This window comes from Streptomyces sp. NPDC102274, from assembly GCF_044766385.1.
GTDB lineage: Bacteria > Actinomycetota > Actinomycetes > Streptomycetales > Streptomycetaceae > Streptomyces.
In genome coordinates this window covers 24472-255157 of sequence record NZ_JBIWLW010000001.1, presented here as the reverse complement: position 1 = coordinate 255157, position 230686 = coordinate 24472, and the positions used below count along the sequence as shown (strand labels likewise).

The window sequence follows — 230686 nt, the reverse complement described above, 5'->3', positions numbered from 1 at the left end:
TCCTTCTCGGCCGGGTCGTGGGCCGCGGCGCGGGTCAGTTCGGCGAGGGCGTCGAAGCCGACGCCGTCGAACCCGGCGACGGAGGTGGCGAGCCGGTTCTTGAGCGGGGCGGTCCAGCGCTCGGGCAGCCCGGCCGGATGGCCGGCCAGCAGTCCGGCGACGGATCCGGCCGTCGCGCCGTTCGAGTCGGTGTCCCAGCCCCCGGACACCACACGGCGGACGGAGCCGCTGAAGTCGCCGTCCGCATGGGTCAGCGCGGCGGCCAGCAGCGCGGCGTTGGGCAGGACATGGATCCAGTGGTAGTGGCCGTACGCGGCGTGCAGGGCGTCGGCCACGGTCTCGAAGTCCCGGTGGGCGCGGGCGGATTCGATCCCGAAGGCGACGGCTTCGGCTAGGCGGGAGCGCGGCGGTACGACGGACAGCCCGGCCCTCAGACAGCCGTGCACCTCGGCGGCGCGGGCCGCGGCGGCGATGACGGCCGCGACGAACATCGCTCCGTACACCCCGTTCGCCGTATGGGTGAGCGTCGCCTCCCGGTGCGCCTGCGCGGCGGCGGTCGCCGGGTCGCCGGGGTTGGTCCAGCCGTGGACGTCGGCGCGGATGGCCGCCCCGATCCACTCCCGGAACGGATTGCGGTACCGGGCGGTCTCCGGCGGCTCGATCCCGGCGAGCAGATTGCGGTACGCGACGCGCTCGGCGGTGAACGTACATCCGGCGGGCAGCTCGTCGAGCCAGAGCCGGGCGACATCGGCGGTGGTGAAGCCGCGGCCGTGGCGCCGGAGCAGAAGCACGGTGAGCAAGGGGTAGTTGAGATCGTCGTCCTCCGGCATCCCGTCGATGTTCTCGGCGAGCGAGGTCGGGGCGGAGCGGCGGTTCCACGGGTACGCGCGGGCGAGATCGTCCGGCACCCCCTCGGCCGTGAACCAGGTGCGCAGCGGCCAGTTGCCGGTGGCGCGGGCGAGGGCCCGGATGCCGGAGAGGGGGAGCCCCTCGACGGGTTTGCCCAGCAGACAGCCCACGGCCCGGCCGAGCCAGGCGGCGTGCAGCCGGGGGACGGAGAGGGCGGGCGACGGCTCACGCGGGGTGTCCGGCCAGGAGGGGCACGCGGCTCTGATCGCGGGCAGGTCCGTCGGTTCCGCGTCCGCGAGGGGCGTGGGCAGCAAGGCCATTTCATCGAGCAACTCGGTTGCCAGTAAACGTAGTTGAGGGGTGGGCGGTACGGGAGAGGCACCCGCGCGGTCCGGGGCGGGCCGCCCGCCCGCCGCGTGCCAGCGCTCGGCGATCCCGGTCGCGTCGCGGCCGTCCTGCGCGGCCTGGCGCAGTTCATGACCGATCAGGTCCTCGGGCTGTACCCAGGTCAGACGCAGGTCCGTCATCGCACGCCCGCCGGTTGCCCGGACGAGGCGAGGTGAGGGGACGTCACCTGGGACGCCGTCAGCTCGATGAAGGCGGCCTCGTGCGCCCGGCGCCGTTCCGCGTCGCGGGCGAACACCTCGTACGCGACCTTCGTCAGCTCCCGCGCCGGGGCGTGCAGATCGAGGCGGCTCGCCTCGGCCACGTCCCGCGCCCACTCGGCGGGGACGGCCGCCTCGCCGCCCAGCGCCCCGGCGAGCGCGCCGCTCATGGTGGCGATCGAGTCGCAGTCCCGGCCGTAGTTGACCGAGCCGAGGACCGTACGGCCGTAGTCGCCCGCGCCGATCAGCAACATGCCGAGCGCGATGGGGAGTTCCTCGATGGAGTGCAGCCGGGAGGGGCGGCGGGCGCCGAGCGACGGCGCGCGGTAGTGCGGGCCGACCGTGTCGTACGGCGTGACCGCCTCGCGCAGCCCGCGCAGCGCGGATTCCGTGTCGCGGTGCCGGGCGGCCACCTTGCACACCGCCTCGATCGCCGCGCGCGTGCCGTCCTTCGCCAGACCCAGACAGGTCGCCACCACCGACGCGGGTGTGGCGTCCGGCAGACACGCGGCGGCCACGGCGGCGGCGAACACCCCCGCCGCCTCCCGTCCGTACGAGGACTGGTGGGCGCCCGCGACCTCGATCGCCTCGGCGTAGGCGGCGGCCGGATGCGCCGCGTTGACCAGACCGATGGGTGCCATGTACATCGCCGCACCGCAGTTGACGATGTTTCCGGTGCCCGCCTCGCGCGGATCGACATGCCCGTAGTGCAACCGGGTGACCAGCCACTTCTCGGCGAGGAAGATCCGCTGGAGCGGCAGCGCCTCGGCCTCCAGCTCGGGGATCCAGCGGGGGGTGGAGATCAGGTCGGGCACGAGATGGTCGGCGACCGCGTACGCGTCGAGATGGTCGCGGACCTTCTCGTACACCCGGATCAGCGCGTGCGTCATCAGGGTGTCGTCGGTGATGTGTCCGTCGCCCTTGTGGTACGGGGCGAGCGGGCGGGCGGTGCGCCAGTCCTCGTTCCACGGTCCGACGATGCCGGTCACCCGGCCGCCGTGCCGTTCCACGATCTGCTCGGGGGAGTACCCCTCGACCGGACCGCCGAGCGCGTCACCGACGGCCGCGCCGATCAGACAGCCGGTGATCCGGTCAGTGAGGGGGAGCGTCGTCGCGGGCGCGCTCCGCGGTGTCATACCGGCCTGTGCTGTCGTACCCGACTGTGCTGTCGTGCCGGACTGTGGTGTCATGTCGGAATTGTCCACCCGGAGTGGTCAGTTCCGTGGCTGCGAGCAGTCCGGCGAGTTCGACGAGATCGGTCCCGGCGAGCCGGGGAAGCGCACACCCCGCCAGGGTCCGGCAGGCGTCCCGCCAGGTGGCCGGTACGGCGTCGCCCCCGCCGAGCGCCCCGGTCAGCGCGCCGGCCAGGGCGGGCGCGGAGTCGGCGACCCTGGACAGACAGGCGGCGGCGGGCACCGCTCCCGCGACACCGCCACCGGCGGCGAGGGCCAGGGCGAGGGCGACCGGGACGGTCTCGGCCGCGGCGATGCCGTAGCTGTAGACGTGGTCGACGATCTGATGTTCGAGCAGCGGTACGAGCGCGAAGGCACCGGCCCGTTCACCGGCGAAGTCGCGGGCCAGCTTGACGGCGTGGCGGGCGTTGCGGCCGATCTCCGTGGGCTCGGGCAGCTGGTCGAGAGCGGCCGCCACGGCGGCCTCGGTGTCCCCGCCGCCGAGCGCGGTCGCGACGGCCGCGGCCATGGCGCGGGCGCCGTGCACCCCGTCGCCGTCCTGGGTGTACCGGGCGTCGAACTCGGCGAGTTCGGCGGCGGCGGCCGGATCGCCGGGGTGGACGACGGCGAGCACGGCGGCCCGTACGCAGGCGGCGTCGTCGAAGTAGTGCGGGTTGTCATGTCCGGTGGCGGGCGGGCGCAGCCCGGTGGCGAGGTTCCCGAGGCCCGCGCGTACGGAGATCCGCGCCCGCAGGGGTGGCACGGCCGACTCCACCTCGGGCGCGCGGGCCGCCGCGGCGGCGATCTCGCAGGCGAGGGAGTTCCACGCGAGATCGACGGCGGCCCGCATCCGGCGGTCGGCGCCCAGATGACGGAAGAGCTCACCGGCGGCGGTGAGCACGGACTCGGCGGCGAAGGCGGCCCACTCGGCGTCGTCGGAGGGGCCGAGTCTGAGCGGCTCGGGGGGCTGGTTGAGCGCGATGGGCACGGGCAGGGTGGTGGTCGCGTTCTGCTCGGCGAAGGTGTCCAGCTCCCGGGTGAGCCGGCGCGTCCACTCGGGCATCCGCGCGGCCCGGTGCCGGGCGGCGGGCCACCCGGCGGCGTCCCCGGCGGCGAGCCCGAGGAGCAGCCCCTCGATCCGGCGGAGGGGGACGACGTCGGGGGAGCGGCCATCGGCCGCCGCGTACGGGTCGCCGGGGGGCTCCGGCGCGTGTGGTGCCTCGGCCCAGGCGCTGTCCTCGCGGGACCGGGCCCACTCGTTCGCTGTCATGACGCCACCCTTTCGTCGTAGTCCGGCATGAGCAGGTCCGCGATGTCCAGTACGTGGTAGCCGCGCATCGAGGGCAGGCAGCTGCCCCGGACCGGGCCGATGACCGAGGACCACTCCCCGGGGATCGCCGCCGCCCCCGACATCGCCCCCGCCAGGGCGCCCGCGACCGCCGCGGTGGTGTCGGCGTCCCGGCCCATGTTGACCGCCGTCAGGACCGACGTACGGAAGTCCCCGCGCGCCGCCGCGAACGCGCCGAAGGCCAGGCCGACCGCCTCGGGGGCCAGGTCGGTCCAGGGGTAGCCGCCGATGACCACCGAGGAGCGGACGGCGCGCTCCATCGTGAGGGTGTCGGGGTACGCCCGCTGCGCGGCGACGACCCCGCGGCGCAGGGTGCGGGCCGTCCAGGAGTCCATCGGGACCACGGAGAGCGCCGCGGCGATCACCGAGGCGGGACCGGCGCCGCCCATCGCGGCGGCGACCCCGGCCGCCACCGCCCGGCCGCCGTAGATGCCCTCGCCGTCGTGGCTGACCCGGCCGTCGACGGCGACCAGCCGGGCGGCCTCCTCGGGGCGGCCCGCGGCGAAGACGCCGAACGGCGCGGCGCGCATCGCGAGCCCGTCGCTCCAGGCGTGCCGGTGCTGGGCCGTGATGGGCGCCGCGAGTCCGCGCCGCAGATTCTCCAGCGTGCCGCGCTCGCTGAAACCGGCCCCGCGGAAAGGGCCCTCGTCATGGTCCGCGAGCCAGTGGTGCCAGGCGTTCTCCACATGCGCGACGGTCAGGGCCGAGCCGTGCCTGGCGAGCAGGAGCCCGGAGAAGATCGCGTACTCGGTGTCGTCGGTGCCCGCGGGGCTGTCGGCCACGAACCCTTCGATACGGCCCCAGCGGCGGCGGATCTCGGAGGGCCGCATGTTCTCCGCCGGGGCGCCGATCGCGTCGCCGACGGCGAGCCCGAGCAGGGCACCGCGCGCCCGGTCTCGGAGTACCGCGACCGCGTCGACCGCGGGATCGCGAGGGACTGACTCCATGGTGTGGCCCTTTCGCGCGAGCCTGTGACACCGCATCCGTGTCTGACGCATCTGTGCCACACGGAGGGCCGGGGGAGTCAGGGAAAGCCCGCTGTCACCCGGGTGACATCTGTGCCGTGGCGCGGCCCAAGGCCGGTAAGTACGGCCTTCCTTGCTGGCGGGAGCCGTTTTTCGTGCGTATTTTCGAAGCGTTGGGAGGGGTGGCACCGGTCTTGGACGGACCGGAATCCGCCCCCGAGATTCAGGGGAGAGGCATGTCCATCATCGACACCGAGGCAACGCTTCACGAGGCGCACCGTGACAACCACACGCATCGCGATGTGAACGGCGGCTGGCTGCGTCCCGCGGTGTTCGGCGCGATGGACGGCCTGGTCTCCAACCTGGCGCTGATGACCGGTGTCGCGGGCGGCGCCGTCTCCCAGCAGACGATCGTGATCACCGGGCTCGCGGGCCTGGCGGCCGGTGCCTTCTCGATGGCCGCGGGCGAGTACACCTCGGTCGCCTCCCAGCGTGAGCTGGTCCAGGCCGAGCTGGAGGTGGAGCGCGGGGAGCTGCGGAAGTACCCCGCCGACGAGCTGGAGGAGCTGGCCGCGCTCTATGTGTCACGCGGCGTGGAGCCCGCGCTCGCCCGCGAGGTGGCCGAGCAGCTCTCGAAGGACCCCGAGCAGGCGCTGGAGATACACGCGCGCGAGGAGCTGGGGGTCGACCCGGACGATCTGCCGTCGCCGCTGGTCGCCGCCGTGTCGTCGTTCGGCTCGTTCGCCCTGGGCGCGCTGCTGCCCGTACTGCCGTATCTGCTCGGCGCCACCGTGCTGTGGCCCGCCGTGCTGCTCGCGCTGGCCGGGCTCTTCGCCTGCGGTGCGCTGGTGGCGCGGGTGACGGCGCGCAGCTGGTGGTACAGCGGGCTGCGGCAGCTGTTCCTCGGCGGAACGGCCGCGGCGCTCACCTACGGGCTCGGAGCCCTGTTCGGCGCCGCCCTCTAGCGACGATCTGCGGACAGACCCTGGGGCGGGACTTTTCCCTGGCCGGGACCATCCCGAATCCGGGAGCGAGGCTCTAACCTGGACAGAGCCCCCGAGGGCGGCGGGCGGAAACGCCCGCCCTGCAACGTATGTCCCCCGAGCATGTCCCCGCGCGTTCCGGCCTCAGGGATGCGACACTTTGCCAGCGCCATACCAGCAGCCGTTACCCGGCGGTTTCGAGTCGGTAATCACCGGGCATGAGCCGTAGGCGCCGCGGGCAACGAAGCCTGCTCCGCCCCTGCCGACCGGACGTCGATCTGTCCGTCTGCTCCCCCATCCACCGCTATGCGCGGTGTCCACATGTTGGAACACGCTATCCGCTTCCCGAGAAGCTGCCCATCATGTAACCTGCACGAAATTTCTTTGGAGGGCCAACGTCGTCCCTCGGTACTCGCATATGCCACGACGACGACGGGAGAGCCGATGCGTTCCCACGCCTGGTCGCCCATGGACGGTCGCCCCGCCCCGCAAGGGATGTACGACCCCCGTAACGAGCACGACGCCTGTGGTGTCGGGTTCGTGGCCACCCTCACCGGTGTAGCCAGCCATGCGCTGGTGGAGCAGGCGCTGACCGTACTGCGCAATCTCGAACACCGCGGCGCCACCGGCTCCGAGCCGGACTCCGGTGACGGCGCCGGAATCCTCCTCCAGGTACCGGACGCCTTCCTGCGCGAGGTCGCCGGTTTCGCACTGCCCGAGGCCGGATCGTACGCCGTCGGCACCGGCTTCCTGCCCGCCGACGACGCCACCGAGGCCGTCTCACGCATCGAGACGATCGCCGCCGAGGAGGGTCTGAACGTCCTCGGCTGGCGCGAGGTCCCCGTCGCCCCCGCGCTGCTCGGCTCCACCGCCCGCTCGACGATGCCGGCCTTCCGCCAGCTGTTCGTGGCGGACGGTACGAACGCGGGCATCGCCCTGGACCGCAAGGCGTTCCTGCTGCGCAAGCGCGCCGAGCGCGAGGCCGGGGTCTACTTCCCGTCCCTCTCCGCCCGGACGATCGTCTACAAGGGCATGCTCACCACCGGGCAGCTGGAGCCGTTCTTCCCGGACCTCTCCGACCGCCGCTTCGCGACCGCGATCGCGCTGGTCCACTCGCGGTTCTCCACGAACACCTTCCCGAGCTGGCCGCTCGCCCACCCGTACCGCTTCGTCGCGCACAACGGCGAGATCAACACGGTCATGGGCAACCGCAACTGGATGCGCGCCCGCGAGTCGCAGCTGGCTTCCGGGACGTTCGGCTCCGCCGACAATGGACGCGGCGGTACCGAGGCGCTGGAGCGGATCTTCCCCGTCTGTACGCCGGCCGCCTCCGACTCCGCGTCCTTCGACGAGGTCCTTGAGCTGATCCACCTCGGCGGCCGGTCGCTGCCGCACTCCGTGCTGATGATGGTCCCCGAGGCGTGGGAGAACCACGAGTCCATGGACCCGGCCCGGCGCGCCTTCTACCAGTTCCACGCCACGATGATGGAGCCCTGGGACGGCCCCGCCTGTGTCACCTTCACCGACGGCACCCAGGTCGGCGCGGTCCTCGACCGCAACGGACTGCGTCCGGGCCGCTACTGGGTGACCGACGAAGGGCTCGTCGTCCTCTCCTCCGAGGTCGGCGTCCTCGACATCGACCCCTCCAAGGTCGTCCGCAAGGGCCGCCTCCAGCCCGGCCGGATGTTCCTCGTCGACACCGCCGAACACCGCATCATCGAGGACGACGAGATCAAGGCGTCCCTCGCCGCCGAGCAGCCGTACCAGGAGTGGCTGGAGACCGGCGAGATCGAGCTGTCGGACCTGCCCGAGCGCGAGCACATCGTGCACACGCACGCCTCCGTCACCCGCCGCCAGCAGACCTTCGGCTACACCGAGGAGGAGCTGCGCGTCCTGCTCGCGCCGATGGCACGGGCCGGCGCCGAGCCGATCGGCTCCATGGGGACGGACTCGCCGATCGCCGCGCTCTCCGCCCGGCCCCGGCTGCTCTTCGACTACTTCACCCAGCTCTTCGCGCAGGTCACCAACCCGCCGCTGGACGCCATCCGCGAGGAGCTCGTCACCTCGCTGCGCTCCTGGCTCGGCCCGCAGGGCAATCTGCTGGAGCCGACCGCCGCGTCCTGCCGCAGCGTCACCCTGCCCTTTCCGGTGATCGACAACGACGAGCTGGCCAAGCTCGTCCACATAAACGCTGACGGCGACATGCCCGGCATGAAGGCCGCCACGCTCTCCGGTCTCTACCGGGTCGGCGGCGGCGGTGACGCCCTCGCCACCCGCATCGACGAGATCTGCGCCGAGACCGACGCCGCGATCGAGAGCGGCGCCCGGATCATCGTGCTCTCCGACCGGCACTCCGACGCCGAGCACGCCCCGATGCCCTCGCTGCTGCTGACCGCCGCCGTGCACCACCACCTCATCCGCACCAAGCAGCGCACCCAGGTCGGGCTGCTGATCGAGGCCGGTGACGTCCGTGAGGTGCACCATGTCGCGCTGCTCATCGGCTACGGCGCCGCCGCCGTCAACCCGTACCTCGCCATGGAGAGCGTCGAGGACCTGGTCCGCGCCGGTACGTTCATCGAGGGCCTGGCGCCCGAGCAGGCGATCAGGAACCTGATCTACGCGCTCGGCAAGGGCGTCCTGAAGGTGATGTCCAAGATGGGCATCTCCACCGTCGCCTCCTACCGGGGCGCGCAGGTCTTCGAGGCCGTCGGCCTGGACCAGTCCTTCGTCGACAAGTACTTCAACGGCACCGCCACCAAGATCGGCGGCGCCGGTCTCGATGTCGTCGCCGAGGAGGTCGCCGCCCGGCACGCCAAGGGCTACCCGGCCTCCGGGATCTCCGCGACCCACCGCACGCTGGAGATCGGCGGCGAGTACCAGTGGCGCCGTGAGGGCGAGCCGCACCTCTTCGACCCGGAGACCGTCTTCCGGCTCCAGCACGCCACGCGCTCACGCAGCTACGACATCTTCAAGCAGTACACGAGCCGGGTGAACGAGCAGTCCGAGCGGCTGATGACGCTGCGCGGCCTGTTCAACTTCGCCTCCGGCCGTACGCCGGTCCCGCTGGACGAGGTCGAGCCCGCCTCCGAGATCGTCAAGCGCTTCTCCACCGGCGCCATGTCGTACGGCTCGATCTCCCGCGAGGCGCACGAAACCCTCGCCATCGCCATGAACCAGCTGGGCGGCAAGTCCAACACCGGTGAGGGCGGCGAGGACGCGGACCGGCTCTACGACCCGGCCCGCCGCTCCTCCATCAAGCAGGTCGCCTCCGGCCGCTTCGGTGTCACCAGCGAGTACCTGGTCAACGCCGACGACATCCAGATCAAGATGGCGCAGGGCGCCAAGCCCGGCGAGGGCGGCCAGCTGCCCGGCCACAAGGTCTACCCGTGGGTCGCCAAGACCCGGCACTCCACCCCGGGCGTCGGTCTGATCTCCCCGCCGCCGCACCACGACATCTACTCCATCGAGGATCTCGCCCAGCTGATCCACGACCTGAAGAACGCCAACCCGCAGGCCCGCATCCATGTGAAGCTGGTCTCCGAGGTCGGCGTCGGCACCGTCGCCGCGGGTGTCTCCAAGGCGCACGCCGATGTCGTTCTGATCTCCGGACACGACGGCGGTACGGGCGCCTCGCCGCTCACCTCGCTCAAGCACGCGGGCGGCCCCTGGGAGCTGGGCCTCGCCGAGACCCAGCAGACCCTGCTGCTCAACGGCCTGCGCGACCGCATCGTCGTCCAGACCGACGGCCAGCTGAAGACCGGCCGCGATGTCGTCATCGCCGCGCTGCTGGGCGCCGAGGAGTTCGGTTTCGCGACCGCGCCGCTCGTCGTCTCCGGCTGCGTCATGATGCGCGTCTGCCATCTGGACACCTGCCCGGTGGGCATCGCCACCCAGAACCCGGTGCTGCGCGAGCGGTTCTCCGGCAAGGCCGAGTACATCGTCAACTTCTTCCGGTTCATCGCCGAGGAGGTCCGTGAACTCCTCGCCGAGCTGGGCTTCCGTACGCTCGAAGAGGCCGTCGGCCACGCCGAACTGCTCGACACCGAGCGGGCCGTGAACCACTGGAAGGCGCAGGGCCTCGACCTGAAGCCGCTCTTCCATGTGCCCGCGCTGCCCGAGAACGCCGTACGCCACCAGGTCATCGGCCAGGACCACGGCCTGGAGAAGGCGCTCGACAACGAGCTGATCAAGCTCGCCGCCGACGCCCTGAGCGCCGAGAGCGCCGAGGCCGCCCAGCCCGTACGCGCCCAGATCGGCATCCGGAACATCAACCGGACCGTCGGCACCATGCTCGGCAACCAGGTGACCAAGAAGTTCGGTGGCGCCGGCCTGCCCGACGACACCATCGACATCACCTTCACCGGCTCCGCCGGCCAGTCCTTCGGCGCGTTCCTGCCGAGCGGTGTCACGCTGCGCCTGGAGGGCGACGCCAACGACTACGTCGGCAAGGGCCTCTCCGGCGGCCGGGTCGTCGTACGGCCCGACCGCGGCGCCGACCACCTCGCGGAGTACTCCACCATCGCGGGCAACACCATCGCCTACGGCGCCACCGGCGGCGAACTCTTCCTGCGCGGCCGTACCGGCGAGCGCTTCTGCGTCCGCAACTCCGGCGCCACCGTCGTCTCCGAGGGCGTGGGCGACCACGGCTGCGAGTACATGACCGGCGGCCACGCCGTCGTCCTCGGCGAGACGGGCCGCAACTTCGCGGCCGGTATGTCGGGCGGTGTCGCGTACGTCATCGACCTCGACACCGACAGTGTCAACGCCGGCAACCTGGGCGCCGTCGAACCGCTCGACGACACCGACAAGCAGTGGCTGCACGATGTGGTGCGCCGCCACCAGGAGGAGACGGGCTCCACCGTCGCGGAGAAGCTGCTCGCCGAGTGGGACACCGCGGTGGACCGCTTCAGCAAGATCATCCCGACCACGTACAAGGCAGTGCTCGCCGCCAAGGACGCCGCCGAGCTGGCCGGTCTCTCGGAGACCGAGACCACCGAGAAGATGATGGAGGCGGCGATCAATGGCTGACCCGAAGGGCTTTCTCACCACCGGCCGCGAGGTCGCCAGGACCCGTCCCGCCGAGGAGCGCGTCAAGGACTGGAACGAGGTCTACGTTCCGGGCTCGCTGCTCCCGATCATCAGCAAGCAGGCCGGACGCTGCATGGACTGCGGCATCCCCTTCTGTCACAACGGCTGTCCGCTGGGGAATCTGATCCCCGAGTGGAACGACTACGCGTACCGCGAGGACTGGACGGCCGCGAGCGAGCGGCTGCACGCCACCAACAACTTCCCGGAGTTCACCGGGCGGCTCTGCCCGGCCCCCTGCGAGTCGGCGTGCGTCCTCGCGATCAACCAGCCCGCCGTCACCATCAAGAACGTCGAAGTCTCGATCATCGACAAGGCGTGGGACAGCGGTGATGTCACCCCGCAGCCGCCGGAGCGGCTCTCCGGCAAGACCGTCGCCGTCATCGGCTCGGGCCCGGCGGGACTGGCCGCCGCCCAGCAGCTGACCCGGGCCGGTCACACCGTCGCGGTGTACGAGCGCGCCGACCGGATCGGCGGACTGCTGCGGTACGGCATCCCCGAGTTCAAGATGGAGAAGTCGCACATCAACCGCCGTATCGAGCAGATGCGCGCGGAGGGCACCAAGTTCCGTACCGAGATCGAGATCGGCCGGGACATCGACGCGACGAAGCTGCGCAAGCGGTACGACGCCGTCGTGATCGCCGCGGGCGCCACCGTCTCGCGCGATCTGCCCGTCCCGGGCCGTGAGCTGAACGGCATCCACTTCGCGATGGAGTACCTGCCGCTCTCCAACAAGGTGCGGGAGGGCGATCTGACGGTCTCCCCGATCTCCGCCGAGGGCAAGCACGTCGTGGTCATCGGCGGTGGCGACACCGGCGCGGACTGCGTCGGTACGGCACACCGCCAGGGCGCCGCCTCCGTCACCCAGCTGGAGATCATGCCGAGGCCGGGCGAGGAGCGCGCCGCGCACCAGCCGTGGCCGACCTTCCCGATGCTCTACAAGGTCACCTCCGCGCACGAGGAGGGCGGCGAGCGGGTCTACTCCGTTTCCACCACCCACTTCGAGGGCGACGCGGACGGCAACGTCCAGTTCCTGCACCTGGTCGAGGTGGAGTTCAAGGGCGGCAAGCTGGAGCAGAAGCCGGGCACGGAACGGAAGATCCCGGCCCAGCTGGTCACGCTCGCCATGGGCTTCACCGGCACCGACCAGGAGAACGGCCTGGTCGAGCAGTTCGGCCTGGAGCTGGACGAGCGTGGGAACATCGCGCGTGACGCGGACTTCGCGACCAACGTGCCCGGCGTGTATGTGGCCGGGGACGCGGGCCGCGGCCAGTCCCTGATCGTGTGGGCGATCGCCGAGGGCCGCTCGGCGGCGCGCGGCGTGGACCGGATGCTGACCGGCACGAGTGATCTGCCGGCCCCGATCCGTCCGACGGACCGTGCGCTGACGGTCTGATACGTCACCGGTTTCCCCCTCAAGGTCACCGGGGTCACCTGTTTCACTCAAGGCTCCCGTACAACGGCGTACGGGCGGTGTCGGCCCGGGGAGCGTCTCCCGGGCCTTCCCGCAAGACGCGGCGCCTGCCCCAGTCCCCGACCGGACCGATGGCAGGCGCCGTGGCATGCGTCGGGCAGCCGGTGCATGCGTCGGGCAGGGGGAGAGCGGAGACGGGGAGAGCGGGAGACGGGGGAGAGCGGGAGACGGCTGAGGAGAACCGGACGCAGCCGCCGGTGACATAATCGCGGCACCCGCATCGCGTCGACCGAAGGGGACCGCGCATGGTCACCGCCCCCGCCCCGGCCGGAGCTGCCATCAGTCTCCGGAAGGTCGAGGAGACGGCCCCGGCGCTCGTCAGCCTCTACAAGAGCGCGGCGGTCTCGCTGACGAAGAACGGCCTGAGCGGACAGCGCGCGGCCGTCTACCTGGTGCTCGACTACTCGGGCTCGATGCGGGAGTACTACAAGGACGGCAGCGTCCAGGCCCTGGCCGACCGGGTGTTGGGGCTCTCCGCGCATCTGGACGACGACGGCGTCGTGCCCGTCGTCCTCTTCTCCACGGACATCGACGCGGAGTCGGACATCTCGCTGACCGACCACCACGGCCGGATCGACGCGATCGTCGCCGGACTCGGCCATATGGGCAGGACCAGCTACCACCTGGCCATGGACGCCGTCATCGACCACTACCTGGACAGTGGTTCGACCGCCCCCGCCCTGGTGGTCTTCCAGACGGACGGCGGCCCGATCAGCAAGCCGGCCGCCGAGCGGTATCTCTGCAAGGCGGCCGAACTGCCGCTGTTCTGGCAGTTCATCGGCTTCGGCGACCCGGAGAGCAAACAGTTCGACTTCCTTCGCAAGCTCGACGACCTCGCCGTCCCGGCGAAACGGCGCGTCGACAACGCCGGGTTCTTCCACGCGGGCAAGGACCCGCGCCGGGTCGAGGACGCCGTCCTGTACGACCGGCTGACCGGCGAATTCCCTCAGTGGCTCACGGCCGCACGGCAGTTGGGCATCGTCACATGAGCCCCGGATCCCGCGCCAGGAGCAGGTGACCATGGCTCCCGCGCCCGCCACGCCCCCGGTCGGTGCCACCGTCCTTGAATGCGGGCGGCCGTTCGGGCCGACGGCCGGAGGTGTGCTGACCCTGACCGGACGGTTCCCCGCGAGCGTGCCGCCCGGTGAGCCGGCGGTCACCGGCACGGTCGAGGCCACCAGCCCGGTGGCCGTCCGGGGCGTGGTGCTCCCGCGGGCCGATGTGTTCCTCGTCCGGCACGGCCGCGTGGCGACCGTGCCGGCGGCGCAGGACTCGATGGGCATCCGATGGGATCTCACCGCGGGGAAGGCAGAACGTCTTCCCGGCGAGGCCGCACTCGTGTCCTGCGACCCGGGCGGAGGGCGGGTACGCCCGGGGACCTACGAGCTGTACGCGCGGGTGGTGTTCACCCCGGACGACGGGGCGGGTACGGAGTCCTTCGGCGGGCCGTGGTCACTGGAGGTGCGGTGACCGGGCGACGAACGGCAGGCCGGGAACACCACGGGCGTGGGCTGCCGGCTCAGCCGGTCACGATGCTCACCCCCAGCGCGGGAGCCACGACCGTCCACGGCTGGACGTATCCCGTGGAGCCGTCACCGCTGCTCGCGATGGAGTGACCGCGGATGAACGAGCCCGAGCTGTTCTTGGCGTAGAAGGGCGCGCCCGAGTCACCGCCCTGCTGGATGAGGCCACCCGTGTAGACGATGACCGGCGACTTGCAGCCGGTTGCCGTGCACACCTGCCCGGAGATGCTGGTCGCCGTGTGACCGCACTGCTCGCCGGTGGTCCGGCCGCTGTGACAGTAGGCGTTGTAGCCGACGGAGGCGCCACCGGCCGAGACCACCGGGATGCTGGTGTTGCTGTCGACGCCACCGGTGAACGTACGGCCCGAGTAGCTCTGGCCGCCGATGAGTTCGACGTCCATGGGCTCGCCGGTGACCGTGGGCAGGCGCCGGTTGGAGACGGTGCCGTAGGTGAACCTGCCGGACTCGGTCAGGACGGTGGCGCCGTTGGCGAAGCAGTGTCCCGCGGTGGTCGAGAACGTGGTCCCGGCGGAGTTCCGCACCGCGTATCCGGAGGAACACAGACCGCCCCCGGACGTGATGCCGCCACCGCCGTAGAACGGCGGCGAGTCGTCACGACGGCTGAACGTGTCGGACACGGCCGTGGCGCGCACCCGTACGTCGGTGGCGGCCTGGTTCTCATCGGCCGGCGCGTCGGACAGATCGGTCAACGTGGACACGAGGCTCGCGGGCGCGTCCGTTTCGAGGACAATCTTCCCGGTGGTGTGGTCCACGTAGCTGCCGAACGTGTACGTGGTGCCGTGCGTGTCGACGTAGTTGGCGATCCTCCGCTGGATCTCCGTCAGCGCCGCCTCCGCACTGGGCGACGAGACGACCTCGGCGGCAGAGCCCCGGTCCGGGGCGAGGCTGTCGTCCTTCGCGGCGGACGCGCCGGAGGTCTCCCGCTCCTTGTCCCCATCCGACGCGCCCTGCGCCGGCCCGGCACTCAGAGCTGTCAGAACGGCGACGGCGACGACGGCCGCGCCCAGTAATGATCTCTTTGTCTTGCGCATGTCAAGCAATCCTTTCCGGTGTGCATCCACGATTCGATGCCGTGGTCTGCGAGGCGACAGGGGGGCGATGGCGAAACCCGCGAACGGGTCTCGACAGGCCCGACCGGCTCACTCGATCCGAGAGCCGTCGCAGACAGTGTCCAGCTGAACACGCCGCGCCATAAGTACTCGGGAGAGTGAACCCTTTCCAGGCCGCCAGCCTCCGGTCAGCGCGTCCTGGAGATCGGTACCGGCACCGGCTGGAACGCGGCTCTGCTGTCCCATCGGCTGGGCGACGAGAACGTGGTGACGGTCGAGGTCGACGAAGCGAGCGCACGCGACGCGCGCGAGCGCCTTGAGCCGGCCGGGTACCGCCCGACGACCGTCGCGGGTGACGGAGCGCGAGGCTTCCCCGAGGCGGCGCCCTACGACCGCGTCATCGCCACGTGCTCCGTCGGCAGCGTCCCCCGTGCGTGGATCGCTCAGACCAAGCCGGGCGGAGTCATCGTCACACCGTGGGGCCCGACGTACGGAGGAGAGGCGATCGCTCGTCTGAGGGTGGCCGACGACGGCACCGCGTCGGGACCGTTCGTCGGCTCATCGGCGTTCATGCGCCTGCGCGCCCGGCGAGCCGTGCGCAAGCACGTCCGCGAGTACCTGAACGGCCGGAGCCGGCCGGCTGACGGCAGGAAGAGTACGACGCCGCTCTCCCCGGAGGAGGTGGGGGAGTGGCCCGTCATGTTCGCGATCGGTGCGCGGGTGCCCGGCGCGTTCCCGTGGATGGAGCCGTACGCGGATGGCTCGTACACCCTGTGGCTACGGGAGACGGCCGGGACGAGTTGGGCCACGGCCGACTACGAGAAGGGGCGGGACGAGTACGAGGTCTACCGGTCCGGCCCCAGGAAGCTCTGGGACGAGGTCGAGACCGCGTTCGGGTGGTGGGAGGAACGAGGCCGCCCCGGGTTCGAACGCCTCGGGCTGACCGTGGACGCGGATGAGGAGCGGGTGTGGCTGGACACCCCGGACGCATTGGTCGTCCCGTGACCCCCAACCCGGCACCCGCTCCGGGTGGTTCAGGCGGGGAGCGTGTCTTGCTTGATGGCGGTGATGAAGGCGGACCAGTGGTGGGTGGGGATGAGGATGGCGGGGCCGTGGGGGTCCTTGCTGTCGCGGACAGGGACGGCCGCGGGGTAGCCGTCGGAGACCTCGACGCACCCGCCCGCTCCGTTGTCGCTGTAGCTCGACTTACGCCAGGCGGGCAGAGCGGACGCGTCAGGAATCGTCTTCATCTTCATACTCTTTCAGGTATCTACGGATCAGGTCGAGAGATTCATCATCCGTCAGGGCCATCGAGCGAGCCAGATCGAAGCCCTCCGTCAGCTCAACCACCCTCTTTGTCGACTCTACTGCTTCGCCGGAGTCGAAGCTCTCGACCAGAGCGATTGTCCCGCCCTCTTTCAAGGTCATGAGGGTGAGTCCTCCTCCCAGCATGGGATGCATGCCCTTGGCGAACGGGAGAACTTGGATCGTGATGCGAGGCCGGGCGGCCATCTTCATGAGATGACGTAGCTGCTCAACCATGTTGCTCTTTGGTGCCGTTGGGCGCCTCAGGGCGGCTTCGTCGATCATTGCCCAGTAGGGAAGCGGTTCTTCGCGGTCAAACACCCGTTGTCTGCGCATACGGATAGCGATGCGCTCATTCAGTCCGTCTTCGGACTCGTTGGGGAGCGACCTGCGAAACAGTTCGCGCGCATACTCCTCCGTTTGAAGAAGCCCGGGAATCAGGCTGCTCGTGAAGACCTGGATTCGCTCCGCAGATGGCTCCTTGCTGATGAACATCCGGCTGTAGTCGGGAATCAGCGAGTCGTGTGCCAACTCCAATAGATCCGCCAGTACGCCGTCTGTGTCGAAGAATTCGTCCAGCAAGCGGACCAGCGCTTCGGACGGTAGTTGGTCCCCCAGCTCGACTCTGCCGAGATAGCTGTGCGAGTAGCCGCCTACCTGTTCGGAGAGCTGACGGATCGACAACCCTCTGCGTTCTCGTAGGCGACGCACCCGCCTACCCAGCCTCAATCGTGGTGTGAGCTTGTCCGATTCGTTGTTCAGCTCCACTTGGATCGAACCTTCTTTCGTCCAACCCGCTGTCCACTGCGGGCAATTGGTGACAGCTCGGATATGTCTCCAGTGTGCCCGATAGGGGATCGTAATGACCACCCCTTCCCGACATTCAAACCGCCGAAGTGTGGCTATTCCGTTGGGAATTCAGTAGACGCCATGGGGTCTATTTCGCATGGCCAAAACGGAGAGGTGCTCACCATGGTGATGGAAGGCCGGCCGGACATCAGCCATCCCAACTCCCCCTATTACGGCTCCGTCGTACTTCGGTGGAGTCGTCATCCGAGTTGCGTCGGGCTCGCGCGACTGGAGTTGCGTAAAGCGCTTGCCGGATGGGGGCTTTCCGCGCTGGAGGATGCGGCCGTGCTGATTCTTTCCGAGCTGCTCACCAACGCCGCCCGGCACGCCCGAGTATCTCCCGGGCGCGAGATCGAGACCCGCTATGTGCCGCGTCCCGACGGGCTCCGTATCGAGGTGCACGACGCGTCGTCCGAGCAGCCGAGGCCACGGGTGCCCGCGCCCGATGCCTGTGACGGGCGGGGGCTCGTGCTCGTGGAGGCGCTGGCCGATGTCTGGGGCGTCAGTGAGCGGCACGGGCCCGGGAAGATGGTCTGGGCGCATCTCTCGCTCCCGCCGGCGGCCCCGTAGCCGGCCCGGCCCCCCGAGTGCCGGCTCAGCGGTCGGCGAGCAGCTCCGCGTCGTGGGCCAGGACCGCCGCCTGTACGCGGTTGGCGCAGCCCGTGGTCGTCAGGATCCGGCTGATGTGCGCTTTGACCGTGCCGGCGCTCAAGTAGAGCTGATCGGCGATCTCCGCGTTCGACAGGCCCGTCCCGACCAGCCGCAGGACTTCCCGCTCGGCGGCGGTCAGTTTCTCTGTTCGGCGCTGGGCGGCCTGGGTGTCCCGGGTGGAGCGTACGTGCTGTTCCATCAGCCGCCGGGTGATCCGGGGGGCCAGTACCGGTTCGCCGTTCGCGGCGCGCCGGACCGAGTGGATGAGTTCGGTGGGGCCGGTGTCCTTGAGCAGGAAGCCGCTCGCGCCGACCCGCAGGGAGCGCGTCACACTCTGCGCCTCGCCGAAGGCCGTGAGCATCACCACGTACGTGGCCGGTGAGATGCGCGCGATCTCCTCGGCGGCGGCGATCCCGTCCTTGCCCGGCATCTGGATATCGAGCAGCGCCACGTCGATGGTCCGGTCGCGGCAGGCCGCGACGGCTTCGCGGCCGTCGGCCGCTTCGGCCACTACCTCGATGTCCTCGGCGTTCTCCAGGATCAGCCGGATGCCGGCGCGCATCAACGTCTCGTCATCGGCTATGAGGACTCGGATCACCTGTTCATCTTAGGGCCGCCATTGTCAGGAGAATTATCAGGAAAGTTGCCGTGGGCAGGACGACGAACGCCGCCGCGCAGCCCGCCCCCAACACCCGTGGCCAGGTGAGGACTTCGGTCGACAGGGGAGGGCGGGTTCCCGTACCCGCGGTCCCGTGCCGGGTTGCGCCCGGCTCGCTCGCGGGCGGCGGGGGGACGGCGGCCGGTGGCATTCCGTTCGGACTCGACGGCAGCAGGGCGACCACCCGGAACCCGCCGCCGCGCAGCGGGCCCGCCGTGAGCGAACCCCCGAGCAGGGCGATCCGCTCCTCCAGACCCACCAGTCCGCTGCGGTTTCCGGGCTGTGGGTGACGGCCCTCGCGCGGCGCCTTGTTGGTGACCGAGACCTCGATCCCGCCGGTTCTGCTCCGCACTTCCACGCGCGTGGGCGCGCCGGACGCGTGCTTCAGTACGTTCGTCAGCCCCTCGCGGACCACGCGGTGCATCGACTGGCGCGTGCGCGGGCTCGGGTCGGCCGTGTCGGGGACCGACCAGTCCAGCTCCACCGTGACACCCGCCTTCCGGGACTCCGCCACCAGCGCGCTGATGTCCTCGCGCGTCCCTCGATCCCTTTCCGGCTCCGACGTCGCGTCCTCGCGTCGCAACAGGCCCAGGATGTCGCGGAGTTCCTCCATCGCCGTACCCGCGGTGGTACGGAGCAGCTCGGCCTGCCCGGTCAGCGGCGGGGCCTGACGCGCGGCGGCCATTTCCAGCGCCCCGGCGTGCACCGAGATCAGGCTGAGCCGGTGGCCGAGGAGATCGTGCATCTCACCGGCGATACGGGCACGTTCCTCCATCCGCGCGGCCGTCGCGGTCAGTGAACGGGCCTGCTCCAGATAGGTGTTGCGTTCCCGCAGCAGACTGACCAGGGGGCGGCGCCGCCCGAGCAGCGTCCCGGCGAGCGCGGGGAGCAGGACGAGGAGAACGGCGGAGGCGGCGTTCCCGGCCAGATCCTCCGCCCAGGGGCCGGCCACGCTCAGGATCCCGATGATCGTCAGTACGACGCACACCGCGCAGGAGGTCCCCGCCGCGAGCCACGCCCGGCGCGGTGGCGCGATGCGGCGGGTGGCGGACAGCACGATCAGCGGCACCACCGCCAGCACCCAGATGTTGGGGCCCACCAGCAACGGCCCTGTCGCCGGCACCGCTTGTACCGGCCGGTATCGCCGCAGCGGCATCAGGCACGCCGCGTACAGCGCCTCCAGCACGGACGCCAGCGGCCGGTCGGGGTGCAACAGCAGCAAGGGGATCAGTCCGACGGCCGCCGTCAGGACCATGGCCAGTGTCTCGGCGACGACGGTACGGCGCGGCGCCCGGCGCGCGGCGGCCCACGCTCCCGTCGCCTCGCGCCGTACCGACCGCGCGGCGTGCGCCGTCCCGAGTTTCGCGCGTGACCAGGCCCGCCGCGCACGCTCGGGTCTCAGCCGCCTCACGTCCATCCCCGCTCTCGCCCTCGTCCTGGCCGCTGTCCGGCGGACTTCCGCGCGGCAACGGTAGCGTCGAGCGGAGCGCGGGGTGCTTCGTGGGGCCGCCCCCTCACGCGCTCAGCCGCGGACTCAAATCCGCCTTCAGCGCGGCGATGTCCACGTCCTGGGCGCGCAGCCGCCGGAGGACTGGTGCCTCCTCGTCGTCCGCCGCGTCATCGAGGAGCGCGGCCAGGAGGTGCACCGTTCCGACCGAGGAGGCGTGATGCTCGGACGCGATGAGCCGCGCCGAGGCCACGGTCCGTTCGGCGGTGTCGGAGAGCGATACCTGATCGGATACGGGGAGCGGGACGGTGGCGAGGGCCGACAGGACGAGCGTGTCCGGCCGTACTCCGTGCCTGCGCAGCAGACCCGCGGCCTCGTTGGCGGCCGCGGCCTCGTTCGGCAGCGACCGTCCGCAGAGGGACAGCGCCCGGTCCAGGGCCAGGACGGCGAGGAGCAGATCGATCGGCTCGGCCGTGTTCCGTCCGCACCGTATGGCCCGGCGCGTGGACTCGACGGTCACCGCGAACAGGACGGGCGTGCCGTCGCCGGGGTGCTGGGACGTCCACGCCATCAGCTTGCGCGCCAGCCAGTTGCTCCGGTCCTCCAGCAGCCCGGCCCGGATCAGGACGGTGACGGCCGGGGTACGGGGGCGGTCGGTCGCGGGCGCGACCGGTGTGTCCCGCGCGTCCAGCGCGTCCAGCGCGGTGTACGCCGCGGCCCGGTCCAGCCGGCTCAGTGCGTACGCTTCCCGTGCCCTGCTGTCGGGGAGGTCCAGCAGGGCACGGGCCACATGCCGGGCGTAGACGCCGGGAGACCCCTCCAGACGGGCGAGCCCGAGGGCGAGGAACAGGCAGGCGCGCAGCGCCCCGGTCGGCTCGGGCCATTCCCGCTCGCTGCGGGCGACCGCGGCCGCCGTTTTCTTCGTCTCCGCCGTCTCCGCCGTCTCCGGTGTCTCCGGTGTCTTCGGCGTCCTCGGTGCCTTCCTCGTCTTCCGGGTGCGCTGTGCGGTCTGCCACTGCGCCACGCGCCACGCGGCGGCGACCTCGTGCTCGTCGGCGGGTTCGCCCGAGGTCTCGTCGTCGTGGTCGTCGCGTGCCCATCCGCGCCCCGCCCGGCCGTGGACCAGTCCGCTCAGGGAACCGGCCTTCCGCATACCGGGGGCGATCGCCTCGCCGGCCGCCGAGTCGCCGAGGACCAGAGCGGCGAGCAGGTCCTCTGTGCCCACACGAGGCGACTCGCGTTTGAGCGCCCGGAGGAGCGTCTCCACGAGGAGTTCGATGACGTCGGACTCGAACTCCGTTGCCATGGCGGTGAGTTGTGGGTGGTGCTCCATCGGGCGGTTCCCCTCGGCTGTGGCTGTGGCTGCGGCTGCGGCTGCGGCTGCGGCTGCGGGTGCGGTGGCTGATCCATCCGCCAACGACGCTAGGCGTCCGCCCCGTACCGGTGCATCGGCCGACCGGCCACGCTCGCGGTCCGACCGGCCACCGTCCCTGTCCGACCGGCCACCGTCGCCGTCCGATCGGCAGGGCTCCCTAAACTTCCCTTAACAGCGCAATTAAATGGTAGTTTAGGGAAGGATGAAGGAGTTGGAACCAGTGCCGCAGCAGTACTACTCGGTGGACCAGGTGGCGGAGCTGCTCGATCTCCATGTGCGAACGGTGCGTGGCTACGTACGGGACGGCCGGCTGAAGGCGACCCGCATCGGTAAGCAGTACCGGATCGCGCGCGAGGATCTGGAGGCGTTCACCGGCCGCCCGGCGCCCTCTCCCTCGCTCTCCGCCGGTCGGCGCCACGCGGAGGCATCCGTCGTCGTGCGGATCGACGCGATCGGCCCCGAGGCGACCATGCGTCTGACGAACACGGTCATGGCCGCGATCGCACACGGCCAGGACAGCGGGGAACGCCTGCGCGTCGAGACCGTCTACGACGAGGAACGGGCCGTGCTGAAGGTCATCATCCTGGGCGGCCTGGACAGCACCGCCGAGCTGCTCAAGATCGTCAACGCCCTGATCGAGCAACCGGAATGAACAGGAAGCCGGAAATGAGCGAATCCGCCGAAACTCCCCAGGTCCCCCAGGTCCCCCAGGTCCCCCAGGTCCCCCAGGACTCACAGGCCCCCGAGGACTCACAGGCCCCTCAGGCTCCCCAGACCCTCCAGTACATCCACGACGTACCCGTTCTTCTCTGCGCTCCCGACGGTGCTCCGCTGCGCGGCGAGCGCGAGGCGCTCGACCTCATCGGTGACGCGTTCCACCTCGGCGCGGCCTGGGCCGTCATCCCGGCCACCCGGTTCGAGGACGCCTTCTTCGAGCTGCGCACCCGCGTCGCCGGCGACATCGTCCAGAAGTTCGTCAACTACCGGCTGCGCGTCGCCGTCGTCGGTGACATCGAGCGGCACACGGCCGACAGCGCCGCGCTGCGGGACTTCGTTCGCGAGAGCAACCGCGGCACACAGCTCTGGTTCGTCCCGGACATCGAGACCTTGAGCGCCCGCCTCGGCCCCCGGCCGTAAGAGACGTAAGAGACGTAAGAGACGTAAGAGACGCGGAAGACGTAAAAGGCGACAGAAGATGTCCGGTATCCCGTGTTGGCTGGACGCATGACATTCACCTGGGCCGATTTCGTCTCGGCGGAGCCGCGCTTCGCCGAGACCGTTCAGCGGCGGTTCGAGACGCACACCCACCATGTCCTGGCCACCCTGCGCAAGGACGGCTCCCCGCGCGTGACGGGGCTCGAAGTCACCTTCCGATTCGGGGAGTTGTGGCTCGGCATGATGCCGAATTCACGTAAGGCGCTCGATCTGTTGCGTGATCCGCGCTTCGCCCTGCACGCGAATCCCGGGGAGGGCGCCGAGATGGCGGACGGTGACGTCAAAATCGCCGGCCGGGCGGTCGAGGTCACGGACGAGGAGACGCTCGTGCGGTTCGCGGCGGAGGTCGAACCTCCGCTTCCGTTCCACCTCTTCCGGGTGGATCTCGGCGAGGTGGTGCGGACCGGACTCGACGGTGACGAGCTGGTCGTACAGGTCTGGCGGCCGGACGGGCCGCTGCGCACCGTGCGGCGCGGGTCCGACGACAGTCCGCCCCGCGAGGATCACGGGTGATCGTTGCGTCGGTGCCGGGGCGTGCTAGGCTGACAGCGTTGCAGTTTTGGTACCCATGAACTTTATGTGCGCCTGACGGGAATGTTCCTCAGGCGCATTATTGTTTTTGCCGGCTTCTCCGGATGGGGCTCAATGCGGCGACGAGGAATTCGTAAAGTGCGGATTTCCGGCTCTGCACCTGTTTTAGGAGAATGACATGGCTACTGGCACCGTGAAGTGGTTCAACTCGGAAAAGGGCTTCGGCTTCATTGAGCAGGACGGCGGCGGCGCCGACGTCTTCGCCCACTACTCGAACATCGCCACCCAGGGCTTCCGTGAGCTCCAGGAGGGCCAGAAGGTCTCGTTCGACGTCACGCAGGGCCAGAAGGGCCCGCAGGCGGAGAACATCGTCCCGGCCTAATTTCCGGACGTGTACCTCGCAGCCGGGGCCCGCACCGTGCAGGTGCGGGTCCCGGCTCGCGCTGTTCTCAGGCCCAGGAAGGCTTTTTCCGAATGACTCGATCCGAACGCCCGGCTCGCGCTGCCCGCCCCGCCGGCAAGCGCCCGGTGAACTCCCGCGCGAAGGCGCCCGCGAAGGGCTCGGCGAGGCCGGCCGCCCGCCGCCCCGCCGCGCGCCCGCAGGAGTTCACGCTGCCGGAGACCCTTACCCCCGCGCTGCCCGCCGTCGAGGCGTTCGACGAGCTGGACATGCCCGCGGGACTGCTCAAGACGCTCACCGCCCAGGGTGTGACCACCCCGTTCCCCATCCAGGGCGCCACTCTCCCCAACTCCCTCGCGGGCCGCGACATCCTGGGCCGTGGACGTACCGGCTCCGGGAAGACGCTCGCCTTCGGGCTGGCGCTGCTCGCCCGTACGGCCGGCCGGCGCGCCGAGCCGCGCGCCCCGCTCGCGCTGGTGCTCGTACCCACGCGTGAGCTGGCGCAGCAGGTGACCGACGCGCTCACCCCGTACGCCACCGCCGTCAATCTGAAGCTGACGACGGTCGTCGGCGGGCTCTCGATCAGCAAGCAGGCGGGGTCGCTGCGGCGCGGCGCCGAGGTGCTCGTCGCGACGCCGGGGCGGCTGAAGGACCTCATCGAGCGCGGCGACTGCCGGCTCGACCAGGTGTCGATCACCGTGCTCGACGAGGCCGACCAGATGGCCGACATGGGCTTCATGCCGCAGGTCACCGCGCTGCTCAAGCAGGTCGAGCAGGACGGGCAGCGGATGCTGTTCTCGGCGACGCTGGACAAGAACATCGACCGGCTCGTACGGCAGTACCTGACGGACCCGGTCGTGCACTCCGTCGACCCGTCGCAGGGCGCGGTCACGACGATGGAGCACCATGTGCTCTACGTCCTGGACGAGACGGACAAGAAGGAAGTCACCACGCGGATCGCGGCGCGCGACGGCCGGGTGCTGCTCTTCCTGGACACCAAGCGGTCGGTGGACCGGCTGGTCAAGCGGCTGCTGGCGAGCGGGGTACGGGCCTCGGGGCTGCACGGCGGCCGTTCGCAGCCGCAGCGCAACCGGACACTGGAACAGTTCAAGAACGGACTGGTCACCTGCCTCGTCGCGACGAATGTCGCGGCCCGCGGCATCCATGTCGACGATCTCGACCTGGTCGTGAACGTGGACCCGCCGGTCGACCACAAGGACTATCTGCACCGTGGCGGACGCACCGCGAGGGCGGGGGAGTCCGGCAGTGTCGTGACGCTCGTACTGCCCGAGCAGCGGCGCGAGATGACCCGGCTGATGTCGGACGCGGGGATCGCTCCCCGATCCGCGCGGATCAAGTCCACGGACGAGGAGCTGGCGACGCTCACCGGTGCGCGGGTGCCCTCCGGGGTGGCCGTGACCATCGAGGTGCCGCAGCCGCCGGTCCAGGCGAAGCCGAAGACGCGCGCGTCGCGTCCGGCCAGGAAGAACACCGGCGGGGGCGCGGGCTCGGGCGCCGGGGGTGGCGCGGCCCGTCTCGGCGGCGCCTCGCGCGGCAGCCGCGGACGCCGCGGCCGTCCTGACCGCGGCGCCGAGGGCGGACGCCGCACTGCCGCCTGACGCGGCAGCGCGCGGGTCGCTCGGTGGGTCCACGTACGACTCCGTAGGTCCACGTACGACTCGGTGGGTCCGTGTACGAAGAGGTTCACGTACGAAGAACGGAAGCCCGGTACGGCGCTCGGCGCGCCGTACCGGGCTTCCGTACATCCCGTGCCGAGGGCCGTGCCGGGGTGTACGGGGCGCTACGGCGGCGGGCCGGTTGGTTAACTTCCCGGAAATTCCCCTTGGTTGGCATTGACGTGTACGCGTCTACGCGCGTCATCATGGGGCATGCGAATTCCCCCACGGATCGCCACCCTCGGTGGCATCGCCGCTCTTGCCTCGACCCTCCTCGTCGGCGGGGTCACCGCCACCGCCACCGCCGCCCCCACCGCGGTCGGCAGCATCTGCTACTCCAGGCTGCCGGTTCAGGCCCACGACACCCTCGACCTCATCGACCGGGGCGGACCGTACCCGTACCCGCAGGACGGCGGCGTCTTCCAGAACCGGGAAGGCATCCTGCCGAGCCAGTCGAACGGCTACTACCACGAGTACACCGTCAAGACGCCCGGCTCCTCGGACCGCGGCGCGCGCCGCATCGTCACGGGCAACAGGGCCAACGAGGACTACTACACCGCCAACCACTACGCGTCGTTCTCGCTCGTCAACTACGGCTGCTGACCAGCCGCTGACCGGTCGTTGACCGCAACCGGAAGGTAACCTCCGTCCCATGACGGTGACGTATGTGATCGACGGGGCGGAGGTCACCGACCTCGAACGCTTCTGGCAGGTGATCGGCGCGGCCGTGAACGGACCGGGCGGATACTTCGGGAGCAATCTCGACGCGCTCGCCGACTGTCTGCGCGGCGGGTACGGAACGCCGGACGACGGTGACTTCGTCATCGAATGGCGCCGGCACGAACTCTCGCGCCGCGCACTCGGCCAGGAGGAGACCGTGCGTGCGCTCCAGCGGCGGCTGGAGCGTACGCACCCCGACAACAGGGCCGCAGTCCAAGGGCGGTTGGACGCCGTCCGGGCGGGTGGCGGCCCGACCGTCTTCGACGAACTGGTGCAACTGATCGAGGAAGAGGCGCCCGGGGTGCTCCGGCTCCTCTGATCCACCACGCCGGCGGATCTCATCCATGTCGGCGGATCTCGTGCATGCCGACGGACCTTGCCCATGCCGACGGACCTCGTCCATGCCGGCGGACCTCGTCAGCGGCGGCGCGGGAGTGTCCGCTCCAGGCGCCGTCGCTCCGGGCCGTGCGGTACGTACCGCACGGCCTCCAGCGCTGTCCTGCGCGCGTATCCCTCCGGGTCCTCGTCGCCGAGGATCCGGGCCAGCGCGTCGACCGCGCGCGGGTCGCGGCGGGCCGCCAGCCCCTTGGCCGCCTCGGCGGCCGTGCCCGCGTCCGGCTCGTTCAGCCGGGCCGCCAGCGCCTCGCGCAGCTCGCGCGTGTCGGCGTCCAGGCCCGCCAGCGCCACGACCGCGCGGTCCCTGACCGACGCGTCCACGTCCCCGCTCAGCAGCGTCAGCGCGCCTACCGCGTCGCCGTCGTCGCCCGGTACGATCCCGGTCAGCGCGAGGGCCGCCCGGCGCCGTACCCCGGAGTCCGGGTGGCCGGTGTGGCGCAGGATCTCCGGGAGCGCGGCCGGGTCACCGTACTGGCCGAGCGCCACCACGACCGCGCGGACCAGCTCCGGCTCCACGGCCCGCCGGGACAGTTCGCGCAGCAGCGGCACCGCGCGGGCGGCGAACGGACTCTCCCCGTCCGCCGCGCCCAGCCGCGCCAGCACATCGGCGGCGAAGGCCCGCCGCAGCGGCTCGTCGCCCGCGCACCACGCGGCGGCGGCCTGGAATGTCTCCTCGTCGCCGCGCTGCCAGAGCGCGGACACCGACTCCGTCCAGTCGTCCCGGCCCGGGTCCCCGCAGCGCAGCGCCCGCGCCGCCAGCTCCCCGTACGGCGTCGGAATGCCCAGCTCCGTTTCGAGTATCGTCGCGACGGCCGCGTGCCCGGTCTGCTGCTCGCGGCCCGCCACCGGCTCGCCGTCCCGCAGCAGTTCGACGACGACGGTCTCCGAGCCGTCCTCCGCGATCCGGCGCACCACCGTCTCGTAACCGTCGCCGTACGCGCTCAGCAGCCCGGTCCGCAGCTCCTGTTCCACATCGAGGGTGAGCCAGCGCCGCGCCTCGGCGAGCGCCGCGTCGCGCGTGCGCGCGTACACGCCGTCGGGCGCGCCCGCGCCGTAGCGCAGCAGGACCCGCACGGCGGGCGCGGAGCCCCGGCGGGCGGCCAGCACCAGTGGCGGCTCGCCGCCGGGGCCCGGCAGATCGGGGTCGGCGCCGTACTCCAGCAGCGCTTCGACCGTGTCCGCGAAGCCCTGCACGACCGCCCAGGCGACCGCCGTGAAGCCGAACTCCTCGCGGCCGTCGGGCGGGGCACCGGCGGCGAGCAGCGCACGGACGACCTCGGTGTGCCCGCCGCAGGCCGCCCCGCACAGCGGCAGATCGCCGCCGTCCCGGCCACTGGCCCGGCGGGGGTCGGCGCCCGCCGTGAGCAGCAGCCGTACGAGCCCTGGCTCGTCGCTGACCGCCGCGCGGTAGAGGATCGTTTCGCCTTCCCTGTCGGTCGACTCGGCGGAGACACCGGCGCGGAGCAGCCGCACCACCGAGTCGTCGGCGCCACCGCCCACCGCCGCGAACAGCTCGGCGACGCCCGTGCCCGCTGTCGGCTCATTCGTCATGCTTCGACCCTACGTTCGCCCGGCTCGCACCGTCGTCCCGGATACGGGAGGGGGACCCGTCCGCTCAGGTGTCGCAGTCCAGCACGCTCGCGCACAGTCCGCACCGCGCCCGTACCCGGCCGCGGACCGGCACCCGGATGCGCTGGAGGCAGGTGGGGCAGGGGAACGAGACACGCAGACCGTCCGGCAGGTGCTCGAAGGAGTACGGCGCGTACGGCGCGACGGGGGCCGGCGCGGCGCCCGGGTTGTCGAGCGCGTAGCGGCGGTCCTTGGCGTAGCGGTGCCGTCCCGACCAGCCGGCGGTGGTCAGCGGCGGCTGCTGCTCGTCCCGCAGCGACTGCGCCCGGCCTTTCGTATACGACGTGTAGCCCTGTGGGCTGGTGAACCAGATCCGCGGGTCCTCGTCGAAGACGAGCGCGCGCTTGGCCAGGACGTAGCCGAACTCCTCGGGGGTGAGATAGCCGAGCTTCTGGCTGGAATCACGGTCCTCGCGGTAGGCGTCCAGAAGCAGCCAGCCCGCGCCCAGATAGGTCGTGGCGGTGTCGGTGAGGATCTCGTTGTCGCGGGTGCCGGGGAAGGAGAGACCGAGGCGGTGCAGCAGGACATGGGTGATCTCGTGGGCGAGCGCGGCGCCGATGTCCCTGCGGTGGGTACGGAACCGGTTGTTCAGCTCGATGAAGTACTCCGGCCCGGCGGTCAGCTCGACATTCGCCGCCTGCTCCATGTCGCGGAAGCTCACGATCACGCGCGCGTCCGGCAGCCGCAGCTGCTGGACCAGGGCGTGGGCCACGCGCTGGGTGCCCAGATAGAGATCGTCCACATCGGAGAAGGCGACATCGGCGGGGGCCACGCTGGTGGCGTACGCGCGGATCCCGTCGGCCGAGAGCCGCCGGTAGAGCGCCGTGATGGCCGCGCGCGCCGTGTCGAGGTGCGGATAGCCGTGCTGGACCTCGCCGCCGTTCGTCACGTCCGTACCCCCTGCGTCCCGCGGTCCCGCGTTCGAATCCCCCCGCGCGGGACGGCCGAGCCCGCTCGTGCCAACTGTACGGGGGCGCCCCGGGCGCCGGAGGGGCACCGCCCGGCGGGTGCGTCCGATCAGCGGACGGGGCGTCTGACCGGTGGACGGCACGTCTGCTCCATGGACAGCGCGTCCGATCAGCGGACGGTGGCCGACAGGCGGCCCTGATGGATGGCTGAAAGCAGGTTCTTGTGGCGTGGCTGATCCCCTCCGCATAATCCGGATCACGCTTTCTTGTCGGGCTCATGCCAGCGCGCAATGCGACGCGCGTTGACCGGAACCCGCCCTGTGCGCGAATCCCTCAAGCCCCCCATGAAAGGCAGACCGTTGAGCATTCTGGGTGTCCTCAAGAGAACCGCCGCCGCCGGCGCGGTCGTGCTCGCCGCCATCAGCCTCCAGCCGTCCTCCGCGTCCGCCGCGCCCGCGCCGGTCGCCCCCAAGACCCAGGCGGCGGCGCCGCTCGCACCGCCCGTCGTCGGCGGCACCCGCGCCGCCCAGGGCGAATTCCCCTTCATGGTCCGGCTCTCCATGGGCTGTGGTGGCGCGCTGTACTCGCCGACCGTCGTGCTGACCGCGGCGCACTGTGTGAGCGGATCCGGCAACAACACCAGCATCACCGCCACCGCCGGTGTCGTCGACCTCCAGAGCTCCAGCGCCATCAAGGTCAGGTCCACCAAGGTGCTCCAGGCCCCCGGCTACAACGGCGCGGGCAAGGACTGGGCGCTGATCAAGCTCGCCGCGCCCATCAACCTGCCGACCCTGAAGATCGCCACCACCACGCAGTACAACACCGGCAACTTCACCGTCGCCGGCTGGGGTGCGGCCACCGAGGGCGGCGCCCAGCAGCGCTACCTCCTCAAGGCCACCGTTCCGTTCGTCTCCGACGCCAGCTGCAACGCGTCGTACGGCGGCGAGATCATAACGGGCGAGGAGATCTGCGCCGGGTTCGCCCAGGGCGGCACGGACACCTGCCAGGGTGACTCGGGCGGTCCGATGTTCCGCAAGGACAACGCCGGAGCCTTCATCCAGGTCGGCATCGTGAGCTGGGGCAACGGCTGCGCCCGGCCCAACTACCCCGGTGTCTACACCGAGGTCTCGACCTTCGCCTCCGCGATCGCCTCGGCCGCGTCGACCCTCTGACGTGACCTGGTAGAACTTCCGGGCCTAGGACTTCCGGGCGGGGCAGGTGGCTGGACGCGTCGGTCCAGCACCTGCCCCGCCTTTGTCCGCCCGTCGTCCGTCCGGCTCGTCGTCCGGCGGGGTGTGGGAGACCGTTGGGGCGCGGGAGACCGTTGGGGTACGCCGCCGGGACCGGCCCCTCCCGCGGTCAAGCCCCTCCCGTAGTCACTACGCGGCGAGCTGTACGTACGGCTCGCCCGCGCCCTCCAGCTCCAGCACCCACACCTCGTTGCCGCCCTCGCGCAGCACAGGGCCGGGCACGTACAGCGACTCCTGCGGGCCCCGCGACCAGTAGCGGCCCAGGCAGTGGCCGTTCACCCAGACGAAGCCGCGGGTCCAGGAGGGGAGCGTGAGCCGGGCGTCGCCCGCGCCCGCGACCTCGAAGGCGGCGCGGTAGAGCCCCCGTCCCGCCTCGCCGTCCGGTTCGCGGAACGGGAGCCCCGCCACCGCCCGCGCGTCGTCGAAGGCGTCGAGACGCAGGCCCCGGGCCCGTACGCCGTGCAGATACTGCCGCTCGTGCAGCACCCCGCCCGTGATGCCCTTGCACTCGCCGAGCCGCCGCCCGTAGTTGACCCGGCCCAGCGACTCCACCCCCCTGAACTCGGCCACCGGCTCCGCCGCCGCATCAGTCACTGGCTCAGTCACCGTCCCCGCTTTCCCGTTCCGCGTTCGACGCTGTGTCTTCTTCTTCGTCTTCGTCCGCGGATGGACGAACAGGCGAGGTGGGGGCGGATGTATCACACCTGGATGCGGTACTTCACCCCCAGCCCGGTCCATCACCGGCTCGGGCTCGTCTGCCTCGGCGTCGGGCTTCAGTACGGCCGCCTGCCGACGGTCGGGCCGCGCACCCTCGATCACCATGTGGCCGTGGTGGTCAGCGCGGGCAGCGGCTGGTTCCGGACGGCCGACGGGCGGCGCACCCCCGTCACCGCGCCCGCGCTGCTCTGGCTGACACCCGGCACCGCCCACCACTACGGGCCCGACGAGGAACACGGCTGGGACGAGAGCTTCGTCGACTTCACCGGACCCGCCACCGCCACCTACACGGAGCTCGGCTATATCGAGCCCGACCGGCCCGTCGTACCGCTCGCCGACGCGACGGGCGCACGGGCCGCCATCGCGCGTATCGCCCGCGCCGCCCGCCGGGGCAACCCGCTGCTCGAAGTCGAGACCGGCGCCGCCGTGCACGAACTGCTCGTCGCGCTGCGCCGGGCCCGCGCCGACGCCGAGGGCGATCCGGTACTCCGGGCGCTGGCCCGCGACGCCTGCCGGACGCTCTCGGTCGCCGAGCACGCGGCCCGCCACGGCATGACCCCCGCCGAACTGCGCACGGCCGTACGCGGGGCCGCCGGGTGCAGCCCCAAGGACTACCTGCTAGGTATCCGTCTCGGCCGCGCCAAAGAACTGCTCGCCTCGACGGAGCTGCCCGTCGCGGCGGTCGCACGGCGCGTCGGGTACGACGACCCGGCCTATTTCTCGCGGCTGTTCACCCGGCGGGTCGGTATCCCGCCCATTCGCTTCCGCAAGCAGCAGGGGCGCGCCGTACCCGGCGGCTGGAGCAACGAGATCCCGCATCCTGACCATCCACCGACCATCGCCCCGCACTCATCTACGCTGCTGGACCATGACCACGAGTGACCCCGGAACCAACCACCCCGACGTTGACGAGGCGGTGCGGGCCGAGCTGAACCGCCTCCGCGAGTCCATCGACAATATCGACGCGGCCGTCGTCCATATGCTCGCCGAGCGCTTCAAATGCACCCAGCAGGTGGGCGTCCTCAAAGCCGAACACCAGCTGCCGCCCGCCGACCCGGCCCGCGAATCCCGCCAGATCACCCGGCTCAGGGAACTCGCCAAGAGCGCCAGACTGGATCCGGCCTTCGCCGAGAAACTCCTCAACTTCATCATCGCCGAAGTGATCAGACACCACGAAACGATCGCGGGCGAGACCCGGGGCAGCACTGGCTGACGGCCCCGCCGCATGTGCGCTCAGAGCGCAATGAACCCTGATGCGCCGCTTCTCGCAGATCAGGCAGCATGACCCCCATGTCCGTACTGACGCGCGACGAAGCGCAGACCCGAGCCCAGTTCCTCGATGTCCACCGGTACACGATCGCACTCGATCTGACCACCGGCGAGGACACCTTCGACTCCCGCACCGTCATCACGTTCACCACGCGGGCCACCGGAGACACCTTCGTCGAACTCAGGCCCGTGACCCTGCGCTCCGTCACCCTCGACGGCCGGCCCCTCGACCCCGCCGCGCTCGTCGAGAACCGGCTCCCGCTCACCGGCCTGACCGCCGGGGAACACGAGCTGCGCGTCGACGCCGCGATGCGCTACTCCCGCACCGGCGAGGGCATGCACCGCTTCACCGACCCCGCCGACGGCGAGACCTACGTCTACACCCAGCCGTTCATGGACGATGTCCAGCGCGTGTTCGCGGCCTTCGACCAGCCCGACCTCAAGGCCGTCTTCGAGCTGACCGTCACCGCGCCCGACGACTGGACCGTCCTCGGCAACGGCGTTGCCACCCGGACCGAAGGACGCCACTGGACCCTCGCCGCCACCCCGCTCATCTCCAGCTATCTCGTCGCGGTCGCCGCCGGGCCCTGGCACTCCGTACGCACCGAACACGCCGGACTGCCCTTCGGCATCCACTGCCGGCGCTCCCTCGCGCCCTATCTCGACGCCGACGCCGACGAGATCCTCGACATCACCCGCGCCTGCTACGACCGGTACCACGAGAAGTTCACCGAGCCGTACCCCTTCGACTCGTACGACCAGGCGTTCGTCCCGGAGTTCAACGCCGGCGCCATGGAGAACCCCGGACTCGTCACCTTCCGCGACGAGTTCGTCTACCGCTCCGCCGTCACCGACACCGAACGCCAGACCCGCGCCATGGTCATCGCCCACGAGATGGCCCACATGTGGTTCGGCGACCTCGTCACCCTCGCCTGGTGGGACGACATCTGGCTGAACGAGTCCTTCGCCGAGTACATGGGCTACCAGACCCTCACCGAAGCCACTCTCGGGGGGTCCGGGGGGAATCCCCCCGGAAAGTGGGGATCCGGCATGTGGGTCGACTTCGGCATCGGCCGCAAATCCACGGGATACGACGCCGACCAGCGGCCCTCCACCCACCCCGTCGCCCCCGTCCCCGACGCCGTCCCCGACACCGCCTCCGCGCTGCTCAACTTCGACGGCATCTCCTACGCCAAGGGCGCCTCCGCACTGCGCCAGCTCGTCGCCTGGCTCGGTGAGAAGGACTTCCTCGCCGGTATCAACACCCACTTCGCCCGGCACAAGTTCGCCAACGCCACCCTCGCCGACTTCATCGACTCCCTCGCCCACACCACCGACCGTGACGTGCACGCCTGGGCCGAGCGGTGGCTGCGCACCACCGGCGTCGACACCCTCACCCCTCGGATCTCCGGCACCGACACCGGCTGGACCCTCGACGTCGTACGCGACGGCAGCCGCCCGCACCGGGTGAACGTCGGCGCGTACGACCTCGACCACGCCGACCCGGCACGGCTGATCCGGCGCGAACTCCTCGAACTCGACCTGCCGCTGACCGCACCCGTCACCGCGGCCGGCCGACGCCCGGCCCTCGTCGTCCTGAACGACGGCGACCTGACCTACGCCAAGGTCCGGCTCGACGCCGCGTCCTGGGACACCGCCCTGCGCGCGCTCTCCGGCGTCCCCGACCCGCTGACCCGCGCCGTCATCTGGAACGCCGCCCGCGACATGGTCCGCGACGGCGACCTCGCCGCCACCGCCTACCTGGACGCCGCCCGCGTCCATCTGCCGCGCGAGACGGACCTCGCCCTCGTCCAGGGCGTCCTGGCTTTCGCCGCCGTTCAGATCACCGGCCGCTATCTGTCCGACGCGGACCGCCCGGCCGCGCTCGCCACCCTCACCGCAATCTCCCGCGACCTCATCCGCCGTACCGAGGACGGCGAGGACCCCGGGCTGCGCCTCACCGCCGTACGCCACTTCATCGACGCCGCCACCCAGCCCGACGCCCTCCGGGAATGGCTGGAATCCGACAGTGTCCCCGGCGGCCCCGAGCTCGACCCCGAACTGCGCTGGCGCGTCCTCACCCGACTCGCCGTCCTCGGCGCCGTCGACCCCGCCGCCATCGACGCCGAGCTCGCCCGCGACCCCAGCGCCACCGGCCAGGAAGGCGCCGCCCGCTGCCACGCCGCGCTGCCGGACCCGGAGGCCAAGGCCCGCGCGTGGGCCCGTCTCTTCGAGACCGACGACCTCTCCAACTACCTCTTCACCGCCACCGCCCAGGGCTTCTGGCAGCCCGAACAGGCCGCGCTGGTACGGGAGTACGTGCCCCGCTACTACGCCGACGCCGTCGCGCTCGCCGACCGGCGCGGACCGGCCATCGCCGGCGCGGCGGGCCGCTACGCCTTCCCGCTGTACGCGATCGACGAGGAGTCACTGCGCCTCGGCCGGAAGTGTCTGGACAGCGCGGAGATGATCCCGGCGCTGCGCCGCAAGCTGGTCGACCAGCTCGACGATCTGCGGCGGGCGCTGCGGGTCCGTACCGCCTCCTGACCACCCGACCGCCGGTTCCGGTCCCGGACCGGTGGTGAATCCGCCCGTGATCCGGCGTACGTCTACACGCTCACACGCGTCGCGCACGCCGGATCCACGAGCGTTTTCAGCCGACTTCCCGCATCCTTCGCCGGTCGCCAATACCCCTCGCGGGCGGGCTCGTTGTGCTCCGTAGGCACCACCACCGACCCCCGGACCTCCAGGTGCCCGACTCGTGGAAGGCAGCACCCGCCGATGATCGCCCAGCCAACCGACCTCAACCAGCCCCGCGACCTGGTGGGTGTCGGCATCGGCCCGTTCAATCTCTCCCTGGCCGCCCTCGCCGACGGAATCCGCGGCGGACTCGCCACCACCTTCTTCGACCAGAACCCCGTCTTCCGCTGGCACCCCGGCCTGCTCATCGACGGCGCCACCCTCCAGGTCCCCTTCCTCGCCGACCTGGTCACCCTCGCCAACCCCGCCAGCCCCTGGTCCTTCCTCAGCTACCTCCGGGCCCGAGACCGGCTCTTCCCCTTCTACTTCGCCGAGCGCTTCCACATCCAGCGCGCCGAGTACGACGCGTACTGCCGCTGGGTCAGCGAACAACTCCCCGGGCTCCACTTCGGCCATCAGGTCGACGCCGTCCGGTGGAACCCCGAACGCGACCTGTTCGAGATCGACTTCACCCAGCTCGACCAGGACGGCGAGGTCGAAGCCCTCGGCCGCGCCCACGCCCGCCACGTCGCCCTCGGCATCGGCACCGAGCCGTACATCCCCGAGCCGCTCAAACCACTCGTCGAAGCCCTCGCCGCGCCGGTCATCCACTCCTCCGACTACCTCGGCCACCGGGACCGGCTGCTCGCCGCGGGACACATCACCGTCATCGGATCAGGACAGTCCGGCGCCGAGATCTTCCTCGACCTGCTGCGCTCCCGGCCCACCGGAGCCGAGAAGATCCACTGGCTGGCTCGCACCGAAGCCTTCGCGCCCATGGAGTACTCCAAGCTCGGCCTGGAACAGTTCACCCCCGACTACACCCGCTACTTCCACGCCCTGCCCGAGCATGTACGCGACGGCCTGATCCCCCGGCAGTGGCAGCTCCACAAGGGCATCGACGCCGACACCATCGCCGCCATCCACGACGAGCTGTACCGGCGCACCCTGCACGGCGGCTGGCCCGACGCCGTGCTCACCCCCGGCGTCTGCGTCCGTACCGCGGGACGCGTCGCCACGACGAAGATCGAACTCCATCTGGAACACGCCCAGCAGGCATCCAGGTCCCGGCTGACCACCGACGCCGTCGTCCTGGCCACCGGCTACCGGGAGCGCCCCCTCGACCGGATCCTCGCCGGACTCGACCCGTACATTCGCCGGGACAGCTCGGGCCGCCCGCGCATCGACCAGTACCACCGGATCGCCCTGGACCCCGGAGTCACCGGCTCCGTCTACGTCCAGAACGGCGAACGGCACACCCACGGCGTCGGCGCGCCCGACCTCGGGCTCGCGGCCTGGCGCAGCGCCACCATCCTCAACCACCTCACCGGCAAGGAGTCCTACGCCCTGCCCCGGCGCACCGCGTTCACCAGCTTCGGACTCGACGGACGGGACCGGACCCGCACGGTGCCCGCACCGAGGGGTCTGGTCCCGCTCACCGAAGTACGCTGACGGAAGCCGGAGCGACCGGCCAGAAGGCCGGCCGGATCTGAAGGCCGGCCGGATCAGGACGGGCAGGGTCAGAAGACCGGCGTGCCGTCCCGCGTCAGCTTCCAGTCCACCGAGGCGAACGCCGCCGGGTCGACCGTGCCCGTCGACTGCACCCACCCGATGATCGTGTTGCGGATCTCGTCCGAATTGGCCCACAGCTGCTGGGCAGCGGCCACATGCGGGAAGTTCCCGCCGCCGCTCGCCCGGTAGTTGTTGACCGCCAGTACGAACTTCGCCGCCGGGTCCAGATCCTTGCCCTCGAACATGAGGTTCACGATCCGTGACCCGGCCGGCTTCGCTATGTCGATCTCGTACGTCAGACCGGACACCACGTCGTAGTTGTAGTCCGGCGTGTTGTCGGCATTCGTCAGCTTCGACGTGTCCACCGGCGCACCCGCCGCCGTCTGCACGTAGTACCTCGCCGAGAACTCCAGGTACGCCCTGATCTGCGCGCCGGTGAGCAGCCGCGCCTCCATCGTGTTCTCGAACGGATACAGCCCCGCCGCGTCCTTGATCGTCACATTGCCGGCCGGGATCGCCGCCGTACGCGAGAAGCACGACGCCTGCGACAGCACCGGCAGCGCCGCCCACTCGCCGCCCGCCAGCGCCGCCTTCACCGTCTCCGTCTGGACATGATTGATCAGATCGATGATCGGCTCGTCCTTCCACGGCGCGTCGACCGTGGACATGGGCGCCGTGGACGTACCGATCACCTGATTGACATACGCCACGACCTTGCGGTGCTCATCGGAGAGCAGCCCGGTGATCTTCTTGTCCTCGGGGACGGCATTGGAGTTGAGGACCTGCGAGCCGACCTTCTCGACCGTCCAGCAGCCCCGCTCCCACACCAGATCGAAATCGAAGAGCGTCAGCCGCTGGCCCCACTTGAGCGGCTCGGACAGGACGACGTCCTTGCCCGTCTTCTTGTTGACCACCCGGCGCTCCGGGATCTCGGAGTGCGCGTGGCCGACCAGGATCGCGTCGATGCCCGGCACCTGCTCCGCCACCAGCGTCGCGGCGTTCTCCACGTACGGCACCTGATCGCCGTACGACGACGTCCCGCTCGTACCGGAGTGCGCGGAGACGATGACCACGTCCGCGCCCATCGAACGCAGCTTCGGCACCCACTTCGCGGCCTGCTCCTCCAGACCCGGGAACGTCATCTTGCCCTGGACGTTCGCCTTGTCCCAGATCGCGATGCCCGGGTTCGTCAGCCCGAGGATCGCCACCCGCACATCACGGCCGTGCGGCGTCCGCAGCTTCTTGATCACATACGGCGCGAACGCCGGCTTCAGCGTCTTCGCGTCCAGCGCGTTGGCGCCGAGGAGCGGGAAATGACACTGCTCCTCGAACTTCCGCAGCACCGGAATGCCGTAGTTGAACTCATGGTTGCCGAGCGCCGCCGCGTCATAACCGATCGCGTTCATCGCCTGCGCCATCGGATGCACCGGACCCCGCTTCGCGGTGATCGGGTCGATCTTGGCGTAGTAGTACGACAGCTGGGTGCCCTGAATGGTGTCACCCGCGTCGATCAGCAGCGTGTTGTGGCGGCCCTTCTCCTTACGGATCCGGTCGACCAGCGTGGAGATCTTCGCGAGCCCGACGTCATTGTGAGCGGAGTCGTCGAACTCCTTGTCGGTGAAGTAGTCCCAGTTGAAGACATTGCCGTGCAGATCGGTGGTCCCCAGCACGGTGAACGAGTACCGCTTGCGCGGACTTCCGGGGACGGGACCATGAGCCTGGCCGGTGGCCTCCGCCGGGACAGTTGCCCCGCCCACCAGCGCCACACCCGCGCCGGCGACAGCCGAACTGCCCAGGAACGTCCTACGGTTCAGCGGCATTTCCTTCTCTTCTCCCTCGATCGATACATGGCACAACGCGCGTAGATTCTGGCGCAAACGCGACGTCGGCAACACCCCCGCAGGGTTTCGATCAGGTGACTGCCGGTTGGCGCACGGCGCTACAGCACCCGACTGTCGTACCCGGGTGCGAGAGTGGAGACGCATCCGGAGCCGTAGCCGTAGCCGCATCCGGAGCCGTCCAACGAGGGAGCCGCCCGTGACCACCGCCGACGCACCGACCCCCGCCGCGCCCTACGGCACACCCGAGACACCGAGGGTCGCCGTCCGCGGCGAAGCACGGCTGGAAGTCGACCCGGAGATCGCCAGAATCGGCATCGCGGTCAGCGCGCGCGGCACCGACCGGCGCACCGCCCTCGACGACCTAACCCGCCGCAACGGAGAAGTCCTCGCCCTCGTCAAGTCCTACGGCGACGCCGTCGAGAAGCTGGAGACCGGAGCGTTCTCCATCAGCCCCGAACTCACCAAGCATGGTCGCGGCGAGCGCATCCGCGCCTACCACGGCCGGGTTCATCTCACCGCGGAACTCTCCGACTTCACCGCTCTGGGTGAACTCACCACCCGTCTCGCCGACCTCGAACTGACCCGGATCAGCGGCCCCTGGTGGGCCCTGCGCCCCGACTCGCCGGCCCACGGCGACGCCCGGCGCCAGGCCGTACAGGAAGCCGTCCAGCGCGCCCGCGAATACGCCGAAGCCCTCGGCGCCCGGCTCGCCGCCCTGGTCGAGCTGGCCGACCTCGGCGCGGAGAACACCGCCGCGTACGGAGTGCCGCCCGCGCCCGGCGGCCTGCGCAGCCGCAGCGCCTACGGAGCCGCCGAGGCGACGGAGGCGGCGCCCGCGCTCGACCTCGAACCACAACGCCAGACCGTCTACGCGCAGGTGAACGCGCGCTTCACGATGACCCCACCCGATTTGACGCCGAAGAAATGCTCATAGGAGCGGCACCCCGCCCATTCAACACTTGTCAATAACCTTTCACGCAAAGGTTGTTGAGTAGTCATGCGGCACCAATTCCCTACCGGTCGGTAAGCTCTAGGCTCGATATATGCGCAGAGCAAAGATCGTCTGTACCCTGGGGCCCGCCACCGACTCGTACGACCAGATCAAGGCACTGGTCGAAGCCGGAATGGACGTCGCCAGACTCAACCTCAGTCACGGCACCTACGCCGACCACGAGGAGCGCTATCAGCGCGTACGGGAAGCCGCGGAAGAAGTCGGCCGCAGCGTCGGAATTCTCGCCGACCTTCAAGGTCCGAAGATCCGTCTCGGCCGGTTCCGTGAAGGACCGGTACTCCTTGAACGCGGCGACGAATTCACCATCACCGTCGAACCCCTCGAAGGCGACCGCCGCACCTGCGGCACCACCTACGAAGGACTCGCCGCCGACGTCACCACCGGGGAGCGCATCCTCGTGGACGACGGCAAAGTCACCCTCGAAGTCACCTCCGTCGAAGGACCCCGCGTCCACACCCTCGTCATCGAGGGCGGCATGGTCTCCGACCACAAGGGCCTCAATCTCCCCGGCGTGGCCGTCTCCGTCCCCGCGCTCTCCGACAAGGACATCGAGGACCTGCGCTGGGCGCTGCGCGTCGGCGCCGACGTCATCGCGCTCTCCTTCGTGCGCAACGGGGACGACATCAACGACGTCCACCGCATCATGGACGAAGAGCGCCGCAGGGTTCCCGTCATCGCCAAGGTCGAGAAGCCGCAGGCCGTCGAGAACATCGACAGCATCGTCGCCGCCTTCGACGGCATCATGGTCGCCCGCGGCGACCTCGGCGTCGAAATGCCCCTCGAACAGGTGCCGATCGTCCAGAAGCGCGCCATCAAACTGGCCCGGCGCAACGCCAAGCCCGTCATCGTCGCCACCCAGATGCTCGACTCGATGATCGACAACTCCCGCCCCACCCGCGCCGAGGCGTCCGACGTCGCCAACGCGGTGATCGACGGCACGGACGCGGTGATGCTCTCCGGCGAGACCAGCGTCGGCAAATACGCGATCGAGACGGTCAAGACCATGGGCCGCATCGTCGAGGCCGCCGAGGAAGACCTCCTCGCCAAGGGCCTCCCCCCGATCACGGAGAGCAGCAAGCCCCGCACCCAGGGCGGCGCGGTGGCCCGCGCGGCGGCCGAGATGGGCGACTTCCTGGGCGCGAAATTCCTGGTCGCCTTCACCCAGTCCGGCGACACGGTCAAGCGCCTCTCCCGCTACCGCTCCCCGATCCCCCTGCTCGCCTTCACCCCGGACCCGGCCACCCGTGCCCAGCTGAACCTCACCTGGGGCGTGGAAGCCTTCCTCGGCCCGCACGTCGACTCGACGGACGCGATGGTCGCCCAAGTGGACGACCATCTCCTGAAGATCGGCCGCTGCGACAAGGGCGACATCGTCGTCATCACGGCGGGCTCCCCGCCGGGGGTGGCGGGCTCCACGAACCTGGTGCGTGTACACCACATCGGTGAGGACGACAGTCCGAAGTAGTCAGTGCTTCGGGCCGACGTGCGCGTCCATAAGAGCGACGGACGCACGGCGGGCGACCGAGATGTTGTACGGCTTGCCCGCACGGGTGCAGTGTCTCCACTCGACGCCGACCTTGTTGAGGGTGTCGGTGTACAGCTTCCTGATGTCGTCGGAGACGTTGGTGAACCAGTAGCGCGGGTACTCGTAGCGCTTGGTCTCGCCGCGTACGACACGGGTGGTCCAGTTCATGTTCCGGCAGCCGTCGGAATGGATCAGTCCACGAATGAACTCCCACGGGTGCGCGTCCACGATCTGCTGCTGCCAGGGTTCGAGGATGATGCGTCGGGTGTGCTTCAGGCCGGGGCCGTGCTGGGGAACATGCACCACAGGTGCTTTGAGTAGACCTTGACGTTCTGGCAGCCGATCCGCTGCACTCGGCAGACGGAGTTGTCCGGGAAGACCACACGCATGGCTTGCTCGCGCGCGTCCATGAGACCGGGCCAGGCGTCGCCGCAGGTGATCATGAGGCTGGGCACCCTGTGCTGGGAATACTGGATGATGTGTCCATCGCCGAGATACAGCCCCAGCAGGTACGCGTACATGCTCTCGTTGAGTTCGCGCCCATCGCACCGGGGGCACAGAGGCTGGTGTTTTCCCGGACACTCCCCGCGCTTGGCGCGGTCCTCATGGCGCCAGTAGCCGATGGTGCCGGAGGGCACCTGTAGTTGCCGCGCGACGTCTGCATTCTTCGCGCCGCCACGCAGAAGGGTGAGTGCTTTCTCTCGTACAGCTGTGCCGTGGAAGTTCATGTGTGCACTCTGCGTGATGGCGCTCTACGCAGAGTGTGAAAAAGTGGATGTTCACGAGAACGTGAACATCCACTTCGCTGTGTGTGCCGGGTGCGGGACTTGAACCCGCACGCCCTTTCGGGCAATCGCTTTTGAGGCGATCATGTCTGCCACTTCCATCAACCCGGCCAGGGCCCCGCCGAATCATACCGTGTGCAGCCCCGTCGAAGGAGACTCGGTAGGCTCATGGGGAGCAGCACCCTGTCTGGAACGAGGAGCACCCGTGAGCGCCCCCGAGTCGCCCCAGCCCGTCGACGATGACGACAAGTCGCACGTTCCGCCGCTGACGACGCGTGTCGTCATCGCCGAGGACGAGGCCCTGATCCGTCTCGACCTCAAGGAGATGCTTGAGGAAGAGGGTTATTCGGTTGTCGGCGAGGCCGGCGACGGTGAGCGGGCCGTGGAGCTCGCGCGGGAGCATCGGCCGGATCTGGTGATCCTGGATGTGAAGATGCCGATCCTGGACGGGATCTCCGCGGCCGAGAGGATCGCGCAGGAGTCCATCGCGCCGGTGCTGATGCTGACCGCGTTCTCGCAGCGTGATCTGGTGGAGCGGGCGCGGGACGCGGGCGCGATGGCGTATCTCGTGAAGCCGTTCAGCAAGAGTGACGTGGTGCCGGCCATCGAGATGGCGGTGTCGCGGTTCACGGAGCTGAAGACGCTGGAGCGGGAGGTCGCGGATCTTACGCTGCGGCTGGAGACGCGGAAGCTGGTGGACCGGGCGAAGTCGGTCCTGCAGACGCAGTACGGCCTGACGGAACCGGCGGCGTTCCGGTGGATTCAGAAGACATCGATGGACCGTCGGATGTCGATGCAGCAGGTGGCGGAGGCGGTCATCGAGGACGCGGCGGAGAAGAAGGCGGCGAAGGGCGGCCAGTAGGCCGGCAGGCCGGCAGGTCCGCACGTCGGCAGGTGTCGGCGGGTGGCTCCGCGGCTCGCACACGCGCGCTCGTACCTACGTCAGGAGGCCCGCCCCGTTTCCCTCGGGGCGGGCCTCCTGACGTGTTCGGTCCGGTTCCGTCCGGCGCGCGGAGTCAGTCCTCGCCCAGGTACGCCTTGCGTACGGACTCGTCGTGCAGCAGGTCCTGTCCGGTGCCGGAGAGGACGATCTTGCCGATTTCCATGACATGGCCCTGGTCGGCGAGTGAGAGCGCCGCCTGGGCGTTCTGCTCGACGAGCAGGATCGTCGTGCCCTGCTGGCGCAGCTCGGTGATGGTCTCCATGATCTTCTGCATCATGATCGGGGAGAGGCCCATGGAGGGCTCGTCGAGCATGAGCAGCTTGGGCTGGGACATCAGGGCGCGTCCCATGGCGAGCATTTGCTGTTCGCCGCCGGAGAGGGTGCCCGCGGCCTGCTTCCGTCGTTCGCCCAGGATGGGGAAGAGGTCGTAGGCGCGCTGGATGTCTTTCTCGATGCCGGCTTTGTCGGTCCGGAGGAACGCTCCGAGCTGGAGGTTCTCCGTGATGGTGAGCCGGGGGAAGATGTGCCGGCCTTCGGGGGAGTGGGCGAGGCCCAGCGCGACGATCTTGTGCGCGGGGACTCCCGAGAGGGGCTTCCCGTCGAAGGTGATGCGCCCGCCGGAGGGCTTGAGGAGCCCGGAGAGGGTGCGCAGGGTGGTGGTCTTGCCCGCACCGTTGGTGCCGATGAGGGTGACGACCTGGCCGGCTTCGACGCTGAAGGAGATGCCCTTGACCGCCTCGATCTTGCCGTAGGCGACTTTGAGGTCCTCGACCTCCAGGAGTGCGGTCACTTCGCGTCCCCTTCCGAACCGGTGGTGCTGGTGTCGCCGTGTGCGTCCGCTTCGGCCGCCTCGACCTCGGCGACTTCCTCGGCGCCGGGCGCGCCTTCGAAGGGGGTGCCGAGGTAGGCGGCGATGACGCGTTCGTCGCCCTGGACGACTTCCGCGGTGCCTTCGACGAGTTTCTCGCCCTGGACGAGGCAGGCGACGCGGTCGCAGAGGTTGAAGATGAAGCGCATGTCGTGCTCGATGACGAGTACGGCGATGCCCTTGTCGCGGATGGCGAAGACGAGGTCTTCGGTGACGCGGGTTTCCTGCGGGTTCATTCCGGCGGTGGGCTCGTCGAGGAGCAGCAGGCCGGGTTCGCTGGCGAGGGCGCGGGCGATTTCGAGCTTGCGCTGTTCGCCGTAGGGGAGGTTCCGCGCGAGGTGGTCGGCCTTCTGCTGGAGGCCGATGAATTCGAGGAGTTCCATGGCGCGCTCGTGGGAGGCGGCTTCGGCTTTTTTGAAGCCGGGGCCGCGCAGGAGTGCGGACCAGAGGCCTTCTTTGGTCCTGGTGTGGCGTCCGACGAGGACGTTTTCCAGGACGGTCATGTTGGAGAAGAGCCTGATGTTCTGGAAGGTGCGCGCGATGCCCGCCTGGGTGACCAGGTGGGGTTTGGGCGGCAGGACGGTGCCTTTGTAGCTGACCCTGCCCTCGGTGGGCACGTAGAGCCCGGTGAGGCAGTTGAAGAAGGTGGTCTTGCCGGCTCCGTTGGGGCCGATGAGCCCGACGATCTCGCCGCTGCTGACCTGGAGGTCGACGGAGCGTACGGCGGTGAGTCCGCCGAAGCGCATGGTGACGCCGCTGGCGTCGAGCACGGTGGTGTTGGTGCTCGTGGTCGTGGTGGTCATGTCGTTCACGCCCCCGCCTTGGCGGTGCTGACGCCCGCGCCGGGTTTGTCGTCGGGTACGTCGAGCTGGTCGGTCTCGTGGAATTCGAGTTGTGCGCGCCGGTTGGCGATGAGCCCTTCGGGGCGGAAGCGCATGAGGAGGATGAGCGCGATTCCGAAGCCGAGGAGCTGGTAGTCCTGGAGGAACTGGAGCTTCGCCGGGATGAGGTAGAGCAGCGAGGCGCCGATGAGCGGGCCGCTGATGGTGCCCATGCCGCCGAGGATGACGGCGGCGAGCAGGAAGGCGGAGTTCGGCGGTACGGGTCCGGCGAAGACGTACATCTCGGGGACCACGGTGTGCTGGACGTGCGCCTGTACGGTGCCGGCGAGGCCGGCGAGGGTGGCGCCGAGGGCGAAGGCGATGAGTTTGACGCGGAAGCCGTTGATGCCCATGGCGGTGGCGGCGGTCTCGTCCTCGCGGATGGCGACCCAGGCGCGGCCGATGCGGGAGTTGCCCGCCCGGCTGAAGACGATCACCACGAGGATCATGGCGAGCAGCATCAGCAGGTAGTAGTTGGCGTAGGAGCCGAGTTCGAAGCCGAGGACGGTGTGGGGTTCGCCGAAGTTGTACCCGAAGAAGTCGAGGTCGGGGATGTTCGGGACACCGTTGGGGCCGTTGGTGATGCGGGGGCCGGAGACTCCGTCGAGGTTGCCGACGGCGATACGGAAGATCTCTCCGAAGCCGAGGGTGACGATGGCGAGGTAGTCGCCGCGCAGTCGCAGGGTGGGCGCGCCGATGAGGACGCCGAAGACCAGCGAGACGACGGCGCCGGTGAGGACCGCGGCCCAGAAGGGGAAGTGCACGTCGAAGACGGATGCGGTGGTTCCGGAGACGAGGGCGGCCGTGTAGGCGCCGACGCCGAGGAACGCGACGTATCCGAGGTCGAGCAGGCCGGCGAGGCCGACGACGATGTTCAGTCCGAGGGCGACGGTCGCGAAGATGAGGATGTTGACCGCGATCAGGGTGAACTGGTCGGTGTTCTGGGTGAAGGGGAAGGCCGCGGCGGCGACGAACGCGGCCGAGACGGCGATCATCCGGTACTTGGTGGTGAGCCCGTTGAGGCGGGCGATGAGGCCGGCCTTGAAGAGCGCGGTGGCGGCGAATCCGACGGTGAGGAGGTAGCCGGTGAAGAGTTCGGCGTACTCGGTGTCGATGCCGTAGGTGAAGACGAAGAGCCCGATGGCGAACGCGGCGACGATGATCAGGATCTCTGCCCAGGAGGGGAGTTCCTTGGGCCGCGCGGCTTTGCGGGTGTCGTCGGGCAGCAGGAAGGCCGCGACGACGGGGATGACGGTGACGACCGCCGCGACGAATCCGCCGGGGTCGAGATTGACGATTCCGCCGAGTTCGACCGCGATGGCGATGACGGTGAACCAGGTGGTGGCCAGGCCGCCGAGGGCGAGCAGCTGCAGCGCCTTGGTGGAGCCGGTGGGGGTGAGCCAGCGCAGGCCCCTGACGCCGAGTGCGGAGAGCGCGAAGAGCGCGGTGAGCAGTCCGGCGGTGAGGGTGAGGAGCTGGAGACCGCCCGGGTAGCCGTAGACGGTGAGGTCGCCGGGGAACTCGGTGGTGTAGGTCCAGGAGAGGAAGGTGCTGGCCACGGTGGCGATGCCGCCGGCCAGGGCGAGCACGCGCAGCCGGGTGGTGCGGGGGGAGGCTGTGTCGGTCATAGTTCTCACGCCCGATCCGCGACGCGCTCACCGAGCAGGCCCTGTGGCCTGACGAGGAGTACGACGATGAGAAGTACGAACGCCCAGACGTTGGCCCAGGCGCCGCCGCCGAGCTGCTGCATGCCGGGGATTTCCTCGATGTAGGCGATCGACATGGCTTCGGCGAGGCCGAGGACGATGCCGCCGACCATGGCTCCGTAGATGTTGCCGATGCCTCCGAGGACGGCGGCGGTGAACGCCTTGAGTCCGAGGAGGAAGCCCATCTCGAAGTTGATCTGGCCCTTGTCGAGTCCGTAGGCGACCGCGGCGACCGCGGCGAAGGCGGCGCCGATGGCGAAGGCCATCACGATGATGCGGTCGGTGTTGATGCCCATGAGCTTGGCGGTGTCCCGGTCCTGGGACGTGGCCTGCATGGCGCGTCCGCTGCGGCTCTTGGAGACGAAGAGGCCGAGTGCGAGCATGCACAGCGGGGCGAGGACGAAGATGAACGCGTCGGCCCGCTGGATGTAGAGATTGTCTGTCAGCTGGAACGACTCACCCTTGAATTCGGGGAAGCTGACGGCCTTCTTGGCATCGGGGTAGAAGGCCCAGACGAGCTGCTGCAGTGTGATGGACAGGCCGATCGCGGTGATCAGCGGGGCGAGCCTGGGTGCTCCGCGCAGGGGGCGGTAGGCGAAGCGTTCGGCGGCGGTGGCCACGGCCACCGCGGCTATGGCGCCACCTACGATCATGAGCGGGATCGCCACCAGCAGGGAGGTTCCGCCGGGGAGCCAGGTGTAGGTGGTGAGGGCACCGAAGCCCCCGATCATGAAGATCTCGCCATGGGCGAAGTTGATGAGCTGGACGATGCCGTAGACCATGGTGTACCCGATGGCGATCAAGCCGTAAAGGGCACCGAGGGCAAGGCCGTTGGCCAGCTGTTGCGGCAGTTCGTTCACCGCAGGGCCTCCGATGAGCGTGTCGGATATGACACCGCGCGAGGGCGCTGTTGCGCCCTCGCGCGGTCCGGTCGTGTGTGGGGCGTGTCCGGGAGGTCAGTCCTCGAACGTGGCGCTCTTGACGTCCTTCCAGGTGCCGCCTTCGACCTTGTAGACGGTGAGCTGCTTGTTGGTGGTGTCGCCGTACTCGTCGAAGGAGACCTTGCCGGTCACACCGTCGAAGCTGACCTTGCTGGTGGCGTCGATGACCTGCTTGCGGGCGTCGTCGGGGAGCTTGCCGTCGTTGGCGGCGACGACGGCCTTGACTGCCTGGATGATCGTCCAGCCGGCGTCGTACGAGTAGCCGCCGTAGGCCGCGTACGGGTCCTTGTAGTTCTCGGCCGCGTAGTCGGCGATGAACTTCTTGGCGGTGTCGAGCTTCTCCACGGGGTAGCCGATGGAGGTGGCGAAGTCTCCGTCGTTCGACTCACCGGAGGCCGAGATGAAGTTCGGGTCGTAGATGCCGTCGCCACCCATGGTGGGGACCTTGGCGCCCGTCTTCTTGATCTGGTCGGAGAGCAGTCCGCCCTCGGGGTACTGGCCACCGAAGTAGACGGAGTCGGCGCCCGCGGCCTTGACCTTGTCGGCGGTGGAGGAGAAGTCCGTCTCCTTGACCGTGACGTGGTCGGTGCCGACGATCGTGCCGCCGAGCCGCTTGAACTCCTCGGAGAAGATCGCGGCGAGGCCGGCGCCGTAGGTCTGCTTGTCGTCGACGACGAAGACCTTGCGCTTCTTGGCGTCGTTGTAGTAGTACTGCGCGGCGAATTTGCCCTGGACGACGTCCGTGGCGGCCGTGCGGAAGTACGACGTGAACGGACGCTTGAGGTCGCCCTTGGCCCAGTTGTCGCCCTGGCTCAGCGACGGGTTGGTGTTGGCCGGGGAGACCTGGAGGAGCTGGGCGGAGTTGAAGACGCCCTGCATCGACTGGGCGACGCCCGAGTTCAGCGGGCCGACGACGCCGAGGACGTCCTTGTTGCCGACGAGCTTGGTGGCGTTGGCCTGGCCGGAGGCCGGGACGGCCTGGTCGTCGAGCGCCTCGATCTTGAACTCGACGCCCGGTACCTCGTTGGTCTTGTTCGCGGTCTTGGCGGCGAGGTCGACCGAGTTCTTGATGCCCTGGCCGAGCGCGGACAGAGAACCGGTGAGCGGCGCGTCGACACCGATGACGACGGTTATCTTGTCGCTATCCCCGGTGCTCTTGCCTTCGTCGCGAGAACCACAAGCGGTGAGTGTCAGTGCTCCCGTGGTGATCACGGTGGTGAGGATGAGCAAGGAACGGTGTCGCACGATGAATCCTTTCCCCTGGCGCGGCCTCCTCTGCTGAGGTGCCGTTCGCGTTCGCCGGGCCGCTCTCGCGGGTAGGTGGAGCGAGCCGAGTGCCTGTCCGGCGGCGCGGTGACTGGCCGTGACTCTAAGCGCAGGTGAGGGGGTCGTGGAGTGGTGCGCGAAGGATGTGACTCTCTTGTTATGCCGAGGCCAACGCTGGGCGGCCACAGCCGGGGCGAATGGGGCATTCTGTGCTTTCTCAAAGCGACCACATGGTGAGAACGCGCAGTTCCGCTAAGGTACTTGGGCCCATTTTGGTGCTGACTGCCCAATCGGGCACGGGTGGCTGGGAAAGCGGGCAGCGAGGGTGTGTGTGCGGGCAGTGCGAGTGTCCTTGTTCACATGGCCGTTACACAGCGTGATGGTGGACGGGGATCCCGGGGGACGGGTGTCCAGCCGTTGTCCAGTCCGGTTCGCGCCAGTTTTCCGAGCTGCCGGTGGCGCCGTTCGCGGCGGTGCACCGCTCCGCGGTCCCGCGGTCGATCAGGGCCTCCGCCGCCGCGTCGCCGTGCTTCGCCCGCTCGGTGCGCGCCGCGGCCAAGACCTCTTCGTGTATGGCGTACTGCTCGTTGGACAGCCCCTTCTGTTCCCAGTCGAGCCCTGCCCACTCGGAGCCCTTGAGGGCTTCCTTCGCCCAGTACGAGACGAGTGCGGTGCAGATCTCGGCGGGGGTGGTGCGGTGTGCCTCGGGGGTGGCGCCCGGGTCGGGCGTGGCGGCCCCGCCGCCTCCGCAACCGGCCGACGCGCCCCCGAGGATGGCGGCGCAGAGCGCGATCGCGCATCGGGCGGCCGGGCGGAGCCCGCGCTGTCCGGCCGTCCTCATGGGCGCAGGGTAGGCGGTGCTCCGGGCACGCACAAGAGCGCGTACGGGCATTCCGTACGCGCCCTTGTGGTGGCCCTGGTGAAAGAGGCGGATGGGCCCGAGTGCTCCGGCCGTTACCGCGACGCGGTCTCCGTGCCGGTTCCGGCGTCGCGCAGCAGGCACGTCAGCCGGGCGGAGCAGACCCGCTTGTCCCGCTCGTCGGTGATGACGACCTCGTAGGTCGCGGTGGAGCGGCCGCGGTGGACGGGGGTGGCGACGCCCGTGACCAGTCCGCCGCGTACGCCCCGGTGGTGGGTGCAGTTGAGGTCCACGCCCACGGCGATCTTGCTCACGCCGCCGTGCAGCATGGCGCCGACGGAGCCGAGGGTCTCGGCGAGCACGGCGGAGGCGCCGCCGTGCAGCAGCCCGTACGGCTGGGTGTTGCCCTCCACCGGCATGATGCCGACGACGCGTTCCGCGGAGGCCTCGACGATCTGCACTCCCATGCGGGTGCCGAGATGGCCCGCCGAGAAGAGCGCGGGCAGGTCGACGCCGAGCACGGCGTATTCGTCGATGATCTCCTGCGGGAACTTCGTGGAGGGCTGCTCACCCATGGGCCCGGCTCCGATCGGCTGCGGTGATGGCGTTCGGGGTGTACGTACAAACGTGCGTACGTGGAGTGCTTGCTCTGTGCACCGTCTTGCATATCAGACGACTGAGCAAACGCTTAGCCCCGCCCGTTCATTCCGCTCCTCGGAGCGCACGACTATTCGAAGCGCACGACGACGGACTTGCTCGTCGGGGTGTTGCTCGTGTCGGCCGTGGCGTCGAGCGGCACCAGCACATTGGTCTCCGGGTAGTAGGCGGCCGCGCAGCCTCGGGCGGTCGGATAGTGCACCACCCGGAAGCCCGGGGCCCGACGCTCCACACCGTCCTTCCACTCACTGACGATGTCGGTGAACGCGCCGTCGGCGAGGCCGAGTTCGCGCGCGTCGTCGGGGTTGACCATGACGATGCGGCGGCCGCCCTTGATGCCGCGATAGCGGTCGTCCAGCCCGTAGATGGTGGTGTTGTACTGGTCGTGCGAGCGCATCGTCTGGAGCAGCAGCCGGCCCTCGGGCAGCTTGGGGTACTCCACGGGCGCGGCGGTGAAGTTGGCCTTGCCGGTGGCCGTGGGGAAGCGGCGCTCGTCGCGCGGCGCGTGCGGCAGTTCGAAGCCGCCGGGGCGGGCGACCCGCTCGTTGAAGTTCTCGAAGCCGGGGACGACGCGCGCGATCCGGTCGCGGATGTTCGCGTAGTCCTTCTCGAAGTCCTCCCAGGGCGTCATCGAGGCGGGGCCGAGGACGGCGCGCGCCATGTTGGTGATGATGGCGGGCTCGGAGAGCAGATCGGGGCTCGCGGGCGGCAGATTGCCGCGCGAGGCGTGCACCATGCCCATGGAGTCCTCGACGGTGACGATCTGCTTGACGCCGGCCTGGATGTCCTTGTCGGTGCGGCCGAGGGTGGGCAGGATCAGCGCGCGTACGCCGGTCACCACGTGCGAGCGGTTGAGTTTGGTGGACACGTGCACCGTCAGCCGGGTGTTGCGCATCGCGGCCTCGGTGACCTCGGTGTCGGGCGTCGCTCCGACGAAGTTGCCGCCCATGGCGAAGAAGACCTTGGCATCGCCGTCCCGCATCGCCTCGATCGAGCGCACCACGTCGTAGCCGTGGTGGCGGGGCGAGGTGATGGAGAACTCCCGGTCCAGGGCGTCGAGGAAGGCCGGATCGGGCCGCTCGAAAATGCCCATCGTGCGGTCGCCCTGCACATTGGAGTGTCCGCGCACCGGGCAGACCCCGGCACCGGGGCGGCCGATGTTGCCGCGCAGCAGCAGGAAGTTGACGACTTCGCGGATGGTCGGTACGGAGTGCTTGTGCTGGGTCAGGCCCATCGCCCAGCAGACGATGGTGCGCTTCGAGGCGAGGGCCATCTCGGCGGCCTTCTCGATCTCGGCGCGCTGGAGGCCGGTGGCGACGAGGGTCTCGTCCCAGTCGGCGGCGAGCGCGGCGGCCCTGAACTCCTCGTACCCGTGGGTGTGTTCCTCGATGAACGCCTCGTCGACGGCGCCCGGGGTCTCCAGGACGAGCCGGTTGAGCAGCCGGAACAGCGCCTGGTCACCGCCGATGCGGATCTGCAGGAAGAGGTCGGTGAGGGCGGCGCCGCGGACCATGCCGAGCGGGGTCTGCGGGTTCTTGAACCGCTCCAGACCGGCTTCGGGCAGCGGGTTCACCGAGATGATCTTCGCGCCGGCGGCCTTGGCCTTCTCCAGCGCGGACAGCATGCGGGGGTGGTTGGTGCCCGGGTTCTGGCCGGCGACGATGATCAGGTCGGCCTTGTGCATGTCTTCGAGGGAGACGCTGCCCTTGCCGATGCCGATGGTCTCCGAGAGGGCGGAGCCGGAGGACTCGTGGCACATGTTCGAGCAGTCGGGCAGGTTGTTCGTGCCGAACTCGCGCGCGAAGAGCTGGAGGAGGAAGGCTGCCTCGTTGCTGGTGCGCCCCGAGGTGTAGAAGCAGGCCTCGTCGGGCGATCCGAGGGCGTTGAGCTCCTCGGCGATGATCGCGAAGGCGCGCTCCCAGCTGATGGGTTCGTACCGGTCGGCGCCCTCGGGCAGATACATAGGGTGAGTGATCCGGCCCTGCTGGCCGAGCCAGTAGCCGCTGCGCTCGAAGAGGTCGGACACCGGGTGCTCGGCGAAGAACTCCGGCGTGACCCTGCGTACGGTCGCCTCTTCCGCGACGGCCTTGGCGCCGTTCTCGCAGAACTCCGCGGTGTGCCGGTGGTCGCCCTCGGGCCAGGCACAGCCGGGACAGTCGAAGCCGTTCTTCTGGTTGACCTTCAGGAGTGTCCGCGCGGTCCGGCGCGCGCCCATCTGCTGGTGTGAGATGAGCAGGGAATGCGCGACCGCGGGGATCCCCGCCGCGGCGTGCTTGGGGGCCTTTACCTGCGGCGAATCCTGTACCGGATCACCTGCCGGCGGCTTGCTGGCCATCACGCTCTCCTTGAGCTCAGTGAGGCTGAATCCGATTGTCTACAGTAGACAATCCTCTCACGCCTCTGTGGCCACAATACGTCCGGCCCATGTCGGGCTCGTCACGCGAGGGGTGCGGATGGGGGCGGGGTGAAGCGGGTACGCGGCCGCCGCCGAACGTCCGGCGGCCGGGATTGTCAGTGCGACGTGGCAGGATCGGACCCGTGGCTGAGACAGCATCGAAGAAGACCGCAGACAACCGTCCACGCCTGCTCCTCATGGACGGGCACTCCCTGGCGTACCGGGCGTTCTTCGCGCTGCCCGCGGAGAATTTCACGACCGCGACCGGTCAGCCGACGAACGCCATCTACGGCTTCGCGTCGATGCTGGCGAACACACTGCGTGACGAGTCGCCCACGCATTTCGCCGTCGCTTTCGACGTGTCCCGCAAGACTTGGCGCTCCGAGGAGTTCCCGGAGTACAAGGCGAACCGCTCCAAGACGCCCGACGAGTTCAAGGGGCAGGTCGAGCTGATCGGCGAGCTGCTGGACGCGATGCGCGCGGACCGGTTCGCGATCGAGGGGTTCGAGGCGGACGACGTCATCGCGACGCTCGCCCGGCAGGCCGAGGCCGCGGGCTTCGAGGTGCTGATCGTCACCGGTGACCGGGACTCGTTCCAGCTCATCAGCGAGCACACGACGGTGCTGTATCCCACCAAGGGCGTCTCCGAGCTGACCCGCTTCACCCCGGAGAAGGTCCAGGAGAAGTACGGACTGACCCCGGCGCAGTACCCGGACTTCGCCGCCCTGCGCGGCGACCCGTCCGACAACCTCCCCGGCATCCCGGGCGTCGGTGAGAAGACCGCCGCGAAGTGGATCAATCAGTTCGGCTCGTTCGACGAGCTGGTCGCGCGCGCCGACGAGGTGAAGGGCAAGGCCGGGCAGAACTTCCGGGACCATCTGGAGTCGGTCAAGCTCAACCGCAGGCTCACGGAGCTGTCGTGCGATGTCGCGCTGCCCAAGACCCCGCAGGAGCTGGAGCGCGCCCCGTACGACCGTACGGCCCTGATCGGCGTGCTGGAGGTCCTGGAGATCCGTAACCCCAGCCTGCGCGAACGGCTGCTGGCGGTGGATCCCGGCGCCGTCGAGGACGAGGCCCCGGCGCCGGCCGCCGGGGTGGAGCTGGACGGCTCGGTGCTGGCCTCCGGAGAGCTGGCGCCCTGGCTCACGGAGCACGGCGCGCAGCCGCTCGGGGTCGCCACGGCCGACACCTGGTCGCTGGGCACGGGCGGCGTCAGCGAGGTCGCGCTCGCCGCGGCCGGCGGCGCCGCGGCCTGGTTCGACCCGACGCAGGTGGACGAGGCGGACGAGCGGGCCTTCGCGGCCTGGCTCGCCGACGAGGCCCGGCCCAAGGTCATGCACAACGCGAAGGGCGCGATGCGCGTCGCCCCCGAGCACGGCTGGCGGGTCGGCGGCGTCACGATGGACACCGCCCTGGCCGCCTATCTGGTCAAGCCCGGCCGCCGCTCCTTCGCGCTGGACGCCCTCGCCATCGAATACCTGGGCCGGGAGCTGGCCCCGGCCACCGCCGACGGACAGCTCGCCTTCGGGACCGACGAGCAGGCCGAGGCCGAGGCGCTGATGGCACAGGCCCGCGCCGTCCTCGATCTGGGCGACGCCTTCACCGAGCGGCTGGGCGAGGTCGGTGCCACCGAACTGCTCCAGGACGTCGAGCTGCCCACCTCCGAGCTGCTCGCCCGGCTGGAGCGGCACGGCATCGCCGCCGACCGCGCTCATCTGGAGGCCATGGAGCAGCAGTTCGCGAGCGCCGTGCAGCAGGCCGTGAAGGAGGCGCACGCCGCCGTCGGCCATGAGTTCAACCTCGGCTCGCCCAAGCAGCTCCAGGAAGTCCTCTTCGGCGAGCTGGGTCTGCCCAAGACGAAGAAGACCAAGACCGGTTATACGACGGACGCCGACGCGCTCGCCTGGCTGGCCGCCCAGACCGAGCACGAACTGCCGGTCATCATGCTGCGCCATCGCGAGCAGGCGAAGCTGCGGGTCACGGTCGAGGGCCTGATCAAGTCGATCGCGGCCGACGGCCGGATCCACACGACCTTCAACCAGACGGTGGCGGCGACCGGCCGACTCTCCTCCACCGACCCCAATCTACAGAACATCCCGGTCCGCACCGACGAGGGCCGGGCGATCCGCCGCGGCTTCGTCGTCGGTGAGGGCTACGAGTCGCTGATGACGGCCGACTACAGCCAGATCGAACTGCGCGTGATGGCCCATCTCTCCGAGGACGCCGGGCTGATCGAGGCGTTCACCTCCGGCGAGGACCTGCACACGACAGTCGCCTCCCAGGTGTTCGGGGTGACGAAGTCCGCGGTCGACCCCGAGATGCGCCGCAAGATCAAGGCGATGTCGTACGGACTGGCCTACGGGCTCTCGGCGTTCGGGCTCTCGCAGCAGCTGAACATCGAGGCGGCCGAGGCGCGCGCCCTGATGGACACGTTCTTCGAGCGCTTCGGGGGCGTACGGGACTATCTGCAGCGCGCGGTCGTGGAGGCCAGGGCCACCGGCTATACGGAGACGATGCTCGGCCGCCGCCGCTACCTCCCGGACCTCAACAGCGACAACAGGCAGCGCAGGGAGATGGCCGAGCGGATGGCGCTCAACGCCCCCATCCAGGGCACCGCGGCGGACATCGTCAAGGTCGCCATGCTCAAGGTCGACCGCGCGATGGCCGAGGCGGGGCTGACGTCCCGGATGCTCCTCCAGGTCCATGACGAAATCGTCCTGGAGATCGCGCCGGGCGAGCGCGAGCCGGTGGAGGAGCTGTTGCGCCGCGAGATGTCGGCGGCGGTCGAACTGCGCGCGCCGCTGGACGTGTCGGTGGGCGTGGGCAGGGACTGGGAGTCGGCGGCGCACTGAGCCGCTCCGAGCCGGCTCCGAGCGGCTCCGAGCCGGCTCCGAGCGGCGACGCAGTGAGGGGTGGCGCCGGTCCGGCTCCGAGCGGCTCCGAGCCGGCTCCGAGCGGCGACGCAGTGAGGGGTGGCGCCGGTCCGGCTGATGGGCCGGCGGCCGGTGCCGCCCTCGCGATGATGACCGAGGTGCCCCTGGTGAGGGGCTCTTCGGTCATCTGGACGACTCACAGGTGGCGAACTGGTGAAAAGCGGGCATGGACCGGTGTGCTGGGGCCAGGAGTTGACATAGGGTCGCCTGAGTCCTCGCGCGGGGAGCGCGAACAGCCGTCCACCGGGAGGGGCCAGACATATGTCCGCGCTATTCGGCAGGCGCCTGCGCAGAGGAGCGACCACCACCGCGGTGGCCGCCGCCGCGATCGCGGCCCTCTCCGCTTCTCAGGCACCGGGCGCCATCCCCCCCGGCGCGGGCGGCGCCCAGGCGGCCGCCGACGCCAACCCGCCCGCCGAATCGTCGGCCACCGGCAACTCGCCGTACTACACCGAGCTTCCGCCGCTCACCACGCCCGACAAGCCGGACACCTCGATCGACCTGCCGGCCACCGGCCCCGCGGAAGCGGGCATACCGGCCTCGGTGGTGGCCGCGTACAGGCAGGCGGCACAGGCCCTCGCGGAGACCAAGCCCGGCTGCAACCTGCCGTGGCAACTGCTCGCCGCCATCGGGAAGGTGGAGTCCGGCCAGGCGCGCGGCGGCCGGGTGGACGCCAATGGCACCACGCTGTCGCCGATCCTCGGTCCGGTGCTCAACGGCGTCGGCTTCGCGAATATCTCCGACACCGACAACGGCGAGTACGACGGCGACTCCACGCATGACCGCGCGGTCGGCCCGATGCAGTTCATCCCGTCCACCTGGGCGACCTGGGGCCAGGACGCCAACGGCGACGGCCGCAAGGACCCCAACAACATCTACGACGCGGCGCTCGCGGCGGGCGAGTACCTCTGCCACGCGAACCGCGATCTGTCCGTCGACGCCGATCTCCGTGAGGCGATCCTCAGCTACAACCACTCGCAGGAGTATCTGAACACCGTCCTGACCTGGTTCGAGTACTACAACAAGGGCACGCACGAGGTCCCGGACGGCACGGGCGTGCTGCCCGTCGGCACCGGCCCCGTCTACCCGGGGCCCTCACCCGCCCCGACGCCGAGCCACAAGCCGCCGAAGCCGTCCAAGCCCAGCCCCGATCCGTCCACCCCCGATCCCGGCGCCCCGGAAGGTCCGTCCACGCCGGGTGGCGGAGGCCCGACCTCACCCCCGCCGAGCGCCCCCGGCACGCCCGACCCGAAGCCCGTCGTCAAGCGGATCGAGAAGACCGGTACGGGCACGCTCACGGCCATGGCGGGCAGCCGGTTCACGGAGCGGACCTCGGTACGGGCCGTGGACGCGGCGGGTGAGCCCGTCGCGAACGTCCCGGTGCGCTTTGAGATCGTCGGCGACACCGACGCCCGCTTCACGTCGGGCACGTCCACGCCGACCCTCATCACCGGCGAGGACGGCACGGCGACCGCGCCGTCCGTCCAGGCGGGCGAGCAGACCGGCGAGTTCACGATCCGGGCCACCGCGGACGTGGAGGGTGTCGCGGGCGTCGAGTACAGCGCGTCGGTCACGGCCCGTCAGGCGGACGGACTCACCAGCACCGGCGACAAGGAGCTGACGGCAGCGCCCGGCGCGGAGTTCGCGGACCAGGTCTCGGCCAAGGCCACCTACAAGGGAGCGGCCGCACCGGGTGTCGCGGCGACCGCCACCATGATCACGTCCGCGGACGGCTCCGCCCCGCGCACCGACGGGCCCTACTTCAAGGACGCGGAGGGCAATCCGCTCCGCGAGCTGAAGGACCTGAAGACCGACGCCGACGGCGCCCTCCAGCTCCCGAAGATCTACGCGGACGACACAACAGGCACGTTCCTGCTCCGTATCGAGACCGAGGGCGGCGCCACCCTGACCGTCGAGCTGAAGGTCACCGCTCCGCCGGCGGAATAGCCCGTAGGTCCCGATGCCCCAGAGGCACCGAACGCCGCCGCCCTCCGCGCGATCCGCCGGAGGGCGGCGGCGCGTCCGTGCTCAGCGCCTCTGGTTCAGACGGCGCGTAGGCACCGCCGTCGAGGGATCCTCCGGCCACGGATGGCGCGGGTAGCGGCCCCGCAGCTCCGCCCGTACGGCGCGATAGCCCTCGCGCCAGAAGGACGCCAGATCCGCCGTCACCGCCGCCGGCCGGCCCGCCGGGGACAGCAGATGCACCAGCACCGGCACCCCCGCGACCTCCGGGGTCTCGCGCAGACCGAACAACTCCTGGAGCTTCACGGCCAGTACGGGCTGCGGCCCGCCGTACTCCACCCGGACCCGGGACCCGCTCGGCACCTCGATGCGCTCCGGCGCCAGCTCGTCCAGCCGCGCCGCCTCGCCCGTCGTCCAGGGCAGCAGCCCGCGCAACGCCCGGCCCGCGTCCAGCCGGCCGAGATCCGACCGGCGCCGGGCCCTGGAGAGCTCCGGCTCCAGCCACTCGTCCGCGCGTGCCAGCAGAGCGGTGTCCGACACATCGGGCCAGCCGCCGCCCAACTCCCGGTGCAGGAAGTCCAGTCGGTCGCGCAGCTGCTGCGCGTCGCGGGTCCAGCGCAGCAGCCCGAGCCCCTCGCGGCGCAGCCCGTCCAGCAGCGCCGCACGCACCAGCCGGCCGTCCGGTGCCCGCAGGGGACGTACGGACAGCTCGACCGCGCCGAGCCGCTCCACCTCCCGGGCGACGACATCGCCGCCCTCCCAGCGCACCTCCTCGCCCGCCACCAGCAGCCGGCCGGCCGCGGCCCGCGCGGTGTCCTCGTCGATGACCGCGGCGAGCCGCACCCGCGCCGAAGCGGCCGTGGCGGGACGGTCCGCGACCGCCACCGCCAGCCAGGGCGCGCCGCGCAGCCGGGAGCCCTCGCCCAGCTCGCCGCCGGTGCCCGACACCATGAGACAGGCGCCCTCACCGCGGGCCCGCGCCACGCGCTCGGGAAAGGCGAGCGCGGCGATCAGCCCGGCAGTGGCGTCGTCGGACCCTGAACCCCGGCTTCCGCGGGACGCGGTCAGTTCCGGCGCCCGCTCCAGCCGCCGTACCTCCTGGCGCCAGCGCGCCCCGTAGCCGTCCTCGCCCCTGCGGGCCGTACGCCACGCCGCCGCGAGATCGTCCCCGTACGCGCGCGGCGGCTCCTCGCTCAGCAGGGCCACCACCTCGGCCGCCCGCCGTGTACCCACCTCGGGCGCGCCGTCCAGCAGGGCGCGGGCCAGCCGGGGGTGCAGCCCGAGCCTGGCCATCCGCACGCCCCGCTCCGTGACCCGACCGCCCCCGCCGCCGTCCCCGCCCGTGTCCCCGCGCCCGTCCCCCTCCGTCGCTTCCACCGCTTCCACCGCGCCGATCGCGGCGAGCACGGAACGCGCCGCCGCCAGCGCTCCGGCGGGCGGCGGGTCCAGCAGCGCCAGCCCCGCCGCGGACGGGTCGCCCCAGCACGCGGCCTGGAGCGCGAACGCCGCCAGATCCGCGACCCTGATCTCGGGGGAGGGGAAGCGGGCCAGCCGGCTGTCCTCGGCCTCCGTCCAGCAGCGGTACACCACGCCGGGCGCCTCACGTCCGGCCCGTCCCGCCCGCTGCCGCGCGCCCGCCTGCGACACCCGTACGGTCGTCAGCGCGCTCAGCCCCCGCGCGTGATCGGTACGCGGCTCGCGCGCCAGCCCCGCGTCCACGACGATCCGTACGCCGGGCACCGTCAGGCTCGACTCGGCCACCGCCGTGGCCAGTACGACGCGACGGCCGCCCGGGGATCCCGCCGATCCCGCCGATGCCGCCGATCCCGCCAGGACCGCGTCCTGCACGGCCGCCGGCGCCCGCCCGTGCACCTGGAGGACCTCGGCCCCGGCATCCCCCAGCAGCCCCGCCACCCGGCCGATCTCCCCCACCCCGGGCAGGAAGCAGAGCACATCGCCGTCCCGTTCCGCCAGCGCCCGCCGCACCACCGACGCCACATGCGTGAGCAGCGCCGGATCGACCCGCATCCCGTGCGGCGGCCGTACGGGCTTGACCGGCGGCGCCCAGACCACCTCCACCGGATACGACACGCCCCGCGCCTCCACCACCGGCGCGTCCCCCAGCAGCCGCGCCCACCCGGCCGCGTCGGTCGTCGCCGACGCCGCGACGAGCCGCAGCTCCGGACGCAGCGCGGCCCGTACGTCCAGCAGGAACGCCGCCACCGTGTCCGCGTCCAGATGCCGTTCATGGCACTCGTCGAGGATCACCACATCGACCCCGGCCAGCTCCTGGTCGCGCTGGAGCCGCTGGAGGAGCACGCCGGTGGTCACCACCTCCACCACCGTCGCGCGCCCCACCGCACGCTCCCCGCGCACCGTGAAACCGACGCGCTCCCCGACCCGCTCCCCGAGCAGCCAGGCCATCCGGCGGGCCGCCGCGCGCGCGGCGATCCGGCGCGGCTCGGCGACGATCACCCGCCGTACCGCTCGCGCCACGGAGCCGTCCCCGAGCAGCCCGGCCAGCACCAGCGGCACCAGCGTCGTCTTGCCGGTCCCCGGCGGCGCGCACAGCACCGCGCACCCGTGCGCGTCGAGGGCCCGTTCCAGGGCGGGGACGGCGGTGTGTACGGGCAGACTGCCGAGGATGTCGTCGCGGATCACCCGCACAGTGTCGTACGGGGGCGTACGCGCGGACGACCCCGTACGGCCACCGCTCGGTCCCGTACGCGGAGTCGGTCCCGTACGCCGATCAGTCCCGTACGCAGACGAAGATCGCCGTGCCGGGGATCAGGTTCCCCCGCAGCGGGGACCAGCCGCCCCACTCCTGGGTGTTCCAGGCCGGCCACTCCGGCTCGACCAGATCGATCAGCCGGAATCCGGCCGCGACCACGTCCCGCACCCGGTCACCGACCGTCCGGTGGTGCTCCACGTAGACCGCGCGGCCCTCCTCGTCCTGCTCCACATAAGGCGTGCGGTCGAAGTACGAGGCCGCGACCGTCAGCCCCTCGGGCCCCGGCTCGTCGGGGAACGCCCAGCGGACCGGGTGCGTGACGGAGAAGACCCAGCGGCCGCCCGGCCGCAGTACCCGCCGTACTTCGCGGAACACCCCCACCTGATCGGCGACGAAGGGGATCGCGCCATAGGCGGAACAGGCCAGGTCGAAGGAGCCGTCCCGGAAGGGCAGCGCGCCCGCGTCCGCCTCCACCAGCGGGAAGCTCAGCGAACGGCCCTCGCCGATCCGCAGCGCGTGCTGGAGCTGGCGGTGGGAGAGATCCAGCGCCACCGGGCGCGCGCCCTGCGCCGCCAGCCAGCGCGAGCACTGCGCCGCGCCCGCCCCGATCTCCAGGATGTCCAGCCCCCGCAGGGACTCCTGGGGGCCCAGCAGGCCGGCCTCCACCTCGTCGAGCCCCTCCGGGCACCAGACGAAACGGTCGTCGCCGAGGAAGGTGCCGTGCTCGATCTGGTAGTCGTCCGCGTTCCGGTCCCACCAGCCGCGGTTGGCCCGGCTGCTCTCCGCGGCACCGCTTTCGCGGCGTGTCGCCTCGGGCTCCTCGGGCTCCGCCTCGGTCGCGCCCATGGGCTCGGCGGGCGCGGCCTCGAGAACGGTCTCGCGAGCGGTTTCGCGAGCGGTTTGGGGTTCGTGCTCTTGGATCATCGTGTCCGTCGTCGTAGTGTGCGATGAGTCGTCATAGGGCCGTTCTGGCCTCATGGAACGCTGGTTGTGCCGGGTATGTGAGGTTCCGCCCCCGGTGGGGGCGTTCGCGCATTGACCGTGCCCGGCTGCCCCCGTATGCTAAAGGTTGCGCTGCGGGCTTGCGCGCCTCAGACGTAGCAGCCGCGCTCGCATCTGTATGCAAGTTCCCTCGGTTGTCGAGGCGCTTTCCCTACTGTCCGGGGCCGGCGCTTCCTTGGCTGTCCGACTTCTGCAGAGGCGATACAGGCTCTCGGCGTAGCAGTACCTACGACTCACTGTCCGCACCGGAGCCCTTTCCCACATGACGAGCAGCACCGAGACCACCGCCACCACCCCGCAGGTTGCGGTCAACGACATCGGTAACGAGGAAGCCTTCCTCGCCGCGATCGACGAGACGATCAAGTACTTCAACGACGGCGACATCGTCGACGGCGTCATCGTGAAGGTCGACCGGGACGAGGTCCTGCTCGACATCGGTTACAAGACCGAAGGCGTCATCCCCTCCCGCGAGCTTTCGATCAAGCACGACGTCGACCCCAACGAGGTCGTCGCCGTGGGCGATGAGATCGAGGCCCTGGTTCTCCAGAAGGAGGACAAGGAAGGCCGTCTCATCCTGTCCAAGAAGCGTGCGCAGTACGAGCGCGCGTGGGGCACGATCGAGAAGATCAAGGAAGAGGACGGCATCGTCACCGGCACCGTCATCGAGGTTGTCAAGGGTGGTCTCATCCTCGACATCGGCCTCCGTGGCTTCCTGCCTGCCTCCCTCGTCGAGATGCGCCGCGTCCGTGACCTCCAGCCCTACGTGGGCAAGGAGCTCGAAGCCAAGATCATCGAGCTGGACAAGAACCGCAACAACGTGGTCCTGTCCCGCCGTGCCTGGCTGGAGCAGACTCAGAGCGAGGTCCGCCAGACCTTCCTCACGACCCTGCAGAAGGGCCAGGTCCGCTCCGGCGTCGTTTCCTCGATCGTCAACTTCGGTGCGTTCGTGGACCTCGGCGGCGTCGACGGTCTCGTGCACGTCTCCGAGCTGTCCTGGAAGCACATCGACCACCCCTCCGAGGTTGTCGAGGTCGGCCAGGAAGTCACCGTCGAGGTTCTCGACGTGGACATGGACCGCGAGCGTGTCTCCCTGTCGCTCAAGGCGACGCAGGAAGACCCGTGGCAGCAGTTCGCCAGGACGCACCAGATCGGTCAGGTCGTCCCGGGCAAGGTCACCAAGCTCGTTCCGTTCGGCGCGTTCGTCCGTGTCGACGAGGGCATCGAGGGTCTGGTGCACATCTCCGAGCTGGCCGAGCGCCACGTGGAGATCCCGGAGCAGGTCGTCCAGGTCAACGACGAGATCTTCGTCAAGGTCATCGACATCGACCTGGAGCGCCGCCGCATCAGCCTCTCGCTGAAGCAGGCCAACGAGTCCTTCGGCAGCGACCCGGCCTCGGTCGAGTTCGACCCGACGCTCTACGGCATGGCCGCGTCCTACGACGACCAGGGCAACTACATCTACCCCGAGGGCTTCGACCCCGAGACCAACGACTGGCTCGAAGGCTTCGAGACCCAGCGCGAGGCGTGGGAGGGCCAGTACGCCGAGGCGCAGCAGCGCTTCGAGCAGCACCAGGCCCAGGTCATCAAGTCCCGCGAGGCCGACGAGGCCGCCGCTGCCGAGGGTGCTGCCGCGCCCGCCGGCGGGGGCAGCGCTCCGGCCGCCGCGGGTGGTGGCTCGTACTCCTCGGAGTCCGCGGACAACTCCGGCGCCCTGGCGTCGGACGAGGCGCTGGCCGCTCTGCGCGAGAAGCTGGCGGGTGGCCAGAGCTGACGCTCCGGTCCCCTTCGTAGGTAGGCTGAACGTAAGGCCCGTTCCCCCCGGGGGAGCGGGCCTTACGCGTGCGTGGGCTGTGCGCGTGCGTGGATTCCTCGCGGATCGCGTGGCGGGCCGGCGGATCAGGGGGTGACGGTGATGTTCGTCAGCCCCTTGCCTCCGGTCACGGTGTTGCTGCCGTAGACGGTGGTACGGCAGCTCGAACTGTTGTTGGTGACATTGACGGCGAACTGGTTGGCGCCCGTGGAGCCGCGCAGATCCGAGGTGTTGGAACGGAACACCGTGCCGCAGCCCCAGCCGCTCTGCTGGGTGTGGGTCTCGTAGCCGTTGTTGGTGGTGTTCTTGCCGGTGTTGCCCTCGACGAGGACGTTGTTGCCCTTGACGTCGACCCAGGAGTCGTCGTAGTTGGCGCCGGTGAGGCCGCCGCCGTCGAAGGTGTTGCCGATGACGCGCGCGCCGGTGGTGCCTTCCTTGATGTCGATGTTCTCGCCGCCGACGTCCGGGCCGATGGTGTTGTTGAGGATCTGCGCGTTGTCGCTGCGGTCGGACAGCGTGTTGGCGCTGCCGACGTACACGCCCTCGCCCATGCCGCGGCCGTCGTTGCCGGTGTCGTAGATCCGTGAGTTCTTCAGGACGCCGTCGCTGCTCGACTGGCGGAAGTGCACGCCCTCCATGTCCAGGTTGTGCACGGTCACGGAGTCGATGACGACCCCGTTTGCACCGTCCGTGACGATGCCCTTCTGGGCGTCGGTGAGGGTGAGGCCCCTGACGGTCCAGTACGCGGCGCCGTTGAGGTGCAGGCCGTAGCCCCCGCCGCCCGTGGTGAGGATCGCGGCGGACGAACCGGTGAGGGTGATGCGGGAGCCGGATGTACCGGGCGTCGTCGCCTTGAAGTTCCCCTTGTACGTGCCGTCGGCGAGCTGGATCGTATCGCCGGGACGCGCCGCGGTGAGGGCCGACGTGAGCTGGGCGGCGGTCGAGACCTGGATGATCGCGGCGGCACCGGTGGGGGCGGCCCCGGCGGTCGGGGCGACGAGGAGGGACAGCGCGCCGGTGGCGAGCAGAGGGGTCAGCAGAGCAGGAAGCAGCGTGCGGATGCGCATGGGGGGCCTTCCCGTTGAGGGCCGAGTGGTGACGACTCTGTTCTCTTATGTGGACGATGGTTGTGTCCATGAACTGGCTGCTGCCCCGTGACGGTAGGGACGGGGCAGGGGCATGTCAAGGTCTGGACCAAGCCTCGGCGGTGGGGCGAGGACGAGGGCGACACGGGGTGGACGGCCGGGAGCGAGCGTCTGCCGGTACTTCTCCTCCTCGCCCGACGCCCCGCACCGTTCGGTCTCGCTCACGGGGTTAGGGCCACGGGTCGCGGGGAATGCCCGCGCCCTGTGGGGCGTTCTTCGTTACGAACACGAGGAGGAGCGGTAATCGTGCTTGATCCGCAGGGTTTGTACGAATGGGAGCCCAAGGGCCTCGCCGTCGTCGACATGGCACTGGCGCAGGAGTCGGCGGGCTTGGTCATGCTGTACCACTTCGACGGCTATATCGACGCGGGTGAGACCGGCGACCAGATCGTCGAGAACCTGCTGGAGTCGCTGCCCCACCAGGTGGTGGCCCGATTCGACCACGACAGGCTGGTCGACTACCGCGCACGGCGCCCGCTGCTGACCTTCCGGCGCGACCGCTGGGCCGACTACGAGACACCGACACTCGACGTACGGCTCGTACAGGACGCCACCGGCGCGCCGTTCCTGCTGCTGTCCGGCCCCGAGCCGGATGTGGAGTGGGAGCGCTTCGCGACGGCCGTACGGCAGATCGTGGAGCGCCTCGGGGTGCGTCTCTCGGTCAACTTCCATGGCATCCCGATGGGCGTTCCGCATACGCGCCCCGTGGGTGTGACCCCGCACGGCAACCGCACCGACCTCATGCCGGGCCACCGCAGCCCCTTCGACGAGGCACAGGTACCGGGCAGCGCCGAGTCGCTGGTCGAGTACCGGCTGATGCAGGCGGACCACGACGTACTGGGGGTCGCCGCCCACGTACCGCACTATGTCGCCAGGTCCTCGTACCCCGACGCGGCGCTGACCGCCCTGGAGGCGATCACGGCCGCGACCGGCCTGGTGCTGCCGAGCGTCGCGCACTCGCTCCGTACGGAGGCGCAGCGCACCCAGACCGAGATCGAGCGGCAACTGGGCGAGGGGGACGAAGAGCTGGTCACGATGGTGCAGGGGCTTGAGCACCAGTACGACGCGATCGCGGGAGCGGAGACCCGCGGCAATCTGGTCGCCGAGCCCGCGGAGCTGCCGTCCGCCGATGAGATCGGCCGCGAGTTCGAGAAGTTCCTCGCGGAGCGGGAGGGCGAGGGCGGCGCGTAACCCGGCGGCCCCGGCCGGGTGTTCGGCCGGTCCGAGACAGCGGCGCGGCGGCCGTACGGACTCCCTCGGGAGCCGTACGGCCGCTCGCTGTTGATGCGCCCGTCCCGCCCAGCCCCGGCCCGTCTAGGCTGACCGCATGCTGAGGTTGGGACTCACGGGCGGAATCGGTTCGGGTAAGAGCGAGGTCTCGCGTCTGCTGACCAGTTTCGGAGCGGTGCTGATCGACTCCGACCGGATCGCGCGCGAAGTGGTTGAGCCGGGGACACCCGGTCTTGCGGCGGTGGTGGCCGAATTCGGACCGGACGTACTGACTCCGGACGGCGGTCTCGACCGGCCGAAACTGGGCGGGATCGTCTTCGGCGATCCGGACCGGCTGCGCGCACTGAACGCGATCGTGCACCCGCTGGTCCGCGCACGCTCGGCCGAGCTGGAGACGGCGGCGGGACCGGACTCGATCGTGGTGCACGATGTGCCGCTGCTCGTCGAGAACGGCATGACGCCGCTGTACGACCTGGTCGTCGTCGTGGACGCCTCGCCCGAGACCCAGCTCGACCGGCTCGTACGGCTGCGGGGAATGGCCGAATCCGAGGCCCGCAAGCGGATGGAGGCCCAGGCCACCCGCGAGCAGCGCCGCGCCACGGCGGATGTCGTGATCGACAACGATGGTCCGCTGGAGCAGCTGGAACCGCAGGTCAGACGGGTATGGCAGACGCTGAGGGAGCGCGCTGCGACCGAGAGCTGACGGCCGGCGTCGGCGGATATGAGGAATAGCGTTGTCATACGCGGCGTTGAACGCGCGCAGCTAGGGAAGGATGCGACCGTGCCCGAGAGTCCGGAAACCCACGTCATCGACTACCGCGCGGCGGAGCAACTCTTGGCCGCTCGGGATCCGCGCGGGGCCGTGAAGCTGCTCGACTCGGTGATCGCGGCGCATCCGGAGAACACCGCGGCCCGGCTGCTGCGCGCCCGTGCGTTCTTCGCCGCCGCCCAACTGCGGCCCGCCGAACTCGAATTCGAGCTGGTGCTGGAGCGGGAGCCGGACAACGCGTTCGCCCATTTCGCGCTGGCCCGGACCTATGAGCGCGCAGGCCGGCCCGAGCAGGCGAAACGCCACTTCAGGCTGGCGGCGGCGCTGGATCCCAAGCCGGAGTATGTGAAGGCGGCCCAGTTCGACGCGGACCCGCACGCCGGTAACTGACAGCGGCGGCTGACGCGACTGACGTACGGCGGCTGACCGTGGCGACTGACGTACGGCGCCGGTCAACGGTGTACGGAGCCGGTCAACCGTACGGAGCGGCCAGGCGTACGGAGCCGGTCATGGGCGGTGTCCGTGCATGCTGCGATGGCGGGTCCGGCCACCGCGCTGCGCCGGGTCCGGCTCGCGCATCCATTCGCGGACGCGACTGCCGAGATCATGGTCGAGACTCCGCTCGCGATCCGGATCCGAGCCATGGCGCCCCGGCTCGTACGGCGGGACGTCCCTGCCCGGCTGATAGCGCGATCCCTGCCGGAGGTGCCGCAGGACCAGGACCAGATCCGTGACGACGATCAGCAGCAGCACACCGCAGGCGAGTGCCCACCCGAAGCGCCCTGCGATCGCGAACGCCGTCGTACCGAACGCGGTCCAGATCAGACCCCATACGCTCAGCCAGAACCGCGTTCGCAGCGCACTGCGCGCGGTGACCGGCTCATTTCCGGTGCGCATGACTTCTCCACCTCCCGAACGCCCCTAAAACCCCCTACCCGTGTTCGCGGCTTTTGACCCTCTATGTGTCGAAGGGGCACAGAGCTCAACGGAACTCATCAGTGGCCGATGAGTTCCGGGAGACCGGCCCGTCTATCTCCGTGAAGCGCGACCCGCGCCCAACGGAGGAGAACGAAACCATGTCCGACGCGTCCACCACCACGCCCGTCGTCCACACCGCCGCTGCCGCGGACGCTGTCCCGGAGGGCGCCCGTCCGTCGCGCCGGGCGCATCTCACGGCCCGCGTGCTCCAGATCGTGCTGGCGCTGTTCTTCGGGATCGCGAGCGCCGCGCCCAAGCTCATCGGTCACTCGTCCGCCAAGGAGTCCTTCGACGTGATCGGCTTCGGCGACTGGTTCATGTATATGACGGGGGCGCTGGAGCTGGCCGGTGCGGTAGCGCTGGTGATACCGATCCTGTCCGGGGTGTCGGCGCTGGCCCTGATCGGTCTGATGATCGGGGCCCTGATCACCCAGCTGACCGTGTTCGAGGGGCAGAACGCTCTCACGCCCGTGGTGCTGATCGTGCCGCTGGCCGCGATCGCGTGGGTCCGGCGCGGCCACACGGCGGGGCTGGCCGCACGGATCGGCGGACGCGGGTAGGGCTGCGTCCCGCAGCGCTGCGGGACGCCGGGGTCGGTGCCGGGGGTCGTCGGCGCCCCGGGGTCCGCGCCGGGGTCAGTGCACGATGGTGTAGCTGCGCCACGGCCCTTCGCCGGGGGCGATCCCATCGGACAGCGTGGTGGCGAGGTACGTCGTGCCCTTGCCCGTGCAGTCGGGCGTCCCGTACATCACGAAGTCGACCAGGGTGAGGTTCGTGACCGCCACGGCACCGCCGGGCGCGAGGCGGTGGCAGCCCCTGACCACGGGGTCGGAGATCTGGATGTGCCGGCCGCGCGGGGTGTCGTACGTAACGGTCCCCACCGCGGTCCGGCCGAGGCCGGAGCAGCCGGCGACGGTGACGGTCAGGAACGCGGCCCCGGCAGCGATGCCGAGGCGCCGGTGATGGGTCACGGACATGAGCGGGTCCTCGTCTGTGCGGGGTACTCGACCGCGGGGGTATGGGTGGCCGGTGTTGTTTCCGGTGTGGAGGGCGCTGTGGCCGGCGGCGCGGGTGAGCCTGCTGGTCACACTGCCGGATCCCCGGGACGGCGGCACCAGATACGCGGCCGGCCGGGCTAGGTGTGTCTTCAAAGTAGCGCAGTCCGCCCGAGGGGCGAGCAGGCGGGACTTTGTAGACACGCCCTGGGCGAGCCCGCGTCTACGGCCCGGTAATTTCCCGCCGCACGCTTCTCGACCGCCGGTCATACAAGGCATACCGTGGTTATTAGCACCTCGGTCCGGCGTCGTCAGGGGGCCCAAGATGGTCGAGGAACTGGTCATCGCTGTCATAGCGGCGGTATGCGCGTGCGGGCTGTACGCGATGGCGGCCGCACGAGTCGTCAGGCAGTACGAACGGGGCGTGGTCTTCCGCCTCGGCAGGCTCCAGGAAGGAGTCCGAGGACCCGGATTCACGACGATCCTTCCGTTCGTGGACAAGCTGCACAAAGTCAATCTGCAGATCGTGACGATGCCCGTGCCGGCCCAGGACGGCATCACGCGGGACAACGTGACCGTGCGCGTGGACGCCGTGATCTATTTCAAGGTGGTCGACGCGGCGGACGCGCTGGTCAGGGTCGAGGACTACCGGTTCGCGGTTTCGCAGATGGCGCAGACGTCCCTGCGGTCGATCATCGGCAAGAGCGATCTGGACGATCTGCTGTCCAACCGGGAGAAGCTCAATCAGGGCCTGGAGTTGATGATCGACAGCCCGGCGATCGGCTGGGGCGTGCAGATCGACCGCGTCGAGATCAAGGACGTGTCGCTGCCGGAGACCATGAAGCGGTCGATGGCGCGCCAGGCGGAGGCCGACCGGGAGCGCCGTGCCCGAGTGATCAACGCGGACGCGGAGCTGCAGGCGTCGAAGAAGCTCGCCGAGGCGGCCAAGCAGATGTCCGGCCAGCCGGCCGCGCTTCAGCTGCGGCTGTTGCAGACGGTGGTGGCGGTCGCCGCGGAGAAGAACTCGACACTTGTCCTGCCCTTCCCCGTCGAACTGCTCCGCTTCCTCGAACGCGCCACACCGGCCGAGGCGGTACAGGCCGTGCAGGCGGCCCCGTCGCCCTCTGCCGACCAGCCCGACGGCTCCCCTGCTCCCGCTCCCGCCATCGAACCGGAGACGGCCGCCACCGAAGCCGGCGCACCCGAAGCAGGCGCACCGGATCTCGCCGCACCCGACCTCGCCGCGCGGCCCAAGGTGCCGTCCGTACCCACGTCGGCGGCGCCCCTGGACGAGACGCCACCGAAGCGGCAGGACGCGCAGCCGGTCTGAGCCCGTTCCTCGCCGCCCGTTCCCCAGTACGCGTTACTCAAGATCTCCTCCGCAAGGTCCGTCCAGGATCGGAAACCCGGACGATCCCACGGTGGCACGGTCGCGCACCGCGGGGTCGTCCGTTGCGCTGCCCGCCCTCGGACCACCCGCTGAGCTGCGGAAACGTGATGCCGAGATCGACCTGTCAGACCCCCGGCCTAGACTCGCAGAGGAATCAGATCCTGAGGTGATCCCGGGCCGGGAGGGAGTCGGTGACCATGACGCGATCCGTGCATATCCCCACGCATTCGTCCGCGCATGCCGCGACGGCGGCCCTGGCCCGCTGCGCCGCCGTCTTCCTGCCCGCCGGACTGCCGCGTGAGGGGCGGGTCGCCTTCTGGTCCCCGGAGGGGGAGTTGCCCGCCGGTGCCCTCGGGGAAGCCGGTACGGCACCGGGTGCGTCGGGTGATCCGGGTGGGACCGGGCTCGGGCCGAGGGAGCTGACGGTCGTACGGCGTCGAGGCGACGGCGGCTATGGCGGCTATGGCGGCGACGACGGCGACGGTGAGGCGGGCGGGGACGGCGAGAGCGGCGAGGATGGCGGGAACGGGGACGATGTCCATACGCGCGCCGTCCCCGCCGTGCTGCTGTCCGTCGCCGATGCCATCCCGCTGCTGGTGCGCGCCCGGCGCGACAGGGCCGCGCATCCCGCCGCCGCGTGCTGGGGCGCCGCCGCGCTGCACGCACTCCAACTGGCCGGGCGCGGCAGACTGCTGCCCGGTCTCACCGCGTCCGACCATGACGCCTGGCGCGCCGGGCCGCTCGACGCCGATGACATCGCGCAGTTGAGAGCCATCGCCGCGGCCATGCCTCCCGAGGCCCATGCCGTACCGGTCCCTGATCTGAGCCCGCTTCAACTGCCCGACCCGGAAGCGCTGGTACGGGCGTTCCTCGACGCGGTGGCGGATTCCCTGCCGCGTACGCCCGCCGCCGCCTACGCCGCGGGCGCGCCGTTCGCCGCCCGGGAGGCGCAGCATCTGCCGGGCGCCCGGACCTGGGCCGCGGAGGCGGCGGCCGGTATGGACGCGGGGGTACGGGTCTCGCTGCGCCTCGACCTCTCCGCGTACGACCTCTTCGATCAGGCGGAGACGGACCCGGTCTCGGATACGGAGGCGGATTCCGGCCGGGCTGAACGTGCGGGACGTGCCCCCGGTACCGGCGCGAATGTCGCGCCCGGCGCCGAGGAGGCGCAGGTCACCCGGCGGGCCGGGGCCGCGCTGGTCCAGATCCACAGCCTGGCCGACCCGACCCTGGTCATCGATGCCTCAGGGCTCTGGGCGGGCCACGGCGACGAGAGCTTCGGCCCGCGCGCCCGGATCGACGCGATGCTCGCCCTGCGCCGCGCGGCCCGCGTCTGGACCCCGCTCGCCCGGCTGCTGGAGCGGGACATCCCCGACGCACTGCCGCTCTCCGAGGACGAGTTGTACGAACTGCTCGGCCCGGGGGCGGCCCGCCTCGCCGCCGCGGGGGTCGCCGTCCACTGGCCGAGGGAGCTGGCCCGTACGCTGACCGCCGCGGCGGTCGTCCGCCCCGCGCCCGGCCCGGCCACCGACGGCACCCCGTTCTTCGACAGCGCGGAACTGCTCAAGTTCAACTGGCAGTTGGCACTCGACGGCGATCCTCTCAGTGAGAAGGAGATGGACGCGCTCGCCGAGTCGCACCGGCCGATCGTGCGGCTGCGCGACCAGTGGGTCGTTGTCGACCCGGCCCTCGTGCGGAAGGCGCGCAAGCGGGAGCTGGGCCTGCTGGAGCCGGTCGACGCACTCGCCGTCGCGCTGACCGGCACCGCCGAGGTGGACGGCGAGACGGTGGAAGCGGTCCCGACCGGTGCGCTGGCCGCGCTGCGCGACCGTCTCACCACCGGCCCGGCCGCGATCGCCCAGCCGCCCGCCCTCGCGGCCACCCTGCGCGACTACCAACTGCGCGGTCTCGGCTGGCTGGATCTGATGACCTCGCTCGGTCTCGGCGGCTGCCTCGCGGACGACATGGGTCTCGGCAAGACGGTCACGGTCATCGCCCTCCATCTGCACCGGGCCCGAACGGCCCCCACCCTTGTCGTCTGCCCCGCCTCCCTCCTGGGCAACTGGCAGCGTGAGATCACCCGCTTCGCGCCCGGCGTTCCCGTACACCGCTTCCACGGCACCGGGCGGAGCCTGGCCGGGGTCTCGGAGGACGGGATCCCCGGCGGCTTCGTGCTCACCACATACGGCACGATGCGCAGCAGCGCCGACGCGCTGGCCGCCCACGGGTGGGGGATGGTCGTCGCCGACGAGGCCCAGCACGTCAAGAACCCCTTCTCGTCCACGGCCAAGGCGCTCCGTACGATCCCGGCGCCGGCCAGGGTGGCGCTGACCGGCACGCCCGTCGAGAACAATCTGTCCGAGCTCTGGGCGCTGCTCGACTGGACCACCCCCGGTCTACTCGGCCCGCTCAAGGCGTTCCGGGCGCGGCACGCGCGGATCGTGGAGAACGTCGAGAACGCGAAGAGCGCCGACATCAAGGACGTGGACAACGCGGAGGCGGTGGAGCGGCTGTCCCGGCTGGTCCGGCCGTTCCTGCTGCGCAGGAGGAAGTCCGACCCCGGCATCGTGCCCGAGCTGCCGCCCAAGACGGAGAGCGATCACCCCGTCGCGCTCACCCGCGAACAGGCGTCGCTCTACGAGGCGGTCGTCCGCGAGACGATGGCCGCCATCGAGGCGGCCGAGGGCATCGCGCGCCGCGGCCTCGTCATGAAGCTGCTCACCGCCCTCAAACAGATCTGCAACCACCCCGCGCAGTATCTGAAGGAGGACGCGGCCCGGCTCCCCGGCCGTTCAGGCAAGCTCGCCCTCCTCGACGAACTGCTCGACACCATCCTCACGGAGGACGGCTCGGTCCTCCTCTTCACCCAGTACGTATCGATGGCGCGGCTGCTCTCCGCACATCTCACGGCGCGCGCCGTCCCGTCCCAGCTCCTGCACGGCGGCACGCCGGTCGACGAGCGCGAGCGCATGGTGGACCGGTTCCAGTCCGGCGAGGTGCCGGTCTTCGTCCTTTCGCTGAAGGCGGCGGGCACCGGTCTCAATCTGACCAGGGCCGGCCATGTCATCCACTTCGACCGCTGGTGGAACCCGGCCGTGGAGGAACAGGCCACGGACCGCGCGTACCGCATCGGCCAGACTCAGCCCGTGCAGGTCCACCGGCTGATCGCGGAGGGCACAGTCGAGGACAGGATCGCCGAGATGCTCTCGTCCAAGCGGGCGCTGGCCGACGCGGTCCTCGGCTCGGGCGAGGCGGCCCTGACCGAGCTGACCGACCGGGATCTCGCGGATCTGGTCTCCCTGCGGAGGCTGTCATGACCGCCCGCCGCGCCCCCGTCCCGCGGCACGACGACCGTCGGCGTACATTCCCCGCGCTGCCCCCGCGACCCGCCGCCAAGGGGGACTTCGCCACCACCTGGTGGGGCAACGCGTGGGTGGAATCCATGGAGGACACCGCTCTCGACACGGCCCGCCTCCAGCGCGGCCGTGCCTACGCGGGCCGCGGCCATGTCGACGCGATCACCGTCACGCCCGGCCGGGTCATGGCGTACGTCCACGGTTCGAGGCCCCGTCCGTACCGTACGGAGATCCGTCTCCGTACCCTCGACGACACCGGCTGGGAGGATTTTCTCGACGCCGCGGCGGCCCGCCCCGACCACATCGCCGCGCTGCTCGACAAGGACATGCCGCACACCCTCGCGGCCTCGGCGGATCTCCTCCCCACCGGCGGCGATCTGACCCCCGACTGCTCCTGCCCGGACGACGGTTACCCGTGCAAGCACGCCGCCGCCCTCTGCTACCAGACAGCGCGACTCCTCGACGAGGACCCGTTCGTCCTGTTCCTGATGCGCGGTCGCGGTGAACACGAAGTGCTGGCCGATCTCACCCGGCGCAACGCCACCCGCTCGGCGGCCGAACGGACCACCGCCGCGCCGCCGATGCCCACGGTCGAGGCACGCGTCGCCCTCGCGCCACGTACCCGCCCGGTGCTTCCGCCGCCGTTCCCCGTCCCGGCGCAGCCCGGCCGACCACCCGTCTATCCGCAGACCCCCGGCGCGCCCGACCCGCTCGCTCTCGACCTGCTCGCCACCGAAGCGGCGGCCCGCGCCCATACGTTCCTGACCACCGGCCTCGACCCCATCGGCGCTCTCACGCCCTGGCAGGACGCGGTCCGGCTGGCCGCCGCCCACCCCGGCTCCGGGCTGACCGCCTCCACTCGCGCCCTCTACCGGGACCTGGCCACCGCGCTCGACCGCACCCCCACCGACCTGGCCCGCGCCGTGGCGGCCTGGCGCCAGGGCGGCCTGGCGGGCCTCGCCGTCCTGGAAGAGCCCTGGGACCCGCCCGCAGGCCCCTTCGACCGCGCCCGCCCCGCCCTGGCAGCCGCCGACTTCCCCCACTTCCGCCCCTGGCGCAACCGCCTCTCCACCTCGTCGCTTCAGCTCCGCTTCGGCCGCGACGCCCTCTGGTACGGCTATGAGTCGGACCGGGACCGAGAGGACTGGTGGCCCAGAGGGACCCCCGACACCGACCCGGTGGGCGCCCTGACGGCCCTGCTCGGCCGGTGACGCAGAGGGGCAGCGCGGAGGGGTGATGCGAAGAAGTGGTGCGGAGGGGCAGTGCGGAGAGGTGGTGCCGAGGGGGCTTTCGGAACGACCGAAGCCGGGAGTACGGGACGACCGCGCCGTACCGCTGCGCGGTCCCTCTCCGTACCCCCGGCCTCGTCGCCCGCGACGTCCGCCCGCTCCGTAGGTCTGATCTCCCCACGGGGTCAGGCGGAGTCGGCGGTCAGGCCGTGTGGAGTGTCAGGCCGTAGCGGCCCAGGATTTCGTTGATCGGCTGGTACCAGGTCTCGCCGCCGCTGCTGCAGTTGCCCCAGCCGCCCGAGGTCACGCCCTGGGCCTGGTCGCCGCTGATGAAGGAGCCGCCCGAGTCGCCGCCCTCGGCGCAGACGCTGGTCTTGGTCATCTGGTGGACGGCGCCCTGGCTGTAGTTGACGGTCTCGTTCTTGGCCAGGAGGTTGCCGCAGCGCCAGTGGGTCGTGGAGCCGGAGCGGCAGATCGAGGCGCCGATCGGGGCCTCGTTGGAGCCGCGGACCAGCTGGTCGGAGACGGAGCCCCAGCCGAGGACCACCGGGACGGTCCACCAGCCGCTGCCGACGTTCACCCACGCGTAGTCGTTGTCGGGGAAGGAAGAGCCCTGGAAGTTGCCGATGTACGAGCCGTCCCAGCCGCTCACCGAGGCACCGGCCTGGCCGCAGTGGCCGGCCGTGACGAAGCCGCCGTGTACGGAGAAGCCGATGGAACAGCGGACGTTGCCGGTGTAGTACGGGTCGCCGCCGACGGTGCCCGCGGCGAAGGTCCGGGGAGCCTGGGCGGTCTCCTTGACCGTGACGGGGCCCGCCTGCCGGGCGCGGTCGAGGAAGTCACGGACATCGTTGTCGTTCTTCTGTGCCGAGACGACATTGACCACGACGCGGTTGGCCTTGGGGTCTACATGCCAGCTGCTGACACCGGCCGGCGCGGAGAGCGCGTCGATCCGCTCCTTGGCCGCGTCGAGCTGCCGCGCGCTGTGCTTGACGAGCTGTACGGTCGCGCCGGTCGCCCGTACGGCGTCGGCCTTCTGGGCGCTGGTGACCGTGACGGTCAGCGTGCCGCTGTCCGGGTTGAACCAGGAGCCGCCGTACGAGGCTCCCGCCGCGCGCTTCGCCTTGCCCTCGACAGCCGTCGCCGTCTTCTCCGCGGCCAGACGAGCCTTGGCCTGACTCTCCGTCAGGCCGAGATCCTTCTGCATGGCGGTGAGCAGACCGGCGGACGCCGGGGCTTCGGAGGTGGGGGAGGGGGCCGCGGCGGCCGGTGCGAGCCCGGCGGCGGCCCAGGTGCCGAGGAGGAGGAGTGCGGACAGACCGGTGCGTATCACTGTCGTACGTCTCAAGGGATGTGGCCCTTCTGTGTTCCAGCATGGTGGGGGTGGAACAGCAGGCGCCTGAGAGCGCTCTCAGGCGGTGCCAGCCGGAGCGTAGCCGAGGATCATGAGCAGGTCCATGCCAAGTGGAAGGATCGGGTGAACCGGCCGGTCGGTGCCCTTGGTCATCTCCACGCGGGGGCGTGCCCCGACCGGCACGCGGGGGTGTGCCCCGACCGCCGCCGTCAACAGCCGCCGCTCGTCGGGCGGTTCGGGCCGGGTTGTTCGCGGCGGGTTGTTCGGGCCGGGCGGTTTACGATGGGATCATGGCAATCACGGAATCCGGCACGTCACCGCAGTCGCTCTACGATCCGACGGGTGAGCTGCTGGCGGATCCGTACGAGGTGTACGCACGGCTCCGTGAGACCGCGCCCGTCCAGCGGATCGTCGGGCCCGACGGACGGCCCGCCTGGATCGTCACGCGCTACGAGGATGTACGGCAGTGGCTCGCCGATCCCCGGCTCTCCCTCGACAAGAGCCGTGCGCTGCCCGGCGGTTACCGGGGCTTCGGACTGCCGCCCGCCCTCGATGCCAACCTGCTCAACATGGATCCGCCGGACCACACCCGTATTCGGCGCTTCGTCGCGCGGGCGTTCACCACGCGGCGGATCGAGGAGCTGCGGGTGCCGGTCAGACGCACCGCCGACGAGCTGCTCGACGCCCTCGAATCCGGCGGTCGTGCCGATCTGATCGCCTCGTACGCCGCACCGCTGCCCATCGTCGTCATCTGCGAACTGCTGGGTGTGCCCCCGCGTGACCGCCGTGACTTCCGGGAGTGGACGGACGCACTGATCGCACCCGATCCCGCGCGGCCCGAGCGGATGAAGGAGGCGATCGTCGGCATGCTCGCCTTCTTCACCGAACTGCTCGCCCACAAGCGGGCCGAGCCCGGGGACGATCTGCTCTCCGCGCTGATCGCGGTGCGTGACGAGGGTGGAGAGACCGGCGACGAGACGCCAGGTGACGCGGGGGCGTCGAGTGGCGACGGCGGCGACCGGCTCAGTGAGGACGAGCTGATGTCGCTGGCCTTCCTCATCCTCTTCGCCGGGTACGAGAACACCGTCCAGCTCATCGGCAACTCCGTCCTCGCCCTGCTCCAGCACCCCGAGCAACTGGCGGCGCTGCGCGCCGAGCCGGGCAGGACGGCCGCGGCGGTCGGGGAGTTCGTACGGTACGAGGGGCCCGCGCTGCTGGCGATCCGACGGTTCGCGGTCGAGGATCTGACCATCGGCGGGGTGACGGTCCCGGCGGGCGAGACCGTCATGCTGTCCCTCGCCTCCGCCAACCGCGACCCGCACCGCTTCGCCGACCCCGACCGGCTCGACCTCGACCGTGATACGGCGGGACAGGTGGCCCTCGGGTACGGCATCCACTACTGCCTCGGCGCGCCGCTCGCCCGGCTGGAGACGGAGATCGCGCTCAACGCGCTGCTGGAGCGTTTCCCGCGGCTGGCGCTCGACGTTCCGTACGAGGAATTGCGGTGGCGCCCCTCGCCCCGTGCCCGGGGCCTGATCGCGCTGCCCGTACGGTTCTGAGTCGCCCGGTTCTGAGCCGCCCGGTACTGAGCCCTCAGGTTCTGAGCCGTCAGGTGCCAAGCCCTCCGGCGAACCGGTAAGAACCGGTAATTCGTTCGATGGCGGGTGTTGGCCTTGCTAACGTCCCCGTTGTGGCGAAACTCAATCAGATCATCGCAGTGGAGAAGGGCGTCAAGTCCAAGGCGCATCAGGACCTGACGGCGGCTCATCACGGCTTCCAGAAGCCGGCGTTGCTGGCGGGTATCTCGCGTACGTACCAGACGAAGGACGAGGAGGGCGAGCAGCTCCCGCCCGAGTCCACCCGGGTCCAGGTCAAGGCCGAGGACGTACTGCGCGAGACCGCGAAGACCCTGACACGGCTGTTCGATGTGACCGCCACCAAGGACTGGGCGAACTGCACGGCGCGCGCCGATGTCACCGTCGACGGACGGGTGCTGGTGAGCGACGTGCCCGTGGCCTATCTGCTCTTCCTCGAAAAGCAGCTGACGGACCTGAACACCTTTGTGCGCAAGCTGCCGGTGCTCGACGCGTCGGAGTCCTGGAGCCAGGATCCGTCGACCGACGCGTGGAAGACGGAGGCGGTCCGGACGCTCCGTACGAAGAAGGTCCCCCGTAACCATGTGAAGGCCGAGGCCACGGAGAAGCACCCGGCCCAGGTCGAGGTGTACTACGAGGACATACCGATCGGGTACTGGACCACGGTGAAATTCAGCGGCGCGCTGCCCGCACGGCGGGTGAACGAGCTGCTCGACCGGGTCGAGAAGCTTCAGCAGGCGGTCAAGTTCGCCCGCGAGGAGGCCAACGGCGCGGAGGTCACCGACCAGCGGGTGGGGGACGCTGTGTTCGGCTACCTGTTCGGGTAGCCTCAATGATTCCCCGGCCTGCCCTTGAGGGCGGCCGGGGTGCGCGAGGAGCGCAAGCTGAAACTGAGGCTTGTCGTGACGACGCGGTTCCAGTGGGGGTTCGAGTCCTCCCCGCGGCACATCCGCAAGGATGGACGGGCCGCGGTAGCCCAACGGGCAGAGGCAGACCGCGATCAATCTCAGACTATTGCTCCAGACTCAGCATTCGCCGCCGATCGCCGGATCGAACGGGCCCAGGCCCCGGACGTCGAAATGCCGGTTCAAGTCCGGCCTGCGCAGCTCGATGCGCGGTGGTCCAAAGGCAGGACGCGACGACTTCATGAATGACCTGGGTTCTTAAACGTGCCGGCGTGCCACATGGGCGGCATCTCAGGGCCCGGGGGCCGGCTACGCCCCCGGGTCCGCTCCTTTGTTGTCACGGGTACACAGGTGCGCCGGTCATTGTCGGTAGCCGCTCAGGAAGCGGCCGATCCGGCTGATGGCCGCGTCGAGATCGTCCGCGTAGGGAAGCGTCAGGATCCGGAAGTGGTCGGGGCGCGGCCAGTTGAACCCCGTGCCCTGTACGACCTGGATCTTCTCCCGCAGCAGCAGATCCAGCACGAACCGCTCGTCGTCGTGGATCTTGTGCACCTCGGGGTCCAGCCGGGGGAAGGCGTACAGCGCGCCCTTCGGCTTCACGCACGAGACCCCGGGGATCTCGTTGAGCTTCTCCCAGGCGCGGTCGCGCTGCTCGTACAGCCTGCCTCCCGGCGCGGTGAGCTCCTTGATGGACTGCCGGCCGCCGAGCGCGGCCTGAATGGCGTACTGCGCGGGCGCGTTGGGGCAGAGCCGCATCGAGGCGAGCATCGTCAGGCCCTCAAGGTAGCTGCGGGCGTGCTGCTTGGGGCCGGTGACCACGAGCCAGCCGGAGCGGAAGCCCGCCACGCGGTATGTCTTCGAGAGCCCGCTGAAGGTGAGGACCACCAGATCGGGGGCGAGGGCCGCGGCGGTGTGGTGGACCGCGTCGTCATAGACGATCTGGTCGTAGATCTCGTCCGCGAACACCATGAGCTGATGACGGCGGGCGAGATCGATGATGCCCTCGATGATCTCGCGCGGATAGACCGCGCCCGTGGGGTTGTTGGGGTTGATGATCACGACGGCTTTCGTACGGTCGGTGATCTTCGACGCCATGTCGTTCAGATCCGGGTACCACTCCGCGGACTCGTCGCAGAGATAGTGCACGGGACGGCCGCCCGCCAGCGTCGTGACAGCGGTCCAGAGCGGGAAGTCAGGGGCCGGGATCAGGACTTCGTCGCCGTCCTCCAGGAGCGCCTGGACGGCCATGGAGACCAGCTCGGAGACGCCGTTGCCGAGGAACACGTCATCGACCGTGACCTCGGGCAGCCCCAGGGTCTGGTAGCGCTGGGCGACGGCGCGGCGCGCGGAGAGGATGCCGCGCGAGTCCGTGTAGCCGTGCGCCCGCGGCAGCATCCGGATCATGTCCTGGAGGATCTCCTCCGGCGCCTCGAACCCGAAGAGCGCGGGGTTGCCGGTGTTGAGACGCAGCACGCTGTGGCCTGCCTCCTCCAGGGCGTCGGCGTGCTCGATCACCGGGCCGCGGATCTCGTAGCAGACCTCGCTGAGCTTGCTCGACTGCCGGAATTCCATGCGGTGGCCTCCCAGACCTTGGTGCGATACTTGGTTTTACCAAGTCCGAGCTTGGAAAGTCCAACAACATGTCTAGAATCCGTCACATGTCACGTCGCCGAAGCTACGACCAGTACTGCGCCACCGCCCGTGCCCTCGACTCCGTGGGCGACCGCTGGACCCTGCTGATCGTCCGGGAGCTGCTGGCGGGCCCCCGCCGGTACACCGATCTGCACGCCGATCTGCCGGGTGTCAGCACGGATGTGCTCGCCTCACGGCTCAAGGACATGGAGCGCGATGACCTGGCCCTGCGCCGCAAGCTGCCGCCCCCGGCCGCGGCGTATGTGTACGAGCTGACCGAGCGGGGGCGTGGGCTGCTGCCGGTTCTCACGGCTCTGGCGGAGTGGGGCGCGCCGGCGCTGGAGGAGCGCAGGCCCACCGATGCCGTACGGGCGCACTGGTTCGCCGTACCACTGCTTCCGGTGCTGGACGGGCTGTCGGGCCCCGCCGGCTCGGGCGTCGGCGGCGGGATGGGGGAGGGTGTGGTGGAAGTCCGGCTGGACGAAGGGGCGTTCCATGTACGGCTCGGCGCGGGCGATCCGGTGTACGGCGACGGGCCGGCGGAGAGCCCGGACGCCCGCCTCATGCTCGACGCCGACACCTGCCGCGCGCTGAGCGGGGGCGCGCTCACGGTGGGGGACGGGGTGCGGGACGGACGGATCGAGGTGTCGGGCGACGGGCCGCTGGCCAAGGTGCTGCGGGGGGAGTGAGCAGAGGGGCGTCCTCCGCTGCCAGCGTACCGGCCAACGTACCGCTGACGTACCGCCGACGTCCTGTCGGTATACCGCTACGTGCCGCGTATCGCCGACGTACTGCCGACATATTTTGGCGTACCGCTGACGGTGACAGAAATAGCCTAATTCGTCACGAATGCCATACTTGGAGGCGTCAGTAGCCACTGGAGGCCCGCCGGGGCCGGGATCTCGTTTCCCCGGCGGTTGGGTCCAGGCAGGGTGAGATGAGCGACGATGAGGCGACCGGACTCCGCGCGGGACGACCAGCCCGTCCGGTCGAACGATCCCCACGAAATCCGTCCACCCGATGAGCCGGCCGATCCGTTTGACGAGGCGGCCACGGCCAGGGCGGTCATCGACGCGCGAGGCACCGTAACGGGGTGGAGCGAGGGTGCGCGCAGGCTGCTCGGCCACTGGCCGTCGGAGATCATCGGACGGTCGGCCGCCCGGCTGCTCGCGGAGGGGGCGACCGCGCGGTCCCGTACCGGCACGCTCGATCCGGCGGCGCTGGACCCGGCCGCCCTGCCGGAGAGATGGAGCGGGACGGTGACGCTGCTGCACCGGAACGGCGAGCGTCTGGATGTACGGCTGCTGGCACACCGCCGTACGACGGACGACGGCGCCACCGAGTGGTTTCTCGTCTCCCCGCTGCCCCGGACGGCCCCGCGCCCGGAGGATCCGCATCTGGAGGACCCGTACCTGCTCGAACTGGTCTTCCTGCAGGCGCCCTGTCCGATGGCCGTTCATGACACAGGGCTGCGGCTGCGGCACGTGAGCGAGGACATGGAAGGCCTGCTGGGCCTCACCGAGGACGACGTACGCGGACTGCGGCTGCCCGAGGCCCTGCCCGCCCCGGAGATCGACAGCACCGAGCGGCACATGCTGCGGGCGCTGGAGACGGGCGAGCAACAGCACCTCGAATTCTCGCTGCGCCCGCTGGGCCGCGACCAGGAGTTCGCCTGGTCGGTCTCCATCGCCCCGCTACGGGACGGCGACGGCCGGACACGCGGGGTGGTCGTGGCGGTACACGACATGACCAGGGAGAACCGGGCCCAGCAGCGGCTGCTTCTGGTGAACGAGGCCAGTACCCGCATCGGCAGCGCCCTCGACGTCACGAGCACCGCGCAGGAAGTGGCCGATGTCGCGGTCCCCGTGCTCGCCGACTTCGTCACGGTCGATCTGCTCCCCGAGATCAGCACGGGCAGCCGCGAGACATCCCCGGGACCGCGGCCCGGTCAGGTCAGGCTGCGGCGCATTGCCTGCCGGTCCGTCCTTGACGGGGCCCCGGAATCCGTCGTCGAGCTCGGGGACACCTCCTTCTACCCCGACAGCTCGGTCGCCGCCGAGTCCCTGCTCACGCAGCGGGGCGTCATGAAGAGGGTGACGGACTCCTCCGTGGCCCGCTGGGAGATCACCGATCCGGGGCGCGCCGCCAAAATGCGCGAATTCAAGTTCCACTCGACGATGGCCGTCCCGCTGCGCGCTCGTGGCGTCATCCTCGGAGTGGCCACCTTCCACCGTCACCGGAGCCCCGCTCCCTTCGAGCTGGACGATCTGCTGCTCGCCGAGGAGATCACGGCGCGGGCGGCCGTCTGTATCGACAACGCCCGCCGCTACACACGCGAACGCGAGACGGCGCTCGCCCTTCAGCGCAGCCTGCTGCCGCGCGCGCTGCCCGAACACGCCGCGGTCGATTTCGCCTTCCGCTACCTCCCCGCGGACTCGGGAGCCGGAGTCGGCGGCGACTGGTTCGACGTGATCCCGCTGTCCAGCTCGCGGGTGGCCCTGGTCGTGGGCGATGTGGTCGGCCACGGCGTTCAGGCGTCGGCCACGATGGGCCGGCTGCGTACGGCCGTACGCACGCTCGCCGATGTCGATCTGCCACCCGACGAACTGCTCACCCACCTCGACGACCTCGTCAACCTGCTGGCCGCGGAGGCGTCGACCGGACAGAACCCGGGTGCCGCGGCCGAGGGCGCCGGCGACGTCGGCGCCACCTGCCTCTACGCGGTCTACGACCCGGTGTCCCGGCGCTGCTCCCTCGCGCGCGCCGGACACCCGCAGCCCGCGATGGTCACCCCGGACGGCACCGTCGCCTTCCTCGACCTGCCCGCGGGGCCTCCGCTCGGTCTCGGCAATCTGCCCTTCGAGTCCGTCGAGGTGGAGCTGCGGGAGGGCAGTGTGCTCGCCCTGTTCACCAACGGCCTCGTCGAATCGCGGGTGCGGGGCATCGACGAATCGTTCGCCGCGCTGCGCACCGCCCTCGCCCATCCCGCCGCGCCGCTGGAGGACACCTGCGACAACGTGCTGAAGACGCTGCTCCCCGGCCGCCCCGCCGATGACGTCGCCCTGCTTCTCGCCCGTACCCGCGCACTCGACGCGAGCCAGGTCGCGACGTGGCAGCTGGACTTCGATCCCGCCGGGGTGGCCCAGGCACGCAGGGACGTTGCCGAGCAACTGGCCACCTGGGGGCTGGAAGACGCCGTCTTCACCACGGAACTGGTGGTCAGCGAACTGGTCACCAACGCCATCCGCTACGCCCAGGCCCCCATTCAACTGCGCCTCATCCATGACCGCAGCCTCATCTGCGAGGTCTCGGACGGGAGCAACACCGCCCCGCATCTGCGCCGGGCCCGCGTGTTCGACGAAGGGGGCCGTGGCCTCCTGCTCGTCGCCCAGCTCACGCAGAGCTGGGGCACGCGCCAGGGCACGGGCGGCAAGACCATCTGGGCCGAGCAGACCCTTCCCGTGGCCGGAAGCTGAGAGCCGCCGACCGACGGGGGCCGGGGCGCCATGACCGAACGCCGCTGGACGATGATGGGCGGGTGCGACTCGAAGCGATCACGTGGGAGCGGCTGACCGAGGCCGTCGCCGACCGGGTGCTGGAGACCGGGGCGGCGGACGGCGGTCCCTGGCTCCGTGTCGCCATCGACGGAGCACCGGCCACCGGGACCGGAGAGCGGGCCGACGCGCTCGCGGAGGCGCTGCGGGTACGCGGGCGATCGGTACTGGTCGTCGGGACCGCCGGGTTCCTGCGGCCGGCGTCGCTGCGGTACGAGTACGGGCGCGAGGACCCGGAGTCGTACTACAGCGGCTGGTTCGACACCGGGGCGCTGTGGCGGGAGGTCTTCGGGCCGCTGGAGCCCGGCGGTACCGGGCGCGTGCTGCCCGACCTCTGGGACCCCGCCACCGACCGCGCGACCCGCAGCCCGCACAGCGAACTCGCGCCCGGCGGTGTGCTGGTGCTGCACGGCCCGCTGCTGCTGGGGCACTGGTTCCCGTTCGACCTCACGGTGCATCTGAGGCTGTCACCGGCCGCGCTCCGGCGCCGTACCGACGAGAGTGAACGCTGGACGCTTCCCGCCTTCGAGCGGTACGAGCGGGAGGCGGACCCCGCCGAGGCCGCCGATGTGGTCGTACGGACGGACGATCCGCGCCATCCGGCGTGGGGCGGTCTCGGATAGCGGCCTCGCGTGGGGCGCTCTCGGACAACGGTCTCGTGCAACGGGTCTCGGGCAACGGGTTTCGGACGGCGTGCGCTTCGGCGGACTCCTGAGCTCGTGGGCTTCAGCGGGCCCCTGAGCTCGTGGGCTCCAGAGGACCCCTGAGCCCTGAGTCAGGGCCGGCCACCCACCGTCGCGACCGCTCGCGCCCCCGCCCGGCAGCCCGCCGCCGCGGCGGCCACCGGGTCCGCCCCCGCGAGCCGGGCCGTGAGGAACGCGCCGGTGAAGGCGTCGCCCGCACCGGTCGAGTCCACGGCACGTGCCGGGGCCGCCGGAACCCGGGCCGTGACGGCCCCCGCCTCGGCCACCAGCGCGCCGTCCGCGCCCAGGGTCACCACCGCCACCCCCACCCGCCGGCTCAGCGCGGCGGCGGCGTCCGCCACGCCCGTCAGCCCGGTGAGGAGCCTGGCCTCGTCCGCGTTCGGGAGCAGCGTCTCCACGCCCCCGACCGACGCCAGAAAACGGTCCGTGCCCAGCTCCTTGATGAACCCCGCCGAGGCGGGGTCCACACTCACCGGGACGCCCCGCTCCCCGGCCGACTCCATCGCGGTGAAGGCCAGTCGGCGGCTCGTGTCGGCGAAGAAGAGATATCCGGAGAGATGCAGCCGGCCGACCCCGTCCAGCAGCGACGGCGACCAGTCGGCGGGAGACAGCCGCAGCGCCGCGCCGCTGTCGGTGAGCAGAGTACGTTCGGCGGACGCGTCGACCAGACAGATCACCGTCGCGGTCGGCAACCGGTCGTCGACGACGAGATGGGTACGTACCCCCGCCCGCCGCAGCCGCTCCTCGTGCCACTCCCGTGCCTCGGCCCCCACCCGCGCCAGGAGCCGTACGTCCGCGCACCCGGAGCGTGCCGCCCAGCAGGCGGCGTTGGCGCCGGCGCCGCCCGGCAGCGTACGGATCTCGGCGGCCGTGTCCGTACCGTGCGCGAGCGGGGTGCGGTACCGCGCCACCACATCGGTGACCACGTCCCCGATCACCAGCAGCCCACCATCCGGAGCGCCGGTGCTCATCCGCCCGCCGCGGAGGCGCGGTCAGCGTCCCGTGCCGCCGCGATGCGCGCCGCGAGCCACACATTGCCGCGCACCGCCGCGAGATTGGCCTCCAGCGAGGCGCCGCCCGTTCGCCGCATCAGCTGGTCCAGCAGGAACGGAGTGACCGCCTGGCCACTGATACCCCGCTCATGGCACTCCGTCAGCGCCTCCGCGAGCACCTGGTCGTGCAGCTTCGGATCCAGCTGTTCCGCTTCCGGTACGGGGTTGGCGACGATGAGCGCCGCCTCCGGTCCACCGAGCGCGTCCTGAGCGGCCATCACCGCCGCGACCTCCCCGGGCGTACGGACCGTCCAGTCCACAGGCTGACCGGACGAGGCCAGATAGAAGCCGGGGAACCGGTCGGTCCCGTAGCCGACGATGGCGACGCCCAGTGTCTCCAGCCGCTGGAGCGTCGCCGGTACGTCGAGGATGGACTTGACGCCCGCGCACACCACGGTGATCCGGGTCCTGGCCAGCAGCCGCAGATCGGCCGACTCGTCCTGGGTGTCGGTCCAGCCGCGGTGGACCCCGCCGAGGCCGCCCGTCGCGAAGACCCGGATCCCGGCCCGCGCGGCCAGGAACGCCGTGGCGGACACGGTCGTCGCGCCGCTCGCGCCCGCCGCGAGCGCGGGCGCCAGATCGCGATGGCCCAGCTTCCGTACGGACTTGTCCTGGGCGACCCGTTCCAGCTGGTCCTTGGACAGGCCCACTTGAGGCCGGCCGTCCAGCACGGCGACCGTGGCGGGTACGGCGCCGCTGGACCGTACGAGCGCCTCCAACTCCTCCGCGACCGCGAGATTGCGCGGGCGCGGCAGTCCGTGCGCGATGATCGTCGACTCCAGGGCGACCACGGGACGGTGCGCGGCGAGCGCCTCCCGTACCTCGGGGGAGAGCAGCGAAGTGATGTCTGGCATGTCCCCATCCATGGCACATCCCGCGCGGACGCAAACGTCGGCGCGCGGCCGATCGCGGTCCGGCGGGCGATCGCGGACCCGCGCCATCGCCGACGGAGGGCGCGGTGCCGACCGCGCCCTCCGCCGCCCGGGAATCACCCGGCGAATCACTCAGGCGGCCATCACCCCGTTCAGCGCACCGTGCGGATTGAGCACGTACTTCCGGCTCGCGCCGTGGTCGAACTCCTCGTAGCCGCGCGGGGCGTCGTCCACCGAGATCACCGTGGCGTTGACGGCCTTCGCGATGTGGACCCGGTCGTGCAGGATCGCCATCGCCAGGCCGCGGTGATACTTCATCACCGGGCACTGACCCGTGCTGAACGTGTGGCTCTTCGCCCAGCCCAGGCCCAGCCTGACCTTCAGCGTGCCGCTCTTGGCGTCCTCGTCGATGCCGCCCGGGTCGTCGGTGACGTACAGCCCCGGGATACCGAGCGCGCCGCCCGCCCTGACCACACCCATGAGGGAGTTGAGGACGGTCGCGGGAGCCTCCTTGGAGTCCTTGCCGTGCGCGCGCGCCTCGAAGCCGACCGCGTCGACCGCGGAGTCCACCTCGGGCTCGCCCAGGATCTGGGCTATCTGGTCCTCCACCGACCCCTTGGTGAGATCGACGGTCTCACAGCCGAAACTGCGGGCCTGCGCGAGCCGTTCGGCGTTGAGGTCGCCGACGATGACGACCGCGGCGCCGAGCAGCTGGGCCGAGGCCGCGGCGGCCAGACCGACAGGTCCCGCGCCCGCGACGTACACCGTGGAGCCGACGCCCGTGCCCGCCGTCACCGCGCCGTGGTAGCCGGTGGGGAAGATGTCCGACAGCATCGTCAGATCGAGCAGCTTCTCCAGCGCCGCGTCACGGTCGGGGAACCGCAGCAGGTTGAAGTCGGCGTACGGCACCATCACGTACTCCGCCTGTCCGCCGACCCAGCCGCCCATGTCGACGTAGCCGTACGCCGCGCCGGGACGGGCGGGATTGACGTTCAGACAGATACCGGTCTGGCGCTCCTTGCAGTTCCGGCAGCGGCCGCAGGCGATGTTGAAGGGCACGGACACGACATCGCCGACGTTGATGAACTCGACGTCGGGGCCGCGCTCGATGACCTCACCGGTGATCTCGTGGCCGAGGACCAAGCCTTCGGGTGCCGTGGTCCGGCCGCGCACCATGTGCTGATCGCTGCCGCATATGTTGGTCGCGAGTACCTTGAGGATGACCCCGTGGCGGCATTTGCGGCCTACGTTCGCGGGGGCCACACCCGGCCCGTCCTGAAGTTCGAGTGTCGGGTAGTCGATGGTCCTCACATCCACCTCACCCGGCTTGATGTATGCGACTGCCTTGTTTCCTCCGCTCATCCTGACTCGCCGTCCCTTCGGCTCTCCTCGTCCAGCGGATGACTCGGCCTGTGCGTGTGATGGAGTCGGCTACCGCTCGGGCGGTCCGGCCGAGGTGCCTGCCACTACCGACGTGCCGTCCAGACGCGCCGCTACGGAACGTGTCCGTCCCCGGGGCAGAACGCCCCGAGGAGACGACTACTGCCCGCCGGGCTGTACGCGCGGTGGTTCTCCACAAATAAGCCTAATCCCGGCATGGGCGGTGGACAAGTGCCGTTAAACGCACATGATCCAGACAGTCCCGAGCGGGGGACCGGCTCAGAAGAGCGGTTCCGGGAGCACGCCCTCCAGGGCCAGCAGCCGCCGCTTCGTTTCGAGGCCGCCCCCGAAGCCGCCGAGCCCGCCGTCGCTCTCCACCACGCGATGACACGGCACCACCACCGGCAGCGGGTTGGAACCCATCGCCGCGCCGACGGCCTGGGCGGCCGCCGGCCGGCCCACCCGCCTGGCCAGATCGCCGTAACCGACCACGGTGCCGTACGGGACGCCCGCCGCCAGCTCGCGCAGCACCTGCCGGTTGAAGCCCGTGGAGAGCGACCAGTCGAGCGGCAGCCCGAACTCCCGCAGCTCGCCCGCGAAGTACGCGGACAGCCTGCGTATCGGCTCGGCCAGCAGTCCCGACGCCGACTCGGCGGGCTCGGTGCCCAGCCGGTCCCTCAGCTGTCCGAGCGCCTTCTCCCGCACGGGTCCGTCGACATGGAAGACGACGCTCACCAGCCCCTGGCCGGTCGCGGCCAGCAGCAGCGGCCCGATGCCGGTGGGCACGACCGTCCACTCCACCGGCGACTGCCCGTAGTTGTTCATGCCGTCCACGGTACGGGCCACCACTGACAACGGTCCTGTGACCGGCCCCCGGCCTCAGCCCACCGCGTCCCGCACCACGTCCGGGTTGTTGGTGATGATCCCGTCCACGCCGAGATCCCGGACGCGCACCGCGCCCGCCGCGTCGTTGACCGTCCAGGTGCTCACCGTGAGCGGCTTGCCGTGCGCGCCCTTGAGCCGGTGCACCGCGGCCACGTAGTCGCCGGTGAGCGCGGCGTACGCCGGGTTGATCTGGTCCGTGAAGGCCGCGTACGCGGGCAGATCGGCCACTGCGGGCGCGCCGAGGAAACCGGTCGTGAGGTCCGGGCGCAGCTGGTGCACCGTACGGACGCTGTCCGCGCTGAAGCTCTGGATGACCAGCTTGTTCCGGACGTGCGCGCGGCTGAGCCAGCCCTCCTCGCGCAGCACCCGCAGGATCTCCTTCTCGACGCCGGGGTACAGCTCGGGCGCCTTGATCTCCAGGAGCAGCTTCTGCTCGTTGTCCTCGACGGCGTCCAGATACTGCGTGAGCGTCGGTACGCGCTCGCCCGCCCACCGCTCGCCGAACCAGCTGCCCGCGTCCAGCCGGGCGATCTCCGCCGCCGTGAAGTCCTTGACCTTCCAGGGGGCCCGGTCGGGGAAGACCTCTTCCACATCGGTGGTCCGCAGGAGGTTGTCGTCGTGGATCACCACCAGCCGGCCGTCCTTGGTGCGCTGGACGTCGTTCTCCACCCAGTCGATGCCCAGGTCACCGGCCGCTTCGACGGCCGCGAGCGTGTTCTCCGGGGCGTAGCCGGAGGCGCCTCGGTGCGCGATGACGACCGGGCTCCCGCTCTTGGGCCCGGCGGCCGGGTCCGCGCTCGCGGTGGCGGCGCCGGGCAGAACCAGTGCCGTGACTCCCAGCAGTGCGGCGGCCGTTGTCACTGAGGTGCGTGCGTACACGTGTACTCCTCGCGTCGTGCGATGACGGTCGGCCCGAGCCTGTCAGCCCCGGCCAACAGGGAACAGGCGAAGGTTTGCCACCACGTGAAGTCACGCCGTGGACCGTAAGGATGAACGGTAAGGATGGAGTGAGAGCATGACGCCACACCGGCGTTGGGCCGCCCGTACCGCGGGGCCGCGCCGTTTCGTGTCGACAAATCGTCGGTAGTCTGTTTGCGAACCGGGCCGGCCGTCCTACCCTCGCCCGAGCCGGCGCTTTCGTACAGGGAGCACGAGGGGCGAGGGGCATATCGCTATGCAGGGCACGATCGACGGATTCAGCTACGGTCTCGTCACACCCGTGGCGGCCTTTCTCATGGCCTGCCTCGGCGCGGCTCTGGGGCTGAGCTGCACCGCGAGATCCCTGCGTACCAGACACCCCTGGAAGCCCGGTGGGCTCGCGCTCGGCTCGGCCTCGATCGGCTCCGGCGTCTGGACGATGCACTTCATCGCGATGATGGGGTTCAGCGTCTCCGAGGTGCCGGTCGGCTACGACCGACTCACGACGTTCGGCAGCCTTGTCATGGGGATTGTCATGGTCGGGGTGGGGATCTTCATCGTGGGGTACCGCGGCACGACCCCGATGACCCTCGTCACCGGCGGCATCATCACCGGCCTCGGTTTCGCCACCATGCACTACCTCGGCATGGCCGGCATACGGCTCCAGGGCCGTATCGGATACGACACCGTCACCGTCGCGCTCTCCGTCATGATCGCCGTCATCGCGACGACGGCGGCGCTGTGGGTGGTCGTCTCGCGCCGCGGATTTCTGGCCGGGCTGGCCGCCAGCGCGGTGATGGGCGTCGCGTCGACCGGGATGCACTACACCGCGATGGCCGCGGTCCACGTCCATCTGGACGGGGCCGTCGACGACCCGGGCGGCGCCCCGCCCACCGAACTGCTGGCCCCGATGCTGGTCGGCCCGGCGTTCTTCCTCCTGCTCGCCGGTGTGGCGGTGCTGGTCGACCCCTTGTTGGTGACGGGCCGTCCCGAGCGGTCACACTCCGCGAGTGCCGTGAACGGGCCGTGCGGGCGCGGCGGAGTGCCCGCGCAGCGGATCCGGCCGCGGCCGGCCCTTCGCGAGCACGCCGACCGTACTGCCGCCCGATCCCCGCGCCGCGGCTCCCAGGACCTCCACGACTGGTGACACGGGTGAGTGGCCGGTCACCCCGGGTGATCCGGGGCCACTCACCACCCCACTGTCAGTGCGGGGTCGTACGGTGGATCCATGCGGCCCGTTTCCAAGATCGAACGTACGGTGGCGCCTTTCGAGGTCGTCAGCTCCTACCAGCCCAGTGGCGATCAGCCGACGGCCATCGCCGACCTTGAGCGGCGTGTCCGCGCGGGCGAGAAGGATGTCGTCCTGCTCGGCGCGACCGGCACGGGAAAGTCGGCGACGACCGCCTGGATGATCGAGAAGCTTCAGCGTCCCACGCTGGTGATGGCGCCGAACAAGACGCTCGCCGCCCAGCTGGCGAACGAATTCCGCGAGCTGCTGCCCAACAACGCCGTCGAGTACTTCGTCTCGTACTACGACTACTACCAGCCCGAGGCGTACGTCCCCCAGTCGGACACCTATATCGAGAAGGACTCCTCCATCAACGAGGAGGTGGAGCGGCTGCGCCACTCCGCGACGAACTCCCTTCTCACCCGGCGCGACGTGGTCGTCGTCGCCTCGGTCTCCTGCATCTACGGCCTCGGTACGCCCCAGGAGTACGTGGACCGGATGGTGCCGCTGAAGGTCGGCCTGGAGCTGGACAGGGACCAGCTGCTGCGCCGCTTCGTCGACATCCAGTACACGCGCAACGACCTCGCGTTCAGCAGGGGCACCTTCCGGGTCCGGGGCGACACCATCGAGATCTTCCCGGTCTACGAGGAGCTGGCCGTCCGGATCGAGATGTTCGGCGACGAGATCGAGGCGCTCTCCACGCTGCACCCGCTCACCGGCGAGGTCATCAGCGACGACGACGAGCTGTACATCTTCCCGGCGAGCCACTACGTGGCCGGTCCCGAGCGCATGGAGAAGGCGGTCAACGGCATCGAGCGGGAGCTGGAGACCCGGCTGGCCGAGCTGGACAAGCAGGGCAAGCTGCTGGAGTCCCAGCGACTGCGGATGCGTACGACGTACGACATCGAGATGATGCGCCAGATCGGTTCCTGCTCGGGGATCGAGAACTACTCGATGCACTTCGACGACCGCGCGCCCGGCTCCGCGCCCAACACCCTCCTCGACTACTTCCCCGAGGACTTCCTGCTGGTCATCGACGAGTCGCATGTCACCGTGCCGCAGATCGGCGCGATGTACGAGGGTGACGCGTCCCGCAAGCGGACGCTGGTCGACCACGGCTTCCGGCTGCCGTCCGCGCTCGACAACCGCCCGCTGAAGTGGGAGGAGTTCCAGCAGCGGATCGGCCAGAGCGTCTATCTCTCCGCCACTCCGGGCACGTACGAGATGTCCCGCTCCGACGGCTTCGTGGAGCAGATCATCCGTCCCACCGGCCTGATCGACCCCGAGGTCGTCGTCAAGCCCACGGAGGGCCAGATCGACGATCTGGTCCATGAGATCCGCGAGCGGACCGCGAAGGACGAGCGCGTCCTGGTGACCACGCTCACCAAGAAGATGGCCGAGGACCTCACCGACTACTTCCTGGAGCTGGGCATCCAGGTGCGGTATCTGCACAGCGATGTGGACACCCTGCGCCGGGTCGAGCTGCTGCGTGAGCTGCGCTCCGGTGAGTACGACGTCCTCGTCGGCATCAACCTGCTGCGTGAGGGCCTCGACCTCCCGGAGGTCTCCCTGGTGGCGATCCTCGACGCCGACAAGCAGGGCTTCCTGCGCTCGGGCACCTCACTGATCCAGACCATCGGCCGGGCCGCGCGCAATGTGTCCGGCCAGGTCCATATGTACGCGGACAAGATCACCCCGGCGATGGCGCAGGCGATCGACGAGACGAACCGGCGCCGCGAGAAGCAGATCGCGTACAACACCGAGCGCGGTATCGACCCCCAGCCGCTCCGCAAGAAGATCAACGACATCGTCGCGACCATCGCGCGCGAAGAGGTCGACACCGAGGCCCTCCTCGGCACGGGCTACCGGCAGTCGAAGGACGGCAAGTCGGCCAAGGCCTCGGTCCCCTCGCTCGGGGCGAAGCCCGCGAAGGGCGGCAAGGCGGGGGCCAAGGGCGCGGTGCTCACCGACCGGCCCGCCGCCGAACTGGCCGGGATCATCGAGGAGATGACCGACCGGATGCGGGCCGCCGCCGCCGAGTTGCAGTTCGAGGTCGCCGCGCGGCTGCGCGACGAAGTGGGCGAACTCAAGAAGGAATTGCGGCAGATGAGAGAGGCGGGGCTCGCCTGACACACCGGGACACCTGGTGTGTTGCAAGACCGACACAAAAACGGTCCAAGTCTCCTGCACTGTCCACGTGACTGCGTAGGGTGCTGCGCAACCGCATACGGACGGTTGCGGGGGAAACCATTCGAGAGGGGACAGCGCGTGGTGGACGTATCCAAGGGCGGCGCGCCCGGAGGCCCTGGCGTCAATCTGACCAAGGGTCAGGCCATCAGCCTGGAAAAGAAGGGCGGCGGCGCCCTGACGGCGGTGCGCATGGGGCTCGGCTGGCAGGCCGCCCCGCGCCGGGGCCTGTTCGGCTCCCGTACCCGCGAGATCGACCTGGACGCCTCGGCGGTGCTGTTCGCCGACAAGCAGCCGGTCGACGTGGTCTTCTTCCGCCATCTCGTCAGCGACGACGGTTCGGTGCGGCACACCGGCGACAATCTGGTCGGCGGCGCGGGCCAGGGCGGCGACGACGAGGCGATCCTCGTCGACCTCCAGCGGATCCCGGTCCATATCGACCAGATCGTCTTCACGGTGAACTCCTTCACCGGCCAGACGTTCCAGGAGGTTCAGAACGCCTTCTGCCGCATCGTCGACGAGACCAACGGCCAGGAGCTCGCCCGCTACACGCTCGACGGCGGGGGCCAGTACACCGCGCAGATCATGGCGAAGGTCCACCGCGTCGGCTCCGGCTGGCAGATGACGGCCCTCGGCAACCCGGCCAACGGCCGTACGTTCCAGGACCTGATGCCGTCGATCCTGCCGCATCTGTAGGACACGGCGACGGCGTCGTTCCGTACACGCAGCTCCCGGAGGCCGGCGTGGGCCACCGGGGGCTGCCGCGCCTCCGATGTGACACCGCACCCCCCCCGCACGCGAGCATCCGTACCAGAACACCGGTACACAGCGGTACACCCAGCACCGAACACTCACTACCCACACCTGAACACTGACGCGCAACCGATGAGGGGACAGAGGCGATGACGGCCGAGCTGGTCCGGGGGCAGAACCACCCCTTGCCCCACACCCGACTGGAGATCCGGGTGACGGCCGGCGCACCGCTCATGGCCTGCGCCACGCTCGCGGACGCCCAGGGCACCGTGGGCGGCACGGAGTGGATCGTCCACCCCGGTTCGCCCTCGCTCCCGGGCATCGAGGTGTCCCGCCAGGCCGCCGCGGGCCTGCGCTTCCATGTCGATCTGGACGCCCTGCCCCCGCGCGTGCATCTGGTGCGTGTGCTGCTCGCGCTCCCCGAGGGCGTCGGTGGTCCCGACCGCTTCGGCGCCACCGCCGCCCCCTTCGCGGCCGTCACCTCCACCGAGGGTGCCGAGGTCGCCAGTTTCACCCTCACCGGACTGGACTCCGAGACCGCCGTCGTGGCCCTGGACCTGTACCGCCGCCAGGGCGCCTGGAAGGTCCGGGCCGTCGGCCAGGGGTACGCGGGCGGCCTCGCCGAGCTCTTCGGCGACCAGGGCCTGGCGCAGGCCCGCGCCTTCGCCGCCGGTATCCAGGAGGCGGTGGCCCGCCATCTGGCCAGCGCCGTACAGACACCGCTGCCGGGTGCGACGGACGGCGGGCGGCGCAGGTCCGAGGGGCTGCCCGTGGCCCCGCAGCCCGCCCCCGCGCCGTCATCGTCCGGACCGCCGTCGTCCGGTGCTCCGCAGTCCGGCGCGGGCGGCGCGGTCAACTACACGCATCCGGGCCGCCGTACCTCCACGCCTCCGACTCCGCCCCCGGCCGCGGGCCCCGCGCAGCCGGGCCGGCCGCCCCGTCCGGTCGCGGGCGACGCCACGGGCTGGTCCATGGACGAGCGCCTCTACAACCAGGTCTGGAGCATGTTCGAAGACCTGGCCCGTACGACCGCCGCGTACCGCAGCGCCATGGACTTCGCCGAGTCGCGGCTCGACCAGGAGCTGGACCGCGTCCTCTCCGACCCCCGCCGGCGCATCGGCGGAGCGGGAGACGAAGCCCGCGAGGCCGCCCGCGCCAAGCACGACCAGCTCGCGGGCCAGGCGCGCGAGGTCCTCGACCGCGATCTCGCCCAGCTCGTCGCCGAGTCCGAGGTCGTCGAGCCCGCGCTGCCGCCCGCCTACGCCCGCTGGGACAACCCCGTCTGGCACGGCTACCGCGTTCCGATGGAGATGCCGATGGCGCTCCGCCTCGGCGATGTCCATCTGCCCGAGCGCCCCGATCTGCGGATACCGATGCTGGTGCGGCTGCCCCTGGAGCGCGGGCTCTGGGTCGACAGCGGTCGCTCCGGCTCCGAGGCCGCGCTGATGATGGACGACGCCCAGCTGCGCGGGCTGGCCATGGACACCGCGGTCGCCCATGCCGCGCGCCTCCTGGCGGTCCACCCGCCCGGCGAGTTCACCGTCCATGTGATCGATCCGGCCGGCTCGGGGGCGCGCTCGCTGGCCCCGCTGACCGCGTCCGGGGTGCTGGACCAGCCGCCCGCGACGGGCGCCGGGGGAGTCGCGACCGTCCTCGCGACGCTCACCCGGCGGGTGGATCTGGTGCAGATGGCGATCCGGGGCGGGGCGGCCGAGTCACTGCCGCCCGGCCTCGACACCGGCGAGCAGCTGCTGATCGTCAATGACTTCCCGCACGGCTTCGACGACCGCGCGGTCACCCAGCTGCGGTATCTCGCCGACGAGGGTCCGTCGGTCGGTGTGCATCTGCTGATGGTCGCGGACCGCGAGGACGCGAGCGCGTACGGACCGGTGCTCGATCCGCTCTGGCGCATGCTGCTCCGGGTCACCCCCGTCCCGGACGATCACCTCGCCGATCCGTGGGTGGGCCATGCCTGGACCTACGAACCACCGGCGGTGCCGCCGGGCAGCCGGGTGCTGTTCCAGGTCCTGGAACGGGTGGCGTCCGCTCGCCGTTCCTGGCGTCGCTGACCTCCTCTGACCTGCACACTTGGCGATCGTTTACCTATTTCTTTACCTTTCCTTGGCCTTTCCTGTACTCTTCTTCGCAGCGGAGGGGAGTACTCCCACATCGCGACGTGCCCGTCAATACGGATCGCCATCGATCCCGGGGCGTCGGCCCGGAGCGGCAGAGCCGTCCGGGTGGAAGAGACCTCCGGCAGCGACGACGCTGATCAGTAGCCGTACGAAGCCGGAGGCACAGTGGACGTTTCCCTGACCCTTTGGGTGCTGACCATTCTCGGTCTGTCCGCCCTTATCGCTGTCGACTTCTTCATCGGGCGCAAGCCCCATGATGTGTCGATGAAGGAAGCCGGTATCTGGACGATCGTCTGGATCGCCCTCGCCGCGCTGTTCGGCCTCGGTCTGATGGTGTTCGGGACGGGCCAGGCGTCCGGCGAGTTCTTCGCCGGCTTCATCACCGAGAAGTCGCTCAGTGTCGACAATCTCTTCGTCTTCGTCCTGATCATGGCGAAGTTCTCGGTGCCCTCGCATCTGCAGCAGCGCGTGCTGCTCATCGGTGTGCTGATCGCCCTGGTTCTGCGCGCCATATTCATCGCGGCCGGCGCCGCGATCATCGCCAGCTTCTCCTGGGTCTTCTTCATCTTCGGCGCGTTCCTGATCTACACCGCCTGGAAGCTCATCCAGGAGGCACGCTCGGACGACGAGGAAGAGGAGTTCGAGGAGAACCGTCTCCTGAAGTCCATCGAGAAGCGCTTCGGGGTCGCCGACAAGTACCACGGCACCAAGCTCTTCATCCGGAGCAACGGCAAGCGGATCCTGACCCCGCTGATGGTGGTCATGCTGGCCATCGGCACCACCGACGTGCTGTTCGCGCTGGACTCCATCCCCGCGATCTTCGGTCTGACCCAGGATCCGTACATCGTCTTCACCGCCAACGCCTTCGCCCTGATGGGTCTGCGGCAGCTCTACTTCCTCATCGGGGGGCTGCTCAAGAAGCTGGTGCACCTTAGCTACGGTCTGTCGGTCATCCTGGGCTTCATCGGTGTGAAGCTGGTGCTCCACGCGCTGCATGAGACCGGGGTGCAAGTCCCCGAGATCTCCATTCCGGTCTCGCTGGCGGTCATCTGCGGTGTTCTGATCGTCACCACGATCACCAGCCTGATCGCGTCGAAGAAGCAGGCAGAGCGCGACGCGGCCGCCGCCGAGACGGACAGCGGCAAGGACAGCAAGGACAGCAAGGACAGCATCCAAGCCTGATCCTCGCCGAACAGGCCGAACAGGCCGAACAGGCCGAACAGGCCGAACAGGCCGAACGGAACAGGCGGAACGGAGAGGGGGCGAGCGGCAGCACTGCCGCTCGCCCCCTCTCGCGTTCCCGTACGGCCCGGTACCCGACCTCAGTACGTGACGGTGATGCGCCGCGCGGGCCCGTCCACCCGCACCGTGCCGCCGTACGGGATGACCAGCTGAGGGTCGGTGTGCCCGAAGTCCACGTCGAAGACCGCCATGGTGTCCGGGGCGTACGCGGCCAGCGCGCGCAGGACCGCCGCCCGCTGCTCGCGCGCGTAGCGGGCCGCCTCCTCCGGGCCGTACGGCCGCGCGAACGACCATGTCTTGGGGCGAGCCATCAGCAGCGCGGGGAAGCGCCGCAGCAGATCTCGCTCGCCCATGCTGCGCAGGATCCAGAACACCTCCTCGGCGGAAGGCATGTCCTCCGAGGTGTCCAGCAGCAGCACACAGCCGTCGTAGGCGGAGAGATCGCCCTGAATCTCCCGGTCCGCCATCAGCAGCCAGGAGAGGATCTCCAGATTTCCGCCCCAGCTGCGGCCCTCCACCACGCGCTCCGGTCCGTACAGGCTCCAGCCGCCGCCCGGCCGGGTCACCGGCTCCACCGCGAGCGCTTCCGGGTCGGCCCAGTCGCCGTCCACATCGCGGAACCGCTCGGCGGGGCGCAGCTCGTATGTGCCGGAGGTGAACAGCGCGGCCCGCAGGGACTCCGCGGTGAGGGGATCCATCGCGCCCGGCCGGCCCAGCTCACACATCACACTCGCGCCGTGGTAACCGACGATCCCGGTGTTCCACAGATACGCCAGCAGATTGGTGTTGTCGCTGAAGCCGAAGAACGGCTTGGGGTGGGCCCGGATCAGTTCCCGGTCCAGCAGCGGCAGCACGGTGATCTGATCGTCCCCGCCGATGCTCGCCATCACCGCTTTCACCGTCGGATCCGCGAAGGCGGCGTGCAGGTCGTCGGCCCGTTCCCGGGGCGTCGATCCCATCGTGCGGGTCGCCGGATACTCGACGGGCACCAGCCCGAAGTCCTTCGCCAGCCTGTCGAGGCCCAGTTCGTACGGCAGCGGGAAACGACCCGGCAGCCCGGAGGACGGCGAGACCACTCCGATCCGGTCGCCGGGCCGGGGCTTGGGCGGATACGCGGGGGTCGGCATGCGGCGATCCTAGGGCGTGTCTTCAAAGTCCCGCCTGCCCGGCGGCGCCCGGCACGCACGCTCGCCGCGTTGTCGGGATCTCCCCAGTACGTCTAGGGACGCGGCCCGGCCGTCATCGAGTGATTATCGGCCGGGCCGCTTGATTATCGGCCGAGCCGCTCCCCGTCACTTGGACTCACTTGGACGCCGCCCCACCTGTGCGCGCGGCCTCTTACCAGCCGCGCGCCCGCCAGGTCGCGAGGTGCGGGCGCTCCGCGCCGAGGGTGGAGTCGTTGCCGTGGCCGGGGTAGATCCACGCCTCGTCCGGCAGAGACGCGAAGATCTTGGTCTCGATCCCATCCATCAGGCTCGTGAAGTCCGCCGGGGTCCCGGTCCTCCCGGGGCCGCCGGGGAACAGGCAGTCGCCGGTGAACAGATGCGCGTGGTCGTGCGGGTCGTCGTAGACCAGCACGATCGAGCCGGGGGTGTGACCCACCAGATGCAGGGCGGTGAGTTCGATCTCACCGACGCGGATCGTGTCCCCGTCCTCGACCGGGACATCGGTGGGGACGGGGATGGCCTCGGCGTCGTACCGCCCAGCGTACGTCCGCGCGCCCGTGGCCGACACGACCTCGGCCAGGGCCTGCCAGTGGTCTCCATGGCGATGCGTGGTGACGACGGACGCGATGCCGTCGTCACCGATCAGGGTCAGCAGCGTGGAGGCGTCATTGGCCGCGTCGATCAGCAGCTGCTCGCCGGTGGCCCGGCAGCGCAGCAGATACGCGTTGTTGTCCATCGGCCCGACGGCGACCTTGGAGATCATCAGGGCGGGCAGTTCATGCACATCCGCCGGTCCGCCGACCTTCACCGCTCCGCTGTACGTCATACGGGTCAGCCTATAGCGGGGGCAGTACGGGGAGGGGGGCGTCCGGAGACTTCAGGGCGGCTCCGTCCCTGCGGCCCGCGAGCCAGCCCATCAGGTCCGCGGCGGTTCCGCTCACGGCGAGCGGGGTGCCCTCCGTACGGCCCGTGCGCCAGCTCCGTCCGTCGGGCGCCGTCAGGGCCAGCGGCGGGACCTCGGCGTTCCCGGCGAAGCGCTCCACGAGGAAGCGGGTCTCGCGCTCGGTGAACTCCTCGGACAGATCTTCGAGCTCGCGGCCGATACCGAGATCGACATGGTGCAGCTCGATCTCGATCAGCCGGCGGAACGGGACGCGGGCCGCCAGATCCGTGACGCCGTTGCGCATCGTGATGACGCGCGTCCAGTCCGCGGGTGCGGCCGCGGAATGCTCGAAGCCGTCGGCGGTGTTACGTACATCGGTGAGCTGGACATCCAGCGCGCGGGGTGCGTCCCGCTCGATGTCCGCGTCACGCGTCGCGGCGTCGCGGTACATGGGACGGCCTTCGAGCACATTGACCAGTGCGTCCGCGTTCCTGGCGAGATGCGCCAGCACATGTCCTCGGCTCCAGCCCGGGAGCCGTGACGGCGCCGAAAGGGCCGCGTTGTCCAGTCGGGCGGCTGCGCTGAGGAGCCGCTCCGTCGCTTCGCGTACAGCCGCCAGGTCACGCTCGTGGTCGATCATGGCGCCGACGATAGCGCCGCCACTCGATCGGGTGAAGACGGTGAAGGGCAGCCATAAATCGAATGCACGTGCTATAAGCTCAGAAGAGGCATCCTGGCATGTAGGCAATCTCCGCCCGGCGCTCCGAAGCCCGGCAATCGACCACTTGGCAATCCATCGTTCTGGCGACCCCCATTAGTGTGGGAAGGGGGCTCCGCCCCTTGGTTCTCTTCAGAAAGGTGCGGACCGGCGTGGCCGACCGTCTCATCGTCCGTGGCGCGCGCGAGCACAATCTCAAGAACGTGTCGCTCGACCTCCCCCGTGACTCCCTCATCGTCTTCACCGGGCTTTCCGGGTCGGGCAAGTCCTCTCTCGCGTTCGACACGATCTTCGCCGAGGGACAGCGCCGGTACGTGGAGTCCCTCTCCTCGTACGCCCGGCAGTTCCTCGGCCAGATGGACAAGCCGGACGTCGACTTCATCGAAGGGCTCTCCCCGGCAGTCTCCATCGACCAGAAGTCGACCTCGCGCAACCCGCGCTCGACGGTCGGCACGATCACCGAGGTCTACGACTACCTCCGGCTGCTCTTCGCCAGGATCGGCAAGCCGCACTGCCCCGAGTGCGGCCGGCCGATCTCCCGGCAGTCGCCGCAGGCCATCGTGGACCGGGTGCTCGAACTGCCCGAGGGCAGCCGGTTCCAGGTCCTCTCGCCGCTCATCCGTGAGCGCAAGGGCGAGTTCGTCGATCTCTTCTCCGATCTGCAGACCAAGGGCTACAGCCGGGCCAGGGTCGACGGGCAGACGATCCAGCTCAGCGAGCCGCCCAAGCTCAAGAAGCAGGAGAAGCACGCCATCGAGGTGGTGGTCGACCGCCTCACGGTGAAGGACAGCGCCAAGCGCAGGCTGACCGACTCGGTGGAGACCGCGCTCGGTCTCTCGGGCGGCATGGTCGTGCTCGACTTCGTCGACCTCCCCGAGGACGACCCCGAGCGCGAGCGGATGTACTCCGAGCATCTGTACTGCCCGTACGACGATCTCTCCTTCGAGGAGCTGGAGCCCCGCTCCTTCTCCTTCAACTCGCCCTTCGGCGCCTGCCCCGACTGCACCGGTATCGGTACGCGCATGGAGGTCGACCCGGAGCTGATCGTCCCCGACGAGGACAAGTCCCTCGACGAGGGCGCGATCCACCCCTGGTCCCACGGCCACACGAGGGAGTACTTCGGCCGGCAGATCGGCGGCCTCGCCAAGGCCCTCGGGTTCCGTACGGACATCCCCTGGGCCGGACTGCCGCAGCGCGCCAGGAAGGCCCTGCTGTACGGCCACAAGACTCAGGTCGAGGTCCGGTACCGGAACCGGTACGGCCGCGAGCGCGCCTACACCAGCCCCGCCTTCGAGGGGGCGGTCTCCTTCGTCAAGCGGCGGCACACCGAAGCAGAGAGCGACACCAGCAGGGAGCGCTTCGAGGGCTATATGCGCGAGGTCCCCTGCCCGACCTGTGAGGGCACGCGCCTCAAGCCGATCGTCCTCGCGGTCACGGTCATGGAGAAGTCCATCGCCGAGGTCGCCGCGCTGTCGATCAGCGACTGCGCCGACTTCCTTGGCGAGCTCAAGCTGAACGACCGGGACAAGAAGATCGCCGAACGGGTGCTCAAGGAGGTCAACGAACGGCTCAAGTTCCTGGTCGACGTCGGCCTCGACTACCTCTCGCTGAACCGTGCGGCCGGGACGCTCTCCGGCGGCGAGGCCCAGCGGATCCGGCTCGCGACGCAGATCGGCTCGGGGCTGGTCGGGGTGTTGTACGTGCTGGACGAGCCGTCCATCGGTCTGCACCAGCGGGACAACCACCGGCTGATCGAGACCCTGGTCCGGCTGCGTGACATGGGCAACACCCTGATCGTCGTGGAGCACGACGAGGACACCATCAAGGTGGCCGACTGGGTGGTCGACATCGGCCCCGGCGCCGGTGAGCACGGCGGCAAGGTCGTGCACTCGGGACCGTTGAAGGGACTGCTGGCCAACAAGGAGTCGATGACCGGCCAGTACCTCTCCGGAAAGAAGGCCATCCCGACCCCGGGCATCCGCCGGCCCATCGACCCGGGCCGGCAGCTCACCGTGCACGGCGCCCGGGAGAACAATCTGCGGGACATCGATGTGTCCTTCCCGCTGGGTGTGTTCACGGCCATCACCGGAGTCTCGGGCTCCGGCAAGTCGACGCTGGTCAACGACATCCTGTACACGCATCTGGCGCGCGAGCTGAACGGCGCGAAGTCGGTGCCCGGCCGGCACACCCGGGTCGACGGCGACGATCTGGTCGACAAGGTCGTTCATGTCGACCAGTCGCCCATCGGCCGTACGCCCCGGTCCAACCCGGCCACGTACACCGGCGTCTTCGACCATGTCCGCAAGCTCTTCGCCGAGACGATGGAGGCCAAGGTCCGCGGCTACCTCCCCGGGCGCTTCTCCTTCAACGTCAAGGGCGGCCGCTGCGAGAACTGCTCGGGCGACGGCACGATCAAGATCGAGATGAACTTCCTGCCGGACGTCTATGTCCCGTGCGAGGTCTGCCACGGAGCCCGCTACAACCGGGAGACCCTGGAGGTCCACTACAAGGGCAAGTCCATCGCCGAGGTGCTGGACATGCCGATCGAGGAGGCCCTGGACTTCTTCGAGGCCGTCCCCACGATCTCGCGGCACCTCAGGACGCTCAACGAGGTCGGTCTCGGGTATGTGCGGCTGGGTCAGTCCGCGCCGACCCTCTCGGGCGGCGAGGCGCAGCGGGTGAAGCTGTCGAGCGAGCTGCAGAAGCGGTCCACCGGCCGCACGGTCTACGTCCTGGACGAGCCGACGACCGGTCTGCACTTCGAGGACATCAGCAAGCTGATCACGGTGCTCTCCGGACTGGTCGAGAAGGGCAACACGGTGATCGTGATCGAGCACAACCTGGACGTCATCAAGACGGCGGACTGGGTGATCGACATGGGACCGGAGGGCGGCAACGGCGGCGGTCTGGTGATCGCGGAGGGCACCCCGGAGCAGGTGGCCGGAGTCCCGGCCAGCCACACCGGGAAGTTCCTGCGGGACATCCTGGACGCCGAGAGCATCAGCGACGCGGCGCCGATGAAGAAGGCCACGGCCCGGAAGACGGCGGCCAAGAAGGCACCGGCGAAGACGGCGGCGAAGGCACCGGCCAAGACGGCGGCGAAGAAGACCGCCGCGCGACGGGCCTGACACGCCGTGCGCCGGACCTGACCCGGGGCGCCGACGGCCCGCGCCTCGCGTCGCCTCGTAAAGCGGCTGTCCCGTCCTTCCCGGACTCGGCACAATCCCGGGATGGACGAGACGGCCGCGACAGGCGGCAGGGACGAGACGGTTCTGACGGACGACGGAGTACGGCTCTGGGCCACGCGCACGGACGGCGGCGCCGGCGAGCCCGTGATCCTCTGCCATGGCGGGCCGGGCCTCTGGGACACCCTGGAGGAGCCGGCCGCCCTGCTCCCCGGCACCCCGGCGTACCGCTGGGACCAGCGGGGCAGCGGCCGTTCCCAGCGCTCGGGCCCGTACAGCACCGGCCGTTCGATCGCCGACCTCGATGCCGTACGGCGCCACTTCGCGCTGGACCGGGTCACGCTGCTCGGCCACTCCTGGGGCGCGCGGCTGGCCCTCGAATACGCGCTGGCCCATTCCTCCCGGGTCGGCGGGCTGATCTACGTCTCGGGCACCGGCATCGACGACGACTCCACCTGGCATCCGGCGTTCAGGGAGGCGTTCCACCGCAGGCTCGGCGAGCGCGGGAGCGACCGGGAGCGCTGGGAGGAACTGCGCGAGCGCGGCGACGGCCGTACGGAGGCGGAGGACCGGGAGTACGCGATCCTCCAGTGGTCAGTGGACTTCACCGACCGCGACCGCGACCGCGCGCGGGCGCACGCCGAGGCCATGGCGACCCCGTGGTTCGGCGTCAACTACGTGTGCAACGCCACCATCGGCGCGGAGCTGAGGCGGCCCTCGGCCACGCACGGGCTGCGGGAGCGGTGCGCCGCGCTGCGTGTCCCCGTACTGATCGTGGACGGGGAGGACGACATCCGGCCCCGCTGGTCCGTGGACTCGCTGGAGCGCGCGCTCCCCGACGTGACCAGGACGACGCTGGCGGGCGCCGGACACATGCCCTGGACCGAGGACCCGGAAGGCTTCCGGGCGGCGGTCGGGACGTTCCTCGGGGGCGCGCGCCACCGGCGGGGCAGCCGCTGAAGGGCCGCCGGAACGGCCCCGGTATCGTCGCGTATGTCACCGACCCCCGACCCAGTGGAGACACCATGGCCGGCCCGTCCGCCGCTCGCCGCACCGTGCTGAAGGGCGCCGCGCTCGCCGGGGTGGCCGGGCTGGGGGTGGCGGCCTGCTCCACCGAGTCGAAGCTGGGCCACGCCGAGACCCCCACCCCCACCGCACCGGTCGACCTCGGCGCGGCGGCGGAGGTGCCGGTCGGCGGCGCGAAGCTCTACCGGGAGCAGCGACTGGTGGTGAGCTGCCCCGCGAAGGGGGAGTACAAGGCGTTCAGCGCGCAGTGCACCCACGCCGGCTGCCTCCTGGAGAAGCTGGAGGGCACGGTGGGTGACTGCCCGTGCCACGGCAGCAGGTTCGACGTCACCACCGGCGCGGCGATCCAGGGCCCGGCGACCGCGTCGCTGCCCGAGGTCCCGGTTACGGCGGAGGGCGGCAAGCTCATCGCGGGCCCCCGGGCCTGAGAGCCGTCGCGGACCCCCGGCGCGGTTCCGCTGTCGGTCCCCGACAGTAGGGTGGACGGCATGGCCGACCCCTCCAGCTACCGCCCCAAGCCGGGACAGATCCCCGACTCGCCGGGGGTCTACAGGTTCCGCGACGACCACCGGCGGGTGATCTATGTCGGGAAGGCGAAAAGCCTGCGTCAGCGGCTCGCCAACTACTTCCAGGACCTCGCGGGTCTGCACCCGCGTACCCGCTCCATGGTCACCACCGCGGCGTCCGTCGAGTGGACCGTCGTCTCCACCGAGGTCGAGGCGCTCCAGTTGGAGTACTCCTGGATCAAGGAGTACGACCCCCGCTTCAACGTCAAGTACCGCGACGACAAGAGCTATCCGTTCCTCGCCGTCACGCTGAACGAGGAGTTCCCCCGGGTCCAGGTGATGCGCGGCGCCAAGAAGAAGGGCGTGCGCTACTTCGGCCCCTATGGCCACGCCTGGGCCATCCGCGAGACCGTCGACCTGATGCTCCGTGTCTTTCCCGTACGGACGTGCTCCGCCGGGGTGTTCAAGAACGCCGCGCGGACCGGCCGCCCCTGTCTCCTGGGCTACATCGGCAAGTGCTCGGCGCCCTGCGTCGGCCGGGTCACCCCCGAGGAACACCGCGAACTGGCCGAGGAATTCTGCGACTTCATGGCCGGCCGCACCGGCACGTACATCCGCCGTCTTGAGCAGCGGATGACGGACGCCGCCGAGGAGATGGAGTACGAGAAGGCGGCCCGGCTGCGCGACGACATAGGCGCGCTGCGCCGCGCGATGGAGAAGAACGCCGTCGTGCTCGCCGATGCCACGGACGCCGACCTCATCGCGGTGGCCGAGGACGAACTGGAGGCCGCCGTACAGATCTTCCATGTCCGCGGCGGCCGGGTCCGCGGTCAGCGTGGCTGGGTCACGGACAAGGTCGAGGCCGTGGAGACGGCGGGGCTCGTCGAGCACGCGCTCCAGCAGCTGTACGGGGAGGAGAGCGGAGACGCCGTCCCCAAGGAGGTGCTCGTCCCCGCCCTGCCGGAGGACGCGGAGGCCGTCGCCCAGTGGCTCGGCGAGCGCCGCGGGGCCCATGTCTCGCTGCGGATTCCGCAGCGCGGCGACAAGAAGGACCTGATGGCGACGGTCGGGCGCAATGCCCAGCAGTCACTGGTCCTGCACAAGACCAAGCGCGCCAGCGACCTCACCACCCGCTCCCGGGCCCTGGAGGAGATCGCGGAGGCCCTCGGTCTGGACAGCGCGCCGCTGCGAATCGAGTGCTTCGACATCTCGCATCTCCAGGGTGACGACGTCGTGGCGTCCATGGTGGTCTTCGAGGACGGCCTCGCCCGAAAGGGTGAATACCGCCGGTTCCAGATCAAGACCTTCGAGGGACAGGACGACGTCCGGTCGATGCACGAGGTCATCGGGCGGCGCTTCCGGCGCTACCTCCAGGAGAAGGAACGGACCGGGGAGTGGCCGGAGCAGCCCGAGCAGCCGGATCAGTCCGAGGCGTCCTCAGCCGAGTCCGAGGCGTCCTCAGCCGAACCCGAGGAGTCCGCAGCGGGGGCCGGCCCGCTGGAGCAGCTGGAGCGGCTGGAACAGCCCGGACGTGAGGACGACGGCCGCCCCAAGCGCTTCGCCTATCCGCCCCAGCTGGTGGTCGTCGACGGCGGACAGCCGCAGGTCGCGGCGGCCAAGCGGGCCCTGGACGAGCTGGGCATCGACGATGTCGCCGTCTGCGGTCTCGCCAAGCGCCTCGAAGAGGTCTGGCTGCCCGACGAGAGCGACCCGGTGGTCCTGCCCCGGTCGAGCGAGGGGCTCTATCTGCTCCAGCGCGTACGGGACGAGGCGCACCGCTTCGCCATCACGTACCAGCGGGCCAAGCGGGCCAAACGCGTCAGGTCCAGCCCGCTGGACGATGTGCCGGGCCTCGGTGAGTCCCGGAAACAGTCGCTGATCAAGCATTTCGGCTCGGTGAAGAAGCTGCGGCAGGCGACAATCGACCAGATCTGTGAGGTTCCGGGCGTGGGTCGCAAAACGGCCGAGTCCGTCGTCGTGGCCTTTGCCAAGGCGGCCCCGGTGGCGCCCGCCGTGAACACGGCAACAGGAGAGATCATGGAAGACGACGGGGGCAGTACGCATGACTGAGCACGACCGGGACGGAGCAGGGCACGTGAGTACGGGCACCACAAACGAGACGGGTGAGGCCGTCGACGCGGCCATCCCCGAACTGGTGATCATCTCCGGTATGTCGGGCGCGGGCCGCAGCACTGCGGCCAAGTGTCTGGAGGACCTCGGCTGGTTCGTCGTGGACAACCTGCCGCCCGCGCTGATCCCCACCATGGTGGAGCTCGGCGCCCGTTCGCAGGGCAATGTGGCGCGGATCGCGGTCGTGGTCGACGTACGGGGGCGGCGGTTCTTCGACAACCTCCGCGAGTCCCTCGCCGACCTCGACGCCAAGGAGGTGACCCGGCGGGTCGTCTTCCTGGAGTCCTCCGACGAGGCGCTGGTGCGCCGCTTCGAGTCCGTACGCCGCCCGCACCCGCTCCAGGGCGACGGCCGGATCGTGGACGGCATCGAGGCGGAGCGGGAGCTGCTGCGGGAGCTGCGCGGCGACGCGGATCTGGTGATCGACACCTCCAGCCTCAACGTCCACGAACTGCGCGCCAAGATGGACGCCCAGTTCGCCGGGGACGAGAAGCCGGAGCTGCGGGCCACCGTCATGTCGTTCGGCTACAAGTACGGCCTGCCGGTCGACGCCGACCTGGTGGTGGACTGCCGCTTCCTGCCCAATCCGCACTGGGTCCCCGAGCTGCGGCCCTTCACCGGGCTCAATGAGGAGGTGTCCGCGTATGTCTTCAACCAGCCGGGCGCCAAGGAGTTCCTCGACCGCTATACCGAGCTGCTCCAGCTCATCGCCGCGGGCTACCGCCGCGAGGGCAAGCGCTATGTGACCGTCGCCGTCGGCTGCACCGGCGGCAAGCACCGTTCCGTCGCCATGTCCGAGAAGCTCGGCGCGCGCCTCGCCTCCGAAGGCATCGAGACCGTCGTCGTCCACCGGGACATGGGGCGCGAGTGACCGGACGCACCTTCCGCATGCGCCGGTTGCGCAGGGGAGTCCCCGCGCTGTCGGCGCGGGGGCGCGGCGCCCAGCCCAAGGTCGTCGCACTCGGCGGTGGAATGGGCCTGTCCGCCTCCCTCGCGGCGCTCCGCCGGATCACCGGCGATCTCACCGCCGTCGTCACCGTCGCCGACGACGGCGGCTCCAGCGGTCGCCTCCGGGCGGAGCTGGGCGTCCTGCCGCCCGGCGATCTGCGCAAGGCCCTGGCGGCGCTCTGCGGCGACGACGACTGGGGCCAGACCTGGGCGCGGGTGATCCAGCACCGCTTCCAGTCGCAGGGCGACCTCCACGAGCACGCGGTGGGCAATCTGCTGATCGTCGCCCTCTGGGAGCAGCTGGGCGACCATGTGCAGGCCCTCGACCTGGTCGGCAAGCTCCTCGGGGCGCACGGCCGGGTGCTGCCCATGTCCGCCGTACCGCTGGAGCTCCAGGCGCTCGTACGGGGCCATGACCCGGCGCGCCCCGACCAGGTCGACACGGTGCGCGGCCAGGCCACCGTCGCGCTCACCCGCGGTGAGGTGCAGTCCGTCCATCTGGTGCCGCACGACCCGCCGGCCGTCCCCGAGGCGGTCGCCGCGGTGCTGGACGCCGACTGGGTGGTGCTCGGCCCCGGCTCCTGGTTCTCCTCGGTGATCCCGCATCTCCTGGTGCCCGAGCTGCACGACGCACTCGTCGAGACGAAGGCGCGCCGGGTCCTCTCGCTGAACCTCGCGCCGCAACCCGGCGAAACCGAAGGCTTCTCACCGCAGCGTCATTTGGAGGTTTTGGGGCGACACGCCCCTAAACTCGCCCTGGACGTGGTGCTGGCCGACCAGGCCGCCGTGCCCGACCGCGAGTCACTCTCCGATGCCGCCAAGCGGTTCGGTGCCGCGGTCGAGCTGGCGCCGGTGGCAGCGCCCGACAGTTCCCCGGTCCATGATCCGGAGCTGTTGGCAGCCGCGTACGACCGTATTTTTCGGATGCATGGAAGGATCGGCCCATGGCGATGACGCCAGCGGTGAAGGACGAGATCGCCCGCCTCCCCGTCACCCGGACGTGCTGCAGGAAGGCTGAGGTCTCGGCGATCCTCCGGTTCGCGGGCGGGCTGCACCTGGTGAGCGGCCGCATTGTGATCGAGGCGGAGCTGGACACCAGCATCGCCGCGCGCCGGCTCCGGAAGGACATCCTGGAGATCTTCGGGCACAACTCCGAGCTCGTCGTGATGGCCCCGGGCGGACTGCGCCGCGGCAGCCGTTACGTCGTACGGGTGATTACGGGCGGTGATCAGCTGGCCCGGCAGACCGGACTGGTCGACGGCCGGGGCCGCCCGATCCGCGGACTGCCCCCGCAGGTCGTCTCCGGTGCCACCTGTGACGCGGAGGCGGCGTGGCGCGGCGCGTTCCTGGCACACGGCTCGCTCACCGAGCCGGGCCGCTCCTCCTCGCTGGAGGTGACGTGCCCCGGCCCCGAGGCGGCCCTCGCGCTGGTCGGTGCCGCCCGCAGGCTCCAGATCGCCGCCAAGGCGCGTGAGGTGCGCGGGGTGGACCGGGTGGTCGTACGGGACGGCGACGCGATCGGCGCGCTGCTGACCCGGCTCGGCGCCCATGAGTCGGTGCTGGCCTGGGAGGAGCGGCGGATGCGCCGCGAGGTCCGCGCCACGGCCAACCGCCTCGCCAACTTCGACGACGCGAATCTGCGCCGCTCGGCGCGGGCCGCGGTCGCGGCGGGCGCCCGGGTGCAGCGCGCGCTGGAGATCCTCGGCGAGGAGGTGCCCGAGCATCTCGCCGCCGCGGGCCGGCTGCGGATGGAGCACAAGCAGGCGTCCCTGGAGGAGCTGGGCGCGCTCGCCGACCCGCCCCTCACCAAGGACGCGGTCGCGGGCCGGATCAGGCGGCTGCTGGCCATGGCCGACAAGCGGGCACAGGACCTCGGGATTCCGGGTACGGAGTCCAATCTGAGCGAGGATCTGGCCGACGGTCTCGTCGGCTGAGAGCCTGTCGGGAGGCCCTCGATCGGAGAGCGGACGCGGTCCGGAAGCGCACGTGCCAGACCGCGTGGCCGCCCGATCAGAGGTCACCCGACAGACTCTGAGTCCGCCCGCCGTCCCCAACTGCCCGCTGCCGGCGCCGAATAGGTGTCGGCAGCAGGCATTTTGCCGCCCCTTGGTGCACCCTTGACATGATCATGAAGCGTGGTGAGCCTGGCGTCTGTCCACGGACGTGACAGACAACAGCAAGGGGGGCACATGAGACGAAGAGCGGGATCGATCCTCGCGGCGGGCGCACTGCTGCTGGCGGGTATCACGGCGGCGCCGATCGCCCAGGCGCAGCCGGGATCCGCGCCGGGAGCCGAGGCGGCACCGGGCGCGGACGCCGTGAAGGTCTTCGACGCCGAGGTCACCAAGGAGCAGATACCGCTGCTTCTCGCGGCCGGCCAGGACGCCCATGAACTGACCGAGCGGGCTCCCGAGAAGGGGACGGCGAACGTCGAGCTGTTCCTCACCGACGCACAGGCGCGCGCCCTCGCGAAACAGGGGGTCGAGGCCACCGAACGGAAGGTCCCCGCGACGGCTGACGCCCGGCTGCGGGCGGCGGGGGACGGGGTGTTCCGCCCGTACAGCGGCGCGGGCAACCTCCAGGAGGAGATCGTCGAGACGGGACAGGCCAACCCCGGGATCGCCAAGGTCGTCTCCATCGGCAAGTCCCTCAACGGCCAGGACATCCTGGCCCTCAAGCTCAGCAAGGGGGCCCGGAAGACCAAGGACGGGGCCAAGCCCTCCGTGCTGTACATGTCCAACCAGCACGCCAGGGAGTGGATCACTCCCGAGATGACACGCCGGTTGATGCACCACTACATCGACAATTACGGCAAGGACCAGCGGATCACCAAGATCGTCGACTCCACCGAACTGTGGTTCGTCCTCTCCGCCAACCCCGACGGCTACGACTACACCCACAGCTCCGACAGCTCCCGACTGTGGCGCAAGAACCTCCGGGACGTGGACGGCGACGGAAAGATCGCCCCCGGCGACGGGGTCGACCTCAACCGCAACTTCTCCTACAAGTGGGGCTACGACGACGAGGGCTCGTCGCCCCTGCCCGCCAACGAGACCTACCGCGGCGCGGGTCCCGGCTCCGAGCCCGAGACCCAGGCGATCGACCGCTTCCAGAAGCGCATCGGCTTCGACTACGGCATCAACTACCACTCCGCCGCCGAACTGCTCCTCTACGGCGTGGGCTGGCAGGTCGCCACCCCGACGCCCGACGACGTGCTCTACAAGGCGCTCGCCGGCACCCCCGAGAACCCCGCGGTCCCCGGCTACTACCCGCAGGTCTCCTCCGAGCTGTACACCACCAACGGCGAGGCCGACGGGCACGCGGCGAACGTCAACGGAACGATGATGTTCACCCCGGAGATGACCACCTGCCAGACCGCGTCCGCCCTCGACCCGGACGACGCCTGGGAGGCCAGGGACTGCCGGTCCGGCTTCAACTTCCCCGACGACGAGAAGCTGATCCAGGACGAGTTCGCCAAGAACGTCCCGTTCGCGCTCTCCGTCGCCGAGACCGCCGCCCACCCCGACCAGCCCTCCTCCTCGGTCGGCCTGACCGCCCCCGACTTCACCCCCGACCCGTTCACCACCTCGTACGCGCGCGGCGCCGACCAGGAGGTCTCCGTCACCGCCCGCAGATCGGTCCGTGACAAGGAGCTCAACTACCGCGTCAACGGCGGCCGTACGCACGACGAGGACCTCAAGACCTGGAAGGGCGGCGAGACCTACGGGGGCGAGGACAACCTCCACTTCGACGAGTACCGCGCCGAGATCGAGGACGCTCGTCCGGGTGACACCGTCGAGGTCTGGTTCACCGGACGGACCAGGAGCGGAAAGTCCACCTCCAGCGAGCACTTCAGCTACACCGTGGCCGAACGCCCCCGCGCCGACACGCTCGTTGTCGCCGAGGAGGGGGCGCCCGCGCAGCAGCTCCGCGCCTACACCGACGCCCTGCGCGCCAACGGCCGTACCCCTGCCGTCTGGGATGTCGCCACCCAGGGCGCACCGCACCCGCTGGGCGTCCTCAGCCACTTCTCCACCGCGGTCCACTACACCGGCGCGGCCGCGCCGGGCGGCGACGCGCAACTGGCCCTGCGCGCCTTCCTCAACGAGGGCGGCAAGCTGATCGAGGCAGGACGGCTCGCGGGCGGCAACGCCCAGGTCGGACGGACCGTGACCAACGACTTCAGCCAGTACTACCTGGGCGCGTACGGACGGACGTCCACGCCCGGCGCCACCGGCTTCGCCGGTACGGGAGCGCTCGCGGGCGCTGCCGGTCCGCTCGCCGGGCTGCCCGGCAACCCGCTGAACCCCGCGGGCTCCTACACCGTCACCTCCGACGTCCTCGACCCGAAGGAGTTCCCGCAGTTCAAGAGCGCCGCGTCGGGCTCGTACACGGGGGTCGCGAACCCGTACGCCCCGTACGCCGGCCAGTGGATGGCGGCCGCCCTCCACCAGGACAGCGAGTGGAGCCGGCTCACGCGCACCGTCGACCTCACCGGTGTCACCGCCGCCGACAAGCCGGCCCTCCGCTTCGCGCTCAACTGGAACACGGAGCAGGGGTACGACCACGCCGCCCTGGAGGCCCGCACCGCCGGGGCCGAGGACTGGACCACCCTTCCCGAGGCCGGCGGCGCGACCAGGGCGGCCGTCCCCACCGAGTGCGAGGCGGGGTTCTACCTCGAAGGCCATCCCTTCCTCGGTCACTATCTGACCCTCGGCGCGGACGGCTGCGCCGCGACCGGAACCAGCGGCTCCTGGAACAGCTTCACCGGCAACTCGAACGGCTGGCGGCAGGTCTCCTTCGACCTGAGCGCCTACGCGGGCAAGAAGGCCGAGATCTCGCTCAGCTACATCACCGACCCCGGCAGCGGCGGACTCGGGCTCTTCGCGGACGACGCGAGGCTCGTCGTGGGCGGGGCGGACCGCGAGTCCGAGGGCTTCGAGACCTCCCTCGGCGGCTGGACCACGCCCGGGGCGCCGGCCGGGAGCCCCGTCGTGGAGGGGGACTGGACGCGCTCCCAGGAACTGTTCGCCTCCTACGCGTCGGTCACTACGCGTAACACCGTGCTGTTCGGATTCGGCCTGGAGCATGTGCCGGACGCCGGGGACCGCGCGGCGCTGCTCGGCAAGGCGCTGCGCGCGCTGCGGCGCTGACCCACTGGGCACCGGGTCCGCGGCGGCTCGTTCACCCGAACCGACGGGTACGGGCCGCCGCGGGACCGCGGGGCCACTCGATGTCACCACGCGGCCCGTGGAGAGGTAGGGTCATGAGCGGTCGGGGACATCCCATACAACTCGCCGGCGTCGAAACCCGGCGTACCAACGAGGAGATCGGTTCGTGACGATCCGCGTAGGCATCAACGGCTTTGGCCGCATCGGTCGTAACTACTTCCGCGCGCTGCTGGAGCAGGGTGCAGACATCGAGATCGTGGCTGTCAACGACCTGGGTGACACTGCGACCACGGCGCATCTGCTGAAGTACGACACCATCCTGGGCCGCCTCAAGGCCGAGGTGACCCACACCGCCGACACGATCACGGTCGACGGCCACACCATCAAGGTGCTCTCGGAGCGCAACCCGGCCGACATCCCCTGGGGTGAGCTGGGCGTCGACATCGTCATCGAGTCGACCGGCATCTTCACGAAGAAGGCCGACGCCGCGAAGCACATCGCGGGTGGTGCCAAGAAGGTCCTCATCTCGGCTCCGGCCAAGGACGAGGACATCACCATCGTGATGGGCGTCAACCAGGACAAGTACGACGCGGCCAACCATCACGTCATCTCGAACGCCTCCTGCACCACCAACTGTGTGGCGCCGATGGCCAAGGTTCTCCTGGAGAACTTCGGCATCGTCAAGGGCATGATGACGACGGTCCACGCGTACACCAACGACCAGCGCATCCTGGACTTCCCGCACAAGGACCTGCGCCGTGCGCGAGCCGCCGCGGAGAACATCATTCCGACCACCACCGGTGCCGCCAAGGCCACCGCGCTGGTGATCCCGGAGCTGGCGGGCAAGCTCGACGGCATCGCGATGCGCGTCCCGGTCCCGACGGGCTCCGTCACCGACCTGGTCATCGAGCTGGAGCGAGAGGTGACCAAGGACGAGGTCAACACCGCGTTCCAGAAGGCCGCCGAGGGCCAGCTCAAGGGCATCCTGGACTACACCGAGGACCAGATCGTCTCCTCGGACATCGTCAACTGGCCGGCCTCCTGCACGTTCGACTCCTCCCTGACCATGGTCCAGGGCAAGAACGTGAAGGTCATCGGCTGGTACGACAACGAGTGGGGCTACTCCAACCGTCTGGTCGACCTGACCGTCTTCGTCGGCGACCAGCTCTGATTCAGGGCCGCCGAGTTCAGGGCCGGTAGGCATCTCGGTATGAGCGACAGGGTTCGGCCGGCGCACTAGTGCCGCGACCGGCAAGGTTTGCCCGTCGAGGAGCGGTGGCCGGTGCGTGTGATCGCAAGGCGGCCGGAAGTCCTGGTAGCGGAGCTACCTGGGCTTTTGGCCAACGTCGCGAGCGCGCGTGCCGGCCGCCGCGACGGGGCAAACGTTGCCGGGAGGGGCACAAGCGGCGCTGTTCGAGCCCTGTTTGCCTGTCCAGACATCTCAAGGAGTCCCGCAGCAGATGAAGACGATCGACGAACTTCTCGCCGAAGGGGTCGCCGGAAAGCGGGTATTCGTCCGCGCCGACCTCAATGTGCCGCTCGCCGGCACCACCATTACCGACGACGGCCGTATCCGGGCCGTACAGCCGACGGTCGCCAGGCTTGCCGAGGCGGGCGCCCGGGTGATCGTCGCCTCCCATCTGGGCCGTCCCAAGGGCGCCCCGGACCCCGCCTTCTCGCTCGCCCCCGCCGCCGCGCGCCTCGGTGAACTCCTGGGCGCCGACGTGGCGTTCGCGACCGACACGGTCGGCGAGTCCGCCCAGGCCGTGGTCGCGGCCCTCGCCGACGGCCAGGTCGCCGTCCTGGAGAACCTCCGCTTCAACCCGGGCGAGACCTCCAAGGACGACGCCGAGCGCGGCGCCTTCGCCGACCAGCTCGCCGAGCTGGCCGATCTCTATGTGGGCGACGGCTTCGGGGCCGTGCACCGCAAGCACGCCTCCGTCTACGACCTGCCGGCCCGCCTGCCGCACGCCGCGGGCTATCTGATCGCCACCGAGGTCGGTGTCCTCAAGAAGCTCACCGACGACGTCAAGCGGCCCTACGCCGTGGTCCTCGGCGGCGCCAAGGTCTCCGACAAGCTCGGGGTCATCGACCATCTCCTGGAGAAGGCCGACCGCATCCTGATCGGCGGCGGCATGCTCTTCACCTTCTTGAAGGCGCAGGGCCACGAGACCGGCTCCTCGCTGCTCCAGGAGGACCAGATCCCGGCGGTCCAGGACTATCTGAGGCGGGCCGACGAGCGCGGGGTGGAGTTCGTGCTCCCCGTGGACGTCCTGGTCGCGCCGGAGTTCCCGGACCTCGGGACCAAGGCTCCGGCGCACCCCACGACAGTGGCCGCGGACGCCATTCCGGCCGGACAGATGGGCCTGGACATCGGCCCCGAGACCGGCCGTCTGTACGCCTCGAAGCTCGCCGACGCGGAGACCGTGTTCTGGAACGGTCCCATGGGCGTCTTCGAGCACCCTGACTACGCCGAGGGCACCAAGGCCGTCGCCCAGGCGCTCGTCGACTCCCCGGGCTTCTCCGTCGTCGGCGGTGGCGACTCCGCCGCCGCCGTCCGGATCCTGGGATTCGACGAGAAGGCATTCGGCCATATCTCGACCGGTGGCGGCGCGAGCCTCGAATATCTTGAGGGCAAGACGCTCCCCGGCCTTGCGGCACTGGAGGACTGACCCCCGTATGACTGCTTCATCCGAAAAGGACGGCCGTACCCCGCTGATGGCGGGCAACTGGAAGATGAACCTCAACCACCTTGAGGCCATCGCCCACGTCCAGAAGCTCGCCTTCGCGCTGGCCGACAAGGACTACGACGCCGTCGAGGTCGCCGTCCTGGCGCCCTTCACCGACCTGCGGTCCGTGCAGACCCTGGTGGACGGCGACAAGCTCAAGATCAAGTACGGCGCCCAGGACATCTCGACGCACGACTCCGGTGCGTACACCGGCGAGATCTCGGGCCCGATGCTGTCGAAGCTGAAGTGCACCTACGTCGCCGTGGGCCACTCCGAGCGACGGCAGTACCACGCCGAGACGGACGAGATCTGCAACGCCAAGGTGAAGGCCGCGTTCAAGCACGGTCTGACCCCGATCCTCTGTATCGGCGAGGGCCTGGACATCCGCAAGGCGGGTCAGCAGGTCGAGTACACCCTGAACCAGCTCGACGGCGGGCTCAAGGACGTACCGGCCGACCAGGCCGAGTCCGTCGTGATCGCGTACGAGCCGGTGTGGGCCATCGGCACCGGCGAGGTCGCCACCCCGCAGGACGCCCAGGAGGTCTGCGGGGCGATCCGCGGCCGGCTGGCCGAGCTGTACTCGCAGGAGCTGGCCGACAAGGTCCGGATCCAGTACGGCGGCTCGGTGAAGTCCGGGAATGTGGCCGCGATCATGGCGCAGCCCGATGTGGACGGCGCCCTGGTGGGCGGCGCGGCGCTGGACGCCGACGAGTTCGTCAAGATCGTACGCTTCCGCGACCAGTGAGTATGCGGTAGCACGGATCCGTCGTACCCTGGCGGGGGCCGAGAGGACGCCGTCCGTGTGCGTGTGGCGCGACCACGCGTATCGGAGGCGGCCGGTCGGTCCCCGTCGTTCGTTTCGTGCTGTTCGTTCTGTGTCGTTCGTTCTCAGTCGTTCGTTTTCAGTCCTGTCGGTCCTGTCAGTCCGAGGAAGTTGGTCCAGCCGTGGTTATGGGGTTCTCGATCGCCCTCATCGTCTTCAGTCTGCTGATGATGCTGCTGGTGCTGATGCACAAGGGGAAGGGCGGCGGCCTCTCCGACATGTTCGGTGGCGGAATGCAGTCGTCCGTCGGTGGTTCCTCCGTCGCGGAGCGTAACCTCGACCGCATCACCGTGGTTGTCGGTCTGCTGTGGTTCGCGTGCATTGTCGTTCTCGGTCTGGTGCTGAAGCTGGACAGCTGACCGTACGCACGGTACGGCGGCGCGGGCGCGGCTTATCATGGGTTCCGCGCCCGGCGGCAGGGGGTAACTCCCTTCACTGGACGCGCGTTGGGCCTTACGTAGACTGGGGCGCCCGGCAGCGGAGCTGCCTCTCGATGCTTTGCGGCACCATCACGCAGGGAGTTACGACCGTGGCAAGTGGCAACGCGATCCGGGGAAGCCGGGTCGGAGCGGGGCCGATGGGTGAGGCCGAGCGTGGCGAGTCCGCGCCCCGCCTGCGCATCTCCTTCTGGTGCTCGAACGGGCACGAGACGGTGCCGAGCTTCGCCAGTGACGCGCAGGTTCCGGAGACGTGGGACTGCCCGCGCTGCGGATTCCCGGCCGGTCAGGACCGGGACAATCCGCCGGACCCGCCGCGCACCGAGCCGTACAAGACACACCTCGCCTATGTACGGGAACGGCGCAGCGACGCGGACGGCGAAGCGATCCTCGCCGAAGCGCTCGCCAAACTGCGCGGCGAGATCTAGTGCCCCTCCCGGTAACGTCTGCCCCGTCACGGGTCCAGCACGCGCGCTCGCGGCGTTGGCCATAAGCCCAGGTAGCTCCGCTACCAGGACTTCCGGCCGCCTTGCGATCACAGGCACCGGCCGCCGCTCCTTGACGGGCAGACATTGCCGGTCGCGGCACTGGACAGCTTTTCCGGCCGGACACCAGACAGGTGTCCGGCCGAACCGTTTTTGCCCCCCTTTCCCCCCCTTTGCCTGCCTTTCGGGGCGCTGGGCGTCGCGGCCGCGTTGTCAGTGGCACCGCCTACGGTCTGAATCAGTGGACCGGAAGGGGAAGTTGTGACGGCGATCGAGGCTGTGGACGTACGGACGCCCGCATGGCGTGGGGGGGTCGGCCGACTCTGGTCGGCCGCGGTCGTCTCCCGGTTCGGCGCGGCGGCGGCCGGCCGGGGGCTCAACACACCCGCCCTGCCGGCGGCCGGGCTGTTCGTGCTCGGCGCCGCGTCGCTGGGCCCGCTGATCAATTAGGTTGGACGGGCAACAGGGCATGCACGCAGGCACGAGAAGAAGTGGGCTGATGTCCGAGATGAACGCGGAAAGCCGTACCAGGCTGCCCCGGACGCCCGAGTGGGACGCACTGGGCAAGCACCGGGAGCAGCTGGGGCAGACGCATCTGCGGGGGCTGTTCGCCGCCGACCCGGCGCGCGGCGCCGGCTACACCCTCCAGGTGGGCGATCTCTACCTGGACTACTCCAAGCACCTGGTGACCGACGAGACGCTGGCGCTGCTGCGCGAGCTGGCCGCGGCCACCGGGGTCGCCGAGCTGCGGGACGCGATGTTCCGTGGCGAGAAGATCAACACCACCGAGGACCGCGCCGTGCTGCACACGGCGCTGCGCGCCCCGCGTGACGCCGTCATCGAGGTCGACGGCGAGAATGTCGTACCGGCGGTGCACGCCGTGCTCGACAGGATGGGCGCCTTCTCCGACAGGATCAGGTCCGGCGAGTGGACGGGCCACACCGGCCGGCCCATCAAGAACGTCGTCAACATCGGTATCGGCGGCTCCGACCTCGGGCCCGCGATGGCGTACGAGGTCCTCCGGTCCTTCACCGACCGCGCGCTGACGGTGCGGTTCGTCTCCAATGTCGACGGCGCCGATCTGCACGAGGCCGTACGGGACCTCGACCCGGCCGAGACGCTGTTCATCATCGCGTCGAAGACCTTCACCACCATCGAGACCATCACCAACGCCACCTCCGCGCGCGACTGGCTGCTCAGTGGGCTCGGGGCCGGACAGGAAGCCGTCGCCAAGCACTTCGTGGCGCTCTCCACGAACAGCGCGAAGGTCTCCGAGTTCGGTATCGACACGGCCAACATGTTCGAGTTCTGGGACTGGGTGGGCGGGCGCTACTCGTACGACTCGGCCATCGGGCTCTCGCTGATGATCGCGATCGGCCCCGACCGGTTCCGCGAGATGCTCGACGGCTTCCACCTCGTCGACGAGCACTTCCGCACCGCCGCCCCGGAGGCCAACGCGCCGTTGCTGCTCGGGTTGCTGGGCGTCTGGTACGGGGCGTTCTTCGACGCCCAGTCGCACGCGGTCCTGCCGTACAGCCACTATCTGTCGAAGTTCACCGCCTACCTCCAGCAGCTGGACATGGAGTCCAACGGCAAGTCGGTGGACCGGGACGGCAATCCGGTCGACTGGCAGACCGGGCCCGTCGTCTGGGGCACGCCGGGCACCAACGGGCAGCACGCGTACTACCAGTTGATCCACCAGGGCACCAAGGTCATTCCGGCCGACTTCATCGGTTTCGCCCGGCCGGTCGCGGATCTGGCACCCGGGCTGGTCGCGCAGCATGATCTGCTCATGGCCAACTTCTTCGCCCAGACCCAGGCGCTCGCCTTCGGCAAGACGCCCGAGGAGGTACGGGCCGAGGGGGTGCCCGAGAAGCTGGTGCCGCACAAGACGTTCCGCGGCAACCACCCGACGACCACCATCCTCGCCGAGGCGCTCACCCCGTCCGTCCTGGGTCAGCTGGTCGCGCTCTACGAGCACAAGGTGTTCGTCCAGGGAGCCATCTGGAACATTGACTCCTTCGACCAGTGGGGCGTCGAGCTGGGCAAGGTCCTCGCCAAGAAGATCGAGCCCGTCCTCACCGGTGACGAGCCGGGCGAGGGGCTGGACTCCTCGACCTCCACGCTGGTCGAGGCGTACCGCTCGCTGCGGGGACGCTGAGCCGATGACGGGGGAGGGGGCCCGGCGGCTGCGGCCGCCGAACAACACACTGGACAGGCGCGCCATCGGCTGGTGGCGTACGCGGTGGCTGCTGCTGACCGCGGTCCCGGTGGGGGTACTGGCCCTGCTGGGGGCGCTCATCACCCCGGCACGGGTATGGCTGCTGGTCCCCGCCGTCGTGCTGGCGGTGCTCGGGCTGGCCTGTACGGCCCTGATACCCGTGTGGTGGTTCAGGGTGCACCGCTGGGAGGTGACGGACGAGGCGGTCTATGTCCGCACCGGCTTCTTCTGGCAGGAGTGGCGGATCGCGCCGATGTCCCGGATCCAGACCGTGGACACCGTGCGCGGTCCGCTGGAGCAGCTGTTCAAGCTCTCCACAGTGATCGTCACGACCGCGTCCTCCAAGGGCGCGGTGCGGATCGCGGGGCTCGACCACGAGCTGGCCGCCGCGCTGGCCGAGCAGCTGACACAGATCACCCAGGCCACCCCGGGGGACGCGACATGAGCGAGCCCGCGGGGTTCGGGGGGCCCGCGGAGGGGGAGTGGCGGCGGCTGGACCGGCGTACGCTCCTGGTCACCGTAGTGATCATGGTCGGGGTCGTCATAGGCGCCGGTGTGCCGGCCGCCGTCGGCATGGCCGGCGGCCTGGGGCCGCTGAAGGCGATCGGCTGGGTGTCGGCCGGCGCCGTGCTGCTGATCGTCTGCGGTACGGGCGGGGACTACATACGGTGGCGCCGCACCCGCTACCGGATAGGGCCCGAGCGCGCCGAGCTCCATACCGGACTGTTCCTGCTGAAACGCCGGTCGCTGGCCCGTGAGCGGATCCGCAGCGTCGACCTGACGGCCCATCCCCTGCTCCGGGTCCTCGGGCTGGTGAAGGTCCGGATCGGCACCGGCGAGCAGACCGGCGCCGGGGAATCCACACTGGAACTCGACCCCGTCACCCGCGCCGAGGGCGAGCGGCTCAGACGAGAGCTGCTCGACCGGGCACCCGCGAAGTCCGGGGCGCACGGCGACGGCACGCTGGCCTCCTTCGACCGGCGGTGGATCCGGTACGCGCCGCTCTCCTTCGCGGCCCCGCTGCTCGGCGCCTCGGCGGCCGGGGGGCTGGTGCAGCTCAGCGACTGGTTCGGCCTGCAGCTACGGCTGTTCTCATGGCTGGGCGACTACTTCCGGGCCGTCTCGATCCTCTGGGGGAGCCTGGTCCTGCTCGCCGTGCTGGCCCTCGTGGGCACCATAGGGGCGCTGGGCCTGTGGATCGAGATGTGGTGGAACTACCGTCTCGAACGGGAGCGCGGCCGTACGCTCCGGGTCCGCCGCGGACTGCTCACCTCCCGCTCCGTCTCCATCGAGGAGCGCCGGCTGCGCGGTGTGGAGCTGGTCGAGCCGCTCGGGGTCCGGATGGCGGGCGCGGCAAGGGTGGACGCGGTCGCCACCGGTTTCGCCCAGGAGGAAGAGGACATGCGCAGCGACAAGAAGACGCTGCTGCCGGCCGCGCCCCGGGCGCTGGCGGACGCGGTGGCGGCACAGGTCCTGCGCGAGCCCGTGTCCCCGACGAGCAGCGTGACCCTGATCCCGCACCCGCGTGCCGCGCGGGGGCGCCGGCTGCGCTGGTCCGTGGCGTACGCACTGCTGCCGGTCGTGATCCTCGCCGTGCTCGGCCTGCTGCTGACCGATGTCCTGCTCTCCATCGCGGCGGTCTGCGCGGTGATCCTGCTGCCGGTGGCCGTCCTGTTCGCCCTCGACGCCTACCGCAACCTGGGCCATGGCCTCAGCGGCCGCTATCTCGTGGCCCGCTCCGGCACGGTGCGCCGCGCGACGGTCGCCCTCCAGCGCGGCGGAGTGATCGGCTGGACGGTCAGGCAGTCGTACTTCCAGCGCCGTGCGGGCCTGCTGACGCTGACGGCGACCACGGCCGCGGGCGAGGGCGCGTACCACGTGTACGACGCGGCGCGGGGCGAGGGCCTGGCCTTCGCGGACGAGGCGGTCCCGGGTCTGCTGGCGCCCTTCCTGGAGCCGGACCCGGACGAGACGCCATGGGAAACGGGAACGTAGGACACGGCACGCCCACGCGTCGCGGCCCGGACCGCCGTGAAGGCGAGCCGGGCCGCGACGCGTAGACGCGCTCCCCGCTGACGGCGCTATGTGACAGACACGTCCTACGCCGAAGCCGGCGGGTAGAGCGCGCGGGGCAGGGCCGATGCCGCCGCCGCGTCGAGCAGCCACAGCGTGCGGCTGCGGCCGTACGCCCCCGCCGCCGGTGCCTGGATCTCGCCCGCGCCCGACAGCGCGATCTCCGCGGCCCTCGCCTTGTCCTCGCCCGCCGCCAGCAGCCACACCTCGTGGGCCGCGCGGATCGCGGGCAGCGTGAGAGAGATACGGGTCGGCGGAGGCTTGGGAGCGCCGTGCACGGCGACGACCGTGCGCTCGGTCTCCCGTACGCCCGGCAGCTCGGGGAAGAGCGAGGCCACATGCGTGTCGGGCCCGACCCCCAGCATCAGGACGTCGAAGGTCGGCACCGGTCCGTGGTCCTCCGGGCGGGCCGCCGCGGCGAGTTCGGTGGCGTACGCGGCCGCCGCCGCCTCCACATCACTGCCGTACGGACCGTCCGAGGCCGGCATCACATGCACCCGAGAGGGGTCCAGTGGCACCGAGTCGAGCAGCGCCTCCCGCGCCTGGGTGATGTTGCGCTCCGGGTCGCCCTCCGGCAGGAACCGTTCGTCGCCCCACCACAGATCGAGCCGCGACCAGTCCACCGCGTCCCGGGCGGGCGCCGCGGCCAGCGCGGCCAGCAGACCGTTGCCGTTGCGCCCGCCCGTCAGGACGATGGAGGCGGAGCCGCGTGCGGCCTGGGCGTCCACGATCTTCGTGATCAGCCGGGCCGCCGCGGCCTGCGCCATCAGCTCCTTGTCGCGGTGGACGACCAGCTGCGGAGCGCTCACTTCGACTCCGCCCTCTTGGGCATGGCGGCGGGCGTCACCGTGGTGGCGGGCTTGGAGCGCGTCGCGCCGCCGTCGGCCGTACCAACGTCACCGGCCGTCTTCGACGCGGAGCCCTCCCCGTCACTGAGCCGGTCCACGCCGAACCGCAGCGCGGACGCGTACGTGTCGTCCGGGTCCAGCCTGCGCAGCTCCTCGGCGATCAGCTCCGAGGTCTCCCGACGCTTCAGCGCCACCGCCCGGTCCGGCTGCCCCTGGATGGAGAGCGTCGCCAGCGAGCCGTCCGCCCGGTCCAGCTTGATCGGCCCGCAGGACGTCTCCATCCGTACGGCCGTGAGACCGGGACCCTTCGAGACGCTGCGCTTGACCGGTACGTGCAGCCGGTCCGCGAGCCACATGGCGAGCAGCTCGCAGCTCGGGTTGTGCTCCTCGCCCTCCACCTCCACGGCGGTGACATCGCAGGCGACCTGGTCCAGAGCGGCCGCGACCATCGAGCGCCACGGCGTGATGCGGGTCCAGGACAGATCCGTGTCGCCCGGGGTGTACGCGTCGGCGCGTGTCGTCAGTTCCGCCACGGGGTCCTCGGCCGCGTGCGTGTCGGTCACCCGGCGCTGCGCCAGCTTGCCCAGCGCGTCCTTGGCCGGGTTGGCCGGCGCGTTGACCGGCCACCACACGACGACGGGGGCGTCCGGCAGCAGCAGCGGCAGGACCACCGACTGCGCGTGGTCCATCACCTCGCCGTACAGCCGCAGGACGACGGTCTCGCCGGTGCCCGCGTCCGCGCCCACCCGTACCTCGGCGTCGAGCCGGGCCTTGGCCCGGTCGCGCGCCGAGCGCGAGACGCGCTTGACGACGACCAGCTTCCGCGACGGGTGCTCGCGGGACGCCTCGTTGGCGGCCTTGAGCGCGTCGTACTGGTTCTCCTCGTCGGTGACGAGGACCAGCGTGAGGACCATGCCGACGGCGGGGGTGCCGATCGCCCTGCGCCCCTGCACCAGTGCCTTGTTGATCTTGCTCGACGTGGTATCCGTAAGGTCGATCTTCATGGCCGGCGCCAGCTCCGTCCGTCTCGTGCGAGCATGTCGTCCGCCTCGACCGGACCCCAGGTCCCGGACTCGTACTGCGCGGGCTTGCCGTGCGTGTCCCAGAACTCCTCGACCGGGTCGAGGATCTTCCAGGACAGCTCGACCTCCTCCACCCGCGGGAAGAGGTTCGAGTCGCCGAGCAGCACATCGAGGATGAGCCGCTCGTACGCCTCGGGGCTGGACTCCGTGAAGGACTCGCCGTACGCGAAGTCCATCGAGACGTCCCTGACCTCCATCGAGGTGCCGGGTACCTTCGAGCCGAACCTCATGGTCACGCCCTCGTCCGGCTGGACGCGGATGACCAGGGCGTTCTGCCCCAGCTCCTCCGTGGCCGTGTGGTCGAAGGGGGAGTGCGGCGCGCGCTGGAAGACCACCGCGATCTCGGTGACCCGGCGGCCGAGCCGCTTACCGGTACGGAGATAGAACGGGACGCCCGCCCAGCGGCGGTTGTCGATCCCCAGCTTCACCGCGGCATAGGTGTCGGTCGTCGACTTGGGGTCGATGCCGTCCTCCTGCAGATAGCCGACGGCCCTCTCGCCGCCCTGCCAGCCCGCGGCGTACTGCCCGCGCACCGTGCCCTCGGCGAGATCCTTCGGCAGCCGCACGGCGCCCAGCACCTTGGTCTTCTCCGCGGCCAGCGCGTCCGCGTCGAAGGAGGCGGGCTCCTCCATCGCGGTCAGCGCGAGCAGCTGGAGCAGATGGTTCTGGATCACGTCACGGGCGGCGCCGATACCGTCGTAGTAACCGGCCCGGCCGCCGATGCCGATGTCCTCGGCCATGGTGATCTGGACATGGTCGACATACGACCGGTTCCAGATCGGCTCGAAGAGGGTGTTGGCGAACCGCAGCGCCAGGATGTTCTGGACGGTCTCCTTGCCCAGATAGTGGTCGATCCGGAAGACCTCGTTGGACGGGAAGACCTCGTGGACGACCTTGTTCAGGTCCTGCGCGGACGCCAGGTCGTGACCGAACGGCTTCTCGATGACCGCGCGCCGCCAGGAGCCCTCGGTCTGGTCGGCCAGCCCGTGCTTCTTGAGCTGCTGGACGACCTGCGGGAAGAACTTCGGCGGTACGGAGAGATAGAACGCGAAATTGCCGCCGGTGCCCTGCGACTTGTCGAGATCGGCGAGCGTCGCCTTCAGGTTCTCGAACGCGTTGTCGTCGTCGAAGTCGCCCTGGACGAAGCGCATCCCCTGGATGAGCTGTTGCCAGACCTCCTCGCGGAACGGCGTGCGCGCGTGCTCCTTTACGGCGTCGTGCACCTCCTTCGCGAAATCCTCGTCCTCCCACTCACGGCGTGCGTAGCCGACGAGCGAGAAGCCCGGCGGCAGCAGACCGCGGTTGGCCAGGTCATAGATGGCGGGCATCAGCTTTTTGCGGGACAAATCGCCCGTGACGCCAAAGATGACCAGGCCCGACGGCCCCGCGATACGCGGGAGCCGTCGGTCCGCGGCGTCACGGAGCGGGTTCGCTCCGTGGGTTGCGGTCAAGGGATCAGCCCTCCGAGGGGGCGAGGCGCTTGAGCTCCGCCTCGGTCGACTTGAGCAGGTCGTTCCAGGAGGTCGCGAACTTCTCGACGCCCTCGTCCTCCAGCAGCTGGACGACGTCGTCGTACGAGATGCCCAGCTTCGCGACGGCTTCGAGGTCCGCGCGCGCCTGGTCGTACGTACCGCGCACGGTGTCACCGGTGATCCGGCCATGGTCCGCGACGGCGTCGAGCGTGGCCTCCGGCATGGTGTTCACCGTGTGGGGGGCCACCAGCTCGTCGACGTACAGCGTGTCCTTGTACGCCGGGTCCTTGACACCGGTCGAGGCCCACAGCGGACGCTGCTTGTTGGCCTGCGCCCGGTCCAGGGCCGCCCAGCGCTCGGTGGCGAAGACCTCTTCGTACGCCTCGTACGCGAGCCGCGCGTTGGCCAGGGCCGCCTTGCCGCGGGCCTCCTTGGCCTCGGGCGTGCCCAGCGCGTTGAGCCGCTTGTCGATCTCGGTGTCCACGCGGGACACGAAGAAGGACGCCACCGAGTAGATCTTGGACAGGTCCAGGCCGGCGGCCTGCGCCTTCTCCAGACCCGCGATGTAGGCGTCCATGACCTCGCGGTAGCGCTCCAGCGAGAAGATCAGCGTGACATTGACACTGATGCCCCGGCCGATCGTCTCGGTGATCGCCGGCAGGCCGGCCTTGGTCGCCGGGATCTTGATCAGGGTGTTCGGGCGGTCCACCAGCCAGGCCAGCTGCCTGGCCTCGGCGATGGTCGCCTTCGTGTTGTGCGCCAGACGCGGGTCCACCTCGATGGAGACCCGGCCGTCCTGGCCCTGCGTCGCGTCGAAGACCGGACGCAGGATGTCGGCGGCGTCGCGGACGTCCGCCGTGGTGATCATGCGGATGGCTTCTTCGACGGTGACCTCGCGGGCGGCGAGGTCGGCCAGCTGGGCGTCGTATCCGTCGCCCCCCGAGATCGCCTTCTGGAAGATCGACGGGTTGGTGGTGACGCCCACCACGTGCTGCTGATCGAGGAGTTCGGCGAGGTTGCCGGACGTGATCCGCTTGCGCGAGAGGTCGTCGAGCCAGATCGCGACGCCTTCGTCGGAGAGGCGCTTGAGTGCGTCTGTCATGAGAGTTGCATCTCCTACTGTTCGTATAAAGGCGTCAGCGCGCCGAAGCCGTCAGAGATTCCCGTGCCGCCGCGGCGACCGCGTCCGCGGTGAAGCCGAACTCGCGGAAAAGGACCTTGCCATCGGCCGAAGCGCCGAAGTGCTCCAGCGAGACGATGCGTCCGGCCTCGCCCACGAAGCGATGCCAGGTGAGCCCGATACCGGCCTCGACCGCCACCCGCGCCTTCACGGCGGGCGGCAGAACGCTGTCCTTGTACTCCTGATCCTGCTCCTCGAACCATTCGACCGACGGCATCGAGACCACCCGGGTCGGGATACCCGCGGACTGGAGCCGCTCACGCGCCTCGACGGCCAGCTGCACCTCGGAGCCGGTGCCGATCAGCACGACCCGCGGAGCGCCGCCCTCGGCCTCGAACAGGACGTAACCGCCCCTGGCCGCATCGTCGTTGGCCTCGTACGTCGGCACACCCTGGCGGGTCAGCGCCAGACCGTGCGGAGCGCCCTTGTCGTGCCGCTTGAGGATCTCGCGCCAGGCGATCGCCGTCTCGTTGGCGTCGGCGGGACGGACGATGTTCAGACCCGGGATGGCCCGCAGCGCGGAGAGGTGCTCGACCGGCTGATGGGTCGGACCGTCCTCGCCGAGACCGATCGAGTCATGCGTCCAGACGTACGTGACCGGCACCCGCATCAGCGCGGCGAGCCGGACGGCCGGGCGCATGTAGTCCGAGAACACCAGGAAAGTGCCGCCGTAGATACGGGTGTTGCCGTGCAGCGCGATGCCGTTCATGGTCGAACCCATGGCGTGCTCGCGGATGCCGTAGTGCACCGTGCGGCCGTACGGGTCGGCCTCCGGCAGCGGGTTGCCCGCCGGGAGGAACGACGACGTCTTGTCGATGGTGGTGTTGTTCGAACCCGCGAGGTCGGCGGAGCCGCCCCACAGTTCGGGGATGACCTCACCGAGCGCCTGGAGCACCTTGCCGGACGCGGCGCGCGTCGCGACGGACTTGCCGGTCTCGAAGGCGGGGAGCTTCTCCTCCCAGCCCGCGGGCAGTTCGCCGGCCCTGACCCGGTCGAACGTCGCCGCGCGCTCCGGGTTGGCGGTACGCCAGGCGGCGAAGGTCTTCTCCCACTCGCTGCGCGCCTCACGGCCGCGGTCGAGCGCCTCACGGGTGTGCGTGAGCACCTCGGCGGAGACGTCGAAGGACTTCTCCGGGTCGAAACCGAGCACCTTCTTGGTGGCGGCGACCTCGTCCGCGCCGAGCGCGGAGCCGTGCGCCGCCTCGGTGTTCTGCGCGTGCGGGGCGGGCCACGCGATGATCGAGCGGGCCGCGATGAACGAGGGACGCCCGGTCTCCGCCCGCGCCGCCTGCAGGGCCTCGTACAGACCCGCCGGGTCGAGGTCGCCGTTGGGCAGCTGCTCGACGCGCTGCACATGCCAGCCGTACGCCTCGTACCGCTTGAGGGTGTCCTCGGAGACCGCGGTCTCGGTGTCACCCTCGATGGAGATGTGGTTGTCGTCCCAGAGCAGGACCAGATTGCCCAGCTTCTGGTGGCCGGCCAGCGAGGACGCCTCGGCCGAGATGCCCTCCTGGAGGCAGCCGTCACCGGCGATCGCCCAGATGGTGTGGTCGAACGGGGAGGTGCCGGGCGCGGCCTCCGGGTCGTACAGACCGCGCTCGTAGCGGGCGGCCATCGCCATGCCCACCGCGTTCGCGACACCCTGCCCGAGCGGTCCGGTGGTGGTCTCCACACCGACGGTATGTCCGTACTCCGGGTGGCCCGGGGTCTTCGAACCCCAGGTACGGAAGGACTCCAGGTCGTCGAGTTCCAGACCGTATCCGGCCAGGTAGAGCTGGATGTACAGGGTCAGGGACGAGTGCCCCGCCGAGAGGACGAACCTGTCTCGGCCGGTCCACTGCGCGTCGGCCGGATCGTGCCGCATCACCTTCTGGAAGAGCAGATAGGCGGCGGGTGCCAGGCTCATGGCCGTACCCGGATGGCCGTTGCCGACCTTCTGTACGGAATCCATGGCCAGGACGCGGGCGGTGTCGACTGCCCGGCGGTCCGAATCGGTCCACTCGAGGTCTGTGGTGGTCGGCTTGGTGCTCACCCTGAGTCAGGGCTCCTCTCCACATGATCGAATTCCGGTGTCTGAGGGCGCACCGGTTCGTTGTCGAGCCTACCCGCAGCAACAGTCATCTTTCCGAGCGTGTTTCCAGGGTGCGGTGCGCCTGGAGAGTTCGCCTCCCGGCGTCCCGGAGTTCACTTTCCGGCAGGTCGTACGGACCGTTCAGGGAGGGCGTTCCACACTGTTTCGCACGACCGACCCCCACGGAGATCGGCGTTGGGGCAACGTCTAGAGTGGCGTGGTACGCGCAAGTCGTTACCGGGCCTTCACGCCCGGCGCTTGCTGGGATTTCTCTGTCAGGGGTGTGCGTGACGGCCGTCGAGTCCCGACCCGCAGGGGTCGCCTTGACTCCGAGCTCGGGCGGCCACCGGCCGTTCGGCGCCCGCGTCAAGGCATTCGTGGTGCTGACCAAGCCGCGGATCATCGAACTGCTGCTCATCACCACCATTCCGGTGATGTTCCTGGCCGCGCGAGGCGTACCCGATCTGTGGCTGGTGGTCACTACCTGTATCGGTGGTTTTCTCTCCGCCGGTGGCGCCAACGCGCTGAACATGTACATCGACCGTGATATCGACGCCGTGATGGACCGTACGTCGCGGCGTCCTCTCGTCACCGGCATGGTCTCGCCGCGTGAGGGGCTGGTGTTCGGCCTGACGCTGGCCGTGGTCTCGACCCTCTGGCTCGGACTTCTGGTCAACTGGCTGTCCGCGGGCCTCGCCCTGGGCGCGCTGCTCTTCTACGTCATCGTCTACACGATGATTCTCAAGCGCCGTACCTCGCAGAACATCGTCTGGGGCGGTATCGCGGGCTGTATGCCGGTGCTGATCGGCTGGTCGTCGGTCACCAATTCGGTGTCCTGGGCCGCGGTCATCCTCTTCCTCGTCATGTTCTTCTGGACGCCGCCGCACTACTGGCCGCTCTCCATGAAGGTGAAGGACGACTACGCGCGCGCGGGCGTCCCGATGCTTCCGGTCGTCGCCACCAACCATGTCGTGGCCCGCCAGATCGTCCTCTACAGCTGGGTGATGGTCGCGGTCTCGCTGCTGCTGACCCCCCTGGGGTACACCGGCTGGTTCTATACGACGGTCGCGCTGGTGTCCGGCGGCTACTGGCTGTGGGAGGCGCACGGACTCCAGTCGCGCGCCAAGGCCGGCGAGACGGGCGCCAAGCTCAAGGAGATGCGGCTGTTCCACTGGTCCATCACCTATGTGTCGCTGCTCTTCGTGGCGGTGGCCGTGGATCCCTTCCTGCGCTGAGGCGCTTTTTGCTCCACCGACCGGTGGGGTGCTTGCTCCACCGACGGGTGGGGCGCGTGGTCAACGCCACGCGCCCCACCCGTCGTCGGTTGATCTACCCGTGGGTAGCATCCCGTTCATGGCAGAGATCCAGCAGACAGAGCAGAGCGACGAGGCCGACGAGCGCCGGGCCCTGGCCCGGCGGGAGGCGCGCGACGAGCGCCGGGCCGCCCGGCTGGCGAAGCGGATCGGCGTCTTCGCCAGGCGGCACGGCGGTGCGGAGGGACAACTCGCGTATCTCGGACAGTCCGGCACGCGCATCGTGCTCGTCGGTGAGGACGGCGGCTGGGGCGATCTTGTCGCTCCCTCGCACGCCATCGCGAGCAACGCCGCCGAGAAGGCCGGGCTGACGCTGCACGAGTCCTTCGACGGCGAGTTCGCCGCCAAGGTGCGCACGGGACCGTACGAATGGAAGCGGATGGCCGGACTCCAGCTCGGCGGCCGCGAAGCCTGAGGCCCGCGAAGCCCGAAGTGTCGCGAGGCCGGGAGCCCCGCGGGGCCGGGCGACGCCGGAGGGGCGCCGCGACGTCCGAAAGGCGCCACCCGAGCGCGAGTTACCCGTTAGGACAGGAGGAGTACGGTCCACGACGGGAAACCCGATGATCGAAACAGCGTCCCTGGTGGACCAGTACTGCCACGGGGTACTCCGCACGGAACTGGGCCTCGCCACCTTCGAGGCCCAGCTCGGCGGAACGGCGCGCGCCCCCGCGCCGGGCACCACCTTCTTCGACACCCAGACCGGGTTCGCCGTCCGGCGCTGGTGCCCACCGCTGCTCGGTCGGAGGCGCACTGCCCGCCCGCCCGCTATCTCGCCCGCCGCCGGGAGCTCGGCGTACTCGAAACCGGACGCCGGCTGCTGCGCTCCACAGGGATCTCCCACTATCTGGTGGACACCGGACTGCCCGGCGATCTGACCGGGCCCGCCGAGATCGCCGCGACGGGCGCGGCCGAGGCACGGGAGATCGTCCGGCTGGAACCGCTGGCCGAACGGGTCGCCGACCTCGCGGGAGGAACGGGCACCTTCCTGGCCGGTCTCGCCGAATCCGTGCACGCGGCGGCGGACTCGGCCGTCGCCTTCAGCTCCGTCGCCGGGGCCAGGACAGGCCTCGCCGTGTCGCCCGAGCCGCCGGGCCCGGGGGAGGTACGGGGCGCGGCGGGGCGCTGGCTGGCCGCGCGCCGGGCCGGTGGCCCGCTCACCGATCCCGTACTGCTGCGGCATCTGCTCTGGATCGCGGTCGGCTCGGGACTGCCCCTGCAACTGCACGCGGGCGGCGCCACCGACACATATCCGCAGGACCGCCATGCCGACCCCGGGGCGCTCACCGGCTTCGCGGCGGCCACGGCCGGGCTCGGCACCGATCTCGTCCTGCTGAACGGCTATCCGCACCACCGGCACGCGGCTCATCTGACGAGCGTCTTCCCGCATGTGTACGCGGACCTGGGGCCCGTACTCGCGCGGACCGGGGCCGGGGCCGCGTCCGTGCTCGCGGAGATCCTGGAGCTCGCGCCGTTCGGGAAACTGCTGTTCTCCAGCGGCGCGCGCGGGCTGCCCGAGCTGCATGTGGTGGGCGCCCAGGTGTTCCGGGAGGCGCTGGAGCGGGTCCTCGGCGGCTGGGTGGGCGACGGCGCGTGGGCGTTGCGGGACGCCCAGCGCGTCGCCGGAATGATCGCGGCCGGCAACGCCCACCGGCTCTACGGACTGCCGGACGCTTCCTGACCGCCCTTCTTGGACGGACGCTTTTTCGTCGCGCTTCTCAGACCGCTGAGAGCGTCGGGTCCGGCTGCACGGGGATCTCCGTCGCCACCCGCGGCCGCTCGCGCAGGCTCATCGCCAGCCGCAGTACGGCGATCCACACCAGGCAGGAGCCCAACATATGGGCGCCGACCAGGACTTCGGGGAGGTCGGTGAAGAACTGCACATAGCCGATGACGCCTTGCGCGAGCAGCACGATCAGCAGTTCACGGGCGCGCGCCCGGGTGTCGGCGGGGGCGTCCACCACCCGCAGCACCAGCCATATCGCCACCGCCAGCGCGCAGACGATCCAGGCGGTCACCGCGTGCACATGGGCGGTGGTGGCCCAGTCGAACGGCATCCGGGGCACATCGCTACTGTCGCCGGCGTGCGGACCCGAGCCCGTCACCGCCGTACCCGCCGCGATCAGCACCACCGCGGCGCCCACCAGCGCCCAGCACAGCTTGCGCACCGGGCGCGGGACGCGCGGCCGGGGGGTGGCGTCGCCCTCGCGGGTGCGCAGCCAGGTCAGGGTGGTGACGGTGAGCAGCGCGCCGGCGAGGAAGAAGTGCCCGGCGACGGTCCACGGGTTGAGGCCCATCCATACCGTGATCCCGCCGATCACGGCGTTGCCCATCACGATCCAGAACTGCGACCAGGCGAGCCGGGTCAGCCCGCGCCGCCGCGGCTTGGTGGAGCGCGCCGCGATGATCGCCCAGCCGACCGCCGCGCACAGCACGTAGGTCAGCATGCGGTTGCCGAACTCGATCGCGCCGTGCAGCCCTTGCTCGGGTGTGGCGAAGAGGCTGTCGTCCGTGCACTTCGGCCAGGTGTCGCAGCCGAGGCCCGAACCGGTCAGCCGGACAGCGCCGCCGGTGACGACGATGACGACGCTCATCACGACGGCGGTGAGCGCCGCGCGCTGGAGCGTACGAGGTGAAGGCGTCCAGCGCTGGGCGATATACGCGAGGGGGGTCAACACGGCCACTATCGTAGGCCGGAGCTTGTGCAGCTTTTCACGAGGGGTACGTATGCCGCGTCCCGGCCGTCCCGGCCACCCGCTGCCGCCCTGCTCCGGTGGCTACTCCCAGCGGAAGAACGCGCCCGCCGCGCCGAGGCCGAGCGCGGCCCAGACAGCGAGGATCCCGAGATCGCCCCACGGCAGCGCGGCGCCGTGCTGGAGCACGTCGCGCAGCCCGTCGGAGAGCGCCGATATCGGCAGGAGCCCGAGCACCGAGCGCGCCGCGTCCGGGAATTCATCCAGCGGCACGATCACCCCGCCGCCCACCAGGAGCAGCAGAAAGACCAGGTTCGCGGCGGCCAGCGTCGCCTCGGCCCGGAGCGTGCCGGCCATCAGCAGCCCGAGCCCGGAGAAGGCGGCCGTGCCCAGTACGAGCAGCGGCAGAACGGCGAGCGGGCCGCCCTCCGGGGACCAGCCGAGCGCGAACGCGATCACCGTCAGCAGTACGATCTGGAGCACTTCGGTGACCAGCACGGAGAGCGTCTTGGCGGTCATCAGGGCCCAGCGCGGCAGCGGCGACACCGCCAGCCGCTTGAGCACCCCGTACCGCCGCTCGAAACCGGTGGCGATGGCCTGGCCGGTGAACGCCGTGGACATCACGGCCAGCGCGAGGACGCCCGGGGCCAGGAAGTCCACTGCCTTGTCCGCGCCCGTATCGATGATGTCGACCGTCGAGAAGAGCACCAGCAGCAGCGACGGGATGATCACGGTCAGCAGGAGCTGCTCGCCGTTGCGCAGCAGCAGCTTCGTCTCGAACGCCGTCTGCGCCGCGATCATGCGCGCGAGCGGGGCCGCGCCGGGCGCCGGGGCGTAGGTGCCGGTGCCGCGCGTACCGGTGCCGCTCGTGCTGGTACTCATGAACGCAGCTCCTTGCCGGTCAGTTCGAGGAAGACGTCCTCCAGCGTGTGCCGCTCCACGGAGATCCCGTCCGCCATCACGCCGTGCTGCGCGCACCAGGAGGCCACCGTCGCGAGCAGCTGCGGATCGACCTCGCCGGTGATCCGGTACACCCCCGAGGTCAGCTCGTCGGCGATGGTCCCGTCCGGCAGCGCCTTCAGCAGGGAGCCGAGGTCGAGCCCGGGGCGCCCGGTGAAACGCAGGGTGTTCTCCGCGCCGCCCCGGCACAGCTCCTCGGGGCTGCCCTGGGCGATGACCCGGCCCGCGTCGATGATCACCACATCGTCGGCCAGCTGCTCGGCCTCGTCCATGAAGTGCGTGGTCAGCACCACGCCCACGCCGTCGGAGCGCACCTCGCGTACGAGATCCCAGGTGGAGCGGCGGGCCTGCGGGTCGAGGCCGGCGGTCGGCTCGTCCAGGAAGACCAGCTCGGGGCGGCCGACGACGGCCAGGGCCAGCGCGAGCCGCTGCTGCTGGCCGCCGGAGAGCCGCCGGTAGGTGGTACGCCCGCAACCGCCGAGGCCGAGCCGCTCGATCAGCGCGTCCACATCGAGCGGGCGGGCGTGCAGCCGGGCCATGTGGCGGAGCATCTCGTCGGCGCGCGCGCCGGAGTACACGCCACCGGACTGGAGCATCACACCGATACGCGGGCGCAGCCGGGCCGCGTCGGCGACGGGGTCCAGACCCAGGACGCGTACGGTCCCGGCGTCCGGCGAGCGGTACCCCTCGCAGATCTCGACCGTGGTGGTCTTGCCGGCTCCGTTGGGGCCGAGGACGGCGGTGACCGTACCGGCACCGACCGTGAGATCGAGGCCGTCCACCGCGGTCTTGGCCCCGTACCGCTTGACCAGGCCCCGTACCTCGACGACCGGCTCTCCGGAGGTCGGGCCCGCGGCGGAGCCGCTCTCGGGCAGCCGGTCACCCGGGAAGTCGCTGTACATGCCGGGAAGTCTAGGCAGGCGGGGAGGGCCTCGATCCCGCGGGGGCGAAACGGCGGTCGCACGCCGTCCGGAGGCCCGGCTTCCGGGCGCGTTCCCTCCGGTGGCGTAAAGCCCCCGGCCGGTGGCGTGAAGCGCCCGGAGGCGAACCGAGCCGTCACCATCACGGCCAGAAACATTCCTTAGGTGACCCTTAGTGATGCAGGGCACCGGAAGTCGTCTTCCACCTCGGTTGTCAGGGTCGGAGGAATTACGCAACAATGGCGTTGTGAAATACGTCGGCGAGGCTTCCCAGGAGGAACTCGCGACCGGTGAGCACTCCACTCGCAACCGGGTCGCGCGGTCCATCCTGGACCACGGCCCGTCCACCGTCTCCGATCTGGCGGGACGCCTCGGGCTCACGCAGGCGGCTGTCCGCCGCCATCTTGACGCACTGGCCGCCGACTCCGTGGTCGAGCCCCGTGACCAGCGGGTCTACGGCTCACGCGGGCGCGGCAGGCCCGCCAAGGTGTTCGCACTGACCGACTGCGGCCGGGACGCCTTCGACCAGTCCTACGACGAGCTCGCCGCCGACGCACTGCGCTGGATCGCGGCCGCCGCCGGCGGTGGTGAGCGGGGCGAAGCGGCCGTCGCCGCCTTCGCCCGCGCCCGTATCGCCGGCCAGTCCGAGGGCTACCGGCAGGCGGTCGAGGCCGCCGAGCCCGAGAAGCGCACGGAGGCACTCGCCAAGGCGCTGAGCACCGACGGGTACGCTGCTACGGCGCGTAGCGCGCCGAACCGACAGGGCGAGCAGCTCTGCCAGCATCACTGCCCGGTCGCGCATGTCGCCGAGCAGTTCCCCCAGCTGTGCGAGACGGAGACGGAATTCTTCTCCCAGCTGCTCGGGACCCATGTGCAGCGGCTGGCCACCATCGCCCATGGCGACGGGGTCTGCACGACCTTCATTCCCCGCGCCACCACCCCACAGACCACCCATCACGCTTCTGAAAGCACAGCCGGGAGGAACCCCGCATGACGCTCCCCACGGAGACTGCCCACCCTGAGCTTGAGGGTCTGGGCACGTACGAATTCGGCTGGGCCGACTCCGACGCGGCCGGCGCCGCTGCCAAGCGCGGTCTCTCGGAGGCTGTCGTCCGCGACATCTCGGAGAAGAAGAACGAGCCGGAGTGGATGCTCAAGCTGCGGCTCAAGGGTCTGCGCCTGTTCGACAAGAAGCCCATGCCCAACTGGGGCTCAGACCTGTCGGGCATCGACTTCGACAACATCAAGTACTTCGTGCGGTCCACCGAGAAGCAGGCGGCTTCCTGGGAGGAACTGCCGGAGGACATCAAGAACACGTACGACAAGCTCGGCATCCCGGAGGCGGAGAAGCAGCGTCTCGTCGCCGGTGTCGCCGCCCAGTACGAGTCCGAGGTCGTCTACCACCAGATCCGTGAGGACCTGGAGGAGCAGGGCGTCATCTTCCTGGACACGGACACCGCGCTGAAGGAGCACCCGGAGCTCTTCCAGGAGTACTTCGGCACGGTCATCCCGGTCGGCGACAACAAGTTCGCCTCGCTGAACTCGGCCGTGTGGTCCGGCGGATCGTTCATCTACGTGCCGAAGGGCGTGCGTGTCGACATTCCGCTCCAGGCCTACTTCCGTATCAACACGGAGAACATGGGCCAGTTCGAGCGGACGCTGATCATCGTCGACGAGGACGCCTACGTCCACTACGTCGAGGGCTGCACCGCCCCGATCTACTCCTCGGACTCGCTGCACAGCGCCGTGGTCGAGATCATCGTCAAGAAGGGCGGCCGCTGCCGCTACACGACGATCCAGAACTGGTCGAACAACGTCTACAACCTGGTCACCAAGCGCGCCGTGGCCTACGAGGGCGCGACCATGGAGTGGGTCGACGGCAACATCGGCTCCAAGGTCACCATGAAGTACCCGGCCGTGTACCTGATGGGCGAGCACGCCAAGGGCGAGACCCTGTCCATCGCCTTCGCCGGCGAGGGCCAGCACCAGGACGCCGGCGCCAAGATGGTCCACATGGCCCCGCACACCTCGTCGAACATCGTCTCCAAGTCGGTGGCGCGCGGTGGCGGCCGTACCTCGTACCGCGGTCTGATCGAGATCGGCGAGGGCGCCGAGGGCTCCAAGTCCAACGTGCTCTGTGACGCGCTGCTGGTGGACACCATCTCGCGCTCCGACACCTACCCGTACGTGGACGTCCGCGAGGACGACGTGTCCATGGGCCACGAGGCGACCGTCTCCAAGGTCTCCGAGGACCAGCTCTTCTATCTGATGAGCCGCGGTCTCTCCGAGTTCGAGGCCATGGCCATGATCGTCCGCGGCTTCGTGGAGCCGATCGCCAAGGAGCTGCCCATGGAGTACGCGCTGGAGCTCAACCGGCTGATCGAGCTGCAGATGGAGGGATCCGTCGGCTGACCGCCGCCCGGACCACGCCCGACCAGCAGCGCCCGTAATCCCTACGCAGAGGCAGAGAGAGAGCACGACGACAGCCATGGCTGAGGCTCAGAACATTCCGGCGGGTTCCACGACCGCCGGTTCGATCGCGGTGGCCGCCGAGTCGACCGTCGCCACGCGCATGAGCGCGCACCCCTCCTACGACGTGGCGGACTTCCCCGTCCCGCACGGCCGCGAGGAGGAGTGGCGGTTCACGCCGCTGGAACGGCTGCGCGGTCTGCACGACGGCACCGCCGTCGCGCAGGACGGCGGTGTCACGATCGAGGTGACCGCTCCCGAGGGCGTCATCGTCGAGACCGTCGGCCGTGACGACGCGCGGGTCGGCAAGGCCGGTGTCCCGGTGGACCGGGTCGCCGCCCAGGCGTACTGCTCGTTCGAGAAGGCCTCGGTCGTCTCGGTGCCCAGGGAGACCGTGGTGAGCGAGCCGATCCGGATCGCCGTCCACGGCGAGGGCGGGGTCTCGTACGGTCACCAGATCGTCGAGTTGGGAGCCTTCGCCGAGGCGGTCGTGGTCCTCGACCACACCGGCGACGGCGTGTTCGCCGCCAATGTCGACTACCTCATCGGGGACGGCGCCAAGCTGACCGTCGTCTCCGTACAGGACTGGGACGACAAGGCCGTCCATGTCGCCCAGCACAACGCTCTGGTCGGCCGCGACGCCTCGTTCACGTCGATCGTGGTCACCTTCGGCGGCGATCTCGTACGGCTCCAGCCGCTCGTGCGGTACGCGGGCACCGGCGGCGAGGCCGAGCTGTTCGGCCTCTACTTCACGGACCGTGGCCAGCACCAGGAACACCGTCTCTTCGTCGACCACAACGCCCCGCACTGCAAGTCCAACGCGGCCTACAAGGGCGCGCTCCAGGGCACGGACGCGCACGCCGTGTGGATCGGCGACGTACTCATCCGCGCCTCGGCCGAGGGCACCGACACCTATGAGATGAACCGGAACCTGGTCCTCACGGACGGTGCCCGGGTCGACTCGGTGCCGAACCTGGAGATCGAGACCGGTGAGATCGCCGGCGCCGGGCATGCCTCCGCCACCGGGCGGTTCGATGACGAGCAGCTCTTCTACCTGATGGCCCGCGGTATCCCGGAGACCGAGGCCCGCCGACTGGTGGTCCGCGGCTTCTTCGCCGAGCTGGTCCAGAAGATCGGCCTGCCGGATGTCGAGGAACGTCTGATGGCCTCGATCGAGGCGGAGCTGGAGGCGTCAGTCTGATGGCCTTCGTCCGAGTCTGTGGGCTGGGCGAGCTGGAGGAGGGCACCCCGAAGAGGGTGGAACTCGACGGCACGCCGGTCTCCCTCGTCCGTACCGAGGGCGAGGTGTTCGCGATCAACGACATCTGCTCGCACGCGAACGTGTCGCTCTCGGAGGGCGAGGTCGAGGACTGCATGATCGAATGCTGGCTGCACGGCTCCAGCTTCGACCTCCGTACCGGAAAGCCGTCCGGCCTGCCCGCGACGCGCCCCGTCCCCGTATATCCCGTAAAGATCGAAGGGGACGATGTGCTCGTCTCCGTCACCCAGGAGTCCTGAGTCACCCATGGCAACGCTTGAAATCCACGACCTGCACGTCTCCGTCGAGGCCGAAGGCGGCCCCCGCGAGATCCTCAAGGGCGTCGACCTGACCGTCAAGCAGGGCGAGACGCACGCCATCATGGGCCCCAACGGCTCCGGCAAGTCGACCCTCGCGTACTCCCTCGCGGGCCACCCCAAGTACACGATCACCGGTGGCACCGTGACCCTGGACGGCGAGGACGTCCTGGGGATGACCGTCGACGAGCGCGCTCGTGCCGGTCTCTTCCTCGCCATGCAGTACCCCGTCGAGGTCCCCGGCGTCTCGGTCTCCAACTTCCTGCGCACCTCCGCCACCGCCGTACGCGGCGAGGCCCCCAAGCTGCGTACTTGGGTGAAGGAGGTCCGGGAGACCATGGAGCGTCTCCAGATGGACTCCTCCTTCGCCGAGCGCAACCTGAACGAGGGCTTCTCCGGCGGCGAGAAGAAGCGGCACGAGATCCTCCAGCTCGAACTGCTCAAGCCCAAGGTCGCGATCCTCGACGAGACCGACTCCGGCCTCGACGTCGACGCGCTGCGCGTGGTCTCCGAGGGCGTCAACCGCGTCCGCGAGAGCGGCGAGGTCGGCACCCTGCTGATCACGCACTACACGCGGATTCTCCGCTACATCAAGCCCGACTTCGTGCATGTCTTCGCGCAGGGCCGGATCGCCGAGTCCGGCGGTGCGGAGCTGGCCGACAAGCTGGAGAACGAGGGCTACGAGGCGTACGTGAAGGGTGGCGTTACCGCGTGACACAGCTGCCGGGCCTTCGCACAGCATCGGATCGGCTGCTCGACGAGGCGATCCGTAAGGATTTCCCGATCCTCGACCGGGCGATCCACGACGGCAAGAAGCTCGTGTACCTGGACTCCGCGGCGACCTCGCAGAAACCGCGCCAGGTACTCGACGCGCTCAACGAGTACTACGAGCGGCACAACGCGAACGTCCACCGCGGCGTGTACACCATCGCCGAGGAGGCCACGGCGCTGTACGAGGGCGCCCGTGACAAGGTCGCCGCTTTCATCAACGCGCCGAGCCGCGACGAGGTGATCTTCACCAAGAACGCCTCCGAGTCGCTCAACCTCGTGGCGAACATGCTCGGCTGGGCGGACGAGCCCTACCGGGTGGACCACGAGACCGAGATCGTCATCACGGAGATGGAGCACCACTCCAACATCGTGCCGTGGCAGCTGCTCTCGCAGCGCACGGGCGCGAAGCTGAAGTGGTTCGGCATCACCGACGAGGGCCGGCTCGATCTGTCCAACATCGACGAGATCATCACGGAGAAGACGAAGATCGTCTCCTTCGTGCTGGTCTCCAACATCCTGGGCACCCAGAACCCGGTCGAGAAGATCATCCGGCGCGCGCAGGAGGTCGGTGCGCTGGTCTGCATCGACGCCTCCCAGGCCGCCCCGCACCAGGTGCTCGACGTACAGGCGCTCCAGGCCGACTTCGTCGCCTTCACCGGCCACAAGATGGTCGGCCCGACCGGGATCGGTGTTCTCTGGGGCCGCCAGGAGCTGCTGGAGGACCTGCCGCCGTTCCTGGGCGGCGGCGAGATGATCGAGACCGTGTCGATGCACTCGTCGACCTACGCCCCGGCGCCGCACAAGTTCGAGGCGGGTACGCCCCCGATCGCCCAGGCCGTCGGTCTCGGCGCGGCCGTGGACTATCTCACCGCGATCGGCATGGACAGGATCGCCGCGCATGAGCACGTCATCACCGAGTACGCGGTGAAGCGGCTGCTGGAGGTCCCCGGCCTGCGGATCATCGGACCGGAGACGGCCGAGGACCGCGGCGCCACGATCTCCTTCACACTCGGCGACATCCACCCCCACGATGTGGGCCAGGTCCTCGACGAGCAGGGCATCGCGGTCCGGGTCGGCCACCACTGCGCACGGCCGGTCTGCCTGCGGTACGGAATTCCCGCGACCACACGAGCGTCTTTCTATCTGTACTCCACTCCGGCCGAGGTCGACGCTCTGGCCGAAGGGCTTGAGCACGTCCGTAACTTCTTCGGATGAGGATCTGAGAGGGCAGGGCAGTTCGTGAAGCTGGATTCGATGTACCAGGACGTCATCCTGGACCATTACAAGCACCCGCATGGGCGCGGTCTCCGGGACGGCGACGCCGAGGTGCACCATGTCAATCCGACGTGTGGCGACGAGATCACGCTGCGTGTGCGGTACGAGGGTTCGCGGATCGCGGATGTGTCGTACGAGGGCCAGGGCTGCTCGATCAGCCAGGCCAGCGCATCCGTACTGAACGACCTCCTGGTCGGCAAGGAGCTGGCCGAGGCGCAGAAGATCCAGGGCACCTTCCTGGAGCTGATGCAGTCGAAGGGCCAGCTCGAACCCGACGACGCGATGGAAGAGGTGCTGGAGGACGCGGTCGCGTTCGCCGGCGTCTCGAAGTACCCCGCCCGCGTGAAGTGCGCGCTGCTGAGCTGGATGGCGTGGAAGGACGCGACGGCCCAGGCTCTGGGCGACAGCGCGACGAAGGAGACGGCATGAGCGAGAACGAGACCCTGACGATCAAGCCGGCCTCGGAGGACGAGGTCCGCGAGGCGCTGTACGACGTCGTCGACCCCGAACTGGGCATCGATGTCGTCAATCTCGGTCTGATCTACGGCATCCACATCGACGATTCCAATATCGCTACCCTGGACATGACCCTGACGTCGGCGGCGTGTCCGCTGACCGATGTGATCGAGGACCAGGCGAAGGCGGCGACGGACGGCATCGTCAACGAACTCAAGATCAACTGGGTATGGATGCCGCCGTGGGGCCCGGACAAGATCACTGACGACGGCCGCGAGCAGCTGCGCGCGCTGGGCTTCAACGTCTGAGTGTCGGAGCGCGCGAGAGGGCCCCATGATCCCGGCCGGATCATGGGGCCCTCTCGCATGTCCTAGGGGCGGGGCGGGGTTCCGGCGGCCTGGGCCAGGATGGGGGCCAGGTTCTCGGTGCGGACGCGCTGGTCGACATAGAGCAGACTCAGCACCAGCTGGGGGAAGGTCGTCGTGATGAACTGCGTGATCAGCTGCGCGACCATGAACAGCACCAGAAAGCCGCTCACGGCCACGAGGATCTGTCCGACGGTCGGATCGCCGCTGAGGACGGACGGGGTCAGCAGGTTGCCGAAGGTGGTCAGCACGTTGATCAGCTGCTGGATGACGACGCCGGCGATCGACGCCATGGCGAAGGCCAGCAGTGAGATGCCGCAGATCCGCCACCAGGCGCCGCGCACCAGGGCGGCCGAGCGGCGCAGGGACGCGAGCGGGCCGCGGGATTCGATGACGGCGACGGCCGGGGCCAGGCAGAGGCGGACCCAGAGCCAGATCGCCGGCGGTGTGACCGCCAGGGCGCCGAGGAAGCCGAGCGGGATCAGCCAGAACAGATGGGCGGGTGAGCCGTCCATCGTGAGGTAGGTGATCAGTGTGACGGTGAAGCCCAGGACGAGCAGGGCCACCGGCAGGACGGCGATCAGCCCGCTGAGGACGACGGCACCGAGGACCGCGGGGAACCGGGCGAGTGCCCGGCGCCAGAGCGCGCCGAAGGTGGTGGGGCGGCCGAGGACGGCGCTCTGGACGACCGAGGGGCAGGCGGCCTGGACGACCGCGTTGGCGGCCAGCAGCACCACCATGCCGAAGAGCCAGACACAGCCGAACGCGATCAGCAGCGGCCGGACCCCGGCCCAGGACGGATCCACGCCGTGGGGTGTGTCGAGGACCTCGCGCAGCCGGTCGCCGACAGCCGCGTAGGCGACGGCCAGCGCGATCGCCACGGCCGCCATGGCCGCGCCGTAGGCCGTGGCGGCCACCCCGAACAGTTGCTTCCCGTACCTGCCCATGGTGGCGAACGTGCCGCCGAGTATGTCGCCGAGGCCGAGCGGGGCCAGGGGTATCACCCCGGGCTTGGGGGGTGGCGGCGGAGGCGTCCAGCCGCCCCAGCCGTAGGGCCCGTTTCCATACGGGCCGCTTCCGTACGGCCCGCCCGGACCCTGTCCGCCCGGCCCGCCGGGCCCGTTTCCGCGCCCGCCACCGCCGCCCCACCCCGTCGTGCCCTGCGCCACCGGTCTGCTCCGCTCCCCGCCGCTCCGATCCGGACGGCACACCGTAACCGGTGGGGTGGGAGGAGGGTGTGTACGGCCGTACGCATCGATGTGTACTCTCGTACGCATGGGATACGGACTGCTGGCCGCGGCGATCGCGGCGGAGGTGGCCGCGACGTCGGCCATGAAGTACAGCGAGGGCTTCACCCGGCTGTGGCCCTCGCTGGTGACTGTGGTGGGCTATGTCGTCGCCTTCGCCCTGCTCGCGCAGACCCTCAAGACCATCTCCATAGGCACCGCCTACGCGATCTGGGCCGGTGTCGGCACGGCGGCCATCGCCGCCATCGGCATGGTCTTCATGAACGAGGCGATGGCGCCGACGAAACTGCTGGGCATCGCCCTCGTGATCGCGGGCGTTGTCGTGCTCAACCTCGGAGGAGCCCACTGATGACCCGCCGTTACGACCCCGACCGCCGCCAGCGGATCATCGACGCCGCGATCCGGGTGGTCGGGCGAGGCGGTATCGCCGGACTGAGCCACCGCACCGTCGCCGCCGAGGCGGACGTGCCGCTCGGCTCCACCACGTACCACTTCGCCTCGCTCGACGAACTGCTGATCGCCGCGTTGCGGCAGACGAACGACAGCTTCGCCGCCGCCGTGCGGGAGAGCGGCACCCTCGCGGATCCGGAGTGCGACATCGCCGCCGAGCTGGCCCGGATCACCGGGGAGTGGCTCGCCGGGGACCGTACCGGCGTGGAGCTGGAGTACGAGCTGTATCTCGCGGCGCTGCGGCGGCCCGCGCTGCGTCCGGTCGCGGGGGAGTGGTGCGCCGCGCTCGGGGACGAGGTGGCCAGGCGCATCGATTCCGTCACCGCGCGGGCGATGGTCGCGTTGCTGGACGGGATCTGCCTCCAGGTGCTGCTCACGGACGCGGTGTACGACGCCGAGCACACCCGCGAGATGCTGACGCGGCTGATCCCGGCGGCAGGGCCCGATCCCGGCGGCAGGTCCCGATAGCGGCGGCAGGTCCTGATCCCGGCGGCAGGTCGACCGCGTGAGCGCCGTCCCGCCGGAGTCTGTCCAGGTGGCGATGCGCCCGTCACCTGAGACCGGTTCGCCCGCGCCCCGCCGGGACCGTTAAGTTCGGAGCATGACCGACACGTCTTCCTCCAGTTCCCCGCGCACCACCGGCGCCGTCGCCGCCGGCCTCGCCACCCTCACCGAGGACGGCACCGTCCTCGACACCTGGTTCCCCGCCCCCGCGCTCTCCGCCGAGCCCGGCCCGGCCGGCACCGAGCGGCTGACCGCCGAGCGCGCCGTGGAGCTGCTCGGAGAAGGCGCGGCCGAAGCCATCGGTCCCGACGCCCGTCGCGGGGTCGAGATCGTCGCCGTCCGTACGGTCATCACCTCGCTCGACGACAAGCCGCTGGACACGCACGACGTGTATCTGCGGCTGCATCTGCTCAGCCACCGGCTGGTCCGGCCGCACGGCCAGAGCCTGGACGGCGTCTTCGGTCTGCTCGCCAATGTCGCCTGGACCTCGCTCGGCCCGGTCGCCGTCGACACGCTGGAGACGGTACGGCTCAACGCCCGCGCCGAGGGGCTGCACCTCCAGGTGACCTCGGTCGACAAGTTCCCGCGGATGACCGACTACGTCGCTCCCAAGGGGGTCAGGATCGCCGACGCGGACCGCGTACGGCTCGGCGCGCATCTCGCCGAGGGCACCACCGTGATGCACGAGGGCTTCGTGAACTTCAACGCGGGCACCCTCGGCACCTCCATGGTCGAGGGCCGGATCTCGGCGGGCGTCGTCATCGGCGACGGCTCGGACATCGGCGGCGGCGCCTCCACCATGGGCATGCTCTCCGGCGGCGGCAAGGAGCGCATCGTCATCGGCGAGCGCTGTCTGATCGGTGCCGAGGCGGGCATCGGGATCGCGCTGGGCGACGAGTGCGTCGTCGAGGCCGGGCTCTATGTCACAGCCGGTACGCGCGTCACACTGCCCGACGGCCAGATCGTCAAGGCCCGTGAGCTGTCCGGCGCGAGCAACATCCTCTTCCGTCGCAACTCGGTGACCGGCGCGGTCGAGGCCCGTCCCAACAACGCGGTCTGGGACGGTCTCAACGAGGTGCTCCACAGCCACAACTGATCCCGGCCGATCACGGCTGGTACCAGCTGATCACAGCGGGGCGGCGGCGGATCCGACGAGCTCTCCGTACGCCTTCAGCAGCCCGTCGGCCGTCTCCCGGCCGGCGGGCCGCAGCGGTTCACGCACCGGACCCGCCGGCCGGCCGAGCGCGCCCAGCAGCGCCTTCGCGGTGACCGTCCCGGGCAGCCCCGAGGCCATCATCAACTCGGCCAGGGGAAGGGTGAGTTGGTTGAGCCGTACGGATTCGGTGACCGCGCCCGCGTCATACGCGTCGAGCGCGGCACGCAGCGGGCGGAGCGCGACGTTGGCGACCGTACTGACGAATCCGGCGCCGCCGACCGCGTACAGCGGCAGATTCAGCTCCTCGCAGCCGGAGTAGTACGCGAGCGAGGTGCGGGCGATCACCTTGGAGCTGCCGAGCAGGTCGTACGCGCAGTCCTTCACGGCGACGACGCGCGGATGCGTGGCGAGGCGCAGCATCGTCGCGGGCTCGATGCGGGTGCCGGTGCGGCCCGGGATGTCGTACAGCATCAGCGGGATGCCCGACGCGTCGGCGATCCGCAGGAAGTGCGCCTCCACGGCCTCCTGCGGCGGGCGGCTGTAGTACGGGGAGACCACCAACAGGCCGTCGGCCCCGGCCTGTTCGGCCGCCCGCGCGAGGGCGAGAGTGTGCCGGGTGTCCGCGCTGCCGACGCCCGCGACGACGGCGGCACGGCCGCCCACCTCGTCGCGGACCGCGCGCACGAGAGCGGTCTTCTCGGCGTCCGTGGTCGTGGGCGACTCCCCGGTGGTGCCGTTCAGGACCAGCCCGTCGCACCCCTCGTCCACCAGCCGGCCGGCGAGTTCGCGGGCGCCGGGCAGATCCAGCTCTCCGGTGGCGGTGAAGGGCGTGACCATCGCGCAGAGGGCGCGGCCGAAGGGGCGAGGAGTGCTCATACCGGCAGTGTCCGCCGAGCGACTGTGAAGGTCCACTTAGATCTGCTTCGAGTGAGCGTGAAGCAGCGCTAAAAGGCAGCGTTCCCGGGCCGTCTGGCATGATCGGCGAGTGCCGGGCAGGGGGCCGGGCGGGGGAGAGGAACGCATGGCACGGATACGCCGAACGGCCTCGATGGCGGCGGGCTCGTTGGTCCTGATGGCGGGGGCGACCGGATGCTCCGACATCAGGAACGAGATCGACGCCGCGCGGGGCGAGGGCGCGCGTGGCGACGCCGCGCCGGGCGAGGGCGCGAGGACCCCGGCCGCGGCGCCTTCGGAGCCCTCGGCGGGGCTGTCGGCCGAGCCGCTCCCCGACCGGCCCGCGGGCCCCGAGCCCTGGGCGGCCACCGGTCCCGGCCGCTGTCTCGCCTCGGGTGTGGCCGTCAGCCATGGTGAGGTGAACGCCGCCATGGGGATCCGGGCCGTGTCGATCGGGCTGCGGAACTGCGGGACGAAGCCCTACCGGGTCAACGGCTACCCGGGGATCGGTGTCCTGGACGAGGACCGCGAGCCGGTCGCCCTGAAGCTGATCCAGGGGAACGAGAGCACCGGCGCGGCCGATGACCAGGGCCCGAGGGAACTGACCCTGGCGCCGGGGGAGTCCGTGGAGTCGGTGTTGCAGTGGAACAACCGGATCACCGAGTCCGGGGCCCACTCGACCGGCGCCCACGTGGTCGTCGCGGCGGCGCCGGGCGAGGAACGCGACACGCTCCCGCTGCCCGTGGACATCGGTACGGACGGCGAACTGCATGTCACCGCGTGGGCGGTCGGGCGGGCTCCGGACGCGTCGTGAACGGCCGTGGGAGAGCCCGTATACCGGCTGTGAAGAGTGATCGATGGACCGTTCGGAATGGGGGCAGGATGCGAACCATGACGACGTACGCTCCGCTCCTCACCGGCCCCGATGCCATCGCCCCTCGCACTCGCGACGGTCGCGCGACGACGGGCCCCCGACAACAGCGTCCCGGAGGGCGCTTCGGGGTAGCGGAGGCCGGACTGTCAGTGGGTACTGGTGCAATGGAGGACATGGAGGACATGGAGGACATGGAGAGCATGGACACCGAAAACGCCGATCCGGGCGACGCCGACCAGGGCGGGACAGGCCGAAGCGACAGCCAAGAAGGCGCGGCCGACGGGGGCGAACTCGCCGCGTTGCGCGCGGCCTTCCCGTCGGAGGGCTGCCTGCCGCCGCTGGGCTGGGACGGAGTGCGCGCCTTCGAGCGCGCGCACGGAATCGTCCTGCCCGAGCCGTACCGCACGCTGGTCGCCGAGATCTGCGACGGATGCAGCGACGGGCCCGCCGATATCGACGGGCTGATACCCCTGGCGGCGCTGCCCGCCGACTGGGGATGCGACCAGACGCAGCGGGATCTCGCGAAGCCGTTCCCGCTCACCGAGGCATGGGTGTGGGAGGACGACCCCCGGCCGTACGAGGAGATAGAACCGCTCATCGACGAGGTCTACAACTACGGGAGCGTGGTGCTGGGCACGGACGGCTGCGGCATGTACTGGCATCTGGTCGTCAGCGGTGCGCACCGGGGGCAGATCTGGAACATCAGCGATGTGGGCGCGGCGCCGTTCGGCGCGGCCTTCGGGCACACCACCGCGGAAGACGGCTTCGCGGGCTGGGTGGCGCACTGGGCCACCACACGCCGGCCGTGGTTCGACGTCGTGGTGTGACGGGGCGCGGTGGCCGCGGTCTGTTGACCTCAACCTCACTTCATATTTGAGCATGGTGGTCGAGGCGCACCGCGGGGGTGCGCCACAAGGAGGTTCCACCATGTCCGTGCACCTCGGCACCGTTCCCGAGATCACCCGCCCCGGCGCGGGTCTCGTCCTGGTCAGCACCTGGCGCGTCGGCACGCCCGAGCGGCAGCGCGTCACGGTCGGCGCCATCACCCGGGCCTGGCGGAGCAGGGATTGGCCGGACGCCGGGCTGCTCTCGTACAGCGTCTACACCGGAAACGACGGGGACACCCTGCGGCACTACTCCCAGTGGCGCGACCAGGAGGCGTACGACGCGTTCGTCCACACCTTCCGGGACGAGCTCAACGCCGAGATCGACGCCGCCGTGCCCGGGATCGAGCGCGTGGGGCCGCACTCGTACGAGCTGTACCGCAGCGGGGCCCTGGAGAAGGGGGAGACCCGGGTGCCCGGCTGCGTCGTGCTCGTGGAGGTGGAGTTCGAGGGGTCCGACGCCGAGCGTCAGAAGGGCTGGGTCGACGCGGTCTTCGAGGCCCTCGGCACCGATCCGGACACGCCCTCCGGCGGGATCTCCGCGCACTTCCATCTCAGCACCGACGGTACGCGCGTACTCAACTACGCGGAGTGGGAGAGCGAGCAGGCGCATATCGACGCGCTCGACGCACCGGGGAACGGGGTCGGTTCGGCCACCGAGCAGTGGAAGCGGGTGCGGTCCTATCCCGGGCTGAAGGACAGCACGGTGACGCGGTACACCCCCGCGCTCAGCCTCAGCGCAGGCTGAGCGCAGGCCGAGGGCGCCGCACGCCGCGTGCTCAGCCGCGGCGTGCGGCGCCGCCGGGAGCGGTGGCCCGGCCGCGTGTGGGGTCGGGCCGGACCACCGCGGCTTCTCAGGGGCGGAAACGCAGGACCTGGGGATCGTGGTCGCTGTTCTGCTGGGCGAACTCCGCGTTGATGTGCACGCTGTCGTAGTCGAACGCACCGGAGGTGATCGAAGGGCTGGTCAGGATCTGGTCCAGGACCTGCGAGTTGCCCTGGTAGACATACGAGTAACGCTCCGCGGCCGGCAGGGAGTTGATCGCCGGGTAGAGCGCGCCGCGGTCGGCCAGCGCCTTGGCCGTCGCCGAGAACTCGAAGTCGTTGATGTCGCCGACGACGAGTACGTCCGCGTCGCGCTGCGCCGCGAGGATGTCCTTGACGAACGTGTTCACCGACCGGGCCTGCTGGAGCCGCTGGACCTCGGAGGAGCGGTTCACCGGCTGGTGGTGCGAGGTCAGGCTCTCGTCCCCGCCCTTCGAGGCGAAGTGGTTCGCGATGACGAACACCGTCCGGCCGCGGAAGGTGAACTCCCCGGCGAGCGGCTTGCGGCTGTTGTTCCAGGCGGCATTGGCGGGGTCCACCCGGCCCGGGGAGAGCGTCAGGGCCGCGCGGGCGTCCGTACGGACGACATCCGTCGCCGTCGTCGCGTTCCCGCCGGGGCGGTCGGTGAACGAGACCCGCGCCGGGTTGTAGAGGAAGACCTGACGGATATTGCCGCCGGGCTCACCGCCGTCCTTCTTGTCCTCCGGGTCGATGGTGCGCCAGGCGTAGGAGGGGCCGCCGGCCGCGGTGATCGCGGCCGTGAACTTCGCGATGGTCTCCTCGGCGGAAACCGTGCCGTCGTCCTCGGCGCCCGTACTGTCCTGGATCTCCTCCAGCGCCAGGATGTCCGGCGAGGCGAGGTTCCGTACGACCGCGCCCGCGAGCGCGTCGAACTTCTCCTGCGGGTCGGAGGGGTCGAGGTTCTCGACGTTGTACGTGGCGACGGCCAGCTCGCTCTCGCGCTGCGGGCGAGTGGTCTCGGGCTTCAGCTTCCTGTCCGTGACCGTCCCCAGCGTGCGGGCGACGAGTGTGTAGCCGCCGAACTGGTTGTAGTCCAGGGGGCCTTCGGTGATACCGGTCAGCGTGTCGCCGACGTTCGCCGTCGGGAACGGGTTCCGGGCGGGGGGCGCGAGCTGCTGGATCTGGAGCCTGCCGGTGTTCTGCGAGGTGTACGAACCGTAGACCGTGCCACCGCGGCGGTTGTCGTTCTCCTGCGGCTTCACCGTCACCCACAGCTCCGCGTACGGATCGGTCGCGCCGACCACGCGTGAACTGCCGATACGGACGTTCATCCCCTCCAGCGACTCGTAGAGGTCCAACGCGTAGCCGCGCGGCCTCAGTCGCAGGCCGTTGACGCTGTCGCCCGCCGCCGGGTCGCCCTTCGGGGCGTACGCCGAGGGCACCGACTTCTCCGAGATCACGACCGGCGCGGGCAGCGGGTTGCCGGAGGAGACGACCGTCACAGTCGGCGAGGCGATCTGGGTGACCGACTGATTGCCCGAGGCGGCGCCGCCCGGAATGTACTCGCCGACCGTGCCGGAGACCTTCACCGAGTCGCCCACGGCGACGGGCGGCACGGAATTGGTGAAGACGAAGATGCCCTCGCTCGTGGCGGCGTCGTGGTCGGGCTCCGGGTCCTGGATCCAGAACCCCCGGGAACCGGTGGTCCGTACGCCGGTGACGATGCCGGGCACCTCCGCCACCGGGGTTCCCACCAGCGGGGATATCCGGCCGGTTCCCTGGATGCCGTGGATCCGGATCCCGGAGGCGGCGGAGGCGGGTGCGCCGGCGCCCGCCAGCAGCCCGGAGGCCACGGCGAGGGCGACCAGGGCCGGGACAGCGGCCGTTCTCGGTACGGAAGAAGGCATGAAGGCACTCCGGTGATGAGGGAGGGGTGTTCTACGCGCGTCAATCTCTTGGCTGCGGTGGTCAGTTGTCAAGGGCGCCTGGGCGTCCGGCCGTTGTCGAGTACATGAACCGGGTGGGATGGGGCCAAATGCGTCTACGCTGGGGGCCGCATCGCCCGCGTACGCCACAAGGAGAACCACCAGATGCCCGGAGACCGCCCTACCCTGCCGCCGGTGCGACTGCCCTCGGAAGCGGAGCTGGCGCGGGACGCGCTCGCCGCGCCACTGCTCGCCCGCGCGGTACGGCTCGCCCGCTGGGCCGGTCCGGCGACGCGGGTGGGAACCGGCGGCGAGCTGGTCGACGAGCAGCTGCCCGCCGCGGCGGAAGTGCTCGGCCTCGGTGACGAGCTCTCCGAGGGCGACGGCGAGGCCTACGCCAGCGAGGCATGGCGGGTGGCGGTCGATACGGGCCTCGTGGAGGTCGACGACCCGGACGAGAACGGCGAGCCGGACGGCGCCGCCCCCGACGCCGAGGGCCACGTCACCACGGGCGAACAGCTCGGAGTGCTCACCTCCGGCAGCCCGCAGGACATCCTGTCGCTCTGGCTGGACGCCCTGGACGTCGTCTTCGCCGACGCGACCGCGCCCGTGCTGGACGATCTGGCGGCGGCCATCGGCGACGACGGCGAGATCGATCTCGACTCGCTGGACTGGGACCCGGAGCTGGAGGCGGAGTTCCTGGAGGGCGTCCTCGGCAACCTCTATCTGCTCACCCTCGCGGAGGGCGGCGGCGAGGGGCCGGTGCCCCTGCCCGTCCTCGCCGCGTCGATGATCGTGCCCGACGACATGGGCGAGCCCACCGACGACGTCCTGGAGCAGGTGTCCGAGGCGATGATGCGGCTGGACGACCAGTTCCGGCTGCTGGAGCCCATCGGGCTCGTCTCGTACGTACCGGTCGACGAGGCGCTGATGGTGGAGGACGCGGAGGACGCGCCCGACGCGTCGCTGCCCGTCGACGAGGAGGACGTCGCCCGGTACGGGATGGTCCGGCTGACGCCGCTCGGGCTCTACGGGATCAGGTCCCGGATGCTGGAGGCGGGGGTCGACGCGCCCGCGGTGGGCGACCTCGCGGACAAGGACGCGCACGCGCTGCTGGACGGCGTGGCGCACTTCCCCGAGCTGTCCGCGCGCGCGGAGACGGAACAGTGGCTGACCCGGCGCGCGCCGGCCGACGCGGCGCGCGAACTCCTGGCCGCCGCGCGCGGCACGGACCCGGGCGCCCCACTGCGCCGCCTGCACTGCCAGCAGGCGCTGTCCCTGGTCGGCGCGGAGGCGGAGTCCGCGGTACGGGAGGTCCTGGACGACGCCGAACTGGGCGGCCTGGCGCGCGTCTGGCTGGCCGAACTGGGCGCGGGCGATGTGCCGCCGCCGCCCGAGTCGATGATCTTCTGGCTGGCCATCGACACGATCGCCGCGCAGCTGGACGCGGAGGGGGAGCCGGACGAGCTCCAGGAGCTGGTCGAGGGCCTGGTGGGGCAGCACGGCGGGTTCTTCGAGGCGGCGTGGCGGGTGGAGCATCCGGCGACGGCGGAGGTGCTGGAGGCGATGGGGAGGCTGCATCGGGACAGGACGGCGTCGAAGGACGCGCGCAAGGCGGCGTTCAAGGCGCGGTCGCGGGGGTGACGCCGTCCGGCGGGGGGTGTGGTGCGCCTCCGGCGGGGGTGCGGTGCGCCGTCCGGCGGGGGTGCGGTGCGCCGTCCGGCGGGGGTGCGGGTGCGTGGTCGTGTGCCGGGGGCCGGGGCCTCCGGAGGTCCGTGTCCGGACTGCGCTGCGATCGATATGCGACTCCGTCGCGTGGTCACCGCGCTTCGCGCGAGCTGCGACGCTTTACGTCCTGACACGCACCTCCTGCGACCCCGACCCCCTCCCCCCGGCGGACACCTGCCCCCACCGCCCGGCTGGGGGATTGGGGGTAGGTGCGGCCCGGTGGCCCCGGCCACTCGCCATCTCGGCGGGGGTCAGTGGGCCGGTGCGCCAGAGCCTGGCTACTTCGCCTGTCCTGGCGGAGCGATCGGGCTCGGTGCGGGAGGATGCCGCCGCTTCCCTACTCGCCCTCGCGCACGAACGCGTCGCTTGTGCGGGCGGTGAAGGGGGGCGCGCAGAGGTCGTGTCCGGGACACTAAAGCGTGATGTGTGGCGCACGAACGCCCGTGCTCCGACTGTGGCCGGAGTCGCGCTGTAAATCATGCCGTCCAGGGCGCGAGCCCCGGAGCGCCACCCGGCGACAACCCGCACACGACCACCGGCCTCAGCCAAAGACGTACGCACCCCGAGCCACGCCCCCCTGCCGGAAGGCGCACCGCGTCACCCGGCGACAACTCGCACCCGGAAACCGGCCCGAACCGAAGACGTACGCACCCCGAGCCACGCCCGCGCCGGAGGCGCACCGCACCCGGAACCGGCCCGAACCGAAGACGAACGCACTCCGAGCCACGCCCGCGCCAGGAAGCGCACCGCACCCGGAAACCGGGCCCGGCCGACGACGAGCGGACCCCGAACACGCCTGCTCACCGCAGGTGCGACGCTCCGTTGAGGTCCAGGATCGTTCCCGACGACCACTCCGCCCCCGGCGACGCCAGCCACACCACCGCCCCCGCGATCTCCTCCGCCGTGCCCACCCGCCCGAACGGGCTCTGCGCGCGGATCGACTCGCCCTCCGCGCCGGTGAGGCGGGACGCCACGCGTTCCGTGGCGAAGAAGCCCGGGGCCACGGACGCCACGGCGATGCCGTAAGGGGCCAGGGAGACCGCCAGGGACTGGCCCAGGGCGTGGACCGCCGCCTTCGTCGCGCCGTAGGCCGGGTAGTCCGGTTCGCCGCGGAACGCGCCGCGGGAGCCGATGTTGATGATCCGGCCGGGCGTCGAGCGGTCGATCATGGAGCGGGCGGCGCGATGGCTGAGCAGGGCCGTGCCCAGGAGGTTGACGGACACGTGGTGCTGCCAGGCCGCCGCCCAGTCGTCGTAGGACGTGGTGGGCAGGGGGTGGGGCTCGTTGACGGCCGCGTTGTTGACGAGGATGTCGATCCCGCCGAGCGCCTCGGCCGCGTCGTCCGCGACCCGCGCCGCGCCCGCCGGGTCGGAGATGTCGCCGCCCACCAGCGCGTGGCCGGTGCCGGTCAGCGACTCCAGGGTGTGGCGGGCGTCGGCGGAGCGGGTTCCGTAGTGGACGGCGACGCGGTCGCCCTGCGCGGCGAAGGCGCGGGAGACGGCGCGGCCGAGGCCGCGGGACGCGCCGGTGACGAGGACGCGGCGGCCGGTGGACGACAGATTCATGGGAAAGCGGGCCTCTCGATGTCGGGCGGTGTTCAAGCGCTGTTTATCCGTGGGAGGGAGCGTCGGGAGCGTACCCCCGACCCACGTGCCCCTTCAGGAGACCGCGATGCCGCTGAGCCGCAGGGAATTCACCGGAAGATCCGCACTGACAGGGGCGGGACTCGTCCTCACGGGCGCCGCCGGAGCGCTCGCCACCGCGCCCGGCGCGCTGGCGGCGGAGGACGCTCCCGAGGTGGCCTCCGGGCCCGTACCCTCGCCCGGTTACGGGCCGCTCGTCCCCGATCCTCGCGGCATGCTCGCGCTGCCGGCCGGATTCTCGTACAAGGTCATCACGCACAGCGGTGTGACCAAGCTGGAGTCCGGCGAGGACACCCCGTCCAACCACGACGGCACCGCCACGTTCGAGGGGCCGCGCGGGGTGACGCTGCTGGTCAACAACCATGAGCTGGATGGTCCCAGGGGCGACTACGAGTTCCCGGTGCCGCTCACCGAGGGCCTGGTCTACGATCCCGCCGCGGCCGGCGGCTGCACGGTCGTCGAGACGCACCGCGACGGCCGTACCGCGGAGTGGGTCGGCATCGCCGGTACCTCCACCAACTGCGCGGGCGGGCGCACCCCGTGGGGCACCTGGCTCACCTGTGAGGAGAACTCCGACCGGGCCGGGCAGAACGGGATGACCAAGGACCACGGGTATGTCTTCGAGGTCGACCCGTACGACCGCCGTGCCAACCGGAATCCCAAGCCCATCAAGGCGTTCGGCCGCTACGACCACGAGGCCGTGGTCATCGATCCCCGTACCGGCTACGCCTATCTGACGGAGGACGCCTCCGAGCCCAACGGGCTTTTCTACCGCTGGGTGCCGCCGCACGGCTTCAAGCATGGGCGGGGGCAGCTGCGCCGGCTCGCCGATGACGCGGGGGTGCTCCAGGCACCCCGTTGCTTCGACGCGGGCGGCCGTTTCGTGGACGACCTCTCGCGCGCCGCGAAGATCGGCACTGTCTACGGCGTGGACTGGGTGGACGTACCGGACCGGGACGCGAAGACCGTGGACGTACGGGAGCAGTTCGACGGCGAGGACGTCACCCGCGCCAGGAAGCTGGAGGGCATGTGGTGGGCGGACGGCGGCGCGTACATCGTCTCCTCGTACGCCCGTGACGAGAGCCCCGGCGTGCCGCACGACGGTCAGGTGTGGTTCTACCACCCGCGCCGCCGCACGCTGACGCTCAAGGTGCTGCTGGGCGTCAACGCCGATCCGGACAAGGACGGCGCCTTCGACGGGCCGGACAACATCACCGTCTCGCCGTACGGAGGTCTGGTCATCGCGGAGGACGGTGAGGGCCTCCAGCATCTCTTCGGGGCGACGGAGCGCGGACGCACGTACCCCATCGCGCGCAACGACCTCAACGACAGCGAGTTCACGGGTGTTGTGTTCTCGCCGGACGGCCGAACGCTGTTCGCCAATATCCAGGAGCCGGGCATCATGCTGGCCATCACCGGCCCGTGGCGGCGCGCTCCCCGGGACTGACCGCGAAAACCCTTGGCGGACGGGCCCGTTGCCTCTCCGGGGTCCTGCTTGTCCAGCCGCGACAGGCAGGACCTGCTCGGGGAGGCCGCGGGTATGGGTCCCGTCATCGGCACTCGTGGCCGGGCACGGCCCGTCCGGCCGACACACGTTCGGCGGGCTGACCGACGCTGCCTTCGGGATGGTCGGACCGCTGGATGCGGGACGGGACGCCCGCGGGCCCTGGAAGGGGTGATCCGGGCGCCCGTCGGTTGCCGGGCATGGCGCGGCGGGGCTCATTGGGCGCATACTCAAAGTAATGACAAAGTCAGCCGGATCCCGGCGCCACCTGCCGTCCAGTCCCTTCAACCGCCAGGCCCCGGCCTCACCCCCGCCCGAGCAGTTCGATGTGGGAGACCGTGTCTCGCACGATCAGTTCGGGTTGGGAAGAGTCATCGGAGTCGAGGGCGAACATGCCGTGCTCATCGATTTCTCGGGGCGACAGGGGAGGATCCTGAGCCCCTTCGCCAAGCTGACCAAGCTCTGAAGCCCCGAATCCGGAGCTTGGAGGCCGTGCCCCTGGGCCGCCGCGGACCCTCAGGACCCGCGACGGCGCGGGGGCATCGTGCCGCCCGCCCACGTGCCGCCCTCCGGGGGCGGCCCGGAGCGCCGGTCAGAGGATCTTCGCGGCGGGCTTGACCATGCCGCGGACCGTACGGGACTTGACGAACTCCCCCAGACCGGTCATTTCCCACTCGCCGGAGAACTGCCGGATCAGCTTCGCCATCATCACGCCGGTCTGCGCCTCGGCGCTGGTCAGGTCGAAGCGCACCAGCTCCTCGTTCGTGGCCGCGTCGATCAGCCGGCAGTACGCCTTGGCGACCTCGGTGAACTTCTGGCCGGTGAAGGAGTTCACCGTGAAGACCAGACCGGTCGCCTCGGCGGGGATCCGGCCGAGGTCGACGGTGATCACCTCGTCGTCGCCCGCGCCCTCGCCCGTGAGGTTGTCGCCGGAGTGCTTGATCGCTCCGCCGAGGATGGAGAGCTTGCCGAAGTAGCAGCTGTCCAGATGGTTGCGGTTCGGGCCGTAGGCGATCACGGACGCGTCGAGGTCGATGTCCTTGCCGCGGTACGCCGGCTCCCAGCCGAGGCCCATCTTGACCTGCGTGAGCAGCGGACGGCCGCCCTTGACCAGCGACACCGTCTGGTTCTTCTGGAGGCTGACCTTGCCCTTGTCCAGATTGATCTTGCCGCTGCCGGGCGCGGCCGCGGGGGCCGGGGGAGCGGCGGGCGGGGTGGCGGGGACCGGCGGAGCGGCGATACGCGGATCGGCTCCCGCGCGGGCACGGGCGGGAGCCGGGGGCGCCGGGGGCGCGACAGGGGCCGCGGCGGGGGCGGGCTCCTCCACGGAGACGCCGAAGTCGGTGGCGATCCCGGCCAGCCCGTTGGCGTACCCCTGGCCGACCGCGCGGGCCTTCCACGCCCCGTTGCGCAGATAGATCTCCACGATCACCAGGGCGGTCTCGGCGCCGAGCCGCGGCGGCGTGAACGTCGCGAGCGCGCTGCCGCTGCCCGCGTCGCGGATCGTGGCCGTGGGCTCGACGCCCTGGAAGCTCTGTCCCGCCGCGTCCGGGCTCGCCGTCACGACGATCTTCTCGATGCCGGCGGGCACGGCGCCGGTGTCGACGACGATCGCGTCGGGCGCCGTACCCCCGCCGGAGCGGTAGCTCACGCCGGGACCCGTCGGCTGGTTGTAGAAGATGAAGTCGTCGTCTGAGCGCACCTTGCCGTCGGCGGTGAGCAGCAGGCCCGATACGTCGAGCCGCACGGGAGCGGCGACGTCCACCGCCACATGGGCGGTGGGAAGAGGGATGTTCGAGCCGGGGGTCATAGCTGTCATGCCAGACGTAACGAACGACCCGGCTTTGCCGTTCCCTTACCTTCCGCCGAACGGGTCCGGCGGGATCTCAGTGGGGCCACCGCGGCGGGTTGGTGACGAACGCGCCGCCCAGGAAGGCGTGGTCACGGTTGTCCGGGTCGAGTTCGCCCTGTTCCGCGATGAGCTTCTCGGCGTACCGCTCCGAGTCGTCCCGCGGCTCGTACCCCAGCGCCCGCGCGCTCGTGAGATCCCACCACAGCCTGGTGTTGGCGGAGGAGCCGTAGACGACGCTGTGGCCGACGTCCTCGGCGGTGAGGGCGGCGTGGAAGAGCCGCGCGCAGTCGCCGGGGCTCAGCCAGACGGAGAGCATGCGGACCGAGTTGGGCTCCAGGAAGCAGGAGCCGATCCGTACGGAGACGGTCTCCAGGCCGTGCAGGTCCCAGTAGAGCTGCGCCAGGTCCTCGCCGAAGCACTTGGAGAGGCCGTAGAGCGTGTCGGGGCGGCGCGGGGTGTCGATCGGGATCAGGCGGTCGTCCCCCCGCGGGCGCGGCGTGAAGCCGACCGCGTGGTTGCTGGAGGCGAAGACCGTGCGTCCGATGCCCTCGGCGCGGGCCGCCTCGTACAGGTTGTACGTCCCCTCGATGTTCGCGCGCAGGATCTTGTCGAAGGTGGATTCCAGCGAGATGCCCGCGAGATGGATGATCGCGTCGACGCCCCGGACGGCCTCGCGCAGCGCCTCCGTGTCCGCGAGATCGGCGGTGATGGCGTCGGGCTCGCCCTCGATGGGGGTGGCGTCGAAGAGCCGCAGTTCGTAGCCGTACGCGGGCAACAGGCCCCGCATCAGGGTGCCGAGGCCGCCGGCGGCACCGGTGAGCAGGACGGTACGGGGTGCGGGCATGGGGGAGATCTCCTCGCGGCTCGGGCCGGGCGCACGGATTTTCGGGCTCAGATCCGTAGATGAAATTCACATGCGTGGACAAACTAAGGAGTGGGGCGGAGCAGCGTCAAGTCTCGCCCGGAGTGCGGGAATCCGTCTCTGGGTTGCGGTTTTCCGTCTTGACCCGTGGTGCGGGGCTGCCTTAGCGTGGCGTTGTTCAGGGATATGGACATCGATCATAATTGTGCACGAGCGGTCGCCGCTCGACGCATGGCCCAGGGAGCGCCCGTGACCTCAGCCCCGCTCGCCGCCCGACTGACTCAAGTGGCCGGGCCGCTGTTCTTCCCCGTCACCGCGTACGGGCCCGACGGCGCGCTCGACCTCGACGCGTACCGCGCGCATGTCGGCGAAGGCGTCGCCGCGGGAGCCGCCGCTGTCTTCGCCTGCTGCGGCACCGGCGAGTTCCACGCCCTCACCCCGGAGGAGTTCCGCGCCTGCGTGGCCGCGGCCGTCGAGGAGACCGCGGGCCGCGTCCCGGTCGTGGCCGGCGCCGGCTACGGCACGGCGCTCGCCGTCCAGTACGCGAGGATCGCCGAGGAGGCCGGTGCGGACGGGCTGCTCGCGATGCCGCCCTATCTGGTCGTCGCCGACCAGGAGGGCCTGCTGCGCCACTACACCACGCTGGCGGGCGCCACCTCGCTGGAGACGATCGTCTACCAGCGCGACAACGCCGTCTTCACCCCCGAGACCGTCGTGGAACTCGCCCGGGTGGACGGCATCGCCGGCCTCAAGGACGGCTACGGCGACCTCGAACTGATGCAGCGCATCCTCAGCGCCGTACGCACCGAGGAGCCGGACCGCGACTTCCTCTACTTCAACGGCCTGCCCACCGCGGAACTCACCGGCCTGGCCTACCGGGGCATCGGCGTCACGCTCTACTCCTCCGCCGTCTTCTGCTTCGTCCCCGAGATCGCGCTCGCCTTCCACCGGGCCCTGACCAACGGCGACGACACGACCGTGAACCGGCTGCTGGACGGCTTCTACCGCCCCCTGGTCGAACTGCGCGGCAAGGGACGCGGATACGCCGTCTCGCTCGTCAAGGCGGGCGTCCGGCTGGGCGGACGGGACGTCGGGGAGGTACGGCCGCCGCTGAGCGAGCCGCAGCCCGCGCACATCAAGGAACTGGCCGAGATCATCGAGCGGGGCCGGGCCGTGCTGCGGAGCGGAAACGGCGACGGAACTGGCCACGGAAGCGGCAACGGAAGCGGGGACCCGGACGGCGCGGGCACCGGGACCGGTACGGACGGCGGCGCCGCGTGAAGACCTCGGCCTTCCTCTACCCCTGGGACGTGCTGGGCGACCCCGACGCCCCCGCCAGGATCGCGGACCTCGGCGTCCGGCAGGTCACCCTCGCCTCCGCCTACCACTCCACCCGCGCGCTGACCCCGCGCCACCCGCGCCACCGCGTCGTCACCGCCGAACACGCCGCCGTCCTCCACCCGGTGGACGACGCCCGCTGGGCGCGCCACGAGCTGCGTCCGTACACCGCCGGGGCCTGGGCCCCCGGCGACGCGTACGGCGAGGCCGCGGCGGCCCTCGCCGACGCCGGGCTCGATGTGCACAGCTGGGTGGTCCTCGCGCACAACTCCCGCCTCGGCGCCGAGCGTCCCGACACCTCTGTGGTGAACGCCTACGGCGACCGCTACCCCTGGGCGCCCTGCATCGCCCGGCCCGCGGTCGGCGCGTATCTGGTGGAGCTGGCGGCCGAGGCCGCCGTACGCCCCGGGGCGTACGGCACCGAGCTGGAGTCCTGCGGCTGGTACGGGCTCGCGCATCTGCACGCCCACGACAAGATCGCGGGCGTCGGCCTCGGCGACGCGGCGCAGTACCTGATGTCGCTCTGCTTCTGCGCCGTCTGCCGGGAGGGGTACGCGGGCCTCGGGGTCCCGCCCGGCGAACTGGGCGCCGCCGTGCGGCGCGCGCTGGAGCCCGTCTGGGCCACCGGCTCCGCCGCGTCGGGCTGGTCCGCGGTCGAGAAGCTCCTCGGCGTGGATCTCGCCGCCGCCACCGCCGAGTGGCGCGGCTCGGTCGCCCGTACGCTCCAGGAGCGGGCGGTGGCGGCCGTACGGGCGGAAGCCGGGCCCGGCTTCCAGGTGCTGCTGCACGCCGATCCGGCGTCGTACCACGTCGGCGCCAACGCCGGGGTGGACCCGGCGCACATCCTCGGGGTCGCGGACGGGGTCGTCCTGCCCTGTACCGGAGGCGCGGCGGAGACGATGCTGCGCCCGTTCGCCGGGCACGGCACCGAAGCGTCCGTCCTGGCCGCCAACTTCACCGTCGTCACCGGTATGGGCGGCAACCCGGCCGCTCTCGCCGACGACGCCGCGCGGGCGAAGGCGCTCGGGGCGACCGAACTGCGGCTGTACCACGCGGGACTGGCGTCGGACGCGGATCTGAAGGCCGTCACGGAGGCGCTGTCAGATCTCGGCTGAGAGCCTGTCGGGTGGCTTTCGATCGGAGGTCACCCGACAGGCTCTGAGCCGGGCGGACGGGGCCGGGGGAGCCTCTTCCGCGTATGACCGGGGGCGGCCAGTGCCAGTGCGGTGAGCAGCCCGGCCGCCCCGGTCACCGGCAGCAGTACGGCCGGGTCGACCAGCGCGATCAGCCCCGCGCCGAGCGCCAGCGCCAGCGCGTTGGGCACATACATCAGCGTGTTGGCGGTGGCCGCCGTCCGGCCGAGTACCGGGGCCGGGATCTCGCGCTGCACCGCCGTCAGCGCCGCGATCAGCACACAGGGCAGCCCGATGCCGACCCCGGCGGCGCTCGCCAGCACCACCGCGTCGTACGGCAGCGCCCGCACCGCCACGGCCAGGGCGAACAGCGCGATCCCGGCGGCTGCGAACACCCGCTCCGGCAGCCGCCGCAGCAGCGGGCCCGCCGCCGGCCCCGCCAGTACGGACCCGGCGCCCTGCACCGCGTACAACACCCCCACGTACGCGGGGGAGTGGCCGAGGCCACGGTCGACGACCGCGTAGACGGCCGCGCCGTTGAGCCCGGCGAGCAGCATCGTCGCCGACGCGGCCAGTACGAGCGGCCGTACGGTTGGTGAGCCGCGCAGCGCCCGGATGCCCTCGGCCATGCCCCGCACCCGGCCGCCCGCGGGGTCCTGGCCCGGCTTCTCCTCCCGTACGCGCATCGCCGCGAAGAGCCCGGCGGCCACGGCGAAGGTCGCCGCGTCGAGCAGCGCCACGGCGCCGCCGCCGAACCGGGCGCAGAGCCCGGCGCCCGCGAGCGGCGCCAGCAGCTTCATGCCCTCGTTGGCCGTCATCCGCAGCCCGTTGAAGTCACCCAGCAGCCGGGGGTCGATCGCCGTGGCGACCAGGGCCGACTCCGCCGCGTCCTGGAGCACACCGCTCGCGCCATGGACGAACAGCACACAGAACAGGATCCAGACACGGTCCGCCGAGTCGACGGCGAGCAGCAGCGGCAGCAGCGCCGCCATGGCGAGATTGCAGCCGATCAGCAGGGGCCGTCGGCGTACCCGGTCGGCGACCGTCCCCAGCAGGGGGCCCACCAGCGCGGGAGCCCACAACGCGAAGACCGTGAGCGCGGCCAGACTGTCCGAGCCCGTCAGCGACTTGGTCCAGATCCCGGCGGCCAGCCACATCGCGGACGTGCCGAAACCGGACACGACGACACCCGCCAGATACAGCCCCGCGTTACGGTCCCGCAGCACGCTCCCGAGACCTCCCCCGCCCAACCCCATTGCCCCACCGGTCCCTTCCGCCTCGACTACGCGTCCCGTACGCGTCCCGTATGCCTCCGTACGGGCGTCAGAGTGGCCCCTGAGGACCCGGCCTGCGCATCGGGCGATCGCCCTACTCCCGGGCGCGGAAAGGGCCTTAGACGGGCTCCGGACGGCCCCGGGCTCGGATGTCCCGGGGCAGTGGGAGGCACCGGGCAGTGGGAGGCCCCGTGCCGTGGGGCCTGAGCGTTCTCTGTAACGCCCGTGAAGCATGTGCTCAATGGGGCAGTCATCGACGGCTGATGAAGTCCGGGCTGCACCCCCCCGCACGGTATGCACATCCCGGAGGTTCTGTTGAGCCAGCCTCAGCCACCCACACAGGAGCAGTTGGACGCCTACATACGGACCAGACTGGCGCTGGCCGGCGTCGATCTCGATCTGCTGCCCATTCAGCCGGACCCCGCGACCGGCGCGCCCACCCGTGACCAGGCGCTGCGTTCGCTGCGGTCCTTCGTCGCCACGGTTCCCGCGGCCATGGCGGGCTGGGCGCCGCCGGTGAGTGGGACGCCGGCCGCCGCGTACGAGCAGCAGGCCGCGCCGCCACTGCTCTACCCGTCGATCACCGAGGCGTGGACCGGAAAGGCGGACGGACGATGAGCCGCGCGGTCAACCGCCGGATCTTCCTGGCCGGTTCGGCGGCCGTGACCGGCGCCGTCGTGAGCGGCACCGCCCTCGCGCCGCCCGCCGCCGCCGTCTCCCCGGCGAGTGCCAAGAGCGCCGGGAGTGCCGGGAGTTCCAAGCCGTACGTCCCCGACCTCGACGGGGCCGGCATCGAGGTGCGTGACGCGGCGCGCCGCGACCCCACGGAGGCGACCCTCGCCGAGGCCGCGGTCCTGATGAGGAGCCGCAAGCTGACGTCCACCGCCCTCGTCGAGGCGTATCTCGACAGGATCGGGACCTACGACTCCACCTATCAGGCGTACGCCGAGGTGACCGGCGAGGCCGCGCTCGCCGCGGCGCGCGCGGCCGACCGGAGCGGCGGGCGGCGCGGGGTGCTGACCGGCATCCCGCTCTGCGTCAAGGACAACTACTTCACGCGCGGTGTGCCGACGCGCTGCAACTCCCACGTCTTCGCGGACTTCGTCCCCGACCATGACGCCACCGCGGTCGCGCGGCTCACCGCCGCGGGCGGCATCGTCCTGGGCAAGGGCCAGATGGGCCCGCTCGCCACCACCCGCGCGACCACCCCGAACGGGACGGTCACCACCGTCAACGCGTGGACGCCGGACAACCCCGCCACCGATCCGGGCGGTTCCTCCACCGGCCCCGCCTGCGCGGTCGCCGGCCGGATGGCCTCGTCCTCCATCGGTACGCAGACGGGCGGATCCATCGTCCTGCCCTCCAACCGGCAGAACCTCACCGGGCTGAAGCCCACCATGGGCCGGGTCTCCGCGTACGGCGTGATCCCCCTGTCGTACACCCGGGACCATCCGGGACCGCTCGCGCGCGACGCGATGGACGCGGCGCTGATGCTCGCCGTGATGGCGGGGCCCGACGCGCACGATCCGCGCACGCTCGGGCTGCCCGGCCTCCCCGATCTCGTACGGGCCGCGACCCCGGTGGTCTCGCGGGGCGGCGCCGTACGGATGCGCAGGGCCACCCGGATCGGGGTGCCCGCCGACTTCCTCGGCACGGCGCCCGAGGTGCGCGGGGCGTTTCTCGACCGGCTCGACGCCATCTCCGGCGTGACACTGGTCGACATCACCTATCCGGCCGACTGGGCGCTGCTGACCGGCGCGTTCAACGACGCGCGGCTGTCCGAGCGGACGGAGCCGTTCCGGCACTGGCTGCGCGAGGATCCCACCCTGTTCGGCGTCTCCCTGCTCAGCTGGCTCCAGGGGCTGATGCTCTCCGGCGACGAATGGATCACGGCGCAGCGGGCCAAGAACCATCTGCTCCGCGAGGTCCTCGACGGCGTCATGTCCCGCTGTGACGTGCTGCTCCAGACGGGACCCGTGCCGTTCGACATCCTCGGGCTGCCCGAGATCGCCTTCCCCATCGGGTTCACCGCGGGTCTGCCGTCCGGGGTCATCCTCGGCGGCGCGCCGTACGAGGAGGACCGGCTGCTGGAGGTCGCGGCGGCCTATCAGGCGGTGACCGACTGGCACACCCGGCGTCCCGCCGACCCCGCGCCCCCGGCGGCCTCCGGGCCGAGCGCCCGGCGCGCGGCGGGCGCGGGCCGGCCGCGGCTCACGGCCGAGGAGGCGGCCGCCCAGAGCGCGTAGCGGTCCTCCAACGGCCCCGTTCCCCCCGGCCGGCCGCACGCTGTGCGCGGCCGGGGGCACCGGGTCATTTCAGCGCCGCCGCCATCATCTTCTGCGCGATCGGCGCGGCCAGACCGTTCCCACTGACCTCCGAACGCGCCGCTCCCGAGTCCTCCACGACGACGGCCACCGCCACCTCCTTGCCGGTGGACGAGTCCTTCGCGTACGAGGTGAACCACGCGTACGGCGTGTTGACGTTGTCCACGCCGTGCTGCGCCGTGCCCGTCTTGCCGCCCACCTCGGCGCCGTCGACCCGCGCGTTCGTCCCCGTACCGTCCTCGACGACCGTCACCATCGCGCTGCGCAGCTGCTCGGCCGTCGACGAGGAGACGATCCGCCGTGTATCGCCGTCCTGGTACGACTGGAGGGTGTCCCCGCTGGAGTCCACCACCTTCGACACCATGTGCGGCGCCGCGAGCAGCCCGTCATTGGCCAGGGCGGCCGAGACCATGGCCATCTGGAGCGGGGTCGCGGTCACATCGAACTGGCCGATCCCCGTCAGCGCAGTCTGTGCCCGGTCCATGCCGGACGGATACACGCTCTGCGAGGCGCGCACCGGCATATCCTGCGTGGCGTCGTCGAAGCCGAACTTCTCCGCCATCGCGCGGACCTTGTCCTGACCGAGCTCGTCGGCCATCTTCGCGAAGACGGTGTTGCAGGAGTACGCGAGGGCGGTGCGGATGGTGGCGTTCTCGCACGGCGCGGAGGTGTTCTCGTTGCGCAGGACGGTGGTCGTGGTGGGCAGGGTGTAGGGATCGGGGCTGTCGGTCCGTTCGTCGACCGAGCCGTACAGACCGTCCTCCAGCGCCGCCGCGGCGACCACCAGCTTGAACGTCGAGCCCGGCGGCAGCGGCTGCCGCAGCGCGCGGTTGACCATCGGCTTCTCCGCGTCCCCGGTCAGCTGCTTCCAGGCGTCGCCGTCGGTGGTGCCGCTGATCTTCGTGGGATCGTACGAGGGGGTGCTGACCACTCCCAGCACCCGGCCGGTCGCCGGGTCGATCGCGACGGCCGCGCCCTTCTTGCCGCCCAGTGCGCGGTATCCGGCTTCCTGCACGGCGGGGTCGATCGTCGTCAGGACCTCGCCCGGCGCGGTCTGCTTGCCCATGATCGCGTCCAGCGGGTTCTTCAGCCGGCTGTCCGTCCCGTCCAGGACACCGGAGTAGATGCCTTCCAGCTGGGTGGAGCCGTACGCCTGTGAGCTGTAGCCGGTGACGGGCGCGTAGAGCGCGCCGTCCGTGTACGTGCGCTCGTACGCCAGATCGCCGCTCGCCGTCTTTCTGGAGCCCGTGACCGGTGAGCCGGCCACGACGATGTCACCGAGCGGCTGCGCGTACTGCGCCATGATGTTCCGCCGGTTGTGCTTGTCGTCCGCGAGGGCCCTGGCCTCGTACGCCTGCACCCAGGTGGCCCGCACCAGCAGGGCGAGTACCAGCAGCAGACAGATGACCGCCGTGTGTCTGATCGTCTTGTTCATTCCGTATGAGGGACGAGCGGTGGCGCGGACGGTGTTCCCGCCCCGCCCGCTTCTCAGGAATTCCTCATCCGCAATCGCTCATCCTCTGACACGGAGCCGCCGGGCCCCCCGCCCGGTCAGAGCCGACGGGTGGCGAGCGTGAGCCGGTCGCGCGCGTCGAACAGCGTGTCCTTGATCATCTGCTCGTGCCCGGGGGTGAGCCGGGCCACCGGTACCGAGCAGCTGATCGCGTCGCGCGCCGGCGTCCGGTAGGGGATCGCGATACCGAAGCAGCGCAGCCCGAGCGTGTTCTCCTCGCGGTCCACCGCGTAGCCCTGCTCGCGTACGGTGTGCAGCTCCTCGATGAGCTTCTCGCGGTCGGTGATGGTGTGCTCGGTCAGGGCGGGCAGGGTCTCCGGCAGCATCTTGCGCACCTGCTCGTCGCTGTGGGTCGCCAGCAGCGCCTTGCCGAGCGAGGTGGAGTGGGCGGGCAGCCGACGGCCGACGCGGGTGAACGGCCGCAGATAGTGCTGGGACTGGCGGGTGGCGAGATAGACGACGTTCGTGCCGTCCAGCCGCGCGAGGTGGATGGTCTCGCTGGTGTCGTCGGAGAGCCGGTCCAGCGTGGGGCGGGCGGCGGCGACGACCTCGTCACCGTCGATGTACGAGGTGCCGACCAGCAGGGCCCGTACGCCGATGCCGTACCGTGTGCCCGTCGCGTCCGTCTCCACCCAGCCCAGCTCCACGAGTGTGCGCAGCAGCATGTAGAGGCTGGACTTGGGGTAGCCGACCGCTTCCTGGACGGTGGCGAGCGAGTGCATGCCGGGGCGTCCCGCGAAGTACTCCAGCAGTTCCACCGTCCGCACGGCGGACTTCACCTGTGCCCCACCGGTCTCCGCAGCAGACATCGTCACTCGCCCCTTCTCGCCCACTTTGACTTGCTCTCCCGACCACTCTTGACCACACGGAACGCGCGGAAATAGAGTCCTTAAGGATTCACCATCAGGAATTCTGTTCAGAATACCGAACAAGTCCTGGAAGGTGGCAGCGGTCCGTGAGCCGGTCGCCCACTCGGTCGATACATCGGTAAGTCGGTACGTCGGTACGTCGGGAAGGAAAGTCGCGGTGGCAGCAGCACCAGTCTGGAGCGTCGACCCCCGAACAGGGAAGCAGCGCGAGCAGGTCGCGCACGAGGCGACGGCGGAGGAGGTCGACCGCGCGGTACGCGGCGCGCACGCCGCTCGGGCCGCGCTCGCCGACCGTACCGCGCGCGCCGCTCTGCTCCGTACGGCGGCCGATCTGCTCGACGAAGCGGGAGCGCACGTCATCGAGGCGGCGGACGCGGAGACCGCGCTCGGCCCCGTCCGGCTCACCGGTGAGCTCGCCCGTACCACCGCCCAGTTGCGGGCCTTCGCGGAGGTGGTCGACGAGGGAGCCTTCCTCGACGTACGTATCGACCACGCCGACGCCGACCGCACCCCGCCCTGGCCCGATCTGCGCCGCTGGAAGGTGCCGCTCGGCGTCGTCGCCGTCTACTCCGCGAGCAACTTCCCGCTCGCCTTCTCCGTGCCCGGCGGCGACACCGCGAGCGCGCTCGCGGCCGGCTGCCCCGTCGTCGTCAAGGCGCACCCGGACCACCCCGCCACCTCCGAACTGTGCGCCTCCGTGCTGCGCAGGGCCGCCGCGGAAGTGGGGCTGCCCGAGGACGTGGTGAGCCTGGTGCACGGCTTCGAGGCGGGCGTCGAGCTGGTACGGCATCCGCTGGTGTCGGCGGCGGGCTTCACCGGTTCCATCCGCGGCGGACGCGCGCTCTTCGACGACGCCGCCGCCCGGCCCACGCCCATCCCCTTCCACGGCGAACTGGGCTCCCTCAACCCCGTCGTGATCACCGAGGCCGCCGCGGCCGAGCGCGCCGAGCAGATCGGTGCGGGGCTGGCCGGCTCGATGACGCTGGGGGAGGGACAGTTCTGCACCAAGCCCGGATTCGTCCTGGCCCCGGCCGGTGAGCCGGGCGACCGGCTGGTGAAGTCCCTGACGACGGCCGTCAGCGAGACCGAGCCCGGGGTGCTGCTCGACCACCGGATGCGGGACGCCTTCGTCGCGGGCGTACGGGAACGGGCCGCGCTGCCCGGCGTGGACACGCCGATCACGCCCGGCGCCGGCGGCGAACACACGGTCAGCGCGGGCTTCCTGACCGTGGACGCGGAGCTGCTGGCGGCCGGGGGAGCGCACGATCTGCTGCTGGAGGAGTGCTTCGGCCCGGTGACCGTCGTCGCGCGGTACCACTCCCGGGACGAGATCACCTCCGTACTCTCCCGGCTCCCCGGCAACCTCACCGCCACCCTCCAGCTCGCCGAGGAGGAGGCCGACGGGACCGCGCCGGGCGCCGCCGGGCTGCTCGCGGAATTGACGCCGCTGGCCGGACGCGTCCTGGTCAACGGCTGGCCGACCGGTGTCGCCGTCGCGCCCGCACAGCACCACGGCGGCCCCTACCCGGCGACCACCTCCACCTCCACCTCGGTCGGCGCCACGGCGATCGAGCGCTGGCTGCGCCCGGTCTCGTACCAGTCCACCCCGGCCGCGCTGCTCCCGCCGGAGCTGCGCGACGACAACCCCCTCGACCTGCCGCGCCGGGTGGACGGCCGTCCGGAGAACTGACAACCGAGAGCAGAGGGCAGTGAGCCGAGCACAGTGAGCCGAGCGCATGAATGACCAGACGGTCGACCTGCCCGAACTGCCGTTCCCGCTGCGGCCGTACGGCCCCGAGGGCGCGTGGCGCTACGCGGACGGAGCGCTCACCGGCCGGGCGGGCGCGCGCCAGGACCGCTTCGTACCACCGGCGGGCGCGTCCCTGGAACCGGCCTCCGACGCGCCCCGCCTGCTCGGCACCCCGGACGGCGACTTCCAGCTGATCGCCCGCGTCACGGTCGGCTTCGCCGCCGCCTTCGACGCGGGGGTGCTCACTCTGGAGGCCGACGCACAGCACTGGGCCAAGCTCTGTCTGGAGCTGTCGCCGGAGCGCCCGACGATCTGTACGGTCGTCACGCGCGGCCACTCCGACGACGCCAACTCCTTTGTGGTGGACGGCGACAGCCACTGGCTGCGGATCAGCCGCACCGGCCGGGCCTTCGCCTTCCACGCCTCCCCGGACGGCGAGCGGTGGACCTTCGTCCGGGTGTTCACGCTGGGCACGCCCGCGCAGGCCGCGTCGGCGCGCGTCGGCTTCCTGGCGCAGTCGCCCACGGGCGAGGGGTGCGCGGTGACCTACGACAGGATCGCCTTCCGGCCGAAGGGACTCGCGGACGCGCGGGACGGCAGCTGAGATTCCGCCGCTCCGGGGGCGGCGCACCACCGCGCGCAACCGGCCGCCGCTCCCGGCGCGTCCCCGTCTCCATGAGCTTCCCCATGAGCCCTCCGGCGATCAGGACCGCGGTGCCCGACGACCTCGACGCCGTGGCGGCTCCGCACGCCGAAGTCCGTGCCACGTACTACCGCGGCCATGTGCCGGAGGCCGACTACGACGGCCCGGCCGAGCGCGCCCGTGTCCGCGCGGGGTGGACGCGGGCCCTCGCCGAGAAGGACCCGGAGGCGGCGGTGCTCTGCGCCGTGGACGACACCGGGCTCGCGGGCATCGCCGCGTACCGTCCGGTCGGGGGAGGCATGACGCTCACCCAGTTCCATGTCGCCCCGGACAGATGGCGCCGCGGCATCGGCAGCGCGCTGCACAGCGCGTGCGTCGGGGTCTGGCAGCGCGCCGGTGTCGGTACGGCACGGCTTGAGGTGTACGAGCACAACGCGCGCGCCCAGTCCTTCTACGCCCGCCACGGCTGGTACCCCGACCCGCACCAGCCGCGCCATGACACCCACTTCGTGCTGCGGTTCGCGGTCCCGGAGTCCTAGGGCCTGTCTTCACAGTCCCGCCTGCCCGGCGCTACTTTGAAGACAGGCCCTAGCGGATGTCATCGGCCGGCAGCCCCGCGAACTGGGCGGCGAGGTGGGCGGGCGGGCCGTTGGTGACCAGGGTGGCGTGCCGGCCGGTGTGGCGGGCGAGCGCGAGGACGTCGGACCAGTGGGTGTAGCGGACGATGAGCGCGAGCGGTCCCGGAGGGAGGGCGGCGAGCAGCGCCGGATCCGGTAGCGGACCGGGTCCGGGGCCCCGCGCGGTCCTGGCGACGACGGGTTCGTACAGATACGGAGCGAGGTCCGGGCGGTGCCGGCCGGTGAGTACGGGGTGGAGCCGGGGGTCGTGGGCGATGCCGCGCGCGAAGCGCGCGAAGTCCGCGCAGGCGCCGCTTCCCGGGAGCGAGGACAGGGCGGCGGACGGCTTGCCCGGAGTGCCCACCGGCAGTTGGGCGGCCAGGTCGGCGAGCCGCCGCAGGAACGTGTCGTGGTGCGAGTCGTGTACGGCGACGAGCGGCGCGGCCGTACAGCCCTGCCCCGCGCGGGAGAAGCAGGCGAGGCCGGCCCGTGTGACGGCCATGCGCGGCCGGGCGTCGTGCCGTACCACCAACAGGCCCGGCCGGCGCGCTCCGGGGCCGGGCGCCGGACAGCAGGGCGGGATCACCGTCTCCGCGTGTTCGTCGAGGACCGCGGCGGTGAGGGAGCCGGACGGGGCGATCACCAGCCGCCAGATCCCGGCGGGAAGACCGGCCGACACCGCGGCCGCGCACAACCGCGCGGCGAGCACGGCGGCGCGCGGGGAGACATGGCTGAGGACGGCGCTGCCGTCGAGGAGCGCGGGCACGGCGGCTTCGACCAGCGAGGCGAGCGGCCTGCCGTCGTCGGTGTGCGTGGCGACGGTCGTGGCCGGTCGCGGCCGGGGCAGTTCGCGGACGCGGGGGAGTGCGCGGGCGCGGGGAAGGAGGGGACGGCGGCCGGGGCGCAGGGCCCGCACCGCGGCGCGCAGTTCGTCCGCGGTGTCCGTGCCGCACAGCCCGGAGCCATGGGCCAGCAGCTCACCGAGGTACCTGCGGTGCCGGGCGATCCAGCGGTCCAGCCGGGCCAGGGCGGCCCGCCGGTCTCGCTCCGTGCGCCGGGCCCATACGCGCTGCGCGTCGGCCGCGGTGGCGATCGCCGTGAACACATCGGCGGGGGTGGAGTGCGGCACGGTCGCGGCCGGCCGGCCCGTCAGCAGGCTCCGTACCTCGCTGACGGGCCCGCCGCCCCTGGTCGCGACGGCGTGCAGCGCGGCGGCGGGCAGCGGACCGCCGAGCAGCGCGGTGGCGGTGACCCGGGACGGGGGAAGAGGGTTCACCGGCGGCCTCCCGTCCGGGTGGTGGGGTGGACGGTGCGTTCGGTGATTGGTTCGGGTCCGGGTTCAGGTTCGGGTGCGCGTCCGGCTGCGGGCTCGGCTGTGGGTTTCACGGGGCCGCGGTGACGCGTGGCCGGGCCCGGGGGCCGGCGTCGGATCCCCTTCGGCAGCCACCAGTTGACCGGCCCCGCCAGCGCCATCACGGCCGGAACGAGCAGCGGACGGATCAGCAGAGCGTCAAGAAGGAGCGACAGCGCGACGGTCACCCCGATGAGCTTGATCACCGTGATGTCCGCGGCGGCCAGGGCGAGCAGTACGGCGATGACGACACCGGCCGAGGCGGTGAACAGCGGCGCCGCCGCCTGGAGTCCGGCCGCCGTGGCCCGGACCGTGTCGCGCGTACGGGCATGGGCCTCGCCGATACGGGAGAGCAGGAGGACCTCGTAGTCCATGGAGAGCCCGAAGGCCAGACAGACCGCGACCATGGGGGTCAGCGGATCGGTGGTGCCGGTGACCGTGAAACCACCGGTCAGGAAGCGCAGATGCCCTTCCTGGAAGATCCAGACCATGCCTCCGGCGGTCGCCGTGAGGCTGAGCAGATTCATCAGCAGCGCCTTGAGGGGCAGGAAGAGGCTACGCGTGAACAGCGCGAGCAGGGCGAGCGTGCAGAGGGTGACCAGCACGGCCGCGGCGGGCAGCCGTCGGGCGAGGGCGGCCTTGATGTCCGCCAGCTCCGCCGCGGGACCGGCGAGGCGGGGCCCGACGGGGGCGCCGACAGTCCGTACGGCATGGGCCAGCCGCGTGCTCCCGGGGCCGTAGGCCGCCGCGGGGCCGCTCACGGCCACCCAGGTCCCGGCCGCCGCGCGGTGGCGGTCGGCGAGATCGGCGCAGGTGGCGCGGGTCATGAGGGGATCGCCGGGGAGGGCGGGGCGGGCGGGGCAGCTCAGCAGCGTGCGTCCCGACGCGTAGAGACCGGTGACGGTGCGCACCCCGGTCGCCCCGGGCAGCGCGGACAGCCGGCGGGCGTAGTCGTCCAGCTCGGCCAGGCGCCCCGGCGAGTCGGCCTGCCAGTGCGGCAGCACCACATCGAGGGAGGACGCGGCGACCGACGGCAGCTCCGCCCGCAGTTCGCGCGCCGCCGTGGCCACGGGCGCGGTGGCGGGAAGTACGCGTTCGTCGCTGAGCCCGAAGACCGCGTGCCGGAACGGCAGCGCGAGCGCGGCCAGGATCAGGACGACGCCGACGGTGACCACCAGTGGACGCCGCATGGCCGCGGTCGCCAGCCGGTACCAGCGCCCGTCCTCCGGTTCTCCGCGCAGCCGCCGCCGCGCGAACCAGTCGGTGCCCGCCCGGCGCTCGCCCAGACAGGCCAGGCCGGCGGGGACCAGCAGGAGCGACGCCGCGGCGGCCAGCGCCACGACCGCGAGGCCCGCCCAGGCGAGGGAGCGCAGAAAGTACAGGGGGAAGAGCAGCAGACCGGTCAAGGCAGCCCCGACGACGGCCGCGGAGACGACGACGGTGCGTCCACCCGTGATCATCATCCGGCGCAGCGCGTCGTCGTGCGGGGCTCCGCCGGCGCGTTCCTCCCGGTAACGGGCCACCAGGAACAGGCTGTAGTCGACCGCCATCGCCAGACCCACGGCGGTGGTGAGGTTCAGCGCGAACACCGACACATCCGTCAGCTCCGTCAGCGCGCGCAGTACCGCCAGTGCCCCGGCGACCGCCATCGCGCCGACGGCCAGCGGCAGCAGGGCCGCCCACAGACTTCCGAAGGCCCAGAGCAGCAGAAGCAACACGGCGGGGGCGGCGAGGAGTTCGGCCGTGCGCAGATCCCGTTCGCTCTGCGACTCCAGATCCCGGAGCGCCGCCGCCTGCCCGGTCACGCCGACCTTCAGCGGCCCCCGGTCCCCGGTGACCTCGGGCAGCAGCCGGTCCACCGCGGCCCGTACCTCACTGGCGCCGCCCCGCAGCCGTACGAGCGCCACGGCGGTGTGCCCGTCCGGTGTGCGCAGCGCCTGTGTCAGTGCGGACGCGTCCGTCGCGGTGTCCGTCGCGGTGCCGGGCACGGTGTCCTTCACGGTGCCCGGCACGGCGTCCGTCGCCGTGTCCCGCACAGCGTCCGTCACCGAGGGCGGCGCGGGACGGCCCCGGCGTACGGCGCCGGTCCAGTAGGAGTCCACCCCGCTGACCCGGCTGTCGGCGAGCAGCCGGGCGACCAGCCGCTCCCCGGCGCGCCGGGCGTCGGGTGCGTCGACGCCGCCCTCCGCGCGCGCCAGCAGCACGAAGCCGGAGGCGCCGCCGCCGAAGTCCTCCATCGCCCTGTGAGCTTGGGCGGAGGGCGCGGATCCCGGGACGAAGCCCCCGCTGACCAGCCGGGCCGCGACGTCGTAACCGGCCAGTGCGCACAGCAGGGTCACCATCGCGGCCAGCGACAGCACGGTACGGCGCCGGCGCACGGCGCCGCGCCCGGTCGCGGCCAGCATCCGGTTCACGCCCCGGGGCGCCTTCGCGCTCCCGGGCCCGGCACCGATGTCGCGCGCGTCCATGCGCCGCTCCTTTCCGTTCGGTGAATACGACGACCGGTGTACGACGACTGGAGTACGACGATCGGCGTATGACGAGGGGGCAATACCGACGAGGGCAATGCCACGGAGGGAACGACGCGGTGCCCGTCTCCGGCACGGCCGGTGCCGGTCCGCCATCACACGAGTGAATCCATAGGGCAATACGTAAAGCGGGTAGGTCACTCGATGGAGTGGAAGGCCATCTCGCCACGCATAAGGAGCGGTTAAAGCCGGTCCGCCGGGATAAGTTCGGTCTCCTCGTGAGCCGGTTCCGGGTGAACTCCCGGCGATGAGTGGGTCTCCGAGCGAGTGGACGCTCCCCGCGAAGAATGTGAAGAGACGGCATGCCCGACCCCGAATTGCCCGCCCCCGAACCCGAATCCGCACGGCCGGACCCCGCTCCGGGCCCCGGCGTGGTTCCTGCCCCGGCCCCCGCCCCGGGTCCCGCCCCGGACTCCGGCCCGGCCCCCGGTCCCGGCCACGCGTCCGACGCGCCCGGCTCTTCCCCCGGTGTCGACTCGGCCACCCCCGCCCTGGCCGGCTCCACGATCGCCGTCAGCGGGGCCACCGGCTTCCTCGCCTCGTATCTGCTGCTGCATCTGCTGCCGCAGGGCACCCGGGTGGTGGCGCTGGTACGCAAGCCCCCGCACCGGGCCATGGCCTCTCTCGCGCTGGCCCTGCGCTCGGCCGGGGCGCCGGCCGAGACCGTACAGCGGGTGACGCGTCAGGTACGCGCCGTCCAGATCACCCTCGACCGCCCCCGACTCGGCCTGTCCGAGGGCGAGTTCCAGGCGCTCGCGGACGGTGTGGACGCCGTTCTGCACTGTGCCGCGCTGACCAAACTGCACGGAGACGCCTGGGAGTTGCATCGGACCAATGTGGAGGGCACCCGGCAGATCCTCGCGCTGGCCGCGGCCGGCCGTCGCGCCCCGCATATGTTCCATGTCAGCACGGCGTTCGTGGCCGGAGCGCGGCTCGACGGCGTCGTACCGGAGCGGCAGTTGGAGGCCGACGGCTTTCTGACGCCGTACGAGGAGTCCAAGCACCGCGCCGAGCGGCTGGTCCATGACTGGGCGCGTACCCAGGGCCGGAGCGCCACGGTCTTCCGGCCCAGTGTGCTGCTCAGCGACCGGGCCGCGCTGCCACGCGCCCCGCAGCACACCTATGCCGTCCTGGCCGCCAAGTTGGCCCTCTTCCTGAGGCACGGCCCCCGGGCCGTGATCGACGCCTCCTCCGCCCCGCTCGACGCCACGGGAAGACTGACGATCCGGCTGCTGGGGGCTCCGGACGCCAGCATCAACCTCCTGCAGGTCGATGACGCGGCGTGCGCGATGCTGCGCTTCGCCGAGCAGGTGACCACCACGAACACGTCGGACGTACCGCCCGGGGCGCGCGTCCACCACATCGTGCACCCGGCCGAGACCCCGGTGACGCGCGTGAACGAGGCGCTCCAGCGGTCGATCCCCTGGCTGCGCCTCGCGCTGGTCCCCGACCGGCCCCACCCCAGCGGTCTGGAGCGTGCCGTGGATCTGTACGGCGCCGAGGCCACGGCCTATCTCGGGCTGCGGCGGCGCTATGAACGCACCAGCCTGTGCGAGCTGGAACGCCGTCGGCTGATCCGCCCCCCGGCCCGGGTCGACCACCCCTACCTGGACGCCGCACTCACCCCACCCACCATGGCTCGCTGACGCGGCCACCCACCCGAGGAGAGACCATCAGAGATTCGATGGAAGACCGGATCATCGCCATCGTCACCGAGCACTTCGGCATCGACCCGGCCGAGATCACCCCGTCCACCACCTTCGAGGACCTGGACATGGACTCTCTCGCCCTGGCCGAGACAGTCGTCGTCCTGGAGGACCGGCTCGGTCTCGAACTCCCGGAGATCGAGGACGCCTTCTCGCCGACGGTGACGCTGACGCAGGCCGCCGAAGCCTTCACGCGGCTGCGTGCGACAGCGGTCGCGACCTCATGACCCGGCGCTCGGTGTCGGTCACCGGCCTCGGCCTGACCACCCCCGCGGGCGTGGGGACGAAGGCGACCTGGGAGGGCCTGTGCGAGGGCACCTCCAGCGCCGCGCCGGACGACCGGCTGGCCGGTCTGCCCGTCGACTTCTCCTGCCGGATCCCGGACTTCGACGCGTCGGCGGCCATCGGCCGGCGGATCGTCTGGCGCACCGACCGGTTCGTGCATCTCGCGCTGCTCACCGCGCGCGAAGCACTCGCGGACTCCGGACTCGACCCCGCCGACTGGGACGGCGACCGGGTCGGCGTCGTTATCGGTGTGGGCTCCAGCGGCCAGGACACCGCGCCGCTCTCGTACGAACAGCTGGCGCGCGGCGCCCACCGGGCGCTCTCGCCGACGATCGTGCCGCGCTCCATGCCCAACATGGCGCCCGCCGAGATCGCCATCGACTGCCGGGCCACCGGGCCCAACTTCGCGGTCAGTACGGCCTGTGCCTCCGGCGCCACCGCCATCGGCCTCGCCCACGATCTGATCATCTCCGGGACCTGTGACATCGTCCTTGCCGGAGGCAGCGAATCCGCCGGATCCTCGCGGCTGGCCGCCGGCGCGTTCTGGCGGATGGGCGCCCTGTCCACACGCCGGGACGACCCCGCCGGGGCCTCCCGGCCCTTCGACGCGGACCGGGACGGCTTCGTCCTCGGCGAGGGCGCGGGCGTCCTCGTTCTGGAGGAGACCGGCCACGCCAGGGCCCGCCGGGCGACCGTCCACGCGCGGCTGGCCGGTCACGGCTCCAGCTGCGACGCCCACCACTGGACCAGCCCGCACCCGCGGGGACGCGGCACCGTACAGGCGCTGGGCACCGCCCTGACCGGCGCCGGGCTCACCCCCGCCGACATCGGCCACGTCAACGCCCACGCCACCTCCACGCCCGCCAACGACATCAGCGAGGCCGAGGCCCTGCGTACCGTCTTCGGTACGCCGCCGCCCGTCACCGCCACCAAGAGCGTCATCGGGCACGCGATCGCGGGCGCCGGGGCGATCGAGGCCGTGGTGAGCGTGCTGACCCTCACCACCCAGACCATCCACCCGACCGCCAATCTGGACCGGCCCGACCCCGCCGTCGGCCTCGACATCGTCAGCGGAGCGCCCCGCCGGCACCGGATGAGCGCCGTGGCCAGCACCTCCATCGGCTTCGGCGGGCAGAACACCGCCCTCGTCTTCACCACCGCATGACGGGCACCCCCTCGCCGGCCCCGAGGCCGGTCCCGCTGGCCTGTCCGGCCCTGCACGAGCGCGGTTTCATCGCCGCCGCGCGGCGGCTCACCGCACCGGACGGGCCCGCCCTGCGTCCGGTCACGCTCGGCGGCGGTCTGCGCGCGTGGGCCGCCACCGACCCCGCCGTCGCGCGCGGTGTCCTCACCGACCCCCGGCTGACCAATGACATCCGCGAGGTGGGCGGGCCGGTGCAGGGCTTCCCCGACCGCCGCTACCCCGAGGACTTCTTCGCCCACGCGCCGCAGCTGCTCTCCGCGTCGGGGGAACGCCACCGCGGGCTGCGCCGTATCGTCGCCCCGTACTTCACCGCCGCCGCGACGGAGCGTACGGGCGCGCGGCTGCGGGACGCGCTGGCCCGGATCATCGGTTCGCTGGCCGGGCGGGACCGGATCGACATCGTCACCGATCTCGCCCTGCCCCTGGCCGGGGCGACGGCCGGGGAGATCCTCGGCATCGTCCCCGAGCGGTGCGACGCGGCGGTGACGGCCGCCCTCGCCGCCAGCGGCGCGGTCCCTGGCTCCGAAGAGGCCCGGTCGGCGCACCGCGTCTTCGCCCAGACCGTCCTGCACATCATCGGCGCCGCGCGTCGCTCCCCGGTCCCCACCGCCGCCACGGCGCTGCTGCACGCACGGCAGAGCGGGCGGATCGGCAACGCCGAACTGGCCGGGATGCTCGGCATGCTGCTGATCGGTACGGTCGACTCGCTCTCCACCGTCGTCCCGGCGGGCGCTCTCATGGCCTTGCGGCACCCCGAGGTACGGCATGGTCTCGGCGCCGGTCATGGCGGCGGCCCCGCGTACACGACGGCGGTCACCGAGGAGATCCTGCGGCTGAACCCGCCCTTCCAGCACACGGGGTGGCGGTTCACCCGGGACGACTGCGCCCTCGCGGGCGTCCCGCTGCCGCGCGGCGCCGTGGTCGTCACGTCCGTACTCGCCGCCAATCTCGACCCCGCCACCTGGCCGGATCCGCTACGTGCTGACCCGCTACGTGTTGATCCACTGCGTGCCGACGCGCTATGTGCCGATCCGCTATGTGCCGATGCGCCGAGCGCCGATGCGCACCGTCGTACCGCCGCCGGCCATCTCTCCTTCGGGCACGGCCCCCACTACTGCCTCGGCGCGGCGCTCGGACGTCGGCTCGTCCACGAAGCGCTGACCGGGCTCTTCCGCCGCTTCCCGCAGCTGAGCCTCGCCGTACCCCTGGACGAACTCACCTGGCACGGCACGTGTCTGCGCCGGCTCGACCGGCTCCCCGCGGACATCTGCGCATAAGCCGCAGCGGCAGGGCGCTCGGCGGGGCCGGTTGAAAGGCGAATTCAACTTAGCTTAGGCTTACCTAAGTGTCTGCGAGCGTGGGGCGCGTCCGTGCTGCCCACGACAACCTGAAGGACATTCATGCCAGCCTGGTTCAACCGCGCGCGTCGTCGGACGCTCGCCGTCTCGGCCACCGTCGCCGCGTTCGCACTCGTTCTCGGCGGTTGCTCGTCGAGCGACCCGGAGCCCGCCGGGGCGTCGGCCGGGAGCGACGGATCCGGGGCCTTTCCGGTCACGATCAAGAGCGCCCTCGGCGACGCGGAGATATCCGAACAGCCCGAACGCGTCGTCACGTTGGGGCAGGGGTCCGCGGAGACGGCCATCGCGCTCGGCCACACACCCGTGGGTATCGAGAGCTATGAGTGGGGCAGCGACAGGACCGGCTATCTGCCATGGATCCACGAGGCCGTGACCAAGGCGGGCGACACGCTGCCGACCCAGTTCGCGGGCGGTGAGGACATCGACTTCGAGGCCATCACCGAGCTCGAACCCGATGTGATCCTGGCCCCGTGGTCGGGTATCACCCAGGAGCAGTTCGACATCCTCTCGGACATCGCGCCGACCGTCGCCTACCCCGATCTGGCGTGGAGCACGAACTGGGACGAGCAGATCGATATCATCGCCAAGGCGCTGGGGCAGCCCGCCGAGGCGAAGACCCTCACCTCGGAGATCGAGAAGCGGCTCGCCGACGCCGCCGCGACCCGTCCGCGGTACAAGGGCGTCTCCTTCTCGTACATCTACACCTCGGGCCCCGGCACCCTCGGCGTGTTCCAGAGCGAGGAGCAGCGGGTCGAGATGGTGTCGTCCCTCGGGCTCACCGTCGATCCCGTCGTGAACACCTTCAAGGAGACCGAGGGCACCGACTCCGCGCTGATCGGCCTGGAGAACGCGGAGAAGCTCGCCGACAGCGACGTGATCTTCACGTTCTACACCGACGCCAAGACCCGCAAGGAGGTCGAGGCGCAGAAGCTGTACGCGGCGATCCCGGCCGTCGAGCGCGACGCCGTGGTCGCCGGTGACGACAACTCCTTCGTCACGGCGTCGTCGATCATCAACCCGCTCACCGTCCCCTGGGTCATCGACCGCTATCTGCCGCTGATCGACAAGGCCGTCGCCAAGCTCGACACGTGAGCCGGGTCCGACACGTGAGCCGGGCTCGACACGTGAGCCGGGCCCGACACGTGAGCCGGGCTCGACACGTGAGCCGAGCCGGGCAGGAGAGAGGTGTCAGGAGCGGGACGACCAGCACCTCCCGGCGGGTGTACGCCCTGCTCATCGGGGTGGCCGTGCTGGCGTGCGCCGTGCTCGCGAGCGTCATGTTCGGCAGCAGGACCACCTCGTTCGGCGATGTCCTCGACGTACTCTCCGGCACCGCCGACCCGTATGTGACCACCGTCGTCGAGAGCCGCTACCCGCGGACCGCGCTCGGGCTTCTCGCCGGACTCTGTCTCGCGGTCGCCGGCACCGTGATGCAGGGGGTGACCCGAAATCCGCTGGCGGACCCGGGGCTCCTCGGGATCAACGCGGGCGCCGCGGCGAGCGTCGTCGCCGCGACGGCGTTCCTGGGGGCCTCGGGCACCACCGACACCATGTGGTGGGCGCTGCCCGGCGCCCTGCTCGCCGGACTTCTCGTCCATGCCATCGGATCGGCGGGGGCGAGTACGAGCCTGGTGCGGCTGGTGCTCGTGGGGGCGGTGCTCTCCGCGGTGCTGATGGCGTTCATCCAGGCCGTCACACTGAGCCGGCCGAAGGTCTTCGACAGCTACCGGTACTGGGTGGTCGGCGCCCTCGGTGGCCGGGACTTCGACGTCCTGCTGTCGGTGCTGCCGTTCGCCGCGTTCGGGCTCGTGATCGCCCTGCTGCTGGGCCCCGGCCTCAACACGCTGGCGCTCGGCGACGAGTCCGCCGCGTCCCTCGGGGCGAACCCGGCGCTGGTGCGCGGGGCCGGACTGCTCGCGGCGACGCTGCTGAGCGCGGCGGCGACCGCGGCCGTCGGCCCCATCGCCTTTGTAGGACTGGCCGTTCCGCATCTGGTGCGGGCGCTGGTCGGGGTCGACTTCCGGCTCCGGATCGCGTTCTCGGCCGTCGCCGGTCCCGCGCTGCTGCTCCTGGCGGATGTGGTGGGCCGGGTCGTCCTGCGTCCGCAGGAACTGATGGTCGGTGTCGTGACCGCGTTCATCGGAGCGCCCGCGCTGCTCTACGCCGTACGCCGGATGAAGGGGACCTCATGACGACGGCCCGGACCGCGAGCCGGACGGGAAGCCGGACCGGGGGAGCGGCCTCGCCCCCCGGCTGTCTGACGGTCGGTCGCGCCGTGGCGCTGCCCGTCCGCCGTATCTCGGTGATCACCGCGGCCGTCCTGCTGATCCTGATCGTCGCGGGCGCGGTCGCCACACTCTCGCTGGGGCGGCTCGGTATCCCGCTCGCCGATCTCGCGGGCGCCGTCACCGGCGGTGCGGAGGGGAAGGACGCGTTCGTACTGGAGCGGCTGCGCGGCCCGCGACTCGTGGTCGCGGTGGGTACCGGCGCCGCGCTCGGCCTGTCGGGCGCGCTCTTCCAGTCGGTCACCCGCAACCCCCTGGGCAGCCCCGATGTGATCGGGCTCAACGCCGGGGCGGGGGCCGGCGCCGCGATCGTGGCGCTCTTCCTGCCGGGGGCGCTGCCGGTGCCGATGGGCGCGCTCGCCGGCGCCGTGCTCGCCATGGTGCTGGTGTACGTATCGACCGGGAGCGGATTCCGGAACCCCGGGCGGCTCGTCGTGGCCGGTATCGGGGTCGCCGCGATCGCCACGGCGGTCATCCAGTACGTGGTCTACGCGGTGGAACGGGACAAGGCGTCCGTCCTCACCGCCTATGTCAACGGCAGTCTGGCGGCCCGGTCCTGGGACGACGCCGGCACGATCTGGCTCGTGCTGCTCGTCGTGGCGCCGCTCACCGCGCTGATCGCGCGCCGGCTCGACATCGGCGAGATGGGCGACGAACTCGCCGGCGGGCTCGGCTCCGAGCCGGCGACGACGAAGAGCATCGCCGTCACCCTGTCGATCGTGCTCTCGGCGGGAGCGGTCAGTGTCGCGGGCCCCATCGCGTTCATCGCGCTGACCGCGCCGCAGACCGCCAAGCGGCTCACCCGTGGCTCCGGCCCTCATCTGACGCTGTCCGCGCTGGTCGGCGCGTTGCTGCTGGTACTCGCGGATCTCGCCGCGCAGCAGGCGCCCCTCTTCGAGGATCTGCCCGTCGGCATTTACACGATGGCCATCGGGGGCGTGTACCTCGGATGTCTGCTGACCCGCGAATGGAGAAGGGGAATACTGTGACCTCCGCGCCGGCCTCCGCCCCGCGATATCGTGCCGGACCCCCGGATCCCGTACGCGCCTGGTCGTCCGGCGTGCCAGGACGCGGGACGGAAAACCGGACCGGCTTTCGCACGCGTGCTCCCCGTAGGTGACAGAAGAGCGATTCCCCGACTGCTTTCGGGTGACGGACCGCCTTTGGGCCTCCGCGCTCGGGCCAGGTCGTGGAGCCTCATGGCGTCACGACAAAGGAGTCACTCGCATGCGTCTTCGTACCACTCTGGCCGCCGCCGTCGGCGCCCTCGCCCTGCTCGTCTCCGTACCCGGCTCCGCTTCGGCGGCCGAAGGTGAATTCACCTATGTCTACACGGACATCGCGGGAAAGCCACGGGTCGGGGGACTGGTGGACCCGGAGAGCTCGGTCTGCATCACCATCCCCGAAGCGGCCGGCGAATACGTACCGCCCGCGCATACGCCGCGCAACCACACGACGGCCACCGCGTTCGTCTTCACCGGTCCGGACTGCGACGGCGACGCGTACACCCTCCGCCCCGGCGGCTCGGCGAGCGAGCGTCTCAAGCTGCGTTCCGTCATTTTCTTCGAGCGTTCCTGAAGGTCACCGCCCCGCCCCGTCCTACTCACCGGACGGGACGGGGCATTTCTCTGCCCGGGAATTCTCTGTCACAGGGGGGAGTGGCCCCTGTTTCAACCGTCCGGGCAAGCGGGCAATCATGCGTCGTCGTTTCGTGGGCCACTGCATCGCGTGGGCCATTACGCCGATCAGGAGACCCAGCATGGAATACGAAATGCGCGCGGAGTACGCGGAGGGCGCCTCACCCCGTGACCCGGAGTCCCGACTTGAGGTGTGGCACATGACGCGACGGAACCAGGCAACCGCGTTGTGTGGGCGCGATCTGGATCCTGACGCCGCCACACAGACGGCGGACGCGTGGGGCACGCCCGCCGGGCAGCCCCTCTGTCACGCCTGCGGTGCCTCGTACATCCACCAGGTGCCGCTCGACGTCTCGTGAGGGGCCGGGTGCCGCGGGCCGGTGGGTCGAGGAGCCGGGTGCCGCGGGCCGGGGCGTCGAGGCGGGGGCCGAGGGGCGGGCCGGTGGGGCCGAGGGGCGGATTGGGAATCCTCCGGGGCGCGCATGCGTTGCACGCAGGGCGGAGGCTGCCTCCGGACACCCATGGCACACGACACCCACGACCCTGGAGAGAAGCCGAAACATGCGCGTCGAGATCTGGAGCGACATCGCCTGCCCCTGGTGCTACATCGGCAAGGCCCGGTTCGAGAAGGGGCTCGCGGCCTTCTCTCACCGGGACGATGTCGAGGTGGTGCACCGGTCGTTCGAGCTGGATCCGGGGCGTGTCAAGGGGGACACCGGGCTGGTCGTCGACATGCTGGCGGCCAGGTTCGGGCGCAGCCGTACGGAGGCGCTCGCCATGGAGGAGGGCGTCGCCGCCAACGCGCGCTCCGAGGGACTCGGCTACCGGATCGAGGGGCGTGATCACGGCAGTACGTTCGACATCCACCGGCTGCTGCATCTCGCCAAGGCCAGGGGCCGCCAGGACGAGCTGCTGAACCTCGCCTACCGGGCGAACTTCGCCGAGGAGCGCTCCGTCTACGACCAGGAGACCCTGGTGGTCCTCGCCGTCGAGGCCGGTCTGGACGAGGCGGAGGCCCGTGAGGTGCTCGCCGACGCGGACGCGTACGCCGACGAGGTACGGGCCGATGAGCGCGAGGCCGCCGAACTGGGCGCGAACGGCGTGCCGTTCTTCGTGCTCGACCGGCGCTACGGCGTCTCCGGCGGGCAGCCGGCCGAGGTGTTCACACAGGCGCTGGAGCAGGCGTGGGAGGGCCGTGTGATCACACCCGTCGGCGGGGCGTCGCCGGACGCGGCGGTCTGTGACACCGACGGCTCCTGCGCGATTCCGCAGGCCGGGGACCATTCATAAGGATTGCTTGGGTGTGCCCTTCACCGATACGCGATTGACTACGAGGTGGGCGGGTTCCAGGGTGGGTTCATGGACACCCTGGGAGGCGCCGAGTTCGCGCCGGATATGACATATCTGAATACGTCCAGCTGCGGTCTGCTGCCCCGCAGGTCGGTCGAGGCCGTACAGACGCTGGCCCAGGAGAACGCGACCGGCCGGGGCGGTGAGGGCGCGGGCAGTTTCGAGACCGTGGGAGTCGCGCGCGACTCCTTCGCCCGGCTGGTCGGGGTCCCCGCCGAGCGCGTCGCGGTGGGCGGCTCGGTCGCCGTGCATGTCGGACTGATCGCGTCCTCCCTGCGGCCGGGTGACGAAGTCCTGTTCCCCGAAGGGGAGTTCAGCTCGGTCATCACCCCCTTCGCGGTCCGCGGCGACCTCGTGCTCCGGTACGCGCCGCTGGAGAAGCTGGCCGCGGAGATACGGCCGGGCACCGCGCTGGTGGCCTTCTCGGCCGTCCAGTCCGCGGACGGCAGGGTCGCCGATCTGCCCGCGCTCCGGGCCGCCGCGGCGGCGCACGGCGCCCGTACGCTGCTGGACGCGAGCCAGTCGGCCGGCTGGCTGCCACTGGACGCCGGGGCGTACGACTACACCGTGACCGGCGGGTTCAAGTTCCTGCTCTGCCCGCGCGGTACGTCCTTCCTCACCGTGACCGAGGAGGCGCAGGGATCACTGACGCCCCGGCACGCGGGCTGGGTGGCCGCCGAGGACGTCGGGGGCAGTACGTACGGTCCCGTCGAGCGGTTGGCCACCACCGCGCGCCGCTTCGACGAGCCGCCGGCCTTCCTCTCGTACCACGGTGCCGAGCGGTCCCTCGCGCTGCTGGAGGAGATCGGCGTCGAGGCGATCCACGCCCATGACACCGCGCTCGCCGCCCGCTTCCGGGCGGGACTGACCGGGCTCGGCCACGAACCGGTTCCCGGCGAATCGGCGATCGTGTCCGTCCCGGGACTGACGCATCGTCACCCGGATCTGCGGCGGGCGAGGGTGGCGGTGTCGATCCGCGCCGGGTACGTACGGGCGGCGTTCCACCTGTACAACACCACGGCCGACGTGGACCGGGCGCTGGACGTGCTCGCGGGCTGAGCGGTCGGCTCGTGGGGACGGCGGGCCGTAGGAGGCCGTCGAACGGGCGCGGGTGCCGGATCCCCGCGCCCCGGGCGAGACGGCGTCACTGATCGCGCGGGCCGTCTTGGCGCCGGCGGTCGCCACGTGGGTCGTCGCCGTGTGGGTCGTCGCCACGTGGGCGGTCGCCATGTAGGTCGTCGCCATGTGGGTCCTCGCCATGTGGGTCCTCGCTACGTGGGCCGTCTCCACGTGGGCCGTCTCCACGTGGGCCGTCTTCGCGCCGACCGTCTTCGCGCCGACCGTCTTCGCGTCGGCCGTCTCCGCGTCGGTCGGCCGGATGGTCCGACGACCGTTCCGGACAGTCCGCCGTCTCCCGGCAGAGGTTGCCCTCGACCTTGGCGAGCAGCCGGGCCAGCTCCGCGCGCTCGGTGTCGTCGAGCCCCGCGAGTGTGTGCTCCTCCAGCTCCGTCCAGGCGCCCTCGACCTCGGAGCGCAGTGCGCAGCTGTCGCCGGTGGCCGTGACCAGTACGGCGCGCCGGTCCTGGGGGTCGGCGGAGCGCCGTACGTATCCCGCCTGGTCGAGCCGCTGGAGCATCTTGGTGACCGTCGAGGGGTCGAGATCCATCGACTTGATCAGCTCGGACTGCCGTACCGCGTCCGCGTCCCACAGCAGCATCATCAGAAACTCCTGGCCCGGGTAGAGACCCGTGCGCCGCAGCAGTTTCCCCGCGGCGATGCGGTGCAGCCGGGCGACCCGGGAGAGGGCATGACTGACCGGGCCGCCGCTCGCGGCGCCGGGCGGTGCGACGGGACAGACGGGGCCGTCAGGGGCCGGAGGCGCGTCCGAGGTCATATCACCGAGTTTAAGCCCTGTCCGGAACCTTGCTTGGTCGACCAACTATCTACCCGGGAATGGACTAGGGTGACTCACGGTTCATTACTTGGCCGACCACATAATGTGTCGGCCGTATGTCGCGTTGCCCTTGTTCGACCTGCCCCCTCTCCACGACCGCTATGGGAGCCCCCATGACCACCGCCTTCGACCCGATCGACCTGTCCGGTACGCAGCTCACGAACCGCATCGCCATGGCCCCGATGACCCGCAGCCGCGCCTTCGGCCCCGGTAACTCGCCCACCGACTCGACCGTGGAGTACTACGCGCAGCGGGCGTCGGCGGGTCTGATCATCACGGAGGGCACCCAGCCCTCGGTGGTCGGTCAGGGCTACCCCGACACCCCCGGTCTGCACAGCACGGAGCAGATCGTGGCCTGGCGCAAGGTTACCGACGCCGTACACGCCAAGGGCGGCAAGATCTTCGCGCAGATCATGCACGCCGGCCGGATCGGCCACCCGGTCCTGTTGCCGGAGGGCCTGGTCCCGGTCAGCGCCTCCGCCGTCGCCGCGCCGGGGCAGCTCTTCACGCACGACGGCCCCAAGGACTTCATCGCCCCGCGTGAGCTGACCTCCGACGAAGTACGGGAGACGATCGCGGACTTCGCCGCGGCGGCCCGCAACGCGATCGAGGCCGGCTTCGACGGGGTCGAACTGCACGGCGCCAACGGCTATCTGATCCATCAGTTCCTGGCCCCCAACTCCAATCTGCGCACCGACGAGTGGGGCGGCTCCGGCGAGGCCCGTATCCGCTTCGCGGTCGAGGTGACCCGCGCGGTCGCGGCGGAGATCGGGGCCGAGCGGACCGCGATCCGGATCTCGCCCGGCAACCCCTACAACGGGGTGTCGGAGCCCGACCCGGAGCCCGTGTACACCGCGCTGGTCAAGCAGTTGGAGCCGATTGGCCTCGCCTATCTGCACCTGATCGAGAACAACCGTGAACTGACGGTCGCGCTGCGCAAGTTGTTCTCGGGGACGCTCGTCCTCAACGTGGCGACCGAGGGCTTCACCGGCGCCGACGAACTGGTGCTGATCGAGGACGGCACCGCGGATCTGCTCTCCTTCGGGGCGCTCTTCCTCGCCAACCCCGACCTGCCGGCCCGGCTCAAGGCAGGCGGCCCGTACAACACCCCCGACCCGGCGTCCTTCTTCGGCGGCGACGACAAGGGCTACATCGACTACCCGGCCCTGGAGAACTGACCCGGACCGGCCGATGACAAGGGGCGCGGGGGGGGGGGGGGGCCCCCCGCCCCCCCCCCCCCCCCCCGGGGGGGGGGCCCAGGGCCCCCCGGGGGGTGGGCGCGGCCCCCCAAAAGTCCGCCCCCGCCCCCCCGCCCCCCCCCCCCCCCCCCCCCCCCCCGGGGGCGGGGGGGGGGGGGGCCCGCCCCCCCCCCCCCCCCCCCCGCCCCCGCGCGCGTTCCAGCTGTATCAGCGCACCGGGGTGAAGTCCCTGGCACCGATGAAGTCCGGCCGCGGCACCGGCGCCGCGAACGGCTCCTCCGCCGCGTTCTCCACGCTGTTGAACACGATGAAGACATTGCTGCGCGGGTACGGCGTGATGTTGTCGCCCGAGCCGTGCATGCAGTTGCAGTCGAACCAGGTCGCGGAACCGGCCTTGCCGGTGAAGAGCCTGATCCCGTGCTGGTCGGCCAGGGCCGTCAGCGCCTCGTGCGAGGGCGTGCCGGCGTCCTGCATCTTCAGCGACTGCTTGTAGTTGTCCTGCGGGGTCTCCCCGGCGCAGCCCAGGAAGGACTTGTGCGACCCGGGCATGATCATCAGGCCGCCGTTGGTGTCGAAGTTCTCGGTCAGCGCGATGGAGACCGATACGGTCCGCATGTTCGGCAGACCGTCCTCCGCGTGCCAGGTCTCGAAGTCCGAGTGCCAGTAGAAGCCCGAGGCGCCGAAGCCCGGCTTGACGTTGATCCGGGACTGGTGCACATAGACCTCGGAGCCGAGGATCTGCCGCGCGCGGCCCACCACCCGCTCGTCGCGTACGAGCCGGGCGAAGATCTCGCTGATGCGGTGGATCTCGAAGACGGACCGTACGTCCTGGGACTTGGGCTCGATGATCGAGCGCTCGTCCGCCCGTACCGCCGGGTCGGTGATCAGCCGCTCCAGCTCGGCACGGTAGAGCGCCACCTCGTCCGGGCCGATCAGCTGCTCGATCGAGAGGAAGCCGTCCTGCTCGAAGCGTCCGAGATCGGCCGGCGCGATCGGTCCCGGCGTGTCGGGTGCGGACCAGACGACGGGGTCCTGCCGCGGGGTGATCACCTCGCCGAGGCCGCGCGTGGGGTACAGATCGGTCCGTACGGGGATGGTGGTCATGCTCAGCCCTCCTCTGTCAGCAGCGGGTAGACACCGTCCTCGTCGTGGTCCTCCCGCCCGGTGACCGGTGGATTGAAGACACAGACGCAGCGGAAGTCGGTCTTCGGACGGAGCGTGTGGTGCTCGTGCCCGTTCAGCAGATACATCGTGCCGGGGGCGATCCAGTGCGTCTCACCGGTCTCGTCGTTGGTGAGCTCGGCCTCGCCCTCGACGCAGAGCACGGCCTCGATGTGGTTGGCGTACCACATCGAGGTCTCCGTACCGGCGTACAGGATGGTTTCGTGGAGGGAGAAGCCGACCTTCTCCTTGGCGAGCACGATGCGCTTGCTCTCCCAGGTGCCCGAGGCCGACTTCACATGGCGGTCGGTGTTCTCGATGTCCTTGAACGATCGGACGATCACGGTGCCTTGACGCCTTTCTCTTCTGCGGTTGCTCTCTGTGCGCTTTCGTGTGTGATGCGCTGAATGTCGCGTGTTGAGCGATGTGTACTGAATGGTGTGTGTTGAATGGTGCGCTCCGAGTGTCGGCCGCCGGGCGCTGGATGTGTACGGCGCCGCGCGCGGATCAGGCGGTTTCGCGTACGGCGCGCTCCACCGTGCGCAGACCCTCGTCCAGCTCCTCCGCGGTGATGGTGAGCGGCGGCAGCAGCTTGACCACCTCGCTCTGCGGGCCCGAGGTCTCCAGCAGCAGCCCCAGCTCGAAGGCACGGGCGCACACGGCGGATCCGCGGCCCTTGTCCTCGAACTCCAGGCCCCAGACCAGACCGCGGCCCCGGACGTCCGGGACGTCGCCGCTGCTCTCGGCGCGGATCGCCAGCAGCGCCTGTTCCACCTGCTCACCGCGGGCGATGGTCTGCTTCTCCATCTGGCCGTCGGCCCAGTACGTGGTGAGCGCGGCGGCGGCGGTGACGAACGCCGGGTTGTTGCCCCGGAAGGTGCCGTTGTGCTCGCCCGGCTCCCAGATGTCCAGCTCCGGGGTGAACAGGCACAGCGACATGGGGAGCCCATACCCGCTGATGGACTTCGAAAGCGTGACGATGTCCGGTGTGATGCCCGCCTCCTCGAACGAGAAGAAGGCGCCGGTACGGCCACAGCCCATCTGGATGTCGTCGACGATCAGCAGCATGTCCTGGCGGTGGCAGAGATCGGCCAGCGCCCGCAGCCACTCGGGCCTGGCGACATTGATGCCGCCCTCGCCCTGGATGGTCTCGACGATGACGGCGGCGGGCTTGTTCAGCCCGGAGCCCTGGTCCTCCAGCAGTCGTTCGAACCAGAGGAAGTCGGGGGTCCGGCCGTCCAGGTAGTTGTCGAACGGCATCGGGGTGCCGTGCACCAGCGGGATACCGGCCCCGGCGCGCTTGAACGCGTTGCCGGTCACGGCGAGCGAGCCCAGCGACATGCCGTGGAAGGCGTTGGTGAAGGAGACGATCGACTCGCGGCCCTTCACCTTGCGGGCGAGCTTGAGGGCGGACTCGACGGCGTTCGTGCCCGTGGGCCCGGGGAACATGACCTTGTACGGCAGATCGCGCGGCCGCAGCACCACGTTCTGGAAGGACTCCAGGAAGGCGCGTTTCGCGGTCGTCGCCATGTCGAGGCCGTGCGTGATGCCGTCACGCTCGATGTAGTCGATCAGCGCGCGTTTCAGCACCGGGTTGTTGTGGCCGTAGTTGAGTGAGCCGGCGCCGGCGAAGAAGTCGAGGTAGCCATGACCGTCCTCGTCGGTGAGGCGGGCACCCTGCGCGCGGTCGAACACGGCGGGCCAGCCGCGGCAGTAGCTGCGCACCTCGGATTCGAGGGTCTCGAAAACGCTCAGTGCGGGCGGGGTGATAGTCACGGGGGTCTCCTGCCGATGGGGGTGTGCGGGTGGAGGGGAGAGAGCGGGCGTGTGCTCGGGGCTCGGGGCTCGGGGCCGGACGCTCGTGGGTGGCGTGTGCCGCGTACGTGACATACGGGGCATACGCGGCGTGACCTGGCTCAGCTCGGTTCGGCGCGGTGTGGCGCGTATGGCACGCGTGGCGAGGCGCGGGCGTACCCGGGCGTGGCGGCGCGGGAGCCCTCGGCGGGCTCCCGCACGGGCCGGCTCAGGGCGAGAGCGGTCCGATGCGGTAGAGCACCTCCGGCTGGTGCACCCCGTCGGGGAACAGCCCGCCGTCGAAGAGGACCTCGCGCTTGAGCGTCGCGCCGTGACGTGCGGCGTACGCGGTGAACAGCCGGTCCGAGGCGGTGTTGTCGGGGGTCACGGTCGTCTCGACGGCCGTGATGCCCCGCTCCTGGGCGACCCGGGCGGTCAGCTCGTCGAGCAGGGTGCCGGCGAGACCGCGGCCGCGGTGGTTCGCGTCGACGGCCACCTGCCAGACGACCAGCGCCTCGGGGCGCTCCGGCCGTACGTACCCCGTGACGAAGGCGATCGGGGATCCCTCCTCGTCACGGGCGACGAGGGAGGTGGCGGCGAAGTCACGACACCAGAGCAAGTAGCTGTACGAGGAGTTGAGGTCCAGGACCTCGGAGTCGCGGGCGATGCGCCAGATCGCGGCTCCGTCCTCCACTCGTGGGGCGTCGGTCCTGAAGGATCGGGGGAATTCGCTTCGGGCGCCTGCAAGGTCTGCTTGTGCGGCGGTCATACGGATTGAATTTACCGAGCAAATTCAAAAGATGCATCTTGGCGGGGGGTTGGGTGGGACGCCGGGCTGTGTTATCGCGCGGGCATGTGGCACCGGGTGCGCTCACCAGAAATCGGGGTAAAATATAGCTATATGCTGGGTCAAGGCGGGCGGGTTTGTGGACTCGGTCACATGTCCGTAACGCTCGGGAGACCACCCGGAATCACTCCGGGAGTCCTGATGAAATCTTGGCGTTTAGGGCAGAGAAATGGGGGCAGACGAATACGGGAAGCTGCTCGCAATAAACTATCTTCCCGTATTCGCGAATTAATGCCCTCTTCAATTTATGGATACTGAAGCCACATATGATCCCGGGACCGGCGAGGTCATGGGGCGGGCTTGTCTAGGACGCGGCCCGGCGGCGCCACGCCTCGTCGGCCGCCCGCACCGCCGCCTCCGGGTCCACCGCGCCGCCGGAGCCGTCGAGCGCCGCGCCCAGCGCCAGCAGCGAGGACCGCACCACGTCCGGGGTCGCGTCGGCGCCGTAGTGGTTGACGCGGATCAGCTCCGCGGCGAGCGCCCCGCCGCCCGCGACCAGCGGCAGCGCCGGATCGGCGGCGAGCGCCTTCGCCACCACGCCGGCGGCGTCCACCCCGGCCGGGGTTCGCAGCGTCGTGGCCACGGGAGCGGCCTCGGCGGCCTCGTGGACGAAGGGCGCCAGACCGCCGCCCAGGGCCAGCGCGCCCGCGCGGGTTGCCGCGGCCGCCGAGGCGTGCCGGGCCATGACCGTCTCCGGGCCGGCCGCCTCGATGCGTTCCACACACGCCTCCAGCGCCAGCATCTCCAGCTGGGCGGGGGCGTGCGGCAGCGCCCGGCGGTCGCCGTCGATCCAGCGCTCCTTCCAGTCGAGGAGCGAGAGGTACGAGCGGCGGGGGGCCCGGGGATTGGCGGCGAACCGCTCCCAGGCGCGCTCGCTCACGGACACCGCCGAGACCCCGGCGGGGCCGCCCATCGCCTTCTGCGCGCCGATCACGCACAGATCCACTCCCCAGGCGTCGGTGAGCAGCGGCTCGGCGGCCACCGACGCCACGGCGTCCAGCATGAACAGCGCGCCATGGGCCCGTACCACCTCGCCGATCTCCGCGACCGGGTTGGTGTTGCCGGTCGCGGCCTCCGCGTGCACCAGCGAGACGAAGTCGATCTCGGGACGCGCGGCCAGCGTCCGTTCGACCGCCTCCGCGGTCACGGCCGTGTGGAACGGCACCTCCAGGTCCACGACCACCGCGCCGCAGTCGCGCAGCCAGTTCCCGAAGGTCTGACCGTACGGTCCCGTGACGACGTTCAGCGCGGTGGAACCGGGACCCGCGCCGCCGCGGATGCAGCCCTCCAGCGGCAGCAGGGCCTCGCCCTGCATGATCACGACATCGTTCTCGGTGGCGAGGAGCGAGGCCACGCGGCGCTCGATGGCGGCGAAGTGCGCGGCGGTCAGCGGGGGCAGGTCCAGCAACGGGTGTGTCACGGCGGTGCTCTCTTCGGTGGGTCGCTCGGGGTGAGGTGGTTCGGGCGGGTGGTTCGCACGGGGCGGTGCGGGTCGGTTCGGGGCGTCGGATACGGGGGTACGGGACCGGGTCGGACCGGTGTGCGGAACTCCCCGGTCGAGGGTACTCACGGCCTCGTACAGTGCTGCTCATGAGTGATCACACGGTGCTGCGGGTGAAGGGGCGGGTGCTCGTCGGTCCCGAGGAGGCCAGGGACGAGCTGTGGGTCGTGGGCGGCCGGATCACCTACGAGCGGCCGGTCGGCGCCCGCGACGTCCGTACGGTCGAGGGATGGGCGCTGCCCGGCCTGGTGGACGCCCACTGCCATGTCGGCCTGGACCACCACGGCGCGGTCGACGAGGTGACCAGCGAGAAGCAGGCGCTCGACGAGCGCGAGGCGGGCGCTCTGCTGCTCAGGGACGCCGGGTCGCCCGCGGACACCCGCTGGATCGACGACCGCGAGGATCTGCCGAAGATCATCAGGGCGGGCCGCCATATCGCCCGTACCCGCCGCTACATCCGCAACTACGCTTATGAGATCGAGCCGGAGGACCTGGTCGCGTATGTGGCCGGGGAGGCCCGGCGCGGCGATGGCTGGGTGAAGCTCGTCGGTGACTGGATCGACCGTGACGCGGGCGATCTGACCGCCTGCTGGCCGCGCGCCGAGGTCGAGGAGGCCATCGCGGAGGCGCACCGGCTCGGGGCCAGGGTCACCGCGCACTGCTTCGCCGAGACCGCCCTCCGCGATCTGGTCGAGGCGGGCATCGACTGTATCGAGCACGCGACCGGGCTCACCGAGGACACCGTCCCGCTCTTCGCGGAGCGTGGCGTGGCGATCGTCCCGACGCTGGTCAACATCGCCACGTTCCCGCGGCTCGCGGCGGGCGGGCAGGACAAGTTCCCGCGCTGGTCGGCGCATTTGAACCGGCTGTACGAGCGCCGCTACGACACCGTGCGCGCGGCGTACGACGCGGGCGTCCCGGTCTTCGTCGGCACGGACGCGGGCGGCGGTCTGGCCCACGGTCTGGTGGCGGGCGAGGTCGAGGAGCTGACGAAGGCGGGGATCCCGCCGCTGGACGCGCTCTCGGCGACCGCGTGGGGCGCGCGCGAGTGGCTGGGCCGCCCGTCGCTGGAGGAGGGCGCTCCGGGGGACCTCGTGGTGTACGGCGAGGATCCGCGCGCGGACGTACGGGTCCTGGCGGCGCCGCGGCGGATCGTCCTGAACGGGCGGATCGTCGGCTGACCGGGGCGCGATGACGACCGACCCGGGCCGGGCGGCGCTCGGTTGACAGTGGCGTGACGTGGGGCGGCCGGTGTCGTTGAACTTCCTTCCGCGCAGCCGGTCGGGGTGACGGGCGTACCGCGCGGCCCCTGACGCGCCGTCATCCGTGGGGTCCGAGGAACGCATGTGCCACAAGAATCGAATATGAACCCGGAAACCCCACTTTGGAGTGAACTCACCCCAGGTGTCTGCCGGTTCACTCTCCGTGCGTAAAGATTCCGGTGTCTCGGTCGCCACTGCCCCGTGTCCCCGTTGGGCGGGCCGGCGACACCAAATCTCTGTGGGGGTTCCACATCTTGAACAGCAACACCTTCCGCATGCCCGCACGCCGTGCCGCCGCCCTGACGGCCGCCGCCGCACTGACGGCGGGCCCCCTGCTCCTCGCCGCTCCGGCGGGGGCCACCGAGGGCACGGACGACGGGCGGGCGACCGCGGTCGTACTCAGGGCCGGCCTCGACGTGTCCCTGCTCAACAAGACCCTCGACGTGCCCCTGCGGGCGGCCCTGAACGAAGTGTCGGCGCCCGCGAGCGCGGACAAGACGACCCTGAGCGTCCAGTTGGACGGGGTCGACCAGGGCAGGGCCTTCACCGTGCTGCGCGCCGACGTGGCCACCGCGAGGGCGACGGCCGACGCGCACAAGGCGGAGGGATACAGCAACCTCGCCCACGCGAAGGTGCATGTGCCCGGACTGCCGCTGCTCCCGCTCATCGAGATCCAGGAGGTCACCTCCAAGGCGGTCTGCGCGGCCGGGAAGCGGCCGGTGGCGGAGTCGGAGCTGCTCGGCCAGGTGACCGTGCTCGGCAAGCGGGTCACGCTCTCCGCGGGCGGTCCCACCCGTGTCGAGGTCCCGGGTGTGGGTGTGGTGACGCTCGATCTGTCGAAGACGCACACCACGTCCCGTACGGCCGCGGCCGGCGCGCTCGAACTGCGGGTGTCGATCAACCCGCTGAAGGTGAATGTCGCCGAGGTCGAGGGCACCGTCACGCTCGCCGGGGCCACCTGCGAGTCGCCGAAGGCACCCGCGGCCACGGCGACGCCGGAACCGGAGAAGTCCGCGCCCGCGAAGGCCGATACGAAGCCGCAGACGGTGGCGGAGCCGGCCGAGGAGAACCTCGCGGAGACGGGCGGCAACTCCATGACGCCGTATCTGGCGGGCGGCGCGGTGGCGCTGGTCGGGGCGGGCGGCGGAGCGCTGCTGCTGGCGAGGGCCGCCCGCCGGCGCTGACCCCTCCTGCCCGCTGACGCCCTGTCAGGGCCGGTCCGGGGGCGGTCCGGGGGTCGGGAGCGGGAGGCGCTTTCGGCCCCCGGGCCTTCGGCGGGGGCATCGGCGGGACTTTCGCCACACGCCCTGGGGCGTGTCTTCAAAGTCCCGCCTGCCCGGCTCGGGCGGACGGCGCTACTTTGAAGACACGCCCTAGCCGAGCGCCCGGGTGGCGGCCCGTACCGGTCCCGTCAGGTTCAGGAGGTCGGTGCTGTCCGCCCACTGGTCCACGCCGCCCGTCAGCGGCCGTCCCCGTAGCCCCGGATCCGTGACCGTCGCCGTCAGCGCCCGCGCGAACCGGTCGGCGTGCAGCACCTGGAACGGCCGGTTGTGATAGCTCCGGCACGCCGGATCCACCGGTTCGGCGAGCCCGGACTCGTTCCGCAGCGCGGCCACCGTCTCGTACGCCTCGCACAGCCCGCGTTCCCGCTCCGGGTACTCCGTCGCCGCCAGCGCGCTCCGCAGCGACGGCAGCAGGCCGTCGGCCACGTCCAGTTGTCCGAACGCGCTGCCCAGCCATTTGCCGTACGGCGCGTACCGCCGCTCCGGGAGCAGACACAGCCGCATGAGATCGCGCACCAGCCGGCCCGCGACCACCGCCGAGCCGAGATCGTCCCCGACCTCCGCGCAGCGCCCGACGAAGGCCTCCTCCTGCGATCCGGGACAGCTCAAGACCGGGCAGGAAAGCGGCGTCGGCGGAGGTCATACGATCACCTCGACCGGCGTTGCCTCCCGGGGCCAGCGAATATCGAGGGCGCGACACAGCCGACAGCCGTCCGCTGACCGACCGCCGACCGCGTCACTCGTCCGCGTCAGCCGACCGCCGTCAGTGCCTGGTCCAGAGCCTGGAGGAATCGGTTCGTCGTCGCCCGGTCGCGGACCGCGAGCCGCAGCCAGTCGCGGTCGAGCCCCGGGAAGGTGTCGCCGCGCCGGGCGGCGAAGCCCAGCGTGCGGAGCCTGGCCCGCACCGCGTCCGCGCGCTTCACCCGTATCAGCACGAACGGGCCCGCCGCCGCCTCCACCGCCCGCACCTCGTCGAATTCCGCGAGCCCGGCCAGCAGATGCGCGCGCTCCACCGCGATCAGGCACGCCGCCCGCTCCGCCTCCGCCAGCGCGGCGGGGGTCATGCAGGCCTCCGCCGCCGCCAGCGCGGGTGTCGAGACCGGCCACAGCGGCTGTGCGCGCTCCAGCGCCGCGACCGTGCCCGGCTCGGCCAGTACGTAGCCGATCCGCAGGCCCGCGAGGCCCCAGGTCTTGGTGAGGCTGCGCAGCACGACGAGCCCCGGCACGTCCATACGCCCGGCCAGCGCGTCCGGCTCGCCGGGCACCGCGTCCATGAACGCCTCGTCCACCACCAGCGTCCGGCCGGGACGGGACAGCTTCGCTATCGCCTCGGCCGGGTGGAGCACGGACGTCGGGTTGGTCGGATTCCCGAGCACCACCAGATCCGCGTCGTCGGGCACGGCCTCCGGATCCAGCCGGAAACCGTTCTCCGCGCGCAGCAGTACCCGCCGCACCTCGTGTCCCGCGTCCCGCAGCGCCGCCTCCGGCTCGGTGAACTGCGGATGGACGACCACGGGCCGACGGGCCGGCAGCGCGCGGGCCAGCAGCACGAACGCCTCCGCCGCGCCCGCCGTCAGCAGCACCCGCTCGACCGGCAGTCCGTGTCGCGCCGCGACCGCCGCGCGGGCCGCCCGCCCGTCGGGGTAGGCGGCGAGCCCGGCCAGCGAGTCGGCGATGCGCACGCGCAGCCACTCCGGGGGAGTGCCCGTACGGACATTGACCGCGAGATCGATCAGCCCCGCGGCTCCGTCCCGTACTTCCGCGTCGCCGTGATGGCGCAGATCGTGGCTGTCAGCGCGCGTAGACATGGCAGCCACGGGGGTTGTCGCCGGATATGGCATCCGGCGTGTGCGACGGGGCCGACGACGGCCGGGGAAACGACAGACAGGGGAGCGACCGCGGTCCCCGCTGCCGGGACGTCACTCCCCGGCTGTTCTCGATGGCCTGGACGACACGGATCACCGGGCTCCTTTCCCTCTCTCCCGCCACCGGTGTCCCGGGGCGCCACCACACGGTCCGCGCTCTGTCGCGAGGCCGCTGCTTTCTTCCCGTTCTCTGCTTACCGTCAACCTGCTTACCGTCAGCGCTTTCCATCAACGGGTACCGCCAACGCCTACCGCCAACGCCTACCGCCAACGCCTACCGTCAACACCGACATCATTTCCGCCGGGACCGGTTCCACTCCGACTGGCTCCTATCCGCCACGGCACACGTGACCGACGCGGTGCCGGCACCGGCGCCCGACTTCCGTTTCGGTACGAGGAGTTCGCCCCCGCCCGCGAGCGCGGCGGCCTCCGCGACGGACGGTGTCCCCAGCGCCGCCAGCGGCGCCCCGGACGGATTCGGTACGGCGACTCCGGCCAGCAGCGCGGCCGGGTACCCCCTCAGGGGGACGCCGAGCCGGGCCGCGGCCCCGGCGATCCCCGCCTCGCCGGTCTTGCTCTCGACCGTGGCCAGCTCGACGAGGGCGCGCGGCGAGAGTTCGGCGTCCCGCAGCGTGGACTCGATCAGCCCGAGCACCTCCGCCACGGACACGCCGGAGCGCGCGCCGAGCCCCACGACGAGGTACTTTCGCGAAAGTCCCGGACGTTCCGGCTCGCGGCCCGGATGTGCGAAGTGGCCGTCCGATGGGCTATGCAAGGGCCCATGGCGGTGTTCGTCGCGCTCGGCGCGTTCCTCATGACGCTGTTCGGCGGCTGGACGGCGCAGCGCGTCACCGACCGCCGCCATCTCGTACTGGGCCTGGCCGGGGGCCTGATGCTCGGCGTGGTCGGACTGGATCTGCTGCCCGAGGCGGTGCACGCCGCGGACGGCGAGATCCTGGGGGTACCCCAGGCACTGCTGCTGTTCGTCGGCGGCTTTCTCGTAGCCCATCTGGTGGAACGATTGCTCGCCGTCCGCCGCGCTTCCCACGGCGGCGACCCGCACGGTTCCGGCCCCCGGGCCGGCGAGCGGGTGCCCCAGGTGGGCCTGACCGCGGCGGCGGCCATGGTGGGCCACAGCCTGATGGACGGCATCGCGCTCGGCGCGGCCTTCCAGGTCGGCGGCGGCATGGGCGTCGCCGTCGCCCTCGCCGTCATCGCCCATGACTTCGCCGACGGCTTCAACACGTACACGATCACCAGCCTGTACGGGAACGACCGGCGCAGGGCGATCACGATGCTGGTCGCGGACGCGATCGCACCGGTGGTCGGCGCCGCGTCCACCCTGCTGTTCACCCTCCCGGCCGAAGCGCTCGGCAGCTACCTCGGCTTCTTCAGCGGTGTCCTGCTCTATCTCGCCGCCGCCGAGATCCTGCCCGAGGCGCACCACGACCATCCGGCGCTCTCCACGCTGCTGTGCACGGTCCTCGGCGTGGGCTTCATCTGGGTGGTGGTCGGCGTCGCCGACTGACCCGCGGCGCGCGTTCCCCGGCGGCCCGTACGTCACGCCGTACATCTCTCCACGAACCGCCGCGCCAGCTCCGGCGCCGCCGCCCAGTGCGTATGCAGATAGCTCGCGTGCACGCCCTGTTGTACGAACCCCTCCACCCGGCGCTCCGGGTGCACCACTCCCCACGCCGGAGCCGCCCCGGCGCCCGGCTCCAGCACGGTCCGGTGGAACTCATGCCCCCGTACGCGCGTACCGGCCCGCGCCAGCGCGCTGTCGCCGACCGCCACCGCCTCCCGGTAGCCCAGCGTCAGCCGTCCCGCCATCCGCGCGTCGGCCGCCAGCACGCCGCACATCGGCGCCCCGTCCAGGGAGCGCGCCAGATACAGCAGTCCGGCGCATTCGGCGGCCACCGGAGCGCCGGAGTACGCCAGCTCCGCCACGGCCTTGCGCAGCGGCTCATTGGCGGACAGCTCCGGCGCGTACACCTCCGGGAACCCGCCGCCGATCACCAGACCCCGGGTGCCTTCAGGGAGTTCCTCGTCTCGCAGCGGATCGAACGGGACGACGTCCGCGCCCGCGGCCGCCAGCAGCTCGGTGTGCTCCGCGTACGAGAAGGTGAAGGCGGACCCGCCGGCCACCGCGATCACCGGCCGGCCCGCGCCCGCCACGGGGGCGACCGGCTCGACCGCCGGCTCCCACGGCGTCACATCGAGCGCCGGCGCACTGCGCGCGAGCGCCAGCAGTGCCTCCAGGTCGCACCCCGCCCGCACCCGCGCGGCCAGCTCCCGCATCGACCCGACCGCCTCCGCGCGCCGTTCCGCGACCGGCACCAGACCCAGATGGCGCGAGGGCGCGGTGACCCCGTCGGCGCGCCGCAGCACCCCCATGACCGGTACCCCCGACTCGTCCAGCGCCTCGCGCAGCAGCCGTTCGTGCCGGTCGGTGGCGACCTTGTTGAGGATCACCCCGCCGATCCGTACCTCCGGATCCCAGGAGGCGAAGCCATGCACCAGCGCCGCCACCGAACGCGACTGCGACGAGGCGTCCACCACCAGGACCACCGGCGCGCGCAGCAGCTTCGACACCTGTGCGGTGGAGGCCAGTTCGCCCTGGCCCGACGCGCCGTCGTAGAGCCCCATCACGCCCTCGACGACCGCCAGGTCACAGTCCGCCGCGCCATGCGCGAACAGCGGCCCGATCAGACCGGGACCGCACATGTACGCGTCGAGATTGCGGCCCGGCCGGACGCGGGCGGCCGATCCCGGGGCGCCGGCCGGCCCCGGGGCGCCGACGGATCCCGAGGTGCCGGACGCCCCCGTGGACACGGCCAGCGCGTGATACCCCGGATCGATGTAATCGGGCCCGACCTTGTGCGGGGACACGGCCAGACCGCGTTCCGAGAAGGCCGCCATCAGCCCCGTCGCGACCGTGGTCTTGCCGCTCCCGGAGGAGGGCGCGGCGATGACCAGACGCGGGACGTTCACCACTCGATGCCCCTCTGGCCCTTCTGGCCCGCGTCCATCGGATGCTTGACCTTCGTCATCTCCGTCACGAGATCCGCGAAGTCCGTCAGTTTCTCCGGGGCGTTGCGCCCGGTGATCACCACATGCTGGGTGCCGGGGCGCCCGCGCAGCACCTCGATCACCTCGTCGGTGTCCACCCACCCCCAGTGCAGCGGATAGGCGAACTCGTCCAGCACGTACAGCCTGTGCGTCTCGGCCGCCAGATCGCGCTTGACCTGCTCCCAGCCCTCGCGCGCCGCCTCCTCGTTGGAGTACTGCGCGTCGCGCTGCACCCACGACCAGCCCTCGCCCATCTTGTGCCAGGCGACCGGACCGCCCTCGCCGCTCGCCCCCAGCACCTTCAGCGCCCGCTCCTCGCCGACCTTCCACTTCGCGGACTTCACGAACTGGAACACCCCGACCGGCCACCCCTGCGTCCAGGCGCGCAGCGCGAGGCCGAAGGCCGCCGTCGACTTGCCCTTGCCGGTGCCCGTATGGACGAGGACGAGCGGACGGTTGCGGCGCTGGCGGGTGGTGAGCCCGTCGTCCGGTACGGATTCCGGCTGTCCCTGTGGCATTAAGCGGCCCTCCTGGGTCGTCCGTTGTGTGCCTGTGCCTGCTGTACGTCCCTGACCAGGCCGGCGATGCTGTCCGCGCGCAGCTCGTCGAGCGTGATGGCCATACCCTCCAGATCCGCGGCGAGCGACGCGGCCAGACCGAGCCGTACCGGACCCGACTCGCAGTCCACGACCACCGAGGCCGTCCCCTCCGAGGCGTGCAGCCGCGCCGCGCGCGCCGCCAGCGCCACCGGATCCGCGCCGTCCGCCGTCCGCGCGCCGGTCGCCCGGCCGTCCGTCACCACGAGCAGCAGCGGGCGCCGCGCCGGGTCCCTCATCCGCTCCACCCGCAGCACGTCATGCGCCTTGAGCAGCCCGGCGGCGAGCGGCGTACGCCCGCCCGTCGGCAGCGACTCCAGCCGGGCCGCCGCCGCGTCCACCGACGAGGTGGGCGGCAGCGCGACCTCCGCCTCCTTGCCCCGGAAGGTGATCAGACCGACCTTGTCGCGCCGCTGGTACGCGTCCAGCAGCAGCGAGAGCACCGCGCCCTTCACCGCGCTCATCCGCCGCCTGGCCGCCATCGAGCCCGACGCGTCGACCACGAACAGCACGAGATTCCCCTCGCGGCCCTCCCGGGTCGCCTGCCGCAGATCGTCCCTGCGCACCACCAGACCCGGACCGCTGCGACCGCGCGCCCGCTGGTGCGGCGCCGCCGCCTGTACGGTCGCCGCCAGATGCAGCTTGGTGAGCGCGCCCCTCGGCTGCCGGGACCCGGTCGTCCTGCCGTGTTCGGTACGGGCCCGGGAGCGCCGCCCGGCCGCGCCCTCGCCCAGACCCGGCACGCTCAGTGTCTTCGTACGGAACGGTTCGGCGGCCCGTACGGCGGTCTGCTCACCGGCCCCGGCGCGGCCCGGCTGCCCCTGGGGCCCGGGTTCCGCCTCCACGGGCGTGTCGTCCCGCGCCCCCGGGGCGTGCTCGACCGGCGTGTCGTCCGGCCCGGACCCGGACTCGTGCGGTGTGTCGGGGCCCCCGGATCCCTCGGGGCCGGACTGCGGCGGGATGCCACCGCCACCGCCGGGCCCGTCCGGACCGGGGTCGTCGTCCCCGCCGTCGCCGTCCTCTCCCCGGAACTCGTCCAGCGTGTCGTCGAGCTTGTCCTCGTCGAGCCCCGGCGCGTCGAAGGGGTTGCGGCGGCGCCGGTGCGGCAGCGCCAGCAGCGCGGCCTGCCGTACGTCCTCGGCGAGTACGTCCGTACGCCCCGCCCACGCGGCCAGCGCCGTCGCGGTCCGCGCCATCACGATGTCCGCCCGCATCCCGTCCACCTCGAACGCGGCGCAGGTCGCGGCGATCCGCAGCAGCGCCGCGTCCCCGAGCCGCACCTCGGGCAGCAGCGCCCGCGCGGCGACGATCCGGTCCCGCAGCGCGGTCTCCTCCCCGGCCCAGCGCGCCGCGAACCCGGCCGGGTCGTCGTCGAAGGCCAGCCGCCGCCGTACGACCTCCACCCGCTGCTCCGGCTCGCGCGAGGCCGCGACCTCCACGGTCAGCCCGAAGCGGTCGAGCAACTGCGGCCGCAGCTCGCCCTCCTCGGGGTTCATCGTCCCGACGAGCAGGAAGCGCGCCGCGTGCCGTACGGAGACGCCCTCGCGCTCGACGTACGAGGCACCCATGGCGGCGGCGTCCAGCAGCAGGTCGACCAGGTGGTCATGGAGGAGATTGACCTCGTCGACGTAGAGCACCCCCCGGTGCGCGTCGGCGAGCAGGCCGGGCTCGAAAGCCTTCACGCCCTCGGACAGCGCCCGTTCGATGTCCAGCGCGCCCACGAGCCGGTCCTCCGAGGCGCCCACGGGCAGCTCGACCATCCGGGCGGGCCTGGACGCACCCGGAGCCGTCTCGTGCGGCCCGTCAGGACACCGCGGATCGGGTGCGGCGGGATCGCAGCTGAACCGGCATCCGGCGACGACCGGCACCTCCGGCAGCAGCGCGGAAAGGGCGCGTACGGCCGTGGACTTGGCGGTGCCCTTCTCACCCCGGACGAGCACACCGCCCACGGCGGGGCTCACCGCGTTGAGCAACAGGGCGAGCCGCAGATCGTCCATTCCCACCACGGCGGTGAACGGAAAAGGGGTGCTCATAGGCTGATCGCTCCTTCGAAGATGGTCGTCATGGCGCTCCCGGCGGAATGAAGGGCAGCCCCGAGGGCGCGCCCTCCTCGATCAGGCGCATCAGCGCGTCCGTGTCCGCGTGCTCCTCGATGAGGTCACCGAGCAGGTCGAGCTGTTCCTCCCGCAACGCGCCGAAGCTCGTGCCGGGAGCGGGGACGAAACGCCGGCCCGCGGTCCGCGCCACCTCCGTCAGGAACCGCCGCCGGAACGCGTCGCTCTCCAGCGCCCCGTGCCAGTGGGTGCCCGTGACGGCCCCCACCCGGCAGCCGTCCAGCGCCCGCCCGTCCGCGTCGGAGACAAAGGCGTCGCCTCCTCGTACCTCGGCGACGCCGTGGTGGATCTCATACCCCTCCACCGCCTCACCGAGGGCCAGGCCCACCGGTCTGGCCAGGGTCTTCTCACGGGCGAACCGCACCCGTACGGGCAGCAGCCCGAGGCCGGGCACCGCGCCCGCCCGGGACTCCACCTCGTCGTCGATGTGCTCGCCCAGGAGCTGGTAGCCGCCGCAGATCCCCAGCACGGGACGCCCCTCGGCGGCCCGCCGGGCGAGCGCGTCGGCGAGCCCGCGCTCACGCAGCCACGCCAGCGCCCTGACCGTGCCGCGCGTGCCGGGCACCACCACGAGATCGGTGTCGGCCAGCTCCTCGGGCCGGTCCACGAACCGCACGACGACCCCCGGCTCCGCCGCCAGCGCGTCCACATCGGTGAAGTTGGACATCAGAGGTAGGGCGCAGACCGCGACCCGCAGCACGTCCTCGCCGTAGGGCGGAGCCGCCGGTGACTCGCGTACGGCGGCGCGCATCGAGACGCGCAGTCCGTCCTCCTCGTCGATGCCCAGACCGTGCCGGAAGGGCAGTACGCCGAGCGTGGACCGCCCCGTGAGCCCGCGGAGCATCTCAAGACCCGGTTCGAGCAGCGAGACATCGCCCCGGAATTTGTTGACCAGATAGCCCGCGATCAGCTCCTGGTCCTCGGGGGACAGCAGCGCGGTCGTCCCGAAGAACGAGGCGAAGACACCGCCCCGGTCGATGTCCCCGACGACCACCACCGGCAGTCGCGCGGCCCGCGCGATGCCCATGTTCACGATGTCGGTACGGCGCAGATTGATCTCCGCGGGGCTGCCGGCCCCTTCGCAGATCACCGCGTCGTAGGTGGCGCGCAGCTGTTCCAGGCACTCCAGGACGGGCCCGAGCAGGGATTCCCGTCCCCCGTGCGGCATCTCCCCGGGGGACGCACCCTCAGACCCCCCGTGCGGCATCTTCCCGGGGGACGTCCCCCCGGCCCCCCCGAAGAAGCCCCGGGCGCTCATCTCCCCCACCGGCCGCCCCATCAGCACCACTTGGCTGCTGCGGTCACTGCCGGGCTTCAGCAGGACCGGGTTCATCAGCGCCGTCGGTTCGACCCGGGCCGCCTGGGCCTGCATCGCCTGGGCCCGGCCGATCTCCGCGCCCTCGCGTGTCACGAACGAGTTCAGCGACATGTTCTGCCCTTTGAAGGGCGCGACCTTCACCCCACGGCGCACCAGCCAGCGGCAGATCCCCGCCGTGACCACGCTCTTGCCCGCGTCGGAGGTCGTGCCGGCTATCAGCAGCCCCCCGCCACGCCCGCCCCGGCTCATCCGCGCCCCCTTCTCGCGGCCGTACGGCGCGAAGCCGCACGGCGTATCGCGCCGTATCCGAAACGGCCCGCCACACAGACCGCGAGGGCGGCCCCGGTCACCCGGCGCGACAGCCGTACGGCCCGTTCGATGTCCGCGACCTCGACGGGCCGCCCCTCGCCGTTCAGCACCGGCCTGTGCTCCACCCGCCCCCCGTACGCGAGCGTCCCGCCCAGCCGCACGCCCAGCGCGCCGGCGAACGACGCCTCCACCGGGCCCGCGTTGGGGCTCGGATGCTTACGGGCATCCCGCCGTACCGCCCGCAGGGCCGCGCCCGGATCGCCGCCGACTCCGCCGGCCAGCGCACCGGCGAGTACGGCGGTCAGCCGGGCACCCGGCCCGCCCGCGACATCGTCGAGCCGGGCCGAGGCCCAGCCGAACCGGCGGTACCGGGGCGAGAGATGACCCACCATCGCGTCCAGTGTGTTCACGGCACGGAATCCGGCGAGTCCGGGCACCCCCGCCACCGCCCCCCACACCAGCGCTCCCACGACCGCGTCGGAGGTGTTCTCGGCGACCGACTCCACGACGGCCCGCGCGATCTGCTGTCCGTCCAGCGCCTGCGGGTCACGGCCGCACAGATGCGGCAGCCGCTCCCTGGCCCGTTCGACGTCCCCGGCGGCGAGCGCCGCGCCGATGGCCCGTGCCTCGCGTCCCAGTGACGTGCCGCCGACGACGGCCCAGGTGGCGGCGGCGGTCAGCGCCACGGAGGCGGTGCGGCGGTCCCGTACTCCCCGGGCCGCCAACGCCGCGATCCCGGCGGCTCCTCCGGCGCATACCGCGGTGTGCAGCGCGCCCCAGCCCCGGTGGTCGCGCCACAGCGTCCGCTCGACGGCCGTCGCCGCCCGGCCGAACGCGGCGACGGGATGGCCCCGGCGCGGATCGCCGAACAGCAGATCGCCCAGGAGGCCCACGGCGGCGCCGTAGGCGAAAACACGCTCGGCGGCCGGACCCCGGCCGCGCACGACGGCCGAACGGCGGCCAGGCATGGCGAAATGTCCTCACTCAGGGTCCGCGCCCCGGTTCGACGTGATGCGGCGGCGAGAGTTCCTGGCTCCTGGAGACGTGGCTCGCAGTGACAGTGGCGGGACCGCGCCGGATTCGCACCGGCTTCCTCTTCTGCCGTCGTCAATGGCCCCGGAAGTCCACCACGCAGCGCAAACACCCGTCAACTCATCCCTGACCAGCGACGGGACAGTGTGCCGAGCCCCACACGGCACCCTCGCCCCACGGGCACCGAAGAACCGGCCCCAGCGCGTGACGGACGCGCCGGGGCCGGCCCCGGTCGGGGTATTCCGGTCGTTTCCGGTCGCCCGGTCAGGCGGCGAGGTCAGGCGACGATCAGATAGATCCCGTACGCGACGGCCGTCACGCAGAGCGCGAAGCACATGTACGCGCCCGCGCGGGCCGGTGCCACGGACCCGGTGGCGCCCCGTGCGCTCGCCGTCTCCCGCTTGGCGAGGCCCACGATGCCGAGGGTGAACAGGCCCACGAGGGCGACGGTGGCCACGAGGCTGACCCCGAAGACCGAACCGAGTGCTGCCCAGTCGATGTTCATGCGGTTTCTCTTCCTTACACCGTGGCGGTTCTCAACATCGTGGCGCTTCTCGATACCGAGGCGGTTCTCAGACCGTGGCGGTTCGCGCGGGCTCGCCCGCGGAGTCCGTGGGGCCAGGGGCCGGGATGACGGCGGAGGTGACGACGCCCGAGGGCCCGGTGGTCCCGGCGCCTTCCGCCGCACCGTCGGCTCCGGTCTCGTTCTCGTTCACGTTGGTGTGATCGACCGGCCGGCGGCGCGAGGCGAGCCAGATCGCCCCGGAGGCCGCGACCAGCAGGACGGCGACGACCGCGACGCCCCACGCGCCCTGGCCGGTCAGGAACTCGGCCCCGGCGGCGACCAGGCCCGCCGCGGGCAGGGTCAGCCCCCAGGCGATGAACATCCGGGTGGCGGTCGACCAGCGGACCACCCCGCCCTTGCGGCCGAGGCCCGCGCCCATCACGGCGCCGGAGCAGGACTGGGTGGTGGAGAGCGAGAAGCCCAGGTGCGAGGAGGCCAGGATGACGGTCGCGGCGCTGGTCTGGGCGGCGAAGCCCTGCTGCGGACGGAGATCGGTGAGGCCGGTGCCCATGGTGCGGATGATGCGCCAGCCGCCGAGATACGTACCGAGCGCGATCGCCAGTCCGGCGGAGAGGATGACCCACGGCGGGGGGTTGGACCCGGGGGCGAGGACGCCGCCGGTGACCAGCGCGAGGGTGATGACGCCCATGGTCTTCTGCGCGTCGTTGGTGCCGTGGGCGAGGGAGACGAGCCCGGCGGAGGCGATCTGCCCGGCGCGGTAGCCCTTGGCGGTCGCCTTGTCGTCCGTACGGCGGCCGATGCGGTACGTCAGCCTCGTCGCGAGCAGCGCCGCGAGACCGGCGACGACCGGCGCGGCGAGCGCGGGGATCAGCACCTTGGTGATGACGACGCCGCCGTTGACCCCGGAGGTGCCGACCGACATCAGGGTGGCGCCGATCAGGCCGCCGAAGAGTGCGTGGGAGGAGCTCGACGGGAGGCCGAGCAGCCAGGTGAAGAGATTCCACAGGATGGCGCCGACGAGCGCCGCGAAGATCACTTCTGGACTGATGCCCTGTTCGTTGATGAGTCCGCCGGAGATCGTCCTGGCGACCTCCACGGACAGGAACGCGCCGACGAGATTCAGGACGGCGGACATTCCCACCGCGACCTTGGGCTGCAGAGCGCCGGTCGAGATGGTCGTCGCCATCGCGTTCGCGGTGTCGTGGAAGCCGTTCGTGAAATCGAACACGAGAGCCGTCACGATCACGATCGCGAGCAGCAGCGTGATGTGTTCCATTGACCCAGGACCCAGGCAATCTTTTGACGTCGGTGGCCTCGGTGAACGTAGGGAGACGGAGTGAACGGAAGGTGAACTGCGCTCGTCTTTGAGGTGTTCCCATGTGTGGAGAAATCGCCCGCCTGTTCTGCGGGAGTGCCCTGGGTTCCGCTTCTCCCGCCTGACAGGATTCTCTTATGACTGATCAGCGGAGCCGGGACGCGATAGCCGGGGCCTGGCGTGAACTCATCGCAACAGCCCGGAGAACAGCAGGTGAAGGGCTTGTCGTCGGCACATCGGGCAATGTGTCGGTACGGGTCGACGACCTGATCCTCGTCACGCCGAGCGGAGTTCCGTATGACCAGCTCACTTCCGAGGACATCGTCGGCGTCGATCCGGACGGTCGGCAGGTCCTCGGCGATTTCACCCCAACGAGTGAGCTGCCGCTGCACCTCGCCGTGTACCGGAACACCTCCGCGACAGCCGTGGTCCACACCCACGCGGTGCACGCCACCGCCGTCTCCACCCTCGTCCCCGAATTGCCCCTGATCCACTACATGGCGGCGGCCCACGGCGGCGCCGTCCGGGTCGCGCCCTACGCGCTGTACGGCTCCGACGAACTGGCCGCCCATATGCTCCACGCGCTGCGCGACCGGAACGCCTGTCTGCTCCAGAACCACGGCACGGTCGCCTACGGGGACACCCTCGCCCAGGCCTACGACCGCACGGCCCAGCTGGAGTGGATGTGCCGTCTCTGGCTCACCGCGAGCTCGCTGCCCGGCCGCACCCCCACGCTGCTGACCGAGGCCCAGCTGGACGAGGTCGGACAGAAGCTGAAGGGGTACGGACAGCGGGGCTGACCAGCGCTTTCGGCGGGGTGTTCGGCGGGGATCCGGCACTCGGACGGACGCGGCCGGCTGGCCGAGCCCGCCGGGGGTGACCACACTGGGAACGTGCGCCCCGCCAAAGCGACGGCAGCGGCCGTCTCCTCAGTCATCGGCGTCGGCGTGGCCGCGTTCGCGGCCGGCCGCTACGCCAGTGACGCCGCGCTCAAGACGCCGCCCGGCCGTCCCCTGCCGGGGGACCCCCGTCTCACCGTGCACGCCACGGCCGCCGGACAGCTCACCCTGACCCGCTGCCTCGCCTCCCTGCGCCCCGGTACGTACGGGATCGAGGGCCCGCGCGTCCACGCGGTCGTCGGGCCGGTCCTGGACGATGTGGAACATGCCGCGGACACCGTGGTGCGCCGACTGGAGCGCGTCAGCCACGGCCGGCTCGTCCCCGGCACCCGCGTACGCCTCACCCCGCAGGTCCACAGCGGCGATCCCACCTCCGCTCTCGGCATCGGCCACAAGGATGTGACGATCCAGGGCGAACTCGGCCCCCTGCCCGCCTGGTTCGTGCCCGGGGTGCGCGACACCTGGGTGATCACCGCGCACGGCCTCGGCACCACCCGCGAGCACCCCATGAACATCATGGAGTTCCTCACGGAACAGGAACTTCCGGTACTCGACCTCGCCTATCGCGGCGATCCCGGGGCGCCCCGCTCCCCGGACGGCCTCGGACACCTCGGCGAGTCCGAATGGCGCGACCTCGACGCGGCGATCCGCTACGCGGTCCGGTACGGCGCCGAGCGTGTGGTGCTGCACGGCTGGTCGACCGGTGCCTCGATGGCCCTCGGCGCGGCGGCCGGCTCCCCGCTCCGCGCCCGGATCGCCGGGCTGGTGCTCGACTCGCCGGTGCTGGACTGGGAGGCCACCCTGCGGGCGCTGGCCACCGCCCGCCGTGTCCCCGCGCCGCTGCTGCCGCTGGCGGTCAGGTCGGCCCAGGGCCGGGCCGGTCTCGACGGCGACCGGCTGCGCCGGGCCGCCGACCCCGGCAACCTGAACATTCCGACGCTGATCTTCCACGGTCCCGACGACACCCTCGCGTCCTGGAACCCCTCCCGCGAACTCGCCACCCACCGCTCCGGTCTGATCAGCCTGCACGCTGTCGCGCACGCCCCGCACGGCGCCATGTGGAACGCGGATCCGGCCGGATACGAAGAGGTGCTCCGACGCTTCCTCACGCCCCTGATGTAGCTCCCGGCCTCCCTGACGCGGCGCCTGGGGCGGGCGGACGCGGCGCCTGGGGCGGGCGCGCGCCCCAGGGGCGCTTTACGGGTGTCTGGCGGATCTTTCCGGCATACGGAGCCGCGGTGGAATCCGGTGCGGCGCCCAACGCTCCGCTTCGCCTCCTTCGCGCACCTTGCGGCCCTCCTGGGCCACCCGCCACAGAGTGCCGCACCAGCTGTCCCAGCCCTTACCAACAGGCATCTTCCTTCCCTTCCAGGCCGTGCGGCACCCCCGTGAAATGGGCCCCTTCCGCCCGTCCCGTACCGCTGGAACAGGTTCCGTTTGGGCTTTCGGGCGGTCACCGGGAAGACTGCCCCCGTGACGTCCCGAAAGCCTGATGAGCAATTGGCGCGCAACTCCAGACTCCGACTCGTCCGCCCGCGGCCGTTGACCACGGCCCGACGGGCTGTGACCGATGGGCGCAGCCGGCCGGCACCCCGGCCGCCCGAGGGCACTCCGCCCCCGGCGGAGCTGGCCCGTCAGGCGAGAGCGGTCCTCGCCGACGCGGTACGGATCGCCCGCTGGGCCGCCGGTGACCGGGACCCCGGCGCGGGTCAGCTCGACGCGGTGGCGGCCGAACGGGCCTCCGTAGCTCTGGAGTTGACGCCCGACCAGGTGCGCGCGGGCTGGGACCGTGCCCGGCTGGCCGGACTCGTCGAGCTGCACGGCACCGCCGTACGGCCCGGCTGGCGGCTCCAGGCGTGGGACCGGGACGACAGCGCGGTCCAGCGCGGCTGGGTGGCCCTCTTCGACGCCTGGTCGCTCGTGCACCCGGCCCCCGACGATGTCGCCGCCTCCACGGTCGCCGAGGTCGTCGAGGCCGTCCCGCAGGTGCTCTCGCTCCTCCAGCTCTCCGCGGGACCCGTGCTCGTACCGGCCCTGCTCGATCTCCTCCAGCAGCGGGTCGCGGAACTCCACGAGGAGCGCTGCGAGGTGCCCTACGGCCCGCAGCCCGCCCCCGTCGAGCCCGCGGCGCCCGAGCGGCTCGCCGACGACCTCCTGCCCCCGCTCCTCGACTGGGCCCTGGAAGGGCTGGCCGCCGTGGGCGCGCTGACCCTGGGGAAGGGCCAGGCGACCCTCACCCCGCTCGGCAACTGGGCGGTCTGGGTCAAGCTGGAGCAGATCTGCGTCGCCGCCCAGAGCCCCGCGGGCAATATCGAGCAGTCCGCCCAGCACATGCTGCGCGGCTGCGCGCGGCTCACCCCCGGCCCCGCCCGCGCCGAATACCGTGCCTGGCTCGCCGCCCGCACCGTCGGCAGCGCGGTCACCGAACTGCTCGCCGTCGCCCGGGGGGAGGACGCGCTCCTGCGTGGGCTCGCCTTCGAGGCGCTGCGCGTCGTCGGCGCCCCCGCCGAGGGCGAGGTACGGGCCGCGGCCACGGACTCCTCGCTGCGCCCCTACGCGCTGCTCTGGCTGGCGGAGTACGAGGGCGCCGACCCGGAGGACGCCGCCGAGGTCCTCACCCGGGAGGAGTCCACCTGGCTCTGGGTGGACACCGCGGCGGCCGTCGCCGACCACGGCGAGAGCGATCTGCTGGTCCGTCACCTGGACTCCGCCGTGCAGGGCAATGTGCCCGCTCTGCTCGACGAGGTCCGGGCCGTCGGCCACCCCCGTACCGTCCAGGTCCTGGTCGCCCTCGCCGCCGCGCATCCGGATCCCGCCCTCGCCAAGGCGGTCCGCCGGGCGGCCTTCCAGGTGCACACCGGAGGAGCCTGACCCGCCCGGCGGGTCGCGCTCCGCGCGCCGTGCGACGGAGGCAGTCGACCGGCCCCCGCCCGGTCCGCATCCGAGGCCGAACGGGGGATGTGCCCCGCCGTGCCCGCCGTGTCGCGGGGCGCCACCGCTCCGCCCGCGCGGCCCGTGGCTACGCTCGCGCCTGATCGAGGCCAGGGGCCTGTCTTCCGGGTCGGACAGGATCCGGAAGACAGGCCAGTGGGTCCACCAGTGGTACCGAGGGAGAACAGTGACGGCTCTGCCGACGACCACGGCGCCGGACCTGCTGCCGGGCGCCAGAGGGGGCGGCGGTCCCCAGGACGACGCCGATTCCCCGTACGCCGATTCGCCGCACGACGGCCCCCCGCCCGGCGGTTCCCCGCACCCCGGCCCCCGGCCCGGCGGGCAGGGCGCTTCCCGGTACGGCCCACGACGCCGTACCCGCCTCGTCCTCGCGGCCCTCTCCGTCGTCGTCGCGGTCCCGCTGGTGACCGCCGCCCAGCAGTCCAGGAATGTCCCCTTCGACGACCGCCTCACCGTGCACACCACCGCGGCGCCCGGACCCCCCGCCGCCCAGGAGCCGGTCCTGCGCGCCTCGGGCCCCCGCGTCGAGGCGCGCGACCCGGGCTCGGGCACGCTCCGCTGGGTCCATGAGCGCACCGGCAGCCGCCCGCTCGCCCTCGCCGCGGGGCCCGGCCACGCCTTCGCCCTCTGGAGCGACGGCCTGGTCACCGACACCGAGCGTGTCGCGGGCTCCGCCGTCCGCTGGCATCGCGCCCTGCCCGGTCTCGCCGACTGGCTGGCCGCGGATTCCGGCCGCGCGGCGGGGGTCCTCCAGCCGCTCGCGCCCGGGGCGCGCATGCTCGCCGTCGTCACCCCGCAGCGCATCGTCGCCTTCCGGGTCGACGACGGCGATCTGCGCTGGGTGCTGCCCGCCGCCCGCGGCTGCGCCTTCGAGCCGGGACGATACGTCCGTGTGGCCGGGATCCTGCTGGTCGCCCAGCCCTGTCCCGGGCACACCGACTGGACGGCCGAGCTGATGGCGGTCGACGACCTCGGCCGGATCGTGCCGGGCCGCACCCCGCTCCGTAATGATCTACGGGGCCTTCCTCCGAACGACCGCCCGAGCGGTGTCTCGAACGAGCTCTCGGACCATCGTCCGGGGGACCGGCCTGAGAAAGCAGTTGCGCGACCCCGTTAGACTGACCCGTATGGCATTTCTCCTTGTGCATTAGCCGGCGTCGAAGAATCTCCTCCGCCTGCCCTCTTCCGCCGTCCATACCGCCCTGGAGTCTTTCCGTGATCACCGCAACCGGCGTAGAGCTGCGCGCCGGCGCCCGTGTCCTCATCGAGTCCGCCTCGTTCCGTATCGCCAAGGGCGACCGCATCGGTCTGGTCGGCCGCAACGGAGCCGGCAAGACCACACTCACCAAGTGCCTCGCGGGTGAGGGCGTCCCCGCCGCCGGCACCATCACCCGCTCCGGTGAGGTGGGTTATCTGCCGCAGGACCCGCGCACCGGCGACCTCGACGTCCTCGCCCGGGACCGCATCCTCTCCGCGCGCGACCTCGACTCCGTACTGAAGAAGATGCGGGAGAACGAGGACCGGATGGCGAACGGTCAGGGCGCCACCCGCGAGAAGGCGATGCGGAAGTACGAGCGCCTGGAGACGGAGTTCCTCACCAAGGGCGGGTACGCCGCCGAGGCCGAGGCCGCCACCATCGCCGCCGCGCTCGGGCTGCCCGACCGGGTGCTCGGCCAGCCCCTCCATACGCTCTCCGGCGGTCAGCGCCGCCGCGTCGAGCTGGCGCGCATCCTCTTCTCGGACGCCGACACCCTGCTGCTCGACGAGCCCACGAACCACCTCGACGCGGACTCGATCGTCTGGCTGCGCGAATACCTCAAGACGTACCGCGGCGGCTTCATCGTCATCTCCCACGATGTCGAACTGGTCGAGACCGTCGTCAACAAGGTCTTCTACCTGGACGCCAACCGCTCCCAGATCGATGTCTACAACATGGGCTGGAAGCTCTACCAGCAGCAGCGCGAGGCCGACGAGAAGCGCCGCAAGCGCGAGCGCGCCAACGCGGAGAAGAAGGCCTCCGCCCTCAACTCCCAGGCCGACAAGATGCGCGCCAAGGCCACCAAGACCGTCGCCGCGCAGAACATGGCCCGTCGCGCCGAGCGGCTGCTGTCCGGTCTGGAGGAAGTGCGCCAGTCCGACAAGGTCGCCAAGCTGCGCTTCCCCGAGCCCGCACCCTGCGGCAAGACCCCGCTGACGGCCGAGGGACTGTCGAAGTCGTACGGCTCCCTGGAGATCTTCACCGATGTCGATCTCGCCATCGACAAGGGCTCCCGGGTCGTCATCCTCGGCCTCAACGGCGCGGGCAAGACCACGCTCCTGCGGCTGCTGGCCGGGGTCGAGAAGCCGGACACTGGACAGGTGACCCCCGGACACGGCCTCAAGCTGGGCTACTACGCGCAGGAGCACGAGACCCTCGACCCGGAGCGCTCCGTCCTGGAGAACATGCGTTCCTCGGCCCCCGACCTCGACCTGGTCCAGGTCCGCAAGACGCTGGGCTCCTTCCTCTTCTCCGGGGACGATGTCGACAAGCCGGCCGGGGTGCTCTCCGGTGGCGAGAAGACCCGGCTGGCGCTGGCCACCCTGGTCGTCTCCTCCGCGAACGTGCTGCTGCTCGACGAGCCCACGAACAACCTGGACCCGGCCAGCCGTGAGGAGATCCTCGGCGCGCTCCGCACGTACAAGGGAGCGGTCATCCTCGTCACCCACGACGAGGGCGCGGTCCACGCGCTGGAACCGGAGCGGATCATTCTGCTGCCCGACGGGGTCGAGGACCTCTGGGGAGCGGACTACGCGGATCTGGTCGCGCTCGCCTGAGTGCCGCCGTCGCCTGAGTGCCGTCGTCGGCGGGGTGCCGTCGTGGGCGGGGGTGCCGGGGCCCGGTGATGAGCTGTCGCCACATGATCCACGCGCGTGATCGACTCCGTATGGATCATTTCGGCTCAACAGTGATCCCTCATCTGTGTGAGTGCGTCTCGTACCACGGCGTGGTGCGCGACGGATCGGGCCAACCGCATCATGATCCGCGCCGTCTCCGGCGCGGCGGTCCTGACCTGGCACTTCGCCCGGAGCTTTGGACAGAGGTCGCGGTGATCGCGTAGGGAATGCGCGATTCCGGTCGTGCTCGAACCCTGGAGCCCGGCAAAGCTTGTCGTGCGGACCTTGCCGAATGGGTGGCCAGGAAGCCCGCGAGGGGTGATCATGAGAAGTCCAGAGCGCACTTCCCATGAGGAGGCACGGGTGGCCGAGACTCTGAAGAAGGGCAGCCGGGTAACCGGCGCCGCGCGCGACAAGCTCGCGGCAGACCTGAAGAAGAAATACGACAACGGTGCGAGCATCCGGGCGCTGGCCGAGGAAACCGGTCGCTCCTACGGGTTCGTCCACCGGATGCTCAGCGAGTCCGGAGTCACGCTGCGGGGACGCGGCGGAGCGACGCGAGGCAAGAAGGCCGCATCGGCCTGACGACCGAGCGCGACTCCTCCTGGCCACCGGTTCGGATGGTGGCCACCCAGGTCGATCGGACGATCGCCCAGGTGGTTACTGTGCAGTCACTTAGCCTGGTTTTCCTGACTGCCCGAACCGGAGGCGCCCCATGACTTCGCTTGAATCAGTACTCGACGAGGACGGCGTACGGCTCACCATCGAGGACGCGGTTGCCACGGTCACACTGGCCAATCCGGCGAAGCGCAACGCCCAGTCTCCCGCTCTGTGGCGGGCGTTGGCGGAAGCCGGAAGGTCACTGCCGGGCGGCGTGCGGGTCGTCGTACTGCGGGGCGAGGGCAAGTCCTTCTCCGCGGGGCTCGACCGGCAGGCGTTCACCCCCGAGGGGTTCGACGGCGAGCCGTCCTTCCTGGATCTCGCGCGGGAGTCCGACCAGGACCTCGACGCGGTCATCGCCGAGTACCAGGAGGGGTTCGTCTGGCTGCGCCGTTCCGACATCGTGTCGATCGCGGCCGTTCAGGGGCATGCGATCGGGGCCGGCTTCCAGCTGGCTCTCGCCTGCGACCTGCGAGTCGTCGCGTCCGACGTGCAGTTCGCCATGCGCGAGACGAGCCTCGGCCTGGTCCCCGACCTCACCGGCACCCATCCCCTGGTCGGACTGGTCGGCTACGCCCGCGCGTTGGAGATCTGCGCCACGGGCCGCTTCGTCCAGGCCGAGGAAGCGGAGCGTACGGGGCTCGCCAATCTGGTGGTGCCCGCCGACGAACTCGACGCGGCGGCAAGCGATCTGGCGGGCGCGCTGCTGGCCGCGCCGCGGGACGCGGTGATCGAGACGAAGGCGCTCCTGCAGGGCGCGGCCGGTCGTAGCTTCGAGGCTCAGCGTGCCGCCGAGCGCGCCGCGCAGGCGCGCAGGCTGCGGGACTTGGCGGGCCTCGCCGACTGAGGGCCTCACCTCCGGCGGGCCTTGGCGACTGACGTGCCCCGACCGACAGCCGTGCCCGCGCGCCCTCGTGGGGTTTCGGCACGGCGCTGTCTCAGCCGTCCTGACCCACCGCCGTGACCAGTACGGACACCGAAGGCCCGCCCGGCAGCGCCGCGGTGAGCCTCGCCCGTACCGCCCGCGCCACCTCCAGTGGGCGGTGCCCGGCCGCCGTCGCCAGCTCCACCCGTACATGCCCCGGAGTGGTGACCACCGCGCCGCCCAGCGTTCTGGTCGGATACGCGACGCCCGGGACCGCCGACGCCAGCAGCTCCGGTTCACCCTCCGGGGCGGCGGCCCGTACCCCGGCCGGCCGTCGCCCGTCCGGCCCAGCGGGCGCCGCGGTCCCGGGCGGCGGTCCCTCCGCGGATTCCCCGGAGGGACCGAGCAGGGCCGTCACCCGCAGATCGACCTCCTCGACCCGTAGCCCCAGCCGCTCCGTCGCACAGCCGAGCAGCACCCCGCGCAGCCGCTCCGCGACGGCGGGCAGCGGCTCGGCGGGCCCCGCCGCGAACTCCCCGTCGATACGCAGCGGACCGGGCGGCAGCGCGCTGGGCGGGGGCGGCACGGCGGGCCGGGCGGCTCCTTCCGGATCGGCCAGGGAGATCCGCAGCCGGCCCAGCACGGCGCCCGCCACCTCCGCCGCTGCCAGGCGCAGTTCGTCCGTCGCCGCGCGCTCCGACAGCCACGCGCCGTCCCGCGCCCCGCCCAGCGGCAGCAGTCTGCCCAGGCCGAGCCGTTGTCGTACCGCGGCCGTCCATCCGCCGGTGCCGAGCCCATCGGAACTGTGCGCAGTCGTCATTCCCCCACCCTGCCGCATCCACGGGGCGGGACGGGGCAAGCGCACCTAGTGTGGGCAGCGGAGTCCACCACCGCCCGGGAAGGAACGAATGGCGATGTCAGACACCGCACCCCGTAACCAGGCCGCGCCGTCAGGCAGGAAGCCGTCGGCCGACGAGGGGGGAAGCACGCCCGTCACCAAGCGCGGCGGCGGACCCCCGGCCTCCCGCGGCCGTACCACCATCGCCGATGGCGTGGTGGAGAAGATCGCCGGTCTCGCGGCCCGCGACGTCCTCGGTGTGCACACCCTGGGCAGCGGGCTCTCCCGCACCTTCGGCGCCGTGCGCGACCGGGTCCCCGGCAGCACCAAGTCCGTCACCCGGGGTGTGAAGGCCGAGGTCGGGGAGGTACAGACGGCGCTCGACCTGGAGATCGTCGTCGACTACGGAGTCTCCATCACCGAAGTCGCCGCCGCCGTACGGGAGAACGTCATCGCGGCGGTCGAGCGGATGACGGGACTTGAGGTCGTCGAGGTCAACATCGCGGTCAGTGACGTGAAGTTGCCCGACGAGGAAGAAGACGAAGAGTCGGAAACACGGCTCCAGTAACGTCCGTACGCGTCGTGAGGCACCGTACGCGTCCGGCGGCGGAGCGGAAGAGGAGCGGCACATGAGCATGGCGGTGGTCGGCCTGTTGGCCGGTATGGCGCTGGGATTCGCCGGGTACTTCGGTGGCTTCGGGGCCTTTGTGCTGGTGGCCGCGTTGGGTGTGATCGGGTTCGTGGCCGGGCGCTTCCTGGACGGCGATCTCGAACCCGGCGACCTCTTCCGCAGTCGCGACCGCGACGACCGGCGGCGGTGACGCGGGTGGCCGTTGAGCGGCCGACGGCCGGCGAGCGCGGGGCGACCACGATCGCCGACCGGGTCATCGCGAAGATCGCCGCACAGGCGGCCCGGGAGGCGCTGGACGGCGTACCGGAAGGCGGCGCCGCGCCGCACGCCACCGTCATGGTGCATCACGACAGCGCGCGGGTACGGATCGGTGTCGAGCTGGAGTATCCGACCGACATCGGCCGGCAGTGCGGCGCCGTACGTCTCCGCGTCGCCCAGCGGGTCAAGGCGTTGGCGGACATGGACGTGCCGGAGGTGGTGGTGCGGGTGGAGCGGCTGCACTCCGACCGGACGCTCGCGGCGCGGGGGAGGCTCCGATGAGCGGACCCGCGCCCGAGAGGTCCGGCGGCGTACAGGAGCTGGACCCGTCGGACCCCGCCACGCGGTACGAGCCCAGGCCCACGCTCTCGGACGACGACGGCGAACGGGCCGGCCGCTTCTGGTCCACGCGCCGGATGCCCGCGGCGCTGGCCGCGCTGGTCGTTCTCGGCGCGGCGGGACTGCTGCTGTACGACATCGCGGCGGTACGGGCCGGCGGTAGCGCGATGTACTGGCGCCGCGAACTCGCCGCTCAACTGGCCAGGCAGCCCCTCGACCAGCCCTGGGTGCTGGTCGCCGCCGGCATCGCGATGGCGCTCGGACTGTGGCTCCTCGTGCTCGCCCTCACCCCCGGTCTGCGTGGACTGCTGCCCATGCGCCGCCGCTCCCCGCTGGTACGGGCCGGTATCGACCGCGACGCCGCCGCGCTGACGTTGCGCGACCGGGCCATGGAGGTCTCGGGTGTACGGTCCGCGCGGGTACGGATGGGCCGCTCCAAGGTGAAGGTGCGGGCCCTCTCCCACTTCCGCGAACTCGAAGACGTACGGGACGACTTGGACAGGGCGCTCCGCGCCGGCATCCGCGAACTGGGCCTCGACCGGACGCCCGTGCTGACGATGCGCGTCCGCAGACCCGTCAAGAAGAGGTGAGGTGACGGCGATGATCCGGGTCGTCAACCGCGTACTGCTGGCCCTGCTCGGTCTGGCACTGCTCTGCGCCGGCGGCGCGGTGCTGGCGCGCGGGCTGGGCTGGGCGGTGCCGTCCTGGTGGCCGTACAGCGGGCAGCGCGATGTGCTGCTCAGCCGCGCCGACCGACTGCGCTGGCGCGATCAGGACTGGTGGTGGCCGGTCGTCATCGCGGTCCTGGCGGTGCTGGTCGTGCTGGCCCTGTGGTGGTTCTTCGCCCAGCTGCGCCGGGCCAGGATGGCGGAGGTGCTGGTCGACAGCGGCGACGGCGAGGGCGCGTTGCTGCGCTCGCGGGCGCTGGAGAGCGCCGTCGAGGACGACGCGGAGACTCTGGATGGCGTGGCCCGCGCCCGGGTACGCCTGGCGGGCCGCCGCACCGCACCGTCCGCCCGCGCACGCCTGCTCCTGGAGCCCCACGCGGTACCGGGCGAGACGCTGAACCTGCTGACGACGGAGGCGCTGGAGTGTGCGCGGAGGTCGGCGGGGCTGAAGGAGCTGCGGGCGGAGGTGCGGTTGCGGGCGGTGAGGCATGGGGCGGAGAGGGTGAGCTGACGGCCCGTGCGACGGCCAACGGGGCCCCAACACGCACTAGGGCCTGTCTTCAAAGTCCCGCCTGGCCCGCCCCTCGGGCGGACGGCGGGACTTTGAAGACAGGCCCTAGAAGCCGTGCAGCGCCCCGCCGTCCACCGGCACCATCACCCCCGTCAGATACGACGCCGCCGGCGACAGCAGGAACGCCGCCGTCTTCCCGAACTCCTCCGGCCGCCCGTACCGCCGCAGCGCGATCCGGGACTCGTGCGCCGCCCGCGCGGCCTCCGCGTCGCCCGACAGCGCGTCGAGTTCGCGGATCCGGTCCGTGTCTATACGGGACGGCAGCAGGCCGAGCACCCGGATCCCGCGCGGACCGACCTCGTTCGCCAGGGACTTCGCGAAGCCGGCCAGGCCCGGCCGCAGGCCGTTGGAGATGGTGAGGCCGGGGACCGGCTCGTGGACCGACGAGGAGAGCACGAGTCCGATGACACCGCCCTCACCCAGCTCGGCGGCCGCCTCACGGGCGATGCGTACCGCGCCCAGGAAGACGGACTCGAACGCCGACCGCCACTGCTCGTCCGTGTTGTCCGTGGCGAGCCCCGGAGCCGGACCGCCGACGCTGATCAGGACGCCGTCGAAGCGGCCGAACCGCTCCTTGGCGGTGGCGATCAGCCGTCCCGCCGCCGCCGGATCGGCGTTGTCGGCGGCCAGCCCGTACGCGCCGGGGCCGATCTCCGCGGCGGTCTCGGCGACAGGCTTCTCGTCGCGGCCCGAGATGACGACCTTCGCCCCGTCCGTGGCGAGCGCCTCCGCCGCCGCGCGGCCCAGTCCTCGCGATCCACCGGTGACAACGTATACGCGGTCTTTCAGTCCAAGATCCATGGCCCTATCCTGCCGTGCCGGTCCCGGCGAGGGTCAACGCGGTCACCACGAGCCCGATATGGCTGAACGCCTGCGGGTAGTTGCCGAGTTGCCGCCGCGCCACCGGGTCGTACTCCTCCGCCAGCAGCCCGACGTCATTGCACAGTGCGAGAAGCCGCTCGAACTGCTCCGCCGCCTCCTCCGTACGTCCCGTCATATGGAGCGCGTCGGCCAGCCAGAACGAGCAGACCAGGAACGTTCCCTCACCACCCGGCAGACCGTCCACGGAGAGCCCCGTCGTGCTGTAGCGCCGCAGGAGCCCACCGTGCCCCAGCTCGGCCCGTACCGCGTCGACCGTGCCGATGACCCGCGGATCGTCCGGCGGCAGAAAGCCGACCCGGGGGATCAGCAGCGTCGCCGCGTCCAGCTCGGCGGAGCCGTACGACTGCGTGAAGGTGTTCCGCTCCGGGTCGTAACCCCGTTCGCACACTTCCCGGTGCACTTCGTCCCGCATCGCGCGCCAGCGCCCGACGTCCCCGCTGCGCGACGGATCGTCCTCCAGCGTCCGTACGGCACGGTCGGCGGCGACCCACGCCATCACCTTGGAGTGCACGAAGTGCTGGCGCGGCCCGCGCACCTCCCACAGGCCCTCGTCCGGCTCGCGCCACTTCGATTCCAGGAAGCCCAGCAGGCTGAGCTGGAGGTTCCAGGCGTGCGGCTTCGGGGGGAGACCCGCAGTCCGTGCCACATCGAGCGAGTCCATCACCTCGCCGTACACATCCAGCTGGAGCTGGTCGACCGCGTTGTTGCCGGTACGGACCGGGGCGGAGCCCGCGTACCCTCGCAGCCACGGCAGCTCGTTCTCCGGCAGCCGGCGCTCGCCGCCGAGTCCGTACATGATCTGGAGATCGGCCGGGTCGCCCGCGACCGCGCGCAGCAGCCAGTCGCGCCAGGCCGCCGCCTCCTCCAGATAGCCGACCGACAGCAGCGCCCCCAGGGCGAGCGTGGAGTCACGCAGCCAGCAGTAGCGGTAGTCCCAGTTGCGTACGCCGCCCAGTTCCTCCGGCAGGGAGGTGGTGGGGGCGGCGACGATCCCGCCGGTCGGGCCGTACGTGAGCGCCTTGAGCGTGATCAGGGAGCGCATGACGGCCGCGCGGTACGGACCGTGGTAGCGGCAGCGCGCCGACCAGCTCTCCCAGTCCTCCAGACTGCGCGCCAGCGCCACATGCGGATCGACGCGCGGCGGGCGCGGCTCGTGCGAGGGGTGCCAGGTGAGGACCCACGCCACCTTCTCGCCCGCGCCGACGGTGAACGACGACCGTGTGCTGTAGTGCTGACCCCATGTCTTGACCGAGGGCTCGCTGCGCAGCCAGACGGAGTCGGGGCCGGCGATCGCCACGCGGTGGCCCTCCGACCGCCGCATCCAGGGCACCACCGACCCGAAGTCGAAGCGCAGCCGGATCGTGGCGCTCATGTCCACCGAGCCGCTGACCCCCTCCACGATCCGTATGATCTCGGGGACTTTGTCGCGCTGCGGCATGAAGTCGATGACCTTGACGGTGCCGGTACGGGTCTCCCACACGGATTCCAGCACCAGCGAGTCACCCACGTAGGCGCGCCGCGTGCACTCGCGCCCGCCGGTGGGGGCGAGCCACCAGTGGCCGTTCTCCTCGCCCCCGAGCAGCGCGGAGAAACAGGCCGGCGAGTCGAAGCGAGGAAGGCACAGCCAGTCGATGGAGCCGTTCCGGCCGACCAGGGCGGCGGTCTGGAGATCGCCGATGAGTGCGTAGTCCTCGATGCGTTGGGTCACGCCAGGGCTGTTCCCGCACGGCGCGGGCGTTAAGCAGCGGTGTCAGACCGCCGCGGGTTCCTGCGCGGATTCCGCGTCGGAGGCGGTCCGCTCGGCCTTCGCCGCCGCGCGGTCGTGAAGCTCACGGCGTACGAGAATCACCCAGCCGACGGGTACGGCGGCGACGAACAGCCACCACTGGACCGCGTACGCCATGTGGGGCCCGATCGAGCTGTCGTCGGGGTTCTGGATCTGCTCGGGGCTGCCACCGGCCGGTACGGGCGAGGTCAGCTCGACATAGCCGCCGAGGACGGTACGGCCCAGCGCTTCCCGCTGCTGCGCGCTGTTGATCAGCATGACCTGGCGGGACGGCAGATCCCGCAGGTCCTTGATACCGCTGCTCGCCGACGTCTCGTCCGCCTTCAGCCGGCCGGTGATGGTGACCTCGCCCTTGGGCGCCGCCGGGATGTCGGGGAAGGCCCGCTGGTCGTCGCCGAAGGGGATCCAGCCGCGGTTCACGATGAGCGCGCGGCCGTCCTTCAGGACGAACGGGGTCAGCACATGGAAGCCGACCCGGTCGTCGCTGGAGGTCCTGCGGCGTACGACGACCTCGTGCGCGGGGTCGAACGTGCCGGTGGCGGTGACCCGGCGCCAGTAGTCGGAGCGCGGGACGGTGTGCCCGGGTGCCGTCAGATCCGTGACCGGGACGGGCTTCGCGTTGAGGTTGCCCGAGATCAGGGTGTTCTGGGCGACCTTGTGCTCGTGGCGGTGGTACTGCCAGAAGCCCAGCTCGATCATCGTGGGGATGAGGGCGAGCGCGAGGAGGGTGAGGATCACCCACTGCCGGGACAACAGGAAGCGGTACACGCCTTTGACGGTACCCGGCGGGTACCGACGGATCCGACGGGGGGTGGGGGGCGCGTTCCCGGGCGACAGAGGGCGACGGAGAGCGACGCAGGGGCGTCAGACGCGGTCGACGACCCCCGCCCGGCCGTCGGCGCGCGCGCAGTGCGCACCGCAGTACCAGTGGCCCTCGGCCTCCACGCCCTGTCCGATGATCTGGACGCGGCAGTGTTCACAGATGGGCGCCATGCGGTGGATGGCGCAGGAGAAGCAGTCGAAGACATGCACCGCGCCCTGCGCGTGCACCTCGAAGGACATCCCGTAATCGTTTCCGCAGACCTCGCAACGTGCCATGCGCCACAGAGTGGGACGAGGAGCGGTGGTACGCGAGCGGGGCGCTGGCGCGTCGCGCGCCAATCACCCGTCTGCGCGGGTGGAAGCGCGGACGGACGTTGACGCGGGGACGGAAGCGGATGCGGTGACGGACGGGACGGGCGAGGCGGGTGCCGGGACGGACGCGCCTGCCGCCGGGACCACGTCCCGCAGCAGCTGGGTGAACGCGGCTTCGTCGATGACCGGCGTCCCGTACGACGCGGCCTTGACCGTCTTGGACGTCGAGGACTCCGGGTCGTTGGTCACCAGCAGACTGGTCAGCCGGGACACGCTCGTCGCGACATGCAGCCCCGCCTCCACGGCCCGGTCCTCCAGCAGCTCGCGGTCGACGGAGGTGTCACCGGAGAACGCCACCCGCATCCCCTGCACCAGCCGCTCGCCCGGCACGTACCGGCCCGGGTTCGGATACGGGCACGGGGGCCGCTTGCGCGAGGGCCGCCAGGTCGTCTGCCGGTACGAGGACTGATAGCCGACCCGGGGCAGCGCCGGGGCGTCCGACCACTCCGTGAGCGGCCGGCACTCCAGCAGCGGCAGCCGTACGCCGTCCCTGGCCGCCGCGTGCAGACTCGGGCGGAACGCCTCGGCCAGCACGCGCGCGTCGTCGAGCGCGTGGTGCGCGCGCTGTTGCACGACGCCGAAGTGCGCGGCGAGCGACTCCAGCTTGTGGTTGGGCAGCGGCAGGTCCAGCTCCTTGGAGAGCGCGATGGTGCACAGCCGCTGCCGGGTGGGCGCGGTCCGCTCCGCGCGCGCGTACTCCCGGGCGATCATCGACCAGTCGAAGATCGCGTTGTGCGCCACGAGCACCCGCCCGTCGAGCCGCGCGGCCAGCTCACCGGCGATCTCGGGAAAGAGCGGGGCGCTCTCCAGGACGTCGCTCGTCAGCCCATGGATCCACACGGGCCCCGGGTCGCGCTCCGGATTGACCAGCGTGTACCAGTGGTCCTCGACATTGCCCCGGGCGTCCAGGCGATAGACGGCAGCGGACACTATCCGGTCGTCGCGGGCGAGTCCGGTGGTCTCGACGTCGACGACCGCGTACCCGTCGGGGTAGGCGGTCGGCCATGTCGCTGCAGTCGTATGGTCGTCGAGCATGGTCACAGAGAATACGGGCCGCGACTGACAGTCCCACAGCCCGGTCGGCCGGTACCGGCCGCGGCCGGTACCGGGCCGTCGTTCCGTCAAGACCCTTACGGCGATGGGGGAACAGCCGTTCCGGGGGCGGTGCCGGGGCCGACGGCGGACTCTGCGCGGGGGGAACGCCGACGACGGGGGGTCACAAACGCGGCCGGCGCACGCACGCGGGCCGCCCCGGAGGACGGCCCGCGCTCGGCACTCGGTACAGCGGTCGGTGCTCAGTACAGCGGTCGGCGCTCAGGCGCCCAGGTGCTTACTTGCGCACCGCCGCCAGGGCGTCGACAAGACCCGCCCCGTAGAAGCTGTTGTAGCGCTTGCCGCCCTCGCAGACGGCGTCGACCTCTCCGTCACCGTCGATGTCGTACGGCGCCGGGCAGGCGGTGTCATCGGCCTGGACCGACAGGAGCGCCTTGATCGCCGACGGCGAGGCATGCGGGTGGGTCGACTTCAGCAGCGCCGCGACGCCCGCGACATGCGGGGAGGCCATCGACGTACCGGCCATGTAGCCGTAGTTGCCGCCCGGCAGCGGGCCGAGGATCAGGCCGCTGACCGCCGGCGGGGCCGGGGTCTGGTAGCTCGTGGAGTCGCCGCCCGGGGCCGCGATGTCGATGACACCGAGACCGTAGTTGGAGAACGAGGACTTCAGTCCCTTGGCGCCGGTGGACGCGACGGTCACCACACCCGGCAGCTGGGTGGGGATGTCGAGGCACTCGGACGGGTCGATGACCCGGTCACCCGGAATGGTGTCGTTCGGGCTGGACGGGTCGGTGATCGAGTCGGACGCGAGATCGTAGTTCTCGTTGCCCGACGCGGCGACGTTGACCGCGCCCTTCTTCTCCGCGTACCGCGTGGCCCGCGAGACCGCCTCGACCAGAGCCTTCTGGTCGGGGTCGTTCTTGCAGTTGAAGTACCACGGGTCGGTGTAATAGCTGTTGTTCGTCACATCGACGCCGTGCTCGGCGGCCCAGACGAAGCCGCAGACGACGGCCTCGGTGTAGAAGAAACCGGCCGGCGTGGACACCTTGATGCCGGAGACCTTCACGCCCGGCGCGACACCGGTGACGCCGATGCCGTTCTTGGCCGCGGCTATCTCACCGGCGACATGCGTACCGTGCGGGCTCTCGCCCGTGCCCGGCCGCCAGGCGCCCTCGGTCGTGTCCGGCTTGCCGCCGACACAGTTGACCGAGGCCGCGCGGTCGAAGTTCGGCGCGATGTCCGGGTGGGTGTCGTCGACACCCGTGTCGATGACGGCGACAGTGACGTTTCTGCTGCCGAGCGTCTTCTCGTGCGCCTTGTCCGCCTTGATGGCGGGCAGGTCCCACTGCAACGGCTCCAGCGGGTCCTGGTCGGCGGCCTTGTCCGCCTTCGCCGTGGCGGCGGCGACCTCTTCGTCGGACAGCACCTTCGGGGCGCCGACGTCCGTCGTGGACTGCGCGGACAGCGGCGCGGTGCGGGTGGCACCGGCCGAGTCGACGCCCTTGACCTTGCGGACGGTCCTCGCGAACTCGGGGTTCTGCGAGGTGACGACTATGACGCCTATCTGGTCATAGGAGGTCACGACCGTGCCGCCCGCCGCGACGATCGCCTTCTCGACCGATGTGACGGTGGAACGTCCACCGCGGGTGTTGACGACGTACGACAGCTTCGGGCCGTCCGTCGCGACCGCGGCGGCGGGGACACTGCCCGCCGCCGTCGCGGCCGTGGCCGTACCGGTCGGCAGGAAGCCGAGCGAGACGGTGAGCGCCAGACCTGCGGGCAGAGCGAGTGCGCGCTGCCGTCTGGATCCCAGATGAGCCATGGGTTCTCCACATCATCCGTGAAAGAACCGTCCCCGCGCAGGCGTGCGCGTGGACGGGTACATGACCAGTGAAGTTATCGCTGATCATCCCCGGCCATCAATCACTTCCCACATCATTTTTGGAAGAAACTGGAAGAAAAAGCCCGGTGTTGAACCGCGTCGCCATGCTCTCCGTGCCGTTGTCAGGGGGACCAGCACATCCGCACCCCCTGTGAGGTTTCCCTGATGCCCCACCCCACCGCACCCGCGTCACGAGGAGATTCCGTGGCTTCCGATGCACCGCCGCCCAAGGGCGGTACGGACACCAGCCCCGCCCAGTCAACGCCGGACCGGTCCACGACGGCGCAGCCCACGACGGCCCAGTTCGTCGAGGTGCAGGAGAGCGCGGAATTCGGCGAACTGCGCCGTACGTACCGCTCCTTCGCCTTCCCCCTGACCATCGCGTTCATCGCCTGGTACCTGCTGTACGTCCTGCTGTCCAACTACGCGGGCGGCTTCATGGGCACCAAGCTCTTCGGCAACATCAACGTGGCCCTGATCCTCGGCCTCGCGCAGTTCGTCACCACGTTCCTCATCGCCTGGTTCTACGCGCGCCACGCGTCGCGCAAGCTCGACCCGAAGGCGGACGTCATCAAGTCCCGTATGGAGGCGGACGCATGAGCCAGTCGCTCCCACTCATGAGTCACCCGGTCCAGCAGCAGATCGCCGCCGCCGGGGACGCCAGCGAGCACCGGCCGCTGATCATCACGCTCTTCGGCCTCTTCGTCGTCGCGACGCTGGTCATCACCGTCTGGGCCGGCCGCCAGACCAAGAGCGCCTCCGACTTCTACGCGGGCGGCCGGCAGTTCAGCGGGTTCCAGAACGGTCTCGCGGTCTCCGGCGACTACATGTCCGCCGCGTCCTTCCTCGGTATCGCCGGCGCCATCGCGCTCTTCGGATACGACGGCTTCCTCTACTCCATCGGCTTCCTGGTCGCCTGGCTGGTCGCGCTGCTGCTCGTCGCCGAGCCGCTGCGCAACTCCGGCCGGTACACGATGGGCGACGTCCTCGCGTACCGCATGCGCCAGCGTCCGGTCCGTACCGCCGCGGGCACCTCCACCATCGTGGTCTCGATCTTCTATCTGCTGGCGCAGATGGCCGGTGCGGGCGTGCTGGTCTCGCTGCTGCTCGGGATCACCAGCGACGCCGGGAAGATCGCCATCGTCGCGCTGGTCGGCCTGCTGATGATCGTGTACGTCACGATCGGCGGGATGAAGGGCACCACCTGGGTCCAGATGGTCAAGGCCGTGCTGCTCATCGCGGGCACCCTGCTGATCACCTTCCTGATCCTGTGGAAGTTCAACTTCAACCTCTCCGACCTGCTGGGCACGGCGGCGAGCAACAGCGGTCAGGGCGCGGCCTTCCTGGAGCCCGGACTCAAGTACGGCGCCACCGCGACCTCGAAGCTGGACTTCATCTCACTGGGCATCGCGCTCGTCCTCGGTACGGCGGGGCTGCCGCACATTCTGATCCGCTTCTACACGGTGCCGACCGCCAAGGCCGCCCGCAAGTCGGTCATCTGGGCCATCGGCATCATCGGCGCCTTCTATCTGATGACCATCGTGCTCGGCTTCGGCGCGGCCGCCCTGCTCAAGCCCGGCGACATCATCGCCTCCAACAAGGCCGGCAACACGGCGGCGCCGCTGGCCGCCCTGGAGATCGGCGGCGGAGCCGGCTCGACCGGGGGCGCGATCCTGCTCGCCGTGATCTCCGCGGTCGCCTTCGCCACCATCCTCGCGGTCGTCGCGGGACTGACCCTGGCGTCCTCGTCGTCTTTCGCGCACGACATCTACGCCAATGTCATCCGCAAGGGAGAGGCGACCGAGAAGGAGGAGGTCCGTGCGGCCCGCTGGGCGACCGTCGCCATCGGCGTCGTCTCGATCGCGCTCGGCGCCCTCGCCCGCGATCTGAATGTGGCCGGGCTGGTCGCGCTGGCCTTCGCCGTCGCGGCCTCGGCCAATCTGCCGACGATCCTCTACAGCCTGTTCTGGAAGAGGTTCACCACCCAGGGCGCCCTGTGGTCGATCTACGGCGGTCTGGCCTCGTCCGTGCTGCTGGTGCTGTTCTCGCCGGTCGTCTCGGGCAAGCCGACGTCGATGTTCCCGGGGGTCGACTTCCACTTCTTCCCGCTGGAGAACCCGGGGCTGATCTCGATCCCGCTGGGCTTCCTGCTGGGCTGGCTGGGCACCGTGCTGTCGAAGGAGGAGCCGGACAAGGGCAAGTACGCCGAGCTGGAGGTCAAGTCCCTGACCGGCACCGGAGCGCACTGAATCCCACGGCAGACAGGATCCTGTAGACGGTATACAGACTCATGGCCGCATCGTAGAGTCCTACGATGCGGCCATGCCGCTCCTCGTGACATACGAGCCCTGGCGATGTCAGTCGTCTGACGTAGGCTCATCGTGTTGGATCCGATCAGGGAGGTGCTCCGCGTGCTCGTCGACACCTTTGGTCGCATCGCGACCGACCTGCGCGTTTCGCTTACGGACCGGTGCAATCTCAGGTGTACGTACTGCATGCCCGAAGAAGGACTCCAGTGGCTCACCAAATCGGATGTGCTCGGCGACGACGAGATCGTCCGGCTGATCCGTATAGCCGTGACGCGGCTGGGTATCACGGAAGTCCGCTTCACCGGCGGTGAGCCGCTGCTCAGGCCCGGTCTCGTCGGGATCGTGGAGCGCTGTGCGGCGCTGGAGCCGCGCCCGCGGATGTCGCTGACCACCAATGGAATCGGGCTCAAGCGGACGGCCGCCGCGCTGCGGGCGGCCGGTCTCGACCGGGTCAATGTCTCGCTCGACACACTGCGCCCCGATGTTTTCAAGACCCTCACCCGACGCGACCGGCACCAGGACGTGCTGGACGGTCTGCGCGCGGCCCAGGAGGCCGGGATGACCCCGGTCAAGGTCAACACCGTCCTGATGCCGGGGCTGAACGGCGACGAGGCCCCCGATCTGCTGGCCTGGGCCATGGAGCACGGCTACGAGCTGCGCTTCATCGAGCAGATGCCCCTCGACGCCCAGCACGGCTGGAAGCGCGACGGCATGATAACGGCCAGTGACATCCTCGACTCGCTGCGTACGCGCTTCGCGCTGACCGAGGAGGACGACTCGGAACGGGGCTCGGCGCCCGCCGAGCGCTGGGTGGTGGACGACGGCCCGCACCGCGTGGGCGTGATCGCGTCCGTCACCCGCCCGTTCTGCCAGGCCTGTGACCGCACCCGGCTGACCGCCGACGGACAGGTCCGTACCTGCCTGTTCGCCCAGGAGGAGACGGACCTGCGGGGTGCGCTGCGCTCCGACGCGCCCGACGAGGAGATCGCCGCGCTCTGGAAGACGGCGATGTGGGGCAAGAAGGCCGGCTCCGGCCTGGACGATCCGGCGGCGTTCCTCCAGCCTGACCGGCCGATGTCAGCGATCGGTGGCTGAGTTCCGCTCCCACTCGGTCAGCTCCACCACGTCCTTCAGAAAGCCGCGCATCCCCAGGAACGAGGAGAGGTGCTCGCGGTGTTCGTCGCAGGCCAGCCAGGTCTTGCGGCGCTCGGGCGTGTGCAGCTTGGGGTTGTTCCAGGCGAGGACCCAGACGGCGGGCGCACGGCACCCCTTGGCGGAACAGATCGGGGCCGTGTCCTCGGCGGAGTTCTCCGGAGCGCCGGGGAGGCCGGGAAAGCCGGGGGAGCCCGGGAAGTTGGGGAGGTCGGGGAAGTTCACCTGACCACCCTAGTGCCGCGAGCGCGCGTGCCGGCCGCCGCGACGGGGCAAACGTTGCCGGGAGGGGCACTGGAACACATTCCGTAACCGGAAATGGCGACGCCGGGCAGCCACGGGGGGAGCTGCCCGGCGTCGGTCCGTCGCTCCGACGGGGGATGCGGAGCGCCTTTAAAGTATGTCACGGGCAACGGGGTGCCGTGCACCGGAACTTCACGATTGATCTGAGCTTTTCCTGAGCTTTGCGGAGCGTTACGGACCGCTTGGCCGGTCCCCTTCGGTCGTGGCGCCGGTTTCCGCCACGACAGGTTCCACAGGGGGCGCGATCATAGTACGGGCCGGTGGGGCGATATGGGCCGAGGGGAGTGAAGTGACGTTCTCCCGGCCCCCGTTGGCGATCACCACGGCCACGTACGGCAGCAGCACCCCCAGCGTGAGTGTCACGATCGCGACCGGCCGCTCCACGTTCCACAGGGCCACGGTCGCGATCACCGCGAGTGTCCGTACGGACATCGAGATCACATACCGGCGCTGCCGGCCGCGCACATCCTCGGCGAGTCCCTGCCTGGCCTCCGTGATCCGGAAGACCTCCGTGCCGCCCCGCTTGCGCACCACGTTGCCACCACCCGATTCTGTGCCGGGCTCTCCCCGGACCGGACGAGGACAACGGTACGCCGGGACCCCGGCGCCCACGAGAGCGGGGGCACACCCGTCCTGGCCGATGTCGCCGTCCCGCCACGTACGGATGTGTCCGACATGCGCCATATGGCGGAGCGCCCCAGACTGGCGATCACGCGCATATCGCGCCCCGTGAGGAGGCGACCATGAGCTGGTTGTGGGTCATCATCGTGGGTCTGGTGCTCGGCCTGATCGCACGGGCCGTCATCCCGGGCAAGCAGCACATCCCCCTGTGGCTGACGATCGTGTTCGGCGTTCTGGGCAGCTTCCTCGGCAACGCGGCCGCGGGCTGGATCGGTGTCGCGGACACCAGGGGAGTGGACTGGACCCGCCACGTGCTCCAGCTGGTCGGGGCCATCCTCGTCGTCTTCGTCGGCGACATGCTCTGGAACTCGATCCGCGGCAACAAGCGGGGCAGCCGGCAGAGAGCCTGAACCGGGCGCCGCGCCGGGCAGGGCGGGACGGTTACGACCGGGCACGCGTGCGTGTGCCCGGCCGTAACCGTATGCCGTAGAAGACGTATGTCGTAGCCGTACGCGCTCCACGAGACGCGCTCCACGAGCGAGCCGTACGGAACCGGGGTCAGCCGGTGGCGGTGACCTCCACCGCGGCCAGGTTCCGCTTGCCCCTGCGCAGCACCAGCCAGCGACCGTGCAGCAGCTCGGTGCGGTCCGGTACCGCGTCCGCGTCGGAGACCTTGACGTTGTTCACGTAGGCCCCACCCTCCTTGACCGTACGGCGAGCCGACGACTTGCTCGGCGCCAGACCCGTCTCGGCGAACAGATCGACCACCGACGCCGGCTCGGCGACCTCGGCGCGCGGCAGCTCCGAGAGCGCCGCGCTCAGCGTCGCCTCGTCGAGCCCCGTCAGCTCACCCTGGCCGAACAGCGCCCGGGACGCCGCGACGACCGCCGCGCACTGGTCGGCGCCGTGGACGAGCGTCGTCAGCTCCTCCGCCAGCGCCCGCTGGGCCGCGCGGGCCTGCGGACGCTCCGCGGTCGCCCGCTCCAGCTCCTCCAGCTCCGCCTGGTTCTTGAAGCTGAGGATGCGGCTGTACGCGGAGATGTCACGGTCGTCCACGTTCAGCCAGAACTGGTAGAAGGCGTACGGCGTGGTCATCTCCGGGTCGAGCCAGACGGCCCCGCCCTCGGTCTTGCCGAACTTGGTCCCGTCCGCCTTCGTCATCAGCGGCGTCGCCAGCGCGTGCACGGTGGCGCCCGGCTCCAGGCGGTGGATCAGATCGAGACCGGCGGTGAGATTGCCCCACTGGTCGCTGCCGCCCTGCTGGAGGACACAGCCGTAGCGGCGGTACAGCTCCAGGAAGTCCATGCTCTGGAGCAGCTGGTAGCTGAACTCGGTGTAGCTGATGCCCTCGTCGGACTCCAGCCGGCGGGCGATGGAGTCCTTCGTGAGCATCTTGTTCACCCGGAAGTGCTTGCCGATGTCCCGCAGGAACTCGATCGCGGACAGCGACGCGGTCCAGTCCAGGTTGTTGACCATGGTCGCGGCGTTCGGACCCTCGAAGTCCAGGAACGGCTCGATCTGGGACCGCAGCCGCCGCACCCAGCCGGCGACCGTCTCCGGATCGTTCAGCGTCCGCTCGGCGGTCGGCCGGGGATCACCGATCTGACCGGTGGCCCCGCCCACCAGCGCCAGCGGCCGGTGCCCCGCGAGCTGGAGCCTGCGCACGGTCAGCACCTGCACGAGGTGTCCGACATGCAGGCTGGGCGCCGTGGGATCGAAGCCGCAATAGAACGTGACGGGACCGTCCGCGAGCGCCTTGCGCAAAGCGTCCTCGTCAGTGGACTGGGCGAACAGCCCGCGCCACTTCAGCTCGTCGACGATGTCCGTCACGGTCGTTTCTCTCCTCGAACGGTTCGCTGGGATGTACTACCGGCCAGTGTATGGGGGTCATACTCCCCGGCTGACCGAGCTCATATTGAAATCGGGGATACGCAGGGCGGGCATCGCGGCCCGGGTGACCCAGTCGTTCCACTCGCGCGGCAGCGTCTTCTCCGTACGCCCGGCCTCCGCGGCCCGCGACAGCAGGTCGACCGGCGACTCGTTGAACCGGAAGTTGTTCACCTCGCCGACGACCTCGCCGTTCTCGACGAGATAGACGCCGTCCCTGGTCAGCCCGGTGAGCAGCAGTGTCGCCGGATCGACCTCACGGATGTACCAGAGGCAGGTCAGCAGCAGACCGCGCTCGGTGCCCGCGACCATCTCCTCCAACGAACGCTCGCTCCCGCCGTCCAGCACCACATTGCCGATGCCGGGCGCGACCGGCAGTCCGGTCAGCGCGGCGCTGTGCCGGGTGGTGATCAGATGCGCCAGTTCGCCGTCCCGTACCCAGTCCGTCGCCGCCAGCGGCAGACCGTTGTCGAAGACGGAGGCGTCGTCTCCGGAGGAGTGCGCGATCACGAACGGCGCGGACTCCAGACCCGGCTCGTGCGGATCGCTGCGCAGGGTCAGCGGCAGTTCGGAGAGCTTCTCGCCGACGCGGGTGCCGCCGCCGGGGCGGGAGAAGACCGTACGGCCCTCCGCCGCGTCACGGGCGGTCGAGGACCACAGCTGGTAGATCAGCAGATCGGCCACGGCGGTCGGCGGCAGCAGCGTCTCGTACCGGCCGGCGGGCAGCTCGATCTTCCGCTCGGCCCAGGCCAGCCGCTGTGCCAGCTCGGTGTCGAGGGAGGCCGGGTCCACATCCTTGAAGTCGCGGGTGGCCCGGCCGGCCCAGGCCGAGCGGGTGCGGTCGGGTGACTTGGCGTTCAGCTCCAGCGTCCCGCTCGGCTGGTCGTGGCGCAGCCGTACGCCCGTGGACGTACCGAGATAGGTCGAGGTCAGCTCGTGGTTGGCGAACCCGTACAGCTCGCGGCCGCCGGCGCGGGCACGGGCGAACGACTCACCGAGCGCGGGCGCGAAGTCCGCGAACACGGCGGAGGTGGTCTCGGCGGGCGCGTCGGTGAAGTCCCCCGACGCCTGACCCCCGCCGATCAGCGGTCGCGCGTCCTCGGCGGGTCCGGCCGCGCGCGCGGCGTCCTCGGCGGCCCGTACGAGTGGCTCCAGGTCGTCGGCGGTGACGGCGGAGCGCGATACGACGCCGGACGCGGTGCCCTGCGAGCCGTCGACGGTCGCGATGACGGTCAGCGTCCTGCCCCGGGTGACCCCGTTGGTCGTCAGCGCGTTGCCCGCCCAGCGCAGGTTGGCCGAGGAGTGCTCGTCGGCGATGACCACGCAGCCGTCGGCGGTGGACAGGTCGAGGGCGCGCTCGATGATCTCGTGCGGCTTGCTGACAGTGCTGGTGGTCGTCTCGCTCATCGTCCGGCCTCCTGCGTGGTGTTGAGACTGTGCTGTCCCGGGGGGCAACCCCCGGACCCCCGGCCGATGGTGGTCGTCTCGCTCATCGTCCGGCCTCCTGCGTGGTGTTGAGACTGTGCTGTCCCGGGGGGCAACCCCCGGACCCCCGGCCGATGGTGGTCG

194 protein-coding genes, 1 tRNA gene, 7 pseudogenes and 1 riboswitch (1 of these 203 cut by a window edge) are annotated in these 230686 nt (G+C 70.9%); of the genes and pseudogenes, 117 read left to right on the top strand and 85 right to left on the bottom strand.

Annotated features, from left to right (window positions below; genetic code table 11):
- The 4 genes in view from ACIRQP_RS01140 to ACIRQP_RS01125 are tightly spaced (each overlapping or abutting the next) and all read right to left on the bottom strand, a layout consistent with a single transcriptional unit that may run on beyond the window.
- Positions 1-1376 carry the 5' portion of an ADP-ribosylglycohydrolase family protein gene (locus ACIRQP_RS01140; protein ID WP_403881459.1) on the bottom strand. The gene continues 28 nt to the left of window position 1, outside the view, so 1376 of the gene's 1404 nt are visible here — the first part of the coding sequence; its start codon is at positions 1374-1376; the stop codon falls past the left edge of the window.
- A complete protein-coding gene (locus tag ACIRQP_RS01135; protein ID WP_403881456.1) occupies positions 1373-2644 on the bottom strand; it encodes an ADP-ribosylglycohydrolase family protein in 1272 nt (423 codons plus the stop codon). Before ACIRQP_RS01135 ends, ACIRQP_RS01140 begins: the two co-directional genes overlap by 4 nt.
- Entirely contained in the window at positions 2547-3896 is a 1350-nt protein-coding gene (locus tag ACIRQP_RS01130; protein WP_403881453.1) for an ADP-ribosylglycohydrolase family protein, read from the bottom strand. The genes ACIRQP_RS01135 and ACIRQP_RS01130 overlap by 98 nt, the downstream gene beginning before the upstream one ends.
- Complete coding sequence (locus tag ACIRQP_RS01125) at positions 3893-4921, bottom strand: ADP-ribosylglycohydrolase family protein (protein WP_403881450.1); 1029 nt, start codon at positions 4919-4921, stop codon at positions 3893-3895. The genes ACIRQP_RS01130 and ACIRQP_RS01125 overlap by 4 nt, the downstream gene beginning before the upstream one ends.
- A gap of 254 nt (positions 4922-5175) precedes the next feature.
- On the opposite strand from ACIRQP_RS01125, the gene ACIRQP_RS01120 reads away from it, so the two are divergent.
- The 5 genes from ACIRQP_RS01120 to ACIRQP_RS01100 all read left to right on the top strand — a co-directional run bounded on the left by ACIRQP_RS01120 (position 5176) and on the right by ACIRQP_RS01100 (position 13951).
- A complete protein-coding gene (locus tag ACIRQP_RS01120) occupies positions 5176-5904 on the top strand; it encodes a VIT1/CCC1 transporter family protein (RefSeq protein WP_403881447.1) in 729 nt (242 codons plus the stop codon).
- Positions 5905-6366: 462 nt separating this feature from the next.
- Positions 6367-10950, top strand: coding sequence for a glutamate synthase large subunit (gltB, locus tag ACIRQP_RS01115; RefSeq protein WP_403881444.1), 4584 nt, complete (start codon positions 6367-6369; stop codon positions 10948-10950).
- Positions 10943-12403 carry a glutamate synthase subunit beta gene (locus ACIRQP_RS01110; protein ID WP_403881442.1) on the top strand — a complete coding sequence of 487 codons (1461 nt, stop codon included), beginning with the start codon at positions 10943-10945 and terminating at the stop codon, positions 12401-12403. Before gltB ends, ACIRQP_RS01110 begins: the two co-directional genes overlap by 8 nt.
- 323 nt (positions 12404-12726) lie before the next feature.
- Positions 12727-13470, top strand: coding sequence for a vWA domain-containing protein (locus ACIRQP_RS01105; RefSeq protein ID WP_403881440.1), 744 nt, complete (start codon positions 12727-12729; stop codon positions 13468-13470).
- A 31-nt stretch (positions 13471-13501) separates the two neighbouring features.
- Positions 13502-13951 (top strand): hypothetical protein, encoded by a 450-nt coding sequence (locus ACIRQP_RS01100; RefSeq protein WP_403881437.1) that lies wholly within the window; start codon positions 13502-13504, stop codon positions 13949-13951.
- A 49-nt stretch (positions 13952-14000) separates the two neighbouring features.
- On the opposite strand, the gene ACIRQP_RS01095 is transcribed toward ACIRQP_RS01100, so the two are convergent.
- Positions 14001-15056, bottom strand: a complete 1056-nt coding sequence (locus ACIRQP_RS01095) for a hypothetical protein (protein WP_403881435.1) — start codon at positions 15054-15056, stop codon at positions 14001-14003.
- A 213-nt stretch (positions 15057-15269) separates the two neighbouring features.
- On the opposite strand from ACIRQP_RS01095, the pseudogene ACIRQP_RS01090 reads away from it, so the two are divergent.
- Positions 15270-16079, top strand: a pseudogene (locus ACIRQP_RS01090) (methyltransferase domain-containing protein); the annotation flags it as partial.
- A 29-nt stretch (positions 16080-16108) separates the two neighbouring features.
- On the opposite strand, the gene ACIRQP_RS01085 reads toward ACIRQP_RS01090, so the two are convergent.
- Both ACIRQP_RS01085 and ACIRQP_RS01080 read right to left on the bottom strand, forming a co-directional pair.
- A complete protein-coding gene (locus ACIRQP_RS01085) occupies positions 16109-16324 on the bottom strand; it encodes a DUF397 domain-containing protein (RefSeq protein ID WP_403881432.1) in 216 nt (71 codons plus the stop codon).
- On the bottom strand, positions 16308-17147 hold the full coding sequence (locus ACIRQP_RS01080) for a DUF5753 domain-containing protein (RefSeq protein WP_403881430.1): 840 nt from the start codon (positions 17145-17147) through the stop codon (positions 16308-16310). The genes ACIRQP_RS01085 and ACIRQP_RS01080 overlap by 17 nt, the downstream gene beginning before the upstream one ends.
- Before the next feature lie 63 nt (positions 17148-17210).
- On the opposite strand from ACIRQP_RS01080, the gene ACIRQP_RS01075 reads away from it, so the two are divergent.
- Entirely contained in the window at positions 17211-17798 is a 588-nt protein-coding gene (locus tag ACIRQP_RS01075) for an ATP-binding protein (protein ID WP_403881427.1), read from the top strand.
- A 25-nt stretch (positions 17799-17823) separates the two neighbouring features.
- Here ACIRQP_RS01075 and ACIRQP_RS01070 read toward each other — a convergent pair whose 3' ends face one another.
- The 3 genes from ACIRQP_RS01070 to ACIRQP_RS01060 form a co-directional block, all read right to left on the bottom strand.
- Complete coding sequence (locus tag ACIRQP_RS01070) at positions 17824-18477, bottom strand: response regulator (protein ID WP_403881424.1); 654 nt, start codon at positions 18475-18477, stop codon at positions 17824-17826.
- A gap of 4 nt (positions 18478-18481) precedes the next feature.
- Positions 18482-19948, bottom strand: coding sequence for a sensor histidine kinase (locus tag ACIRQP_RS01065; RefSeq protein ID WP_403881421.1), 1467 nt, complete (start codon positions 19946-19948; stop codon positions 18482-18484).
- A gap of 103 nt (positions 19949-20051) precedes the next feature.
- Entirely contained in the window at positions 20052-21317 is a 1266-nt protein-coding gene (locus ACIRQP_RS01060) for a hypothetical protein (RefSeq protein ID WP_403881419.1), read from the bottom strand.
- Between the two features lie 262 nt (positions 21318-21579).
- Here ACIRQP_RS01060 and ACIRQP_RS01055 point away from each other — a divergent pair, with 262 nt between their 5' ends.
- From ACIRQP_RS01055 to ACIRQP_RS01025, 7 genes are all read left to right on the top strand, one after another.
- Positions 21580-22011, top strand: coding sequence for a helix-turn-helix domain-containing protein (locus ACIRQP_RS01055; protein WP_403882094.1), 432 nt, complete (start codon positions 21580-21582; stop codon positions 22009-22011).
- A gap of 14 nt (positions 22012-22025) precedes the next feature.
- The gene (locus ACIRQP_RS01050; RefSeq protein WP_403881416.1) at positions 22026-22496 is read left to right on the top strand and encodes a DUF4180 domain-containing protein; all 471 of its coding nucleotides are present in this window, start codon (positions 22026-22028) and stop codon (positions 22494-22496) included.
- An 87-nt stretch (positions 22497-22583) separates the two neighbouring features.
- Positions 22584-23087, top strand: coding sequence for a pyridoxamine 5'-phosphate oxidase family protein (locus ACIRQP_RS01045; protein ID WP_403881413.1), 504 nt, complete (start codon positions 22584-22586; stop codon positions 23085-23087).
- A 196-nt stretch (positions 23088-23283) separates the two neighbouring features.
- Positions 23284-23487 carry a cold-shock protein gene (locus tag ACIRQP_RS01040; RefSeq protein WP_015607926.1) on the top strand — a complete coding sequence of 68 codons (204 nt, stop codon included), beginning with the start codon at positions 23284-23286 and terminating at the stop codon, positions 23485-23487.
- 92 nt (positions 23488-23579) lie between these two features.
- Complete coding sequence (locus tag ACIRQP_RS01035) at positions 23580-25124, top strand: DEAD/DEAH box helicase (RefSeq protein WP_403881410.1); 1545 nt, start codon at positions 23580-23582, stop codon at positions 25122-25124.
- A 270-nt stretch (positions 25125-25394) separates the two neighbouring features.
- Positions 25395-25784 (top strand): ribonuclease domain-containing protein, encoded by a 390-nt coding sequence (locus tag ACIRQP_RS01030; RefSeq protein ID WP_403881407.1) that lies wholly within the window; start codon positions 25395-25397, stop codon positions 25782-25784.
- Positions 25785-25833: 49 nt separating this feature from the next.
- Complete coding sequence (locus ACIRQP_RS01025; protein ID WP_403881404.1) at positions 25834-26220, top strand: barstar family protein; 387 nt, start codon at positions 25834-25836, stop codon at positions 26218-26220.
- Positions 26221-26318: 98 nt separating this feature from the next.
- Here ACIRQP_RS01025 and ACIRQP_RS01020 read toward each other — a convergent pair whose 3' ends face one another.
- The gene (locus tag ACIRQP_RS01020; RefSeq protein WP_403881402.1) at positions 26319-27848 is read right to left on the bottom strand and encodes an ankyrin repeat domain-containing protein; all 1530 of its coding nucleotides are present in this window, start codon (positions 27846-27848) and stop codon (positions 26319-26321) included.
- 64 nt (positions 27849-27912) lie between these two features.
- Positions 27913-28815 carry a hypothetical protein gene (locus ACIRQP_RS01015; RefSeq protein ID WP_403881399.1) on the bottom strand — a complete coding sequence of 301 codons (903 nt, stop codon included), beginning with the start codon at positions 28813-28815 and terminating at the stop codon, positions 27913-27915.
- A gap of 363 nt (positions 28816-29178) precedes the next feature.
- On the opposite strand from ACIRQP_RS01015, the gene ACIRQP_RS01010 reads away from it, so the two are divergent.
- Positions 29179-30006, top strand: coding sequence for a S1 family peptidase (locus ACIRQP_RS01010; protein WP_403881396.1), 828 nt, complete (start codon positions 29179-29181; stop codon positions 30004-30006).
- 207 nt (positions 30007-30213) lie between these two features.
- Here the strand turns inward: ACIRQP_RS01010 and ACIRQP_RS01005 are convergent.
- Positions 30214-30702 (bottom strand): annotated as a pseudogene (locus tag ACIRQP_RS01005) (beta-galactosidase); the annotation flags it as partial.
- A 75-nt stretch (positions 30703-30777) separates the two neighbouring features.
- Between ACIRQP_RS01005 and ACIRQP_RS01000 the strand changes: the two are divergent.
- The 4 genes from ACIRQP_RS01000 (at position 30778) to ACIRQP_RS00985 (ending at position 36261) form a co-directional block, all read left to right on the top strand.
- The gene (locus ACIRQP_RS01000) at positions 30778-31683 is read left to right on the top strand and encodes an AraC family transcriptional regulator (protein ID WP_403881393.1); all 906 of its coding nucleotides are present in this window, start codon (positions 30778-30780) and stop codon (positions 31681-31683) included.
- Positions 31670-32014 carry a chorismate mutase gene (locus ACIRQP_RS00995; RefSeq protein ID WP_403881391.1) on the top strand — a complete coding sequence of 115 codons (345 nt, stop codon included), beginning with the start codon at positions 31670-31672 and terminating at the stop codon, positions 32012-32014. The genes ACIRQP_RS01000 and ACIRQP_RS00995 overlap by 14 nt, the downstream gene beginning before the upstream one ends.
- A gap of 77 nt (positions 32015-32091) precedes the next feature.
- A complete protein-coding gene (pepN, locus tag ACIRQP_RS00990; RefSeq protein WP_403881388.1) occupies positions 32092-34617 on the top strand; it encodes an aminopeptidase N in 2526 nt (841 codons plus the stop codon).
- 234 nt (positions 34618-34851) lie between these two features.
- Positions 34852-36261: a lysine N(6)-hydroxylase/L-ornithine N(5)-oxygenase family protein gene (locus tag ACIRQP_RS00985; protein ID WP_403881385.1), complete on the top strand. Its 1410-nt coding sequence runs from the start codon at positions 34852-34854 to the stop codon at positions 36259-36261.
- A gap of 68 nt (positions 36262-36329) precedes the next feature.
- Here ACIRQP_RS00985 and ACIRQP_RS00980 read toward each other — a convergent pair whose 3' ends face one another.
- The gene (locus tag ACIRQP_RS00980) at positions 36330-38141 is read right to left on the bottom strand and encodes a 5'-nucleotidase C-terminal domain-containing protein (RefSeq protein ID WP_403881381.1); all 1812 of its coding nucleotides are present in this window, start codon (positions 38139-38141) and stop codon (positions 36330-36332) included.
- Positions 38142-38358: 217 nt separating this feature from the next.
- On the opposite strand from ACIRQP_RS00980, the gene ACIRQP_RS00975 reads away from it, so the two are divergent.
- Complete coding sequence (locus ACIRQP_RS00975; protein WP_403881378.1) at positions 38359-39096, top strand: SIMPL domain-containing protein; 738 nt, start codon at positions 38359-38361, stop codon at positions 39094-39096.
- A gap of 109 nt (positions 39097-39205) precedes the next feature.
- Positions 39206-40639 (top strand): pyruvate kinase, encoded by a 1434-nt coding sequence (gene pyk / locus ACIRQP_RS00970; RefSeq protein WP_403881375.1) that lies wholly within the window; start codon positions 39206-39208, stop codon positions 40637-40639.
- Here the strand turns inward: pyk and ACIRQP_RS00965 are convergent.
- Positions 40640-41427 (bottom strand): annotated as a pseudogene (locus ACIRQP_RS00965) (helix-turn-helix domain-containing protein).
- 84 nt (positions 41428-41511) lie between these two features.
- Positions 41512-41595, bottom strand: a tRNA-Leu gene (locus ACIRQP_RS00960).
- A gap of 94 nt (positions 41596-41689) precedes the next feature.
- On the opposite strand from ACIRQP_RS00960, the gene ACIRQP_RS00955 reads away from it, so the two are divergent.
- On the top strand, positions 41690-42346 hold the full coding sequence (locus tag ACIRQP_RS00955) for an ANTAR domain-containing response regulator (protein WP_403881372.1): 657 nt from the start codon (positions 41690-41692) through the stop codon (positions 42344-42346).
- A gap of 154 nt (positions 42347-42500) precedes the next feature.
- On the opposite strand, the gene ACIRQP_RS00950 is transcribed toward ACIRQP_RS00955, so the two are convergent.
- From ACIRQP_RS00950 to ACIRQP_RS00915, 8 genes are all read right to left on the bottom strand, one after another.
- On the bottom strand, positions 42501-43217 hold the full coding sequence (locus ACIRQP_RS00950; protein WP_403881369.1) for an ABC transporter ATP-binding protein: 717 nt from the start codon (positions 43215-43217) through the stop codon (positions 42501-42503).
- On the bottom strand, positions 43214-44098 hold the full coding sequence (locus ACIRQP_RS00945) for an ABC transporter ATP-binding protein (RefSeq protein WP_403882091.1): 885 nt from the start codon (positions 44096-44098) through the stop codon (positions 43214-43216). Before ACIRQP_RS00945 ends, ACIRQP_RS00950 begins: the two co-directional genes overlap by 4 nt.
- 5 nt (positions 44099-44103) lie before the next feature.
- Positions 44104-45804 (bottom strand): branched-chain amino acid ABC transporter permease, encoded by a 1701-nt coding sequence (locus ACIRQP_RS00940; protein WP_403881366.1) that lies wholly within the window; start codon positions 45802-45804, stop codon positions 44104-44106.
- A gap of 5 nt (positions 45805-45809) precedes the next feature.
- Entirely contained in the window at positions 45810-46742 is a 933-nt protein-coding gene (locus ACIRQP_RS00935; protein ID WP_403881363.1) for a branched-chain amino acid ABC transporter permease, read from the bottom strand.
- 96 nt (positions 46743-46838) lie between these two features.
- Complete coding sequence (locus ACIRQP_RS00930) at positions 46839-48068, bottom strand: branched-chain amino acid ABC transporter substrate-binding protein (protein ID WP_403881360.1); 1230 nt, start codon at positions 48066-48068, stop codon at positions 46839-46841.
- Positions 48069-48456: 388 nt separating this feature from the next.
- A complete protein-coding gene (locus ACIRQP_RS00925) occupies positions 48457-48930 on the bottom strand; it encodes a hypothetical protein (protein ID WP_403881357.1) in 474 nt (157 codons plus the stop codon).
- A 113-nt stretch (positions 48931-49043) separates the two neighbouring features.
- The gene (locus ACIRQP_RS00920) at positions 49044-49523 is read right to left on the bottom strand and encodes a PaaI family thioesterase (protein ID WP_403881355.1); all 480 of its coding nucleotides are present in this window, start codon (positions 49521-49523) and stop codon (positions 49044-49046) included.
- A gap of 152 nt (positions 49524-49675) precedes the next feature.
- A complete protein-coding gene (locus tag ACIRQP_RS00915; protein WP_403881352.1) occupies positions 49676-51940 on the bottom strand; it encodes an FdhF/YdeP family oxidoreductase in 2265 nt (754 codons plus the stop codon).
- A gap of 203 nt (positions 51941-52143) precedes the next feature.
- On the opposite strand from ACIRQP_RS00915, the gene polA reads away from it, so the two are divergent.
- Together polA and ACIRQP_RS00905 are read left to right on the top strand one after the other, a co-directional pair.
- On the top strand, positions 52144-54852 hold the full coding sequence (polA, locus tag ACIRQP_RS00910; protein ID WP_403881349.1) for a DNA polymerase I: 2709 nt from the start codon (positions 52144-52146) through the stop codon (positions 54850-54852).
- Between the two features lie 342 nt (positions 54853-55194).
- Positions 55195-56880 carry a lytic murein transglycosylase gene (locus tag ACIRQP_RS00905; RefSeq protein ID WP_403881346.1) on the top strand — a complete coding sequence of 562 codons (1686 nt, stop codon included), beginning with the start codon at positions 55195-55197 and terminating at the stop codon, positions 56878-56880.
- A gap of 81 nt (positions 56881-56961) precedes the next feature.
- On the opposite strand, the gene hrpB is transcribed toward ACIRQP_RS00905, so the two are convergent.
- Positions 56962-59556: an ATP-dependent helicase HrpB gene (gene hrpB, locus ACIRQP_RS00900; RefSeq protein ID WP_403881342.1), complete on the bottom strand. Its 2595-nt coding sequence runs from the start codon at positions 59554-59556 to the stop codon at positions 56962-56964.
- A gap of 88 nt (positions 59557-59644) precedes the next feature.
- Positions 59645-60472, bottom strand: a complete 828-nt coding sequence (locus ACIRQP_RS00895) for a class I SAM-dependent methyltransferase (protein WP_403882088.1) — start codon at positions 60470-60472, stop codon at positions 59645-59647.
- 418 nt (positions 60473-60890) lie between these two features.
- On the opposite strand from ACIRQP_RS00895, the gene rpsA reads away from it, so the two are divergent.
- A complete protein-coding gene (gene rpsA, locus ACIRQP_RS00890) occupies positions 60891-62399 on the top strand; it encodes a 30S ribosomal protein S1 (protein WP_351396244.1) in 1509 nt (502 codons plus the stop codon).
- A 125-nt stretch (positions 62400-62524) separates the two neighbouring features.
- Here rpsA and ACIRQP_RS00885 read toward each other — a convergent pair whose 3' ends face one another.
- Positions 62525-63505 (bottom strand): sheath polysaccharide-degrading enzyme, encoded by a 981-nt coding sequence (locus ACIRQP_RS00885; RefSeq protein WP_403881338.1) that lies wholly within the window; start codon positions 63503-63505, stop codon positions 62525-62527.
- Between the two features lie 324 nt (positions 63506-63829).
- Between ACIRQP_RS00885 and ACIRQP_RS00880 the strand changes: the two genes are divergently transcribed.
- The 3 genes from ACIRQP_RS00880 (at position 63830) to ACIRQP_RS00870 (ending at position 65972) form a co-directional block, all read left to right on the top strand.
- On the top strand, positions 63830-64774 hold the full coding sequence (locus ACIRQP_RS00880) for a PAC2 family protein (RefSeq protein WP_030353625.1): 945 nt from the start codon (positions 63830-63832) through the stop codon (positions 64772-64774).
- Between the two features lie 136 nt (positions 64775-64910).
- Entirely contained in the window at positions 64911-65516 is a 606-nt protein-coding gene (gene coaE, locus ACIRQP_RS00875) for a dephospho-CoA kinase (protein WP_403881335.1), read from the top strand.
- 78 nt (positions 65517-65594) lie between these two features.
- Positions 65595-65972, top strand: coding sequence for a tetratricopeptide repeat protein (locus tag ACIRQP_RS00870; RefSeq protein WP_403881332.1), 378 nt, complete (start codon positions 65595-65597; stop codon positions 65970-65972).
- A 261-nt stretch (positions 65973-66233) separates the two neighbouring features.
- Here the strand turns inward: ACIRQP_RS00870 and ACIRQP_RS00865 are convergent.
- Positions 66234-66479 (bottom strand): annotated as a pseudogene (locus tag ACIRQP_RS00865) (DUF6343 family protein); the annotation flags it as partial.
- A 179-nt stretch (positions 66480-66658) separates the two neighbouring features.
- Here ACIRQP_RS00865 and ACIRQP_RS00860 point away from each other — a divergent pair.
- Complete coding sequence (locus tag ACIRQP_RS00860; protein ID WP_403881329.1) at positions 66659-67120, top strand: DoxX family protein; 462 nt, start codon at positions 66659-66661, stop codon at positions 67118-67120.
- 75 nt (positions 67121-67195) lie between these two features.
- On the opposite strand, the gene ACIRQP_RS00855 is transcribed toward ACIRQP_RS00860, so the two are convergent.
- A complete protein-coding gene (locus tag ACIRQP_RS00855) occupies positions 67196-67537 on the bottom strand; it encodes a hypothetical protein (RefSeq protein WP_403881325.1) in 342 nt (113 codons plus the stop codon).
- A gap of 343 nt (positions 67538-67880) precedes the next feature.
- Here ACIRQP_RS00855 and ACIRQP_RS00850 point away from each other — a divergent pair, with 343 nt between their 5' ends.
- The 3 genes from ACIRQP_RS00850 to ACIRQP_RS00840 all read left to right on the top strand — a co-directional run bounded on the left by ACIRQP_RS00850 (position 67881) and on the right by ACIRQP_RS00840 (position 73512).
- The gene (locus ACIRQP_RS00850) at positions 67881-68885 is read left to right on the top strand and encodes an SPFH domain-containing protein (protein ID WP_403881322.1); all 1005 of its coding nucleotides are present in this window, start codon (positions 67881-67883) and stop codon (positions 68883-68885) included.
- A 257-nt stretch (positions 68886-69142) separates the two neighbouring features.
- The gene (locus tag ACIRQP_RS00845) at positions 69143-72262 is read left to right on the top strand and encodes a DEAD/DEAH box helicase (protein ID WP_403881319.1); all 3120 of its coding nucleotides are present in this window, start codon (positions 69143-69145) and stop codon (positions 72260-72262) included.
- Positions 72259-73512, top strand: coding sequence for an SWIM zinc finger family protein (locus tag ACIRQP_RS00840; protein ID WP_403881315.1), 1254 nt, complete (start codon positions 72259-72261; stop codon positions 73510-73512). Before ACIRQP_RS00845 ends, ACIRQP_RS00840 begins: the two co-directional genes overlap by 4 nt.
- Positions 73513-73732: 220 nt before the next feature.
- Here the strand turns inward: ACIRQP_RS00840 and ACIRQP_RS00835 are convergent, their stop codons facing one another.
- Positions 73733-74863, bottom strand: a complete 1131-nt coding sequence (locus ACIRQP_RS00835; protein ID WP_403882085.1) for a S1 family peptidase — start codon at positions 74861-74863, stop codon at positions 73733-73735.
- A gap of 311 nt (positions 74864-75174) precedes the next feature.
- Between ACIRQP_RS00835 and ACIRQP_RS00830 the strand changes: the two genes are divergently transcribed.
- Together ACIRQP_RS00830 and ACIRQP_RS00825 are read left to right on the top strand one after the other, a co-directional pair.
- Complete coding sequence (locus tag ACIRQP_RS00830; RefSeq protein ID WP_403881312.1) at positions 75175-76443, top strand: cytochrome P450; 1269 nt, start codon at positions 75175-75177, stop codon at positions 76441-76443.
- Positions 76444-76574: 131 nt separating this feature from the next.
- Positions 76575-77306, top strand: a complete 732-nt coding sequence (locus ACIRQP_RS00825) for a hypothetical protein (protein ID WP_403881309.1) — start codon at positions 76575-76577, stop codon at positions 77304-77306.
- 438 nt (positions 77307-77744) lie between these two features.
- Here the strand turns inward: ACIRQP_RS00825 and ACIRQP_RS00820 are convergent, their stop codons facing one another.
- Positions 77745-78956, bottom strand: a complete 1212-nt coding sequence (locus tag ACIRQP_RS00820) for a pyridoxal phosphate-dependent aminotransferase (RefSeq protein ID WP_403881307.1) — start codon at positions 78954-78956, stop codon at positions 77745-77747.
- 68 nt (positions 78957-79024) lie between these two features.
- Between ACIRQP_RS00820 and ACIRQP_RS00815 the strand changes: the two genes are divergently transcribed.
- The 3 genes from ACIRQP_RS00815 to ACIRQP_RS00805 all read left to right on the top strand — a co-directional run bounded on the left by ACIRQP_RS00815 (position 79025) and on the right by ACIRQP_RS00805 (position 83193).
- A complete protein-coding gene (locus tag ACIRQP_RS00815; RefSeq protein WP_403881304.1) occupies positions 79025-79705 on the top strand; it encodes a winged helix-turn-helix transcriptional regulator in 681 nt (226 codons plus the stop codon).
- Between the two features lie 258 nt (positions 79706-79963).
- Complete coding sequence (locus ACIRQP_RS00810; protein ID WP_403881301.1) at positions 79964-82492, top strand: SpoIIE family protein phosphatase; 2529 nt, start codon at positions 79964-79966, stop codon at positions 82490-82492.
- 62 nt (positions 82493-82554) lie between these two features.
- Positions 82555-83193, top strand: coding sequence for a uridine kinase (locus ACIRQP_RS00805; protein WP_403881298.1), 639 nt, complete (start codon positions 82555-82557; stop codon positions 83191-83193).
- Between the two features lie 152 nt (positions 83194-83345).
- Here ACIRQP_RS00805 and ACIRQP_RS00800 read toward each other — a convergent pair whose 3' ends face one another.
- From ACIRQP_RS00800 to ACIRQP_RS00780, 5 genes are all read right to left on the bottom strand, one after another.
- A complete protein-coding gene (locus ACIRQP_RS00800) occupies positions 83346-84245 on the bottom strand; it encodes a carbohydrate kinase family protein (RefSeq protein ID WP_403881295.1) in 900 nt (299 codons plus the stop codon).
- On the bottom strand, positions 84242-85180 hold the full coding sequence (locus tag ACIRQP_RS00795) for a pseudouridine-5'-phosphate glycosidase (RefSeq protein WP_403881292.1): 939 nt from the start codon (positions 85178-85180) through the stop codon (positions 84242-84244). Before ACIRQP_RS00795 ends, ACIRQP_RS00800 begins: the two co-directional genes overlap by 4 nt.
- Positions 85181-85330: 150 nt before the next feature.
- Entirely contained in the window at positions 85331-86560 is a 1230-nt protein-coding gene (gene fdhA, locus ACIRQP_RS00790; protein ID WP_403881289.1) for a formaldehyde dehydrogenase, glutathione-independent, read from the bottom strand.
- 297 nt (positions 86561-86857) lie between these two features.
- Positions 86858-87403, bottom strand: a complete 546-nt coding sequence (locus ACIRQP_RS00785) for a methylated-DNA--[protein]-cysteine S-methyltransferase (protein ID WP_403881286.1) — start codon at positions 87401-87403, stop codon at positions 86858-86860.
- A gap of 54 nt (positions 87404-87457) precedes the next feature.
- Entirely contained in the window at positions 87458-88342 is an 885-nt protein-coding gene (locus ACIRQP_RS00780; RefSeq protein ID WP_403881283.1) for a glycerophosphodiester phosphodiesterase, read from the bottom strand.
- Between the two features lie 295 nt (positions 88343-88637).
- Between ACIRQP_RS00780 and ACIRQP_RS00775 the strand changes: the two genes are divergently transcribed.
- The 5 genes from ACIRQP_RS00775 (at position 88638) to ACIRQP_RS00755 (ending at position 95866) form a co-directional block, all read left to right on the top strand.
- Positions 88638-89528, top strand: coding sequence for an MHYT domain-containing protein (locus ACIRQP_RS00775; protein ID WP_403881280.1), 891 nt, complete (start codon positions 88638-88640; stop codon positions 89526-89528).
- A gap of 81 nt (positions 89529-89609) precedes the next feature.
- Positions 89610-91739 (top strand): excinuclease ABC subunit UvrB, encoded by a 2130-nt coding sequence (gene uvrB, locus ACIRQP_RS00770; protein WP_403881276.1) that lies wholly within the window; start codon positions 89610-89612, stop codon positions 91737-91739.
- A 186-nt stretch (positions 91740-91925) separates the two neighbouring features.
- The gene (locus tag ACIRQP_RS00765) at positions 91926-92492 is read left to right on the top strand and encodes a TerD family protein (protein WP_403882082.1); all 567 of its coding nucleotides are present in this window, start codon (positions 91926-91928) and stop codon (positions 92490-92492) included.
- A 206-nt stretch (positions 92493-92698) separates the two neighbouring features.
- Positions 92699-94618, top strand: a complete 1920-nt coding sequence (locus tag ACIRQP_RS00760; protein WP_403881273.1) for a TerD family protein — start codon at positions 92699-92701, stop codon at positions 94616-94618.
- 231 nt (positions 94619-94849) lie between these two features.
- Positions 94850-95866: a TerC family protein gene (locus tag ACIRQP_RS00755; protein WP_403881270.1), complete on the top strand. Its 1017-nt coding sequence runs from the start codon at positions 94850-94852 to the stop codon at positions 95864-95866.
- 140 nt (positions 95867-96006) lie between these two features.
- Here ACIRQP_RS00755 and ACIRQP_RS00750 read toward each other — a convergent pair whose 3' ends face one another.
- The 3 genes from ACIRQP_RS00750 to ACIRQP_RS00740 form a co-directional block, all read right to left on the bottom strand.
- Positions 96007-97053, bottom strand: a complete 1047-nt coding sequence (locus ACIRQP_RS00750) for a S66 peptidase family protein (RefSeq protein WP_403881267.1) — start codon at positions 97051-97053, stop codon at positions 96007-96009.
- Between the two features lie 211 nt (positions 97054-97264).
- A complete protein-coding gene (locus ACIRQP_RS00745) occupies positions 97265-97918 on the bottom strand; it encodes an MBL fold metallo-hydrolase (protein WP_403881264.1) in 654 nt (217 codons plus the stop codon).
- Positions 97919-97928: 10 nt separating this feature from the next.
- Positions 97929-98615 (bottom strand): maleylpyruvate isomerase family mycothiol-dependent enzyme, encoded by a 687-nt coding sequence (locus tag ACIRQP_RS00740; protein ID WP_403881261.1) that lies wholly within the window; start codon positions 98613-98615, stop codon positions 97929-97931.
- A 230-nt stretch (positions 98616-98845) separates the two neighbouring features.
- Here ACIRQP_RS00740 and uvrA point away from each other — a divergent pair, with 230 nt between their 5' ends.
- The 17 genes from uvrA to ACIRQP_RS00655 all read left to right on the top strand — a co-directional run bounded on the left by uvrA (position 98846) and on the right by ACIRQP_RS00655 (position 120349).
- Positions 98846-101821: an excinuclease ABC subunit UvrA gene (uvrA, locus tag ACIRQP_RS00735; protein WP_403881258.1), complete on the top strand. Its 2976-nt coding sequence runs from the start codon at positions 98846-98848 to the stop codon at positions 101819-101821.
- Positions 101822-101923: 102 nt separating this feature from the next.
- Positions 101924-102838: an alpha/beta fold hydrolase gene (locus ACIRQP_RS00730; RefSeq protein WP_403881255.1), complete on the top strand. Its 915-nt coding sequence runs from the start codon at positions 101924-101926 to the stop codon at positions 102836-102838.
- A 65-nt stretch (positions 102839-102903) separates the two neighbouring features.
- The gene (locus ACIRQP_RS00725) at positions 102904-103332 is read left to right on the top strand and encodes a Rieske 2Fe-2S domain-containing protein (protein WP_403881252.1); all 429 of its coding nucleotides are present in this window, start codon (positions 102904-102906) and stop codon (positions 103330-103332) included.
- A gap of 60 nt (positions 103333-103392) precedes the next feature.
- A complete protein-coding gene (gene uvrC / locus ACIRQP_RS00720; protein WP_403881249.1) occupies positions 103393-105480 on the top strand; it encodes an excinuclease ABC subunit UvrC in 2088 nt (695 codons plus the stop codon).
- Complete coding sequence (gene rapZ, locus ACIRQP_RS00715; RefSeq protein ID WP_403881246.1) at positions 105473-106411, top strand: RNase adapter RapZ; 939 nt, start codon at positions 105473-105475, stop codon at positions 106409-106411. The genes uvrC and rapZ overlap by 8 nt, the downstream gene beginning before the upstream one ends.
- Positions 106408-107442, top strand: a complete 1035-nt coding sequence (yvcK, locus tag ACIRQP_RS00710) for a uridine diphosphate-N-acetylglucosamine-binding protein YvcK (protein WP_403881243.1) — start codon at positions 106408-106410, stop codon at positions 107440-107442. Before rapZ ends, yvcK begins: the two co-directional genes overlap by 4 nt.
- A complete protein-coding gene (gene whiA, locus ACIRQP_RS00705; protein WP_030353658.1) occupies positions 107433-108422 on the top strand; it encodes a DNA-binding protein WhiA in 990 nt (329 codons plus the stop codon). The genes yvcK and whiA overlap by 10 nt, the downstream gene beginning before the upstream one ends.
- 255 nt (positions 108423-108677) lie before the next feature.
- Positions 108678-111641: a M14 family zinc carboxypeptidase gene (locus tag ACIRQP_RS00700; protein WP_403881240.1), complete on the top strand. Its 2964-nt coding sequence runs from the start codon at positions 108678-108680 to the stop codon at positions 111639-111641.
- Between the two features lie 184 nt (positions 111642-111825).
- Complete coding sequence (gap, locus tag ACIRQP_RS00695) at positions 111826-112830, top strand: type I glyceraldehyde-3-phosphate dehydrogenase (protein WP_403881233.1); 1005 nt, start codon at positions 111826-111828, stop codon at positions 112828-112830.
- Positions 112831-113119: 289 nt separating this feature from the next.
- A complete protein-coding gene (locus tag ACIRQP_RS00690; RefSeq protein ID WP_403881230.1) occupies positions 113120-114331 on the top strand; it encodes a phosphoglycerate kinase in 1212 nt (403 codons plus the stop codon).
- Positions 114332-114338: 7 nt separating this feature from the next.
- On the top strand, positions 114339-115133 hold the full coding sequence (tpiA, locus tag ACIRQP_RS00685; RefSeq protein WP_403881227.1) for a triose-phosphate isomerase: 795 nt from the start codon (positions 114339-114341) through the stop codon (positions 115131-115133).
- 206 nt (positions 115134-115339) lie between these two features.
- Positions 115340-115570 carry a preprotein translocase subunit SecG gene (secG, locus tag ACIRQP_RS00680; protein ID WP_365742844.1) on the top strand — a complete coding sequence of 77 codons (231 nt, stop codon included), beginning with the start codon at positions 115340-115342 and terminating at the stop codon, positions 115568-115570.
- Between the two features lie 170 nt (positions 115571-115740).
- Positions 115741-116076: an RNA polymerase-binding protein RbpA gene (locus ACIRQP_RS00675; protein WP_078615979.1), complete on the top strand. Its 336-nt coding sequence runs from the start codon at positions 115741-115743 to the stop codon at positions 116074-116076.
- Positions 116077-116394: 318 nt separating this feature from the next.
- Complete coding sequence (locus tag ACIRQP_RS00670) at positions 116395-116583, top strand: hypothetical protein (protein ID WP_403882153.1); 189 nt, start codon at positions 116395-116397, stop codon at positions 116581-116583.
- A gap of 58 nt (positions 116584-116641) precedes the next feature.
- Positions 116642-118294 carry a glucose-6-phosphate isomerase gene (gene pgi, locus ACIRQP_RS00665; RefSeq protein ID WP_403882079.1) on the top strand — a complete coding sequence of 551 codons (1653 nt, stop codon included), beginning with the start codon at positions 116642-116644 and terminating at the stop codon, positions 118292-118294.
- Between the two features lie 4 nt (positions 118295-118298).
- On the top strand, positions 118299-118799 hold the full coding sequence (locus ACIRQP_RS00660; RefSeq protein WP_403881224.1) for a PH domain-containing protein: 501 nt from the start codon (positions 118299-118301) through the stop codon (positions 118797-118799).
- Entirely contained in the window at positions 118796-120349 is a 1554-nt protein-coding gene (locus ACIRQP_RS00655; RefSeq protein WP_403881221.1) for a PH domain-containing protein, read from the top strand. The genes ACIRQP_RS00660 and ACIRQP_RS00655 overlap by 4 nt, the downstream gene beginning before the upstream one ends.
- A gap of 104 nt (positions 120350-120453) precedes the next feature.
- Here the strand turns inward: ACIRQP_RS00655 and pgl are convergent, their stop codons facing one another.
- Genes pgl through tkt form a run of 5 tightly spaced genes read right to left on the bottom strand, consistent with a single transcriptional unit; the run spans position 120454 to position 127041 of the window.
- Positions 120454-121236, bottom strand: coding sequence for a 6-phosphogluconolactonase (gene pgl, locus ACIRQP_RS00650; RefSeq protein WP_403881218.1), 783 nt, complete (start codon positions 121234-121236; stop codon positions 120454-120456).
- On the bottom strand, positions 121233-122279 hold the full coding sequence (gene opcA, locus ACIRQP_RS00645; protein ID WP_403881215.1) for a glucose-6-phosphate dehydrogenase assembly protein OpcA: 1047 nt from the start codon (positions 122277-122279) through the stop codon (positions 121233-121235). Before opcA ends, pgl begins: the two co-directional genes overlap by 4 nt.
- Entirely contained in the window at positions 122276-123808 is a 1533-nt protein-coding gene (gene zwf / locus ACIRQP_RS00640) for a glucose-6-phosphate dehydrogenase (RefSeq protein ID WP_403881212.1), read from the bottom strand. The genes opcA and zwf overlap by 4 nt, the downstream gene beginning before the upstream one ends.
- 4 nt (positions 123809-123812) lie before the next feature.
- A complete protein-coding gene (tal, locus tag ACIRQP_RS00635) occupies positions 123813-124931 on the bottom strand; it encodes a transaldolase (protein ID WP_403881208.1) in 1119 nt (372 codons plus the stop codon).
- 34 nt (positions 124932-124965) lie between these two features.
- Entirely contained in the window at positions 124966-127041 is a 2076-nt protein-coding gene (tkt, locus tag ACIRQP_RS00630) for a transketolase (protein ID WP_403881205.1), read from the bottom strand.
- 326 nt (positions 127042-127367) lie between these two features.
- Here tkt and ACIRQP_RS00625 point away from each other — a divergent pair, with 326 nt between their 5' ends.
- The 3 genes and pseudogenes from ACIRQP_RS00625 (at position 127368) to ACIRQP_RS00615 (ending at position 130071) form a co-directional block, all read left to right on the top strand.
- Positions 127368-128315 carry a heme o synthase gene (locus ACIRQP_RS00625; RefSeq protein WP_403881202.1) on the top strand — a complete coding sequence of 316 codons (948 nt, stop codon included), beginning with the start codon at positions 127368-127370 and terminating at the stop codon, positions 128313-128315.
- Positions 128316-128433: 118 nt separating this feature from the next.
- Positions 128434-128808 (top strand): hypothetical protein, encoded by a 375-nt coding sequence (locus tag ACIRQP_RS00620; protein ID WP_403881200.1) that lies wholly within the window; start codon positions 128434-128436, stop codon positions 128806-128808.
- A gap of 145 nt (positions 128809-128953) precedes the next feature.
- A pseudogene (locus ACIRQP_RS00615) lies at positions 128954-130071 on the top strand (amidohydrolase).
- A gap of 37 nt (positions 130072-130108) precedes the next feature.
- Here the strand turns inward: ACIRQP_RS00615 and ACIRQP_RS00610 are convergent.
- From ACIRQP_RS00610 to ACIRQP_RS00600, 3 genes are all read right to left on the bottom strand, one after another.
- Positions 130109-131098 (bottom strand): heme A synthase, encoded by a 990-nt coding sequence (locus ACIRQP_RS00610; protein ID WP_403882076.1) that lies wholly within the window; start codon positions 131096-131098, stop codon positions 130109-130111.
- 69 nt (positions 131099-131167) lie between these two features.
- A complete protein-coding gene (locus tag ACIRQP_RS00605; RefSeq protein WP_403881197.1) occupies positions 131168-131965 on the bottom strand; it encodes an ABC transporter permease in 798 nt (265 codons plus the stop codon).
- Positions 131962-132945 carry an ABC transporter ATP-binding protein gene (locus tag ACIRQP_RS00600; RefSeq protein WP_403881194.1) on the bottom strand — a complete coding sequence of 328 codons (984 nt, stop codon included), beginning with the start codon at positions 132943-132945 and terminating at the stop codon, positions 131962-131964. Before ACIRQP_RS00600 ends, ACIRQP_RS00605 begins: the two co-directional genes overlap by 4 nt.
- Positions 132946-133210: 265 nt before the next feature.
- Here ACIRQP_RS00600 and ACIRQP_RS00595 point away from each other — a divergent pair, with 265 nt between their 5' ends.
- From ACIRQP_RS00595 to ACIRQP_RS00560, 8 genes are all read left to right on the top strand, one after another.
- Positions 133211-133957 carry a helix-turn-helix transcriptional regulator gene (locus tag ACIRQP_RS00595; protein WP_403881191.1) on the top strand — a complete coding sequence of 249 codons (747 nt, stop codon included), beginning with the start codon at positions 133211-133213 and terminating at the stop codon, positions 133955-133957.
- A complete protein-coding gene (sufB, locus tag ACIRQP_RS00590) occupies positions 133954-135375 on the top strand; it encodes a Fe-S cluster assembly protein SufB (RefSeq protein ID WP_129769623.1) in 1422 nt (473 codons plus the stop codon). Before ACIRQP_RS00595 ends, sufB begins: the two co-directional genes overlap by 4 nt.
- Before the next feature lie 76 nt (positions 135376-135451).
- A complete protein-coding gene (gene sufD, locus ACIRQP_RS00585; RefSeq protein ID WP_403881188.1) occupies positions 135452-136633 on the top strand; it encodes a Fe-S cluster assembly protein SufD in 1182 nt (393 codons plus the stop codon).
- On the top strand, positions 136633-136950 hold the full coding sequence (locus ACIRQP_RS00580) for a bifunctional 3-phenylpropionate/cinnamic acid dioxygenase ferredoxin subunit (protein ID WP_403881185.1): 318 nt from the start codon (positions 136633-136635) through the stop codon (positions 136948-136950). The genes sufD and ACIRQP_RS00580 overlap by 1 nt, the downstream gene beginning before the upstream one ends.
- 7 nt (positions 136951-136957) lie before the next feature.
- Entirely contained in the window at positions 136958-137722 is a 765-nt protein-coding gene (sufC, locus tag ACIRQP_RS00575; protein ID WP_403881182.1) for a Fe-S cluster assembly ATPase SufC, read from the top strand.
- A complete protein-coding gene (locus tag ACIRQP_RS00570) occupies positions 137719-138993 on the top strand; it encodes a cysteine desulfurase (protein WP_403881179.1) in 1275 nt (424 codons plus the stop codon). The genes sufC and ACIRQP_RS00570 overlap by 4 nt, the downstream gene beginning before the upstream one ends.
- A 24-nt stretch (positions 138994-139017) precedes the next feature.
- On the top strand, positions 139018-139482 hold the full coding sequence (gene sufU, locus ACIRQP_RS00565; protein ID WP_030353686.1) for a Fe-S cluster assembly sulfur transfer protein SufU: 465 nt from the start codon (positions 139018-139020) through the stop codon (positions 139480-139482).
- Entirely contained in the window at positions 139479-139817 is a 339-nt protein-coding gene (locus ACIRQP_RS00560) for a metal-sulfur cluster assembly factor (protein WP_129769630.1), read from the top strand. The genes sufU and ACIRQP_RS00560 overlap by 4 nt, the downstream gene beginning before the upstream one ends.
- 62 nt (positions 139818-139879) lie before the next feature.
- On the opposite strand, the gene ACIRQP_RS00555 is transcribed toward ACIRQP_RS00560, so the two are convergent.
- Positions 139880-140878, bottom strand: a complete 999-nt coding sequence (locus ACIRQP_RS00555) for an oxidoreductase (protein ID WP_403881176.1) — start codon at positions 140876-140878, stop codon at positions 139880-139882.
- 271 nt (positions 140879-141149) lie between these two features.
- On the opposite strand from ACIRQP_RS00555, the gene ACIRQP_RS00550 reads away from it, so the two are divergent.
- The 3 genes from ACIRQP_RS00550 to dapD all read left to right on the top strand — a co-directional run bounded on the left by ACIRQP_RS00550 (position 141150) and on the right by dapD (position 143171).
- A complete protein-coding gene (locus ACIRQP_RS00550; protein ID WP_403881173.1) occupies positions 141150-141470 on the top strand; it encodes a DMT family transporter in 321 nt (106 codons plus the stop codon).
- Positions 141470-142039: a TetR/AcrR family transcriptional regulator gene (locus tag ACIRQP_RS00545; RefSeq protein WP_403881170.1), complete on the top strand. Its 570-nt coding sequence runs from the start codon at positions 141470-141472 to the stop codon at positions 142037-142039. Before ACIRQP_RS00550 ends, ACIRQP_RS00545 begins: the two co-directional genes overlap by 1 nt.
- A 133-nt stretch (positions 142040-142172) precedes the next feature.
- Positions 142173-143171, top strand: a complete 999-nt coding sequence (gene dapD / locus ACIRQP_RS00540; protein WP_403881167.1) for a 2,3,4,5-tetrahydropyridine-2,6-dicarboxylate N-succinyltransferase — start codon at positions 142173-142175, stop codon at positions 143169-143171.
- A gap of 30 nt (positions 143172-143201) precedes the next feature.
- Here the strand turns inward: dapD and dapA are convergent, their stop codons facing one another.
- Positions 143202-144107, bottom strand: coding sequence for a 4-hydroxy-tetrahydrodipicolinate synthase (gene dapA / locus ACIRQP_RS00535; protein WP_403881164.1), 906 nt, complete (start codon positions 144105-144107; stop codon positions 143202-143204).
- Positions 144108-144252: 145 nt separating this feature from the next.
- On the opposite strand from dapA, the gene ACIRQP_RS00530 reads away from it, so the two are divergent.
- The 3 genes from ACIRQP_RS00530 to ACIRQP_RS00520 all read left to right on the top strand — a co-directional run bounded on the left by ACIRQP_RS00530 (position 144253) and on the right by ACIRQP_RS00520 (position 146631).
- Positions 144253-144939, top strand: coding sequence for a DUF4232 domain-containing protein (locus ACIRQP_RS00530; protein WP_403881161.1), 687 nt, complete (start codon positions 144253-144255; stop codon positions 144937-144939).
- A gap of 233 nt (positions 144940-145172) precedes the next feature.
- Positions 145173-145826, top strand: coding sequence for an SMI1/KNR4 family protein (locus ACIRQP_RS00525; protein ID WP_403881158.1), 654 nt, complete (start codon positions 145173-145175; stop codon positions 145824-145826).
- 100 nt (positions 145827-145926) lie between these two features.
- Positions 145927-146631 (top strand): antibiotic biosynthesis monooxygenase, encoded by a 705-nt coding sequence (locus ACIRQP_RS00520; protein ID WP_403881155.1) that lies wholly within the window; start codon positions 145927-145929, stop codon positions 146629-146631.
- Between the two features lie 106 nt (positions 146632-146737).
- On the opposite strand, the gene ACIRQP_RS00515 is transcribed toward ACIRQP_RS00520, so the two are convergent.
- A complete protein-coding gene (locus ACIRQP_RS00515) occupies positions 146738-148576 on the bottom strand; it encodes an endonuclease/exonuclease/phosphatase family protein (RefSeq protein ID WP_403881152.1) in 1839 nt (612 codons plus the stop codon).
- Between the two features lie 183 nt (positions 148577-148759).
- On the opposite strand from ACIRQP_RS00515, the gene ACIRQP_RS00510 reads away from it, so the two are divergent.
- On the top strand, positions 148760-150238 hold the full coding sequence (locus tag ACIRQP_RS00510) for a hypothetical protein (RefSeq protein WP_403881149.1): 1479 nt from the start codon (positions 148760-148762) through the stop codon (positions 150236-150238).
- Positions 150239-151122: 884 nt separating this feature from the next.
- Here ACIRQP_RS00510 and ACIRQP_RS00505 read toward each other — a convergent pair.
- Positions 151123-151887, bottom strand: coding sequence for an SDR family NAD(P)-dependent oxidoreductase (locus tag ACIRQP_RS00505; RefSeq protein ID WP_403881146.1), 765 nt, complete (start codon positions 151885-151887; stop codon positions 151123-151125).
- 106 nt (positions 151888-151993) lie between these two features.
- Here ACIRQP_RS00505 and ACIRQP_RS00500 point away from each other — a divergent pair, with 106 nt between their 5' ends.
- Both ACIRQP_RS00500 and ACIRQP_RS00495 read left to right on the top strand, forming a co-directional pair.
- Complete coding sequence (locus ACIRQP_RS00500) at positions 151994-153412, top strand: alkaline phosphatase PhoX (protein WP_403881144.1); 1419 nt, start codon at positions 151994-151996, stop codon at positions 153410-153412.
- 295 nt (positions 153413-153707) lie between these two features.
- Positions 153708-153935 (top strand): hypothetical protein, encoded by a 228-nt coding sequence (locus tag ACIRQP_RS00495; RefSeq protein ID WP_078490871.1) that lies wholly within the window; start codon positions 153708-153710, stop codon positions 153933-153935.
- A 126-nt stretch (positions 153936-154061) separates the two neighbouring features.
- Here ACIRQP_RS00495 and ACIRQP_RS00490 read toward each other — a convergent pair whose 3' ends face one another.
- Together ACIRQP_RS00490 and ACIRQP_RS00485 are read right to left on the bottom strand one after the other, a co-directional pair.
- Positions 154062-155279, bottom strand: coding sequence for a TerD family protein (locus ACIRQP_RS00490; protein ID WP_403882073.1), 1218 nt, complete (start codon positions 155277-155279; stop codon positions 154062-154064).
- A gap of 76 nt (positions 155280-155355) precedes the next feature.
- Positions 155356-156165 (bottom strand): NAD-dependent epimerase/dehydratase family protein, encoded by an 810-nt coding sequence (locus ACIRQP_RS00485; RefSeq protein WP_403881141.1) that lies wholly within the window; start codon positions 156163-156165, stop codon positions 155356-155358.
- 267 nt (positions 156166-156432) lie between these two features.
- Here ACIRQP_RS00485 and ACIRQP_RS00480 point away from each other — a divergent pair, with 267 nt between their 5' ends.
- A complete protein-coding gene (locus ACIRQP_RS00480; RefSeq protein ID WP_403881138.1) occupies positions 156433-157464 on the top strand; it encodes a 5-dehydro-4-deoxyglucarate dehydratase in 1032 nt (343 codons plus the stop codon).
- A complete protein-coding gene (locus ACIRQP_RS00475; protein WP_403881135.1) occupies positions 157461-158636 on the top strand; it encodes a hypothetical protein in 1176 nt (391 codons plus the stop codon). The genes ACIRQP_RS00480 and ACIRQP_RS00475 overlap by 4 nt, the downstream gene beginning before the upstream one ends.
- Positions 158637-158665: 29 nt before the next feature.
- Here ACIRQP_RS00475 and ACIRQP_RS00470 read toward each other — a convergent pair whose 3' ends face one another.
- On the bottom strand, positions 158666-159910 hold the full coding sequence (locus ACIRQP_RS00470) for an MFS transporter (RefSeq protein WP_403881132.1): 1245 nt from the start codon (positions 159908-159910) through the stop codon (positions 158666-158668).
- Between the two features lie 333 nt (positions 159911-160243).
- Here ACIRQP_RS00470 and ACIRQP_RS00465 point away from each other — a divergent pair, with 333 nt between their 5' ends.
- Both ACIRQP_RS00465 and ACIRQP_RS00460 read left to right on the top strand, forming a co-directional pair.
- The gene (locus ACIRQP_RS00465) at positions 160244-160546 is read left to right on the top strand and encodes a hypothetical protein (RefSeq protein ID WP_403881129.1); all 303 of its coding nucleotides are present in this window, start codon (positions 160244-160246) and stop codon (positions 160544-160546) included.
- Positions 160543-162174, top strand: coding sequence for an amidase (locus tag ACIRQP_RS00460; RefSeq protein WP_403881127.1), 1632 nt, complete (start codon positions 160543-160545; stop codon positions 162172-162174). Before ACIRQP_RS00465 ends, ACIRQP_RS00460 begins: the two co-directional genes overlap by 4 nt.
- A gap of 64 nt (positions 162175-162238) precedes the next feature.
- On the opposite strand, the gene ACIRQP_RS00455 is transcribed toward ACIRQP_RS00460, so the two are convergent.
- Complete coding sequence (locus ACIRQP_RS00455) at positions 162239-163687, bottom strand: penicillin-binding transpeptidase domain-containing protein (protein WP_403881124.1); 1449 nt, start codon at positions 163685-163687, stop codon at positions 162239-162241.
- A gap of 116 nt (positions 163688-163803) precedes the next feature.
- Positions 163804-164574: an IclR family transcriptional regulator gene (locus tag ACIRQP_RS00450; protein WP_403881121.1), complete on the bottom strand. Its 771-nt coding sequence runs from the start codon at positions 164572-164574 to the stop codon at positions 163804-163806.
- A gap of 217 nt (positions 164575-164791) precedes the next feature.
- Here ACIRQP_RS00450 and ACIRQP_RS00445 point away from each other — a divergent pair, with 217 nt between their 5' ends.
- The 3 genes from ACIRQP_RS00445 to ACIRQP_RS00435 all read left to right on the top strand — a co-directional run bounded on the left by ACIRQP_RS00445 (position 164792) and on the right by ACIRQP_RS00435 (position 167566).
- Complete coding sequence (locus tag ACIRQP_RS00445; protein ID WP_403881118.1) at positions 164792-166324, top strand: aldehyde dehydrogenase (NADP(+)); 1533 nt, start codon at positions 164792-164794, stop codon at positions 166322-166324.
- Between the two features lie 46 nt (positions 166325-166370).
- Positions 166371-166988 (top strand): DUF1349 domain-containing protein, encoded by a 618-nt coding sequence (locus tag ACIRQP_RS00440; RefSeq protein WP_403881115.1) that lies wholly within the window; start codon positions 166371-166373, stop codon positions 166986-166988.
- An 83-nt stretch (positions 166989-167071) separates the two neighbouring features.
- Positions 167072-167566, top strand: a complete 495-nt coding sequence (locus ACIRQP_RS00435; protein WP_403881112.1) for a GNAT family N-acetyltransferase — start codon at positions 167072-167074, stop codon at positions 167564-167566.
- A gap of 49 nt (positions 167567-167615) precedes the next feature.
- On the opposite strand, the gene ACIRQP_RS00430 is transcribed toward ACIRQP_RS00435, so the two are convergent.
- Positions 167616-168920: an aldehyde dehydrogenase family protein gene (locus tag ACIRQP_RS00430; RefSeq protein WP_403881109.1), complete on the bottom strand. Its 1305-nt coding sequence runs from the start codon at positions 168918-168920 to the stop codon at positions 167616-167618.
- On the bottom strand, positions 168917-171463 hold the full coding sequence (locus ACIRQP_RS00425) for an MMPL family transporter (RefSeq protein ID WP_403881106.1): 2547 nt from the start codon (positions 171461-171463) through the stop codon (positions 168917-168919). The genes ACIRQP_RS00430 and ACIRQP_RS00425 overlap by 4 nt, the downstream gene beginning before the upstream one ends.
- A 362-nt stretch (positions 171464-171825) precedes the next feature.
- Here ACIRQP_RS00425 and ACIRQP_RS00420 point away from each other — a divergent pair, with 362 nt between their 5' ends.
- The 11 genes from ACIRQP_RS00420 to ACIRQP_RS00370 all read left to right on the top strand — a co-directional run bounded on the left by ACIRQP_RS00420 (position 171826) and on the right by ACIRQP_RS00370 (position 182407).
- Positions 171826-173169 (top strand): SDR family oxidoreductase, encoded by a 1344-nt coding sequence (locus ACIRQP_RS00420; protein WP_403881103.1) that lies wholly within the window; start codon positions 171826-171828, stop codon positions 173167-173169.
- A gap of 38 nt (positions 173170-173207) precedes the next feature.
- Entirely contained in the window at positions 173208-173456 is a 249-nt protein-coding gene (locus ACIRQP_RS00415; protein ID WP_403881100.1) for a phosphopantetheine-binding protein, read from the top strand.
- Entirely contained in the window at positions 173453-174679 is a 1227-nt protein-coding gene (locus ACIRQP_RS00410; protein ID WP_403881097.1) for a beta-ketoacyl-[acyl-carrier-protein] synthase family protein, read from the top strand. The genes ACIRQP_RS00415 and ACIRQP_RS00410 overlap by 4 nt, the downstream gene beginning before the upstream one ends.
- Entirely contained in the window at positions 174676-175995 is a 1320-nt protein-coding gene (locus tag ACIRQP_RS00405; RefSeq protein WP_403881094.1) for a cytochrome P450, read from the top strand. The genes ACIRQP_RS00410 and ACIRQP_RS00405 overlap by 4 nt, the downstream gene beginning before the upstream one ends.
- Positions 175996-176118: 123 nt before the next feature.
- Entirely contained in the window at positions 176119-177168 is a 1050-nt protein-coding gene (locus ACIRQP_RS00400) for an iron-siderophore ABC transporter substrate-binding protein (RefSeq protein ID WP_403881092.1), read from the top strand.
- Between the two features lie 185 nt (positions 177169-177353).
- A complete protein-coding gene (locus tag ACIRQP_RS00395) occupies positions 177354-178268 on the top strand; it encodes a FecCD family ABC transporter permease (RefSeq protein WP_403882070.1) in 915 nt (304 codons plus the stop codon).
- Positions 178265-179350 carry a FecCD family ABC transporter permease gene (locus tag ACIRQP_RS00390; protein ID WP_403881089.1) on the top strand — a complete coding sequence of 362 codons (1086 nt, stop codon included), beginning with the start codon at positions 178265-178267 and terminating at the stop codon, positions 179348-179350. Before ACIRQP_RS00395 ends, ACIRQP_RS00390 begins: the two co-directional genes overlap by 4 nt.
- Positions 179351-179588: 238 nt before the next feature.
- Positions 179589-179939 (top strand): hypothetical protein, encoded by a 351-nt coding sequence (locus ACIRQP_RS00385; protein ID WP_403881087.1) that lies wholly within the window; start codon positions 179589-179591, stop codon positions 179937-179939.
- A gap of 181 nt (positions 179940-180120) precedes the next feature.
- On the top strand, positions 180121-180357 hold the full coding sequence (locus ACIRQP_RS00380) for a hypothetical protein (protein WP_403881084.1): 237 nt from the start codon (positions 180121-180123) through the stop codon (positions 180355-180357).
- Positions 180358-180559: 202 nt separating this feature from the next.
- Positions 180560-181288, top strand: a complete 729-nt coding sequence (locus tag ACIRQP_RS00375; RefSeq protein WP_403881081.1) for a DsbA family oxidoreductase — start codon at positions 180560-180562, stop codon at positions 181286-181288.
- Between the two features lie 69 nt (positions 181289-181357).
- Positions 181358-182407: an aminotransferase class V-fold PLP-dependent enzyme gene (locus ACIRQP_RS00370; RefSeq protein ID WP_403881077.1), complete on the top strand. Its 1050-nt coding sequence runs from the start codon at positions 181358-181360 to the stop codon at positions 182405-182407.
- Positions 182408-182738: 331 nt separating this feature from the next.
- Here the strand turns inward: ACIRQP_RS00370 and ACIRQP_RS00365 are convergent.
- Positions 182739-183242: pseudogene (locus ACIRQP_RS00365) on the bottom strand (MarR family winged helix-turn-helix transcriptional regulator); the annotation flags it as partial.
- Between the two features lie 173 nt (positions 183243-183415).
- Between ACIRQP_RS00365 and ACIRQP_RS00360 the strand changes: the two are divergent.
- A complete protein-coding gene (locus ACIRQP_RS00360) occupies positions 183416-184480 on the top strand; it encodes an alkene reductase (protein ID WP_403881074.1) in 1065 nt (354 codons plus the stop codon).
- A 228-nt stretch (positions 184481-184708) separates the two neighbouring features.
- Here ACIRQP_RS00360 and thpD read toward each other — a convergent pair whose 3' ends face one another.
- From thpD to ACIRQP_RS00335, 5 genes are all read right to left on the bottom strand, one after another.
- Positions 184709-185605 carry an ectoine hydroxylase gene (thpD, locus tag ACIRQP_RS00355; protein ID WP_403881071.1) on the bottom strand — a complete coding sequence of 299 codons (897 nt, stop codon included), beginning with the start codon at positions 185603-185605 and terminating at the stop codon, positions 184709-184711.
- 2 nt (positions 185606-185607) lie between these two features.
- Complete coding sequence (locus ACIRQP_RS00350) at positions 185608-186006, bottom strand: ectoine synthase (RefSeq protein ID WP_403881068.1); 399 nt, start codon at positions 186004-186006, stop codon at positions 185608-185610.
- A 163-nt stretch (positions 186007-186169) separates the two neighbouring features.
- The gene (gene ectB / locus ACIRQP_RS00345; RefSeq protein WP_403881065.1) at positions 186170-187438 is read right to left on the bottom strand and encodes a diaminobutyrate--2-oxoglutarate transaminase; all 1269 of its coding nucleotides are present in this window, start codon (positions 187436-187438) and stop codon (positions 186170-186172) included.
- 247 nt (positions 187439-187685) lie between these two features.
- Positions 187686-188225, bottom strand: coding sequence for a diaminobutyrate acetyltransferase (gene ectA / locus ACIRQP_RS00340; protein WP_403881063.1), 540 nt, complete (start codon positions 188223-188225; stop codon positions 187686-187688).
- A gap of 382 nt (positions 188226-188607) precedes the next feature.
- Positions 188608-189723, bottom strand: coding sequence for a pyridoxal-phosphate-dependent aminotransferase family protein (locus tag ACIRQP_RS00335; RefSeq protein ID WP_403881060.1), 1116 nt, complete (start codon positions 189721-189723; stop codon positions 188608-188610).
- Between the two features lie 170 nt (positions 189724-189893).
- Between ACIRQP_RS00335 and ACIRQP_RS00330 the strand changes: the two genes are divergently transcribed.
- Both ACIRQP_RS00330 and ACIRQP_RS00325 read left to right on the top strand, forming a co-directional pair.
- Entirely contained in the window at positions 189894-190985 is a 1092-nt protein-coding gene (locus ACIRQP_RS00330; protein WP_403881057.1) for an amidohydrolase family protein, read from the top strand.
- A gap of 335 nt (positions 190986-191320) precedes the next feature.
- Positions 191321-192250, top strand: coding sequence for an SCO1860 family LAETG-anchored protein (locus ACIRQP_RS00325; protein WP_403881054.1), 930 nt, complete (start codon positions 191321-191323; stop codon positions 192248-192250).
- Positions 192251-192439: 189 nt separating this feature from the next.
- Here ACIRQP_RS00325 and ACIRQP_RS00320 read toward each other — a convergent pair.
- The 3 genes and pseudogenes from ACIRQP_RS00320 to ACIRQP_RS00310 form a co-directional block, all read right to left on the bottom strand.
- Positions 192440-192943, bottom strand: a pseudogene (locus ACIRQP_RS00320) (DUF4037 domain-containing protein); the annotation flags it as partial.
- Between the two features lie 155 nt (positions 192944-193098).
- Complete coding sequence (cobC, locus tag ACIRQP_RS00315) at positions 193099-194157, bottom strand: Rv2231c family pyridoxal phosphate-dependent protein CobC (RefSeq protein ID WP_403881051.1); 1059 nt, start codon at positions 194155-194157, stop codon at positions 193099-193101.
- Between the two features lie 349 nt (positions 194158-194506).
- On the bottom strand, positions 194507-194989 hold the full coding sequence (locus tag ACIRQP_RS00310) for a cobalamin biosynthesis protein (protein ID WP_403881048.1): 483 nt from the start codon (positions 194987-194989) through the stop codon (positions 194507-194509).
- Between the two features lie 6 nt (positions 194990-194995).
- On the opposite strand from ACIRQP_RS00310, the gene ACIRQP_RS00305 reads away from it, so the two are divergent.
- The gene (locus tag ACIRQP_RS00305) at positions 194996-195742 is read left to right on the top strand and encodes a ZIP family metal transporter (RefSeq protein WP_403881045.1); all 747 of its coding nucleotides are present in this window, start codon (positions 194996-194998) and stop codon (positions 195740-195742) included.
- A 32-nt stretch (positions 195743-195774) separates the two neighbouring features.
- On the opposite strand, the gene ACIRQP_RS00300 is transcribed toward ACIRQP_RS00305, so the two are convergent.
- From ACIRQP_RS00300 to ACIRQP_RS00270, 7 genes are all read right to left on the bottom strand, one after another.
- On the bottom strand, positions 195775-197208 hold the full coding sequence (locus ACIRQP_RS00300; RefSeq protein ID WP_403881042.1) for a cobyrinate a,c-diamide synthase: 1434 nt from the start codon (positions 197206-197208) through the stop codon (positions 195775-195777).
- Entirely contained in the window at positions 197202-197801 is a 600-nt protein-coding gene (cobO, locus tag ACIRQP_RS00295) for a cob(I)yrinic acid a,c-diamide adenosyltransferase (RefSeq protein ID WP_403881040.1), read from the bottom strand. Before cobO ends, ACIRQP_RS00300 begins: the two co-directional genes overlap by 7 nt.
- Complete coding sequence (locus ACIRQP_RS00290) at positions 197801-199912, bottom strand: putative cobaltochelatase (RefSeq protein ID WP_403881038.1); 2112 nt, start codon at positions 199910-199912, stop codon at positions 197801-197803. Before ACIRQP_RS00290 ends, cobO begins: the two co-directional genes overlap by 1 nt.
- A 28-nt stretch (positions 199913-199940) precedes the next feature.
- A complete protein-coding gene (locus tag ACIRQP_RS00285; RefSeq protein ID WP_403881036.1) occupies positions 199941-201560 on the bottom strand; it encodes a cobyric acid synthase in 1620 nt (539 codons plus the stop codon).
- Positions 201557-202588, bottom strand: coding sequence for a cobalamin biosynthesis protein (locus ACIRQP_RS00280; protein ID WP_403881033.1), 1032 nt, complete (start codon positions 202586-202588; stop codon positions 201557-201559). The genes ACIRQP_RS00285 and ACIRQP_RS00280 overlap by 4 nt, the downstream gene beginning before the upstream one ends.
- A gap of 32 nt (positions 202589-202620) precedes the next feature.
- A riboswitch (cobalamin riboswitch) is annotated at positions 202621-202764 on the bottom strand.
- A 165-nt stretch (positions 202765-202929) separates the two neighbouring features.
- Positions 202930-203157 (bottom strand): hypothetical protein, encoded by a 228-nt coding sequence (locus tag ACIRQP_RS00275; RefSeq protein WP_403881030.1) that lies wholly within the window; start codon positions 203155-203157, stop codon positions 202930-202932.
- A gap of 67 nt (positions 203158-203224) precedes the next feature.
- Positions 203225-204454, bottom strand: coding sequence for an anion permease (locus tag ACIRQP_RS00270; protein ID WP_403881028.1), 1230 nt, complete (start codon positions 204452-204454; stop codon positions 203225-203227).
- 176 nt (positions 204455-204630) lie between these two features.
- Here ACIRQP_RS00270 and ACIRQP_RS00265 point away from each other — a divergent pair, with 176 nt between their 5' ends.
- The 7 genes from ACIRQP_RS00265 (at position 204631) to ACIRQP_RS00235 (ending at position 212725) form a co-directional block, all read left to right on the top strand.
- Positions 204631-205293 (top strand): class II aldolase/adducin family protein, encoded by a 663-nt coding sequence (locus tag ACIRQP_RS00265; protein ID WP_403881025.1) that lies wholly within the window; start codon positions 204631-204633, stop codon positions 205291-205293.
- Positions 205294-205386: 93 nt separating this feature from the next.
- Entirely contained in the window at positions 205387-206514 is a 1128-nt protein-coding gene (locus ACIRQP_RS00260) for an alpha/beta hydrolase (protein WP_403881022.1), read from the top strand.
- Between the two features lie 351 nt (positions 206515-206865).
- Positions 206866-208263, top strand: coding sequence for a hypothetical protein (locus ACIRQP_RS00255; RefSeq protein ID WP_403881019.1), 1398 nt, complete (start codon positions 206866-206868; stop codon positions 208261-208263).
- 247 nt (positions 208264-208510) lie between these two features.
- Positions 208511-209461, top strand: a complete 951-nt coding sequence (locus tag ACIRQP_RS00250) for a hypothetical protein (protein WP_403881016.1) — start codon at positions 208511-208513, stop codon at positions 209459-209461.
- A gap of 98 nt (positions 209462-209559) precedes the next feature.
- Positions 209560-211158: an ABC-F family ATP-binding cassette domain-containing protein gene (locus ACIRQP_RS00245; RefSeq protein WP_403881013.1), complete on the top strand. Its 1599-nt coding sequence runs from the start codon at positions 209560-209562 to the stop codon at positions 211156-211158.
- A 423-nt stretch (positions 211159-211581) separates the two neighbouring features.
- Complete coding sequence (locus ACIRQP_RS00240) at positions 211582-211803, top strand: helix-turn-helix domain-containing protein (RefSeq protein WP_030753304.1); 222 nt, start codon at positions 211582-211584, stop codon at positions 211801-211803.
- Positions 211804-211933: 130 nt separating this feature from the next.
- A complete protein-coding gene (locus ACIRQP_RS00235) occupies positions 211934-212725 on the top strand; it encodes an enoyl-CoA hydratase/isomerase family protein (protein ID WP_403881010.1) in 792 nt (263 codons plus the stop codon).
- A gap of 91 nt (positions 212726-212816) precedes the next feature.
- Here ACIRQP_RS00235 and ACIRQP_RS00230 read toward each other — a convergent pair whose 3' ends face one another.
- Complete coding sequence (locus ACIRQP_RS00230) at positions 212817-213563, bottom strand: hypothetical protein (protein ID WP_403881007.1); 747 nt, start codon at positions 213561-213563, stop codon at positions 212817-212819.
- A 94-nt stretch (positions 213564-213657) separates the two neighbouring features.
- On the opposite strand from ACIRQP_RS00230, the gene ACIRQP_RS00225 reads away from it, so the two are divergent.
- The 5 genes from ACIRQP_RS00225 to amaP all read left to right on the top strand — a co-directional run bounded on the left by ACIRQP_RS00225 (position 213658) and on the right by amaP (position 215988).
- Positions 213658-214149, top strand: a complete 492-nt coding sequence (locus ACIRQP_RS00225; RefSeq protein ID WP_403881004.1) for an Asp23/Gls24 family envelope stress response protein — start codon at positions 213658-213660, stop codon at positions 214147-214149.
- 61 nt (positions 214150-214210) lie between these two features.
- Positions 214211-214402, top strand: coding sequence for a hypothetical protein (locus tag ACIRQP_RS00220; RefSeq protein ID WP_030353762.1), 192 nt, complete (start codon positions 214211-214213; stop codon positions 214400-214402).
- A complete protein-coding gene (locus tag ACIRQP_RS00215; protein WP_403881001.1) occupies positions 214399-214752 on the top strand; it encodes a hypothetical protein in 354 nt (117 codons plus the stop codon). Before ACIRQP_RS00220 ends, ACIRQP_RS00215 begins: the two co-directional genes overlap by 4 nt.
- Positions 214749-215399, top strand: coding sequence for a DUF6286 domain-containing protein (locus ACIRQP_RS00210; protein WP_403880998.1), 651 nt, complete (start codon positions 214749-214751; stop codon positions 215397-215399). Before ACIRQP_RS00215 ends, ACIRQP_RS00210 begins: the two co-directional genes overlap by 4 nt.
- 10 nt (positions 215400-215409) lie before the next feature.
- Positions 215410-215988 (top strand): alkaline shock response membrane anchor protein AmaP, encoded by a 579-nt coding sequence (gene amaP / locus ACIRQP_RS00205; protein WP_403882068.1) that lies wholly within the window; start codon positions 215410-215412, stop codon positions 215986-215988.
- A 105-nt stretch (positions 215989-216093) separates the two neighbouring features.
- Here amaP and ACIRQP_RS00200 read toward each other — a convergent pair whose 3' ends face one another.
- The 6 genes from ACIRQP_RS00200 to ACIRQP_RS00175 form a co-directional block, all read right to left on the bottom strand.
- A complete protein-coding gene (locus tag ACIRQP_RS00200) occupies positions 216094-216849 on the bottom strand; it encodes an SDR family oxidoreductase (protein WP_403880996.1) in 756 nt (251 codons plus the stop codon).
- Between the two features lie 4 nt (positions 216850-216853).
- Positions 216854-218638: a glycoside hydrolase family 15 protein gene (locus ACIRQP_RS00195; protein WP_403880993.1), complete on the bottom strand. Its 1785-nt coding sequence runs from the start codon at positions 218636-218638 to the stop codon at positions 216854-216856.
- A 42-nt stretch (positions 218639-218680) separates the two neighbouring features.
- Positions 218681-219484 carry an SURF1 family protein gene (locus ACIRQP_RS00190; protein WP_403880990.1) on the bottom strand — a complete coding sequence of 268 codons (804 nt, stop codon included), beginning with the start codon at positions 219482-219484 and terminating at the stop codon, positions 218681-218683.
- Between the two features lie 96 nt (positions 219485-219580).
- Complete coding sequence (locus ACIRQP_RS00185) at positions 219581-219814, bottom strand: hypothetical protein (protein ID WP_403880987.1); 234 nt, start codon at positions 219812-219814, stop codon at positions 219581-219583.
- A gap of 63 nt (positions 219815-219877) precedes the next feature.
- Positions 219878-220951 (bottom strand): DEDDh family exonuclease, encoded by a 1074-nt coding sequence (locus ACIRQP_RS00180; protein WP_403880985.1) that lies wholly within the window; start codon positions 220949-220951, stop codon positions 219878-219880.
- 289 nt (positions 220952-221240) lie between these two features.
- Positions 221241-222785, bottom strand: a complete 1545-nt coding sequence (locus ACIRQP_RS00175) for a S8 family peptidase (protein WP_403880982.1) — start codon at positions 222783-222785, stop codon at positions 221241-221243.
- Positions 222786-223049: 264 nt separating this feature from the next.
- On the opposite strand from ACIRQP_RS00175, the gene ACIRQP_RS00170 reads away from it, so the two are divergent.
- The 3 genes from ACIRQP_RS00170 (at position 223050) to moaA (ending at position 226249) form a co-directional block, all read left to right on the top strand.
- On the top strand, positions 223050-223445 hold the full coding sequence (locus tag ACIRQP_RS00170; protein ID WP_403880980.1) for a DUF485 domain-containing protein: 396 nt from the start codon (positions 223050-223052) through the stop codon (positions 223443-223445).
- Positions 223446-223462: 17 nt separating this feature from the next.
- On the top strand, positions 223463-225094 hold the full coding sequence (locus ACIRQP_RS00165; RefSeq protein ID WP_403882065.1) for a cation acetate symporter: 1632 nt from the start codon (positions 223463-223465) through the stop codon (positions 225092-225094).
- A gap of 162 nt (positions 225095-225256) precedes the next feature.
- Complete coding sequence (gene moaA, locus ACIRQP_RS00160; protein ID WP_403882062.1) at positions 225257-226249, top strand: GTP 3',8-cyclase MoaA; 993 nt, start codon at positions 225257-225259, stop codon at positions 226247-226249.
- On the opposite strand, the gene ACIRQP_RS00155 is transcribed toward moaA, so the two are convergent.
- Both ACIRQP_RS00155 and ACIRQP_RS00150 read right to left on the bottom strand, forming a co-directional pair.
- A complete protein-coding gene (locus ACIRQP_RS00155; RefSeq protein ID WP_051746168.1) occupies positions 226232-226438 on the bottom strand; it encodes a hypothetical protein in 207 nt (68 codons plus the stop codon). The genes moaA and ACIRQP_RS00155 overlap by 18 nt on opposite strands.
- Before the next feature lie 342 nt (positions 226439-226780).
- The gene (locus tag ACIRQP_RS00150; protein WP_403880977.1) at positions 226781-227143 is read right to left on the bottom strand and encodes a DUF3099 domain-containing protein; all 363 of its coding nucleotides are present in this window, start codon (positions 227141-227143) and stop codon (positions 226781-226783) included.
- 209 nt (positions 227144-227352) lie between these two features.
- Here ACIRQP_RS00150 and ACIRQP_RS00145 point away from each other — a divergent pair, with 209 nt between their 5' ends.
- The gene (locus tag ACIRQP_RS00145) at positions 227353-227640 is read left to right on the top strand and encodes a GlsB/YeaQ/YmgE family stress response membrane protein (protein ID WP_403880975.1); all 288 of its coding nucleotides are present in this window, start codon (positions 227353-227355) and stop codon (positions 227638-227640) included.
- A 148-nt stretch (positions 227641-227788) separates the two neighbouring features.
- Here ACIRQP_RS00145 and tyrS read toward each other — a convergent pair whose 3' ends face one another.
- Together tyrS and ACIRQP_RS00135 are read right to left on the bottom strand one after the other, a co-directional pair.
- Positions 227789-229060, bottom strand: coding sequence for a tyrosine--tRNA ligase (gene tyrS / locus ACIRQP_RS00140; protein ID WP_403880972.1), 1272 nt, complete (start codon positions 229058-229060; stop codon positions 227789-227791).
- 57 nt (positions 229061-229117) lie between these two features.
- Positions 229118-230524 carry a metallopeptidase TldD-related protein gene (locus tag ACIRQP_RS00135; RefSeq protein WP_403880969.1) on the bottom strand — a complete coding sequence of 469 codons (1407 nt, stop codon included), beginning with the start codon at positions 230522-230524 and terminating at the stop codon, positions 229118-229120.
- Positions 230525-230686: the final 162 nt, after the last annotated feature.

Excerpts from the sequence above, each read along its gene's own strand:
- ACIRQP_RS00785 (WP_403881286.1), bottom strand. The coding sequence starts at position 87,403 with ATGAACAACTACGGGCAGTCGCCGGTGGAGTGGACGGTCGTGCCCACC.
- ACIRQP_RS00600 (WP_403881194.1), bottom strand. The coding sequence starts at position 132,945 with ATGTACAGCGACTTCCCGGGTGACCGGCTGCCCGAGAGCGGCTCCGCC.
- pepN (WP_403881388.1), top strand. The coding sequence starts at position 32,092 with ATGTCCGTACTGACGCGCGACGAAGCGCAGACCCGAGCCCAGTTCCTC.
- ACIRQP_RS00425 (WP_403881106.1), bottom strand. The coding sequence starts at position 171,463 with ATGGACGCGCGCGACATCGGTGCCGGGCCCGGGAGCGCGAAGGCGCCC.
- ACIRQP_RS01000 (WP_403881393.1), top strand. The coding sequence starts at position 30,778 with ATGTATCACACCTGGATGCGGTACTTCACCCCCAGCCCGGTCCATCAC.
- ACIRQP_RS00460 (WP_403881127.1), top strand. The coding sequence starts at position 160,543 with ATGAGCCGCGCGGTCAACCGCCGGATCTTCCTGGCCGGTTCGGCGGCC.
- thpD (WP_403881071.1), bottom strand. The coding sequence starts at position 185,605 with ATGACCACCATCCCCGTACGGACCGATCTGTACCCCACGCGCGGCCTC.
- ACIRQP_RS00810 (WP_403881301.1), top strand. The coding sequence starts at position 79,964 with ATGAGGCGACCGGACTCCGCGCGGGACGACCAGCCCGTCCGGTCGAAC.
- ACIRQP_RS00750 (WP_403881267.1), bottom strand. The coding sequence starts at position 97,053 with ATGCCGACCCCCGCGTATCCGCCCAAGCCCCGGCCCGGCGACCGGATC.
- sufB (WP_129769623.1), top strand. The coding sequence starts at position 133,954 with ATGACGCTCCCCACGGAGACTGCCCACCCTGAGCTTGAGGGTCTGGGC.
- ACIRQP_RS00525 (WP_403881158.1), top strand. The coding sequence starts at position 145,173 with ATGGAGGACATGGAGGACATGGAGAGCATGGACACCGAAAACGCCGAT.
- ACIRQP_RS01050 (WP_403881416.1), top strand. The coding sequence starts at position 22,026 with ATGAGCGAATCCGCCGAAACTCCCCAGGTCCCCCAGGTCCCCCAGGTC.
- ACIRQP_RS01100 (WP_403881437.1), top strand. The coding sequence starts at position 13,502 with ATGGCTCCCGCGCCCGCCACGCCCCCGGTCGGTGCCACCGTCCTTGAA.
- ACIRQP_RS00420 (WP_403881103.1), top strand. The coding sequence starts at position 171,826 with ATGCCCGACCCCGAATTGCCCGCCCCCGAACCCGAATCCGCACGGCCG.
- ACIRQP_RS00745 (WP_403881264.1), bottom strand. The coding sequence starts at position 97,918 with ATGACGTACAGCGGAGCGGTGAAGGTCGGCGGACCGGCGGATGTGCAT.
- cobC (WP_403881051.1), bottom strand. The coding sequence starts at position 194,157 with ATGTCTACGCGCGCTGACAGCCACGATCTGCGCCATCACGGCGACGCG.
- ACIRQP_RS00820 (WP_403881307.1), bottom strand. The coding sequence starts at position 78,956 with ATGGAATTCCGGCAGTCGAGCAAGCTCAGCGAGGTCTGCTACGAGATC.
- ACIRQP_RS00230 (WP_403881007.1), bottom strand. The coding sequence starts at position 213,563 with ATGACGACTGCGCACAGTTCCGATGGGCTCGGCACCGGCGGATGGACG.
- ACIRQP_RS01110 (WP_403881442.1), top strand. The coding sequence starts at position 10,943 with ATGGCTGACCCGAAGGGCTTTCTCACCACCGGCCGCGAGGTCGCCAGG.
- rpsA (WP_351396244.1), top strand. The coding sequence starts at position 60,891 with ATGACGAGCAGCACCGAGACCACCGCCACCACCCCGCAGGTTGCGGTC.
- ACIRQP_RS00700 (WP_403881240.1), top strand. The coding sequence starts at position 108,678 with ATGAGACGAAGAGCGGGATCGATCCTCGCGGCGGGCGCACTGCTGCTG.
- dapD (WP_403881167.1), top strand. The coding sequence starts at position 142,173 with ATGACCGACACGTCTTCCTCCAGTTCCCCGCGCACCACCGGCGCCGTC.
- ACIRQP_RS00660 (WP_403881224.1), top strand. The coding sequence starts at position 118,299 with ATGACGGGGGAGGGGGCCCGGCGGCTGCGGCCGCCGAACAACACACTG.
- whiA (WP_030353658.1), top strand. The coding sequence starts at position 107,433 with ATGGCGATGACGCCAGCGGTGAAGGACGAGATCGCCCGCCTCCCCGTC.
- ACIRQP_RS00530 (WP_403881161.1), top strand. The coding sequence starts at position 144,253 with ATGGCACGGATACGCCGAACGGCCTCGATGGCGGCGGGCTCGTTGGTC.
- ACIRQP_RS01130 (WP_403881453.1), bottom strand. The coding sequence starts at position 3,896 with ATGACAGCGAACGAGTGGGCCCGGTCCCGCGAGGACAGCGCCTGGGCC.
- ectA (WP_403881063.1), bottom strand. The coding sequence starts at position 188,225 with ATGACCGCCGCACAAGCAGACCTTGCAGGCGCCCGAAGCGAATTCCCC.
- ACIRQP_RS00405 (WP_403881094.1), top strand. The coding sequence starts at position 174,676 with ATGACGGGCACCCCCTCGCCGGCCCCGAGGCCGGTCCCGCTGGCCTGT.
- ACIRQP_RS00135 (WP_403880969.1), bottom strand. The coding sequence starts at position 230,524 with ATGAGCGAGACGACCACCAGCACTGTCAGCAAGCCGCACGAGATCATC.
- fdhA (WP_403881289.1), bottom strand. The coding sequence starts at position 86,560 with ATGAGCGGAGGAAACAAGGCAGTCGCATACATCAAGCCGGGTGAGGTG.
- ACIRQP_RS01020 (WP_403881402.1), bottom strand. The coding sequence starts at position 27,848 with ATGACGAATGAGCCGACAGCGGGCACGGGCGTCGCCGAGCTGTTCGCG.
- ACIRQP_RS00375 (WP_403881081.1), top strand. The coding sequence starts at position 180,560 with ATGCGCGTCGAGATCTGGAGCGACATCGCCTGCCCCTGGTGCTACATC.
- ACIRQP_RS00415 (WP_403881100.1), top strand. The coding sequence starts at position 173,208 with ATGGAAGACCGGATCATCGCCATCGTCACCGAGCACTTCGGCATCGAC.
- ACIRQP_RS00995 (WP_403881391.1), top strand. The coding sequence starts at position 31,670 with ATGACCACGAGTGACCCCGGAACCAACCACCCCGACGTTGACGAGGCG.
- ACIRQP_RS00915 (WP_403881352.1), bottom strand. The coding sequence starts at position 51,940 with ATGGCCAGCAAGCCGCCGGCAGGTGATCCGGTACAGGATTCGCCGCAG.
- sufD (WP_403881188.1), top strand. The coding sequence starts at position 135,452 with ATGGCTGAGGCTCAGAACATTCCGGCGGGTTCCACGACCGCCGGTTCG.
- ACIRQP_RS00985 (WP_403881385.1), top strand. The coding sequence starts at position 34,852 with ATGATCGCCCAGCCAACCGACCTCAACCAGCCCCGCGACCTGGTGGGT.
- ACIRQP_RS00920 (WP_403881355.1), bottom strand. The coding sequence starts at position 49,523 with ATGGGTGAGCAGCCCTCCACGAAGTTCCCGCAGGAGATCATCGACGAA.
- pyk (WP_403881375.1), top strand. The coding sequence starts at position 39,206 with ATGCGCAGAGCAAAGATCGTCTGTACCCTGGGGCCCGCCACCGACTCG.
- ACIRQP_RS00210 (WP_403880998.1), top strand. The coding sequence starts at position 214,749 with ATGAGCGGACCCGCGCCCGAGAGGTCCGGCGGCGTACAGGAGCTGGAC.
- ACIRQP_RS00470 (WP_403881132.1), bottom strand. The coding sequence starts at position 159,910 with ATGGGGTTGGGCGGGGGAGGTCTCGGGAGCGTGCTGCGGGACCGTAAC.
- ACIRQP_RS00330 (WP_403881057.1), top strand. The coding sequence starts at position 189,894 with ATGAGTGATCACACGGTGCTGCGGGTGAAGGGGCGGGTGCTCGTCGGT.
- ACIRQP_RS00455 (WP_403881124.1), bottom strand. The coding sequence starts at position 163,687 with ATGAACAAGACGATCAGACACACGGCGGTCATCTGTCTGCTGCTGGTA.
- ACIRQP_RS00620 (WP_403881200.1), top strand. The coding sequence starts at position 128,434 with ATGGCAGAGATCCAGCAGACAGAGCAGAGCGACGAGGCCGACGAGCGC.
- ACIRQP_RS00185 (WP_403880987.1), bottom strand. The coding sequence starts at position 219,814 with ATGGCACGTTGCGAGGTCTGCGGAAACGATTACGGGATGTCCTTCGAG.
- ACIRQP_RS00940 (WP_403881366.1), bottom strand. The coding sequence starts at position 45,804 with ATGACCGACACAGCCTCCCCCCGCACCACCCGGCTGCGCGTGCTCGCC.
- ACIRQP_RS00850 (WP_403881322.1), top strand. The coding sequence starts at position 67,881 with ATGGTCGAGGAACTGGTCATCGCTGTCATAGCGGCGGTATGCGCGTGC.
- opcA (WP_403881215.1), bottom strand. The coding sequence starts at position 122,279 with ATGAAGATCGACCTTACGGATACCACGTCGAGCAAGATCAACAAGGCA.
- ACIRQP_RS00510 (WP_403881149.1), top strand. The coding sequence starts at position 148,760 with ATGCCCGGAGACCGCCCTACCCTGCCGCCGGTGCGACTGCCCTCGGAA.
- ACIRQP_RS00895 (WP_403882088.1), bottom strand. The coding sequence starts at position 60,472 with ATGGGCGCGACCGAGGCGGAGCCCGAGGAGCCCGAGGCGACACGCCGC.
- ACIRQP_RS00275 (WP_403881030.1), bottom strand. The coding sequence starts at position 203,157 with ATGAACATCGACTGGGCAGCACTCGGTTCGGTCTTCGGGGTCAGCCTC.
- ACIRQP_RS00730 (WP_403881255.1), top strand. The coding sequence starts at position 101,924 with ATGGACGAGACGGCCGCGACAGGCGGCAGGGACGAGACGGTTCTGACG.
- ACIRQP_RS01135 (WP_403881456.1), bottom strand. The coding sequence starts at position 2,644 with ATGACACCACAGTCCGGCACGACAGCACAGTCGGGTACGACAGCACAG.
- coaE (WP_403881335.1), top strand. The coding sequence starts at position 64,911 with ATGCTGAGGTTGGGACTCACGGGCGGAATCGGTTCGGGTAAGAGCGAG.
- ACIRQP_RS01120 (WP_403881447.1), top strand. The coding sequence starts at position 5,176 with ATGTCCATCATCGACACCGAGGCAACGCTTCACGAGGCGCACCGTGAC.
- ACIRQP_RS01040 (WP_015607926.1), top strand. The coding sequence starts at position 23,284 with ATGGCTACTGGCACCGTGAAGTGGTTCAACTCGGAAAAGGGCTTCGGC.
- ACIRQP_RS00655 (WP_403881221.1), top strand. The coding sequence starts at position 118,796 with ATGAGCGAGCCCGCGGGGTTCGGGGGGCCCGCGGAGGGGGAGTGGCGG.
- ACIRQP_RS00800 (WP_403881295.1), bottom strand. The coding sequence starts at position 84,245 with ATGAGCACCGGCGCTCCGGATGGTGGGCTGCTGGTGATCGGGGACGTG.
- ACIRQP_RS01105 (WP_403881440.1), top strand. The coding sequence starts at position 12,727 with ATGGTCACCGCCCCCGCCCCGGCCGGAGCTGCCATCAGTCTCCGGAAG.
- ACIRQP_RS00550 (WP_403881173.1), top strand. The coding sequence starts at position 141,150 with ATGGGATACGGACTGCTGGCCGCGGCGATCGCGGCGGAGGTGGCCGCG.
- ACIRQP_RS00270 (WP_403881028.1), bottom strand. The coding sequence starts at position 204,454 with ATGGAACACATCACGCTGCTGCTCGCGATCGTGATCGTGACGGCTCTC.
- ACIRQP_RS01085 (WP_403881432.1), bottom strand. The coding sequence starts at position 16,324 with ATGAAGACGATTCCTGACGCGTCCGCTCTGCCCGCCTGGCGTAAGTCG.
- ACIRQP_RS00845 (WP_403881319.1), top strand. The coding sequence starts at position 69,143 with ATGACGCGATCCGTGCATATCCCCACGCATTCGTCCGCGCATGCCGCG.
- ACIRQP_RS00545 (WP_403881170.1), top strand. The coding sequence starts at position 141,470 with ATGACCCGCCGTTACGACCCCGACCGCCGCCAGCGGATCATCGACGCC.
- sufC (WP_403881182.1), top strand. The coding sequence starts at position 136,958 with ATGGCAACGCTTGAAATCCACGACCTGCACGTCTCCGTCGAGGCCGAA.
- ACIRQP_RS00380 (WP_403881084.1), top strand. The coding sequence starts at position 180,121 with ATGGAATACGAAATGCGCGCGGAGTACGCGGAGGGCGCCTCACCCCGT.
- ACIRQP_RS00145 (WP_403880975.1), top strand. The coding sequence starts at position 227,353 with ATGAGCTGGTTGTGGGTCATCATCGTGGGTCTGGTGCTCGGCCTGATC.
- ACIRQP_RS00280 (WP_403881033.1), bottom strand. The coding sequence starts at position 202,588 with ATGCCTGGCCGCCGTTCGGCCGTCGTGCGCGGCCGGGGTCCGGCCGCC.
- ACIRQP_RS00165 (WP_403882065.1), top strand. The coding sequence starts at position 223,463 with ATGAGTCACCCGGTCCAGCAGCAGATCGCCGCCGCCGGGGACGCCAGC.
- ACIRQP_RS00505 (WP_403881146.1), bottom strand. The coding sequence starts at position 151,887 with ATGAATCTGTCGTCCACCGGCCGCCGCGTCCTCGTCACCGGCGCGTCC.
- pgi (WP_403882079.1), top strand. The coding sequence starts at position 116,642 with ATGAACGCGGAAAGCCGTACCAGGCTGCCCCGGACGCCCGAGTGGGAC.
- ACIRQP_RS01035 (WP_403881410.1), top strand. The coding sequence starts at position 23,580 with ATGACTCGATCCGAACGCCCGGCTCGCGCTGCCCGCCCCGCCGGCAAG.
- ACIRQP_RS00495 (WP_078490871.1), top strand. The coding sequence starts at position 153,708 with ATGACAAAGTCAGCCGGATCCCGGCGCCACCTGCCGTCCAGTCCCTTC.
- ACIRQP_RS00385 (WP_403881087.1), top strand. The coding sequence starts at position 179,589 with ATGCGTCTTCGTACCACTCTGGCCGCCGCCGTCGGCGCCCTCGCCCTG.
- ACIRQP_RS00760 (WP_403881273.1), top strand. The coding sequence starts at position 92,699 with ATGACGGCCGAGCTGGTCCGGGGGCAGAACCACCCCTTGCCCCACACC.
- ACIRQP_RS00285 (WP_403881036.1), bottom strand. The coding sequence starts at position 201,560 with ATGAGCCGGGGCGGGCGTGGCGGGGGGCTGCTGATAGCCGGCACGACC.
- ACIRQP_RS00395 (WP_403882070.1), top strand. The coding sequence starts at position 177,354 with ATGTTCGGCAGCAGGACCACCTCGTTCGGCGATGTCCTCGACGTACTC.
- ACIRQP_RS00370 (WP_403881077.1), top strand. The coding sequence starts at position 181,358 with ATGGACACCCTGGGAGGCGCCGAGTTCGCGCCGGATATGACATATCTG.
- uvrB (WP_403881276.1), top strand. The coding sequence starts at position 89,610 with ATGCGGCCCGTTTCCAAGATCGAACGTACGGTGGCGCCTTTCGAGGTC.
- ACIRQP_RS00175 (WP_403880982.1), bottom strand. The coding sequence starts at position 222,785 with ATGGCTCATCTGGGATCCAGACGGCAGCGCGCACTCGCTCTGCCCGCA.
- ACIRQP_RS01045 (WP_403881413.1), top strand. The coding sequence starts at position 22,584 with ATGACATTCACCTGGGCCGATTTCGTCTCGGCGGAGCCGCGCTTCGCC.
- ACIRQP_RS01030 (WP_403881407.1), top strand. The coding sequence starts at position 25,395 with ATGCGAATTCCCCCACGGATCGCCACCCTCGGTGGCATCGCCGCTCTT.
- tpiA (WP_403881227.1), top strand. The coding sequence starts at position 114,339 with ATGACTGCTTCATCCGAAAAGGACGGCCGTACCCCGCTGATGGCGGGC.
- ACIRQP_RS01075 (WP_403881427.1), top strand. The coding sequence starts at position 17,211 with ATGTCTCCAGTGTGCCCGATAGGGGATCGTAATGACCACCCCTTCCCG.
- ACIRQP_RS00400 (WP_403881092.1), top strand. The coding sequence starts at position 176,119 with ATGCCAGCCTGGTTCAACCGCGCGCGTCGTCGGACGCTCGCCGTCTCG.
- ACIRQP_RS00830 (WP_403881312.1), top strand. The coding sequence starts at position 75,175 with ATGGCAATCACGGAATCCGGCACGTCACCGCAGTCGCTCTACGATCCG.
- ACIRQP_RS00410 (WP_403881097.1), top strand. The coding sequence starts at position 173,453 with ATGACCCGGCGCTCGGTGTCGGTCACCGGCCTCGGCCTGACCACCCCC.
- amaP (WP_403882068.1), top strand. The coding sequence starts at position 215,410 with ATGATCCGGGTCGTCAACCGCGTACTGCTGGCCCTGCTCGGTCTGGCA.
- ACIRQP_RS01025 (WP_403881404.1), top strand. The coding sequence starts at position 25,834 with ATGACGGTGACGTATGTGATCGACGGGGCGGAGGTCACCGACCTCGAA.
- ACIRQP_RS00740 (WP_403881261.1), bottom strand. The coding sequence starts at position 98,615 with ATGATCGACCACGAGCGTGACCTGGCGGCTGTACGCGAAGCGACGGAG.
- ACIRQP_RS00945 (WP_403882091.1), bottom strand. The coding sequence starts at position 44,098 with ATGACCACCACGACCACGAGCACCAACACCACCGTGCTCGACGCCAGC.
- cobO (WP_403881040.1), bottom strand. The coding sequence starts at position 197,801 with ATGCCACAGGGACAGCCGGAATCCGTACCGGACGACGGGCTCACCACC.
- ACIRQP_RS00360 (WP_403881074.1), top strand. The coding sequence starts at position 183,416 with ATGACCACCGCCTTCGACCCGATCGACCTGTCCGGTACGCAGCTCACG.
- ACIRQP_RS00605 (WP_403881197.1), bottom strand. The coding sequence starts at position 131,965 with ATGAGTACCAGCACGAGCGGCACCGGTACGCGCGGCACCGGCACCTAC.
- ACIRQP_RS00725 (WP_403881252.1), top strand. The coding sequence starts at position 102,904 with ATGGCCGGCCCGTCCGCCGCTCGCCGCACCGTGCTGAAGGGCGCCGCG.
- ACIRQP_RS00775 (WP_403881280.1), top strand. The coding sequence starts at position 88,638 with ATGCAGGGCACGATCGACGGATTCAGCTACGGTCTCGTCACACCCGTG.
- ACIRQP_RS01125 (WP_403881450.1), bottom strand. The coding sequence starts at position 4,921 with ATGGAGTCAGTCCCTCGCGATCCCGCGGTCGACGCGGTCGCGGTACTC.
- tal (WP_403881208.1), bottom strand. The coding sequence starts at position 124,931 with ATGACAGACGCACTCAAGCGCCTCTCCGACGAAGGCGTCGCGATCTGG.
- ACIRQP_RS00220 (WP_030353762.1), top strand. The coding sequence starts at position 214,211 with ATGAGCATGGCGGTGGTCGGCCTGTTGGCCGGTATGGCGCTGGGATTC.
- ACIRQP_RS00435 (WP_403881112.1), top strand. The coding sequence starts at position 167,072 with ATGAGCCCTCCGGCGATCAGGACCGCGGTGCCCGACGACCTCGACGCC.
- ACIRQP_RS00515 (WP_403881152.1), bottom strand. The coding sequence starts at position 148,576 with ATGCCTTCTTCCGTACCGAGAACGGCCGCTGTCCCGGCCCTGGTCGCC.
- gltB (WP_403881444.1), top strand. The coding sequence starts at position 6,367 with ATGCGTTCCCACGCCTGGTCGCCCATGGACGGTCGCCCCGCCCCGCAA.
- ACIRQP_RS00500 (WP_403881144.1), top strand. The coding sequence starts at position 151,994 with ATGCCGCTGAGCCGCAGGGAATTCACCGGAAGATCCGCACTGACAGGG.
- ACIRQP_RS00290 (WP_403881038.1), bottom strand. The coding sequence starts at position 199,912 with ATGAGCACCCCTTTTCCGTTCACCGCCGTGGTGGGAATGGACGATCTG.
- ACIRQP_RS00485 (WP_403881141.1), bottom strand. The coding sequence starts at position 156,165 with ATGCCCGCACCCCGTACCGTCCTGCTCACCGGTGCCGCCGGCGGCCTC.
- ACIRQP_RS00520 (WP_403881155.1), top strand. The coding sequence starts at position 145,927 with ATGTCCGTGCACCTCGGCACCGTTCCCGAGATCACCCGCCCCGGCGCG.
- ACIRQP_RS00980 (WP_403881381.1), bottom strand. The coding sequence starts at position 38,141 with ATGCCGCTGAACCGTAGGACGTTCCTGGGCAGTTCGGCTGTCGCCGGC.
- ACIRQP_RS01095 (WP_403881435.1), bottom strand. The coding sequence starts at position 15,056 with ATGCGCAAGACAAAGAGATCATTACTGGGCGCGGCCGTCGTCGCCGTC.
- ACIRQP_RS00490 (WP_403882073.1), bottom strand. The coding sequence starts at position 155,279 with ATGACCCCCGGCTCGAACATCCCTCTTCCCACCGCCCATGTGGCGGTG.
- ACIRQP_RS01060 (WP_403881419.1), bottom strand. The coding sequence starts at position 21,317 with ATGGAGCACCACCCACAACTCACCGCCATGGCAACGGAGTTCGAGTCC.
- ACIRQP_RS00925 (WP_403881357.1), bottom strand. The coding sequence starts at position 48,930 with ATGAGGACGGCCGGACAGCGCGGGCTCCGCCCGGCCGCCCGATGCGCG.
- ACIRQP_RS00305 (WP_403881045.1), top strand. The coding sequence starts at position 194,996 with ATGGCGGTGTTCGTCGCGCTCGGCGCGTTCCTCATGACGCTGTTCGGC.
- ACIRQP_RS00815 (WP_403881304.1), top strand. The coding sequence starts at position 79,025 with ATGTCTAGAATCCGTCACATGTCACGTCGCCGAAGCTACGACCAGTAC.
- rapZ (WP_403881246.1), top strand. The coding sequence starts at position 105,473 with ATGACTGAGCACGACCGGGACGGAGCAGGGCACGTGAGTACGGGCACC.
- dapA (WP_403881164.1), bottom strand. The coding sequence starts at position 144,107 with ATGAGCACTCCTCGCCCCTTCGGCCGCGCCCTCTGCGCGATGGTCACG.
- ACIRQP_RS00905 (WP_403881346.1), top strand. The coding sequence starts at position 55,195 with ATGTCCGCGCTATTCGGCAGGCGCCTGCGCAGAGGAGCGACCACCACC.
- ACIRQP_RS00840 (WP_403881315.1), top strand. The coding sequence starts at position 72,259 with ATGACCGCCCGCCGCGCCCCCGTCCCGCGGCACGACGACCGTCGGCGT.
- ACIRQP_RS00580 (WP_403881185.1), top strand. The coding sequence starts at position 136,633 with ATGGCCTTCGTCCGAGTCTGTGGGCTGGGCGAGCTGGAGGAGGGCACC.
- ACIRQP_RS00450 (WP_403881121.1), bottom strand. The coding sequence starts at position 164,574 with ATGTCTGCTGCGGAGACCGGTGGGGCACAGGTGAAGTCCGCCGTGCGG.
- ACIRQP_RS00855 (WP_403881325.1), bottom strand. The coding sequence starts at position 67,537 with ATGTCCGTGACCCATCACCGGCGCCTCGGCATCGCTGCCGGGGCCGCG.
- uvrC (WP_403881249.1), top strand. The coding sequence starts at position 103,393 with ATGGCCGACCCCTCCAGCTACCGCCCCAAGCCGGGACAGATCCCCGAC.
- ACIRQP_RS00885 (WP_403881338.1), bottom strand. The coding sequence starts at position 63,505 with ATGCGCATCCGCACGCTGCTTCCTGCTCTGCTGACCCCTCTGCTCGCC.
- ACIRQP_RS00440 (WP_403881115.1), top strand. The coding sequence starts at position 166,371 with ATGAATGACCAGACGGTCGACCTGCCCGAACTGCCGTTCCCGCTGCGG.
- ACIRQP_RS00795 (WP_403881292.1), bottom strand. The coding sequence starts at position 85,180 with ATGCCAGACATCACTTCGCTGCTCTCCCCCGAGGTACGGGAGGCGCTC.
- secG (WP_365742844.1), top strand. The coding sequence starts at position 115,340 with ATGGGGTTCTCGATCGCCCTCATCGTCTTCAGTCTGCTGATGATGCTG.
- ACIRQP_RS00690 (WP_403881230.1), top strand. The coding sequence starts at position 113,120 with ATGAAGACGATCGACGAACTTCTCGCCGAAGGGGTCGCCGGAAAGCGG.
- ACIRQP_RS00235 (WP_403881010.1), top strand. The coding sequence starts at position 211,934 with ATGACTTCGCTTGAATCAGTACTCGACGAGGACGGCGTACGGCTCACC.
- ACIRQP_RS00225 (WP_403881004.1), top strand. The coding sequence starts at position 213,658 with ATGTCAGACACCGCACCCCGTAACCAGGCCGCGCCGTCAGGCAGGAAG.
- ACIRQP_RS00390 (WP_403881089.1), top strand. The coding sequence starts at position 178,265 with ATGACGACGGCCCGGACCGCGAGCCGGACGGGAAGCCGGACCGGGGGA.
- ACIRQP_RS00560 (WP_129769630.1), top strand. The coding sequence starts at position 139,479 with ATGAGCGAGAACGAGACCCTGACGATCAAGCCGGCCTCGGAGGACGAG.
- ACIRQP_RS01010 (WP_403881396.1), top strand. The coding sequence starts at position 29,179 with ATGAAAGGCAGACCGTTGAGCATTCTGGGTGTCCTCAAGAGAACCGCC.
- ACIRQP_RS00200 (WP_403880996.1), bottom strand. The coding sequence starts at position 216,849 with ATGGATCTTGGACTGAAAGACCGCGTATACGTTGTCACCGGTGGATCG.
- ACIRQP_RS00860 (WP_403881329.1), top strand. The coding sequence starts at position 66,659 with ATGTCCGACGCGTCCACCACCACGCCCGTCGTCCACACCGCCGCTGCC.
- ACIRQP_RS00265 (WP_403881025.1), top strand. The coding sequence starts at position 204,631 with ATGACTGATCAGCGGAGCCGGGACGCGATAGCCGGGGCCTGGCGTGAA.